This is a genomic window from Mariniflexile maritimum, from assembly GCF_009746565.1.
GTDB lineage: Bacteria > Bacteroidota > Bacteroidia > Flavobacteriales > Flavobacteriaceae > Mariniflexile > Mariniflexile maritimum.
Map to the genome: position 1 here is coordinate 57,672 of NZ_WRPN01000005.1, position 198,078 is coordinate 255,749.

Annotated in this window: 162 protein-coding genes (1 of these 162 cut by a window edge); 52 read left to right on the top strand and 110 right to left on the bottom strand. The window is 38.4% G+C overall.

Features of this window, described 5'->3' with window-relative positions; all coding sequences use genetic code 11:
• Both nagB and GQO80_RS08625 read left to right on the top strand, forming a co-directional pair.
• Window positions 1-348: the 3' end of a glucosamine-6-phosphate deaminase gene (gene nagB, locus GQO80_RS08620; RefSeq protein ID WP_157207950.1), read on the top strand. It extends 1,581 nt beyond the left edge of the window; the window shows 348 of its 1,929 coding nt (coding positions 1,582-1,929); its start codon lies off the left edge, out of view; it ends in the stop codon at window positions 346-348.
• Window positions 349-443: 95 nt separating this feature from the next.
• Window positions 444-770: a hypothetical protein gene (locus GQO80_RS08625; protein WP_157207951.1), complete on the top strand. Its 327-nt coding sequence runs from the start codon at window positions 444-446 to the stop codon at window positions 768-770.
• Between the two features lie 114 nt (window positions 771-884).
• Here GQO80_RS08625 and GQO80_RS08630 read toward each other — a convergent pair whose 3' ends face one another.
• From GQO80_RS08630 to GQO80_RS08650, 5 genes are all read right to left on the bottom strand, one after another.
• Entirely contained in the window at window positions 885-3,764 is a 2,880-nt protein-coding gene (locus GQO80_RS08630) for an alpha-amylase family glycosyl hydrolase (protein ID WP_157207952.1), read from the bottom strand.
• Window positions 3,765-3,858: 94 nt separating this feature from the next.
• Window positions 3,859-5,535: a SusE domain-containing protein gene (locus tag GQO80_RS08635; RefSeq protein WP_157207953.1), complete on the bottom strand. Its 1,677-nt coding sequence runs from the start codon at window positions 5,533-5,535 to the stop codon at window positions 3,859-3,861.
• Window positions 5,536-5,553: 18 nt separating this feature from the next.
• On the bottom strand, window positions 5,554-6,684 hold the full coding sequence (locus GQO80_RS08640; protein ID WP_157207954.1) for a SusE domain-containing protein: 1,131 nt from the start codon (window positions 6,682-6,684) through the stop codon (window positions 5,554-5,556).
• A 17-nt stretch (window positions 6,685-6,701) separates the two neighbouring features.
• Window positions 6,702-8,303 (bottom strand): RagB/SusD family nutrient uptake outer membrane protein, encoded by a 1,602-nt coding sequence (locus GQO80_RS08645; protein WP_157207955.1) that lies wholly within the window; start codon window positions 8,301-8,303, stop codon window positions 6,702-6,704.
• A gap of 11 nt (window positions 8,304-8,314) precedes the next feature.
• Window positions 8,315-11,227 carry a SusC/RagA family TonB-linked outer membrane protein gene (locus GQO80_RS08650; protein WP_157207956.1) on the bottom strand — a complete coding sequence of 971 codons (2,913 nt, stop codon included), beginning with the start codon at window positions 11,225-11,227 and terminating at the stop codon, window positions 8,315-8,317.
• 249 nt (window positions 11,228-11,476) lie between these two features.
• Here GQO80_RS08650 and GQO80_RS08655 point away from each other — a divergent pair, with 249 nt between their 5' ends.
• The 10 genes from GQO80_RS08655 (at window position 11,477) to GQO80_RS08700 (ending at window position 28,567) form a co-directional block, all read left to right on the top strand.
• Window positions 11,477-12,550, top strand: a complete 1,074-nt coding sequence (locus GQO80_RS08655) for a LacI family DNA-binding transcriptional regulator (protein WP_157207957.1) — start codon at window positions 11,477-11,479, stop codon at window positions 12,548-12,550.
• Window positions 12,551-12,680: 130 nt separating this feature from the next.
• Window positions 12,681-14,039: an MFS transporter gene (locus GQO80_RS08660; protein ID WP_157207958.1), complete on the top strand. Its 1,359-nt coding sequence runs from the start codon at window positions 12,681-12,683 to the stop codon at window positions 14,037-14,039.
• Window positions 14,040-14,087: 48 nt separating this feature from the next.
• Window positions 14,088-14,747, top strand: coding sequence for a beta-phosphoglucomutase (pgmB, locus tag GQO80_RS08665; protein ID WP_157207959.1), 660 nt, complete (start codon window positions 14,088-14,090; stop codon window positions 14,745-14,747).
• Between the two features lie 137 nt (window positions 14,748-14,884).
• Complete coding sequence (locus GQO80_RS08670) at window positions 14,885-17,194, top strand: glycoside hydrolase family 65 protein (protein WP_157207960.1); 2,310 nt, start codon at window positions 14,885-14,887, stop codon at window positions 17,192-17,194.
• Window positions 17,195-17,231: 37 nt separating this feature from the next.
• Window positions 17,232-19,346: a glycoside hydrolase family 97 protein gene (locus tag GQO80_RS08675; protein WP_157207961.1), complete on the top strand. Its 2,115-nt coding sequence runs from the start codon at window positions 17,232-17,234 to the stop codon at window positions 19,344-19,346.
• Between the two features lie 60 nt (window positions 19,347-19,406).
• Window positions 19,407-21,326, top strand: a complete 1,920-nt coding sequence (locus GQO80_RS08680; protein ID WP_157207962.1) for a glycoside hydrolase family 13 protein — start codon at window positions 19,407-19,409, stop codon at window positions 21,324-21,326.
• Window positions 21,327-21,349: 23 nt separating this feature from the next.
• Complete coding sequence (locus GQO80_RS08685) at window positions 21,350-23,227, top strand: alpha-amylase family glycosyl hydrolase (protein ID WP_157207963.1); 1,878 nt, start codon at window positions 21,350-21,352, stop codon at window positions 23,225-23,227.
• Entirely contained in the window at window positions 23,228-24,886 is a 1,659-nt protein-coding gene (locus GQO80_RS08690; RefSeq protein WP_157207964.1) for an alpha-amylase family glycosyl hydrolase, read from the top strand.
• A gap of 83 nt (window positions 24,887-24,969) precedes the next feature.
• Window positions 24,970-26,100, top strand: a complete 1,131-nt coding sequence (locus tag GQO80_RS08695; RefSeq protein ID WP_157207965.1) for a glycoside hydrolase family 53 protein — start codon at window positions 24,970-24,972, stop codon at window positions 26,098-26,100.
• 43 nt (window positions 26,101-26,143) lie between these two features.
• On the top strand, window positions 26,144-28,567 hold the full coding sequence (locus GQO80_RS08700; RefSeq protein ID WP_157207966.1) for a DUF4982 domain-containing protein: 2,424 nt from the start codon (window positions 26,144-26,146) through the stop codon (window positions 28,565-28,567).
• On the opposite strand, the gene GQO80_RS08705 is transcribed toward GQO80_RS08700, so the two are convergent.
• The 13 genes from GQO80_RS08705 to GQO80_RS08765 form a co-directional block, all read right to left on the bottom strand.
• Complete coding sequence (locus GQO80_RS08705) at window positions 28,568-29,518, bottom strand: alpha/beta hydrolase (RefSeq protein ID WP_232333139.1); 951 nt, start codon at window positions 29,516-29,518, stop codon at window positions 28,568-28,570.
• Window positions 29,519-29,525: 7 nt separating this feature from the next.
• Window positions 29,526-30,341: a rhamnogalacturonan acetylesterase gene (locus GQO80_RS08710; protein WP_157207968.1), complete on the bottom strand. Its 816-nt coding sequence runs from the start codon at window positions 30,339-30,341 to the stop codon at window positions 29,526-29,528.
• Between the two features lies 1 nt (window position 30,342).
• Window positions 30,343-32,040, bottom strand: coding sequence for a glycoside hydrolase family 28 protein (locus tag GQO80_RS08715; RefSeq protein ID WP_157207969.1), 1,698 nt, complete (start codon window positions 32,038-32,040; stop codon window positions 30,343-30,345).
• A gap of 59 nt (window positions 32,041-32,099) precedes the next feature.
• Window positions 32,100-34,730 (bottom strand): glycoside hydrolase family 3 C-terminal domain-containing protein, encoded by a 2,631-nt coding sequence (locus GQO80_RS08720; protein WP_157207970.1) that lies wholly within the window; start codon window positions 34,728-34,730, stop codon window positions 32,100-32,102.
• Between the two features lie 38 nt (window positions 34,731-34,768).
• Complete coding sequence (locus tag GQO80_RS08725; RefSeq protein ID WP_157207971.1) at window positions 34,769-36,391, bottom strand: glycoside hydrolase family 43 protein; 1,623 nt, start codon at window positions 36,389-36,391, stop codon at window positions 34,769-34,771.
• A gap of 147 nt (window positions 36,392-36,538) precedes the next feature.
• The gene (locus GQO80_RS08730) at window positions 36,539-37,777 is read right to left on the bottom strand and encodes a glycoside hydrolase family 88/105 protein (RefSeq protein WP_157207972.1); all 1,239 of its coding nucleotides are present in this window, start codon (window positions 37,775-37,777) and stop codon (window positions 36,539-36,541) included.
• 2 nt (window positions 37,778-37,779) lie between these two features.
• Window positions 37,780-38,772 carry a DUF4861 family protein gene (locus GQO80_RS08735; RefSeq protein ID WP_157207973.1) on the bottom strand — a complete coding sequence of 331 codons (993 nt, stop codon included), beginning with the start codon at window positions 38,770-38,772 and terminating at the stop codon, window positions 37,780-37,782.
• An 18-nt stretch (window positions 38,773-38,790) separates the two neighbouring features.
• Window positions 38,791-40,218 (bottom strand): glycoside hydrolase family 28 protein, encoded by a 1,428-nt coding sequence (locus GQO80_RS08740; RefSeq protein WP_157207974.1) that lies wholly within the window; start codon window positions 40,216-40,218, stop codon window positions 38,791-38,793.
• Between the two features lie 121 nt (window positions 40,219-40,339).
• Entirely contained in the window at window positions 40,340-42,574 is a 2,235-nt protein-coding gene (locus tag GQO80_RS08745) for a pectinesterase family protein (RefSeq protein ID WP_157207975.1), read from the bottom strand.
• A gap of 3 nt (window positions 42,575-42,577) precedes the next feature.
• On the bottom strand, window positions 42,578-44,056 hold the full coding sequence (locus GQO80_RS08750; RefSeq protein WP_157207976.1) for a pectate lyase family protein: 1,479 nt from the start codon (window positions 44,054-44,056) through the stop codon (window positions 42,578-42,580).
• A gap of 131 nt (window positions 44,057-44,187) precedes the next feature.
• Entirely contained in the window at window positions 44,188-45,849 is a 1,662-nt protein-coding gene (locus GQO80_RS08755; protein WP_157207977.1) for a DUF4957 domain-containing protein, read from the bottom strand.
• Window positions 45,850-45,873: 24 nt separating this feature from the next.
• Window positions 45,874-47,697, bottom strand: coding sequence for a RagB/SusD family nutrient uptake outer membrane protein (locus GQO80_RS08760; RefSeq protein ID WP_232333140.1), 1,824 nt, complete (start codon window positions 47,695-47,697; stop codon window positions 45,874-45,876).
• Between the two features lies 1 nt (window position 47,698).
• Window positions 47,699-51,016: a SusC/RagA family TonB-linked outer membrane protein gene (locus tag GQO80_RS08765; RefSeq protein ID WP_157207978.1), complete on the bottom strand. Its 3,318-nt coding sequence runs from the start codon at window positions 51,014-51,016 to the stop codon at window positions 47,699-47,701.
• Between the two features lie 203 nt (window positions 51,017-51,219).
• Here GQO80_RS08765 and GQO80_RS08770 point away from each other — a divergent pair, with 203 nt between their 5' ends.
• From GQO80_RS08770 to GQO80_RS08785, 4 genes are all read left to right on the top strand, one after another.
• Window positions 51,220-51,378 (top strand): hypothetical protein, encoded by a 159-nt coding sequence (locus GQO80_RS08770; protein ID WP_157207979.1) that lies wholly within the window; start codon window positions 51,220-51,222, stop codon window positions 51,376-51,378.
• Between the two features lie 181 nt (window positions 51,379-51,559).
• Window positions 51,560-52,144, top strand: a complete 585-nt coding sequence (locus GQO80_RS08775) for a YceI family protein (RefSeq protein ID WP_157207980.1) — start codon at window positions 51,560-51,562, stop codon at window positions 52,142-52,144.
• 32 nt (window positions 52,145-52,176) lie between these two features.
• Window positions 52,177-53,553 (top strand): hypothetical protein, encoded by a 1,377-nt coding sequence (locus GQO80_RS08780; protein ID WP_232333141.1) that lies wholly within the window; start codon window positions 52,177-52,179, stop codon window positions 53,551-53,553.
• 126 nt (window positions 53,554-53,679) lie between these two features.
• A complete protein-coding gene (locus tag GQO80_RS08785; protein ID WP_157207981.1) occupies window positions 53,680-54,267 on the top strand; it encodes a YceI family protein in 588 nt (195 codons plus the stop codon).
• 48 nt (window positions 54,268-54,315) lie between these two features.
• Here GQO80_RS08785 and GQO80_RS08790 read toward each other — a convergent pair whose 3' ends face one another.
• The gene (locus GQO80_RS08790) at window positions 54,316-55,056 is read right to left on the bottom strand and encodes a hypothetical protein (RefSeq protein WP_157207982.1); all 741 of its coding nucleotides are present in this window, start codon (window positions 55,054-55,056) and stop codon (window positions 54,316-54,318) included.
• Between the two features lie 130 nt (window positions 55,057-55,186).
• Here GQO80_RS08790 and GQO80_RS08795 point away from each other — a divergent pair, with 130 nt between their 5' ends.
• The 3 genes from GQO80_RS08795 to GQO80_RS08805 all read left to right on the top strand — a co-directional run bounded on the left by GQO80_RS08795 (window position 55,187) and on the right by GQO80_RS08805 (window position 58,186).
• Window positions 55,187-56,053: a PPK2 family polyphosphate kinase gene (locus GQO80_RS08795; protein WP_157207983.1), complete on the top strand. Its 867-nt coding sequence runs from the start codon at window positions 55,187-55,189 to the stop codon at window positions 56,051-56,053.
• 166 nt (window positions 56,054-56,219) lie between these two features.
• The gene (locus GQO80_RS08800; protein ID WP_157207984.1) at window positions 56,220-57,596 is read left to right on the top strand and encodes a M20/M25/M40 family metallo-hydrolase; all 1,377 of its coding nucleotides are present in this window, start codon (window positions 56,220-56,222) and stop codon (window positions 57,594-57,596) included.
• Between the two features lie 83 nt (window positions 57,597-57,679).
• On the top strand, window positions 57,680-58,186 hold the full coding sequence (locus GQO80_RS08805; protein ID WP_157208108.1) for a hypothetical protein: 507 nt from the start codon (window positions 57,680-57,682) through the stop codon (window positions 58,184-58,186).
• A 218-nt stretch (window positions 58,187-58,404) separates the two neighbouring features.
• On the opposite strand, the gene GQO80_RS08810 is transcribed toward GQO80_RS08805, so the two are convergent.
• The 9 genes from GQO80_RS08810 to lysA form a co-directional block, all read right to left on the bottom strand.
• Window positions 58,405-59,280, bottom strand: a complete 876-nt coding sequence (locus tag GQO80_RS08810; RefSeq protein ID WP_157207985.1) for an ester cyclase — start codon at window positions 59,278-59,280, stop codon at window positions 58,405-58,407.
• A 242-nt stretch (window positions 59,281-59,522) separates the two neighbouring features.
• Window positions 59,523-60,032 (bottom strand): YybH family protein, encoded by a 510-nt coding sequence (locus GQO80_RS08815; RefSeq protein ID WP_157207986.1) that lies wholly within the window; start codon window positions 60,030-60,032, stop codon window positions 59,523-59,525.
• Between the two features lie 126 nt (window positions 60,033-60,158).
• Window positions 60,159-61,109, bottom strand: coding sequence for a nuclear transport factor 2 family protein (locus GQO80_RS08820; RefSeq protein ID WP_157207987.1), 951 nt, complete (start codon window positions 61,107-61,109; stop codon window positions 60,159-60,161).
• A 128-nt stretch (window positions 61,110-61,237) separates the two neighbouring features.
• Window positions 61,238-62,176, bottom strand: coding sequence for an NAD-dependent epimerase/dehydratase family protein (locus GQO80_RS08825; RefSeq protein ID WP_157207988.1), 939 nt, complete (start codon window positions 62,174-62,176; stop codon window positions 61,238-61,240).
• A 162-nt stretch (window positions 62,177-62,338) separates the two neighbouring features.
• Complete coding sequence (locus GQO80_RS08830) at window positions 62,339-62,839, bottom strand: nuclear transport factor 2 family protein (protein ID WP_157207989.1); 501 nt, start codon at window positions 62,837-62,839, stop codon at window positions 62,339-62,341.
• Window positions 62,840-62,907: 68 nt separating this feature from the next.
• Window positions 62,908-63,717, bottom strand: coding sequence for a hypothetical protein (locus tag GQO80_RS08835; RefSeq protein WP_157207990.1), 810 nt, complete (start codon window positions 63,715-63,717; stop codon window positions 62,908-62,910).
• Window positions 63,718-63,881: 164 nt separating this feature from the next.
• A complete protein-coding gene (locus tag GQO80_RS08840; RefSeq protein WP_157207991.1) occupies window positions 63,882-65,765 on the bottom strand; it encodes a tetratricopeptide repeat protein in 1,884 nt (627 codons plus the stop codon).
• A gap of 19 nt (window positions 65,766-65,784) precedes the next feature.
• The gene (locus tag GQO80_RS08845; protein WP_157207992.1) at window positions 65,785-66,528 is read right to left on the bottom strand and encodes a LytR/AlgR family response regulator transcription factor; all 744 of its coding nucleotides are present in this window, start codon (window positions 66,526-66,528) and stop codon (window positions 65,785-65,787) included.
• Between the two features lie 277 nt (window positions 66,529-66,805).
• Window positions 66,806-68,041, bottom strand: coding sequence for a diaminopimelate decarboxylase (lysA, locus tag GQO80_RS08850; protein ID WP_157207993.1), 1,236 nt, complete (start codon window positions 68,039-68,041; stop codon window positions 66,806-66,808).
• Between the two features lie 199 nt (window positions 68,042-68,240).
• Between lysA and sucC the strand changes: the two genes are divergently transcribed.
• The gene (gene sucC / locus GQO80_RS08855; protein ID WP_157207994.1) at window positions 68,241-69,431 is read left to right on the top strand and encodes an ADP-forming succinate--CoA ligase subunit beta; all 1,191 of its coding nucleotides are present in this window, start codon (window positions 68,241-68,243) and stop codon (window positions 69,429-69,431) included.
• Window positions 69,432-69,487: 56 nt separating this feature from the next.
• Here the strand turns inward: sucC and GQO80_RS08860 are convergent, their stop codons facing one another.
• On the bottom strand, window positions 69,488-69,880 hold the full coding sequence (locus GQO80_RS08860; protein WP_157207995.1) for a DUF1456 family protein: 393 nt from the start codon (window positions 69,878-69,880) through the stop codon (window positions 69,488-69,490).
• Window positions 69,881-70,251: 371 nt separating this feature from the next.
• Here GQO80_RS08860 and GQO80_RS08865 point away from each other — a divergent pair, with 371 nt between their 5' ends.
• Complete coding sequence (locus GQO80_RS08865; RefSeq protein WP_157207996.1) at window positions 70,252-70,659, top strand: TerB family tellurite resistance protein; 408 nt, start codon at window positions 70,252-70,254, stop codon at window positions 70,657-70,659.
• A 67-nt stretch (window positions 70,660-70,726) separates the two neighbouring features.
• Here the strand turns inward: GQO80_RS08865 and uvrB are convergent, their stop codons facing one another.
• The 7 genes from uvrB to GQO80_RS08900 all read right to left on the bottom strand — a co-directional run bounded on the left by uvrB (window position 70,727) and on the right by GQO80_RS08900 (window position 89,968).
• Entirely contained in the window at window positions 70,727-72,730 is a 2,004-nt protein-coding gene (uvrB, locus tag GQO80_RS08870) for an excinuclease ABC subunit UvrB (RefSeq protein WP_157207997.1), read from the bottom strand.
• 27 nt (window positions 72,731-72,757) lie between these two features.
• A complete protein-coding gene (locus GQO80_RS08875) occupies window positions 72,758-75,079 on the bottom strand; it encodes a T9SS type B sorting domain-containing protein (protein WP_157207998.1) in 2,322 nt (773 codons plus the stop codon).
• Between the two features lie 57 nt (window positions 75,080-75,136).
• Complete coding sequence (locus tag GQO80_RS15760; protein ID WP_198037749.1) at window positions 75,137-80,251, bottom strand: T9SS type B sorting domain-containing protein; 5,115 nt, start codon at window positions 80,249-80,251, stop codon at window positions 75,137-75,139.
• A 186-nt stretch (window positions 80,252-80,437) separates the two neighbouring features.
• Window positions 80,438-85,345 carry a T9SS type B sorting domain-containing protein gene (locus tag GQO80_RS08885; RefSeq protein WP_232333142.1) on the bottom strand — a complete coding sequence of 1,636 codons (4,908 nt, stop codon included), beginning with the start codon at window positions 85,343-85,345 and terminating at the stop codon, window positions 80,438-80,440.
• A gap of 128 nt (window positions 85,346-85,473) precedes the next feature.
• On the bottom strand, window positions 85,474-88,203 hold the full coding sequence (locus GQO80_RS08890; RefSeq protein ID WP_157207999.1) for a T9SS type B sorting domain-containing protein: 2,730 nt from the start codon (window positions 88,201-88,203) through the stop codon (window positions 85,474-85,476).
• A gap of 27 nt (window positions 88,204-88,230) precedes the next feature.
• On the bottom strand, window positions 88,231-89,055 hold the full coding sequence (locus GQO80_RS08895; protein WP_157208000.1) for an ABC transporter permease: 825 nt from the start codon (window positions 89,053-89,055) through the stop codon (window positions 88,231-88,233).
• Between the two features lie 16 nt (window positions 89,056-89,071).
• Window positions 89,072-89,968: an ABC transporter ATP-binding protein gene (locus GQO80_RS08900; RefSeq protein ID WP_157208001.1), complete on the bottom strand. Its 897-nt coding sequence runs from the start codon at window positions 89,966-89,968 to the stop codon at window positions 89,072-89,074.
• 175 nt (window positions 89,969-90,143) lie between these two features.
• Between GQO80_RS08900 and GQO80_RS08905 the strand changes: the two genes are divergently transcribed.
• Window positions 90,144-91,205: a hypothetical protein gene (locus GQO80_RS08905; protein WP_157208002.1), complete on the top strand. Its 1,062-nt coding sequence runs from the start codon at window positions 90,144-90,146 to the stop codon at window positions 91,203-91,205.
• A gap of 5 nt (window positions 91,206-91,210) precedes the next feature.
• Here the strand turns inward: GQO80_RS08905 and GQO80_RS08910 are convergent, their stop codons facing one another.
• The 4 genes from GQO80_RS08910 to GQO80_RS08925 all read right to left on the bottom strand — a co-directional run bounded on the left by GQO80_RS08910 (window position 91,211) and on the right by GQO80_RS08925 (window position 95,059).
• The gene (locus GQO80_RS08910) at window positions 91,211-91,729 is read right to left on the bottom strand and encodes an IS1096 element passenger TnpR family protein (protein ID WP_157208003.1); all 519 of its coding nucleotides are present in this window, start codon (window positions 91,727-91,729) and stop codon (window positions 91,211-91,213) included.
• A gap of 36 nt (window positions 91,730-91,765) precedes the next feature.
• Window positions 91,766-92,779: a COX15/CtaA family protein gene (locus GQO80_RS08915; protein WP_157208004.1), complete on the bottom strand. Its 1,014-nt coding sequence runs from the start codon at window positions 92,777-92,779 to the stop codon at window positions 91,766-91,768.
• 31 nt (window positions 92,780-92,810) lie between these two features.
• Window positions 92,811-94,229 carry a CCA tRNA nucleotidyltransferase gene (locus GQO80_RS08920; protein ID WP_157208005.1) on the bottom strand — a complete coding sequence of 473 codons (1,419 nt, stop codon included), beginning with the start codon at window positions 94,227-94,229 and terminating at the stop codon, window positions 92,811-92,813.
• A gap of 269 nt (window positions 94,230-94,498) precedes the next feature.
• Window positions 94,499-95,059, bottom strand: coding sequence for an L-threonylcarbamoyladenylate synthase (locus tag GQO80_RS08925; protein ID WP_157208006.1), 561 nt, complete (start codon window positions 95,057-95,059; stop codon window positions 94,499-94,501).
• A gap of 111 nt (window positions 95,060-95,170) precedes the next feature.
• Between GQO80_RS08925 and GQO80_RS08930 the strand changes: the two genes are divergently transcribed.
• Complete coding sequence (locus GQO80_RS08930) at window positions 95,171-95,926, top strand: lipopolysaccharide kinase InaA family protein (protein ID WP_157208007.1); 756 nt, start codon at window positions 95,171-95,173, stop codon at window positions 95,924-95,926.
• Window positions 95,927-95,930: 4 nt separating this feature from the next.
• Here GQO80_RS08930 and GQO80_RS08935 read toward each other — a convergent pair whose 3' ends face one another.
• The 4 genes from GQO80_RS08935 to GQO80_RS08950 form a co-directional block, all read right to left on the bottom strand.
• Window positions 95,931-96,686, bottom strand: coding sequence for a glycosyltransferase family 2 protein (locus GQO80_RS08935; protein WP_157208008.1), 756 nt, complete (start codon window positions 96,684-96,686; stop codon window positions 95,931-95,933).
• A 33-nt stretch (window positions 96,687-96,719) separates the two neighbouring features.
• Window positions 96,720-97,805, bottom strand: a complete 1,086-nt coding sequence (locus GQO80_RS08940; protein WP_157208009.1) for a CDP-glycerol glycerophosphotransferase family protein — start codon at window positions 97,803-97,805, stop codon at window positions 96,720-96,722.
• Between the two features lie 4 nt (window positions 97,806-97,809).
• Window positions 97,810-98,805 (bottom strand): Stealth CR1 domain-containing protein, encoded by a 996-nt coding sequence (locus tag GQO80_RS08945; protein ID WP_157208010.1) that lies wholly within the window; start codon window positions 98,803-98,805, stop codon window positions 97,810-97,812.
• Between the two features lie 114 nt (window positions 98,806-98,919).
• Entirely contained in the window at window positions 98,920-99,735 is an 816-nt protein-coding gene (locus GQO80_RS08950) for a 2,3,4,5-tetrahydropyridine-2,6-dicarboxylate N-succinyltransferase (RefSeq protein WP_157208011.1), read from the bottom strand.
• A gap of 328 nt (window positions 99,736-100,063) precedes the next feature.
• On the opposite strand from GQO80_RS08950, the gene GQO80_RS08955 reads away from it, so the two are divergent.
• Both GQO80_RS08955 and ruvX read left to right on the top strand, forming a co-directional pair.
• Window positions 100,064-100,360: a hypothetical protein gene (locus tag GQO80_RS08955; protein ID WP_157208012.1), complete on the top strand. Its 297-nt coding sequence runs from the start codon at window positions 100,064-100,066 to the stop codon at window positions 100,358-100,360.
• A 113-nt stretch (window positions 100,361-100,473) separates the two neighbouring features.
• Window positions 100,474-100,884, top strand: coding sequence for a Holliday junction resolvase RuvX (gene ruvX / locus GQO80_RS08960; protein ID WP_157208013.1), 411 nt, complete (start codon window positions 100,474-100,476; stop codon window positions 100,882-100,884).
• A gap of 43 nt (window positions 100,885-100,927) precedes the next feature.
• Here the strand turns inward: ruvX and GQO80_RS08965 are convergent, their stop codons facing one another.
• The 18 genes from GQO80_RS08965 to GQO80_RS09050 form a co-directional block, all read right to left on the bottom strand.
• The gene (locus GQO80_RS08965; protein WP_157208014.1) at window positions 100,928-102,232 is read right to left on the bottom strand and encodes a cryptochrome/photolyase family protein; all 1,305 of its coding nucleotides are present in this window, start codon (window positions 102,230-102,232) and stop codon (window positions 100,928-100,930) included.
• Complete coding sequence (locus GQO80_RS08970) at window positions 102,233-102,694, bottom strand: SRPBCC family protein (protein WP_157208015.1); 462 nt, start codon at window positions 102,692-102,694, stop codon at window positions 102,233-102,235. It lies immediately after the preceding gene.
• Window positions 102,695-103,156, bottom strand: coding sequence for a TspO/MBR family protein (locus GQO80_RS08975; protein WP_157208016.1), 462 nt, complete (start codon window positions 103,154-103,156; stop codon window positions 102,695-102,697).
• Window positions 103,153-103,320 carry a Lacal_2735 family protein gene (locus GQO80_RS08980; RefSeq protein ID WP_157208017.1) on the bottom strand — a complete coding sequence of 56 codons (168 nt, stop codon included), beginning with the start codon at window positions 103,318-103,320 and terminating at the stop codon, window positions 103,153-103,155. Before GQO80_RS08980 ends, GQO80_RS08975 begins: the two co-directional genes overlap by 4 nt.
• 6 nt (window positions 103,321-103,326) lie before the next feature.
• Window positions 103,327-103,869, bottom strand: a complete 543-nt coding sequence (locus tag GQO80_RS08985; RefSeq protein ID WP_157208018.1) for a glutathione peroxidase — start codon at window positions 103,867-103,869, stop codon at window positions 103,327-103,329.
• 103 nt (window positions 103,870-103,972) lie between these two features.
• Complete coding sequence (locus tag GQO80_RS08990) at window positions 103,973-104,656, bottom strand: SDR family NAD(P)-dependent oxidoreductase (protein ID WP_157208019.1); 684 nt, start codon at window positions 104,654-104,656, stop codon at window positions 103,973-103,975.
• A 4-nt stretch (window positions 104,657-104,660) separates the two neighbouring features.
• Window positions 104,661-104,891: a hypothetical protein gene (locus GQO80_RS08995; RefSeq protein WP_157208020.1), complete on the bottom strand. Its 231-nt coding sequence runs from the start codon at window positions 104,889-104,891 to the stop codon at window positions 104,661-104,663.
• A gap of 4 nt (window positions 104,892-104,895) precedes the next feature.
• A complete protein-coding gene (gene folE / locus GQO80_RS09000; protein WP_157208021.1) occupies window positions 104,896-105,597 on the bottom strand; it encodes a GTP cyclohydrolase I FolE in 702 nt (233 codons plus the stop codon).
• 54 nt (window positions 105,598-105,651) lie between these two features.
• Window positions 105,652-105,927, bottom strand: a complete 276-nt coding sequence (locus GQO80_RS09005) for a TIGR03643 family protein (RefSeq protein WP_157208022.1) — start codon at window positions 105,925-105,927, stop codon at window positions 105,652-105,654.
• Window positions 105,921-106,352: a hypothetical protein gene (locus tag GQO80_RS09010; protein WP_157208023.1), complete on the bottom strand. Its 432-nt coding sequence runs from the start codon at window positions 106,350-106,352 to the stop codon at window positions 105,921-105,923. Before GQO80_RS09010 ends, GQO80_RS09005 begins: the two co-directional genes overlap by 7 nt.
• Before the next feature lie 78 nt (window positions 106,353-106,430).
• Complete coding sequence (locus GQO80_RS09015; protein ID WP_157208024.1) at window positions 106,431-107,858, bottom strand: SDR family oxidoreductase; 1,428 nt, start codon at window positions 107,856-107,858, stop codon at window positions 106,431-106,433.
• Window positions 107,855-108,496, bottom strand: a complete 642-nt coding sequence (locus GQO80_RS09020) for a flavin reductase family protein (RefSeq protein ID WP_157208025.1) — start codon at window positions 108,494-108,496, stop codon at window positions 107,855-107,857. Before GQO80_RS09020 ends, GQO80_RS09015 begins: the two co-directional genes overlap by 4 nt.
• Entirely contained in the window at window positions 108,496-109,806 is a 1,311-nt protein-coding gene (locus GQO80_RS09025) for an ABC1 kinase family protein (protein WP_157208026.1), read from the bottom strand. The genes GQO80_RS09020 and GQO80_RS09025 overlap by 1 nt, the downstream gene beginning before the upstream one ends.
• A gap of 9 nt (window positions 109,807-109,815) precedes the next feature.
• Entirely contained in the window at window positions 109,816-110,472 is a 657-nt protein-coding gene (locus tag GQO80_RS09030; RefSeq protein ID WP_157208027.1) for a TetR family transcriptional regulator C-terminal domain-containing protein, read from the bottom strand.
• 114 nt (window positions 110,473-110,586) lie between these two features.
• Window positions 110,587-110,964 (bottom strand): DoxX family protein, encoded by a 378-nt coding sequence (locus GQO80_RS09035; protein WP_157208028.1) that lies wholly within the window; start codon window positions 110,962-110,964, stop codon window positions 110,587-110,589.
• Between the two features lie 4 nt (window positions 110,965-110,968).
• The gene (locus tag GQO80_RS09040) at window positions 110,969-111,472 is read right to left on the bottom strand and encodes an SRPBCC family protein (RefSeq protein WP_157208029.1); all 504 of its coding nucleotides are present in this window, start codon (window positions 111,470-111,472) and stop codon (window positions 110,969-110,971) included.
• Window positions 111,469-111,789, bottom strand: coding sequence for an ArsR/SmtB family transcription factor (locus tag GQO80_RS09045; RefSeq protein ID WP_198037752.1), 321 nt, complete (start codon window positions 111,787-111,789; stop codon window positions 111,469-111,471). Before GQO80_RS09045 ends, GQO80_RS09040 begins: the two co-directional genes overlap by 4 nt.
• Before the next feature lie 138 nt (window positions 111,790-111,927).
• Window positions 111,928-112,827, bottom strand: a complete 900-nt coding sequence (locus GQO80_RS09050; protein WP_157208030.1) for an alpha/beta hydrolase — start codon at window positions 112,825-112,827, stop codon at window positions 111,928-111,930.
• Window positions 112,828-112,903: 76 nt separating this feature from the next.
• Between GQO80_RS09050 and GQO80_RS09055 the strand changes: the two genes are divergently transcribed.
• Both GQO80_RS09055 and GQO80_RS09060 read left to right on the top strand, forming a co-directional pair.
• Window positions 112,904-113,605, top strand: a complete 702-nt coding sequence (locus GQO80_RS09055) for a DUF1003 domain-containing protein (RefSeq protein WP_157208031.1) — start codon at window positions 112,904-112,906, stop codon at window positions 113,603-113,605.
• 101 nt (window positions 113,606-113,706) lie between these two features.
• On the top strand, window positions 113,707-114,558 hold the full coding sequence (locus GQO80_RS09060; RefSeq protein ID WP_157208032.1) for a DUF2911 domain-containing protein: 852 nt from the start codon (window positions 113,707-113,709) through the stop codon (window positions 114,556-114,558).
• A gap of 166 nt (window positions 114,559-114,724) precedes the next feature.
• On the opposite strand, the gene GQO80_RS09065 is transcribed toward GQO80_RS09060, so the two are convergent.
• The 7 genes from GQO80_RS09065 to GQO80_RS09095 form a co-directional block, all read right to left on the bottom strand.
• Window positions 114,725-115,708, bottom strand: a complete 984-nt coding sequence (locus tag GQO80_RS09065) for a Gfo/Idh/MocA family protein (RefSeq protein WP_157208033.1) — start codon at window positions 115,706-115,708, stop codon at window positions 114,725-114,727.
• Window positions 115,689-117,395: a sodium:solute symporter gene (locus tag GQO80_RS09070; RefSeq protein ID WP_157208034.1), complete on the bottom strand. Its 1,707-nt coding sequence runs from the start codon at window positions 117,393-117,395 to the stop codon at window positions 115,689-115,691. Before GQO80_RS09070 ends, GQO80_RS09065 begins: the two co-directional genes overlap by 20 nt.
• A 114-nt stretch (window positions 117,396-117,509) precedes the next feature.
• Window positions 117,510-120,035 (bottom strand): PIG-L family deacetylase, encoded by a 2,526-nt coding sequence (locus GQO80_RS09075; protein ID WP_157208035.1) that lies wholly within the window; start codon window positions 120,033-120,035, stop codon window positions 117,510-117,512.
• Window positions 120,036-120,200: 165 nt separating this feature from the next.
• Entirely contained in the window at window positions 120,201-121,268 is a 1,068-nt protein-coding gene (gene corA, locus GQO80_RS09080; RefSeq protein ID WP_157208036.1) for a magnesium/cobalt transporter CorA, read from the bottom strand.
• Between the two features lie 14 nt (window positions 121,269-121,282).
• On the bottom strand, window positions 121,283-121,816 hold the full coding sequence (locus GQO80_RS09085; protein ID WP_157208037.1) for a mechanosensitive ion channel domain-containing protein: 534 nt from the start codon (window positions 121,814-121,816) through the stop codon (window positions 121,283-121,285).
• 75 nt (window positions 121,817-121,891) lie between these two features.
• Complete coding sequence (locus tag GQO80_RS09090; protein WP_157208038.1) at window positions 121,892-122,485, bottom strand: Maf-like protein; 594 nt, start codon at window positions 122,483-122,485, stop codon at window positions 121,892-121,894.
• A 145-nt stretch (window positions 122,486-122,630) separates the two neighbouring features.
• A complete protein-coding gene (locus GQO80_RS09095; RefSeq protein WP_157208039.1) occupies window positions 122,631-123,395 on the bottom strand; it encodes a TIGR02757 family protein in 765 nt (254 codons plus the stop codon).
• A gap of 266 nt (window positions 123,396-123,661) precedes the next feature.
• Here GQO80_RS09095 and GQO80_RS09100 point away from each other — a divergent pair, with 266 nt between their 5' ends.
• Window positions 123,662-124,471: a hypothetical protein gene (locus tag GQO80_RS09100; protein WP_157208040.1), complete on the top strand. Its 810-nt coding sequence runs from the start codon at window positions 123,662-123,664 to the stop codon at window positions 124,469-124,471.
• Between the two features lie 86 nt (window positions 124,472-124,557).
• Here the strand turns inward: GQO80_RS09100 and GQO80_RS09105 are convergent, their stop codons facing one another.
• A complete protein-coding gene (locus GQO80_RS09105) occupies window positions 124,558-125,223 on the bottom strand; it encodes an ABC transporter ATP-binding protein (protein WP_157208041.1) in 666 nt (221 codons plus the stop codon).
• Between the two features lie 299 nt (window positions 125,224-125,522).
• On the opposite strand from GQO80_RS09105, the gene GQO80_RS09110 reads away from it, so the two are divergent.
• Window positions 125,523-125,807, top strand: coding sequence for a hypothetical protein (locus GQO80_RS09110; RefSeq protein ID WP_157208042.1), 285 nt, complete (start codon window positions 125,523-125,525; stop codon window positions 125,805-125,807).
• Between the two features lie 88 nt (window positions 125,808-125,895).
• On the opposite strand, the gene GQO80_RS09115 is transcribed toward GQO80_RS09110, so the two are convergent.
• From GQO80_RS09115 to GQO80_RS09150, 8 genes are all read right to left on the bottom strand, one after another.
• Window positions 125,896-128,100, bottom strand: a complete 2,205-nt coding sequence (locus GQO80_RS09115) for a TonB-dependent receptor (RefSeq protein ID WP_157208043.1) — start codon at window positions 128,098-128,100, stop codon at window positions 125,896-125,898.
• A gap of 60 nt (window positions 128,101-128,160) precedes the next feature.
• Complete coding sequence (locus GQO80_RS09120) at window positions 128,161-128,493, bottom strand: hypothetical protein (protein WP_157208044.1); 333 nt, start codon at window positions 128,491-128,493, stop codon at window positions 128,161-128,163.
• Window positions 128,490-128,987 (bottom strand): DUF6787 family protein, encoded by a 498-nt coding sequence (locus GQO80_RS09125; RefSeq protein ID WP_157208045.1) that lies wholly within the window; start codon window positions 128,985-128,987, stop codon window positions 128,490-128,492. The genes GQO80_RS09120 and GQO80_RS09125 overlap by 4 nt, the downstream gene beginning before the upstream one ends.
• 36 nt (window positions 128,988-129,023) lie before the next feature.
• The gene (locus tag GQO80_RS09130; RefSeq protein WP_157208046.1) at window positions 129,024-129,461 is read right to left on the bottom strand and encodes a DUF6146 family protein; all 438 of its coding nucleotides are present in this window, start codon (window positions 129,459-129,461) and stop codon (window positions 129,024-129,026) included.
• Between the two features lie 219 nt (window positions 129,462-129,680).
• Window positions 129,681-130,319 carry a DUF937 domain-containing protein gene (locus GQO80_RS09135; protein ID WP_157208047.1) on the bottom strand — a complete coding sequence of 213 codons (639 nt, stop codon included), beginning with the start codon at window positions 130,317-130,319 and terminating at the stop codon, window positions 129,681-129,683.
• A gap of 159 nt (window positions 130,320-130,478) precedes the next feature.
• Complete coding sequence (locus GQO80_RS09140) at window positions 130,479-131,429, bottom strand: D-2-hydroxyacid dehydrogenase (RefSeq protein ID WP_157208048.1); 951 nt, start codon at window positions 131,427-131,429, stop codon at window positions 130,479-130,481.
• Window positions 131,430-131,581: 152 nt separating this feature from the next.
• The gene (gene serC, locus GQO80_RS09145) at window positions 131,582-132,646 is read right to left on the bottom strand and encodes a 3-phosphoserine/phosphohydroxythreonine transaminase (protein ID WP_157208049.1); all 1,065 of its coding nucleotides are present in this window, start codon (window positions 132,644-132,646) and stop codon (window positions 131,582-131,584) included.
• 76 nt (window positions 132,647-132,722) lie between these two features.
• Window positions 132,723-133,781, bottom strand: a complete 1,059-nt coding sequence (locus tag GQO80_RS09150) for an acyl-CoA reductase (RefSeq protein WP_157208050.1) — start codon at window positions 133,779-133,781, stop codon at window positions 132,723-132,725.
• Window positions 133,782-133,848: 67 nt separating this feature from the next.
• On the opposite strand from GQO80_RS09150, the gene GQO80_RS09155 reads away from it, so the two are divergent.
• Window positions 133,849-134,202 (top strand): 4Fe-4S dicluster domain-containing protein, encoded by a 354-nt coding sequence (locus GQO80_RS09155; protein WP_157208051.1) that lies wholly within the window; start codon window positions 133,849-133,851, stop codon window positions 134,200-134,202.
• Between the two features lie 251 nt (window positions 134,203-134,453).
• Here the strand turns inward: GQO80_RS09155 and GQO80_RS09160 are convergent, their stop codons facing one another.
• Genes GQO80_RS09160 through GQO80_RS09170 form a run of 3 tightly spaced genes read right to left on the bottom strand, consistent with a single transcriptional unit; the run spans window position 134,454 to window position 137,650 of the window.
• Window positions 134,454-135,473: a UDP-glucose--hexose-1-phosphate uridylyltransferase gene (locus tag GQO80_RS09160; protein ID WP_157208052.1), complete on the bottom strand. Its 1,020-nt coding sequence runs from the start codon at window positions 135,471-135,473 to the stop codon at window positions 134,454-134,456.
• Window positions 135,474-135,489: 16 nt separating this feature from the next.
• Window positions 135,490-136,638, bottom strand: coding sequence for a galactokinase (gene galK, locus GQO80_RS09165; RefSeq protein ID WP_157208053.1), 1,149 nt, complete (start codon window positions 136,636-136,638; stop codon window positions 135,490-135,492).
• A 19-nt stretch (window positions 136,639-136,657) separates the two neighbouring features.
• The gene (locus GQO80_RS09170; protein WP_157208054.1) at window positions 136,658-137,650 is read right to left on the bottom strand and encodes a GntR family transcriptional regulator; all 993 of its coding nucleotides are present in this window, start codon (window positions 137,648-137,650) and stop codon (window positions 136,658-136,660) included.
• Window positions 137,651-137,812: 162 nt separating this feature from the next.
• Here GQO80_RS09170 and GQO80_RS09175 point away from each other — a divergent pair, with 162 nt between their 5' ends.
• Complete coding sequence (locus GQO80_RS09175; protein WP_157208055.1) at window positions 137,813-138,502, top strand: VIT1/CCC1 transporter family protein; 690 nt, start codon at window positions 137,813-137,815, stop codon at window positions 138,500-138,502.
• 115 nt (window positions 138,503-138,617) lie between these two features.
• On the opposite strand, the gene GQO80_RS09180 is transcribed toward GQO80_RS09175, so the two are convergent.
• The 5 genes from GQO80_RS09180 to GQO80_RS09200 all read right to left on the bottom strand — a co-directional run bounded on the left by GQO80_RS09180 (window position 138,618) and on the right by GQO80_RS09200 (window position 145,001).
• A complete protein-coding gene (locus tag GQO80_RS09180; RefSeq protein ID WP_157208056.1) occupies window positions 138,618-138,803 on the bottom strand; it encodes a YgaP family membrane protein in 186 nt (61 codons plus the stop codon).
• Window positions 138,804-138,814: 11 nt separating this feature from the next.
• Window positions 138,815-139,120 (bottom strand): hypothetical protein, encoded by a 306-nt coding sequence (locus GQO80_RS09185; RefSeq protein ID WP_157208057.1) that lies wholly within the window; start codon window positions 139,118-139,120, stop codon window positions 138,815-138,817.
• Between the two features lie 9 nt (window positions 139,121-139,129).
• A complete protein-coding gene (locus tag GQO80_RS09190) occupies window positions 139,130-142,366 on the bottom strand; it encodes an efflux RND transporter permease subunit (RefSeq protein ID WP_157208058.1) in 3,237 nt (1,078 codons plus the stop codon).
• A 170-nt stretch (window positions 142,367-142,536) separates the two neighbouring features.
• Entirely contained in the window at window positions 142,537-143,616 is a 1,080-nt protein-coding gene (locus GQO80_RS09195; RefSeq protein WP_157208059.1) for an efflux RND transporter periplasmic adaptor subunit, read from the bottom strand.
• Between the two features lie 71 nt (window positions 143,617-143,687).
• On the bottom strand, window positions 143,688-145,001 hold the full coding sequence (locus tag GQO80_RS09200; protein WP_157208060.1) for a TolC family protein: 1,314 nt from the start codon (window positions 144,999-145,001) through the stop codon (window positions 143,688-143,690).
• 141 nt (window positions 145,002-145,142) lie between these two features.
• On the opposite strand from GQO80_RS09200, the gene GQO80_RS09205 reads away from it, so the two are divergent.
• Window positions 145,143-146,141: a metal-dependent hydrolase gene (locus GQO80_RS09205; RefSeq protein ID WP_157208061.1), complete on the top strand. Its 999-nt coding sequence runs from the start codon at window positions 145,143-145,145 to the stop codon at window positions 146,139-146,141.
• A 39-nt stretch (window positions 146,142-146,180) separates the two neighbouring features.
• Here the strand turns inward: GQO80_RS09205 and GQO80_RS09210 are convergent, their stop codons facing one another.
• Window positions 146,181-147,218: an agmatine deiminase family protein gene (locus GQO80_RS09210; RefSeq protein WP_157208062.1), complete on the bottom strand. Its 1,038-nt coding sequence runs from the start codon at window positions 147,216-147,218 to the stop codon at window positions 146,181-146,183.
• 141 nt (window positions 147,219-147,359) lie between these two features.
• Window positions 147,360-148,247 carry a carbon-nitrogen hydrolase gene (locus GQO80_RS09215; protein WP_157208063.1) on the bottom strand — a complete coding sequence of 296 codons (888 nt, stop codon included), beginning with the start codon at window positions 148,245-148,247 and terminating at the stop codon, window positions 147,360-147,362.
• Between the two features lie 120 nt (window positions 148,248-148,367).
• On the opposite strand from GQO80_RS09215, the gene GQO80_RS09220 reads away from it, so the two are divergent.
• Window positions 148,368-149,888, top strand: coding sequence for an energy transducer TonB (locus GQO80_RS09220; RefSeq protein WP_157208064.1), 1,521 nt, complete (start codon window positions 148,368-148,370; stop codon window positions 149,886-149,888).
• A 2-nt stretch (window positions 149,889-149,890) separates the two neighbouring features.
• Here the strand turns inward: GQO80_RS09220 and GQO80_RS09225 are convergent, their stop codons facing one another.
• The 3 genes from GQO80_RS09225 to rlmD form a co-directional block, all read right to left on the bottom strand.
• Window positions 149,891-150,619, bottom strand: a complete 729-nt coding sequence (locus GQO80_RS09225) for a DUF6048 family protein (RefSeq protein WP_157208065.1) — start codon at window positions 150,617-150,619, stop codon at window positions 149,891-149,893.
• A complete protein-coding gene (locus GQO80_RS09230; protein ID WP_157208066.1) occupies window positions 150,585-151,130 on the bottom strand; it encodes a DUF6452 family protein in 546 nt (181 codons plus the stop codon). The genes GQO80_RS09225 and GQO80_RS09230 overlap by 35 nt, the downstream gene beginning before the upstream one ends.
• 81 nt (window positions 151,131-151,211) lie before the next feature.
• Window positions 151,212-152,621, bottom strand: coding sequence for a 23S rRNA (uracil(1939)-C(5))-methyltransferase RlmD (rlmD, locus tag GQO80_RS09235; RefSeq protein WP_157208067.1), 1,410 nt, complete (start codon window positions 152,619-152,621; stop codon window positions 151,212-151,214).
• 274 nt (window positions 152,622-152,895) lie between these two features.
• Between rlmD and rocD the strand changes: the two genes are divergently transcribed.
• A complete protein-coding gene (gene rocD / locus GQO80_RS09240) occupies window positions 152,896-154,140 on the top strand; it encodes an ornithine--oxo-acid transaminase (protein WP_157208068.1) in 1,245 nt (414 codons plus the stop codon).
• 67 nt (window positions 154,141-154,207) lie between these two features.
• On the opposite strand, the gene GQO80_RS09245 is transcribed toward rocD, so the two are convergent.
• Both GQO80_RS09245 and GQO80_RS09250 read right to left on the bottom strand, forming a co-directional pair.
• Window positions 154,208-154,534: a CCC motif membrane protein gene (locus tag GQO80_RS09245; protein ID WP_157208069.1), complete on the bottom strand. Its 327-nt coding sequence runs from the start codon at window positions 154,532-154,534 to the stop codon at window positions 154,208-154,210.
• 7 nt (window positions 154,535-154,541) lie between these two features.
• Window positions 154,542-154,826, bottom strand: coding sequence for a DUF2752 domain-containing protein (locus GQO80_RS09250; protein WP_157208070.1), 285 nt, complete (start codon window positions 154,824-154,826; stop codon window positions 154,542-154,544).
• 264 nt (window positions 154,827-155,090) lie between these two features.
• Between GQO80_RS09250 and GQO80_RS09255 the strand changes: the two genes are divergently transcribed.
• Together GQO80_RS09255 and GQO80_RS09260 are read left to right on the top strand one after the other, a co-directional pair.
• Complete coding sequence (locus GQO80_RS09255) at window positions 155,091-155,279, top strand: hypothetical protein (protein ID WP_157208071.1); 189 nt, start codon at window positions 155,091-155,093, stop codon at window positions 155,277-155,279.
• On the top strand, window positions 155,260-155,847 hold the full coding sequence (locus tag GQO80_RS09260) for a Smr/MutS family protein (RefSeq protein WP_157208072.1): 588 nt from the start codon (window positions 155,260-155,262) through the stop codon (window positions 155,845-155,847). Before GQO80_RS09255 ends, GQO80_RS09260 begins: the two co-directional genes overlap by 20 nt.
• A 115-nt stretch (window positions 155,848-155,962) precedes the next feature.
• Here the strand turns inward: GQO80_RS09260 and GQO80_RS09265 are convergent, their stop codons facing one another.
• Entirely contained in the window at window positions 155,963-156,880 is a 918-nt protein-coding gene (locus GQO80_RS09265) for a hypothetical protein (RefSeq protein ID WP_157208073.1), read from the bottom strand.
• Window positions 156,881-156,983: 103 nt separating this feature from the next.
• Between GQO80_RS09265 and GQO80_RS09270 the strand changes: the two genes are divergently transcribed.
• Window positions 156,984-158,126 carry a cysteine desulfurase family protein gene (locus GQO80_RS09270; protein WP_157208074.1) on the top strand — a complete coding sequence of 381 codons (1,143 nt, stop codon included), beginning with the start codon at window positions 156,984-156,986 and terminating at the stop codon, window positions 158,124-158,126.
• Between the two features lie 186 nt (window positions 158,127-158,312).
• Here GQO80_RS09270 and pepT read toward each other — a convergent pair whose 3' ends face one another.
• Window positions 158,313-159,551 (bottom strand): peptidase T, encoded by a 1,239-nt coding sequence (pepT, locus tag GQO80_RS09275; protein ID WP_157208075.1) that lies wholly within the window; start codon window positions 159,549-159,551, stop codon window positions 158,313-158,315.
• Between the two features lie 154 nt (window positions 159,552-159,705).
• Between pepT and GQO80_RS09280 the strand changes: the two genes are divergently transcribed.
• Window positions 159,706-160,740, top strand: coding sequence for a quinone-dependent dihydroorotate dehydrogenase (locus tag GQO80_RS09280; protein WP_157208076.1), 1,035 nt, complete (start codon window positions 159,706-159,708; stop codon window positions 160,738-160,740).
• A 1-nt stretch (window position 160,741) separates the two neighbouring features.
• Here the strand turns inward: GQO80_RS09280 and GQO80_RS09285 are convergent, their stop codons facing one another.
• Window positions 160,742-162,652: a T9SS type A sorting domain-containing protein gene (locus GQO80_RS09285; RefSeq protein WP_157208077.1), complete on the bottom strand. Its 1,911-nt coding sequence runs from the start codon at window positions 162,650-162,652 to the stop codon at window positions 160,742-160,744.
• A 182-nt stretch (window positions 162,653-162,834) separates the two neighbouring features.
• Here GQO80_RS09285 and GQO80_RS09290 point away from each other — a divergent pair, with 182 nt between their 5' ends.
• The 6 genes from GQO80_RS09290 (at window position 162,835) to guaB (ending at window position 170,633) form a co-directional block, all read left to right on the top strand.
• Window positions 162,835-163,698: a hydroxymethylglutaryl-CoA lyase gene (locus GQO80_RS09290; RefSeq protein ID WP_157208078.1), complete on the top strand. Its 864-nt coding sequence runs from the start codon at window positions 162,835-162,837 to the stop codon at window positions 163,696-163,698.
• A gap of 160 nt (window positions 163,699-163,858) precedes the next feature.
• A complete protein-coding gene (locus GQO80_RS09295) occupies window positions 163,859-165,016 on the top strand; it encodes a porin (RefSeq protein WP_157208079.1) in 1,158 nt (385 codons plus the stop codon).
• A 113-nt stretch (window positions 165,017-165,129) separates the two neighbouring features.
• Complete coding sequence (locus GQO80_RS09300) at window positions 165,130-165,651, top strand: FMN-binding protein (protein ID WP_232333143.1); 522 nt, start codon at window positions 165,130-165,132, stop codon at window positions 165,649-165,651.
• Entirely contained in the window at window positions 165,652-166,140 is a 489-nt protein-coding gene (locus GQO80_RS09305) for a hypothetical protein (protein WP_157208081.1), read from the top strand.
• Window positions 166,141-166,239: 99 nt separating this feature from the next.
• Entirely contained in the window at window positions 166,240-169,002 is a 2,763-nt protein-coding gene (locus GQO80_RS09310) for an outer membrane beta-barrel protein (protein ID WP_157208082.1), read from the top strand.
• A gap of 158 nt (window positions 169,003-169,160) precedes the next feature.
• A complete protein-coding gene (gene guaB / locus GQO80_RS09315; protein ID WP_157208083.1) occupies window positions 169,161-170,633 on the top strand; it encodes an IMP dehydrogenase in 1,473 nt (490 codons plus the stop codon).
• 116 nt (window positions 170,634-170,749) lie between these two features.
• On the opposite strand, the gene GQO80_RS09320 is transcribed toward guaB, so the two are convergent.
• From GQO80_RS09320 to GQO80_RS09335, 4 genes are all read right to left on the bottom strand, one after another.
• On the bottom strand, window positions 170,750-171,712 hold the full coding sequence (locus GQO80_RS09320; RefSeq protein WP_157208084.1) for a bile acid:sodium symporter family protein: 963 nt from the start codon (window positions 171,710-171,712) through the stop codon (window positions 170,750-170,752).
• Window positions 171,713-171,720: 8 nt separating this feature from the next.
• Window positions 171,721-173,001, bottom strand: a complete 1,281-nt coding sequence (locus tag GQO80_RS09325; RefSeq protein WP_157208085.1) for a chloride channel protein — start codon at window positions 172,999-173,001, stop codon at window positions 171,721-171,723.
• 83 nt (window positions 173,002-173,084) lie between these two features.
• Window positions 173,085-173,753: a 3-keto-disaccharide hydrolase gene (locus GQO80_RS09330; RefSeq protein ID WP_157208086.1), complete on the bottom strand. Its 669-nt coding sequence runs from the start codon at window positions 173,751-173,753 to the stop codon at window positions 173,085-173,087.
• Window positions 173,754-173,777: 24 nt separating this feature from the next.
• Window positions 173,778-174,014 (bottom strand): hypothetical protein, encoded by a 237-nt coding sequence (locus tag GQO80_RS09335; protein ID WP_157208087.1) that lies wholly within the window; start codon window positions 174,012-174,014, stop codon window positions 173,778-173,780.
• A 138-nt stretch (window positions 174,015-174,152) separates the two neighbouring features.
• On the opposite strand from GQO80_RS09335, the gene GQO80_RS09340 reads away from it, so the two are divergent.
• From GQO80_RS09340 to GQO80_RS09375, 8 genes are all read left to right on the top strand, one after another.
• A complete protein-coding gene (locus tag GQO80_RS09340; RefSeq protein WP_157208088.1) occupies window positions 174,153-176,105 on the top strand; it encodes a peptidylprolyl isomerase in 1,953 nt (650 codons plus the stop codon).
• 4 nt (window positions 176,106-176,109) lie between these two features.
• The gene (locus GQO80_RS09345; protein ID WP_232333144.1) at window positions 176,110-176,964 is read left to right on the top strand and encodes a peptidyl-prolyl cis-trans isomerase; all 855 of its coding nucleotides are present in this window, start codon (window positions 176,110-176,112) and stop codon (window positions 176,962-176,964) included.
• Complete coding sequence (locus GQO80_RS09350; RefSeq protein WP_157208089.1) at window positions 176,927-178,381, top strand: peptidylprolyl isomerase; 1,455 nt, start codon at window positions 176,927-176,929, stop codon at window positions 178,379-178,381. Before GQO80_RS09345 ends, GQO80_RS09350 begins: the two co-directional genes overlap by 38 nt.
• Window positions 178,382-178,385: 4 nt before the next feature.
• Window positions 178,386-179,339: an AAA family ATPase gene (locus GQO80_RS09355; protein ID WP_157208090.1), complete on the top strand. Its 954-nt coding sequence runs from the start codon at window positions 178,386-178,388 to the stop codon at window positions 179,337-179,339.
• A 192-nt stretch (window positions 179,340-179,531) separates the two neighbouring features.
• The gene (locus GQO80_RS09360) at window positions 179,532-181,799 is read left to right on the top strand and encodes an aconitate hydratase (protein ID WP_157208091.1); all 2,268 of its coding nucleotides are present in this window, start codon (window positions 179,532-179,534) and stop codon (window positions 181,797-181,799) included.
• 115 nt (window positions 181,800-181,914) lie between these two features.
• The gene (gene mazG / locus GQO80_RS09365; RefSeq protein WP_157208092.1) at window positions 181,915-182,691 is read left to right on the top strand and encodes a nucleoside triphosphate pyrophosphohydrolase; all 777 of its coding nucleotides are present in this window, start codon (window positions 181,915-181,917) and stop codon (window positions 182,689-182,691) included.
• Window positions 182,692-183,019: 328 nt separating this feature from the next.
• Window positions 183,020-184,369, top strand: a complete 1,350-nt coding sequence (locus GQO80_RS09370; RefSeq protein WP_198037750.1) for an ArnT family glycosyltransferase — start codon at window positions 183,020-183,022, stop codon at window positions 184,367-184,369.
• 249 nt (window positions 184,370-184,618) lie between these two features.
• On the top strand, window positions 184,619-186,700 hold the full coding sequence (locus GQO80_RS09375) for an Ig-like domain-containing protein (RefSeq protein WP_157208094.1): 2,082 nt from the start codon (window positions 184,619-184,621) through the stop codon (window positions 186,698-186,700).
• 82 nt (window positions 186,701-186,782) lie between these two features.
• On the opposite strand, the gene GQO80_RS09380 is transcribed toward GQO80_RS09375, so the two are convergent.
• The 10 genes from GQO80_RS09380 to GQO80_RS15990 all read right to left on the bottom strand — a co-directional run.
• Window positions 186,783-188,777, bottom strand: coding sequence for a DUF349 domain-containing protein (locus GQO80_RS09380; RefSeq protein WP_157208095.1), 1,995 nt, complete (start codon window positions 188,775-188,777; stop codon window positions 186,783-186,785).
• A gap of 105 nt (window positions 188,778-188,882) precedes the next feature.
• Window positions 188,883-189,623, bottom strand: a complete 741-nt coding sequence (locus GQO80_RS09385; protein ID WP_157208096.1) for a shikimate dehydrogenase family protein — start codon at window positions 189,621-189,623, stop codon at window positions 188,883-188,885.
• Window positions 189,616-190,635, bottom strand: coding sequence for a DUF368 domain-containing protein (locus tag GQO80_RS09390; RefSeq protein WP_157208097.1), 1,020 nt, complete (start codon window positions 190,633-190,635; stop codon window positions 189,616-189,618). Before GQO80_RS09390 ends, GQO80_RS09385 begins: the two co-directional genes overlap by 8 nt.
• Entirely contained in the window at window positions 190,635-191,555 is a 921-nt protein-coding gene (locus GQO80_RS09395; RefSeq protein ID WP_157208098.1) for a DUF368 domain-containing protein, read from the bottom strand. Before GQO80_RS09395 ends, GQO80_RS09390 begins: the two co-directional genes overlap by 1 nt.
• A 55-nt stretch (window positions 191,556-191,610) precedes the next feature.
• Complete coding sequence (locus tag GQO80_RS09400) at window positions 191,611-192,999, bottom strand: tetratricopeptide repeat protein (RefSeq protein ID WP_157208099.1); 1,389 nt, start codon at window positions 192,997-192,999, stop codon at window positions 191,611-191,613.
• A 153-nt stretch (window positions 193,000-193,152) separates the two neighbouring features.
• Window positions 193,153-194,340: an aspartate aminotransferase family protein gene (locus tag GQO80_RS09405; protein WP_157208100.1), complete on the bottom strand. Its 1,188-nt coding sequence runs from the start codon at window positions 194,338-194,340 to the stop codon at window positions 193,153-193,155.
• A 12-nt stretch (window positions 194,341-194,352) separates the two neighbouring features.
• Complete coding sequence (locus tag GQO80_RS09410; protein ID WP_157208101.1) at window positions 194,353-196,455, bottom strand: OstA-like protein; 2,103 nt, start codon at window positions 196,453-196,455, stop codon at window positions 194,353-194,355.
• Window positions 196,456-196,612: 157 nt separating this feature from the next.
• A complete protein-coding gene (locus tag GQO80_RS09415; protein ID WP_157208102.1) occupies window positions 196,613-197,164 on the bottom strand; it encodes a hypothetical protein in 552 nt (183 codons plus the stop codon).
• Window positions 197,155-197,982, bottom strand: coding sequence for a hypothetical protein (locus GQO80_RS09420; RefSeq protein ID WP_157208103.1), 828 nt, complete (start codon window positions 197,980-197,982; stop codon window positions 197,155-197,157). The genes GQO80_RS09415 and GQO80_RS09420 overlap by 10 nt, the downstream gene beginning before the upstream one ends.
• A gap of 14 nt (window positions 197,983-197,996) precedes the next feature.
• Window positions 197,997-198,078 (bottom strand): integrase core domain-containing protein (locus tag GQO80_RS15990; protein ID WP_157208113.1); only part of this gene is annotated, 82 nt, incomplete at its 5' end.

Below are 198,078 nucleotides of genomic sequence, written 5' to 3' on the forward strand. Positions count from 1 at the left end.
GGAACCCATAAAGTATGTTTAGATGCTGTTTTTGCTGCGGTTAAAGAACTGAAACCTAAAAAATTCATGAAAGATTGCTGGTTGTGGCTATATAGAGGCGCATGGCAAGAGTGGGGTATTGACGAAATTGAAATGGCAGTACCCATGGGCCCAGACCAAGTTTTGGAAAAACGAAAAGGCATCTTTAAGCACCAATCACAAAAAGATGGGGTGGTATTCCAAGGAGCCGATAGTAGGGAGTTTTGGCAACGTGCCGAAGATAGAAATAGCGAAACCGCGGCACTTTACAACCAATTAGGGCTCGCACATTATGCCGCTATGGAAGCTTTTGTAAGATGGCACTACTAGGTATAAGCAATTAAAAGTAATTCAAACCCAAAAAAAGAATGTAGGGTCCAACCCGTAATTGAACTCTACATTCCTATAAAATTTATAAAAACTCCATGGTGCCGGAATTTAAAAATTCAAGTTATAGCTATATATGGCGCGAACATTTAGGTTCCCTCGATGATTATAAAAAATTGCTCAATTGGATGAGCGATGAATTTACGCTGTACCAACAAGATTATGACGATGGTTTAAAGGTTAATTTTCCCAATGGGTACTTCTTCATATATCTAATCCAGACCACTACTGCCGAATTTGAAATTAATATTCATAGCAAGTGTAACAAATCGTTGGTTAAAACTTACAATAACATCTGTACTGTTGTAAACCATTTTAAAAACTACAAAGAATGTAAATTCAAGGAAGGTGTCGTCTGTAAATAACCACGGCTATATATACAAGATTAAAGGGTTTCCATCTAAAAAATAGTATTTAAAAACAGAAAAGCTCCCCGATATTTGAACGGGAAGCTCTTCAAACAATTAGCCACAAAAAAATCAATTCAATTTTATAATTTTTAAAGTGTTTTCTTCTTTTGCATCGTTGGTAATTTTAACAATGTATAAGCTTGCCGGTAAATTCGAGATGCTAAATTCATGGTTCTCGCCAAAGTTTCCTTTAAATGATTTTACCACTTTTCCGGTTATGTCGTGAATGGTTAACGCTTCTATTTTTTTATTAACAGAGAAGGTGTCTTTAACAGGATTTGGGTATAAAATCAATTCCGTAGTTGTTTTTATGGTATTGGTGCTTAAGGTTGCTGGTTTATTGCCAAATATCCTAAACTGGCCTGCGCCTAAAGGAATGACATCTGAAGTGTTTGCAACATTAAACGTGGAGTTATCCATTAAATTGTACCAAGTGCCAGTATATGGAAAATTAGGATTTACGTTTTGGCTCGATACTGAAAAATTAGCAATGATGATGACATTTTTTAAGTCGGACCCAGGCGTGGTTTCAGACCCTGTATAAATGCTGATGCGCGGTGTTTGAGAACCTGAGTTAATCACATAGTTGCCTTCAAACACAGCTTCGTTTATTTTTAGATGGTTAAGTCGCGACCAATCGTTATATATTTTATTTCTATTGGCATTTCCCAACCAATTGTTTGCCCACTGCAGTTGTGGTTTGGTTGATAATTTACAATCGCCATCGTTATTGCCATCATAATCTGAATTAACCACGCCATTGGTACAGGTCCAGATGGAGTTGTTCATACCTAAATCGGCAAAGTGCCAAATCATTTTAGGCCCGGGAATAGGAATGGTTACAGCACCAAGTGCAGACATTCTTAATAAGGCGGTGTTCAAGTCCCGAACGTTGTGCGATGGGTTGCTGGTAACACCAAACTGGGTCATTTCATACATGATGCGGTCTTTGTCATGGCTTTCAGGATAGCCTAACGCGCGTTTGCCGGTAAACCCATGGGCCGTATGTCCCATTCTATCAAAATTAATATCGCCTGCTTGTCCTTGGGCTAGGTTTTTATAGGAATTCCATATTTCGCTCCACATCATAATACCTTTTGGTATGGCATCGCCCAACCTGTAATTGGCCCATTCTTGTTCTTCGGAATCGCCACCCAAATGCTCAAAGATTACATAATGGGTTTGGTCCAAGCTCCACGAGTAATCGGCATACGCTTTTAACACATTTACGCGGTCTAGTTGGTAAGAATTGGTGCAGTTTTGATCGCCACTGGTGCAATTTTGGGTAAAACCTTTGGTTAAGTCCCAACGGAAACCATCAATTTTAAAGTCTTCAATCCAATGTTTTACAACCCGTTTCACATAGTTTTGGGTGTAAATACTTTGATGGTTAAAATCTTCGCCCACGCTGTAACTGTGTTTTGCAGTGGTATTGAAATAGGGGTTTTCAAACGAAGGGCCACCCCAACCATCGCCATCGGGGTCGTTCATCCACATTCTTATCATGGGGTTTCTTCCAAAGGCATGGTTTAAGGCCACATCCAAAATTACCGCTATACCGTTTTGGTGGCACACATCAACAAGTTCCCTCAATTTATCCTCGGTACCATAAAATTTGTCCAGAGCCATGTGAAAGGTGGTATTGTAGCCCCAGCTTTCATTGCCTTCAAATTCCATGATGGGCATCAATTCAATGGCGTTGATGTTTAGGTTTTTGAAGTAATCTATTTTGTCAATCACATCCTGAAAGTTCCTATCGGCATCAAAATCCCTGATAAGCACTTCATAAATAATTAAATCTTCTTTTTTAGGTTTTGAAAAATTAGTGACCTGCCACGGGTAGTTTGCCTTTCCTGTTTGAAGTACCGTAACCTCACGTTCATGTCCCGTTGGGTAAGCAGGCAAGTTTGGATAGGTAGCATTGGGAATTCCGGGGTCGTCAAAAGGCGATAAAACAAGCGTCGAGAAAGGGTCGGCTGTTTTAACCAATATAGGTGAATTTGGAACAGGACTTTGTTTTACCACCCAATATTGGTAAGTTTCAATGTTGCCGGGAGTTAACCCAGTAAGTTCCAACCAAAACTTGCTGCTAGAAGGGTCTTTTTTCATGGCATACGTTGCGTTGGGTTGCCAATTGTTGAAACTGCCCGCTACATATACAAAATCTTTATATGGAGCATCTAATACCAAGGTTGCTTTGGTGGCATCGTTGGGGTTGTAATTAATGCCTTCAACCAAACCTGCGGGAAGTGCTTGATTTGGCACATTTGGGTTTACAATTACTGAAAACTTTTTTATGATGGTTGTGGCTGCCTGCGTAATTTCCAGTTGATAGTTTTGGTTAGAAGTGATATTTGTATGGTTGAAGGCATAACTAGATGTTGCGGGGTTTGTATTGATGCTCACACCATTAGCCTTTAAGTTGTAACTGGCGTTGCCATTGGTATTGGTTGCGGTAATGTTTAAACTGCTTCCTGAGGTTAATAAGTTAACGCTGTTTTCGAGTGGATTTGTTAAGCTTGCTTGAAAGGAGCCTACTTCTGATAAAATATCCTGACTTTGGCCATTGCCAGTTTTAGTTTTTATTAAAAAACCTATTCGACCAATATTTGTTCTAGCATAAAATGTTGTAGGTGTAAAGGAGATGGTATAGGTATCGGAACCAGCATTGTAAGTAAGTTTATTGGCTTCATTGGAATTGTTCCAAGTGCCATTAGTTGGGCAATCTTGCGAGTTGCTATCATTCAAATCATAAGACCATGCCCATAGATAGAGCGCATTGTTTGATACGCCCCAAGTGGCTTCGTTAATGCTAGAGCCATTAAAAGTGATGGTAATGGCATCGCCTTCATTGAAAGGGGAAGGAGAGATGCTGTAAGTAACCGTTTGTTGTTGTGAAAATGCAGATAACGAGAAAATTAGTAATAAAAGAATTGTAATTTTTTTCATAATCTAGTTGTTTTAGAAAAAAAGAGGCAGTATAAAAAGTATAGTCTGATGAAAGCACTTTTTATACCACCGCTTTTTAATGATTAATTTAAGCCTAATTTACACTATAGGTGCCTTTATTGAAATCGACGGTTATGGTGTATGTTCCAGTGCCTGGAGACTTCACATTGTCTTCATCATCCCTTACAAGCATACCAGCATATTTTTTACTGGCGCCCCAATCGTTGTTCCAAGAACCTTGAACGGGTAGGAATTTGAATTCATCGGACGCTGTTAACGCTTGATTGATAGTGAACAGCCCTTCAGAAACCTTTGTAAAAGCAGGTGCGGTGGCATTGTTCCAACCATTGGGTGAACCAACTAAATATAGGTTCTGTGGCACTTCGGTTAATGAATAGGACAAGGTATTAAAATCGATGGTGACCATAAAAGTTCCAGCTGCAGTAACTTTAATGTTTTGTTCATCGTCTTGCTCGAGCATGTTGGGTGTTGTTTTACTTTCCGCCCAATCGCCATCCCATGAACCTGAAGTGGGTACCATTTTAAATTCGTCGCCGGCAGCAAAGGTTTGTATTCTTGTAAATACGCCATTTCCGGTAGTGTTAAACTTTTGTGTAGCATCGCCATTGTTCCAACCATTATGGGCACCAACCATGTAGAGGTTGTCAATTTTCGACATTTTAAAGCTTAGGGTATTAAAGTTAACAATCACCACATAGTTACCGGCACTGGCTACCTTAATGTTGCTTTCACCATCTTGAAGAATTTTTCCGGCATTTGCAGGGTCTTCGCCATAATCACCATCCCAAGATCCAGAGTTTGGAATCATTTTAAACTCATCATTGGCACTAAATGCCTGTACTTTTACAAACACGCCTTTACCGTTATTATAAAATTTTTGGGTTGCATCATTATTGTTCCAACCGTTATGTGCACCAACCATAAATAAATTATCGGGAATGGGCACTTTATATGCTTTAAGCGAAACCGTTGTTTTATTGGAAATCCTACTTAATTCCCCTGAAGCTGATTTTACTTTCGCCTTGATCCTGAAGTCAAAATTGGAAGCAATATCAGGTATGCCACCACTAGCAATTACCAAATCGTTAAGCGCTTTGTGTTTAATGGAAAACGTGGTGCTGTTGGTGGTGCCAATTACGGTGGCTGCCGCAAAATTTGTTCCGGCAAGTGCCATTTCTACGTCGTAATCAATGGTAATGTTACTGTTTTGCCCAATTTCGGGATCATTCCAAGTAACGGTTAACGCTGTTTCATCGGCTTTTTCATTCAAAAGAACCACACTAAAACCGTTGTTAGGGCTTGTAATACTTGGTGCGGTTACTGGGAATTTTGAAACTTGAAACAAAACAACATTCGAGCTCGTGTTGCCTGCCAATACCCGCATATAGATGCCGGTGCTGGCATAAGATTGTATGTTAATCGAACTTAACGACTGGTTGAAACTTGTAACCGACATCGTGAAGTTTTTGGTCTCCGTAGTGCCCAATAATACGGGTGCTGTAAAATCGGCATCGGTAGCCATTTCCACTTTATAGGAGGCGCTTCCGGTTACTTCATCGTTCCAAGTAATGGTAAAAGCTGGGTTATTTGGCAATGCAAAATTTAAAAATACATTGCTAATGCCAGGTTCTTGCAAAACAAATGCAGGGTCTGGTTTGGTTATGGAGATGCTTTCCTCGGTTTCACAAGCTGTAAAAACAAGTGCCAGTGAAAGGAAAAGGAAACTTAATTTTTTTATATATAAATTCATATCGATTTTTTTTAATGATTATAAATTCAAGGGAATCATGATATAACTGCCATCAAGGTCGTTAAACCAAATTTCGTAATCGTCTTCAACAACAACGGGAATATTTCCGCCGTTAACTTTAGCTATACCCGAAAATTGGGTAATTCCAGCCCAAACAGCGCCCGTATTGGTTTTAAACTGTAAGTTTCCGGGCACCAAGCGCACACTTTTTAAATTCCAGATATGACCGTCAAAAGCAGATTTCGTCATTGCTTTGGTAGTAGTGGCCGAACCTTGTATTTCCATGCCCGTAAAATTGGGGGCAGCAGAAGCATCATAAGCAGCCATGGTATATTTTTTTGTGGAAAAGTTAAAAGTGAACTTATAATAGCCGCTAGCGGTAACACCAAAACGTCCGGGGTCGCCAGATTGTGTTCCAGGATTTCCCGCCATTTCGCCGGCAGGTTTTACGGTGTCGCTTCCTTCGTTTTCAGTAACGCCCCATTGTGGTTGCCATAAGCCTCTGGATTCTAAAATTTTGAATCTGCCTTCGTTAAAATCGGCACTTGCCTTTTTAAAATAGCCTATGTAGTAATATTGATTGCTGTTGCCGCTTTCCCTGAATAGCGCAGGGTTGTTATCGTTGTTGTTCCATCCGGGTGCGGTACCATTTCCTACTAAATAATAGTCTTTAAATTTATAGTTAAAATAGGGGTACACCTTAAAATTAACACTATTGGATGCCACTGGCAAACCGTTTTGTGTTCCTATGGACGACACTACCCTGGCGTAAATGGTACTCCAAACGAATGGGGATAAGCCCACGCTGCCTGCTGCGGCATTTAATTCGCTTACAGAAAGTGTAACGGTATTGTTTCCATTTACGGTAGCTACCGTAGCAGCATTGGTAAACGCTTGGTCACTTGCCATTTGTACACTATAATTAATGGATGCCTGCTGACCGTAATCGGCAGTTGTCCAGCTTAATGTTAAGGCAGGATTGTTGATGTTTACGGCATCTAGCTCAATTTTATTGATGGCTAAATCGGATAAAACAACGGGCTCGGTACTCGAAACTTCAAAAGTATCGGTGGTATCCGTACATGAACTAAACAGCGATATTGCTAGAGCTGATAGTATAAAAGTTGATATTTTTTTCAAATTCTTCATTTCAAATTCTTTTAGTGTTAGTACCCTGGATTTTGAGTAAGATTAGGATTTGCAGCCATACTAGCTGTTGGTATGGGGTAAAGTTTGAAATAAGCAGGAAGCGCGATACCGTTGCTACCGTTGCCTTTCCAGGCCCAATTGTAATTTCCGCCCGTAAATTTGCCAAATCTAATTAAATCTTGTCTTCGGTGGGCTTCCCAATGGAGTTCCCTGGCGCGTTCATCCAATATGAGATCCAAGGTTAATTCTCCCGAACCAATAGTATTGGTGTTTTTGGCCCTGGTTCTTAACGCATTTATGTAGCCTACCGCGGTTGTTAAGCTACCACCGCCACCTCTTAAATGGGCTTCAGCATACATTAAATATACGTCGGCCAATCTGAATAAAGGGAAATCGGTATCTACAAATGTTTGGTCGCTACCAAAGCCGCCGGCAGATTTCGCATTGGAATATTTTTGTAAAATATAACCAGAATCCTTATCGGAAATATCCGTAATATCAATAGAACGCCCATTTGAAATGATGGTATTTCTATCGTCGTTTGCAAAAGCGGGCCCGAACACGTTGGCTAATTGTTTTCTAACTCTTAGTGCACCGCCCCATCCGCCGGCAGAAACGCCAACTTCAGAGCCATTCACTTCCAAGCTACCAACAGAGCCATTAATCATAACCGTTGTTGGCCCATAGTTTTGTGTGGTTAAACCATCGGAAATGATAGGGAAAATAATTTCGGTCGTTGCAGAATTGGTATTGTTATCTGCCTTAAAATTGTCCAGATATTTAGTAGCCAAACTATAGCCGCCGCCAATTATTTTCTCGCAATAGGTAATGCAATCGGTATATTTGTTCTCGTTAATATATACTTGGGCGTTTAGATACATTTTGGCCAAAATCATATAGGCTACCGCTTTATCGGCCCTACCGTATTGGTTTTGTCTTGGTGCTACCAAATCGGCATCAATATCTTTTAATTCGGTTTCTATAAAAGTGAATAATTGTGCTCTATCGTAAACGGGGGGTTGCGAGTTTAGCGCATCGTCTTCCGTTGTAAAATTAGCCTTTCCAAAAATATCCATCATGTAATAATAAGCCATGGCACGCATTAAACGAGCTTCGGCACGGTAGGTAACAATTTCAGTTCGTGTTGCTGCCGATACGTTTCTACTGTCTAATTTAGCATCGGTAGTTTCTCTTAAAAAGTTATTTGCCAAGGCTATCGATAGATGCGCTCTACTGAACATTCCCAACAATAATGGGTTTTGTGCAGTCCAGATATTGCGTTGTATTTCACGTGCTCCAGGGTCGTTTTCATAGGACCAGATCATTTCATCGGCCGAAAGCGATTGTACATATAGCAGCACGCGCCCAAATTGGCTGGTACCGGGATCGATATTTTTTAGGTTTGAACTGCCTGCACCATCGGTTCCGGTTAGTGCTAAATTGGCGTAGATACCTGCCAACACTTGTTTGTAAGCGGTTTCGTTTTTAAACAGCTCTTCGCTCAATGTGGTTTGGTCGTCTTTAGGCGTAATGTCCAGATCGCCGGTACATGAGTAAAGTACCGCGGCAAAAATGCCAATAATACCTAATGTTTTGTGTATTTTAAATCTTGTTTTCATAATCATTTTTTTTAAAATTTAAAATTAGCGCCAGTTAAAATGGTTCTTGGCCTTGGGTAAATAGAATTATCGATACCACCAAAAACCTCTGGGTCTAATCCGCTATAATTGGTTATAGTGAACACGTTTTGAACACCGGCCCATAAACGGATGCTTTTAAGGGTTTTTGATATGTTTCCAAAGGTGTAACCTAAACTGATGTTGTCCATTTTTAGGAAGGAAGCATCTTCCACATAAATATCTGATATGATAACATCGGATGTTCTTTGGAAGCTGGTATTCAGTACCGATTTTGGTAAATTGGCCAATACCGAGTTATCCAATAAGCGTTCGTATTGAGCTTTCGAGGAATTTACGTTGTTGTAGGCATAATTTCCAAGGTTGGCCCGTAAGTTGAACGATAAATCGAAGTTTTTGTAATTGATGTTCGATTGGAAACCTAAAATAACATCGGCATTTGGGTTTTCCTTTAAGTAACGGTCGTTGTCGTTAATAACGTTATCGCCATTCAAATCAACATAGGCACCTTCAACAGGGTTGCCAGCAGTATCATATAATTGTTTGAAAACGCTAAATGAGTTGGGTGCTTCACCCTCTCTTAATAATTGGATGTTGTTTCCGGTTCCACCAGAAATGCCTCCGGTTCTAACGTCTTGCCCTAGTGCCAATTTTGTGATTTCCCTGTTCAATAGGGTTGCATTAAAGTTGAAGTTCACGTTTACATCGTCGGTTTTAACAACATCGGCATTCATTGAAAATTCTATACCTTGAATTTGAAGCTCGCCAATATTTTGGATGATGCTGTTGGAGAAGTTGGCCCCATCGGCAACTGAAGCTGTGAACAATAAATCGGTTGAGTTTTTTTGGAAGAAGTTTAACGAGCCCGAAACCTTATTGCTAAACAAGCCGTAATCTAAACCAAACTCAAGGGTTGTTGTTTCTTCCCATTTTAAATCTGGGTTTATTTCTGAAGCAATAAGCGATTCAATAACGCTATTTCCAAATTGGTATTGCGAGTTTTGGTCGCCACCCCTGTAACGGTTCAAGAAAATATCGTTATTACCACTTATGTCTTGTTGGCCGGTAATACCATAGCCAACTCTCAATTTTAAGTTGGAAAGGGTCTTTGAGTTTTTTAGAAAGTCTTCATCACTTATGTTCCAAGCTAAAGCCGCAGCAGGGAAATTGCCCCAACGGTTGTTTTCGCTAAAACGTGAGGTACCATCTCTTCTATAGGTTACGGTAAGTAAATATTTGTCCAATAAGGTAACATTGGCTCTACCAAAAAAGCCTATTAAAACAACGTCTGGGTCGGCAAAAGTACTAGGGAAACTAGCAGAATCTCGTTTGTTTCCGGTATTGCCGCCAGAGTTTGTGAATTTTTGGTAGGAGTAGCCCGTCATAAATTCGGTGCGTACATTTCCAAATTCTTTGCTATAATTCAAATACCCATCAAGCGATTTGTTGGTTCGTTTTTGATAACCACGTGAATCGTTTCCTTTAACAGGGTCGTTGGTGGCAAGAAGAAACGAATTGGAATCTAAAGTTACCGATTCGGTTTCATCATAACCAATATTCAATACGGCACGCAATTCGGGCAGAAAGTGAAACTTATAATCAAAATTCAAATTGCCATAGGTTCTGTTGGCATCACCATAATTGTAGCGTTGCAATAAAGAGGCCACAGGGTTGGTGGTACCATTTGAAATTAATGTGCCAACGCGGTGTTGATAAAAACCGCCAAAAGGTGAAGTTTCATCGTAAACGGGTTGCGAAGGGTCGTATTGTAAAGCAGCGCCTATTTGGCCGGTATCTGCAAAACGGTTGTCTTCAAACGATAGGTTGGCGTTTAGGTTTATTTTAAGGTGGTCATCCAACATTGATGGGTTTAAGGCCAAACCTAAGCTTCTGCGTTCAAAATCGGAGGTTATTAACGCACCTTCTTGGTTGGTAACGCCAAATGAGAATCGGGTAGGTATGGCTTTAAAAAGCGACCCCTGCATGGAGATATTATGTTGTGATGATACGGTGTTTTTAAAAATTTCGTCTTGCCAATTGGTGCTAGCGGTACCCAATAAGTTTTCGTTTAAAGTGGTGCCGTTTACGGGTTGCGAGGTTATTAATTGCCTGAACTCATCACCCGAAAACACGCCTATTCTTTTGGTTAATTCACCAAAACTGTATTGGGCATCATAGGTCGCGCTAAAAGTGGACTTCCCTTTTTTGGTTACAATGATGATAACCCCGTTTGATGCGCGCGAACCGTAGATGGCTGTTGCCGAAGCGTCCTTTAAAACCGAGAACGAATCAATATCATTAGGGTTTATGGTCGCCAAAATACCGTTGGAGCCGTTTACACCATTATTATCGATAGGCAATCCATCAATAATGATAAGTGGGTTGTTGGAAGCATTGATTGACGAACCGCCACGAATCCTGATTTCAGAACCCGAACCCGGCGAACCGCTGGTATTGATGCTTACACCGGCAACACGACCGCTTAATAAGTTTTCGGGCGTTACAATGTTACCTCTGGTAAAATCTTCCGAAGTTACCGACTCAACCGAACCGGTAGCATCCTTTTTGGTGGTAGAACCATACCCAATTACCACAATTTCATCCAATTGCGCAGCATCCTCTTTTAATTGAACGTTTAAAGTGGGTTGCCCTGTATAGGTTACTTCCATGGGCAAATAGCCAACATAAGAAAACTGGATAACGTCTCCTTTTTTAACGTCGATTTGGTATTTCCCGTCAAAATCCGTTGCCGTTCCTGTTGTGGTGTTTTTAATTACAACATTCACTCCCGGAAGCGGGCTCGAAGTTGCTTGTTCTGTTACTGTTCCCGTTAGTTTTGTTTGCCCAAACATAAGTATGGGGGCCAAAAGCATGTAAAACAGAAAACTAATAGTAGTTGTTTTCATATAATTTTGTTAAATTAATGTGTTAAATAGTTTAGTTATATTTTCACTTCTCGGGTTAAAACTATGTAAATTTAGTGTAAAGAAATAACATACAATTATCAAATTCTCAGCGAAAACGTTTTCGTGTTGACAACTTTTCATAATATGAAGCGTTTTCAGGGAATATGCATAAATTGTTTCGTTTAAAATAAAGTAATATCTTTAGAACATTGAATTTTGATACTTTAGAAAATTCAACCAACCCTTTGTATGAAACGAAAAGTAACCCTAAAACAAATAGCCCGCGAATTGGATGTATCCATCTCTACGGTTTCCAAAGCCCTAAGCAACAGTAAAGAAATAAGTGAAGACACCACCCAAAAAATTCAGGCGTTCGCAAAACTGTACAACTACCGCCCCAATAATATTGCTTTAAGTTTAAAAAACAGAAAAACAAAAACCATTGGCATCCTAATCCCTGAAATTGTGCACCATTTCTTTTCAACCGTTATCCGCGGTATCGAACTGGTTGCCAACCAACGCGGATATAACGTTATTGTTGGGCTTTCAAACGAATCGTTTACCAAGGAAATCATCAATATGGAAATGCTCGCCAACGGTAGTATTGATGGGTTTATTTTGTCCATTTCAAAAGAAACACTTTTAAAACAGGATTACCACCATTTTAACGCCACCATCAGCCAGGGCATGCCCATTGTAATGTTTGATCGGGTGGTAAGTGAGGTTGATTGTGATAAGGTGATTGTTGATGATTTCTCGGGTTCAATTAAAGCCGTAAAGAAGTTAATTTCAACAGGTTGCAAACACATTGCCTTAATAACCACCATGGACTATGTAAGCGTGGGCAAACTGCGCACACAGGGCTATTTGGAAGCGTTACAGGACAGTAAAATAACCCCCGATGCCAATTTAATCTTAAAGGTAGAAGACGCATTAAATGTGGAAGGGCATTTGGATATTTTAGAAAATGAAATCGAACAATTTTTTAAAAGCAATGCCAAAATTGATGGGGTTTTTGCCGTTAACGAACTGTATGCGGTAACGGCTATGAAGGTAGCTCGAAAATTGGGCTTAAGTATTCCGGAACACATACAGGTTATAGGTTTTACCGATGGTGTGCTATCAAAACACGCTACCCCAAGTTTAACGACCGTAAGTCAACACGGGCAAAAAATGGGCGAGCAAGCGGCACATTTATTAATTGATAGGCTCGAGCTTCAGGATGATAAAAACGACGATTTTATGCTCGACGAAGAACCAAATGAACAATTTAAGACCATTGTAATTGAAACCGATTTAATTGAAAGAGATTCTACTAGATAAACTTTTTATTAGGAATCAAGAAAATCTTTTATATCTTTGCTGCAAATCAAAACTTATATTTTCACTTCTCAAAATAAGTTTTGATAGGTACATGCTTATCAAAATAGTATTCATTTAATATACTATTTTAATGGAAAAGCGTAAATTAAGTTTCTGGGAAATTTGGAACATGAGTTTCGGTTTCTTAGGAATACAAATGGGTTTTGCCCTACAAAATGCCAACGCCAGTAGAATTCTTCAAATTTTCGGGGCCGATGTACACGAACTTTCGTGGTTTTGGATCATAGCACCTTTAATGGGGCTGATCGTGCAACCCATTATTGGACATTACAGCGATAAAACCTGGAACCGATTTGGCAGAAGAAAGCCTTATTTTTTAGTGGGCGCTATTTTAGCTTCCGTTGGGTTGATCTTAATGCCTCAAGCCGACATTTTTATTGCTTTTCTACCGGCCCTTTGGGTGGGTGCGGGCATGCTCATGATTATGGATGCGTCGTTTAACATTGCCATGGAACCTTTTCGGGCTTTGGTAGGCGATAACCTAAGAACAGACCAGCGTACCCTTGGCTTTAGCGTTCAAACCGCACTTATAGGTTTTGGGGCGGTAGTGGGGTCGTGGTTGCCTTATGTTTTAACCAATTGGTTTGGAGTTTCTAATACTGCTTCAGGTGCTGTAGTGCCCTTAAACTTAATCTTCTCGTTTATAATTGGGGCCATTATTTTAATTGCTTCCATTTTGGTAACGGTTTTAACAACCAAGGAATATACTCCCGAAGCATTGCAAAATTTCCAGAACGAGCATCCAGAACCTGAAAACGTAAATAGCGATGAAGACCTTAAGGAATCTAGCCTTATGGACATTTTTGACGATTTCAAAAAAATGCCTACCACCATGCGCCAATTAAGCTGGGTACAATTTTTTTCTTGGTTTGGTCTTTTTGGAATGTGGGTATTTGCAACCCCTGCCATAGCGCAACATATTTACGGTTTGCCCTACACAGATAGTCATAGCCCATTATACCAAAATGCAGGCGATTGGATTGGAATCCTTTTTGGGGTTTACAATCTGGTTTCGGCATTTTATGCTTTTGCATTGCCATACATCGCTAAAAAACTGGGTCGAAAAAAAACCCACGCCACCTCTTTGATTATTGGCGGGTTGGGGCTGCTTTCCATTTACATTATGCCAGATAAAAACTGGTTGCTAGTGTCTATGGTTGGGGTAGGTATTGCATGGGCCAGTATCTTGGCAATGCCTTATGCTATTTTGGCCGGTTCCATCTCTCCAAAAAAAATGGGGGTTTATATGGGCATTTTCAATTTCTTTATTGTTATTCCGCAAATAATCAATGCATTAATTGGTGGGCCACTGGTTAAATATGCCTATAACAATCAAGCAATTTTTGCTTTAATGCTAAGCGGCGTAAGCTTCCTTGTTGCAGCGGCCTTGGTGTATAAAGTGAAGGATGTAGATGACCTTGTTCAATAAAACACAACTAATAATAAATCCTTTACTTAAAAAGGTTTGGTAATACAAATGGATAAAATAGGAGTCATTTTCGATTTGGACGGTGTAATTGTAGATACCGCAAAATATCATTTCCTGGCATGGAAAAAATGCGCCGATGCATTGGGTTTCGAGTTTACGGAAGCCCACAACGAATTATTAAAAGGGGTGAGTCGCGTTCGGTCTTTGGAAATTTTGTTGGATATCGGGCAGATAACACTACCGGAAGCTGAAAAACAAAAAATACTTACCAGTAAAAATGAAGATTATTTAGCCTACATAACCAAAATGGGGGCCGATGAAATTCTTCCGGGTGTTGAAAAATTATTGGACCAATTAGATGCCCTCGGCATTAAGTACGTGTTGGGTTCGGCAAGTAAAAATGCCACATTGATTTTGAACCAAATTGGATTGTACCATCGTTTCTTCGGCATAGTTGACGGCAACGCGGTTTCAAAAGCAAAACCCGACCCAGAGGTTTTTTTAATAGGTGCCAAAAAATTAAAGCTTCCGCCAGAAAACTGTATTGTGTTTGAAGATGCCATCGCAGGTATTGAAGCAGCCAAAAACGCCCGAATGTTGTCCGTAGGGATTGGTAACAAAAAAACATTAAGTGCCGCCGATTATAATTTTAACGATTTAACAGAGCTACCCGCCAATTTTTTTAAGGAATTGGTTGTTGAACGTTGAAAATAAGCGCATTGAGTAGAGAAATAGAAAACAAAATATAGAGTAAGAACATAGAACATAGAAAAAGAGCATAGCCTTTGTCTTTTGGCGAAGCGGTCTATTATCTTTTGCTAATCTCTTTCATCTAATAAAAAGATATGAATCAAGATTATATAAAACCAGACAATTGGTCCATTATAGAAGAAGGCTTTGATGCCAGTCGCGTCGAGTCGTCCGAAAGTTTATTTAGTATCGGCAATGGTGCCATGGGGCAGCGCGCCAATTTTGAGGAACAGTATTCGGGCAAAAGCTTTCAAGGCAGTTATATAGCAGGTGTTTACTACCCCGATAAAACCCGTGTGGGTTGGTGGAAAAACGGTTATCCAGAATATTTCGCCAAAGTTTTAAACGCCCCAAACTGGATTGGGATCAACGTAACCGTAAATAACGAGGCACTCGATTTATTTACCTGTAAGGAAGTTGCCAATTTTAAGCGCGAACTCAACATGAAAGCAGGTTGGCTGTCCAGAAGCTTTACGGCAACCCTTCAAAATAACATCCAAATTGAAGTAAAAACAAAGCGTTTCTTAAGTTTGGATTTTGATGAGGTTGGCGCAATTCAATATGAAGTAAAGCCCTTAAATAATGATGCGACCATTAAGTTCAATCCGTATTTGGACAGCAGCATAACCAATAAGGACACCAATTGGGACGACAAATTTTGGGATACCCTAAGCATTGTCCATAAAAACCAGCAAGCCTTTATTGAGGCAAAAACCATGAAAACAGATTTTTATACCTGTACTTTTATGCAATCGCTGGTGTTTGTAAATGGAAACCATATCGCATTACAACCAAATGTTGAAACCGAAAATCAATACATTTCATTTGGTTATGAACAAACGATTAAAAAAAACGACATCTTTGCTATACATAAGTTTGGAGGTTATACCGTAGATAGAAACCATCCAAAAAACCAACTGGTAACCGCAGCTGCTGCTATTCTTCAAACAGTAACAAAACTAGGTTTTGAAGCTTTGTTGGAAAAACAGAGACAAGCTTGGGAAACCATTTGGAACATGGCAGATATTAACATTCAAGGCGATGTAAAGGCACAACAAGGCATCCGCTTTAATATTTTCCAGCTCAACCAAACCTATTTGGGGAAAGACTCCCGTTTAAATATTGGTCCGAAAGGATTTACGGGCGAAAAATATGGCGGTAGCACCTATTGGGATACCGAAGCGTATTGCATTCCGTTTTATATGGCTACCAAAAACCAAAACGTTGCCAGAAACCTCTTAGAATACCGTTATAATCATCTACAGAAAGCCATCGAAAACGCTGAAAAATTAGGTTTTAAAAATGGAGCAGCCTTATATCCTATGGTAACCATGAATGGTGAAGAATGTCATAACGAATGGGAAATAACCTTTGAAGAGATCCACAGAAATGGCGCCATTGCCTTCGCTATCTATAACTACCACCGCTACACGGGCGATTATAGTTACATTCCCGAAAAAGGGCTGGAGGTTTTAATAGCCATTGCCCGTTTTTGGCAACAACGCGCTACGTTTTCAACGGTTAAAAACAAGTATGTTATTTTAGGCGTAACGGGCCCTAATGAATATGAAAACAACGTAAACAATAACTTTTACACCAATTATTTGGCGCAGTGGTGTTTGCGCTATGCGTTGGAAAATATTAAGAAGGTTGAGAAGGAATTCAATTCGGATTATAACCGCATACTGAATAAAACAACGCTCTCGAAAACGGAGTTGTCCGATTGGGAAACCGTGGCAGATGGGATGTATTTGCCTTATTCTGAAGCACTTCAGGTCTATTTGCAACAAGATGGATTTCTGGATAAAGAACTCATCACGGTGAGCGATTTGCCAAAATCTCAACGGCCTATTAACCAAAAATGGAGTTGGGACCGTATTTTACGGTCGCCCTACATCAAACAGGCCGATACCTTACAGGGGTTCTACTTTTTTGAGGACCATTTTACCCAGGAAGAACTGGAACGCCATTTCGATTTTTACGAACCCTTTACGGTGCACGAAAGTTCGTTATCACCTTGCGTACATAGCATTCAAGCGGCAAAATTAAATAGAATGGAGCAGGCATACACCTTTTATTTAAGAACCTCGCGCTTGGATTTGGACGATTACAACCACGAAGTACACGAAGGCCTGCACATTACCTCCATGGCAGGTACCTGGATGAGTATTGTGGAAGGTTTTGGCGGTTTGCGCGCTAAAAACAACCAATTATCGTTCACGCCAAAAATACCCAAACAGTGGGAGAGCTATTCGTTCAAGATTAATTACAGGAACCATATTTTAAAAGTGAACGTAAGCCAAAAACAAACCACTTTCGAGATGCAAAATGGTACTGAAATGGAAATTTTTGTTAATAATAAATCTGTTTTGCTTCAAAATAAAGTATTGCAAACCTTAAATTAACTGTTTGTTTGGAGTCTATAATTTAAAATCAAAAATAATGAAATCATTTATCTTAACCTTAGCGGTTTTTTGTTCCGTATTAAATCTAGCCATGGCGCAGGAGTTACAATCGCCCAATGGCGAATTAACCATGCGGTTTGCATTAAAAACCGATGGCACGCCCACGTATCAACTTTCCTATAAAAACCAAGAGGTAATTAAAACCAGCAATTTGGGTTTGGAACTGAAGAACGATAAAAAATCCTTATTGAACGATTTTAAAATTTCAGATACAAAAACAGCAACCTTCGACGACACTTGGCAACCAGTTTGGGGTGAAGTGAATAACATTCGCAATCATTATAATGAATTGGCGGTTAGCTTAACCCAGCAGGAAACCGATAGAACCATCATTATTCGCTTTAGGTTGTTTGACGAAGGTTTGGGGTTTCGGTATGAGTTTCCCACCCAAAAAAACCTTGTTTATTTCGTCATTAAAGAAGAAAGAACCCAATTTGCCATGACGGGCGACCATACAGCGTTTTGGATTCCGGGCGATTACGACACGCAGGAATATGATTATACCGAATCCAAATTATCGGAAATACGCTCAAAATTCGATGCGGCCGTAACAAGTAATGCCTCACAGCAACAATTCTCTAAAACAGGTGTGCAAACGGCATTGATGATGAAAACCGCCAATGGATTATATATCAATCTACACGAAGCAGCTTTAATCGATTACGCGTGCATGCATCTTAATTTAGACGATACGAATATGGTTTTTGAATCGTGGTTAACACCCGATGCCATGGGCGATAAGGGCAATATGCAGGCACCCTGTACTTCGCCTTGGCGAACCATTATGGTAAGCGATGATGCAAGGGAAATTCTGACTTCAAAAATAACCCTAAACTTAAACGATCCTTGTAAAATTGAAGACACTTCATGGATAAAACCGGTAAAATATATGGGTGTTTGGTGGGAAATGATTACAGGAAAAAGCTCTTGGGCCTATACCGATGAGTTGCCTTCGGTGCAATTGGGCATTACCGATTATTCAAAAGTGAAGCCCAATGCCACCCATGCAGCAAACAACGATAAAGTAAAGCGGTATATCGATTTTGCCTCTACTCACGGATTTGATGCGCTTTTGGTTGAAGGCTGGAACGAAGGTTGGGAAGACTGGTTTGGCAAGTCAAAGGACTATGTGTTCGATTTTGTAACGCCCTATCCTGATTTTGATGTGGAAGCCATTCATGCTTATGCCAAATCTAAAGGCATTAAAATGATAATGCACCATGAAACCTCTGGTTCCGTTCGCAATTATGAACGCCATATCGACACGGCCTATCAGTTCATGAAAAAATATGGTTATGACGCCGTGAAAAGTGGGTATGTGGGCAATATTTTGCCAAATGGCGAGCATCATTACAACCAATGGGTCAATAATCATTACCAATATGCCATTGAAAAAGCGGCCGATTACAAAATTATGGTCAACGCCCATGAAGCGGTGCGGCCTACGGGCATTTGTAGAACCTACCCAAATTTAATAGGAAACGAGTCGGCAAGGGGCACCGAATTCCAAGCATTTGGAGGTTCCAAACCCAACCATGTTACCATTTTGCCATTCACCCGTTTAATTGGCGGCCCTATGGATTATACGCCCGGGATTTTTGAAATGGATATTAGTAAGTTCAGCCCTAACAACAAATCGCATGTAAACAGCACTTTAGCAAACCAATTGGCACTCTATGTTACCATGTACAGCCCATTGCAAATGGCGGCCGATTTACCAGAACATTACGAACAATTTATGGATGCCTTCCAGTTTATAAAGGATGTGGCTATTGATTGGGATGAAAGCAGGTATTTAGAAGCAGAACCGGGGCATTATATAACCGTGGCACGGAAAGAGAAAGGCAAAAACAATTGGTTTGTTGGCAATGTAAACGGAAATGAGGCGCGAACCTCGAACATAAGTTTCCATTTCTTGGAAAAAGGGAAAAAATACATGGCTACCCTATATGCCGATGCCAAAGATGCCCATTATAAAACCAAGCCGCAGGCCTATACCATTACCCAAATGAAGGTAACCAACAAATCAAAACTCACCCAACGTTCTGCTCCGGGGGGAGGGTATGCAATCAGTATCATAGAAATCAAATAGAAAACGATTTTTGGATGTTTTCTTCCAATCGGTTATGTAATAATTAAAAAAATAAGCTTTATGGAGTTTCAATTAAAAACATCAAAAAACACTAAATCACTATATTTGATTGGCTGTTTATTTATCTTAATTTCTATGACTTTAAATGCCCAAATAGCGCGCATTGAGCCACCAAATTGGTGGGTCGGTTTTAAAAATGCCCAGTTGCAACTTTTGGTAAACCATCCAAATATTTCTTCAGCAACGCCTTATCTCTCTTACGCCGGGGTTTCCATCAAAAAAGTCCATAAAGCAGATAGTCCCAATTATTTGTTTATTGATTTGGAAATAGAAAAATCTGCAAAAGCTGGAAAATTTGATTTGGTATTTAAGTTTGATAATGGTGAGGAAATAACCCAAACGTACGAACTTAAATCCAGAAATAAGCCAGCAAGCGATTATGTGGGCTTTAACAGTTCGGATGTTATTTATTTAATAACGCCCGATAGGTTTTCAAATGGCGATCCAACCAACGACACAAATCCTAATCTTCTTGAAAAAACAATCGATAGAACCAATGATTATGCACGGCACGGAGGCGATATCAAAGGCATCACCAACCATTTGGATTATATTGAAAATATGGGTTTTACGGCCCTTTGGCCCTGTCCGTTATTAACCAACGATATGCCCGGTGGGTCGTACCATGGTTATGCCATGACCAATTTTTATGAAATCGATCCGCGTTTTGGAACATTGAACGATTATTTGGAATTATCGCAAAAAGCACATAGAAAAAACATAAAACTTATTATGGACCAGGTGGCAAACCATTGCGGTTTGGAACATTGGTGGATGAAGGATTTGCCCTTTAACGATTGGGTAAACTATCAAAAAAATTATGAAGACCATAAGGCAACATGGAGTGGAAAAACAACCATAACCTCCAACCACAGGCGCACGAGCAACCAAGATATTTATGCTTCAAAAAAAGACCACGATGAAATGAGCAATGGTTGGTTCGTTTCGGCCATGCCCGATTTAAACCAGCGCAATCCATATATGGCAACATACATCATCCAAAACAGTATTTGGTGGATTGAAACGGCGGCTCTGGGCGGCATCCGTCAAGATACATACCCTTATTCCGATAAGGATTTTATGAGCCATTGGGCAGGAAGTATAATGGACGAATATCCAAATTTCAGTATTGTTGGTGAAGAGTGGAGCACCAATCCGTTGCTTGTTGGCTATTGGCAAAAAGGGGCAAACAACAGAGACGGCTATGAATCAAATTTGAAATCGCCCATGGATTTTCCCATGCAGCACAACATCGTTACTGCTTTAAATGAAGAAGAAAATTGGGACCAAGGTTTGGTTAAGATGTATGAAGGTTTGGCCAACGATTTTTATTATGCATCGCCAAACGATTTGATGGTTTTCCCCGATAACCACGATATGAGCCGCATCTTTACGCAATTGCATGAAGATGTTACTAAAACAAAAATGGCTCTTGGTTATATTTTAACCTTGCCCAGAATTCCGCAACTATATTATGGTACCGAAATTTTAATGAACGATACGGCAAAACCGGGCGACCATGGGTTGATACGCACCGATTTTCCGGGTGGTTGGGATGGCGATCCTGTGAATGCTTTTTCGGGGGAAGGTTTAACCAACGCCCAAAAAGACATGCAAACCTTCGTTAAAAAATTATTGAATTACCGCAAAAGCAGCAACGCCGTTCACCGTGGCAAAACCATTCATTTTGCTCCGCAGCAAGGGGTTTATGTATTGTTTAGAACCATGAGTGATGAAACGGTTGTGGTTATCATCAACAAAAATGAGCAACCTATTAACATCGATTTAAAACGGTTTGATGAAATAGGACTGAAAGGAAAACCCTTGAAAAATATCATTACCGAGCAAGGAATTGTTTGGGATGATGCCTTTACTTTAAATTCAAAAGGAATCACCCTACTAACCACAAAAATAAACTGAAAATTAATTTAAAGAATAGATGGATGCAAAATCAAACAACACTTTTTTCGTGCATTATCATATTGTTGCTTAGTAGTTGTAATAATAAAAAAAATAGTGCGCCATTGGAAGTAACGGTTATAGAAACACCTAAAAAACAAGTTGTTTATCAAGTGTTTACAAGGCTTTTTGGTAACACCAACACAACCAATAAACCTTGGGGAACCCTCGAGGAAAATGGTGTTGGCAAGTTCAACGATTTTACCGATAAAGCATTAAGGGAAATTAAGGATTTGGGCGTAACCCACATTTGGTACACCGGCGTGCCGCATCACGATGTGATTACAGATTATACCAAATTTGGAATTCAAAACGACGACCCCGATGTGGTAAAAGGGCGTGCAGGTTCACCCTACGCCGTTAAGGATTATTACAATGTTAACCCCGATTTGGCCGTTAACCCCGCAAACAGGTTGCAGGAATTTAAGGCCCTTATAGAAAGAACCCATAAAGCTGGTCTTCAAGTAATTATAGATATTGTGCCCAATCATGTAGCCAGAAATTATAAGAGCTTAAGCAAGCCAAAATATATTCAGGATTTTGGCGAAACAGATAACACCACGGTTGTTTACGATGTTAACAATAATTTTTATTATAACCCCGGTGAGGCATTTCAAGTGCCAGAAGGGTTGAGCGTTCACAAACCCTTAGGCGGAGACGCTCATTTGTTAAGCGACGGTCTTTTTGATGAAAATCCGGCAAAATGGACAGGAAATGGCTCGCGGGCTTCCAGACCCGATCTAAACGATTGGTACGAAACCGTAAAGATTAATTACGGGATTTCACCCGATGGAAAAAAGGATTTTAACGAGTTGCCCGATGGTTTTGAAAATGAAGGATATAAGGTGCATTTTGAGTTTTGGAAAGACAAAACAGTTCCTAATTCATGGGAAAAGTTTAGGGATATTGCCCTGTATTGGATTGATTTTGGGGTGGATGGTTTTCGTTACGACATGGCTGAAATGGTGCCCGTTGAGTTTTGGAGTTATATGAATTCCAGTATCAAAATGAAAAAACCAGAAGCTTTTTTAATGGCAGAAGTTTACAACCCGAGTTTATATAGAGATTATATTAAAAAAGGAAAAATGGACTATCTGTACGATAAAGTACAATTGTACGATACCATAAAGCACATCATGCAAGGTCATGGAAAAACCGATTATATCCCACCAATTCAAGATAATTTAAAAGATATCGAGCATCACATGTTGCATTTTTTGGAAAATCATGATGAGCAACGCATCGCTAGTCCGGAATTTGCAGGAAACGCCGAAAAAGGCAAACCGGCCATGGTGGTTTCGGCAACCATAAGCAGCTCGCCAACCATGATTTATTTTGGTCAGGAAGTGGGCGAACCGGGAGCTGAAGATGCGGGCTTTGGAAAACCCTCCAGAACCTCCATTTTCGATTATATTGGCGTGCCACATCTGCAACGGTGGGTTAATAATAAACAGTTTGATGGCGGACAATCTTCTGAATCTGAAAAATCACTTCGCGATTTTTATAAACGCTTATTAAATTTCACCATTAACAGTACTGCCTTAGCCCAGAACTATCAGGACATTCATTTATATAACAGGCAAAACACCGAAAATTATTCCGATAAAGTCCTGTCGTTTGTACGCTGGAGCGATGATGAAAAACTGATTATCGTTTCCAATTTTGATGCTTTAAATACCATGGAATTCAACTTGAAAATTCCCCAAGACCTAATTAAAACATGGAGTTTAACCGATGGAAATTATATAGCAAATGATGTTTTGTACCATCAATTTTCATCAAATCTCAACGTTGCAAATGCTTCGGGTGAATTGGCCATAACAATCAAACCCTTGGAATCGTTCATCTTAAAAATTCAATAAATGAGAAATGTTTTAATCCTTTTAGGGCTCGTATTATTTCTGTTCAATTGTAATGTTTCGCGGGTTTCAACTGCCAACAGCAATAAAAAAAAGCCATTCGTTTGGGAAGGTGCCAATCTTTATTTTTTATTGACCGACCGCTTTCATAATGGCGACCCTACCAACGATGTTAATTTTGGTAGAACTGCCGAAACAGGAAAACTCCGTGGGTTTGAAGGTGGCGACCTAAAAGGCATCACCCAAAAAATTGAGGCAGGCTATTTTACCAAACTAGGCATCAACGCCATTTGGATGACGCCCATTGTAGAGCAAATTCATGGAAGCATAGATGAAGGCACCGGTATAAGCTACGGTTTTCATGGCTATTGGACTAAAGACTGGACCGCTATCGACCCCAATTTTGGCACTAAGGACGATTTACACCAATTGGTTGAAGCAGCCCATAAAAAGGGCATTCGCATTCTTTTAGATGCAGTGGTAAACCACACTGGCCCCGTAACCGATAAAGACCCCGTTTGGCCAGAACGTTGGGTGCGCACAGGACCGCCATGCGACTATACCTCGTTTGCAAATACCACCGCATGTACCTTAATAAAAAACCTTCCGGATATTAAAACTGAAAGCAACGAAAACGTGGAATTACCGCCACAATTAATCGAAAAATGGAAAGCAGAAGGTCGCTATGAACAGGAAATTACCGAATTGGATGCCTTTTTTGCCAGAACAGGCTACCCACGTGCACCACGGTTTTACATTATAAAATGGTTAACCGATTATATAACCGAGTTTGGTATTGATGGCTATCGGGTAGATACGGTTAAACATACCGAGGCCTATGTGTGGCAGGAATTTAGAAAGGAATGTGATGTCGCTTTCGCGGAATATAAAAAAAACCATCCAGAAAAGGTTTTAGATGCCAACGGTTTTTATTTGGTGGGCGAGGTCTATAATTATGGCATTAGCACAGGACAGTATTTCGATTTTGGCGATATAAAAGTGAATTATTTTGACAAGGCGTTCAACAGTCTTATCAATTTTCAATTCAAATGGAATATGGCCCAGCAAGATGAAGAAACCGTGTTCAGGAATTATTCAAATTATCTGGCAACCGATTTAAAAGGTTTTGGAACACTCAATTACCTCTCATCGCATGATGATGGCGCTCCTTTTGACGCTGCCCGAAAGAAGCCTTATGAAACGGCCACCAAACTATTGCTCGCCCCCGGAACCTCGCAAATGTATTATGGCGATGAGTCGGCACGGTCATTAATTGTTGAAGGTACCGTAGGCGATGCAACCCTGCGCTCCAATATGAACTGGGAAGCCATTAAAAACAATCCAAAAACCAAAGCCATTTTAGCACATTGGCAAAAGCTGGGGCGGTTTCGGGCCAACCATCCTGCCGTGGGTGCGGGCATCCATAAAATGCTAACCCAAAACCCGTATGTGTTTTCAAGAAGTTTATCAACAGGAACTGAAACCGATTTGGTGCTTGTTGGTTTAAACCTTCCGAAAGGCGAGAAAACGCTTGAAGTTTCAAAAGTATTTAACGATGGCGACCTATTGCACGATGCCTATTCTAAAACTTCTGTGAAAGTAAAAAACGGCAAAATCACCTTGAATTCAGCTTTTGATATTGTACTTTTAGAGAGGAAATAAAAAAAGTACGCTCGATTAGTTTGTTTGCATGAATTTTGCGGCACAACAAAGTAGCAAATAGTTAAAAATTAACATCCTATCCTATGAAATTTTATAGCAATATCCTCTTTTTTGTCGCCCTAATTAATCTCTCGTCTTGCCAAAATGCCCCAGAGGCTCCAGACGAGCCCGAAAAGGAAATAGAAAAAGAAATTACATTCTATTATGGTGCAGACCTTTCGTATGTAAATGAAATGGAAGATTGTGGCGCAGTATATAAAAACAGTCAGGGCATTTCTGAAAATCCGTATAAAATAGTTGCCGATGCGGGTGCCAATTTGGTGCGCGTTCGGTTATGGAACAATCCTACGTGGACCAATTATTCAAACCTTTCAGATGTGAAAGAAACCATTTCCAAGGCAAAACAGCAAAAAATGAAAGTGCTTCTGGATTTTCACTATTCCGATACGTGGGCAGATCCATCAAACCAATTAATTCCGGCGGCATGGGAAAACCAAATAAACAACACGGAAGCATTAGGTGAATTACTGTACAACTACACTTTTAATACCCTTTCAGAATTAAAAAAAGAAGGTTTAACGCCTGATATTGTTCAAATTGGTAATGAAATAAACCCTATGATCTTACAGTCCAAAACCTTGGTTTGGCCTATAAATTGGACGCGGAACGCCTATTTAATTAACAAAGGTATTAGTGCGGTTAGAAATTTTTCAAATAAAGTAGCGGTGATGCTTCACATAGCCCAACCAGAAAACGGGTTGTGGTGGTTTGAACAGGCAACGGCAGCAGGTGTTACAGATTACGATTGGATTGGTTTATCATACTATCCCATTTGGTCGGAGTACAAGCTTAATAATGTGGCAACCCCTTTAAAAACCCTCATTACCACGTATAAAAAGCGCTTGATGATTGTTGAAACGGCGTACCCATTTACCCTTGAAAATGCCGATGCAGCCAATAATATTTTAGATGAAAAAGCCTTAATTTCTGGCTATCCGGCAACGCAACAGGGCCAATTGGATTATTTGAATGCATTAAAAACAAAGATTAAGGAAGCTGGTGGCGAAGGCTTGATTTATTGGGAGCCCGCTTGGGTTTCAACCCAATGCAGTACCTTGTGGGCACAGGGTTCGCACTGGGACAATGCCACTTTGTTCGACCATAATTACAAGCCTACCTTAGGCATGCAATTTTATAATGCCTCAAAAAACTAATTTTTTTTTTTTTTTTTTTTTTTTTGCTATTAATATGTTTAAAATGAAGTTATTGAATAAAATATTCTGCGTGTTTTTGGTGTTTTTCCAAACAACATTTTCACAAACCCGAACGGTTATGGAATTGGATAACCATTGGAAATTCCAAAAAGGAAATCCGGAACATGCTTTTGAGATGGATTTTAACGATTCTGCCTGGGAAACCGTTTCGGTACCCCATGATTGGGCCATATACGGCCCTTTTGATAAGGATATCGACAAACAAAGTGTTGCCATTGTACAAAATGGTGAAAAAGTAGCATCAGAAAAAACAGGACGTACCGGGGCGTTGCCCCATATAGGCACTGCTTGGTATCGAAATACGTTCTCGGTGCCTCAATTCTCAAGAGATAAAAAAATTATATTGCTTTTTGAAGGGGCCATGAGCGAACCTCAAGTGTATTTGAATGGCAATAAAGTAGGCGAGTGGGCTTATGGTTATAGCTATTTTTATTTTGATGTTACCGAATTTATTAAAAAGGGCGACAACATTTTGGCAGTGCAACTTACCAACAAACCCTTTGCGTCGCGTTGGTATCCTGGAGCTGGTTTGTATCGAAAAGTAAGCGTTATTGTTAAAAATCAGGAAAGTATCAACCAATGGGGTACCTTCATAACCACACCATTTATTAACCAGGAAGAAGCCAAAGTTAACATTAAAACCAGCGTTTCTGCTGAAAACGGTCGCTTGATAACCACTATTTTTGATGCTAGAGGTGTGCAAGTAAATTCAAACGAAACCACCATACAATTTGGCAATCAATTCGACCAAAACATAAAAGTTGCACATCCTAAACCCTGGAGTCCTGAAACGCCTTACCTATACAAAGCCGTTACTCAGTTATTCGTGGGCAATCAGTTAAAGGATGAGGTTACAACACGCTTTGGCATTCGGGATATAAAATACGAGCCCAATACAGGTTTTAGTTTAAATGGTACCATCACCAAGTTTAAGGGCGTTTGCCTACATCACGATTTAGGCCCTTTGGGAGCCGCCGTAAACAAGGCCGCCTTGCGCAGACAATTAACCATTTTAAAGGATATGGGCTGTAATGCCATTAGGAGCTCGCATAACATGCCTTCTTTAGAACAATTGGAGCTGTGTGACGAAATGGGATTTTTGTTTTTAGCTGAAAGTTTTGATGAATGGGCCAAACCAAAAGTTGAAAATGGCTATCATCGTTTTTTTGATGAATATGCCGAAAAAGACCTAGTGAATTTGGTTCATGCCACCAGAAACCATCCTTCAATTGTCATGTGGAGCTCTGGTAACGAAGTACCCGACCAATGGGGGGAAGCAGGCGTAAAGCGCGCCAAATGGTTGCAGGATATTTTTCATAGGGAAGACCCAACACGCCCTGTAACCGTTGGTATGGATCAAGTAAAGGCCACTATGGAATCTGGTTTTGGTGCCTTGTTGGATGTGCCCGGGTTAAATTACCGCGTGCATTTGTATGAAGAAGCTTTCAATAAATTTCCGCAAGGATTTATTTTAGGGTCTGAAACCGCTTCGACCGTAAGTTCGCGTGGTGTTTATAAATTTCCTGTGGTGCAGGAAAAAATGAAACAGTATGACGATTTGCAATGTTCATCCTACGATTTGGAAGCTTGCAGTTGGTCCAATGTTCCCGATGAGGATTTTGTGTTGCAAGATGACAAGCCTTGGGTAATGGGCGAATTTGTTTGGACGGGTTTCGATTATTTAGGCGAACCAACCCCGTATGACGAGCGTTGGCCCTCGCGAAGTTCGTATTTTGGTATTTCCGATTTGGCAGGACTTCCCAAAGACCGATTTTATTTGTACCGAAGCCGATGGAACACTACCTATGAAACCTTACACATCCTGCCCCATTGGAACTGGGAAGGGCGTGAAGGCAAAACAACACCCATTTTTGTTTACACCAACTATGAAAGTGCAGAACTTTTTGTAAATGGAAAAAGCATGGGCGTTCAAAAGAAAAATAATACCACACCACAAAACCGCTATCGATTGATGTGGATGGACGTAAAATACGAGCCTGGTACCGTAAAAGTTGTGGCGTTTAACAAAAACGGACAACCCGTTGCCGAAAAAGAACTGAAAACAGCGGGCAAGCCGTATAAAATTGTGTTAGCACCAGATAGGGAAGTAGTACAGGCCAATGGTGATGATTTAAGTTTTGTAACGGTTTCTGTGGTTGATAAAAACGGAATCCCGTGCCCAACGGCTACCAACCAATTAAAATTTAAAGTTACCGGAAATGGGAGTTTTAGGGCTGCTTGCAACGGTGATGCAACCTCGTTGGAACTTTTTCATAAACCAACCATGAAATTGTTTAGCGGAAAACTGGTGGTTTTAGTGCAATCATCAAATAATGCAGGTACGATTAATCTAGCCGTTTCAGGGGATGGATTAAAAACAGGAAAAGTTTCTTTAAAATCGGAATAGTTAGTTGTTGGTTTTAAGTACTTTATCTAAAAAATTTACGGTATCGTTTAACGTGGTTTCAAACCAAGGATGCACCAGCCAAAAGGAATGTGGGCTATTGGGTATGGTATGCACTTCATTATAAATATGGTGCTTATTTAAAATAGTCACCATGTCATCGCGTCCCGCATGAAAACGGGGTTGTGCACTATTTATAAATAGCGTAGGAGGGTTGTGCTCATCCACATATTCCAAAGGCGAGGCTTCTTTCCAGTTGTTCCAGTTTGTTTCTTTTGAACCATTTAGCCATATACTTGACATTTTGCCTTCTGAAGAAGCTTCCGGATGAATGAAGGATACGATGCCATCAATATTAACGATAGCTTGTACTGCATCAGATATTTTCGTATTGGGTTCGTATAATGGTGAATTGGGCGTAACACCAAGCAAGGTAGCTAATTGCGCACCCGCTGAGGCTCCCAAAACGGCTATTTTATCAGGATTTATGTGGTATTTTTTGGCATGTTTGCGCACCCATCTAACAGCATCCTTTAAATCGATAATCCCCGCAGGATAAGGTGCTTCAAGTCCTAATCGGTAAGCCACTGAAATACCTACATACCCATTTAACGCTAAATGTTGTGCCATAACACGTTGGTTTTCCTTGCTACCCACTAACCAACCACCTCCATGGATCAATAAAACGGCAGGATGGGTTGATTTAACTTCACTTTTTGGATAATACACATCCAATTTTAGTTTTGATGTTGTTGTTTTTTTGTAGATAATGTTTTCGATACCTTTAATTTTATCTGAAATTAAAGGTTGAATAGGTGAGATAAACGGATACTCTTTTTTTAGTTTTTGGTAAGTTAGTTCTATGGTATAGGGCGGAAATGTTGGTTTTTCTTGTGAAAAGAGGAGATTTCCAGAAAAGAACAATAGGGCGTAAAAACTTAGAAAAAACTTCATTTTCATCTTAATTTTTAATTTCGTTATTTAGTTCTTGCAATCCTTCAAATACCAGTTTTGCCACTTCAATAGCTCCTTTTGGTTGAAAATGGGTATTGTCTTTTTGCCCATTTGGGTAGGCTTCATATACATTTTCTGGGAGATTCATAAAATAATTTTCGGTAACAAATGGTTCGCCTTTTTTGGTAAAAAAGTCTCTCGATTTTTTGTTTAAGTCTATTAATAATACCTTTAATTCTTTTGCTACATCTTTGGGAGCCTGGTCATATTCGCCATGTACATCGTTTAAAACGCCTTCTTTCCATGGAAAATTTCTGGCAACGGGCGTTAAAATAATGGGAATAGCGCCTTTTTCCCGGGTTTGGCTCACAAAGAGCCTTAAAAATTCTTTGTAGCCTTCCACATCTACATACCGTTCTGTTTTTTCTTTTGCGGCATCGTTATGGCCAAATTGCATGATAACGATGTCGTTCTTTTTAAGGTTTTCATAAACCGAACGCCAACGTCCTTCCTGAAAAAACGTGCGGGTGCTGCGGCCGCCTCTTGCCCTATCATCTACCAAAGCGACATTGGTTTTTATAAGGTTTTTCACTTTGAACAAACTATCGGAAACCAAAAATTGCTGGAAAACTTGCCCCCAACCTGTAACTGGGTGTCTGGTTTTCATATAATCTTTTCCCTCTTCATAATTATTTGCATAATCGGCCATGGTAGAATCGCCAATTAAATAAACTGTGGTTGTTTTTTGCTGATTACTGAAAGCCATTATTACGATACAAACGAGTAGGCCAAATAACGGCATTGATTTTTTTAATAGTTTCATGTTATTTTAAATTTATGGTTTTATTTGAGACCTCTTTTCCGGTTTGGATTTGTTCCTTTTCATTTGCAACGTCCTTTTTATCAAATTGGATGTTGCTGCTTTTGGAGCCTAAAACCTTGATGGCAGATTGGCTTTCGTTAAATTTAAAGTTGCTTATTTTAATGTTTTTACTGTTATAAATGGTCAATGCAAAATCATTTGAAGCTTTTATGGTTACGTTCAATAGTGTCAACCCATCGGCATCAATGGCCGTTATGCCTTTTTTGGTTTCGAAAACCGAATTTTCCAACGATACATTGTGTAAATTCATTTCGGGCAAACCCATAAAGAATGCTGCCGTTTCAGAATCTGCCACGTTAATATTTTTCATAAATATGTTTTTAAACGAAGGCGTTTCTTCTGTAACTTCAACCATTTTTTCATCACGTTTTTCATCATTTGCATTTTGGTCTTCTTCTAAAACTGGCGCATTTCCTTCGTAAAACATATTGAAACGTATGGCTTCTGTTGGAATGTGTACCATATCGATATTGGAAATATAAATATTTTCCACAATGCCACCACGCCCTCTCGTGCTTTTAAACCTTAACCCAACATCGGTGCCTATAAAGGTGCAATTTGAAATATGCACGTTTTTAACACCGCCCGACATTTCGCTACCAATTACAAAACCGCCATGGGCATGATACACGGTGTTGTTTTTTACAATAACGTTTTCGGTAGGCATGCCGCGAACCCTACCATCTTTATCTTTGCCAGATTTGAAGCAAATGGCATCATCGCCCACATCGAAGGTATTGTTATATATTAAAGCATTTTTGCACGATTCCAAATCCAATCCATCGCCGTTTTGCGAATACCAAGGGTTTCTAACATGAATGTTTCTAATAATGATGTCTTCACTCATTAAAGGGTGGATGTTCCATGCGGGCGAATTTTGAAAGGTAGGGCCGTCTAAAAGGATGCGTTTGCTGTTTACGATGCTAACCATAACGGGGCGTAAAAAATCCTTGACCGATTGTAGTTCGTCTTCGGTTATTAAATCGGGTACGTTAAAATTGGTACTGCTCTCATAGCCTTTTTTTGAACCTTCGGAAGGAAACCATATTTTGCCGTCTTTTGAAAGCACACCGCCCGATTGAACAAGGGTTTTCCATTGGCCGTCGGTCATTTTGCTTTTCTTTACAGGTCGCCACGCATCACCACTGCCATCAATAATGCCGGTGCCCGTTATGGCAATGTTTTCTACGTTGTTGGCGTTGATGGGCGAGAGGCATCGTACGGTATTCAACCCTTCAAAGCTGGTTTTTATAAGCGGATAATCATTAAAATCATCACTAAAAATCAGTAAGGCGCCCGCTTCCAAATGAAGGTTTATATGGCTTTTGAAGGTTATTGGTCCCGTTAGCCAGATTCCACGAGGTACGGTAATTTGGCCGCCACCTTTTGCATTTACAGCAGTTATGGCTTTTGAAAAGGCATCGGTATTTTTTACCAAACCACCCTTTACTGCTCCAAAATCGACAATACTCACTTGGTAATCTGGGAAACTGGTTGTTTTAACTTTAGGCATTGCAAATTCGATGCTTTCGTAAATGCTTTCCTCTGTATATAATGCCACTTTTTGCGCACTTAAAATATTGAAAAACGAAAATACGAGTAGCGCTAATGTGACTTGAATTGTTGAATATTTTTCCATTTTATGTTGAAATTTTAAGTGATTTGATTTTGATATAACCCATAAACGCCCGTTCATTGTTAAAACGCTATAAGTTTTGTATTGCCTATAACCTTGATACGTTTGGAAATAAATTTGGTTGAATTTTTATGGTCTTTATTTGTTACATTAGGTTGTTCCCCTCCAACATACATGGTAAACCAACCAGGTTCTATTGCCAACTCATTTTTATTGTTAATGAGGGAAAGTTGTCTGGGTTGAATGGTAAACTGGATTTCCTTTTGTTCTCCTTTTTTAAAATGAACTCTTTTAAAACCAATTAATTGATGATTAGGTCTTGGAGTTGAAGCTTTTTCATCTTTAAGATAAAGTTCAATTACTTCATCGCCATCCCAATCGCCTATGTTAGAAACGGTTACAGAAACTGTAATGGGTTTGTTAATCGCTATTTTGGAAGGGATTTTGAAATTAGTATAACTAAATTTGGTGTAACTTAAACCGAAACCAAATGGGAATAAGGGCTCTTGATTAAAATAGCGATAGGTTCTGCCTTTCATGTTATAGTCTTCAAAAGGAGGTAACTGATCGATGGATTTGTAATATGTTATTGGTAATCTTCCGGCAGGATTATAATCACCAAACAAAACGTCGGCAACGGCATTTCCACCCTGTTGTCCGGGATACCCAGCAGATACTATTGCAGGCAAGTGACCTGCTGCCCAATTAATAGCCAAAGCGCCGCCATTAACCAACACCAACACCACGGGTTTGCCTGTGGCCGCTATGGCTTTCATGAGGTTTTCCTGTGTTTTTGGCAAATCTAATTTTGTACGATCCCCTCTTTCAAACCCTTCAACTTTAATACGCATTTCTTCACCTTCAAGACGCTCATTTAAGCCTAATGCCAAAATTACAATATCTGCTTTTTTGGCTAGTTCAAGAGCATGTTCTTCTTGGTTTTCTTTAGGGGTGCTCCACAACATTTTGGCGGTTGCATCACCATAGTTGTTGTTGTACTTTATTTCAATTTTATAGGGCTTACCAGCTTCTAATTCAATTTCTTTTGGGTTTATGGAGGCATGATGCGTGTGTTTTCCCCCTCCTTTTGTTTCTTCAATTGCAAATTCCATAAATGGTTTTCCCCAGTCGCTAAAGGCATAGGTACCCGTTTTAGGTGGAATTAAATACCCCGTCCATTTTATTGAATAATTGCCCATGGTTAAACGAGGATCGGGGGTGTTCATGTCCCATTGAAAATTAATATCATCGTCAATTCTTTCAAATAGCGGTGTTCCTTCCCAATTTGTATTATTATAGTATTGGCCAGTTAAACCTTGAAGATTGTTCATACTTCGCAGATATATGGAAGGAATAGTTTCCATGGTAGGAATCCCTTCAGCTATTAAACAACCTTCTGAATACAATACCTCAACTTTTGGACTTAATTTGTTTTTTATTCCTTGTAAAATAGTAACTGGATTACTAGGAATACCGCTATAATTGCCCCATAATGATTGTATATTATCAGCGTTTGGGCCAATAACCGCTATTGTTTTGATATCTTTTGAAAGTGGTAAAAGGTTATTTTCATTTTTTAACAACACCATGCTTTCTTGGGCAGCTTTTCTGGCCAAGTGGGAATGGGATGAATTATCATTAACCGAAAAAGGTATTTTTGCATAAGGTACTTTCTCTGGATTATCAAACATTCCTAATTTTATGCGGGCCAGAAAGAGTCGTTTTATTGCTATATTCAAATCATTTTCAGTTATTAAACCTTCTTTAATTGCTTCATTTAAAAACTGATATGAACTTCCGCAATTAAGGTCGCACCCTGTTTTTAAGGCTAGGGCCGAAGCAGACGGCGCGTTGCTGGTTAATTTGTGGGTTTTCCAGATATCCGCTATGGCTCCGCAATCGGAAACAACGTAACCGTCAAACCCCCATTTGTTCCTTAAAATATCATATAATTCATTGCTTGCACTGGCCGCTTTGCCATTAACACGATTGTAGGCAGTCATTACCGAATGTACTTTCCCTTCTTTAACCAACGTACGAAATGCGGGCAAGTAGGTTTCCCAAAGGTCTTGCTTGCTTATTGATGCGTTAAACTCGTGGCGTAAATATTCTGGTCCAGAATGTACCGCAAAATGTTTTGCTGTGGCCACGGTTTTTAAGTAAGTAGGGTCGTTTCCTTGTAAGCCCTTTACAAATTGCAGGCCTAATTGGCTGGTTAAAAAGGGATCTTCACCATAGGTTTCGTGTCCGCGACCCCATCGAGGATCCCGGGCAATATTAATGTTGGGCGACCATAATGTAAGCCCTTGATAGATATCATGTTGGCCCCGTTTTAGATACTCATGATGTTTGGCCCTTGCTTCATCTGAAATTACGGATGCGACTTGGTATAACAAATCGGTGTTCCAAGAAGCTGCAATAGTAATAGATTGGGGAAAAACGGTAGCATAACCAGATCTTGCTACACCATGTAATGCTTCATTCCACCAATTATATTTGGGAATATCCAAACGATCGATTGCTGGAGCATCAGACATGAGTTGCTCTATTTTTTCTTGTATTGTTAAACGTGAAATCAAATCGTTAACCCGCACTTCTGGAGATAACTCTGAATTTTTAAAAAGAAATACGTTTTGAGCGTTGATAATTGCAAAAGCAAATAAAAAAAATAAGAGAAAACGGCCTTTTTTCATTGGATTATTGTTGAGATTATTTGTTTTGAATATCAATTTTACTTTGAAATTTTAAAATATTCAACATCGGCATAACCGCCACGTTTGGCTTCTTGGGTGCTTACGCTGAAGAGGCCTACCTTGGCTCCAATCCATTTTCCGGGTTGCGCTTTAAAGGGTTTGCCTATTTTTTTGAAATTTTTACCGTTTTCAGAAAAACTAAATTGGCAAATGGCATCTGGTGCCGATACTTCAACCTTAAAATAAGCACTATTATTTTTTAAGCGGGTTTCTTCATTTACTTTTTCTTCAGCACCATCAATAGCTTTAATAGCTTCGGTTTGTTTGATGGAAAAGCCATTTTCATCATGCGATATGCATAACGTGGCATAGTCCATGCCCATAATAATTAAACCTGCCGTTTTGCCACTTTTGGCTTCTTCTGGAACTAATGTTATTTTGGTAGTTGCCGAAAAATGGGGTGCCGGAAATTTTTGAAGCAATAGGTTTGGAACCATCCAAAGGTTTTCGGTATCTGCAACCGATTTGATGGAGAACAATCGTAAATAATCATTTCCGGGCAATTTGGCGTGCCATACCACATTGTTGTTAGCGTTCCATTGCCATTGAAGCCCTATATTAAAACCATCGAAATTATCGGTTTCTGCAGGTGTTTCTATGGGGAATGTTTTGCCAACGTTTGGTTTTTTGTGTGCGTTTACAGGTTCGCCAATACCGTTTTTATCGAAATCTTGCCCCATAACCGGCCAGTCGTTTTTCCAATACATAGGTTGTAGGTGCACTATACGACCATAGGCTTCTACATCCTGAAAATGGTAAAACCACGATTCGCCACTTGGTGTTTCTACCCAAGCCCCTTGGTGTGGGCCGTTAATTTTTGTGCTACCTTGTTCTAAAACCACTTTTCTTTCATAAGGGCCATAAACATTTTTAGACCTTAAAACCACTTGCCAACCTGTTGCAACGCCACCAGCAGGCGCAAAAATATAGTAATAGCCATTGCGTTTGTAAAATTTTGAGCCTTCAATTGTGTCGTCTATGTTATGGCCATCATATACATGAATTCCTGGGTCTAAAACCTTGGTACCTTCAGTATTCATTTTATTAACGGACAATAAACTTTTTACGCCTGCGCGACTTCCTGCGTAGGCATGAACCAAATACACATCGCCATTATCATCAAAAAGCGGACAAGCATCAATGAGTCCTTTGCCTTCCATAACTAGTATGGGGTCTTCCCATGTTCCGAAAGGGTCTTTTGTTTTCACCATGTAAACGCCAAAATCGGGGTCGCCCCAATAAATATAGATTTCATTATTGTGATAGCGGATACTGGGTGCCCAAACACCATTGCCATGTTGCGGCACATTAAAGGTTTCAATGGGTATTTGAAGCGGTAAAGCATGGTTTATCAACTTCCAGTTTACCATATCTTTTGAATGGAGGATTGGTAAGCCGGGAGCTGCGTTAAAGCTAGAGGCCGTCATAAAATAATCGTCGCCTACGCGCACCACATCGGGATCTGAATAATCGGCGTAAATAATGGGGTTTTTGTAGGTGCCATCTCCGTTATCGGCAACCCAAACCTCTGAAAGATATGGTTTTTGTGCGCATAAAATAGACGCGTAAAACAATAAAACCGTAGCTGAAAATGTTCTCATATTTTTTGTTTTTTTTTGCGTTAGGGATAGTAGTGGAAAGCCCACAGCTACCCAGTTTTTTCAGGGTAGCAAGGACTTGCAACGTATAGCCCGACCCAGTTACTGAAACAAGTTCAGGATAAAGGTAACGCCCAAATTGATATTGTTTTATTTATTTAACTCCAGACTTGCCATAATGAACGGGCCGGTGCCTTTGGGGTCGTTGGAGCGAATGGTTTCGTTGATGTAATATTCATAGGATCCATCACGATAAGGATTTCCGCCCAAACCTGCCACGGCACAACATTTGTTGAGGTTTACAATGCCGTTTTCGTCAACAGTGATTAGGTTTTTTATTATACCATCATATCCTTTTTTAGCACTATCTAAATATTTTTTTGGCAAATAGCCTTTACGAACCCCTTTGGCAAAGGTATAAACAAACATAGCACTGCCAGTGGCTTCTAAATAGTTACCCTCTCTGTTGCCTTGGTCTAGCACTTGCCACCATAAACCAGAAGCGTCCTGTACTTTGGTAATGGCCTCGGCATATTGGTTTAGGTAGGTTATGATACGTTCGCGACCTGGGTGGTTTTCTGGTAAAAAATCCAATACATCTACCATGGCCATACCGTACCAACCCATGCCCCGCGACCAGAAATGCTGCGAATTGCCGGTTTTTTTATTGGCCCATTGTTGTTCTTTGCTTTCGTCCCATCCGTGGTACAGAAGTCCGGATTTTTCGTCGCGACTGTGTTTTTGGATTAGGTCGAATTGCAACACAACATCGTTGAATATTTTTTGTTTTGTGGCTTCATCTTTAATATATTCCTTTGCATAACGCGTGTGAAAAGGTTCTGCCATGTACAGGCCATCCAACCACATTTGCCATGGATATATTTTTTTATGCCAGTAGCCGCCATCGGATGTTTTGGGTTGTGTTTCCATTTGGTTATCCAAGGTTTCCATGGCCTTTAAAAAGCGTTCTTCTTTGGTTTTTGGATATAAGTACAGTAATACATCGCCCGATTTTATCATGTCGAGGTTATGGTTATCAAATTTGTAGGTTTTTATGCTGCCGCTACTATCTATTAATTCGTTGGCATAAGCATAGATATAGTCGTATATTTTTTGGTTGTTGGTTGCTTCAAAAACCCTTATAGCGGCCGATAATACCAACCCATTGGTGTAGCTCCAACGGGGTTTGTCAACAAAATCGAGTTTAGAGGCTTCAGGAAAACGTTCAATTTCAGAAAGCATCATGCGTTCCGACCATTTTAGGTTTTCAGGCACAATTTTTTGTGCGGTAGTGTTTTCTAAATTATTAATTTTTGAATTTTTACAGGCAGTAGCAAAAAGTACGATAGCAATGGCAAAAAGCGCCATAAGTGTGGTTGTTCTTTTCATTCTTATTTATTTAAAGTATCGGTTTGTTCCAGTATATCTAATTTTTTGTTCAAATCTTGTAAAAAAGCTTCCTTCGTTTTTATACCGTTCGGTTCCTGTTCCCAAGCGCCTAAAAAGTAATAGGTTAGGGATTTTGTTGTTGGTTTAAAAACCACCAAAAGGTCGTCAATGCCTGTTTTTTGTTCGGCTACTTCATCTAAATTATAAAAAAGGGCCATTCCCAGATTATCTGGAGGGCTTGCTAATGTTTGCGTACCATGAGTAGCGATATATGCCCATTTTTTACCTTCTTTTTTAATTAACGGTATTTCCTTGAACTTAACAATACCAGTACAAATTCCTTTAATTTCTTTGGAAGGCGTCAATACTGCTTTCGTAAAACGATCGTGTTGAAAGATGGTGAGTTTAGAGGTTAAATTGATGGTTTCGTTTCCTGTTTTCCAACCTTCATAAGAAATATTAACCGAAGCATTGGTTTTGGTGTTTTCAATTTTAACAAAGGTATTTTTTACACTTTGGAAATGCGCAACCGTATCATTTACAAGCCTTCCGTAACCACCAATACCCATTGATTTTCCTGCTTTTAGAATGTCCTGTCCCCAAGCGGCCGGTTCGTGGTACGAATCAAAACCATCTTGCCCAACGTAAGGCAATATCAACGAATCTACTTTTTTGCCGTAAATGTCGATGGCATTTCTCCAATCTAAATAAATGCGATAGCCAATTTGGTTGTTTTCCCAACCGGGGCCTTCATAGCGAATGTACCAAGAATGGTCGGTATGTTCCTTTGGAACCTGAAGCGCGCTTATGTTTTTAAAAGAAGTCCCAGCATTATATTCTTTATGCCCTCTGGGGCCATCCACCCATGTGCCACCTTGCGCAATGGAAAGTTCGGCATACGTTTTTAAATTGGTATCCAATTTTCCGCTAGCTTGATTTGATTTGCATGAAAACAAGCCTAAAAAGACCAGTGATAGAATTGCTATTTTTTTCATATTGAAAACTTTATAATTTTAATATTTTTTACCGTTAATGGTTGTGTTGTTGAAAATGATTGGTTCTGAATTTTCTACCGATAAATCCGTTTCAGCGTTTTTAATATGAACGTTTGTAAGCGTTACATTTTTTACAAAACTTTCTGGCCTTCCTTTTATGAGCACTCCGTACTTACCGCCGTTTTCAACCTTAATATTTTCCAAATGAATGTTTTTTACTACGGGCATAAAGTTGCCTTCCTGTGGGCCATAGATGGCGTAATACATGTTAATTCTTAAAACGGCTTCTTTAACTTGGCCTACTTCAATATTTCTTACATACACGTTTTCTACAAAACCGCCGCGTAAGGTATTGGTTTTTATGCGAATGGCGCGATCCAATTCTGGACTGTTCATTTTGCAATTTCTAACAAACACATTCCTTACGCCCGCCGAAATTTCACTGCCCATAACCACGCCACCATGGCCATCTTTCATGTTGCAATTTTCAACAACAATATTTTCACTGGGGATGTTAACGCGCCTTCCATCGTTATTTCTGCCCGATTTTATGGCAATACAATCATCACCGGTATCAAAAGTACAATTATTTATATGCACGTTTTTAGAATATTCGGGGTCGCAACCATCGTTATTGGGGCCATGGCTACTCACGGTAACGCCTTCAACTCTCACATAATTACATTTAATGGGGTGAATGACCCAAAACGGTGCGTTGTTAAACGTAACGCCTTCTATCAATACATTTTCACATTCAAAAGGTTGGATAAATAAGGGGCGCAATTGGTGCCCTTCACCAAAAATACGTTCAGAAACGGGCGTGTTGTTTTCTGCCATTTCCCATAATCGTGGTAAGTTATGCGCATCTTTTTGTTGGGGCATCTCTTTTAAATGTCCGTATCGTTCGGCACCGCACCATGGCCACCAATTGGTATTACTGGCTTGACCGTTAAAGGTGCCTTTGCCAGTTACAGCGATGTTGTTTTGCTTGTAGGCATAAATAAGCGGCGAGTAGTTCATTAATTCTTGTCCTTCATACGAGGTATGGACAACAGGTAAATAATCTTTACTGTTTTTTGAGAACAATACTTCAGCACCTTCCTCTAAATGAAGATTAATGTTGCTTTTTAAATGAATGGGGCCTGTTAAGAAGCGGCCAGAAGGAATTAGCACTTTTCCGCCACCCGCTTCACTACAAGTTGCAATGGCCTTTTTAATGGCTTCGCTATTGTTTGTTTCACCGTCTGCTATGGCGCCAAAATCTAAGATATTGAAGGTATTATCAGGAAATTCCAAAACCTTGATGCTATTGATGATTTTATCGGCTTCATTAAACACATCGGTTTTTGTTTTATCTTTTTCATTGATTTTACAAGAACTCAATATTATTGAAACAAGCCATACGCATACCAAGGCATACCAAGATGAAATTTTAGGGATATTCATGATTTTATAATTAAATGTAATCGATTGTATAAAAATAGTGAAGTAGAAATTGATGGCATAATTTATTGGGTGAATTGTGGGTAATTTAATAGAATTTAACACAAATAACGAATAGAAAAGTTTAGAAAGTTGGCACCCAATTATCAGAACCTTTTAAAACATTTTCAAGACTAAAGTTTTCGGTGTCTTTTTTTGATAATTTTTTAGCCCATTCCACTCTGTTTTTTGAAGCTCCTGGCCCCGATGAGTTATATTCTGCGTAAAATGTGGTTTGTTGTGCATGGGGCTTGTTCCAATTGTGCCACCCTTCCGGTTTTATATGTTGGTCCATGTAGCAATCTATCCATACTGTTTTTGCATAATCGCGCCAGGGCCTGCCAAGGTAAAAGGTGTTTTTTTCTGCGTTTCCTGTGAGTTTGCAGTTTTTAAAAACAAAACCGTAAGCGGCATCTTTATTTGTTGAAGCCGCAGTAATGTAACCTGCGTTTTTACAATATATCTCACAGTTTTCAAAAAAGGCGGTGGACCATCCAAAAATAAAATCGACCGTACCTTCAATGTAGCAATCTAAAAAATATTGCCTGCTTTTTTCACCGTGAAGGTAGAGCGTGTCTTGATTTCCCAAAAACCTACAATTTTGAAAAATAACCTTATCACCGTCAATCCTAACCGCTACGGCTTGCCCAATGGGACCTGCACTATTTTCGAACGTGATATTCTTTGCCTTAAAACCATCACCAAAAACAAAGAAGGATGTGGAGCCCGTTGTACCCATTTCTTCTCCAAAACGGTTGTGTTTTTGGGCAAAATCGTCATAGGTTAAAATGGTTTCTTTGGTGCTTTCGCCAATAAAGGTAACATTGGTTTTGGATGCAGGAAGCACCAATTTTTCTTTGTAAACACCTTTTTTTATATAGATTTTAGTTTCATTTTTTCTGAAATCGGGAATGGCATCAATGGCTTCTTGAACCGTAAGGAAATCGCCAGAACCTTTGCAATCGACAATAAAGTTGAAATCTTCACCATGAATCATTTTTTTATGGTTCACATTTGTAAGTGCGTTGGAATATACTTCAATGTTGGTGAAATTTTGGTCTAAGGAATTTTGGTTGGCATCATGTAGTTTAGGGTTTAATTTATTTTGAAGTTCCCAATCATCGGGCATGCCATCTTCGTCAGCATCGTCCTTAACTTTTTCCGATTTCAAACTAGGCCATCCACCTACGTTTTCTTGGGAGTCTATTATGCCATTTTTATAATTGGCGCTCCCTTCCCGTGTGTTGTGTACAATTCTGGCATCGACCGCATCCCTAAATATACTTGCGCCCGCTTGTTTTAAAACGGTTTCGTATGCTTCAATGGCACTTTCGGTTTTTACGGTTTCTGTTATGCTTATTTCATCGTTCAATTTTGTAATTTCTGGGTTTTCACATTGAACGCCTCCATCCCAGTTGTTATTGGTAATCTTTTCAAAACCATGTACATAATTTCCATTCACATAAAATTTCCCATAAGGTTCTGAAGGGCTTACAATACGGTTTAACTTCGATGAGGTTGTTGCAGGGCCTGCCTTAAAATAGTTGTTTACCATATTATAGCTGCCTTTTTCTCCACCATAGATACTGTTTTCGCCCCAGTTATAAACCACGTTGTTTCTAAAATCCACAAACTCGTTTTCTGAATTTTCGGTGGTTGAAGAACCGCTAAACCTGGGATTTCGGCTATTGTTGCTGGCTATTAAATTATGATGGAACGATGCATTAACGCCGCCCCAAATGCCCCCATAACCATGGGCACCTTTACTGTGCACCGAATTGTTCAGGGCTTCGGCGATGATGCACCATTGCAAGGTGAAATTCTTGTTGTTGTAAAACGAAGCGTTTTCATCGGTGGCCCAACTTATGGAGCAGTGGTCTATAATCACGTTATTGGTGTTCCGGCAACCCAACGCATCACCTTCAACCTTATGAACATCGCCCATTCTAAACCGTAGATAGCGCACAATAACATTATCGGCTTTTATGGTAAAAGGGTAGCCTTTTATGGTTATGCCCCCGCCAGGTGCCGTTTGGCCTAAAATGGTTAAATCGCCTTTATTTACATCGAGGTTTTTTTGAAGTTCGATGGTTCCAGAAACGGCAAATACAATGGTACGGGCGCCATTTTTTACAATGCCTTTTCTTAAACTGCCTTCGCCATCATCGTTCAAATTGGTTACCGTATAAACCGTTCCTCCTCGGCCACCACTTGCATATCTGCCAAAACCTTCGGCTTCGGGAAATGCCAATTGTTGCGTGTGGGCGGTGAGGGACAGAAATAATAAAAAGGCTTTTAAAAATGTGATTTTTTTTACCATAGTTTATTTTTGATTCTCGGTAATAGTATTAACCAAACTATTGATGTAAACTTCAATATTCTCGTAACCGGTACTTAAATCGTGGCCATTTGGATTTTTATCTGTTACTTTTAATTTTTTTTCTAGCTTCCAAGCATCGGGCATCCCATCACCAGAAGTGTCTGTTGGTGGGGTAACCGATTTTAGTTCAGGCCAACCACCCACATCGCTTTGTGTATCGATAATGCCGTTGGTGCTTCCGTTGGAACCCGTATGGGTGAAATTTTTGTTTTTGACTTCATTGACAATCCGTGTATCTATGGCATCTCTTACAAGTGAAGCTCCGCCATAAATCAGTACTTTATCATAAGCGATTATTGCGGTATGTGTGTTTACGTTATTGTTTATGTTAAGTGGCGATGGCAGTTGCATGGCTGCTTTATCAGTCTCGGATACCGTACCATAGCTGCTATGGAATTGGTTATAGACCCCATAGGTCCAGTTATTGGTTGTAGCTTGTGTGCTACCTTCAACATAGTTGCCGTTAATATAAAATTTTCCCCATATATCATATACTTCAGTCCCAGCGATTTTATTCTTGTCTAAAGAAGCAATACGGTCGGTTTTTGAAGTAGCTGGCCCAGGTTTGTAATAGCAGTTAACAATATTGACGTTCATGGCCTCACCGCCATATAAACTGTTACCGCCCCAATTATAGATAACGTTATTTCTTAGATCAACCAAGTCTGTAAGCGCAAAAGCAGATCCAGCATATTCGCCTAAGCGCGGATTTCTGCTATCGTGGTGGGCCAATAAATTGTGGTGAAAAGATGCGTTTTTACCTCCCCAAATACCCCCGTAGCCATGAGCTCCTTTTCCATGAACCGAATTTCGTAAGCTTTCTGTTATGAAGCACCATTGAAGCGTTGTGTTTTCGTTGTTGTAAATTGATACGGTTTCATCGGTTGACCAACTCATGGAACAATGGTCGATGATGATGTTTTTATGAAACCGGCTTCCTAATGCATCGCCTTCTTGTTTGGCAGCATCGCCCATTCGGAACCTTAAAAATCTAATAATAACATTATCTGCATTTATGGTAACCGGATAATCCCTTAAACAAATACCATCACCCGGAGCCGTTTGTCCTGCAATGGTAACATCGCCAAAATTAATTTTCAGTTCAGATTTTAATTGAATGGTGCCAGAAACTTTAAATAAAATATAACGAGCACCGGCGGTATTGATGGCGGTTCTTAAACTACCAGGGCCACTGTCATCCAAATTGGTAACAAAAATGACCTTACCCCCGCGGCCACCAGTTGTGTTTTTGCCAAAACCTTCGGCACCGGGAAAAGCAAAAGCATTCTCAACTACGGCAATGGGCTTCGTGTCTTTTACTTCTTCTGAATCGTCTTTATCAGAATTATCATTTGGAGATGAACTGCTACATGAATAAAGTAGCAATAGCAATATGAAAATGGTTTGGGCTAGAGGTTTCATAATAATAGTTGATTGAAATGTGGATATTTTTAAATTTGAGGCTAACAAAAACAGGGCAGAATAATCTTTTAAATTAAACTACCCTGTTTCGCCATTTGTTATGTATTGAATAAGTTAAACCATATAAAGGTTTATAGTTTTAATCGCCATCTTGGGTCGCCACTATCATATCTTCCTGCAAAACCAGTATCTTTAAAATTAAAGTTATTAGTAGCGGTACTCACCCATAATTCTTCTTGCTTTTTAGAGTAATTACCTAACGGTAAGGCACTAATACCTTTGTTTAAAACCCAAGTAAGATCGGAAGTGGTGTAATTGTTCGCTACATCAAAGTTTGTATTGGCCAAACCACTGTCTATTCCGGTAACATCAAAGGTTGTTGCTGTACCTGTGGTATCCCATTTACGCCCAAATATGGAGTTTTTAATGGTAATGCCACCCGTAACCTCTGCACCTCTATAACGGAAAATAACATTGATGTTTGCAAACGTACAGCTTTCAAAAAGTATGGTTTCCGACGGGTTATAGGAGTTAAAGAGATATAGGGCTTTATTAAAAGTACTATTAACAAGTTTGATGTTCTTTACGGTCGCAGAAGTTGCCGGTGGTGTTGGAATTGCGGTATCTAAAGTAAGTAATCCGTAACCTCCAATGCTATCTACAACCGAGTTTCTAATTTCAAAATTGTTTATTGTGGCATTATTTCCCCTTAACCTCATAATACCACGGAAAGTGCCAATTTTACAATTATCAAAAAGAATTTCGTTTACGTTTGTGTTGCCGCTTGATGGGTTAAATACATAATTAGCATCATATTTTTGACCTCTTAACTCTAAATCGATAAACCGAATATGGTCTATGTTTGAACCTGAAGCAATGTTCCAGTTTCCGGTAGTATATAATTTTGCTTTTTGCTCGCCAAAACCATAGGCACCTCTAATGGTAATCGATTTGTTATTAAGTGCTGTTGAAGGTAAATCATAAGTTACGCCTCTCTTCACCAAAATAATGGCACCATCTGGGGCTGTTAAAACAGCGTTTTCAACTGCTGAAGGCGATTCATCGGCTCTAATATCGATAACTCCGGGCGCTGTAGGACTAATGTCGGCCACTTTTGTGTTGTAGTTAACCCATCCACGAAGTACGCCATCGCTATAAATGGCAATTTGATATTTGCTTTCTGGACTTAAGCCATAAATAAATGATTCACCATTTGAATTTTCTTGAGATGTTACAGGAGTTTCTGGGAATAACGGTGTTTTCAGCTTTAAATCGGTAGCGGCAAAAACCTTCATTGCAGTAACGGGCGCACCTAGTGGCGTCCATGTTACTCTTGCTGCAACATCGGTTACATCATATACAGCGGGAATATTTAGTATTGTAGGGAAACGTTGCGTTCTTACACTTCCTAAGTCGGAAGGTTTACTGTCATATTGTGGGTCTGCTGCATGAGCGGTTGCCCTAACTTGATACAGGGTGTTCCAAAACAGTTCTTCACCTAAGTTGTTTTCATTAAGTTCAATATAGCTCACATCCGATTCAACCGTATATTCAATGGTTGCAAATGTATCTCTACTTACCTCAACGGTGTAGCCGATAGCGTTTTTTAAGCTACCCATATTTACTATAATGGTGTTTCCTTCCGAATATAGATCGACGTTAAGAACAGGGCGGAACAAACGCGTTTTCTCATAGGTTTGTTCGTCATCTTTTGTACAAGCGTTAAACATGATAGCGCTCAAACATAAAAACAATACTGTTTTAATGTTAAATATGTTATTATTATTTTTCATATAGTATATTTTAATGTTTGTATTTTAGAATCCGTAACCCTCATTTTTAAGGGTTCCTTGACTATTTTCAATGGCAACCGTTGGTATTGGGAAAATATAGCGTACAACGCCCGGTGCTGGACCGTTTACATAATTTGCATAATCGCGGGTAATCCATTCTTTATATGTTAGGGCATCGTCATGTAGGGCTTTAAGGAACGAGGTCTGCGTCCATGTTTCATCTGGTGCTGCAGCAACATAGGAATCTGGATTTAAAATAACAAAGTCGCCGCTCTCATTCACTTTCCAGTACATGTACTCGGGTCCTGTTTGCGTGTTGTTGAAGGCGTCATCGGCCAGTTTTTTTAGGCCATCAATGGTTTCCTGCATTTTTTGTGAGTAGATGCCCCAACGGATCAGTTCGTATTTGCGTATCATTTCGCCGCCAAATTCCCAAGCACGTTCGTTAACAATTGCATTAAAGAAACTGCTTTTTGATGCAGATGCTTGTGCTACATAGGCATCTACTTTACTGCCCCAATCGGCAGCATTAAAGGCTCTTTGGCGTACCCGTTTTAGCATATTTTGCGCTTCGGCAGTAGGGCCGTTTATTTCGTTTTCAGCTTCAGCATACATTAATAGTACATCTGCGTAGCGCATCATGGGCCAATTGATACCAGTACCTTTGGCAGACTCCCTTCCCGGAGGTGTGGGTAAAAAATGTCGGCTCCACTTGCCTTGGGAAATATCGAGCCCGACATGCTCTTTTACGAAATTTGTAGTTATTTTATACAGGCCGCAAGTTACATCCCTGCGAATATCTTTAGTGTCGAAAGAAAGATAATAAGTAGGGGGTATTGCCATATAATTGTTTCCAGAACCATAATCGTGTTTTGCAGTAGAGCCGCCTTCAACTCTCATTCCTATATTCCAACCTACATCGCCGCCACCTTTAGCAAAGGGCACTTCAAAAAGAATCTCTTCATTTACGGGTGTGATAAATTTACACTGGTTCATGAATATTTGCCTAAAATCGGTAGGTAAGGGTCTGTCCTTTAAATCAATTAATTTTTTAGAGTATTGTTTGGCTATGGCATAATAATCTAAATAATCACTGTCCCGCGTCATTGTTAAATCTGGTTTTAAATAATAGCCCCCGCGTTGTAAAGCTAAGCGGGCAATCATTCCTAGAGTATATTCACGGTTAACCTGCTCTATGCCATAAGGTAAAGCATCGGCCCATTGCATATTTTCTTCAACAGCCTTTAAAGCGTCTATTTCTTTGGTAAGGATTTCATTTCTATTGCTTTTTGGGATGAAAAAGTTAGCTCCTGCAACGGGTGCATCGGTTACATAAGGGACATCTCCAAAATAATAAATAAGCATGCTGTACCAATAGGCCCTTAGGGTGTATGCTTCGCCTAACAACTGGTTAAAGGTGTTTTTTACGGAAGCATCGCTTGCATTTAGGTTACCGCTGTTTGTGATGCCCTCAATGGCAATATTGGCATCTCTAATGGCGGTGTAGGCATAGGTCCACACAATATCTAAATCCCTGTTGGATGTTGTGGCGTTCAAATCCCATATTTGGTATCTATCGCTGGTGCTGGTCCAACCCGATTGTCTTTCAATATCGGTATTTCCGGTCATGTTGTTTGATAACCTAGACCTGAAAGCATCTTGGTTAAAATAGGAATACACGGCATTTACACCATTTCTGGCATCGTCAACATTTGAATAAATATATTTAAGGTCAAATGATGATAGCGACTCTGGATCTAAAAAGTCCTTTTGGCATGAAGCTATTAGCATAAATGGGATAATAGCTAGTATATATTTTATTTTCATATCAATTAATGGTTTTTTCATATTAAAATGTTGCGTTAAGACCAACTGTGAATGAACGGCTCCTAGGGAAAGACGAGTTATCTACACCAGGTGTAAAGGCATTGCTGCTAGAGTTTACCTCAGGATCGTACCCTGAATATTTAGTCCATATAGCTAGGTTTCTACCAGTAGCAAATACTCTAAATTTGCTCAATCCCACTTTCGAGATTAATTTATCTGGTAAATTATAACCTAAAGTTACGTTATTTAGTCGAATAAATGAGCCATCTTCAATAGCCCAATCGCTTACTACCGCGCCGGCAACGCCAAAACTGGCATGCGACCACATGGTTTTACCGGTGTTCAACTGCTCTAATTGTGCAAGATCGGTTACGATACCTCCGGGAGTTCCGGTGTAGGAGCCATCAATATCAAGGTAGGTAAACCTGTTGTCCAATTTCATGGTGGTTAACAAGTTACCATTACTAACCCTTCTGTATTGGTTGAACTGGATTTTTCCAGTGTTGTAAACCTCGTTACCAACTTGGAAATTTGCAAATGCCGATAAATCAAATCCTTTATAGCGCATATTTATACCAATACCACCTTGAAAATCTGGTAAGGCATTGCCAATAACTTTACGGTCATCGTCATTTATAATACCATCGCCGGTTAGGTCTTTCAATTTCATAAAACCTGGTCGGATGTTTGTATTTCCAACAGTAGCCGAAGCATTGGGAACATCTGCTTTTAAGGTGTATTTGTCAGTTACTGCATTATAGCTTTCAAAATCGGACGGTAAATAATAGCCATCAGCTACGAAACCATAAAAATTACCAATTTTTTCACCAACTTTAAGTTGGAAGTCATTAATGTTTCTTAAATCGGTACTGGCCCAGTTCGAGCGGTCAAAACGTTCTAAAGTGCCATCTAGTTTTGTAATGGTTAACGAGTTTTTCCCAATATTGAAGTTTGCTGATAAGTTAAAGTCTTTAGTATCTATTAAATAACTGGTTAAGCCAAGTTCAATACCTTTGTTTGCAGTACTGCCCACATTTGCCCATTGCTCTTTAAAACCGGTATTGTTTGGTATCGCTTTGGTATAAAGTAAATCGCGGGTTTCGTTTTCGTAATAATCAAAACTACCGTTTAGGCGTTTTTTGAACATGGTAAAGTCAACACCGTAATTACTTGTTACTGTGGTTTCCCATTTTAAATCTGGGTTGTATAATTGACTGCTGCTAGGTTGGTAGTAGATATTATCTATGTTTCCAAAACCAGGGCCCCTGTTTGTAGTAGCATCAAAAAGGAATTGTGTTAAACCAGAACCTATGTTGTCGTTTCCAGTTTCACCGTAAGTAATCCTTAGCTTAAATTCGTTTATGAAATTGATATTTTTCATGAAGCTTTCTTCGTGCATTTTCCATCCAAACGCCAATGCGGGAAATATACCTAAGGTGTTTGCACCTCTAAATCTGCTCGATTCATCGGCTCTTGCGGTAAGTGTGAAAATGTATTTATCCTGCAAATTAAAATCGAACCTGCCAAATAAAGATTTTCTGTTAACTTTAATGCTTTCAGAACTTGAAATTCTATCGGCATCACCAAATTGGATGTTTGCAAACAACTCTTCAGGCGTAATGGATAACCTGAAATTTTCTGCTCTAACAAAATTTGATTTTCCGCCACTCGATGAAATTTCTTGCCCAATTAAAACATCTAGTTTTGATTCGCCCCAATCTTTTTTAAGGTTAAGGGTGTTTACCCATCTGTAACCAGAATCGTCGCTCTTTGTCATCTGGCCTAATGGTAGGCTACCACCATTGTTAAAGGACTCACTCGTTAATGGGCCATAAAAGCGTAATTCCTCATCAAATCCTTTTGATTGTGATAATGAGGATTTTAAGGTAATATCATCTGTTATGGTCCAGCCTAAGGCTGCGTTCAAAACATAATCGTTGCTTGTTCTTTTTCTCCAATCCTGTTTTACCAATTCTTTTGGGTTAACAAGGCTTAAAAGAAACTGTTGGAAATCGTCATCAGAACTAATTTGATTCAAATCAATATCCAGTTCATCTGCAATACCATTAACAGGTCTTGTTTGTACGGCATCTTGAATTTTTACTTGACCACTAGAAGTTCCTGCACCGTCTTTAATGGTGTTTGTTATTCTTGTGGCAATATCTAAAGTGAGTTTTTCAGATATTTTTTGATTTAGTTTGAAGTTTATGGCCGTTCTTTCGTAACCAGAACCCTGAAGCAAACCTTCGTCTTTATTATTCGATAAACTTAAATTCATTTTGGTTTGCTCGGTACCTCCGCCTATTCTTAGGTTATGGTATTGAGAAAGCCTTGAGCCTCCAAAAAGCTCGTCTTGCCAATCGGTAGGCCTTTTTTGTTTGTAAAGTTCCAAGTCATCATACTTGCCATAAAACCGTTCAAATTTGTTTAAAGCGGCAGTGCCTTGAATGGCTGCATATTCATAATTTGCCAAAACAAATTCATAAGGATTTAAAACATCGTATTTTCTATCTTGTGGTAATTCGTTGTATTGGAAATAGTTATCGTAAGAAATAGAGGTTTTTCCCGCTACTGGGTTTTTGGTAGTTACTACAATTACACCATTTGAAGCTTTAGCACCATAAATTGCCGTTGCCGCTGCATCTTTAAGAACATCAAGGGTAGCGATATCGTTTACAGGTATATCATCAAGACTTCCCACAATAAAACCATCAACTACAATAAGCGGGTTATTGCTTTGTGAAAGCGATGTGCCACCTCGCACCCTAATTCTGATGGAAGCCCCTGGTTCGCCATCGGCAGTTTGTATATTTACACCGGGCAATCTTCCAGAAAGCGCCTCGGCGACACTTGAAACAGGTATGGTAGCCAATTCCTTGCTACTTATGCTTGCAGTGGCACCTGTCATATCTGCTTTTTTAACCTTGCCATAGCCATAATCAACAATTACAATTTCATCCAGTTGGTTAACATCCTCATTCAATGTTACATTTATAACTGTTCGGTTGTTCACTGGCACTTCCAGTGTTTTATAGCCAATATATGAGAATACTAAAGTGGCATTTCCACTTACTCCATTCAAATTGAATTTACCGTCAAAATCAGTTGTAGCGCCATTAGTTGTTCCTTTAACAAGAATGGTTGCTCCAGGCAAGGACCCGCCAATTTCCCCATCGGATACTACACCACTAATGTTTAATTTACTTTGGGCGAATGAGCCAACAGAACAAAGTAAAAATACACCAATTAACAGGCCTAAATAGGCTTTGTTATTGTTTGTTATTTTTTTTCTTACAATTTGCAAGAAAAAATAATAACCAAAAAAGGATTTGTTTGTCATAAAAAAAGAGTTTAGTTGTTAATTTGCTTAGGTTTCATCGTTAAAGCGATAGAGTTAAGCTGAATTCTTTGTAATCGATTGCACAAATATATGTAATTTTTTATGCAATACAAATTTATTTGATGTGATTTTGATAAAAATAGGGTGTTAAATTTTGGAATTTGCTCCCTAAAATGCAAAAATTATAGTTTTTTCCATAAAAGATGGAAATTTATAGACTTTATATTTGTTTTACTAAAGGAACTGTATTTTTTAGGTATGGCGCTATTCACCCCTTGGTAAATAACATGCAAGAGGCAGGAAATGCCATTTCATCTTCAAAAAACCAATTAAAGCATTACAACCTGTTTGCTTTTGTTTAAAGATTCGTTTTTGCAATCAAGACCTTTATTAGAGATGCGTGCGCGATTAATGATTTTGTGTAATCGTTTTTATGACGCAGGTCATATTTTAAAAATTATTTTAAAAGGGCCAGTATGAGCAAAATTATAAGTGGGCATTTCACTATAATAGAACTTTGTGCCATAATTAAAACTTAGTATCATGAGCAATCTAAAAAAAACAAATAGCAGCGTTATAGCATTAATAACTTTCATTGCCTTAACATTTAATTTTAGTCAAGCACAAACTTTCAATCTGTCAAGCCAAGAATCTACCTTAAAGGTATTAGGGACATCTAGTTTGCACGATTGGCATATTACCGCTGAAAACCAAGGTGGAAAAATTTCCTTCAAAAACCTTGATGAGGGCTTATTGGAAACTTGTTCTTTGGTGGTAACCTCTGAAAGCTTAAAAAGTGGAAAATCGGCGATGGACAAAAATACCTATAAATCTTTAAAAACGAATGAGCACAAAAACATCACCTTTCAATTGGCCGAAGTTAAAGAGGTAACAAGCAAAGGAAATGGCAAGTTTTATGTGAAAACTTTAGGCGACCTAACCATTGTGGGTGTTAAAAAACGCATTTCTCTAGATTTTAATATGGATACTGCTGGCGGAAGAGTGAGTTTGACAGGTGAAAAGAATATTAAAATGACCGATTTTAAAATAGACCCTCCAAAAGCACTGTTAGGAACCATAACCACAGGAGATGCCATAACCATTAAATTTTCAACCATTTACAAATAATTCAAACAATTAAAAACCAAAAACCAAAAATCATGAAATCAATTTTTAAAAAACCTATAGTACTGTTTGCAGCGGCCTTTAGCTTAGCTATCGTTGCAAATGCCCAAAAAACATTCGGACAGATACAAAACCAAATACCAAGTAACAAATCGGGTATTAATCAGTTCGATGTAAAAAAGGACAGTGTTGAATTTAAAGGCATAAGCATTGATTTAGGTGCCGCCTTCGCACTTCAATTCCAAGCAATCGACCAATTTAACGATCAACCTGCAACCCAACCTGCTCCTATTGCTAATTACAGATTGAACAATTTATCAAACAATCTTAACTTACCTACTGCAAACATGACTGTAGGCGCACAATTGGCCGATGGTGTACGTGTTAATTTAGATCTTTACCTAGCATCAAGACATCATCACGAAACATGGGTAAAAGGGGGCTATTTGCAAATAGATAAGTTAGATTTCATTAAAGAAGGCCTTTTAGCCAATTTTATGAAATATGCTACTTTCAAAATCGGTCAAATGGAAAACAACTATGGCGATGCGCATTTTAGAAGATCGGACAATGGCAATGCTTTAATGAACCCTTTTGTTGGTAACAATATTATGGACGCCTTTATTACCGAACCAGGTATTGAGGTTTATTACAACCGAAGCGGCTTTGTTAGCATGTTAGGTGTTACCAACTCTAAATTGAATCAAAATGTTGCTGATGTTATTGCAACTGCACCAGGACAAAACACAACCATTAGTCCGACTATTTTGGCTAAATTAGGATTTGACAAACAAATGAACAACGATTTACGATTAAGGCTTACAGGTTCTTATTATCACGTAGCCAATATGAGCAGTAACCTATACTCATCCGATAGAGCAGGAGGGCGTTTTTATAGTGTAATGACGCACCAAGCTTATACAGGTGCAGCAGGTGCCGTAGCTAGTAATTTTGATGCGGAAGCCAATAAAGACACCGGTCGTTTTAATCCAGGGTTTGGTAACTGGGCAACTTCTATCATGATCAACCCATTTGTAAAATACCAAGGGTTGGAAGTGTTTGGTACCTTTGAGTTTGCTTCTGGTGGCGATAAAAAAGGTAGTGATGATAAACGTACAGTAAACCAATTTGCAGGCGATGTGTTGTACAGATTTGGAAACAATGAAAACTTTTACATAGGTGCTAAATACAATACTGTAAGCGGAAAACTTTCAAATGCTGCGGCCAATTCGGTAAGCGTTGATCGCGTTGAGGCAAGTTTAGGCTGGTTCATGACTAAAAATATCTTAGCGAAATTAGGATATGTAAACCAAAATTATAACGATTATAGCCAATATGCCGGTGGAAATCCTGTTGATTTTTACGGTGGAAACTTTAAAGGGTTAATGTTTGAGGCCGTAATTAGCTTCTAATAAAAAAGTAAAGTTTAATTTTTGCAGGTCCCAAGGTATCGCTACATTGTTTAAAAACAATTGTTTAAATTGCATGCTTTGGGATTTGTTTATATAATAAAACATAAAAATATCTGTTTTAATACCATGATTGTTAAAAAGCTCATACTGTTCGTTATTGTTGCCATGGCATTGGCATTTGCAAGCAGGGATTCTGCTATTAAAAACACGTCGGTTATCATAACACCAGAAAGTTCTTTGTTGGTTAAAGGCACTACCAATGTAAACAACTTCACCTGTATATTTAATGTTGAAAAACTGAAAAACCCAATTCCTGTTACCTATCATAAGGTAAATGATAAACTACAGTTTAACAAAACAGCGTTGGTTTTGGATAGTAATTGTTTTGATTGTGGCGGAAAGTCGATAAACAACGATTTCAAAACAATTTTAAAAGCTGATAAATACCCTCAAATAATTTTGTTGTTGAAAGAAATCAGCAATTTTGAAAACAATGCAGATATGTTTGCCGCCATTGATATTCAAATAGCAGGCGTTACAAAGGCATACAAAATACCTGTTAAAATTAAGAATGGCTATAAATTACTCATTACCGGCGATTTAGCCATAAATTTATCCGATTACAGCATCGTTCCACCAAAAAAGTTCTTAGGCCTTGTTACTGTAAATGACACCATTGAAATCTTTTTCCAATTGGCAGTTCGCGAAAATTGAGTTTTATCAAACAGCTTCGTTTTTTAACGGCCAACAGTTCTAAATAGTTCATTTACCGCACAAACGAAGCACTTGTGTATATTTTGTGGCCAACATTTCAAGGTTAAGCAAATAATATTTTTTTATATCCTCTATGGTTTTACTGGTAACCGTAGCTGGGTTTTCGGTATATTCCAAGGGCGTGTTCGCACAGTTGCACATATTTAATGTTTCGTTGTACGTTTTTAAATTGGTTGCAATGGCATTTTTATAGGAAAGCATAAGCTGTTCTTTTTCCAGTTCCAACGTTTTATCTTTTTCTTCAGCCATTCTAGCTTTTAGTTGGGCTTCCTTAAGTTTTAAAGCCTCTTGTTGCTGCTGCAATTTTAATTGTTCTTTTTCTAAATCACTAAGTGTTTGGGTGTTTGAAGCGTTAACAGTTTTATTAGGTGCTGCACATTTATCAATTTCTATAACGCTTTGTTTGCTCAATTCACGGCCTTGTTTTACAAAAAACCGACCATCTTCGTATGTTTCAGCGGCATCTACTTTCAGTAAAAGGTCTATGGCTTTGTTTGCCAATTCCAAAGCCATTTCACAACCGCAACTGCTCAGGTTTTTTTTTGAAAGCTTTAGCGATTCTACCGAGCGGTTGGCAAAATATTTTAAATGGCTTATATTATTGGCATCATAAGACGATTTTACATGCGAATAGGCACTAACAAGATAGTAGTTGGCATTGTCGCAAGGGGTTTGTGCTTTGCTAATAAGGGAGGTAATTAAAAATAAAAAAAGGTAAAAATGTTTCATGTTATTTGGGGTTAAGGCATAAATAGGTAAGGCGAATGTACCAAAAAACATTAAAACTGCCGTGTAGTTAATCGAAAAGTAACATATTTGCTATATTTATAAAATTATTAATACCCAAAACCTTAAATTAATGAAGGATATAACCTCAGATTCGTATAAAGTAACCTCAAAAATCAATTTAAAGGATTTAAACACCAAAGTTGTTATCAAAAAAGCGGATAAAAAACTAGAAGATGTTCGTGAAAAATTGGGCAAGCTTCAAGATACCATGTATGCCCACAATAAATACGCGGTTTTGGTGTGCCTACAAGGGATGGATACTTCTGGAAAAGACAGTTTAATACGCGAGGTCTTTAAGGAATTTAACGCTAGGGGCGTGGTTGTGCATAGCTTTAAAGTGCCCACCGAATTGGAACTGGGTCACGATTACCTATGGCGCCATTACATAGCGCTTCCCGAGCGGGGAAAATTTGGTGTTTTTAATAGAACGCATTACGAAAATGTGCTGGTTACCCGTGTGCATCCCGGTTATATTCTGGGTGAAAATATCCCTACGGTAAATACCCTTGAAGCAATTGATGAGGCGTTTTGGGACACACGTTTTGAGCAGATAAACAATTTTGAAAAGCATATAGCCGAAAATGGCACCATCATCTTCAAATTCTTTTTAAATCTTTCAAAAAAGGAGCAAAAGGACCGCTTGCTGCGTCGTTTGGAAAAACAGGAAAAAAACTGGAAATTTTCCCCGGGCGATTTAAAGGAACGTAAACTTTGGGACGCTTACCAAACCTGTTATGAAGATGCCATAAACCGAACCTCGAAACCTCATGCGCCTTGGTACGCCATTCCTGCCGATGATAAAGATTCGGCACGCTACATTGTTGCGAAAATTATGTACGATACGCTAAAAAAATACACCGATATTCAAGAACCTGAATTGGACGATGCCATTAAGGAAAACCTCGCGCTCTATAAAAAGGAATTGGAAAGCGAATAATTTTTTGTGATTTTCTTTAGATTTCCTTCAAATTATTTCCTTTACTTTTAAACTTTCAATCTGGTTACATGCCAAAAATTGATAGGGTGTTTATGTTGGTCTGGTCGATCACTTTGCAGTTGGTTTCATAATTCTTGTCATGTACTAAAATGTCAAATTTAAAGCTATGTTAAGAACTGTTTCCATAATTTGTCTTATTGCGATTTCCGTGGGTGCATATTCACAAACCGATGCGGAAATCTTTAAAAAAATATATCAAACATCCTTGGCAAATGGCAAAAGTTACGATTGGTTAAACCATTTGTCCAATCAAATAGGCAGTAGGTTATCGGGGTCTTTGGGTGCTGAAAGGGCCGTAACTTACACCAAGGAAGAACTCGATAAATTGGGTTTGGACAAGGTTTGGCTACAGCCTGTTATGGTGCCCAAATGGGTGCGTGGTGCTAAAGAGTATGCCTATATAGAAACCGTTCCGGGGAAAACAAATACCATAAACATCTGTGCATTGGGCGGTTCGGTGCCAACACCATCTTTGGGCCTAAAAGCAAAAGTGGTTGAGGTAAGTTCTTTTGAAGCGTTAAAAGCTCTTGGTAAAGAAAAAATTGCCGGTAATATTGTGTTTTTCAATAGGCCGATGCAACCCGATTTAATCAACACGTTTGAAGCTTACAGTGGTGCAGTCAACCAACGTTCCCAAGGCGCTTTTGAAGCCTCAAAATATGGCGCGATTGGGGTGATAGTTCGGTCGTTAACCCTGCGAATGGACGATTTTCCGCATACAGGAAATATAACCTACAATGATTTGCCCATCGATAAGCGTATTCCCGCTGCCGCCATTAGCACCAATGATGCCGAAGTACTGAGCACCATGTTGCGGCTTGATAGTAACATAAAGCTATATTTTAAATTAAATTGCAAACAATTAAGCGATGTGCAATCGTATAATGTTATTGGCGAAATCACCGGCAGTCAGTTTCCCAACGAATATATGGTAGTAGGCGGTCATTTGGATTCGTGGGATCTGGGCGATGGCTCGCATGATGATGGTGCCGGCGTGGTTCAGTCCATGGAAGTATTGCGATTGCTAAAAACCCTTGGCATCAAGCCCAAACGCAGTATTCGGGTCGTACTTTTTATGAACGAGGAAAACGGGGTTCGGGGCGGTATCAAATATGCCGATGAAGCCAAACAAAACAATGAAAACCACGTTTTTGCCCTTGAAAGCGATTCGGGAGGGTTTACACCCCGTGGTTTTAATTTTGAATGTAACGAGGCCAATTTTAATCAGGTATTAAGTTGGCAATCGCTATTTAAACCCTATTTAATTCATTTTTTTGAAAAAGGTCATACAGGTACAGATATTGGTCCTTTAAAAAGCAGCACCCCTGTTTTGGCAGGTTTGGTGCCCGACTCCCAGCGTTATTTCGATTACCACCATGCCAGCAACGATACCTTCGATGCCATAAACAAACGCGAGTTGGAAATAGGTGCCGCTACCATGACCGCATTGGTATATATGTTTGATAAATATGGGGTTAAATAATGAATAATTAAAAATGAATAGTTAAGAATTTTTTAATGAAGAACGTAATCCTTGGACTTATTTTTTTAAACGCAATACTAACGATGGCTCAAACAGATGAAAAATTACCGTATCACGAAATTCCCGAATATTCCGAAGCATATACGGCTAATTTGGTAGTTGCCAGAATGGTTGATGGTTTGGGCTTTCGATATTATTGGGCAAGGGAAGGGTTGCGTGATGAAGATTTGAATTACAAACCCAGTGAAACGGGACGGGCAACTTCAGAAACCATTGAGCATATCTACGGCTTGACTAAGGTTATTAGAAACAGTATTTTAAGTGATGATAAGGACACTATTAAACAGGAACTTTCTTTTGAGGATAAACGCAAACAAACATTGGTAAATTTAAAAGCAGTATCCGATGTTTTAAGAAACAACGAAACGCCTTTTCAATTAGAAACCTCTGAAATCCCTTTTTGGAACCTAATTAGCGGGCCTATTTCCGATGCGCTTTGGCATTGCGGCCAAGTGGTATTACTGCGTCGTGCATCTGGAAATCCATTCAGTTCAAAAGTGAATTTATTTACAGGTAAAGTGAGGCAGTAACATTTAAAATCTGCCTTTGCTTTTCTTGAACCTACATTTACTATATGGTAACCCCGATACCATAAACCAAAAGCTACACCTAAATTATTCAAGGTTATATACAGTAAATTGTGTGGCTAATGGTTTTTTCCATGAAATTTTTATGGCTTACACTGGTCGGTTTTCGGCTTGCCCGTAATCATTGATGGTTTTATTGATACAACCGACTTTAGATTGCGTTATTTTTTTTCGGTGTCGGCCAATTTTTTGGTGTCCACGTATTGTTGAAACGCTACAATTTTTCCATCTTTCAACGTCCATAAGTGTGCTGCTTGAGCATTGTAGGCGTTACCACTTTCTTTGTTTTTTGCATCATATCTTAAGGTTGCCAACACTTGGTTGTTGCTCATTTCGTGAAGTTCGATGTTGGTCAATTTAAAATACTCGTGTTCCGCTCCAAGGCGTGCAAACACCCCGTTTACTACGGCATCGGGCCCTATGTAAGAGTTGCCATCTGCGAGTTTGTTGCCTTCGGCTTCGTTCCATTCAATTTTGGTGTCCATATAAGTTAAAACTGTAGGAATATCGCCTTTGGAAAACGCTTTGTAGAGTTCATCGATTGTGGTTAGGTTATTTGGGTCGGATACCAGTCCTAACTGCTGCATAAATTGGGTGTTATCCATAAAATCCTGTTCTTGTGAAATCCGCCCATTTTTCATCAGTACCAATGTAACGCCTTCTATGTCAACCAGTTTTCCGGTGGGTGGAATCCCAAAAAAATTGCCGGTATGCGTTCCTTTAAAATTCCAATGTTTTACAATTTTGTTGCCTTGACCGAACACATCTTTTACAGTAAATTTAACATCAGAAAAGCCCGTTAGGAAATTTTGGTAGTAGGCTTTAAAATCTGCAATGCCCACAATATTTCCGGTATTGTTGATTTGTACCACATTGGGGTCGAAGTTTTTATCGCTAATGAGGTCGATTTGCCGTTTGTTAACAATGTTGTCCCAAACTTGCTCATACATTTTAAGGTCTTTTTCGATGTTGCTTTTTTGGGCAAACGCTGTGGTGAGGCTTAAAAAAGCGATGGTTAATATTATGGGTGTTTTCATTTTGATTATTTTTTAATGGTGAAGCTAAATAGTTATAAACAATAGCGCACGAGATGTAGTCCTAAGTTTCTATCGCTGATTACTCTGAATCCAAGAAGTGCAGCTATGATGGGCGATTTTGAGTTATTAGAAAACAAAAGACCGTTTTACCTAAAAACCTCAGACATTTGTTTTTTTAACTTTACAAATGAAACAGCCTTTCAGTAAGTTTAAAATTGTGGTTTTCCAGTTTATACGGTAGTCTATTCATGAACAGGCACCGGCGCATTGGCACTCCACATGCCATAAATTGAAATCCATTTTCCGTTGGCATCTCTTTCCAGTATTTCGGTATATTTCCCAATATCGGTTACAATGCTACCGTCTTCAGCTTTGAATTTTAGTTCGAAAGTACCAATTTCATACCCTAAATTACCATCGTTTTTGGCATCGATGGTTTTTACGGATGCCGCTATTAAACCGGCATCAATAGCACCTTGCCAATAATTTTTAATGTTTTCTCTACCTGTTATTATGGCTTCGTTAGGAGGTAGGAGCGATGCGGTTTCGGTGTAAAGGTTGGCTGCCGCTGTGGCATCTTTAGCCATTAACGCTTTTGCAAAATTCCTGTTCATTTCACCGAGTTCTTCCACCGTTGCCACTTTTGGTGTTTCGGCATTAATGATTTCTTTGTTGTTTTGTTTGCAGTTGGTAATGCTTATAAAAGCCATTAAAACAACAAAACTTGTAATGGTTATCCTTAAATTTTTCATTCTTAAACTGGTTTACAGTTATTAATGTAGGGTTGCAATTAAAAAGCAGCCAAATACCCATAAGTGGAATTCGTTTTTGGCGATTGGTTTTTTGCAAGAATTTGGCTGCTTTAAAATGCAAATAGCTTATTTAGCGCTTAATAAAGCTGGACTGTAATAGGCCATTTCAGCTACTATTTTTCCATCGGCATCAAAGCTATTGCTGAAATGCATGGGTAGCGAAATTGCTTTTTTATCCGATTTTCTGATTAAATGATAGTTCCACCACGACAGTACTTCACGGCCATTGTTCATTTCATATTCCAAATAATCGGGATAGCCAATCATTTCGATGCTTACAATTTCATAATCTTTTAAAAATTTAGCCCAATCTTCCTTAATTTCGGTTTTGGTAAGCGATTTGCCAAATTCTATATTGATATCCATAAATTTAGCATCGTCGCTATAATAGCTCATGGTTTTGTCAAGATCGCCATTTTCATAAGCATAGGTTAATTTTCTAACGGTATTGATGTTGTCGTGGTGGTTGTAAATAGTGCCATTGGTTCTAACGCTGGTGCTTGAGCCTATTTCATCAAAAATACTTTCGTTGCTATAACTAATTGCGGTTTGTATTTTATTGTCCTTGTTTACAACATACAATCGGTGTACTGGCATATTTATTTTTACACCTGTTGTTTTGTGCATGCCTTTTAAATCTTCCCAGGTTTGTACCCAAACCACGTCTTTGTCATTGTCTTTTTTATATTCAATAGCATCGGGATATGCGCCATTTGTGCGTGTTATAGAAAAATAATCGAGTGCATCCTGCCACCCTTTAACACTTTTTATAAAAGATTCTTTATCTTGACCTTTATCAGTTCTGTTGGTTTTTACGCCATTATAAGCTTTAAAATCATCGGCTAGATAACTGGCTACTTTATCGGCATCTCCAGCTACAAACGCTTTGGTCATGGCTTCAACGGTAGTAATGGCAGGATGATCGATGTAAACGGTGCCATTTGTTTTTTTCTGTGAAAAAACGGCTGTCATGCTTAAAAAAGCGATTACGAAACATAATTTTGTTGCTCTTTTCATAATTTTAGTGTCGGAGTTTATCGTGCTGACGCTGCACTTTTTGTTGTTGGTTTATAATAGGGTTATTAAGTTGTTGAAATTTTTTCTTTTGAATTTTTGGAAGCTTCTGCATGTTGCCACCAATTTCTTTATTTCGAGTATTCGTTTAAAGTTGATTCTATGGGCTGAAAATGCATTCCCAACTCCCGTTCTGCCAATTGGTTTTCATAAATTAGCTTTCCTTGATTTTTTGGTGGTTGGTTATTCAGCATCAACGAAATATCCGAAACGGCATAGCTTTCACTACTCAACAAATAGTTTTTTCCGTGCAATCCAAAAAGTGTTGCGGCTTTATAAACGGCCTCTGCAACATCCTTCACATCTACAAGTGCCATTTCCGCATTGGTGTCGTATAGCATTTGCACAAACGGGTTGGGTGCCATTTTGTTTTTAAATAGATATTGCAACCCTGTTGAAGTGGAATCTTCCCTTTTTGATAACGATTTTCCCATAACGCCCACTGGCGAAACGGAGGTGATTTCAAAGGAAAGGTCTGGATTGTTTTCAATAAATTTTTCAACCGTTTGGTTGGCCATAAACTTTGCCTGCGCATACGGATGGCTTCCCTCGCTTATAAAGGGCGTATCGGTTTCGCTGAAGGTATCGGTGCTGGTTTTACCTCCTGCGGGCAAAGGGAAATTGGTGTTATAGGCGGCAACCGAAGCTACCAATACCACTTTTTCGATGCTCGGGGTGCTGTTAACTACTTCCAAAAAATTAATGGTACCTTTAATGGTTGGGTCGAACAATTGGGTTTGTGGGTCTTGAACATCCAATATAAACGGTGTGCCACAGTGGATAACAACATCGCAATCGCCCACAAATTCTTTTAGGGTTGCTTTATCGGTTACATCCAATTCGCTGATGTATAAATTATCGGCATGGGCCAGCACCATCAAATGCTCGTATTTGTCTTCACGGGAAATATTGGTTGCCGATACTTTTACCTGATACCCATGGTTTAAAAATGTTTTGGTGATGTAGCTACCTATGAAGCCCGAACCACCTATTATGCCAGCTTTTTTCATTTGAAACTAATTTTTTTTCTGAAACAGAAACGTGTTAATAGTTATTTAGAGAAAACAGACAGCGGAACAATTAAAGAGTGACTAATTCCTTGTAATTACAAAATGAAATAAGTGTTTTACAACATGATGCTTGTGTTAAACTGCCTGTTTAGGGTTTGGTTTTTAATTTTCTATAGCTGCTTTTTCGGCTTCAATGGCTTGAAGCTCCAGAACAATTGCAGAGGCGTCCCACATACCTATTTCCCTAACAATTTTACCATCAACAAAACGATAGGTTAAATGGATGGGAATGTCAAATTCCTTGTTGTTGGCGGCCAAAGTGCCTTTCCAGTTTAACCAGCAGTTTACCCAGGTTTCGCCATCATCGGTCAATACCATTTCGTATTCTGGGTCTTCATTTGTAAAACCTCTATTAGAATAAATAACATCGTTAGCTTTGTGATATGCAATGGTTTCTGATGGCGACATAAATGCTTTTGAAGAGTTAAATAATGTTTTTGATGTATCTGCATATATGCTAACATCATAATTTTGATTATTGTAATTCTCAATTGCTTTTTTTACGATTTCAATCTCTGCTGATTGTTGTGTATAGCGTTGTTGTTGCTTGTTGCAAGCTGTGAACAGCACTATTGCAAGTCCTACTAAAATTAGTTTTTTCATTGTTTTTGTGTTTGGTTAAAACCTCAAAAACTATCGTGGTAGGTGAGGTATATTGACTGGTTGGTGGTTTATTTGTTAGCGATGTATCCCAAATCTGGACGCATTTCGCCGGCATGCACCTCGTACCTGGCAATAGAACTAAAAAGTTCGTCAAACAGTTTTTTGCCTTCATCGCCATATTGTGCTTCTGCTTCATCGCTTGTTTTTAAGTAATCTTGCGCATCTTTGGCGGCAATTACGGCCACAAAGTATTCCTCTGGCGAACCAAAACCGCTATGAAATATCCTGAATTGTTCTTTCAGTCCTTTTTTTGCGTAAAAGTCTTTAATGGCCTTTATTTTTTCTGAAACCACTTTGGAAGTTGAAGGCGTTACATAAAAGAAGTGGTACTTTCTATAATCGTGTTCGGGAGTTGTAGCGGTTAAGCCATTGGGCATGTATGAAAGCGCACCGTTTAAATAAATTACGTTGTCGGTATGTTTGTCATAACAGGCGTTAAAGCGATCAAACAGTGCGTAAAAGCTGTCCTTTCCCATTTTTTCCATAAGTGGCGCCAATGGGTTTTCATCAAAATCGGCCATGTTTTTTATTGGGGCGATAGTTAAATACCTCCCATCATCCATTCTTGCAGAGGTCCAATCGGCATTTTTTAGGTCGTGTTTTTTGCAGGCTTCCACAAAATCTTTGGCGACTTTTTCATACGATGCTTGCAATGCAGGTTTTACATAATCGGTATGAATCCAATAGGCCTGGTTTTGAGCGTTTACAAACAGTGTTGCCATTACCATAATGAATATGGTCAATAACTTGTTTTTCTGAATTTTAATGGGTTTACGTTTGTTTTTTAAAACGGTGAGAAGCGTTGTTTTTGTTTTCATGATTAATAGCGTTTTATGGATTAATTGTTTCTAAGTAACGCTTAATAATCAGTAATGAAAAGTGGGTTAGGACGAAAGAGGTATAATAATGTCCGAAGCCTATGTTTTAATTATCGGATTTGTAAATTATTGAAAATGAATATGAAAGACGAAAAAGCATTGGGTTATACAGATGGTTTTAGCTGAAAATCGAAAATAAAGGTGGTGCCATTTTGGTTTGCTTCCTGCATTGTGCCATTAAGTTGGCGTGTAAGTAGGGCAATAAGTTGCGAACCAAAACCGGTACCTTGGGTTATTTGTGATTTTCCAATACCGTTATCGGCGACTTCCAGGTGGAGCATGTTATTATCTTGTTTTTCAAGTTTGATGGTAATGGTGCCCGTATCGGTTTCAGGAAAGGCGTATTTAATGGTGTTTGTAAGTAATTCGTTGATAATCAACCCTAAAGGAACAGCAGTGTCGATATCCAAATCGAGGGTTTTCATGGCTAGATTTAAACGCACTCTGTTCTCGGCACCAAAACTGTCCAATATATTTTCGCTTAAATTTAAAACATAATCTTTCATTTCAATTGCGCCCAAATTTGTGCCCTGATATAGTTTTTGGTGCACAATGCCTATGGAATTTACGCGATTCTGGCCTTCAAGCATCGCTTCCTTCGTGTTTGGGTCGTTAATTTGTGCCGATTGTAATGCCAATAAACTAGAAACCACTTCCAAGTTATTTTTCACCCTGTGGTGCACTTCTTTCAGTAACAGTTCAATTTCGGCATTTTTGGTTGCCAGTAGTTTATTGGTTCTGGTTCGGTTACGGTAACTTATCAAACCAAAAATCAATAATCCTATTAACAATGCTACCAAACCAAAACTTAGTATTTGTATATTTCGTTGATGTGAAATTCTATCTTCTTGATTTGCAATGGTTTCTTCTTTCTTTTTGGTTTCGTATTGTGTTAATAGCTCCGACATTTTTGCATCACTTTCAACCGAAGCAATGCTATCTTTTAGCGAATATGCTTTTTGTTTAAAGTTTAAAGCCGCTTTATAATCGCCCAATTTGTTGTAAATGGTACTTACATGGTTGTAGTTTTCAACCAAATTGGAAACATCGTTATTGGCCTCTTGTAATTTTACGGTTTCTAATTGGTAGGTTAAGGCGTCGTTATAGTTGCCCAAAAGCAGGTTGACCTCGCCCAAATTTGCTGTTACGGTGCTAATGGCATTTTGGTAGTTGGCCGCTTTAGCCAAAGCCAAACATTTCTCATAATTTTCTAGGGCTTTTGGGTAGTTTCCTATTCGTTTAAATGCATTGCCTAAGCCGTTTGTTACATCGGCTTCTGTGGCTAAACCCATTTTTTGTTCTTGACATATTGTTAAGGCCTTTTGGTAGTAATCGCGTGATTTTTCAAATTGGTTCATGGCCATTGCTACATTTGCAGCATTAAAATTAACATAGAATTTCTCTGAAGTCAACTTGTACTTTTCGGCTATGGCAATGGCTTTTTCGGCATATTCCAATGCTTCTGTTAATCGGTTTTGTCGGGTTAAATCTTCTGAAACCCGGGTTAAGGCATCACAAATACCCGGTTTGTCATTTAAGGCTTCCATAATTTTTAATCCCGAAAGGTCTTTTTGAAGGGCTTGTTCTAAATCGCCATTTTTTTTATCGACCCATGCCAGTTTAAAAAGGGTGGTTGCTTTACCCCGTTCATTTTTAATGGCTTCGTAGCCTTTTATGGCTTTGTTGAAATATATGCTTGCCGAATCCAGTTGCAATAAGTTGGCATGCATCCTGCCTTGCATTTCGTAAAATTTTGGCTGCCAGTTTTTATCGCCTGTTTTTTCAGATAATTGCACCCCCTGTTTCGCGAATTTTAAAGCTTCTGAAATATCTTGAATGAATGAAGCTGCAACCAAATCGTTTAAAATAGCCAATTGTTTGTTCGTGTCTTTTTCTGAAAGTAATTTGTTTTGAAGTGCTTCTTTTGCTGTTTCCTGACAGAAACCTATTTGGCAACAAACAACGAATAAAAACAAAATTTTTTTCATAAAGACCCTCGAATACTGTTTAAACTTTTTGGATGTACTGAAGCAACTGCTTTTTGGATTCGGTACTTATTGGAATGGCCTTTTTTGAAATAACAATGTGGCTGGTTGCAATTTCGTCTATTTGGCACAGGTTTACGATAAACGAACGATGTACGCGTATAAAATGGTGGTTGGGTAGTTTGTCGTCCATGTCCTTTAGCGTGGTTGCCAATAAATATTCGCGGGTATGGCAATGGATGCGGCAGTAGTTGCGTTCTGCCTCAATGTAAAGAATGTCCTTAATGTTCACTTTTACCATTTTTTCGTGGTGGCGAACAAAAATACAATCGCTTAAGATATAAGGAAAGGTTTTATCTTTTTCGGTTGAAGCTTCAAGCTCTTTTTCCAATTGAAATCTGTTAACTGTCAGTTCGATAGCCCGTTGTAAATCCAGTTTTTTGAAGGGTTTAGAAATAAACGCATAAGGGTTGGTGGTTTTTGCTTCGTTAAAATGGGCTTCGTCTGCATTTGCCGTTACATATATTATAGGAATGTTGGCATCCTGTTGTATAATGTGTGCCGTTTCAATGCCCGTAAGTTCGCCTTTTAAATGAATATCCAACAAAATAATATCGGGTTCGTTCTGTTTAATGTGTTCCAGTGCATCTTCACCCTTTAGCATGATGCCGGTAACTTCGTATCCCAGCGCAGTAAGTTGTAATGACATGTTGGCGGCAATAATCATTTCATCCTCTACAATCAGTATTTTAATAGGTTGGTCCATTATTTTTGATGTATTTTAAAATGAATACATAGAAAGCCAGCACACAAAACCTGTGCGCTACGTGATGTAAAACCAACACTTGAAAATGCATTGAACATGTGAGTCTTTTTTCTTTTAACTGCTATTGACAAAAAGACTTAGGGGAAAAATATATGTAATATTAAAGAAAATAATGAGTATTAACAAATTTATCGTTAAAAATTCATAAAAAAATTCGTTTTATAAAAAAATGCTCACCAAATGAGGAGCATTTCAAAAAATAATATAATTCATGTTTTTATTTCACCAAATCCTTTTCTTTTTTGGTTGAAAAATCGATGGCTATTTGGTTGTTCAAAATATCGTCAAAGGTTTCCCTTTTTCTAATTAAATGGGCTTGGTTGTTGTGCCATAAAACTTCGGCAGGACGAAACCGGGAGTTGTAATTGCTCGCCATTGAGAAGCAATACGCGCCCGCATTTTTAAAGCATAACACGTCGCCTTCGTTTATTTCGTTGATCCTGCGGTTGTTACCAAAGGTATCGGTTTCGCAAATATAGCCTACCACGGTATAAAAACGCTCGCGCCCTTTTGGATTTGAAATGTTACTTATTTCGTGGTGCGACCCATAAAACATGGGGCGTATTAAATGGTTAAATCCAGAATCGACCTGTGCAAAAACCGTTGAGGTGGTTTGCTTTACGGCATTCACCTTGGTTAAAAAATAGCCCGATTCGCTTACCAAAAACTTTCCGGGTTCAAAGGCCAAGGTTAGGTCCTTGCCGTATTCCTTACAAAAATCGTTGAATTTGGTGGACAATTTTTTGCCCAATTCCTCGATATTGGTTTCAATATCACCTGGTTTATAGGGTACTTTAAAACCGGAACCAAAATCGATAAAATCTAAATCTTTGAATTGTTTTGCGGTTTCAAACAAAATTTCACTGGCATACAAAAACACTTCAATATCCAAAATATCGCTGCCCGTGTGCATGTGAATACCGTTTATGGTCATTTTGGTATTCTCAACAATGCGTAAAATATGGGGAATTTGGTGAATGGAAATGCCAAATTTCGAATCGATATGTCCCACGGAAATATTCGCATTTCCACCGGCCATCACGTGCGGATTGATACGGATACATACCGGAATTTTTGGGTGTTTCGTGCCAAATTGCTCTAAAATGGAAAGGTTGTCGATGTTTATTTCAACCCCTAATTTAGCGGCTTCCTCAATTTCTGACAGCGACACACCGTTGGGGGTAAATATTATTTGACTGGGTAAAAAGCCCGCTGCCAACCCCAACTGCACTTCTTGGATGGAAACCGTATCGATGCCGGCTCCTAGGTTGTTAAAAAGTTTTAATATGGAGATGTTCGATAGGGCCTTAACCGCATAATTTATCTTTAGTTTTTTTACGCTCTTAAAGGCGTTGGTAAGCCTTTTGTACTGACTTTCAATTTTTTCGGCATCGTAAACATAAACCGGACTCCCAAAATCCTGTGCTATTTTCAGCAATTGATTTTCCAACATAATTTTCAAATTTTTGCCAAAGATATTTCTTTACAATAAATAAAAAAGAAATAACTTAAAAATTATACACATTAAACAAAATGTTAATTATATAACATTTTAATTAGTCGTTTTTCAAATATATCGTTTTCGTAATGAAATATTAGGGTAAGTTACCACGATTATTTACATTTGTCCATCTTAAACTATTTAGCAAATTATGAATTTACACGAATATCAAGGTAAAGAAATATTAAGCAGCTTTGGCGTGCGTATCCAACGCGGTATTGTTGCTCAAAGTGCACAAGAAGCAGTAACAGCTGCAAAACAATTAACTGCCGAAACTGGTACTAGTTGGTATGTTATTAAGGCTCAAGTTCATGCAGGTGGCCGAGGAAAAGGTGGCGGAGTAAAACTTGCTAAAAACCTTAAGGAAGTAGAAGATATTGCAGGAAAAATTATTGGTATGAACCTCATTACTCCGCAAACTTCCGCAGATGGAAAAAAAGTGCACCAAGTGTTGGTAGCCGAAGATGTGTATTATCCAGGTGAAAGCGAAACCAGCGAATTTTATGTTTCTGTATTACTGAATAGGGGTACAGGTCGTAATATGATTATGTATTCAACCGAAGGCGGCATGGATATTGAAACCGTTGCCGAGGAAACACCCCACTTAATTTTTACCGAGGAAATTGACCCAACTGTGGGTATTTTGCCATTTCAGGCAAGACGTGTAGCTTTCAATTTAGGGTTATCAGGAACAGCTTTTAAAGAAATGACGAAGTTCGTTACGAATCTTTATACAGCTTATGTAAAATCGGATGCCTCGTTGTTTGAAATCAACCCGGTTTTAAAAACAAGCGATAACAAAATATTAGCCGTTGATGCCAAAGTAACTATTGATGACAATGCACTTTACAGACATAAAGATTACGTTAATTTACGCGATATACGTGAAGAAAGCGCTATTGAAGTAGAAGCTGGCGCCCTAGGCTTAAATTATGTAGATTTAGATGGAAACGTGGGCTGTATGGTAAACGGCGCCGGTTTAGCCATGGCCACCATGGATTTAATAAAACAAGCAGGTGGCGAGCCAGCAAACTTTTTGGATGTTGGCGGTACTGCCGATGCAGCGCGCGTAGAAGCCGCATTTAAAATCATATTAAAAGATCCCGCTGTAAAAGCCATTTTAATCAATATTTTTGGAGGTATTGTACGCTGCGACCGTGTGGCGCAAGGGGTTATTGATGCTTATAAAAACATGGGAACCATCAACGTACCCATTATTGTGCGTTTACAAGGCACCAATGCCGATATAGCAAAAGAGCTTATCGATAATTCCGGTTTGGCCGTTTTAAGTGCCACCGAATTTCAGGAAGCTGCCGATAAAGTACAACAGGTATTGGCTTAATTCCTGTGGATACCGATAGCTATCGGGAAGGCATCTGATAAACAAAAAGAGCAACCTTAACCGTTGCTCTTTTTGTTTGTTTTAGAGTGTAGTAAGCTTTTCTTTTTTATAAACTTCTTTTGTGGCGCTTTCGCGGAAGCTTCGCCTTGTTTGCCTACCGTTTTGGAGTTTGAAATTGCTTCTTTATTGAAATTTGTTTTTTCTTCCCTTTTGGAATTGGAACCTTTTGGTGGCATGGGCCCACGCAAATGAATAACCAGGCCATTTAAGAAATTCCGCAAAATCTGGTCGCCACATTCCATATATTTTGGGTGGTCCTCGCTCCTAAAAAAGGCACCAAGTTCACTTTTTGAAATCCTGAAATCAACCAGTTCTAAAATCTTAACAATATCATCGTCCCTAAGCTTTAGGGCAACCCGTAATTTTTTTAATATATCGTTGTTTGTCATACCTAATGTTATGTCCTTATTTTAACCTTACCGTTTATCGATACCGTACTCCAGACAATGCTTTTCTAGCGTTTTTCAAATTTTTTGTAAAGATACTTTAAAAAAAGGTAAATATTTTGATAAGGTTGTATATTTTTAGGTATTTTAAAACACTATTAATCAATTAGTTATGCAATTATTTTTATGTTTTTGTATTTTTCAAATTCATTAAAAACCAACCAATTATAAGCACGATTTATTTTTTTTTGAGATGAAATAAATAAAATTCACGACCAACTGCGTGCGTGTTTTCGATAAGTTACCAAATATGCACGATTATCAAATTAAGGTTGTGCGTATCTTTATGTTATAATAAATTAATCCCTTGAGCCATGATTAATAGAGTTGAAAAATTAAGTCTTTTGTCGGAAATGATAGCTTTCGCGAAGTACGACAAAGATATAAAGCATATAGAATATAACTTTTTGTTGGGTGTTGCAAAACAGCTTGAAATTTCGCGTGAAGATTTTGATTATCTTATTGAGCATCCCATAAATTATATCCATTTAAAATCGCATAGTGAGCGCATTGTGCAGTTTCACCGTTTGGTGCTGTTGATGAATATTGAAAATCAAGCAGATAACAACTCAAAAGGTGTTATAAAACTGTATAATTTTGGTTTGCGCATGGGGTTGAGCCATGAGTCCATTACGAAGGTTTTATATTTAATGGAAAGCTTCCCAAATAAAATAGTGCCACCCGATGTGTTGATCGATATTTTTAAAACACAATATAATTAGGGTTTATTGCTAAGATTCCTAATGGTGTTCTAATAGTTAACCTATTGGTTTTAGAAAAGCTAAATGTTTATGCGTTTAGCTTTTCTAGTTTTTCTTGAAACTCTTTTATCTCATCACGCAATTTGGCCGCTACAATAAAGTCCAATGCTTTGGCGGCTTCTTCCATAAGTTTGCGTTTTTCACGGATTTTCTTCTCAATGTCAGGCTTGCTTAAATAGGCACTTTCAGGTTCGGCCGCTTTTCTGGCTTCCAATTCATAGCTATACGTGCTTATGGAGTTTTTTGTTAAGGCGTTGTCCAAACTTTTGTTCAATGCTTTTGGTGTTATGTTGTGCTTGGTATTGTATGCAATTTGTTTTTCGCGCCGGTAGTTGGTCTCGTCAATGGTTTTTTGCATGCTGTTGGTTATTTTATCGGCATACATAATGGCTTTACCGTTTAGGTTTCTGGCTGCCCTACCAACGGTTTGGGTCAATGAACGTGCCGAACGTAAAAAACCTTCTTTATCGGCATCTAAAATGGCAACTAGCGATACTTCTGGTAAATCTAAACCTTCACGCAGTAAATTCACGCCAACCAATACATCAAATAAGCCTTTGCGCAAATCTTGCATAATTTCCACGCGTTCTAAAGTGTCAACATCACTGTGGATGTACCGACAGCGAATTTGGATGCGTTCCAAATATTTGGTTAATTCTTCGGCCATTCGTTTGGTAAGCGTGGTTACCAATGTGCGTTCATCCTTTTCAACCCGTTGCTGGATTTCCTCAATTAAATCGTCAATTTGGTTTAAGCTGGGGCGAATTTCAATTTCAGGATCCAACAACCCCGTAGGTCGAATTACCTGCTCTACATATACGCCATCGGTTTTTTTCAATTCGTAATCGGCTGGGGTGGCACTAACAAAAATAACCTGGTTCTGTATGGCTTCAAATTCATCAAATTTTAAAGGGCGGTTGTCCATGGCAGCGGGCAATCGAAACCCATATTCTACCAAATTTTCCTTTCGGCTTCTGTCGCCACCGTACATGGCGTGCACCTGCGAAATGGTAACGTGGCTTTCGTCGATTACCATCAAATAATCCTCTGGGAAATAATCCAATAGGCAGAACGGTCGTGTTCCGGGTAAGCGCCCGTCCAAATAGCGCGAATAGTTTTCAATGCCCGAACAGTAGCCCAATTCCCGTATCATTTCCAAATCAAATTCCGTGCGTTCCTTTAAGCGCTTTGCTTCCAAATGTTTGCCAATTTCCTTAAAATAATCGTATTGTTTTACCAAATCGTCTTGAATGTCGCGTATGGCTCCTTGCAGTGTTTCGGGCGACGTAACAAACATATTGGCGGGGTAAATGGTCAATAAATCGTATTTTTCAATAACGGCATTGGTTTCAATATTAAACGATTCCATGTCTTCAATTTCATCGCCAAAAAAGTGTATTCTAAAAGCATCATCGGCATAACTTGGGAAAATATCAACAGTATCCCCTTTTATTCTGAAGGTACCATGGTTGAAGTCGCCTTCGGTACGCGAATACAGACTTTGTACCAATTGGTGCAATAGCTTGGTTCTGGATATTATTTGGTCTTTTTTTAGGGTGATGACGTTTTTTTGAAATTCTACAGGATTTCCAATGCCATAAATGCAAGAAACCGAAGCCACTACCAACACATCGCGACGGCCAGAAAGTAGGGAAGATGTGGCACTTAACCGCATTTTCTCAATTTCTTCGTTAATGGATAAATCTTTTTCTATAAAAACACCCGATACTGGAATATACGCTTCGGGTTGGTAATAATCATAATACGAAACAAAATATTCTACGGCATTGTTAGGGAAAAATTGCTTAAACTCAGAGTACAATTGTGCCGCCAAGGTTTTGTTGTGCGCTAAAACCAAGGTTGGCTTTTGCACTTCCTGTATAACATTGGCTACGGTAAATGTTTTTCCCGAACCCGTTACGCCCAACAAGGTTTGGTACTTTTCATGGGCTTTTAAGCCGTCAACAAGTTGTTTGATGGCTTGCGGCTGGTCGCCCGTGGGCTTAAATTCCGATTCGATTTTAAACTGCATAATGCAAAATTACGGAAAAAATACGTGCTAGCGTTTTAAGGAAAAATGGCCTTTAAAAATACGGCCATCTGTTAGGGTAACCACATACCAATAATCGTCGTTTGGAAGCAATTTACCCCTAAAAGTACCATTCCAACCCGCATCGGAAGGTGTAATTTGCTTAATGAATTTTCCGTAGCGATTAAAAATCTTAATATCAATATCATTATTAAATTGGGCGCTAACACCTAAAGGCTTCCAAGTATCATTAAAACCATCGTTGTTTGGCGTGAAATATTTCGGAAACCCTAAAACAGCAACACCTTCTTGGATGGTTCCGCAGCCATTTAGGTCGTAAACATAAACCGTATGAAAACCTGCGGGCATATTGGTAAACGTATTTTCGTTTTGAAAAATGGGCGTATCCAAAGCAAATTGGTAATCGCCTTCACCAGAAACTGTTATGGTAACCGTATTGTTTGATGAAACTTGACTAACTAAAATGGCATCAATGGTCGCTGTGTTTGAGGGAACTACGGTAATAGTTCTACTTGCAGAACAGGTATTGGCAAACGTAACCAAAACGGTGTATGTGCCAGCTTCGTTAATTTGTATAGAAGGTGAAACACCGGAAAGCAAAACCGAATTTAAAAACCATTGATAGGTTGGGTTATTGCCCGAACCATTTAGCAAACCGGCACTTAAGGTTATGGTGCTGGGATAGGAGTTTAAGCAATAGGTTGCTGTTTCGTCTGGAAGAAGTTGTGGTGCTGTTTTGGCTGTTAATGTTACTGTGCTTAACGCATAACAGGAAGTGCCATTTTTTATTTTCACATAAAGCGTTTCAGAAAAGGGCCTGGTATTTTGGTAATTTCCAGTAAGTGCATTGGTTTCATCAAAAAAATCATTTAAGGTTTTATAGAATGAAATGGATGCATTGGCGGGTATGTTGGGCTGAATGATGGTTGTTAAATCGTTTAAATTGAAAGTGGCGAAACCATCATTATTGGCATCACAAGCTTCAAAAGGCAAAATGCTTACATTATTGGCAGCAACATCCAAGGTTATTTCCGTAATAGCGAAACAGCCATTTTGGTTTTCAACACGTGCATAAATTATCTGTTGGATACTGGTATTGTTAAAAGAGGCCGGATTTGTAATGGTATTGCTAGCCTGTTGCGCATCTGCTAAAGTTATAAAAAATCCTGTAAGCGAAAGTGCCGGATCATTATTGGTAAGGGTTTGTGTGGCATCGTTTAGATTGTAGGTGGTCAATCCATCTTGGTTGGCATCGCATGCCATAAGCGTGGTAGGATGCACTATGGGGTTTTGTGCATATTCAATTTTAATTTCACCATAAGACGTACAGGTGTTTAGCAATGTAATTTCAACCGTGTAAATTCCGGCATCCATAACGTTGAAGGTTGCCATGGTTTCACCCAAAATTTCGCTCCCATTTTTAAACCATTTGTAGGAAGTGGCGTTGGGGTGGCTCGCATCAAGCAGCAAATTTTCATTTTCGCAAAGCGGATTGTTGGTGGAAATCAATCGGTCGTTGCCCAAATCGGTACTCAATTGAAAACTGCCAGCTTCCAGAAATACCGCCGAATCATAGCGGTAGTTTTTTTCATCGGCAATAACCAGTTTTACATGGTACCTTTCATTGGGAATTGTATTTGCAGTAGCTGTAAGAACAGTGGTTTGACCGTTAAAGTTAATAGGGGCCGTAGCATCGTTCCAACTGCCAAAATAGCTTTCGTTTTGTGCGGCACAACCATTGGGAATGTTGGGGTGTACCGCGGTAACCTTTACAGGCGTTTGGGTGTTGGGGATTAAGGCGATGTTGGTATAGAAAGGATCATTGACGTTTTTTATCAAGAACCCGAACAAATCGGAATATTGGCACGTAATGGCGTTGTTTATTTGGTACTCTTCGGAAGCAAACAAATACCGAAAACTAATTTGTGATGCTTCGGAAGTGAATTCAAACTCGATACTGGTAGCGTTTATGGTGCTGTTTTCGTTTAAAGCATTTTCCAAATCCCTATCACCTAGCCAGTTTGGGGCGTCGTCATCGCTCAAAAAAGTATTGGGGCCTTCAACATTAGCCAACCTTCCAGTGCTTAAAACCACGCCACTTTGAAATGGAAAAGTGCTTCCGTTGGCATTAAAATAACCATAGCTCTGTTCAGAACCGTTAAAATTGCCACCGCTTACGTTGGTAACCCTTACGTTACTGATGCAGCTGCTGTTGATTAAAATGTTCTCTATAAGCTGTTGTGGCGTATAGGTTTGACTGTCCACTCGAACGTTCTGGGAAAACAGGTTCAAACAAAACAGAAACCCTAGTATTTGCAAAAAGTATTTCACTTATGGCCTATTAAATTGCAAATATAAGCGACTTGGGGTTAAAACGGGGTAAACGGTCTATCGTTTTAAGGTGAAATGTCCTGAATATTGCCTGCCATCTTCTAAAAAGAGCTTGAACCAATAATCATCGGTGGGCATTTTGGCGCCATTAAATGTGCCGTCCCATCCTTCCGATTTAACCGATAATTGTTTTAATAGCTTACCATAGCGGTCAAAAATATAAATGGTACTATTGGGTTGGAAGGAGGCATTTATGCCTTTTATTTGCCAAAAATCGTTATAACCATCTCCATTGGGCGTAAAAAATTTTGCGTGCCCAATTACCGATATATCCAATGTGGCTACCCCGCAAATGGCATCTTGAACGTAAATGGTATAAAACCCGGGCTTCACGTTTGTAAATAGGGGCTCGGTTTGGTAATTAATAAATGCAGATCCTGCTTCCCTTAGTGCAAATTCGTAATTTCCCTTTCCTAAATTGGTGGTATTTATGGTTACGCTGTTGTTTTCGGAGAGGTCAACTATGGTAACATCATTTTGTGTAATGGTTGCTTTTTCCGAAGCTTTTACATCCATTTCTCGGGTTCTTGAACAGCCTGTTCCATCGGTTTTTGTTAAACTAACGGCATATTTTCCAGGCGTTGATACAGAAAGTGTTTTGTTGTGCGATGGAAGCGGTGAGCCCTCAAAATACCAATTATAAATAAACGATTCTGATGCATTTGCCTCAAAAGGGTCTAGTTCTACGGTAAATGTTGGGTCGGAGGTGCATACTATTTGAGGCGATGCCACCGTAAAGTTGGGTAACGGATTTACGGTAAGGTTTATGGTTGTTGATGCCGTACAGGTTGTGTTTAACGGATTTACAACGGTGGCATCAATGGTTTGTGTTGCAGTATGTAGCGGATTGGGCAACGTGGTGCTGTTGGTTATGAAATTTCCTTGTTCATCTATATAATTAAAATAAACGGCCATACCGGTTTGCGAACCCAATATGGTGCTTTTAAAGGTGGAAGTATCAAACGGAAAGCGTCCGTCATCATCCACATCTCCCAAATCGCCATCGCATACGGTTTGGGGCATTACAGGATTTGCGATGGGCTGTTGGTCAATTTTAAAGGTTACCGTGGTTTCGTCATAACAAGCCCCATCAGGATCGAATGTGCTGTTATTGGTAACCCGCACGGTCATAATTTGGTTTGTTGTAAGCAGCGGGTTTGGTAAACTGGCGGTATTGATAACAGTGGTGCCATCGGTATCTAAATAGGTGTAAAGCATGTTAACATTGGCGAGCGACTGACCGTTAAGAATGGTCGTTTCAATGGCTGAAGTATCGAACGCATAAAAACCATCGTTGATAACCGAATCGTTATCGCAGGCTATTTGAACAGGAACAGGATTTGCTATGGGCAACGCTTCAACAATTAACAGGTTTTGGAATTCTTGTAAACCCAAACAGGTGTTGCCCAAATCGCTTTTAACGCGTACCCAAACACTTTGGGCATGGGGTGAATTCGTGTTTTGGTGATGAGCAATATCTGCGATTGCGTTGGTTTCCAATTGGGCATCCAACGCGCTTTCATAAAAACTTGCAGTAACTGTAAAGGTTGAGAATATGGTTGTTTCAATATAATTTTTGAGATTGGTAAGATTGAAGGTAGAAACGCCATCACGAACGTTGGCACCATCATCACATTGATGAAGCGCTGTTGGGTTATAGGTGCTAAGTGCCGCACTTGAGGGGGAAACTACAAGTGTTAACGGTACCACCCTAAAACAGCCATAGGGGTTTTCAGCACGAATCCAAACGGTTTCCGGCACAAAGCCCAAACCATCTTGATAATTTGAAGGATTTGGTATGGGCGTTCCTAAATTTTCAGCATCAAATTGTGTTAAGAAGTATGAGAATGTTAGATTTTCAACGATGTAATTTGGGTTGATTTCTGCTTTAATGCTATCCAATTCTAAGTTGAAAAACGCTTGTCCGTCGTTTGAAGCATCGTCGCATTGCGAATAGTTTCCGGGAACATTGGCAGAAGGCAACGCATGAACCGTGAGCGTGATTGCATTGGTATAGTGCCCACAACTGTTGCCCATAGCATTTAAAAACGCTCTGTATTTATTGGTATTATACGCTAAAGGTGTGTTTGTAATAGTTAAAAGGGCCGTTTGCGAACCACTGTAAATAGCATTGTCTAATATGGTATTCCAGTTAATGCCATCGGTACTTACTTCCCATTGCACGGTATCAAAACTGGGCGACACCATTGTAATTGTGGTGGTTGATAGTTCACAGATTTCGGTATCAATAGGTTGGTTGGTTATTGAAATAGGTGCAGAAATCAGGTAATTGGCATTGGGGATGCTGTACCCATCAAGAGCATTTGTTACCTTCCCAGCTATGTTGGTGGCTACCGCGTTATCGCCCAATAGGCCGTCGGCATTGGCATCAGAGAAACCGGCCTCAACCACATCGCTACATCCATCGCCATCACTGTCTAAATCGATATAACTAAATTGGGTATCGGTATCTAAATCGTTAAGCGTGTAACCCATTACATTGCTATCGGGTGCAGTTTCGGCGTTGTCATCCCATCCGTTTGTGCCTATTTTGGTGTTTATATTATCGATAATGCCATCAAAATTGGTGTCGGGTAAACCGCTTCCCGATTCTTCCAAATCGTAAATGCCATCATTATCGCTATCTAAATCATAAAAATCGTACACACCATCGTTGTCCGAATCTCGTGGAACCGTTATGTTGTAAATATCATCCCATCCGTTTAAATCGGCATCTGTTCCCGATAAGGGTACTAATTTCCCTTGATTTTCAACAAAATCGGGAATGCCATCGTTATCGCTATCCAAATCGAGCGCATCTTCAATACCATCGTTATCGGTATCCAAATTAAAACAGTTTAGTGAAATGTTGCCCGTAAATGTGGAAGAATTTGTAATGCTGGACGATCTATGAATAAAGGAAAAACCTTCTACCTGGTTTGCCAAAAACTGAAAAGGCCTAGGGCCGTTTGGGGTTGGGTTTAATTTGAAATGAATCTCGGAGCCGGAAATTTGTGTGATACCTGTTTCAAAAACGCCATCAAAATTGGAATCTACCAACAGACGATTGTCCGGGTCTATCAATGTGATGTTTTTGTTGGCAGGTGCAATTTTAGCAATGAAATAAGCATCAGCATTGATGCTGTTGGTAACGCCCGAAGCTTCGGTAAACGTTACATGTACGGGTTGTGTAAACACTAGGCTGTAATTGCTCTCTGCACTGGCATCTGGTTGTACGGTACTGGTAAAATTGCCTTGGGAAGTTCCTGTGAAGGTGTTGGTGGCATTGCCCGAACTATTATTCTGGACAAAAGTTGCCGATGGTATGGTGGTGTTTATGGAAGCATCTTGAAAAACCAATTGTGGTGAAGCAACGTTGTCCATAGCAATAGTAACATCGCCTTTTGATTCGGTGCAATTTAAAATGCCATCGTTATCATTGTCCACATCCAAATTATCAATAATGCCGTCGTTGTCAATATCATCCGGACAAATACTGATGGGTACTTCAACCGATTCTAATTTTTCGCCCGTACAGGCAATAACACCGATAAGTTTGTATTTACCCGGAAGTGTTGGCGATATGTTATCGGCTGAAATCATTAAATCAACATAACCGCTTCCATCATCAAACAACCATTGAAAACTATCAAAATTTTGGGCGTTGGCAGCTTCCAGTTTAAGGTTGTTGCCTATGCAGTTTCCTTTGGCGGTAAATTGTGCATTAAAATTAATTTCTGGTGCCGTAGGGAATCCGGAATAGAAACTTCCGGAGGTGGCAGCACCGTTAAAATTGAAATAGGCACAATACAGCTCGTCGGTACTTTGTACGGAAACGTTTCCTGTTAAATTCAATACTTTATAGGTTACATAATCGGGTTTGCCGCTCACGGTATTGGGACCACTTGTTGAAAAATTTGAGAGCGGTAAATTATTGATGGTAATGGTGGCAGTAGCTTTTGTAACAATGGAAATGCCTCCTGTATAAACCAAATTGCCAATGTTGGTAATGTTGGCAATATTGTCCAGATTTCCACGGGTTTCGCAGCTTAAGGGCGGTACAAAAAACATGCCTTGGTTGGCTTCGCTGTTTGTTGCGCCAACCCCTTGATACGCAAATACAGGTTGCGAGGTTTGTACATACATATTGCCGGCACTGGTATATTGGTTTCCTTCTATTAAATAATACTTGCCCGCATTGATGGTGCTAATTACAGGGCCTCCATTAATGCGAATGGTGGTGTTGTCGGTATGGGCCACAAGCAACACGTTTTCCCAGCCATCATTACCGCCACCCCTTACAAAAATATATTCTGTTCCAACTTTTGATGCATCTACAATTTGGTCGATACCGTAATCACGTGCTGTACCATTATGGAAACTTCCATTGGCAGAGCCACAGTTTACCACGATGGGCTTATCGGATGTTACCAAACAACCAATAAGTCCGTCGCGGTTGGCAATGCTTTTTAAACTGTTGGTGGCCAATACATAGGTTTCTCCTTTGTTCAAAGTGGTAACCACAGGAATGGGACCCCCATAGTTTTCAATGATAAGACCGGTTGGCAAATTGGAAAAGGTAACTCGGGTATTGTCTTCACTGGCCATTACCGAAACAAAATTCAAATAATTATCCTGCGGATTTTCATTGGTGTAACTACCCACCCTAAAGGTTGTGCCCAAAGCGGCCACTCCTTTACTAACCAACGCGCCTGCCTGCGAACCGGCATTGATGCGCACCGAAACATATACCACATCTTGCGCCTCAATGATGAATCCTTTGTTGTTGAAAATGGCACTGCTTACGTTGGCATTAACGAACAACTGCGAGTTTCTGTCGTCACCAATTTTATAAACAAAGGGCGTGTTTTTTGAAACAGTGCCCAAAATATAACCGGCTGCAGAGACACCAATAGGTTTTATGGTGAAATTGACGTTTGCATTATTGGGTGTTGAAATATAAATATAATGATCTTGTGGTGCCGATGACCCCGTTCCCGATTCGGTTAATGGTGGAATGTAATGGGTTTTACTCAGTTGGCAAAAACCTAAACAGGTTGAAAAAAGGATTGCTATTAATAAAACCCTTTTGTAAAGATTTGGAGTGCCCATGTATTGTTTAAGGTTGATTCGTTAGTTGGCCTGTTTTAGCGTGAATGATACACTAAATTAAAGCATTTAATTAATCTTAGACAGAAAAAATATAAGAAGGTTTATTCTTTTAGATAAAAAGAACAAAAAAACCAATGAAGAGTATCACAGCCAAACGAATAAGGGAAATACACTCGTTAACCATCATTATCTTTTTAAGGCAAAGTGTCCTTTTACATCAAAAGATTGGTTGTTTTGTTTTACTTTGGCAACAAACCAGTAATCATCAGCGGGCATGTTTTCACCATTAAAAGTGCCGTCCCAACCTAAAATGGTATCGGGTAAAGCTTTTAGTAATTTTCCATAACGATTATAAATATAGACTACCGTTCCGGGAAGTTTTTCTATGCCTACAATGTGCCAGGTATCGTTAAAACTATCATTGTTTGGAGTGAAAAATTTGGGAATATCAATAACCACAACTTCGGTGGCAACATCCGTACAACCATTTAAGTCCCTTACGGTTACGGTATGCACGCCGTAGGTCACATTTTCAAACACATTGGAGGTTTGTGGCGCGCCATCATCTAAAATAAAAACGTAATTACCTATACCGCTAATGTTCACCGTAATGCTATTGGGGTCGGCAAAATCTACGGTGCTCGTTAGGTTTATGGTGGCTTCTTCCGACTCAATTACTGAAAATGTTTTGGTGAATTGGCAATTGTTGGGGGTTGTTACGGTAACCGAATACATGCCCAAATCGGTGGGGCCTAATTGAATTTCAGAAGCGGTTGAATTATTTACCGCGGCATTTACCGTAGTTGACCATACATAGGTGTCGCCAGCATTTCCAGTAGAAGCATCGATAATTAAGGGCAAATCGTTTAAACAAAGTGGCACAACATCGTTTATAGGAATAATAGGAAGCGGGTTAACGATGGTTTTAAATTGCGTAATATCATAACATTGGGTACTATTGTTTGTTAACCGCGCATAAATAATTTCATTGTTAATGGCGGCATGCAAATTGCCTAACGGGTTCGTGCCTGTTTCGGCATTTGTGGCATCGTTATAATAGCTAACCGTAAATAAATTAGGGTTTTGTGTGCCTAAAATGGCACTTGTAGATCCAGACAGGTTAAATTCAAAAAAGCCATCAAAATCATCATCACAGGATACCAAATCGGGTGGGGTATTGGCAATAGGGGTTGGGTTTATCTGCAAATTGAAAGCACCAACCATATAACATCCAGTTGTTGGGTTGCTTACCCTAGCATAAATTGTATGGTTGCTAGCGGTGTAATTATATGTTGTGTTTAATGGTGCCGTATTGGTGCTGGCATCGCTCAAGCTGTTGTGGTACGAGATGTTTACCGCTGTTGGATTGGTAACAAGCATCGGGTTTACTAACAATAAATTGTAAGTATTGGTACTGTTGTCGCATATTGCTACGGTACCAACGGTATTGATAGCTGGTGGTAAATTTACAATAAGCTCTAACGGAATAACGCTATAACAGCCCGTAAGCGTGTTGGCCACTTTTATATAAACGGTTTTTGAACGTGACGCATAAGTTGTGGGCGTTGTTATGGCTTTTGAATTGTCCAACCCATCGTTTGGGTTAATATCGCTTTGGTTTTCAAAATAATGGGTTGTAAAAATTCGTGGATTTCTTTCTTGAATGTCAAAATCGGCCAATTCTAAATTAAATGGTGCAATGCCATCATAATCAACATCACAAACCGTTAAAGGTGCTTTTACTGGTGTTATTATAGGAGCTGCAAAAATATTAATATTTATTTCTTCAATCACCGAACAGAACGAATCGCCGCTTTCAATCCTAATATAAAGCGTTTGCGGATTTCGTATATTGGTATATTGATTTGGTATAGCGCCCGTATTGTTTTCGGCCTGTGTACGGGTTTCATGAAAGGATATGTTTAAATTATCGGTGGAACCTTGCTTGATTTCGTTTCTTTTGTCGTCTAAATTGAATGTGCTCTTTCCATCATTACTGGCATCATCACACGCTGAAAAATCGGTATAATTTCTGTTATAAACAGGATCGGGCGACACTTGTAGGATGAACGACGAGGTGCCAAAGCAACTAGGGTCGGTGCTGTTTTCAACCTTAACATAAATGGTTTCCCGCGGCAAGGTGTTGTTGTAAATAGCATTTTTGTTGATGGGTTGGGTAAGTGCAGCATCCTTAAAATAATACACAACCTTTCCTGTTTGGCCATTCAATATTTCGGCATCTTTATCCGACAATAAAAAATCGGCCCTGGTACCGCCATTATTTACGCATATTTGAAAATTGCTAATTGCAGTAAAAACCGGTAGGGTGTTAACCACCACTTCCAAAGGTTCGATGGCAAAACAACCCGTGGGCGATAGCGCGTCCTGCACCCGTATGTAAAGGGTTTGGGTATTTGAATTGTAGTTTGCCAAATCGGTTGTGGGAATCGGGTTGGCTCCTGAATTGGCATCGTTTAAATTGGTATGGACACTTAGGTTCAAATTGGCCCTATTGGCTACGGTTTCATCCATTTTGTTGTTAAGGTTGATTATGGAAAAACCATCGGGATTGCCATCAAAATCATCGCAAATAGTTATGGGCGTGGGCGTTGTTGTGGTTGGCGCTACCAACACTTCAATTTGAAATGAATTGATGGTGTAACAGCCAGAAGCGGTATTTTGGATGCGCGCAAAAAATGTTTGTGTACCCGACGATGGGTAAAATGGCGGATATTCGTTGGTGCCATCTTCCGCGTCTTGTGCGGATGGAAAGTATGAGACTATAAAATCGGTGTTGCCATTGGTAAGATCATCATCCAGTGAATGTAAATCGATAGCCATAGTGCCATCATCGTCTGTATCGCAATAGGGTAGCGGGCTTGTGGCTTTAAATACAATAATAGGGTTTACCAAAAGCGTAATCTCTTCAAATTCTGAACAGCCTGTTGCGGTATTTTCTATGTTTATATACAATGTTTTCGGACTTACCGCAACGTATGGCACATTTTTGGGAATGGGGGCTGTATTGGTGTTCCGGTCGTTTTCGGTTTCATAAAAAGTAACGTTAATAGGAAAAGGCAAATTATTAACAATATGGCCTTCAACCGTATTCAAATTAAAATTTTCGGTATCGGTATCATCATCATTGGTATCACATAACGCAAAATCGCCTGTATCTGTACCTGTTAATAAAATGTTGGTATGAATTTCTAACGGTACAATAGAAGCGCACAGGGTGGTGTTATCCTGAACCCTTACATACAGTGTTTGTTCTTCAATGGTTGTGTTTTGATAGTTTGCCGGATTAGTGATGGGGTTTGTTCCTGTTTGGGCATCGGCATAACTTTCATGGAACGTAGTGGTAACGTTTGTTAAGCCGTTTTCAATATCTGTGATAACTTGCCGTAAATCAAAATTGGCAAACCCATCGTGGTCTGGATCGCAGGCATCCAAGTAGCGGGTGTCCCTAACTACAATGGGGCTTATTGTAATGTTAACGGCCAAAGTGGTTGTATTCACGCAACCTGTTTGCGAATTTACCACCCGCGCATAAACGGTACTGGTTGGTGTTGCCGCATTGATATAGGGCGATGTTATGGGATTGATGCCCGCATCGGCATCGATTGCCGTATAATGATATGAAACCACTAAATTAGACTGTCCGTTTGTTATTTCAGTATCTTTTTCTGTTAAATCCACAACAGCAAAACCATCTGGCGAGTCGTCGGTATCGCAAATCTCCAACGGACTTGGATTCGCGATATTTGGAAGTGGGTTTACAATAAGGTTAAAGATTGTATAGGCAAAACAATTGCTATCGGCGTCATCTATCCGCACGTATATGGGTTGCGGACTACCGGTATTTGGGATTGGAGCGGTTATCTCGTTGGAATTGTTACGGGCTTCAGCTTCAGAATAATGGTAGCTAAAGGTAAAATTGGAAAACGGAATATTGGCAACAAGTTCTGCATTTTTTGTTGAAAGGTCAAACACTTGAATTCCAGTACCATTAACATCGCATAATTCATAATTTGTAATAGGTGCAATGGGTTCTTCGGTGTTAAGGGTAACAACAATTTCGTCCTCTTCCACACAACTGGCACTGTTTAGTGGCACAGTAACCTCTACGCGATAGGTGCCGTTTTGAATGACATTGAGGGTTGCATTGTTTTGACCGGGAATGGGGGTGGTACTGTTGTTAAAAAACCACTGATAAATGGCCAAAGGGTTTTGTATATCGGCGTTTAAAAGAGCACTACTGGCACAGGTTGTTATGTCGTCGCCCAAATCTAAAATCTTAAAACTGTTGCCTTCAATAAACACAGCAGAATCCGATTGAAAATCACTTTGGTCGGCAATAATCAATTTAATATGGTAGGTGGTATAGGGCACAATGGTTGCCGAGGCGGTTAAAACGGTGGTTCTACCATTATAATTGGTGTCGCCCATATTGTAGCCATCAAAGTATTGGGCATTTTGTGCGAGACACGCTGGGTAAATGGCATCATGTATGGTATTGGTGTTTACGGGTGTTGAGGTTCCGGGCACTAATGCAATATTTTGATAGGGGTTTGAAGAACCGGCTTCTTTAATAAGCAAAGCAAAACCGTCGGAATATTGGCAAGGATTGGTGCCAAAATACTCTTCGGAAGCCAATAAGTAATTAAACTGAAGCCTATTGGAAATAGACACGATATCAAATTCTATGGAAGTTGCGTTTAAGGTATTGCTGATGCCCAAAGCGGTTTCCAAATCAGGGTCGGTGCCCCAAACCGATGCACCTTCACTTAACGTGGTGGCAATTGGGTTGTTGCCACCCGAAGCGGCATTTCCGGTACTAAGCATGATGCCATTTTGAAACGGAAAGTTGGAACTGCCTTTTTCAAAATAGGCATAACTGGGCAAGCCTTGGGAATTTCCATTTACCGATGAGGTAATATTGCTAATTTCCACACAACTATTTTGCACCAAGTTATCTTCAATCAATTGTTGTAAACCCACCGAACTGTTAACCGTTATCTGTTGCGAAAACATGTAGTTGCCACCCCAAACAAGTAGTGCTGAAACAAGGGCGTTATGCAGGTATCTTTTCACTTGGAGGTTTTTGGGTATAAAATGGGTCTGTCGTTAAACTTGATTTGAGCCGAAAAGTAGATAATTTTTAGATGAAATGCAAAATTAATAGGATGAAACGCACTTTTAAGTCGTTTTTAAGCAACGGGTTAACGTATCAAACTAAAATGGTTCTTAAAAATGCGTCCGTCCTGAAGCTTTACCGTAAACCAATAATCATCTGCAGGTACTACTTCACCGTTAATTTGCCCGTTCCAACCTTCGCTCAACGGACTAATTTCTTTCATTAGTTTTCCAAACCTATTAAAAATCAAGATTTTTGTATTGGGTTGAAACATGCTGGAAACCCCAAAAATTTGCCAAGTATCATTAAAACCATCACCATTGGGCGTAAAAAATTTAGGATAACCAATAACGGATACTTTTTCGGATATTTCTCCACAGTTGTTTTTTATATCTTTTACAAATACATTGTAAATTCCCGGTTTTACGTTCTCAAAAGTGTTGCTTTCTTGATACGGGTGTATTAAAACGCCCGTATCATTATATAACGCGAAGGTGTAATTGCCTTCACCCGATACGATGGCTGTAATGGTGTTGTTTGTGGTTGTAACATCTTCAACCTTAATGGTTTCTATGGTTGCGGTGTTTGAGGGCTTTATTGTAATGCTTCTCAATTTTGAGCACCCATTTGCATTGGTTACGGTTACGGTAAAAAGCCCCGGTTGGTTTATTTGAATGGTATTGGTAGTTTCGCCGGTGGACCATAAATAGGTATAATCATTGGGTAATCCGTTTTTTATACCTGCGTTAAGTGTTATGGTTTCAGGAAATGTATTTAAGCAATAATAGCCATTGGCCTCGGTTTCTATATTTGGTAATTTATGCACTATTAGTGTTACTTTGCTAATGCCGTAACAACTATTATTGTTTTCTACGCGCGCAAAAAGTGTTTGTAAATACGGATGATTGGTATTTGTATATAGGCGTCCCAACCCATTTTTTTCCAACAAGGCCTCCTCGTATGTTTCAAAATAGGTAATGGGGTAATTGAATCCATTTGTGGTTTGAATTTGGCCTGTAATGGCATCTAAATTAAAGGTGTTTATCCCGTCTTCAGAATCAAGCTCGTCGCATAAAGGGGTGGCGGTAAAATCTGGGATTTGGGTAATGCTCACATCTAAGGTCAATTCTGAAAAGTCGAAACAGCCCGTGTTGGTATTTGTAACTTTTACATAAATGGGTTGCGGGTTGTTGGCATCAAACGCATATATGGCAGGGTTTGATATGGCAGATGCCCGAGCAACATCGGTAAAGAACGTAGCGCGTAGCTCGGACCGGTTGCCGGTTAAATAATTTGCAGCTTCGCTTAGGTTCACTCTTGTAATACCACCAGCAATCCCATCTTCATCGCATTGGGTCAATGTATAATCGTAGGCAATGGGGTTGGGGTTGTAGGTTATATTGGCTACACCTTCAAGCGTTTTGTCGCAATCGCCCGTATTGGGGTCTATAAAAACTTCGTAAAGCCCATTTTGGGCAACTTCCAATTCAAAAGTGTTATGGATAAGGGGGATGCCATTACGTTTCCACGCATAAGTTGCGCCCGCAATATTAGGGGTTTTTAAGGTATAGGTGGCACCATCGCATAAAAAAAGTTCCGTAGATGTTGCGTTATTACCAATGATGTCAATTTTTTCAGAAAAGAACGATGTAATAAATGGCGGTAATCCTTGACGGGAATTGGTGCTCAAGGGCATGCTATTGTGCACGTAATTACAAGCCAAACCACTTGCGTTCGGCGCGTTTATAACCGATAGATAGGGCGAACCTTGGTTATAGGTGGAATTCATGGCTCTATAAATTTTGCCATTAGGCCCTAATTGCAGACCACCTCGGTAGGTTTGGCGGTGGTCTATAACAACTTCACTGGAACTGATGTTTGCTGAACCTAGGTTGTACTGCAGTAAGGCGCCATATTGCGAAGCCGGATTATTACCTTCATTTTGGGGCGTTTCAAAATAGCTTGAAACGTACAAAAACTGGTTGTTTTGTGAAAATTCTACACCATAGGGGACTTGCGGTTTACGGCCATCAAGAGAAAAGTTAATGATAATGGCTCTTTCGTTGGTTACTTTACCGGTGGTTTTTTCAAAATCGTACATAAAAAGGCCGGACGATGTGTTGGCACTTACCAATTTGGTGCCATCGGGCGATAGTTTTAAGTAACCTCTGCCATCATCAATATTCGTTACAAATTGAGAAACCACGGGTGTGGGGTTGAGCCCCAAATTGCTCACTTCATAAGCAAAAAACGTATCGAAATAATTTGATAAGGGATTATTTGGGGCAAAGGTAATGACCCAAATGGACTGACTCACACAATCTTTTACCACAGCGGTTACTTTTTCTGAGCTAACGGGAAGCAGGTTACTGTTTTTTGTGGTTACATTGCCCAAACCGCCATTTAAAGTCATGTCAACAACCGAATAGTTAAAACCGTAGTTTGGGTCGTTTTGGTTAACAGAAGTGTCAACAGTAAAAATATAATATAAATTGGGATTGTTTGGTTGTGGCACCACAATAGCCGATTGGGTACTTGAAGGATCGCCAAAAAGTCCAAACCCGTTGGGCATAGCGTTATGGTTTCTGTTCCAAACGGTAACGCCATCGGTATAAAACAATAAATTGCCGTTAGCGTCGGAAATGGTTGTGCAGCCTTCAATGGTGCTTAATTTTCCGTTGGTAAGTTCTGTAACGGTACCATCGTTATTAAACCGAATACCTGCACGATCGCCAAAATACCAGTTAGAGGCTTCTTTTTGGCCAAAGCATGCAATTTCGTATAAAAAAATAAGTATTAAAGATAGTTTTTTCATCCATGGACAGCAATACTTCCAAAGATATTATAAATCCCGTCTTTTCAACAATCTGTACGATAAAAAGATAAATAAAGCAGTCCAACCCAAAACGATGGCTATTTCGTAACCATGTACGCTGTAATCGTACGTTAAATTTGCCTTATCGGGAAATTTGGTCATGGCAATGCGCTGAAATGGCTGGTCGATTAATTTGTACATCGATTTTAATGGAAAGAAATTCTGTATTTTTTCGGCTGTTGCCATGTCCAGTTTCCAAACCATTAAACCAAAAGCAATCCATTCCAAGATATATAAAACGAATAAAAACGCTAAAGCAAAGGCCGATCGTTTTATGAGCATGCCCAAAAACAGGCACAAACTAAAAAAGCCCACAAGTTTTACAAAATAGGCGATTATAAAATTGGTTTCCCTAATGATGATGCTAAGTTCTGTATAACTAGAATAATACAGACCAATACAAAGTGATATAAGCGTAATCAAAACGGTTGAAACCAACGAAAAGAACACAATGGCATAAAATTTTGAGAGTATAAATTCCTGCTTGCTCAAGCCGTCAATTAGGTTTTGCTTAATGGTTTTGTTGCTGTATTCGTTGCCTATCATGCTTACCACCACAATAGCAAAGAAAAATTTGAACTGCGATGCAAAAAAAGTGGTTAAATGCCAGATTATGGGGAAGTTAAAGATGCCCAATTCGCCCAGTTCCAAAGTAAAAAAACCAAATACATTGATTTTTAATGACGATAAGATGATGACAAAAAATGGCAGAATAAAGGAGATAAAAATAAGTACTTTGCTGGTTCTGTTAAGCAATAGTTTTTGTAGCTCTAAATTTAAAAGTCGTAACATCTGGTTGGTTTTGTAATTAATTTTTGTCGGTAAGCTGTAAAAATTGTTCTTCCAAACTTTCTTTGCGCTGCACCAAATGGGTAAGGATGATGCCTTTTTCAAACAAGAGTTTATTAAAATCGTCCGATTTCATAGGTTCGTTTAAAAAGGCGGTTACCAACGTATCGGTTACTTTTATTTTTCCGAAGGCGGGATGGTTTTCAACAAAATTTAAAAGGGCTTCTTGGTTATGGCTTTTAAGTTCGAAGAAACCATGACTTGAAATCATTTCGTCCACACGGCCAGCGTATAGTTTCACGCCTTTACGAAGAACCACCACGTGCGAACACACTTTTTCAACTTCATCCAGTAAATGTGAAGCCAATAAAATGGTGGTGCCTTTTGCTGCAATTTGCTTGATGATTTCCCGAATTTGGTGAATGCCTTGGGGGTCCAGGCCGTTGGTGGGCTCATCTAAAATTAAAATTTCGGGGTCGTTCAAAAGGGCCGAAGCTATGGCCAACCGTTGTTTCATGCCCAACGAATAGGTGCTGAACTTGCTGTCTTTTCGTTCTAAAAGACCAACAATTTCAAGCTTTTCTTCAATTTTGGCCATAGAAACACCTTTTATCTTGCATACCAGTTTTAAGTTTTGTGTTGCCGACATGTATGGATAGAAATTTGGGCGCTCGATAATGGCGCCTACTTTTTTTAAGGCATTGTGGGTGGTGGTGTTGCCATCAAACCATTTAAAATGGCCACTGGTTTTGTTCACTACGTTTAAAACAATGCCCAAGGTGGTCGATTTTCCGCTGCCGTTAGGCCCTAAAATACCATACACATTGCCTTTGTTGATGGTAAATGATAGGTCTTTTACAGCGGTAAGATATCCAAATTTTTTGGTCAGGTTTTCAATGGTTAGTATTGGTTCCAAATTGAATGGTTTTAATGTAGAAATAGATTCCGGTTTTGGTTGGTTGCTAAAGTATGACGATTGCTCGTTTATTTTGTTACAAATCCATTTTTATTTTTGTTTAAAATAGGTTCCTAATAGCAACAATCAATTGTAAATTAACAATAAAACCTTAAATTTGGGCAACTTTATACCTATGCAAGATTTAAAAATTTCTAAACGAAAACCTTCGTACCCTATTTCTGCCAATTTGAATGTCTATTTATCCAAATATAACAGAAATATAAAATTGCCCATTTTTTATGATGATTTGCTGCGGTTTCAAGGTTCGATCGTGGTGTACGATAAAGATGATAACGATACCCTCTGGATTCGGGTTTATTACAATGAGTACGAACGCGAAGAAATTGAATTGTCCTTAAAAAAAGTCTATACCATTTTACATTCCGATGGTAATGAGAACACCTTACCGTTTTTAAGCGTTGATGCGATTGACTATTGTACCTTTGGAAACTCAAAACCCTTCCGCATAAAAATAAGGAATATTTTAAACGACAATTTTACCTATTTCTACATAAAAACGGCCGATGCATCGCGTATTTACGGATTGGAACTTGAGCATATTTTATCGCCCTATAACCTGAATTTCTTGGTTTATAAGGACACCTTGATTGAAGAGCATATTGCCGGAATACCCGGCGATGAGTTTATAAAAAACTTTTTGCACAAGTGCGATAGGTTTGAAAAATCGCAAATAGCCAAAGAGTTTGTAAAGTTTAACGAGCGTTGCATGATCAGGCTTTTGGGCGACATGCGCTCCTATAATTACGTGATTGTGCCAACGCACGATTTTGACCATGTGGTGTATAAAATAAGGGCCATCGATTTCGACCAGCAATCCTACGAAGGTAAGTTTAACATTTACAGGCCCCAGTTTTTTAAGGAAAACTTAAAAATGGTAGAACTGGTATCGGAAACGTTTCAAAAACTGTCCATCGACCAATATAAAATTGAAGAACGCTCCATTTTGGTAAAACGGTTGAAAAGTTACCATAATAGAATTGAGGAATTGTTGGTTTGCATGAGCAACGATACCATTTCAAAAGACGATTATGTTGTGATGTTGAAAACAACTATTTTCGATTACACGCGCGATGAAAGATTTAAAGCTTGCGATAATATGGGCGACATACTAAGAAGATCCTTTGATTTTTTAACTAGAAATTACGAAAACGTGAACCCGTTAAATTTGGAATAAGCTTGTTAGTTCCAGTTTTCGTCAAAATCTAAGTTGTCGTAATCCTCAATGTCCAGATCGTCTTCAAACTCATCAAAAGCATCATCAAAATCGTCATCCACATCAAAGTCTTTTTCGGGTGCCGTATCTGGAATTTGACCGTGCACGAACATTAAATTGGGGTAAACAACATCTGGCGATGCTTCAACAATTTCGGCCAATTCCACAAAAAAGGTCCACATGCTTAAAAAATCGTAAACGTAAATAAGTTTGGTTTGCATCTCGTGCACCACTTCATTAATAGCAGTTTCACTCATTAAGCGCGCCGATGCATCTTCACTTAAATCGAACAATGAAATTTCCTCACCTTGGTTCCATTGCTTATCGCTAATATAAAACGAGGCCATTTCGTTGCCGTCAAACCCAAACGATTGGGTAATGATGTTGTGCAAATCTTCTAGGGTGTCGGTTTCTTGAATTTCTAAATCGCGAAACACATCGTTGTCAATATCGTTATCGAGTATCACTCTAAATCTGTAAATCATGCTATGAAAATTTTTGCAAATGTATATTATTTTAAACTATTTTGTAAAGCGGTGCAAGGTAAAAGTCATGGCGCTCAACAATAAAAATGCCCCAACTTGGTGCGCAATGCCCAACCACAGTGGTACTTTTAAAATAATGGTAAAAACACCCAATATAAATTGTACAATTACCAGTATAACCAACCAGTTTATGGCCATTTTTTGATGCATTGTTAGCGTTAGCGTTCTGGATTTTTTCCAAATTAAAAATATACAGAACACCACCAAATAAGCGGTAGTACGGTGTATAAACTGGATGCCACTGGGGTTTTCAATAAGATTTTTATAAAAGGGCTGCTGGATGAATGCGGAAAAATGAATAAACTGCCCATCGTTCATCATGGGCCAGTGGTTGTGCAATAATCCGGCCTTTAAACCGGCAACAAAAGCGCCATATACAATTTGAAAAATTAAAACGCCATAACTTATAATTATTAAGTTTCTAATAGGTTTGATGGCAGGTTTTCGGGTTGGGAATATTAAATCGAGTGCCACCCAAAGCGTAGCCGCAAAAGTTAAAAAGGCAGTTGTTAAGTGTGCGGCCAACCGGAAATGGCTCACATCGGGCATATCAACCAACCCGCTTTTTACCATATACCAACCTAAAAACCCTTGAAATCCGCCCAAACCAAGTAAAACCAAGCACTTTAAAATGGTTTTTTTGGTGAGTTGCCTTGTTACTAAAAAATAAATAAACGGAAAGATAAAAACCAAGCCTATTACGCGCCCAATAACACGGTGGAACCATTCCCAGAAATAGATGCTTTTAAAATCCTCTAAATTATAATGGCTGTTGAGTTTTTGGTATTCGGGGTATTGCTTATACAAATCAAACGCTTCCTGCCATTCTTTTTCGCTTATGGGCGGAATGGTGCCGGAAATTAATTTATAATTTGTAATTGATAGCCCAGAGTCTGTTAATCGCGTAATGCCACCAACGATGACCATAATAAAAATTAATAGGCATCCTGTTAATAACCAGTAAATTACCTTTTTGTTGTCTTTTTTCATGTTAGCCACAAATTCACGAATTTGTTAATTGTTAATTGTTAATTGTTAATCCAAGTTGTTCGCCTTCTTTCAGCATCAATTGGTAAGCAGCTTGATATTCATTTGGAATTACGCCTTCTAAAATAGCTTCCTTAATGGCATCTTTTATCAGACCAATTTCGCGTGAAGGTTGTATGTTGAAGGTTTTCATTATTTCTTCACCAGAAATAGGTGGTTGAAAGTTGCGCACATGGTCGCGTGCTTCTACTTCAATTATTTTTTCACGAACAATTCTAAAATTGTCATGGTACTTACTGAATTTTTTAGGGTTTTTGGTGGTAATGTCGGCCTCACAAAGCGTCATTAAATCATCAACATAATCACCGGCATCAAATACGAGGCGGCGCACCGCCGAATCGGTTGCTTCCTCATTGGCCAACACTATGGGGCGCGAGCTCATAAATACCATTTTTTGAACAAACTTCATTTTATCGTTCAAGGGCATTTTTAGGCGCTTAAACAAGCGATACGCCATTTTGGAGCCTTCAAGTTCATGCCCGTGAAAGGTCCAGCCAACTTTTTTATTGAATTTTTTGGTGCGTGCCTTTCCAATATCGTGCAACAACGCCGCCCAACGCAGCCAGAGGTTTTCGGTGTTTTTGGCAATGTTGTCAACCACTTCTAGGGTATGGTAAAAATTGTCTTTATGGCGCTGGCCTTCCACTTCATCAATACCTTTTAAAGCGATAAGTTCTGGTAAAATATGGTTTAAAAGTCCTGTTTTTTCAAGTAGCAAAAAGCCAATGGAAGGTTGCTTGCTTTCCAGAATTTTATTCAGCTCAACCACAATGCGTTCGTTGGTAATTATTTTGATACGTTCATTATTACGCGTAATGGCATCTAAAGATTCTTTTTCGATGGTAAAATGAAGTTGCGATGCAAACCGTATGGCCCGCATCATGCGCAATGGGTCGTCGCTATAAGTAATATCTGGGTTTAACGGCGTGCGGATGATTTTGTTTTTTAAGTCTTGGATGCCATCAAATGGATCCAATAAATTACCAAAATTAGTTTCGCTTAAATCTAAGGCCAAAGCGTTTATGGTAAAATCGCGTCGGTTTTGGTCGTCTTCTAAAGTGCCGTTTTCAACCTCAGGATTTCGGCTGTTTTCGTTATACGATTCTTTTCTGGCGCCCACAAATTCAATTTCAATAGCATCAAACCGAAGCATTGCGGTACCGTATGTTTTAAAAATTTGTACCTTGGGTTGGGTTGGTAGGTTTTTAGCGACTTGTTTGGCAAGTTTAATACCATCGCCAACGGCCACCACATCAATATCTTTTGCGGTACCGCGTTTTAAAATATAATCGCGCACAAAGCCGCCAATAACGTAGCTGTCTATACCTAATTCCTGGGCAGATTTTGTTATTGTTTTAAAAATGGGATATTGTAATGCTTGTTTGTAATTCATGGTTATCGCAAATTCGCAAATTTTTTTATTAGTTTTCTTTAAATGTTTAATCTTAATCTGTTTTAGTAAATGCCAATTTGTGCATTTGCGGTTATTTTTATTTTACGGCTTACCGCAAATTCGCAAATTATTTTCTCTTTGAATCTATAATGCGTTTGTGTTCTAAAAAAATTGAGTTAAAATTGGCTAAAAGTGCCAGTTTATAAGCTGATATATTCATACAATAGTCATCCATTTAATAAATGCCAATTTGCGAATTTGCGGTTATTTTATTCCCGAATAACCTTTACAACACCATTGTTGCTCAATTTGATAATGGACGATGGTTTAGCGCAAATTTTTTCGTGATGCAAATTTACAACATAGTCCACACCTTTTAAAATGGCAGGCACTATTTCTTTAAATGATTTTGGTGTTGCTTCACCACTAATGTTTGCTGAGGTAGAAACAATTGCACCAGGAAAGCGTCTAGAAAGTTGGTAACAAAATTCATCATCAGGAATTCTAATGGCAATTGTGCCATCATCAGCCACTAAATTTGAAGCTAGATTTTGGGCGTCATCATAAATAATAGTTGTTGGTTTATTGGTTACTTCAATAATGTTCAAAGCGACTTCGGGTACACTTTTAACATATTTTTTTAGCATGCGATCATCAGCTACTAAGCATATAAGTGCTTTGTTATCAATACGTTGTTTTAATTTGTAAATCTTGCTAACAGCTTCGGCGTTGGTGGCATCACAGCCTATTCCCCAAACGGTATCAGTTGGGTAGAGGATGAGTCCGCCATTTTTTAAAGTTTGTAATGCGTTATTTATTTCTTCATTCATTTTATGAGCCTTATATTTGCGATGCTGCAAATTTACAACAGAAAATTAACATGAATTGTTTTAAATTGAAGTAGATTGCAGTTGCGTATTTTTTGTAAGTTTATATAGAAGATGAAAGAAATTAAGGTTTTTAATAAGGACTTAAAAGATGATTTTAAAAAGGAGTTAACTAACCTAATCCATAATTTTGATACGTTTGAAGGTGGCGTTGGTAAACGAAATATTATAAAGATAATTCCTATTGAGGGTTTAAGCTTAAACATAAAAGCCTTCAAGATTCCAAATGTTGTAAATAAAATAGTCTATAATTTTTTTAGAAAAAGTAAAGCTCAGCGTTCGTTTGAATATGCTAATAAACTAATGGATTTAGGTGTTGGAACTCCCAAACCTATTGCTTATATCGAGTTTAAATCATCATTTTTTTTCAATAAAAGTTTTTATGTTAGTGAACAATTGGATTGTGATATGACTTACAGAGAATTAACCAAAGATTTTAATATACCCGATTACGATGCTATTTTAAGAGCTTTTACCCGTTTTACTTATGGTTTGCACGAAAAAGGCATTCATTTTTTAGATCATTCACCCGGAAATACGTTAATAAAAAAAATAGGTAATAGTTATCAATTTTATTTGGTCGATTTAAACAGAATGGAATTTGGACCTTTAGATTTTGAAACCCGAATTAAAAATTTTGCACGCTTAACCACCCATAAATCGATGGTTGAAACCATGAGCGATGAATACGCAAAATGTTCGGGTAAGGCATACAACACTATTTTTAATTTAATGTGGCAGGAAACCCAAGCATTTCAGGAGAAATTCCACCGGAAAAAACGACTCAAGCAAAAGCTTTTAAAAAAATAGTGTATTATTTTTCTTGCCAAAGTTTATAAAGTTTCGCATACTTTAAAAACGTAACATTGTAGGTTTGAACACAAATAACCAATCCGTTTAAACCATCTAAAAACCCCAATCTTAAAAAATACGCTTTAAAGAACGCCCAAGTAGGTCTATAAATAATTTTCCAGATAGACGATTTTTTGCCCAATTTAAAATATGCTTCCGAAGCAATTGTCGAGAAACGTTCTACTTTTTTATTGTGATCGGAATAATCGCGATATATCCAATGCAGTAAATCACCTTGTAGTTTACCTGATTTAACACCTTTATTTAAGGTATAACAATCGTGGGGGTTGATCCCTTTCCATTCACCACTTCCTTTTTTGAAAAGTCGTAATTTTTTATCAGGATACCAATCGGAATGTCTAATCCATTGCCCACAATAGTTATTCAAACGGTTGCAATAATACCCATCAAATTGCCAGTTTTGTTTAACCTTTAAAATGCTGGTTTTTAGCGCTTCAGAAAGGGCTTCATCGCCATCAAGCGACAAAATGTAATCGTTATTTGCAAGTGAAATCGCGTAGTTTTTTTGTTCAATATAACCTTCAAACGCATGTTGAATAAACGTAACATGGAACGCTTTACAGATTTCGGGGGTTCTATCGGTTGAAAACGAATCGACCACAATAATTTCATCTGCAATACCAATCAATGAACTTAAACATTTTTCTAAATGCTCTTCTTCATTATAAGTTACAATAACGGCTGAAATTTTAATCATTATAAGTAGGTTTTTTTGCGAATAGTCTAAAATTTATTGGCTTTTTATGGTGTAATGATTATTGTAGCTTTTAAGTGTAAAATACCCCAATCGTTTTCTTATTTTATATTTACGGAGTAAGTTAAGTGGTTTGTTTTTAAGATAGCTTTTGTCTTTGTGTAAAAATGAAATACACGCATCTACAACGCGTTTACTTGATTTTCCATCAAAATAAGGGTGTAAGTTATTGATATAGGCCTCTATTTTTTCCATCAATTCTTTTGAAGGATTTAAGGCAGTTTTGAAAGCAGGTTCAATGTTGTTAGCATCATCAATATTTATTAAAAAATCTTCATGTACTTTATGTTTGAAGGTTACTACGGGCTTTTTTTGAAGTACAAATTCTTGAATGGCGGAAGTGGTATCGGCAAAAAGAATATCGGCTTTAAAAAACAAAGGCGTTAAATCGGTCGTGTCATAAAAGGTGAAATTTTCATTTGTTAACGACTGCCATTTTTTAATAATATCGATAGGTAATTTAGGATGCAAAACCATGATGAATTTATAAGTATTTGCTTTTGAAAGTCTTTTAATTTCATCAAAAACAGCATTGTTGTATGCCAAACTTAAGCGCTCGGTAAAAGTAGACGCAATCATTATGGTAGGATGTTGTAATATATCCGTGTTATTTTCTAAAGGAAACATAGGATCTACTTTACTCCATCCAGTTTCAATTACCTCAAAATAATTTAATTCTTTTGAAAGTCGGGTAAATTCACTTGTCGTACTTGGTCCTTGTGTACAGTACAAATCAAAAAATCCACGAATTCTAAAATGATAAAACCCACCATGTTTTAAAGGTCTTTTTTTAGCAAAAAAACCATGGAATATTTGCACTTTTAAACCCGTTATAAAATCGGGAACATCATCAGTAGCTACCAAAACTATATCAGGTTTATAAATAACCACCTCTTGAATGGTATTGAGTAAGTTGGTTTTGTTTTTTAAAGCTTTTTTACCGTTATCCAAGTCGCTAAACCATTTTACACTATCGCCACGACTTATAATTTCCTGCTCCAATGGGTTTCCAATGGGCACTGCATAACTGTATGAAATGTATATTAAAAACTTGTACGGCATTGGCTTATTCTATTTTTTTGTTTAACCAATTTAAAATATAGGCTTGGGTTTTCGTATTCGCCATTTCTAAACTTTGAAACGTTAAAAACAATTTATTTTCATTTATATCGTACAAAAATAATTTCAGTTTAACGATAAAATGATTTTTATAAGATCTAAAATACGTTAATTTGGCTTTTTGTTGGTAATGATATGTGTTGTTTTTTATTTCTAGATGGTTAGCAAGTGTTTCTGTAATAAATTGATGGTTGTTATCTCTAAATTTATAGGAGATGTTGTTTTTTAGAAGCTCATCTTTATCATTAAAAAAATCAATTAAGATAGATTTTCTCATTGAAACGGGTGTGTGAAATCTTTTTAAAAATCTTTCTTTGCCATCATTTGCCAATTTAGCACCAATTTGCATAGATTTTCTTAAGGTACCTTTTTTCCATCTTTTTTTATCTTTTTCCGAACTAAAAAAACGATAATATAGCGCTTTTAGTTTTAAATCTTCATAATATTTTTCCCATCTGCCTCTTAAAACTGGAAGTCCGTTTATAAAGAAATCTTCAATCTTGGCATCTTTCATAATGAAAAAATCGTCATTAAAAAGCACATAATGCTCTGAAAGATTTGGAATGCGATGCAAAAGCGATATGATGGATGTGGAATTGAAGCACGGAAGAAATTCCTCATACTCACGAAATAATACGGTGTGGTCAATAATCTCCAAATTTACACCAGATGATTTACCCAATGCTTTTAAGCTCTCAAAAGCATCGGGTATTTGATTATCGGTTACTAAGTAAATATTTTTAAAAAATGGCGCGTATTTTATAATGGATTTAATGGCAAAATCTATTTCGCCAATGGAATTAAACCTAACGCTTTCTTTCTTTTTGCTGAAATCTATTTTAACTTCTAAATGTTGATTTAGTTTTTCCTGCCATTTTGCATCGTTGCCATTAACCCACGGAATAACGGCATCAAGTTGAATATTATGATTATTTTCTCTCATCGATTCCTGCATTTTGACGGGTCATTCATCTTTTAAAACCTTATGGGCAGCACTAAAATACTAAAATTTGAAAACTTTGATTTGTCGTGATATCTATCGCGACAGAAAACTTTTTTAAACCGCCACATCGTTTTCACGAAGCGCATTGTTTAATGAGGTTTTTTTATCGGTGCTTTCTTTGCGTTTTCCAATAATTAAGGCACAGGGCACTTGGTACTCACCAGCAGCGAATTTTTTTGTATAGCTTCCCGGAATCACTACCGAACGTGCCGGTACAATTCCCTTCATTTCAATGGGTGTATCGCCCGTAACATCAATAATTTTGGTACTCATGGTCAACACCACGTTGGCACCCAAAACAGCTTCGGTTTCAACGCGAACGCCTTCAACCACAATACAGCGCGAACCAACAAATACGTTGTCTTCTATAATAACCGGAGCCGCTTGCAAGGGTTCCAAAACGCCACCAATGCCAACGCCACCCGATAAGTGTACGTTTTTACCAATTTGTGCACAACTGCCCACGGTTGCCCACGTATCAACCATGGTGCCTTCATCAACATACGCTCCAATATTTACATAACTGGGCATTAAAATTGTGCCGGCTGAAATATAAGCGCCATGTCTTGCAACGGCGTGGGGCACTACCCGAATTCCTTTTTCGGCATACCCTCGTTTTAACGGAATTTTATCGTGGTACTCAAAAATGCCCACTTCAAAAGTTTCCATTTTTTGGATAGGAAAATATAAAACAACGGCTTTTTTTACCCATTCGTTTACTTGCCAGCCACCTTCAATGGGTTCGGCAACGCGCAGTTTGCCTTTATCCAATAAATCGATAACGTTTCGAATGGCTAAAGTTGATTTTTCCTCTTTTAAAAGGTCTCTATTATCCCAAGCTTGTTCTATGGTTTGTCTTAATTCGGTCATTTGTATTATAATTTTTGGCAAATATAACAGGTATCGGTTAAAAAAATGGAATGAAACGGGTTTAATGTGCGCTTTTAAAAACTTTAAAGGAAGGTCGTTTAACGGTCTATTTTTAAAAAAGGCGGGATGGTTTTATCTTTCAACTAAAAAAAATATCAGACAAACGGTAATTTTAATGTATTTAATCGGTCAAAAAAAGCTTTTTATCTGTTTATCGATAAAAATTAGTCGCTCCACTACTAATCGAAAATACAAGTGGTATAACTAATTTTTTGTGTACAAACTTTTAGGTGCCTATATATTTGCTTTATCAAACACTGATAAACAGATGAAACCTACTTTCTACATCGTATTAACTTTCATGTTAGCTTTCTCCTTCGGAAACGCCCAAAGCAGCACCGAACCGGTAAACGCCCATGCAAATACTACTGTTACAGTTTCTGAAAGCAACAAACAACAAACTGTTGAAACTACTACTAATGCGGTTATTTTAATCGATGCTTCCGAAGTTAAAGAAACCATTGCCCGCAGTACGAGCGATATTAAATTGTATTTCAACCGTTTACGAAATGTCGATAATTTAGATTTGTTATTCCCTAAAATTAATAAAGCTGTAAAGGCATAATTAAATAACAAGTTCACATTCAAATATTAAATTAAGGTTAATCAATTTAAAAAGGCTGTCTGAAAAGAGGGTCTTTTTTAGTTTATTGCCCTATTTTTGCATAAAAGAAACGTATGGCCCGCATTTTAGCAATCGATTATGGAATGAAACGTACAGGTTTGGCGGTAACCGATACCCTCCAAATTATCGCATCTGGACTAACCACGGTTACTACCCAAGCGTTATTGCCCTTTTTAAAAGCGTATGTTGCGAAGGAAACGGTGGAATTATTTATCGTTGGCGAACCCAAGCAATTGAACAATACCCCATCGGAAAGTGAAGCGTTCATTGTACCGTTTTTAAAGAAGTTGGAAGCTGAATTTCCTCATATTCCCATAAAACGTGTTGATGAACGGTTTACATCAAAAATGGCTTTTCAAACAATGATTGACAGTGGTTTAAAAAAGAACCAACGAAAAAACAAAGCATTAGTTGATGAAATTAGTGCCACCCTTATTTTGCAAAGTTATTTGTATTCAAAATGATTCACGAATTGAATACCAATTCATAATTCCGAATTTTTAAACTTTATTGAAGTGCCTCTTTATAAACCCGTAAACAGCGTTCTCTGGCAAGCGAGTGATCAACCATGGGCGCTGGGTAGGTAAGTTCTTGAAAATCGGGTACCCATTGGTTGATGTACCGTAAGTTTTTATCAAACTTTTCTATTTGTGTGGTGGGATTAAAAATCCTGAAATAGGGTGCTGCATCAACACCGCAACCTGCAACCCATTGCCAATTGCCCACATTACTTGCCATATCGTAATCGTGCAGTTTTTCGGCAAAATAGGCTTCGCCCCAACGCCAGTCGATAAGCAAATGTTTACATAAAAAACTGCCAACCAACATGCGCACCCGATTGTGCATAAAACCTGTTTGGTTTAGTTGGCGCATGCCCGCATCGACTAGCGGATAGCCCGTTTTGCCTTCACACCACCGTTTGAATTCCGTTTCATTGTTTCGCCAATCAATCCGGTCGTATTTTGGTTTGAAACTTTGGGTTGCCGTTTGCGGAAAGTGCCATAAGATGTGCATAAAAAATTCACGCCAAATAAGCTCTTGCCAAAAGGTTTCATTTTTTTCGGCCACAGCTTTTTGTATCATTTTCCGAATACTTACCGTGCCAAAGCGTAAATGGGGGCCAAGTTTTGAGGTGCTATCCTGTGCTGGAAAATTACGCGTGGTTTCGTAGTTTTGGATGAGCGATGCATCTACTTTATAGTCTTTAATAGGTTGATTGGAACGTGAAAAACCAATGTCCGATAGTGTTAAATTTGGTAAATGTGTGTTTTTAACCAGCGTGCTTAAACAAGCCGAAACGTTATAATGTTGTAAAGAAATTGTTTTAAAACGGGCTTTCCAAGCTTTCATGTAGGGTGTATAAACCACATAGGGCGTGGCATCGGACTTTAAAATGTCGTCTTTTTCAAAAATTACTTGGTCTTTAAAGGTGTTAAAGTTGATTTGATGTGTTTGTAATAAAGATGCAATTTGTGCATCGCGGTTTTTCGCGTACGGTTCATAATCGTGGTTTGTGTAAACCGTGTTTATGGTGTGGCTTTCTACAAGTTTTTTGAATATATCTAACGGTTTACCTTGATAGAGTGCGATACTACTGCCATGTTCCTCTTCTAGTATATGGCGCATGTTTTGCAAGGTTTCAAAAATAAACGTTACGCGCGCATCGTTTTTTGGAAGTTTATCCAGAATGTCTGTATCAAAAATAAAAATGGGCATTACGGGATACTTGCCTATTAGTGCTTCATAAAAACCATGGTTGTCGTCCAATCTTAAATCGCGCCGAAACCAAAATATGTTAATAGTTTCCTTCATTTAGTATTTGCCAAAGAGTTGCTCCAGTTTTTGGGTTCGGTAATTGAAAATTTCCTCCAGTTTTGGCTTTACTAACATAGGGTGAACCAACTGGCCCAAAATGCCGAAAGGTAATTTGTAATCGATAATGTCTTCCATTTCAATGCCGCCATCAATTTCTTTTATAAAATGTTTGTGATGCCAAAGTGCATAAGGGCCAAAACGTTGTTCGTCAACAAAATACTGTTTATCGACCACGTGAGTAATTTCGGTAACCCATTTGGTTTTTATACCCAAAACCGGCGTTACGATATATTGAATAATTTGTCCTGCAAACATGGGTCTTTCAGCACCCGAAAGGATGTGGAACCCCATATATTCTGGCGTGATGGTTTTTAGGTTTTTCGGGTCTGATAGAAAATCCCAGGCCTGTTGTTGCGTTATTGGTAAATTCTGCTTTTTGTGTAAGGTATAGAGTCTCATTTAATTATAAAGTAAAACGTAAAGATTGAGCGATGTAGCAATGCACAACCATAAAAAATAAGGAATAATTAAAAGTGACTTTAATCCTTGTTGCCTTCTGTAATCGTATAAAAAGATGGTTACGACGCTAGTTAACGCAAGAATTACAATAAGTCCTAAACCCACTAAGTGTTGGTTGAAAAAAATAAAGTTCCAAATAACATTTAAGATAAATTGTATGGTAAATAGAATTTTTACCCTTGTGTTTGGCAATGCTAAATACAAATAGGCCATGTAGAATGAAAAACACAGCATGATGGTGTTCCAAGCAGCTCCAAAGACCCAACCCGGTGGCGTCCATGGGGCTTTATTGAGGTTTAAGTACCAATTTGATTGTGGCCCGTTATTCATTAACAAATAGCCCAAGCCCAAAGCACCAAAATTGATGATTAAAAAGAGTAGGAGTGTTTTTGTAAACTTCATTTTTTAAGATTTTCAATTCTCACTAAAACGGCTTCAGCTTCAGCATAAATTTTATCACTTTCACTTCTGTTAATGCTTGAAAGTTTATGCCATTTTTCCATTAACGACTTGTATTTTGCGTGCAATTTATCAGTTTCCGAGGTTTTTTTAAATAATTTGAACATATCGTTTTATTTTATGTGGTTTGTAATTTGATCGCTTAGCGGATTGGTTATGGAATAGTAATAATCCACCAAATGCCCTTGACCATCTACCAAATATTTTTGAAAGTTCCATTTTACGGTCGAACTGGAACTGCCGTTTTTTTCTTTTTGGGTTAACCATTGATACAGAGGGTGTTGGTTGTTGCCCTTTACATCAATTTTCTCGGTCATTAAAAACGTAACGCCATAGTTTTGCTGACAAAAAGTTTGTATTTCCTTAACCGTTCCGGGTTCTTGGCCACCAAATTGGTTACAGGGCAATCCTATCACCATAAGTTTGTCCTTGTGGGTATCGTACAGGTTTTGTAAATCTTCGTATTGTTTTGTAAAACCGCATTTTGATGCCGTGTTTACAAATAGAATATGTTTTCCTTTTAAGGTGGACAAATCGATGGGTTTTCCTTCTAAACTATTAATTTTTATGGCGTAAATAGATTCGGAAGGGTTTGTTTGCGCCACCGATTTTGAGAATATTGAGAACATAATACTTAATATTAGTAGTTTTTTCATGGGTTAATGTGAATTGTTTCTTAATAGGTTATATGTTGTTTGCATAGCTTCATGTTTATTGAACGCAATTTGAGGTTCTGCTCATTTCCCAATCGGTCATCGTTTATATTTTAAATGAAGTGATGCCACAATCCATTTGAAAAATTTGACCCGACATGGATGCTGCGTTGCCAGATATTAAAAATACGGCCATTTCTGCAACTTCCTCCGGATTTAAGAATTTTTTAAGAGGATGCCTTTCGGAAATGGCCTCAACCATTTTATCATTTCTTAACAATTTTGAAGCAAGTTCGGTATGGGTTACCGTTGGTGCAATGGCATTGACCCGAACGGTTGGCGCCAATTCTGCACCTAACGATTTAACCAAACCTTCAACACCTGATTTTGCACTTGCTATGCTTGCGTGAAAGGGCATCCCTAATTTTGTGGCCACGGTACTAAAAAGTAAAATAGATGGATTTTCACCTTTTTTAAGGGCATCCACATATTTTTTGATGGCTTTTACCGCACCTAGTACGTTAATTTCAAAATCTTCCCTAAAATCGTCTAAGCTCAATCGGGATATAGGTTTAAGGTTGATGCTTCCCGGGCAATAAATCAAACTGTCCATACTTTCAATTTCGGGTAGTTCATCCGTTAAAATATCACAATTATAATGCGTTAAATTAGCATGTGCCCTAGTGGGTGCAGACCTGCTAATGTTTATAACCTTGTGCGTGTTCAATACGCTGTTAACAATAGCATTGCCAATACCTTTGCTGCCACCAATAATTACTATTGTTCTCATTGTTTTAAAGATTTGCAATTAGGTGTTTGCCGTTTAGTCGTTTTTCAACCTTGCGTTTAATGGCTGTTAAACGTTTCATTATATCCATGAGTTGTTCGTCTTTTTTTCGTTTGTATAGTTCATTTAAACCTAAAATCAACGATTTTGCTTTTCTTGAAATTTCAATGCGATCGCTTGTAGAGAGCGATTTCAGTTTTTGTTGTTCAAAAGCGAGGGCTTCGTCTATAATATCCATGGAATTAGTCTTTTAGATAATTTTGTAATTCTGCAATTTTTTCGGGAGTGTTGAATTTCCCGCCGTAATAACACGTAACGGTTGCCGATGTTTCATCTTTAATGCCTCTTGATGACACGCATAAATGTTTGGCATCAATAATAACCGCTACATCTTCCGTACCTAAAATATGTTTTAAGTCTTCAGCTATTTGATTGGTTAAACGTTCCTGTACTTGCGGACGCTTGGCATAGTATTGAACGATTCGGTTTAATTTTGATAAGCCAATAACTTTTCCAGAAGAAATATACGCCACATGCGCCTTACCGATAATGGGCACAAAATGATGCTCGCAATTGGAGTAGAAAGCAATGTTTTTTTCAACCAACATTTGATTGTATTGATATTTATTGTCGAACAATGCGATTTTTGGTTTGTTGGCTGGGTTTAGGCCAGAAAAAATTTCGTCAATGTACATTTTGGCAACGCGTTCGGGCGTGCCTTTTAAGGAATCATCGGTTAGGTCCAAACCCATAACGTCCATAATTTCCTCAAATAAAAGTGCGATGCGTTGTTTTTTCTCGGTATCCGAAAGTTTAAAGGCATCTTTCTTCATGGGTGTTTCCAGCCCGGTATAGAGGTGGTCGTCGCCAATATCTTCATGTGAAAATCCGTTTAGGATGTGTCCGTTTTTTTTCTTCGTTGCAATGAAAGTTTCTGTGTTCATAGTGTCTTTTTTAAGTGCTGTTTTCGTGTATTCATCCCACGAATCAAAGCAAGGTTAACGTTTTGATATTGTGTTGTGCGTAATGTGTTTTTGTCGCGAACATTTAAAACGGCCATTTTCAAATGTTCGTAATTTTTGGTGTTTTGTAGTGCGCCCTTTTACCCGCTTGCGCCACATTTTAAAGCTGTTAGGCCTCATTTCGCGGCGCATGAATTGAATGATTTGCGGTTCATTCAAACCAAATTGAAACGTTAGGGCTTCAAACGGGGTTCTGTCTTCCCAAGCCATTTCAATAATTCGGTCCTTATCTTGGTCTGTAAAATTTACCATGTGGGATGAAATTGAAATTGTGCGTCGTATTTAATTTTTTCGTCTAGCATTTTATTGAAGAACGCTTTGTTTTCCTTAAAGTTTCTGTCGTTTTTAAATTGAATAAAGCGTCCTTGTGCATGGATGCTGCTACCGTTTGATTTATAAATAACCAACTGGTAGTAAGGAATGATCCATGTAAAATTCCTGAGTCCTTTATTTATTCGTATTAGGATGCCAATAGGTCGCAATTCTATGTTGGCAAACGTTGTGTCTGCTAGGGTATTTACAAAGTTTTTCATGTTCATGCTTACGTTTTCAATGTCCAATCGTTTTGAGCCGATACCTTTCATTTTGATGGCCTGAAACAATCCAAATCGTTTCCCTACCAAATCGTCTATGAGCTCGTCGTATTTTTTTTCTTTGTATGTTGTTTCTAAAACCATAGGCTAAAGATAATAAAAATTTCAAATTGTTTAACTATTTTTGCAAAAGATTAAACAAAAATTAACAAAGCAAATTTTTTAACCTGATGTTGCTAACCTATTAATCATGCCCCTAAAAATAAAGCCATGAAACGGTAGCACGCTGTACCAATAGAACCTTCCTGCGAGTCCGCGGGGTCTAAAGGTGGCCGTTTGTTTTAATATGCCATCTTCAATTTTAAATTCCAACCATGCTTCACCGGGTAATTTCATTTCGGCATACAACAAAAGTTTTTTTTCACTTTTATCACTAAAAATAACCCGCCAAAAATCCAGGGCATCACCGGTATTAAGTTCTGAAACGTGCGTTCGGCCACGTCTTAACCCTATACCGCCTACCATTTTATCTAAAAGGCCTCGAATGTTCCATAAAAAGGTGCCGTAATACCAGCCGGTTTTGCCACCAATGGACCAGATTTTGTTAAGGGTTTTTGCCTCGTCATCAATTTTTTGCTCTTTGTAATCTTTAAAACAACCATATTTTGGAACGTTCACATATTTATGAAGGCTATTTTGCAGCACACCACTACTTACCATAGAATCTTTCCAACTGGAAACAATGCTGTTTTGCTCAATTTTTTCAAAAGCCAAATGCACCGCTTCGGCATAGGTAATAGGGTTTATATTTAATGTTTTATTGATGTTGCTTGGTTTTCCTATAATTTCAACACCCATGCTATCTACTAATGAAGACGCTAGTTTATAAGAGGTTGAAGTAACAAAGTACAGCCAATAGGACGATAATTTGGGGGTCATAACCGGCACTGTAAGGATATAGCGTTTTAATTTTCTAATGTTGGCAAACTTTAATAGCATCTGTTTGTAGGTCAGTATTTCGGGTCCGAAAACATCATACGATTTATTGAACAGCGCCGTATGGCCTTTTGCCCGTGATAGAAACAGTAAAACATCGCGAACCGCAATGGGCTGTGTTTTGGTGTTTAGCCATTTTGGGGCTATCATTACCGGTAGCTTTTCAACCAAATCGCGAATAATCTCAAACGATGAACTGCCCGAGCCCACAATAATACCTGCCTTAAAAACGGTAAGCGCGTATATTTTCGACTCTAAAAGCTGCTCAACGTTTTTTCTTGATTGTAAATGTTTTGAAAGTTCGGTCTCATTAGTGATGCCACTTAAATAGATGACCTGTTTTACAGCAGTAGTTTCTAGGTAGTTTTTGAAGTTTTTTGCGCACGAAGCTTCCAAAATCTCGAAATCCTTAGAGGTATTCGACATGGAATGTATTAAATAGTACGCCACATCAATATCTTTGGGAATGTTATTTAAGGTTTCGGGTTTTAAAAAATCGGCCTCGACAATGGTAACATGCGCGTCTTCAAAATAATTTTTATCTGCTCTCAGGGCATCACGTACGGCACAAACCACATGGTGGCCTTCGTTAATTAAAACCGGGATTAAACGTTTGCCAATATAACCTGTGGCACCAGTAATAAGGATTTTCATTTTTTCTGGAGCGTTTCTTCCATTTTTTTTGGACGTTGGTAACCTAACCGGGTTTTTAGTTGTGGTAGTGCATAGCCATCCAACCCATTAATGGCTGCAATGTTGGCTTTTGAAAGGTTTACAAAACCATCGGTTTCCAACAACGTGTCCTCAAGGTATAAATCTTTAATTTCTCCAACAAGCAGTATGGTGCCGTTGGCTTTAATGGGGTATTCCTCTACATATTCCATGGCCATTTGAATGGGCGAGCCGTTTACAAAAGGTGCCCAAAAATTATTTTTGTAGGTTTCCTGTAAATTTGTCACGTCAAATTCTGAAACGTTGTACTTATATTTAGCCGACGTATGGTGTGCGTCTTCAATAATGGCTTCATGAATATGGTTGATGGTAAATAACTTGGTAGCCTTTATGTTATTGTAAGTATTTCTAATAGCGGTGGTTGGTCTTAAAAAAAAGCCAAGTAGGGCAGGGTCGGAGCCCAAGTGCGTTACCGAACTAAATACAGCCACATTTGTAATGCCCTGTGCCGATTTAGTACCAATTAAATTGGCCGATTTATACCCCGAGCAACTATTTATTAAGTTGATTTTGTACAAATGCTCTAGCGCGTTAATCTGTTTTTGGGTAAAATGTAGCATTACAAATCTTTGAAGTTATTGATTTTTATATCCTTAGCCTTTAAATCGAACATTAAATTGTAGAGCCCAAAAAAAGTACGGTTAATGTAAATGAAATGTTTTGAACCACGGTTGCCATTCATTTTTCGCAATTCGGTGTTTTTAGAATAGCGTTGTCCCAATTCGGCAATCTTTCCGAAGAATTCACTATTGGAAAAATCAAATGTTTCAACATGGAAAGGTTGTGTAAACAAGCTCAACAGCTCGTGAAACATCTCGGTAAAAAAGACGATTTCTTCCTCAGTATCATCTTCACGCAAAATTTCCAGTTCGTATAATTTCGCAACAAAGTAGCGGTGGTTTGAGATGTTTTCAGGTTTTGCCAATTCAAAATACGGCACATAAAATTCGTTTGGAATGGTTTTCATACAGCCAAAATCGAGCGCTATTAATTGGCCGTTTCCAGATACTAAAAAATTTCCGGGATGCGGATCGGCATGCACTTTTTTTAGTTTATGAATTTGAAACATGTAAAAATCCCATAATGCCTGCCCCAAGATATTGGCCGTTTCTTGGTTGTTGTTTAATGCGGTAAATTCTGAAAGGTGCTTGCCTTCCATAAAATCCATGGTGATTATTTTTTCAGAAGATAAATCTTCATAATATTGAGGAAACAAGAGGTTAGGAATGTGTTTGCAGGCGTTGGCAATTTCCTTACTTTGTTGAACTTCCAAGATATAATTGGTTTCCTCAATCAATTTTCCTTCAACTTCCTTAAAATATTTATCTGAGTTTTCACCTTTTATATTGAACATTTTCATGGCAATTGGCTTAACCAGAGCCAAATCGGATGCAATGCTTTGGGCAACACCGGGATATTGGATTTTTACGGCCAATTTTTTGCCATTTTTTGTGGCAAGGTGCACTTGACCAATGCTTGCGGCATTCACAGAGGTTGTGTTGAAGGTATCGTACAGCTCATTTGGCAGTTTTCCAAAATAGTTTTTGAAGGTTTTTAAAACCAAAGCGGGCGATAGTGGTGGCACCGAAAATTGCGCCAACGAAAACTTTTCAACATAAGCTTGTGGCATGATGCTTTTTTCCATGCTTAGCATTTGCGCCACTTTTAGGGCACTACCTTTAAGTTGTTTTAAACCATCGTAAATGTCTTCCGCATTGTTTTCGTTTAGTGTCGCTCTGGCCTCATGCTCTGTTTTTGTAAGTTTATCGCCATAATATTTTAAATAGTTTACGCCTACTTTTGCACCTGTTGATACGAGTTTAGAAGCACGGTGTATTTTGGAAACAGGAATGGAATCAATGGTTTTCATAAGTATGGTTTAGTTCATGTGCATTTTTTCCTTGAAAATGAATTTCCCAAGATCGATCACACTTTTTAGCGGGGCAATGTGCAACACATCAAAACTGGTATTAACCGATTTTTCGATAAAAATATCCGTTTTTTCAAAGGACGCCGATGTATCGTCCATCCAAAATTTTAGGGTTAAAAGCAATTGTACCCAAGCCGATTCTTGAATTGCTTTATTTTGAAATTTGTTGAGCTGTTCCTGTTTTAAATCTAGGGTTTCAATGTTTAAACTACTGATATACTGCGTGAAACTTTTTTTGAGTCCGGAAAGCAAGGTAAATCCTTTAAGGCTGTTTTTATAAGGGGCAAGTGCAAATAAAACATAGCTTCTGTTGGCCGTTACGTTTTCGAAAAAGGTAAAGTAAAAGCTTAACAATTTGTTTCTGGCATCAAAAGTATGGTAGTCTTCGCTGGCCTCTAAGGCTGTTAACGTGTTGTTGAAAAATGCTTTGAAAATGTGGGTTTCAACCGCTTCAAACGAACCAAAGTGCGCATAGAAGGTGGCTTCATCAAAATGGTTCGATTTTGCAAATAGATATACCGATTTAGGCTGTTCGTTGTTTTCTAGAACATAATCCATGTAATAGGTAATGATGTCGTTTTCTGAAATAGTTTTCTTTTTTGCCATGATATTGCGTTATATGGCAAAGATACAAAATGTTTAATGTTTTTTAAAATATATTAAACAAACATTAACGTTATCTATGAAAATAATTCCAAAACAATGTTAGGGATGCCTTGGCTAAATAGTTTTGTTTTGAATTTTTTGGTAATAAATATATGATACCGAAAGAATTCCTAAAAAAACCAATGGCATAATCATATAGCCAATGTTCTTATCTACGCAACTATGGCTTATAAAAGCAAAAATTAGATTAAAAGTTAAACCAGCATACGCCCATTCTTTAAGTTTCGGTGGCATTTTAGGCAACGCAATGGCAATAACACCGAGAACTTTAGCTATTACCAACGAGTATGCGAAATAATCGGGATAGCCCAATGCTTTTGTTCCAACGGTCATAAACTCTGGTGCAAAAATCCAAGTGGTAATGGGCATAACCGCCTCCATCAATGCTATGATGGTTGTTGCGGTCCAAAATATGATTTTATTTTTTTTCATTGTTTTATTTTTTTATAGAATTCAACAATTCTGCTAAATAGTTCAATGTCATTGTAAAGCCTTCTTTGAAGCCCATTTGTATATGCATTTCAAGGTCTTCAAGTTTTTCGTGCTTTATGGAAATTTTTACCGATGTAATTCCATGGTTCTCGCTAAAATCTAAGTTCCATTTGGCCGATGGCATTTGTTCATTTATGTTTTCGTCCTTGTCTGCAAAAGCGTCAATAAATTGGAAATTGTCTTTGGGTGAAATTGAAGTAAAGTCTTGGATAGACCAATGTTCCTCGCCTTCGGGACCGACCATGGCGTAAAACCGTCGTCCGCCTTGTTCAAAATTCATATATTTTGTTCTTGATTTCCAAGGTTGTGGTGCCCACCATTGGTCAAGTATTTCCTTTTTTGTAAAGGCATCCCAAACTGTTGGTTGATCTGCGTTAAATTCTCTGTTAACGAAAACGGTACTTGTTTTCTTATCGACCGTAAAGTCAAATTGCAAATTACGTTTCATTTTTTTTCATTTTTAAGGGTTGATAATATAGTGTCCAATTGACTGAAACGGCTCTCCCAAATCTTTCTGAATTGTTCCAACCATCTATCAATTTCCTTCATTTTATCGATTTTTATTTGATAGTAAATCTCACGTCCTTGTTGATTTGATTCTATAAGTTCGCACTCGTTTAAAATTTGAATATGTTTGGAAATAGTTGGTCTTGCCGTATCAAAATTTTCGGCAATTGCTCCTGCAGTCATAGCTTGTGATGTTAGCAATACTAAAATCGCTCGTCTTGTTGGGTCGGAAATCGCTTGAAATATGTCTCGTCTCAATTTCATCATGAAGTTATTTAACTACAAATTTATATGAAGTCATTTAACTACGCAAGTTTTTTTAATTTTTTTTTTGAAGAAGTTTAAAATTCAGTCGGAATTTCTGTTTTTTCAGGTTGTTTTTTTAATAGATGTTGACTATTGTGTAATTTTTGCTTGGTAAAGCTTTTTATTGAAAACAACCTTATTTAGGAATACAAAGGCTTGGTACAAATCGTCATTTGGTAAATTAAATATGTTGTGGCCTTTGTTTTGATAGCTGTAAAGCAAAAAGCTGGTTGCATATTTTTCAATTTTATTCGCTATGGTTTCCGATCCGCTAAGCATCAAAAACCCTTTTGCGGTAGGCAAGCACGATTGGTGGGCGCTAGTATCATAAGGCACTACTTTATCGTTTACGCCATGGTACAAAACCGTAGGAACGGCATTTTCCTTGGTAATCAGGTCTGCTTTAAGTATCGCTCCAGAAATGGAAATAACCGCAGCAGGTTTAATATGTTTATAACTTTCGGGGTTTTTTATTACAAGTTCCCTGTTGTAAACAATGTTAAGTGCGGTTTCGCCACCGGCACTGGCACCAAATAAAATTATTTTTGTCTCGTCTATCCCAAAAGAGGTTTTATAATTTAGCAAATATTGTAGTGCGCTCAATAGGTCTTCGGCAGCATTGGCATAAACTTTTAACTTGCTTTTCGCGGGCAAACTGCAATTAAAATCGCGATTTTTCAACAAACGGTAATCGATGGAAGCGACCACATAGCCTTTTTTTGCAACATTTTCAGCTAAATAAATTAAAGAATTATTGTTGCGTTCGCCCGAGGTAAACCCCCCAGCATGTATAATAACAAAAAGTGGTCGTGCCGTTAAACTATCATTTTCAGGCTCATACACATCAAGTTTTAAAGTATCTTTATCGCGCAAGGCATAATTATAGGTTTTTGCTGAAACGCTATCAAAAACAGCATCCAAATATCTGGTTTGGGATATTCCAACAAAAGATGAAATTAATAAAATAAAGGATACTATCTTGGTATTCATAGAAAGCACTAGTTAAGTTGCTTAAATTTTTAGCAAAAGTAAGCGTTAAATAACAACAAACAATACATTATAAACAATGAAAACATTTGTAAGCAGTATTTCCCAAAACGAATTTCAGGAAAGCGAAAAGGTACATGCGAAAGCGATACGAAAATCCATTTTTGATTTAATAAAGAAAGATCACCCCCAATTCAATTCCAAAAGCCTGATTGCAGTTGTGGAGCTGAACCAATATCGGGAAAAATACATTGCCGATTATTTAATTAAGGAAGTGGGCGAACTGAACGATTTGGAAACCGATGTTTTAAAAACATTGCAAAACCATGAAACCATTACGAGTAAAGTCAACTTACAATGGGATCGTACGAGCCTTACTTACGGTCAAAGGCTCGCCGATAAAATTGCTGCGTTTGGAGGAAGCTGGAGGTTCATCATCATTTTTGGCATTTTTATTTTTGTTTGGATGGTTATCAATTTGGTGTTTTTATTGAACAAGGGTTTTGATCCCTATCCATTTATCCTCTTGAACTTAATTCTTTCGTGTTTAGCAGCTTTGCAAGCACCCGTAATTATGATGAGCCAAAACAGACAAGAAGAAAAAGACAGGGAACGTGCCAAACAGGATTATATGGTGAACTTGAAATCGGAATTAGAAATTAGGATGTTACACGAAAAAATAGACCACCTAATTGTGCACCAACAACAAGAATTGTTAACCATTCAGCAAGTACAAATTGACATGATGGACGACATTATGAAACAACTTAAAAAAAAGTAGGTTATATGCAGAACTTTTAATTTAGGTTTTCATTAACACAGAAGAAGTGAAGATTGTTTAACTTAGTAAGTTCATTAACTAAAAAATAAAAACACGCTAAAATGAAAAAACTACTAGTATTAATGTTGTCAATATCGGCAACCTATTTTGTACATGCTCAAATAGCAACACCACAACCCAGTCCTTTTAGTAAAATAGAACAAAAAGTGGGATTGACCGATGTTACGTTGGAATATTCAAGACCTTCTATGAGAGACCGTGTGGTTTTTGGAAACTTGGTGCCTTACGGAAAAATTTGGAGAACAGGCGCCAATGCCAGAACAAAAATAACCTTTAGCACCGATGTTACCGTTGAAGGCCAACCGCTAAAAGCAGGTAGTTACGCCATTTTTACAAAGCCGGAGTCAACCAGTTGGGAAGTTTATTTTTATACAGAATCAAACGGAGGTGGAACGCCACAAACCTGGGACGATGCTAAAGTGGCCGCCAAAGTAAGCGCAAAGGTTTACCCAATGCCCATGAAAGTTGAAACCTTTACCATGACTTTTGACGATTTAACCAATAACGGCGCCACATTGGGAATACTTTGGGAAAATGTTTACGTGGGCATTCCCTTTGAAGTGCCTACCGATGATATGGTACTTACTAATATAAATAATGCCATGAACGGTACGCCCACTGCCAACGATTATTATGCCGCCGCCGTTTACTATTTACAGGCCAATAAAGACATTAAACAAGCAAAAACTTGGATAGACAAGGCCATTGCCATGGCTGGCGATAAGGTCGCTTTTTGGCAATTAAGGCAGCAATCCTTAATTTATGCCAAAGCTGGCGATAAAATGGGCGCCATCGCAACCGCAAAAAAATCGTTGGCAGCCGCAGAAAAAGCTGGTAACGACGATTATGTAAAAATGAATACCGATTCGATTGCCGAATGGGAGAAAATGTAAAACTGGGAATTATTTAGAAGTTGAATATTAGATATTAGAAGTGATATATTTGAAATAAATTAAAAAAACGCGACTTAAAAAATCGCGTTTTTTTAATTCATACAGAATTAGTGAAAATCCGTGAAATTCGTGTCTTATTTTTAATCGGAATGGTTAACGTTTTCTTTTAATAATCTAGTTTGATAAGTGCCCTAACTGCATCAAGCGTTTTGATAAGGTTTCTACTAAACTCAAACGTCATAATATCGCTTTCGGTTTTACCGTCGCGAAGTAGTTGGTTAAAATGGATGGCCTCATAATGATAGCCAATGGTTTGGTAGCCAAAATCCTTAATGTCTTCTTTACCATCCACAATTATGGAAACGGTAGTGGGCATGTGAAACATGGTATTGATCTTTATAATGGCTTTTTCACAGTAAAAAATGGCTTGGGTTGGTAAAACTTCTACAAGCGAACTTTTTAAATATGCCTTTACATTATTTTCATAAGTAAAAGTCATGTTACATGTTGCGTCCGTGCCATTTTCAAAAAAAGTAGCGGCAGCATCAATATTTTTTGGCAAACCCAGCGTTGAGAGTGCCGCAAAAATGGGGTAAATGCCAATATCCAGCAAGCTGCCGCCACCCATGGCCTTGTTGAATAGGCGTGTGTTGGTATCGTAATCCCGCTGAAACCCAAAATCGCCTTCCATTTTTAAAATGTTGCCGTATGTTTTATGGTTCAGTTCCTTCAACACAAATTGATAATGGGGTAAAAAGTAGGTCCATAACGCTTCCATTAAAAGCATGTTGTGCTGTTTGGCGCAGGCAATCATTGCCTCAACCTCTTCAGCATTCATGGCAAAGGGCTTTTCGCACAAAACGGCTATCCCCTTTTTAAGGCACATAATGGCATTTTCCTTATGCAGGGCATGGGGCGTTGCAATGTAAACCGCCTCAAGGGTGGGGTCGTTCGCCAAGGCTTCATAACTTCCGTAAGCCTTTTTTGCCCCAAATTTTTCAGCAAAAACATGGGCCTTTTCTTGGTTTCTGGAGGCGACTGCGTACAATTCGGCATCGTGGATTGTTAATAAATCGGTAGCGAATTTATGGGCGATGGCACCCAAGCCAATAATGCCCCATTTGATTTTTTTAAGCGGTTGTTGTGTCATTTTTAATAATCAGTTGAAGGAGGCAAGCAAGCATGATAACAATCGCACAGCCAACAAAATTCAGCCATAAAAACGGCAGGTTGATATGGTCGTATAAATTTAAAAAATAAAGTCCGATAACTATAACCTGCGTTATAATTGCGGCACTAAAAACAGCATGCCCCTTCACAAATTTAAAGAAAAATGCCAGTAAAAAGATGCCCAAAACATTGCCGTAAAAAATGGACCCGATTATGTTTACCAGCTGTATCAAGTTTTCGGCAAGGTTCGCAATACAGGCCACCCCAATAGCGATAAGGCCCCAAAGCAAGGTGAACCACTTGGAAACCTTCACCATCTGTTCCTCAGTTTTTTCGCCCGTATTCCGTTTGTACAGATCCATAGTGGTGGTGGAGCCCAAGGCGTTCAATTCACTGGATGTGCTGGACATGGCAGCGCTTAAAATAACCGCCAAGAGCAAGCCAATCAATCCGCGGGGTAAGTTGTTCAAAATGAAATGGATAAACACATAATCCTTGTCATTGCTTTCTACTTTAATATTTCGGTTTTCAGCAACTTTATCAATCAATATTTTTGCTTTATGCCTAAGAATATCACTGTTCTTGTTGGCTGTTGCAATGGCATCTGAAGATTGAGAGGTTCCAGAATTTAAAAATGATTTTATTAGCGCTTGTTTTTCATAAAAAATAGTTTCCTGTTCTTTTTGAATATTTTTATAGGCTTCGGAAAATTCAGAATTCATCACCAGTTCCGTCGCTGTTGGATTGAAATTGATGGGTGCTTCGTTGAATTGGTAAAACACAAAAACCATGACGCCCACCAACAGTATAAAAAACTGCATGGGTACTTTTAGCAGGCCGTTGAAGAGCAGGCCCAACTGCATTTCCTTAACCGATTTCCCGGAAAGGTAGCGCTGCACCTGACTTTGGTCGGTGCCAAAATACGAGAGCATTAAAAACGTGCCGCCAATGATACCGCTCCAAAACGTATAGCGATTGTTCAAGTTGAAGGAAAAATCCAGAATTTCCATTTTTCCGTTGGCACCCGCAATATCCAAGGCTTTTTTAAAGGTAATGTCCTGCGGAAGTTTATCAACAATTAAAAAGAAGGCCACCAGCATCCCAATAAAAATCACCACCATTTGATGCTTTTGCGTTACGTTTACGGCACGCGTTCCGCCGGAAACCGTGTAAATAATGACCAATAGCCCAATGATGATGTTTAGCGTTAACAAATCCCAACCCAAAACCACCGATAGAATGATGGCAGGCGCAAAAATGGTAATGCCCGCCGCCAAGCCCCGTTGGATTAAAAATAAGATGGCCGTTAGGATCCTTGTTTTTAAATCGAAGCGGTTTTCCAAAAACTCGTAAGCGGTATAGACTTTTAAGCGGTGGTACAAGGGGATAAACACCATGCAAATAATAATCATGGCTATGGGCAGGCCAAAGTAAAATTGTACAAAGCCCATACCGTCGTTAAACGCTTGCCCCGGCGTTGATAAAAAGGTGATGGCACTGGCTTGGGTGGCCATAACCGAAAGACCGATGGTCCACCATTTTGAGGTATTACCGCCCTTTAGATAGTCCTGCACATTTTTGCTGCCACGCGTTTGCCAAGTGCCATAGACCACAATAGCGAGCAGCGTGCTGCATAAAACCACCCAGTCTATCCAGTTTAATTGCATATTAAAAAGCTTGCATGATGAGGTAAAACACAATGATATAAACCGCATTGGCAATCAAAACGACGGAATAAAGCTTTAGCCAGGGCTGTTTGGTTTGTTTTTCTTCGGTCATTATTAATCTTTTAGTTTTGTGGTTTGGGTTATATCCGTTTTTCCAATCGATAACATATTGGCAAACAGCCTGTAAGCACCCGAAACACCTTCGGGGAATTGCCTAAAAAAACTTAGGCCCGTATAAATATAGTACCCTTTTCCGTATTTTGCCACCAATAAACTGCCGTCTTTTTCATTTTCGTTTTTATCGTTCATGGATAAAATTGGGGTGAAATCGTTGCTCCATTCGTTGGGGAAATACAAACCGCGCTCCTGGGTCCAACCCTCAAAATCGTTTTGGGTAATTTTATTGGGAATATTTAAAAGGGGATGATGGGGGTTTAAAAACCGAACCTCTGCATTTTCGTCCGTTACACGGTCGCTCGATAATTTTAAGTCGTAGGGCGCTAATTTATTGGTAATTAAGCCTCTGCTGGTGTTGTATTGCACAATCATATTGCCACCGTTGGCAACAAAATCGAACAAGAGTTGTTGTTTGTATTCTAAATTCTCGACCGTGTTGTAGGCCCGTATTCCAACCACTACGGCATCACATTTACTTAAAGTTTCGGCGGTAATATCATCTGGTTTTATAGTTAAAACTTTATATCCAATTTGTTGCAAACTTTCTGGCACTACATCGCCGGCACCCGCAATATAGCCAATGTTTTCGCCTCTCTTTTTTATGTCCAAACGCACTATTTTGCTCTCGCTGGGCAGTAAAACCGTTTGGAAGGGAATGTGCTCATAGTTAATTTCTATAAGTTCCTTGGCATAATCGGTCCCGTTAATATGAACAATTGGTTTTATAAATCCTTCGCTTTGGTTTTTTGGAGGGATTACCGTAAAGGTTAGCGTTTGTTCTTCGCCTTGGTGCGCAATGCTTACTTTTTGTTTTTCGGGAAAGATGTTCCATTCCTTTGGGTGCTGAATTTCAACAAAACCATCCAAGTTATCGCGTCCTGCGGAAACCATCACGCTGATATCGCGCTGTTGGTCGTTTTCAAAAATGATGACTTTTTCATGAATTTTTACCGAAGCTTCCGGAATTACCTCAAAAGGGCGGTACAGTTCGCCTTTATCGGGCTTTGAATAGCGATACACAACGGCTTTACTGATGGTGAAAGGAACTTCATTTATCTTTAAATGGAAGTTAATAACCACACTTTTAGGGGTTTCGGGCAATCCTATATAAGCTTTATTTTCAACTTCATACATGCCCAAGCTGCCTTTTTTGTTGAGCCAATAGGGTGAAGTAAACTTTTCTTCGGTTGAAATATAATAGTTGGTATCAAATTTTTCGGAAACGTTATTTTTTAATTCCAAATGTTTTGGAATATTTTTGCCGTCGCCTTGCGAAATGCTTTCCAAAACGATGTGTTGGGGGCTTCTATTCACAGCTTCCACCGTAACTTTAACCGATTGGTTTAAGGTGGCAGAAGGCGCTTCCGCGTATGCTTCCAAAAATAAACCGGCACACATTTCGATAATGGCCGTTAGTTCCTTGGTTTTTTGGATTTTCCAATGTAAATCGTCAATATTTTGAAGCAATTTATACGCTTCCAACAATTTTGGGATATGTACCGAAGGATCCTTAAAATTGAAATTGGTTTCCACCGCATTTAAAATCACACCGATGGCATTGCCGCCTTTTACGCGGTTCCACGAGGTGTCTATGCCTTCAAAAATATTGTTGTTATTCGTTAGCGGCTCGCCCTTTAAAAACTCTAAATAGTCGTTTTGTGCGCCCCGTTGCGATAAACGGCCAAAACCCTGACTTAAATGTTGGCTGCTCGCCATGGAGGCCATTTCGTTGTTTGATATGCCTTTTAAAGGGTAATAAGTGCCAATATCAAAACTCAGTCGGTTGTTCTTATTGGCTTCGTCAAATGCTTTTTGGCTGCTGTAAAACCACGAATTGGTATTGAAAAACAAGCGTTTAGATTTCCAGAGGCCAGTGTTTTTTAGCATTTCTGGATAAGCCGATGGATCATTTGCCAAATCAAACGCCTCAAAACTTAACAGGGCAGAAGCGGTATGGTGGCCGTGGGTAGAACCCGAAGTTCTATGGTCGAAACGGTTGATGATGACATCGGGTTTAAGTTTTCTAATTGCTAAAACCATATCGCTTAAAACTTGGTCTTTATCCCAAATTTCAAGAGTTTCCTCAGCATCTTTGGAGTAACCGAAATCATTGGCTCTTGTAAACAACTGCTCGCCACCATCAATGCGTCGTGCTGCCAAAAGCTCCTCGGTTCGTATCACGCCCAAAAGTTCGCGCAATTCTGGTCCAATCAGGTTTTGGCCGCCATCGCCACGGGTAAGCGATAAGTAGGCGGTGCGTGCCTTTAGCTGATTGGAAAGATAGGCTATCAAACGCGTGTTCTCATCATCGGGGTGTGCTGCAATATAAAGCACTGAGCCCAAAAAGTTGAGTTTTTGAACGGATTCATAAATTTGGGAAGCCGAAGGCGTAACAGGTTTTTGGGCCGGTAAAAATGTAAACGTAAATAGGGATAGTATAAAAAAAAGTAAATTTCTGTGCATGGGTGTTTCGTTAGCTAAAAACCAAATATAGGAAAGTAATGTAGCGCAATGATTGCTTTTAGTGTTTATTTAACTATGCAGTGGGTTATGGGTTTTGGGTTAGTTTTTAAAATTTGTTTAATTTTTTCAACACAAGTAATTTGAAATTAAAACCCAACAATCGCATTACAGCCATTTCTTCCGCTTAAAATAATAGAGCATGCCTAAAAATATAAATACCATTACGCCCCACAAAATGGGGTAGGCGTATTTGTAATGAAGTTCGGGGATGTAATCGAAATTCATGCCATAAATACCTGCAATAAAGGTTAGTGGGATGAAAATGGATGCCATAATGGTAAGCACTTTCATTACTTCGTTCATTTTATTGCTAATGGTGGTCATGTACATATCCATTAAGCTCCAAATCATTTCACGGTAAATATCGATGTTTTCGGATACTTGAATTAAATGGTCGTAAATATCGCGGTAAAAGGTTTTTGTTTTTTTGAGGATGAGCGTGCTTTCGTGTTTTTCGATACGGCTAACCACTTCGCGAAGCGGGTAAATAGCACGACGCACTTTAAGGATTTCCCTTTTTAAATCCTGGATGTCCTTATTGATGGATTGGTTAACGTTTCCTGAGAAAATAGCGGTTTCAAAATCCTCGATCTTATCACCTAAAGTTTCAATAATCACAAAATAATGGTCCACAATGGCATCCATCAATATATAGAGCAAATAATCGGCCTGCATGGTGCGTACTCTGCCTTTTCCTTGCCTGATGCGCTCGCGTACTGTATCGAAAACATCGCCTTCCGATTCTTGAAACGACAAAACATACCCTTTACCCAATACAAAACTCACCTGTTCGGAAACGATGCTATCATCTGCATCGGTATGAAGCATTTTGAGCACCACAAATAAATAATCTTCGTGCTCATCGATTTTGGGGCGTTGGGAAATGCTAACTATATCCTCTAAAACCAGCGGGTGCAGATCGTAATGGTTTCCTAATTTTTCAATTTCTTCAACATGGTTCAACCCGTTAACGTTTATCCAGGTAACCGAATCTGAACCAATAAAACTAAAAGCTTCTTCAACATTGCTCAATTCTTTGTCTATACATTGTTCGCTCGTATAATCAAAGGCCTCAATAAATAGTTTTTTAGTAGGTTTATTGCCCGTATAAATAACGCTACCGGGCGATTTTCCCAGTTTTTTGTGAAACTTTTTTGGTCTTGTTTTGCTCATGTTATAAATATAGTTCAAATACTGGCAATGTCATCATCTGAAATAGCATCTTTTTCAATGAGTGTAACCGCTTTTTGAAGCATTAAATTGTTTGGGTAGGTTACTAAATCGCCATTTTCTAGGCGCAAATGCAGTTGAAAGGCCCTAATATCTTCAATAATGCCTTCAAGAGGAAAATCTTTATCGTGAATTTGTATTTTGTCGCCAACTTTATATGGAAAGGAAAAAAACATGATAATGCCAGAAGTAATGTTGCTTAAAATGGACCAAATGGCGAATAAACCAATGCCTATAACAGCGAAAACGGAAGAAAAAAGAACGATTAAATCACTTGCTTTTGTGCCATAAATAAAAGGGATGATAATAAGGGCAATTAAAAACAAAGTAACCGATACATACCTGTTAATTAAGTGAATACGGGCTAGATTGATGCCCTGTTTTCGCGATATTTTTGTAATAAGGGTGGTTAAAATAAACCGGATAATAAGTAAAACAAGAAGCAAAATGCCGGTTGCGATTAATTCGCTTTTATAGTTTTCAAAAAACATGTTAAATTTTATTTGTGTTGCGTAATAGACAAAGATACATTAGAAAATAGCATTATTTTACCTCATTCGGCGTTTTCACAATTCATTAACAATAACATTTAAGGTTTTGTAAAGCAGGTGCGTTGGCAAGCCCATAACATTAAAATAAGAACCTTCAATTTTGGTAACGCCAATAAGCCCAATCCATTCCTGTATGCCGTAAGCACCTGCTTTATCGAAGGGTTTACAGGTTTTTATGTAGAAGTTTATTTCTTCGTCCGTTAAATTTTTAAAAGTAACCTTGGTAACGGCATTTAGGGTTTTTTCAAAAGTTTTGGTAGTAAAACAAACCGAAGTAATAACCTCATGGGTGGTATTGCTTAACGATTTTATCATTTGAAATGCATCGGCTTCATTTTTTGGTTTTCCTAAAGCTTGGTTGTTATGCCACACAATGGTATCGCTGGTAATAAGGATGTCGTTGGCGTTTAGCTCCTTTTTATAGGGCAACGCTTTTAGTTGCGCCAAATAATCGCTTATTTCAAAATGTTTGAGTCGAATGGGATAATCTTCTATTACGGGTTTCAACCTAATTTCAAAGTCTAGTCCCAAGGTTTTAAAAAATTCCTGTCTTCTAGGGGAACCCGAAGCTAAAATGATATGGTAGTTTTTTAGTTTTTCATTGTGCATTTTTAGGAAGGTTTTAAGTTCAAATATCAAATATCAAATATCAAAAATTGTTTTATTACCCACAAATTTTCAGATTTCGGCGAAAACTTCCAAGATATTTAAAATTTCTTGATTCAAAATGTAGGTTGTATGTTTCAGTTCAAACTTAAAACCCTTCAAAAACACCCAGTCCGAATAGCGCAAAATCATACTTAACGGGGTCGTTTGCATCCAATTTTCTTAATGCTGTATCCAATTCCAATAGTGCTTTCCCGTCATTTTGTTTTCGGTTCAACAATCCTAACTTTCTGGCCACATTTCCTGAATGTACGTCTAACGGACACGATAATTGTGCAGGTGATACTTGGTTCCAGATACCAAAATCAACGCCTGCAAGGTCGTTCCTTACCATCCAACGCAAAAACATGTTGATGCGTTTCGCCGCCGAATTCTTTAACGGATCGCTTACGTGTTTTTGGGTTCTGGTAGGGTGCTCAATTTCAAAAAAAGTAGTTTTGAATTGCGAAATGGTGCTTTGGAGCCTTTTGCCTTTAGCATATTTGGCAAAAACCGCTTCCAATCCATTATGGGTTTTATAGATATGTTGTAACGACTTTACAAATTGTAACGCATCATCGCCATTAAAGGTGCGGTGCACAAAGGAGTGTAGTTTTTCTAAGTCTGTTTCTTGATGGTTCATTATAAAATCAAAAGGCGAATCATCCAATAAGTTCATTAAATGTTTTGCATTTTTAATGATGCTTTTGCGGTTTCCCCAAGCAATGGTAGCAGTTAGAAAGCCTGCGATTTCGATATCTTCCTTTACAGTAAATTGATGCGGAATTTGAATGGGGTCGCTTTCAATAAAGGCAGGGTTGTTGTATTGAAGGACTTTACTATCAAGAAAATCTTTGAGTTCGGTTTTTGTCAATTTAACAGTTGTTAATTTATGAAACAAAAGTACCATTTAAAACGGCATTTTGCTATGAATTTTTATGAGATTATTGGATGGTTAATGGTTGAAAAAAAATATTTTTATCGACAAAATACTCAAAAACACTTTAAACCGTAAGTTTTATGGGTGAAAATAAAATAAAATCTAAATTTTTGCCGTTATTTAGTCCATAAAACAATGTGTTAATACCTTCAAAAAAGAAAGATAATTTTATTTTTAACTATTAATAAAAACGAATACCTATGAGAAAATTTATTGCCCCCCTGTTAGCCATTTTGGTTATGGCCTGTGAAGAAAGCGATCCAAAAACCGAGGTTAATTCTGCCGAAGCCATAGAAGCCTTAACCGAATATGTAACCATAAATAAAGTGTTTCAAGATGTAGGCAACAACAGTGGCGATGCCGTATTAAGTGCCGAAACCTCTGCCGCATCTTCCAAAGCATCCAACACCAAAGTGGTTGGCCCTGTAATTACGGTTACCCCGCTAGATCTTACTACTTTCCCTAAAACCATCACTATCAATTATCAATCGGGTGTATTGTGTAAAGACGGCATTACACGTAAAGGCATTGTAACCATTGTTTCAACAGATTGGTACGGAAAAAAAGACAGCAAGCATACCACTACCTTTGATAATTATTATGAAGGCGACTTTAAAATTGAAGGTACGCACCTGGCAAAGAATTTGGGAAAAAATGAAGACGGCAAATTAGTGTACAGCGTTACGATTGAAAACGGAAAAATAACCACCAAAACGGGTGCGACCATAAACTATACTGAAAACTCTACCAGAACCTGGGTTGCAGGTGCCAACACGCCCTTGAACATTTGGGACGATGCATATTTGTTAAATGGTACGCAATCGGGTACCAGCTCAAAAAATATTGATTATACGCTAACAATTGATGAACCCTTGCATTTTGTGCTTTTGCCTAGAAGCATAACTTCGGGAATTCTCAATATAGATGTGGCTAATATAAAAGACATAAAATTAAATTACACCAATGCTACCATCACTATATTTGGGGTTACCTATCCGTTATATAAGTAGTATGGCATTTTTTATGTAGAAAAAGGGTTTATTGAATTTGATTTTTACAATTCAATAAACCCTTTGGTTTTTTTGGCACGAAGTGATTAATTGTTGGTTATTTTCCCATCAACCATCACCAGTTTTCTGTCGGCTAAATTGGCAAGCTCTTCGTTATGGGTTACAATCACAAAGGTTTGTCCAAATTCATTACGCAACTTAAAAAACAGGCTGTGTAAATTTTCAGCCGATTCGCTATCCAGGTTTCCCGAAGGTTCATCGGCAAAGATTAAATCGGGGTTGTTAATTAAAGCCCTGGCTACCGCAACGCGCTGTTGTTCGCCGCCAGATAGCTCATTTGGTTTGTGGTTGTAGCGTTGGGTTAAACCTAAAAAATCCAGAAGTTCTTTCGCCCGTTTTTCGGCATCGGCCTTTTTGGTGCCTTTTATAAATGCTGGCAAGCACACGTTTTCTAGGGCCGTAAATTCGGGCAATAATTGATGGAATTGGAAAATAAAACCAATATGTTCATTTCTAAACTTGGCCAACGCTTTGTCGTTAAGGGATTGGATGTTTATATTGTTTATTGTAAGATCGTATTTTTCTTTGTCGGAAGCCTTATCTAAAGTGCCCAAAATTTGCAGCAAAGTAGTTTTTCCTGCACCCGACGCTCCTACAATCGATACCACTTCGCCTTTTTTAATATGAATATCAACGCCTTTTAAAACTTGCAGATTGCCGTAATATTTATGAATGTTTGTTGCTTGGATCATAGCTATAAAATATTGCCGTGAAAATACTACTTTAAGCCGTTCTGTACAATTAAGAAGGGTTTTTATTGTAAAATAGGTTTTAAACTTTATATTTAGGCATTTGAAAGTTTAATTAACAATCGTGGTTCGATTTAAAAAAAATCAAGCCAATTCCATCAAGGTTTTCATTTCTGATTGCTTCCGGAATTTTCAATATTGCCTTCATGGTTACATTTTCAATTATCCATAAGTCGGATTATGGTTAACCGAAAATTAATTTTGGTATGTTTCTTGTTATTATGGGTTTTAAAAATTAATTAATGAACAAATACACAAAACTTTTTTTAGGAATTTTATTTGATGCCCTAGGCTACGTGTCATTTATAATTCCCGGTATCGGTGAGTTTTCCGATATCGTTTGGGCACCACTATCAGGCTGGTTAATGACCAGGCTTTATAAAGGGAAAATGGGCAAAATAGCTGGTGTTTTTACTTTTATTGAAGAAGCCCTTCCCGGATTTGACTTCATTCCTTCTTTTACGCTTATGTGGATTTACACCTATGTTTTTAGTAAAGAAGAGCGCGTTGTGAACATCAAAAAATAACGTTATAAAAGTGCTTTTTCTTAAAAGCGCAGTCGGGAACTCAAATTGCGCCCAACTGCGTTTGTGTTTTTATAATGCTTGCAAATAATTACAAGGAATAGGTAAGCCCTAACATCACATTGGTACCCATGTTAAAAATACCGTCGGGTTTTAAGCGCGATAAATGGCTGATGTAGGTTTTATTGGTTAGGTTCGTGCCCGATAGCGTAAAAGTTGCCTCATTTTTAAACAATGAAAAGCTGCCACCCAACCCAGCGCTCCACAAACTATAACCGGCAGTATGGGTTTCAAAAGCGCTTACCTTGGTTTGATTAAACGTACTGGTTAACTTTATAAACGAATAGCCTTTTTTAAGCCAAGGTTTTTCAAATTCAATTCTTAAAATATTGGTTAAAGAATTGGCAGGAATTAAAGGCAAATAACCGGCATTGGCTTGTTTTCCGGTAACGGTTTCAAAACTACTTTCAATATGCAACAAATCCAGCGGGTGGGGGTGTAAGTGAAAACCAACTTCGCCACCATATAAATTGGCATCATCTTGTAGATAAACAAATACAGGATTATCATCTATGGTGTTGCCGTTTGGCGATAAAAAAATATAATTGTTGATGGCGTTGTAAAACCCGTTTGCAAAAAATTCGATATGTTTGTTTTTATACTCCAAGGCGATGTCGGTTTGAAAATTCTGCTCGCTTTTTAAATCAATATTTCCAATTTCGTAACGATTGGTGCCTTCATGCGACCCATCAGAGGTTAATTCAGATAAATTTGGTGCCCTAAAACCGCTTGCTAAATTGATGCGTGCGGTTACATTTTTGGCAATATCGGTTTTTAGTCCTAAAGCACCATTAAAACTGTTGAAGCTTTTGCGCAGGCCAGACGCAATATCGATGGTTCGGTTGTCAAAACGGGCCCCTAGTTGTATATCGGCATTATCAAAATGGATGTGCGAGGTTGCCAGCATGCCCCAATCGTTGGTGGTTGCATTTGGTATTAATGCTTCTTCGCCGTAATTGCTGTTTACTTGGTTCATGCCTTGAACGCCCACAATGGTTTCAAATTTCCCAAAGGTTGGTAAATTATATTTCACATCGTAATTGGCCGTTTTCAGTTTCATGTGCAATGCTGCTTCTAAAACTTCATCATCTTCATGTTCGATTTCATCGTCATGGTGGTGCTCTTCAAATTCTTTTCTATCATTATAGATGTAGCCTAAATTGATATCTAAACGCGACTTTTCAAAAAACAGGCTCGATTTTGAGCTAAATATATGATTTGTAATGTTTTGGTAGGGTAGTAATGGCGCTTTGTTGGTTGATTGTTCGCCAATTTCTTCTGGAATACCTAATTTGGAACTGTTCACATTATACCGAAACTCTGTTTTGAAACCTTCTTTTTGGTAACCGATGCCTGCCTTAAAATCCTGTTCGCTAAAACGTGTATTGGTAACGCGGTAGCTGTTCGTTTTATAGTCGGCGTGTTCAGCTAAACTTACTCTGAAGAGAAATTTAAAATGGTCGCCAGAGGTTTTATAGCCCACATTGGTATTGAACCCTTGGGTGTTGCTGAAATAATTTCCGCCAAAATCGGTATGGGAGCTGTTGTTTAGGGCGAACTTTTCTGGATTCAAATATAAAACACCACCCAGCGCATCACTACCGTAAAGAAGGGAAGCCGGCCCTTTGATAACCTCTATGCTTTCAATGCCAGAGTCGCTAATGCCTAAGCCATGTTCGTCGCCAAATTGTTGGTTTTCTAAACGGATGCCTTGTGTGTAAACCAAAACACGGTTGGAGCTTAAACCGCGAATTACGGGTTTTCCTATACTTAAACCTGTGGTAACACTTTCAACACCAGCAATATTGGTTATGCCATCGGCCAAATTTACCGCACCACTGACTTTCATGTTGGCAACGGTTTCTTGCTCCACTTTCATCACATTTTCACTTTGAAGTTTATGGAACGGCGTCGATACTATAACGGCTTCCATTTCAATGGCCGATGCGGTTAAATAAATAGTAAGTTTTGTTGAAGTAGGAAGCGTAATATTTACAGATTTTGTTTCATAACCTAACAAGGAAACGAGTATTTTATGGTTTCCTGATGGTAAATTTTCAATTGAAAAATGACCGCTTTCATTGGTAAACGTTCCTTTTTCAATTTCAGAAAAATAGATGTTTGCGTAAGGTAGGTGTTGATTGGTGTTGGCATCGATAACGGTGCCCGCTACCTTGTTTTGTGAAAATAGATTTGTAAATGCTAGTAATAGCAACGTATTTAATACTATGCGCATGTTATTTTTTTTTAGTTTAAAACTGTTTTGATACTGAATTTTTCAGTGTATGTAAAGTATTTAAACTAAATGCGGAGGTCCACGAAGAAGCGTTTGTAACTGTTGGAACTCGCTTAAAAATTGGTATTTGGAAACCGTAGCAGTATGGTTTTCCTTAACCGAAAACAACTCAAAATTAAAAAGCGTAAAGGTGTAAACCTGAGCTAGTTTGAACTTGTAAAAATCACAATCGGGATTAATTTCGTGCAAGTGCGTCGTCTTTTCACCTTTACAAATATCGTGTTTGTGGTGTGCAAAAATATGTGAAAACTTTACGGCCGTAGGCACCAATAGCACCATGGCCAGAACCAACGCCAGTATTTTGTAAAAAATATGTTCTTTTAGTTTTTTCACGAATCCATTAACTTATTAAAGCCCATGCGGCGCAACATTTTTTTTTCAAAATTCCAAAAAAAACGAAACTGTCCTAAAAGCCATCCTATGCATACCAAAAGTATTTGATAGAAAATGAAGCCAATAATAATATATAAAATCCAATATAGCGCAGGGTTTAGGTTTTCTTTAGTAATTCCCAAAAGTTTTATAATAGGTTTTCCTACAAATACGGAAGCGGTACCCGTAATTGCAAATACTAAAAAAACGCGTATCATTTCCCATTTATAGGTTAGTTTCCATTTATTTTCAAGTCTTTTAAAAAGAAATAGTACAAATTTTAAAAGTATGGTAAAAAAAAGAAAAGTTAAAAGCACCACAAAAAGGGTTGGTTGGTCTTTTAGAAGTAAAAAAGCTAATTTAAAAGAAGAATACAGCAAAACAACTACACCAAAAAAGGGAAATATAAGTTGCCAGTTATGTTGAATGTCCCAATGGGTCTTGAATTTTTCCACTTAAATAATTTGAAGTGCAAAAATAGTAATTTAGGTTTAAATTCTGGGAACAAATCCGGCTAAACGTTGTTTGTAGGTTAGCTGAAAATAAATAAAATAATTGTATAGTTTATAGTTTACCTCGTAGCCATAATCGATATTGGGTTGGTAATCTATTTGCATTTCGTATAAATTGGGGTTGTAACGTTGTGGTTGCATAACACGACTGTTCCATTCATTTACATAAATCAAGTTTCTGCTTTCCAAGAATTGCTGTGAATAATAGCCTTCGGGTTTTGCTGTACTTGCTAGCCAGAAATTAAAACCCGGTTCAATGATAATGATTTCGTATTCTAAAGCATCATTTGAAATGCTTACGGTATCGTTTAGTTTTAGGCTTTCTAGTGCTTCATCGTTATTGGAGGTGCTGTTTTTAACGGTGTTGCAGCTTATTGCAAATATGCTAAGTAGTAAAATGGATAGAATTGTTTTCATTAGTTCTAATTTTTTGTAAATGTAGGTTGCAACGGTGTGTCAATAAAAGCGACTTCGATGAAACCAAGCGTTTAATTGCGTAACGTAGCTTTTTCACAGAGTTTTAAGTGAACTTAAATTTACAAAAAATCATCCATATTTACGTGGTTTTGAACTTGTTTAAAAAAAAACGCCAAACTAATGCGTTTGACGTTTGCTATTTTTAATAAGATAATTCGATTATCTTTTTCCGAAGAGTCCGCCCAACAAACCTCCAAGACCTCCTTGTTTTTTGTTGCCACCCAAAACCATACCTGCCACATCGTCGATAACGCTGCCATCGCCGTCGGCATCCAGAATGGATTCTAAAAAGCTCTGTTCGTTTTTAGCGGAACTGCCTCCAAGCAACCCTCCTAAAAGACCTTCTAAGCCACTAGGGTTGCTTACATTTTGCTGTTTTGCCTGATTGCCCAATACACCCATTAAAATAGGCGCCGCCACTTTAAGGATCTGGGCTACCGAATTGGCATCTAAACCTGCTTTTGCACCCAAAGTGCTTTCAACGGCCTGTTGTTTGTTTCCTAAAACGTGACCCAAAATTTTGCTACCATCTTCAAGAACGCTGGCATCTACACCACCACTGAATAACCCGCCCAAGTTTTCCAATAGGCTGCCGTCGTGTTTGTTGTTTAATGCATTTAATAAGCCTTCGGCGCCTTGCGGTGTTGCGGCGTTACGTTTCATGGCTTGCATTAAAACGGGCAACGCCATTGTTAAAACATCTTGGGTTTTACTTTGAGGTTGTTTGGTTTGTCCGGCAACACCATTAATGATGGTTTTTCCAAGATCACTGTTTAATAAGTCTAAAATTCCTGACATGATTGGTTATGTTTAAGATTTAATAATTACAATGTTATAAGGCCTTTGTTTGAACACAGAACCTTGATAGTTACAGTTTTGCGGTTCAATGTACAAAAAAAGTCCTAACCATTTAAGTTAGGACTCCATTTTGTCGTTTAGGTCACAAGTTTTAGTGCCTTATTTTAAGAGGCTTATAATTTGAGCTGCCAATTCGGTGCCAATTCTATCCTGGGCCTCTTCGGTGGCGGCACCAATATGGGGAGTTAACGATAAACCGGCGTTCATTAATAATTGGATTTCTGGTTTTGGTTCGTTTTCAAAAACATCCAATGCTGCGCCTGCAACTTTTCCGCTTTGTATGGCAGCCACTAAAGCCGCCTCGTCAACCACACCACCTCGCGCCGCATTAGCTATAAACACGCCATTTTTCATGATTTCAAATTCTGGGGCACCAATTACATAGTCTTTTTGTGCAGGTACGTGCAAGGTGATAAAATCGGCTTGTTTTAAAACGTCTTCCTTGGAAATGGTTTTAATATCAAAGCTTACTTTCTGGCCGTCAAAAAAGTCTAATTCCAAGTTGGCTTTTTCAATAAATGGGTCAAATGCAATTACTTTCATACCAGCACCTAGGGCTACTTTTGCAGTTGCTTGTCCAATTCTACCAAATCCTAAAACACCTAAGGTTTTGCCTTTAAGTTCTACACCTTTGGCATAAGCTTTTTTTAGTTTTCCAAAGTTAGCGTCACCTTCTAAAGGCATGTCTCTGTTTGAATTGTGTAAAAATCGAGCCAATCCGTAAAAATGGCCAAACACTAATTCTGCAACAGAATGTGATGAAGATGCGGGTGTATTGATAACGTGAATGCCTTTTGCTTTTGCATAATCGACATCAATATTATCCATGCCAACGCCGCCACGACCCACAATCTTGATGCTTGGGCATGCATCAATAAGGTCTTTACGAACGGTGGTTGCGCTTCGAACCAATAAAACGTCAATTTGTTTTTCGTTGATATAATTTGCCAACTGCTCTTGGGCAACAGTGGTTGTGATTACCTCAAATCCTCCATTTTCGAGTGCCTCTTTTCCGCTTTTTGAAATACCGTCGTTTGCTAATATTTTCATTTTTTAAGTTAAAGGTTAAAGGTTAAAAGTTGAAAGTTTCAAGAAACGTCATCTTTTTTACTTTAGATTAATTTTATTTTTTTATTTCCGCGAAAGCGAAAAAATGATAATGCTTTGTAAGCACTGAAAACTGTTTTGGCTTACTGCTATTTTTATGCTTTGCTTTCCAGTTCACTCATTACTTCTACCAGTGCCTTTACACTTTCAATGGGTAAGGCATTGTACATGGATGCCCTATAACCCCCAACACTTCTATGGCCACCTAAACCGCTAATGCCCGCTTCTTTAAGCATTGTTTCGAAGGTTTCTTTTAAATTTTCATTTTCTAGGGTGAAGGTTGCATTCATGATAGAGCGATCTTCTTTACTGGCAAAACCGTTGAATAATGGGTTTAAATCTATTTCAGAATACATCACACTTGCTTTTTTGTTGTTTAGTTCCTCAAGTGCTTTGATGCCGCCTAATTTTTTAATCCATTCTAGGGTTAGCATGGAGGTATAAACGGCAAATACGGGCGGTGTGTTGTACATGCTGCCATTCTCGATATGCAATTTATAATCCATGATGGATGGGATTTTTCGGGATACTTTTCCTAAAATAGCTTCCTTAACCACCACAAGCGTTGTGCCTGCTGGCCCCATGTTTTTTTGTGCGCCGGCGTAAATTAAATCGAATTTCGAGAAATCCAATACTCGTGAGAATATATCGCTACTCATATCGCAAACCATGGGAATGGGCGAGTCTGGGAATGTTTTTATTTGGGTTCCAAAAATGGTATTGTTTGATGTGCAATGGAAATAATCATAATCCTCTGGAATTTCATAACCCTTTGGAATGTAGTTGAAGTTGGCAGCTTCAGAAGAAGCTACTTCATAAATATCGTCAAGCATTTTGGCCTCCTTGATGGCTTTTTTGCTCCAGGTGCCCGTGTTTAAATAGCCAGCTCTTTTTTCTAAAAGATTTAATGCCACCATTAAAAACTGTGTACTGGCACCACCTTGTAAAAACAAGGCTTTGTAGCCTTTGCCCTCTAAACCTAGAAGCTCTAAAACCAGTGCCCTGGCTTTTTCCATAACATCAATAAACGATTTGCTTCTATGTGAAATCTCTAATATGGATAGGCCTTCATTATTAAAATCTATTACGGCATGAGATGATTTAAGTAGTACTTCTTGTGGTAAAATACTGGGTCCTGCACTAAAGTTGTGTTTCTTCATTTTTGTTGTAGAATTTTAAGGTGCAAAGTTGCTAATTAATTAGAAATTTTATAGTAAAAATTCAATAATAATTTTGTCAAATTGCTAATAAAAATTCAATAGAATCGACACTATCCGCATAATCCCAAAGATATGGTTTTTGAGTGGCACCGAATGGGATTTCATTTTTTGTAAAACCTTTGGAGACGATGCATTGGATGAAGTTTCTATCGGCTTCTAATTTTTGCTGAAGTTGTGTTGGGTCATCATAATATTCATAAAACACGGTGGCAATGGGCGATGCGTAACTGGGGTCTTCTTTAATCATCAAAAACCCGTTTTCGAGCATATCGAACTCACTCATTAAATAAACGGCCTTGTTGTAATCGTAATTATTTGCATATTTGGCCTTTTCAATAATAGGATGCCAGTGGTACATGGCCTTAAAAAACGCATCAAAATTGTAGTTTTTTGGTACGAACAGTTTGGAAACATTTCTACACCCTAGGCCGTAATATCTAAAAATATCTTCTGATAGGTTTACGAGTTCCGCATCGGTTTCATGGCCCGTTAAAACGGCTACCGAGTTTCGGTTTTTTCTAATAATGGAGGGTTTGTCTTTAAAATAATATTCAAAATAACGCGCTGTATTGTTGCTTCCTGTGGCGATAACGGCATCAAACGTGCTTACTTTTTCTTCGGTAAACGCTATTTTTCCTTTAAATTCGGGTTCAACATACTCTAAATATTTGGCTAAATAGGGCAGTAGTTGCTTGTCGTTGGACGACTGTTTTACCAATACCTTATGGCCGCAAATGAGCACTGCCAAAAAATCGTGGAAACCCACAAGCGGAATGTTTCCAGCCATAATAATCACAACTTGTTTTGGTATTGGAATAGCAATGTTATAGGGCTTTAACCATGTTCTTAAATTAGGTTCTGTTAACGATTCGGCCCAACCTGAAATAGCAAACTGCATGTTTTCTGGGGTAAACCATCCGTTGTGTTCTTCGGCCAACTTTAATTGGTGCTTGAAGCCTTCAAAAAAAATGGCGTTGTGTTCAACTTGGTCATTTTTTTGGATTTCCTCATTGGTAAATTGACTTAAAAAGGCCCCTAATTTTACAAAAGCGTTAATTCTTTGCTCTAATTGCATGCGCGATTTGGATATGAATAGTTTTGGCGTTATTTTTGCGATTACAAATTTAGAAAGAAAAAACGCTATGGCAATAATTATAACAGATGAATGTATAAATTGTGGTGCTTGCGAACCTGAGTGCCCCAACACAGCAATATACGAAGGGGCCGATGATTGGCGCTACAAGGATGGCACTAGTTTAAAAGGCAAAGTGGTGCTAACCAATGGAAACGAAGTGGATGCCGACGAAGCCCAAGAGCCTATAAGTGACGAATATTATTATATTGTTCCCGATAAATGTACCGAATGTAAAGGGTTTCACGACGAGCCCCAATGTGCTGCGGTTTGCCCAGTAGATTGTTGTGTGCCAGATGATAACCATGTGGAAACAGAGGAAGAACTGTTGGCCAAACAACGTTTTATGCACCCAGAGGGGTAATTAATAATGAATAGTTAACAATGAATAATTAATAATGAAAAATTAAAAATTATAGATTGTTTTGAACGAACCGTAATCCCGGGCTTTGTCCTGGGATTTTTTTTGTCGTTATTATTGTGGGTTTCAGTTTTAAGTAAAAAAGCACTTAAAATAAAAAACCTTAGGTTGTAACGCAAACCGTTTTATGGTATTGACATTATAACTTAAGGTTTTGCTCCTTCTTGATTTGAATCCGTATAATTTCAGAAAACTCAAATAAGCTCTTGCAATCGTTTTGCGGCAATTTCGGCAGTTATATCACGCTGTGGCGAACCGAACATTTCATAGCCAACCATAAACTTTTTAACGGTTGCACTTCGCAATAACGGTGGATAGAAACTCATGTGCCAATGCCAGTGTTTATTTTCATTACCATCAGTTGGTGCTTGGTGGATACCGCTCGAATACGGAAACGACGTGTTGAATAATTTATCGTAAGCCTTTGTTATGGCTGCAATGGCCTCGGCGAATTGCAGGGTTTCGTTTGGAAGCATGTCCAAAATACTTGCTTGCGTCCTTTTGGGAACGATCATGGTTTCAAAAGGCCATACCGCCCAAAAAGGTACCAAAACCACAAACGATCCGTTTTCAAAAACAATACGTTCTTGCTTTTCAAGTTCCTGTGAAAGATAGTCGCCTAATAGACTTTTTTTGTTTTTGGAATAATAGGCAAGTTGTTGCTTGTCTTTTTTGTCCACTTCATTGGGAAGGGTCGATTGGCTCCAAATTTGTCCGTGCGGATGCGGATTGCTACAACCCATTACGGCGCCTTTGTTTTCAAAAATTTGAACATAATTGATGGTGTCGATATCGCCAAGTTCTTTGTATTCCTTTTGCCATGCGAAAACCACTTTTTCAATCTCTGCCGGAGTCATGTCCGCTAGACTTTTAGAGTGGTCGGGGCTAAAGCAAATCACCTTACAAATGCCGGTTTCACTTTGCGCTTTCAATAAACCATCCTCCACCTTAAAGGCTTTGGAATCGTTTTGAAGGGCGGCAAAATCGTTTGTAAACACAAACACATCTTTATAATCGGGGTTTGTTTCACCGTTAATGCGTTTATTTCCAGCACATAAATAACAGCTTGGGTCATGCGACGGTCTTTTTTCCGTGGAAATATCCTCATTTTGACCCTGCCATGGGCGTTTTGCACGATGGGGTGAAACTAAAATCCATTCGCCTGTTAGGATATTGTAACGTTTATGTGAAAAATCTTGTAAATCGGTATTCATTTTCTTCGATGATTAATTAATTGATAACATGCGTTCCGTTGGAAAGTTCTACCGCATAAATAGAACAATCTTTGTTGAATTTCTCTTTATAGGCTTTGGAAGCGCTTGCTTTGAATGATTCGGCTTCATTTTTGGCCACTAAGTTAATGGTACAACCGCCAAAACCGCCACCCATCATGCGGGCGCCCAAAACATGACCGTTCAATCTGGCTTGTTCTACTAGAAAATCCAGTTCCTCGCAACTTACTTTGTATTGGTTTTGCAAACCATCATGCGATGCATAAATCAATTTCCCGAGCGTTTCCAAATCATCTGCTTTCATTGCCTGTGAAGCGCGAACCGCACGGTTGTTTTCCTGAATTACGAATAGGGCTTTTTGGTAATTCTCGGGTGTAATTTTATCCTTTATGCCTTGTAAATCAAATTCGGTGGCGTCGCGCAATGCCTTCACTTTCAGCATTTCAGAAATGGATTCGCAAACCGAACGTCTATCGTTATACGCGCTATCCGATAAACTGTGCTTTACGTTGGTATTGATTAAAATAAGTTCGTGGTCTTTAAAATTTATTTCAAAAGGAGTCGATGTTACAGTACGGCAATCCAGCAATAACGCATGGTTTTCGATACCGAACATGCTAGCATATTGGTCCATGATGCCACATTTCACGCCCACGTAATTATGTTCGGCCTTTTGTGAAATTAAAATCATGTCGTGTTTCGATAAATCCAACTTGAAGAGTTCATTTAACCCATACACCACGCTGTTTTCCAGAGCTGCGGAAGATGACATGCCCGCACCCCCCGGAATATCGCCCCCAAAAGCGATGTTGAAATTTCCAATGGTTTTGCTCCGGTTCTGGATTTCAGCAATAACGCCCAAAATATAATTTTGCCAACTGCCTTGTGCCATGGGTTTTAGGTTGTTTAGGTTAAACTCAACCACCTCTTGTTTGTCCACCGCAAAGGCCTTTGAGGTGTTGGAATCGCTTTTTTGTATAGCGGCAATGATGCCTTTATTTACGGCGGCTGGGAACACGAAACCATCGTTATAATCGGTATGTTCGCCTATAATATTGATTCTTCCCGGAGAAAAAATCAGCATCGGTTCAGTTTGGAATTTGTTAATGAAACTTTCTTTTACAGTGTTGATTAATGCTACATTCATGGTTGTTTTTTTAATTGTTTTATAGCGAATTCCGCAAAATGAGCGCGTTGCTATTTTCTATTTTTACTTGTTCTTTAGTGTTTATCATGTTTGCTAATTGTTCGCCCATTTTATTGAAATCGGTTGAAATGGTAGTGATTCCGCCTTCAACGAGTTCCTTGAGCAAGGTGTCGTTGTATGAAATGATGCCTATATCTTGTGAAAGTACTAAATTTTTCTCTTTAATTTTTTTGATAATCCTTAACAGGTTTTTATCATCTGGAATTATAAATACGTCGCCTTTTGCAAGCGGTAGGTTTTCTAAGGAAGCTATTACAGCATGTTCCAAAACGTTCGATATACAAAATTTTTCAAAACCAATGCGCATGCCTTCAGGCTGTCTGCTCTCATCAAAAAGCAATATGATCCTATTGTATTTTTTTATTAGCGGGAGCGCTTTGTTAAGGTTGGAAATAATATCCTTCTCGAAATTTTGATAAACGGCGGGATATTTTAATAATTCGCTGTGCATTTGGTCTAGTATGTAAACCCTTTCCTTGGGCAAACTGTCTATTGCAACGTGCGTGTTCTTTAAGTTGGCAGGCATGATGATGTACTGGTTGTAAGCCCCTCTGTTTTCATGGATTAGCTTACTAAACATATCATAATTAAAATGATGGAAAAAAGTATCGACCCGTATGTTTTTATCTAAATGTTTTAAAAATGAACTGTATAAATCTTCCTTAAATGAATTGAGTTCATCAAACAACAAGAAAATTTTTTGCGTTACATCAACCTGGTCATTCAAAACATAATAACCCTTACCAACTATCGATTGAACGATACCCCTGGTTTTTAACTCGTTGAAGGCCATTAATACAGTATCCCTTGAAAGTTTGTGGGCCATACTTACACTATTTATAGAAGGTAGCGCATCGCCTTTTTTTAAAGTTCCCGAAACAATAGCATTTTCAATAGAAGCAATAATTTGCTTGTATTTAGGGGTGCCTGTCTTTTGCTGAATACTAATCATAATGCATGCAAATATAATAAAAAAAACAACTAGTAGGTACTGGTAGGTAATTATATTATTAAGACTAGGTAAAAATAGGCAGTTTTGGATAGGCTTGAATAAACATTATCTACTGAAAATGTTTACATTTACTAAGGAAAATAGTATAAAAAAGTGATTATTTTGGAATTAGAAGGACATTACATACATAGAAGCGGTTGGTTAAGAGCGGCCATATTAGGTGCCAACGATGGTATTTTGTCAACAGCAAGTGTTATAATTGGTGTTGCGGCTGCTAGCCATACACGCGAGCCCATTGTGCTCGCGGGCGTTGCAGGTTTGGTGGCCGGTGCATTATCCATGGCGGCTGGGGAATATGTTTCGGTTAGTTCGCAATCGGATGTCGAGCATGCCGATCTTCAAAGGGAAATAAAGGAACTAAAAGATTCACCTGAACATGAGTTAACCGAATTGGCAGAAATTTATGAACAACGCGGTTTGGATAGAGTATTGTCTCTTAAAGTTGCCGAACAACTAACAGCCCATGATGCTTTAGGTGCTCATGCCCGCGACGAACTTGGCATAAATGAAATTACGCAAGCAAAACCATTACAAGCTGCTTTAGCTTCTGGCGGAGCATTTTTGTTTGGTGGCATTTTGCCTGTTATCGTTGCGTTGGTTGCGCCCGTTAAGCAAATGGTTTATATACAGTACATTTTTGCAACACTTTTTTTAGTTGTTTTAGGCGTTACGGCTGCAAAAGCAGGTGGTTCCAATATTAAAAAAGCCATATTGCGCATTACGTTTTGGGGTACCATTGCAATGGGCATTACGGCTTTAATAGGCTACTTGTTTGGAGTGAATATGGCGTAGCTTGGTAGTAAATTAAAGATTTAACACGGATTTTTATTGCTATGCCATGATTTTTTATGAAAAACCACTCAAAGTATTATGTGCAACATTCCCAAAAAAATCCGTGTGCGTTCGTTTAATCCTTAACCCCCAATTTTGCTAAAATAGTATCCATTAAGCACCATTTGGTGATGGACGATTGTAATAAATTGGCACCCACAAAAGCGGTAAACCAAAGCCAATTAATGTTTACATAAATAGCAAGTAGCAAGCTTATAAGTATAAATGTGCCTGCAACTGCGCGTACAATTCTGTTTTTCATGGTTATTTATTTTAGTTTGATTTTTCAATGTTCATTACCGCAATATGGATGTGCGATAGGGTTTTTTGTTTTTTGTTGAAATCGTTTATTTCATTAAACAAGGCATCAACAGTTTCATTTTTCACAAAGGCATAAAATAGAATGGATTCCGTTTGGTTCATTTCACTTGAAAACCAGTTCGATTCTACGGCATCTTCGGTACTATCCCTATATCCGGTAACTTCTCGAAATGAAAATGTTTTTACTTCGGCTTTTTTTAGATGTAATTTGATGTCCTTTTCAAATTCTTTTATGGCAGTAATAATGACTAATTTCATAGTATTGTATTATAGTTTAGTGGTTTCATCTTCCTCTTCTTTGGAAGGGGTCGTGGTGGTTTCCCATTTTTTGCGTTCGGTGATGTAATAAATCAATGGCACCACAATAAGCGTTAATAAGGTTGAAACGATGGCACCTGCCACCAGCGAAATGGCCAATCCTTGGAAAATGGGATCGAACAAAATGATGGATGCTCCAATAACAACGGCACCCGTAGTTAATAAAATGGGGGTTGTTCGAACCGCTCCCGCATCAATAATGGCTTGTTTTAATGGAATGCCGTCATTTAAACGTATTTCAATAAAGTCTATTAAAAGCACCGAATTTCTTACCATCACGCCCGCTAGGGCAATCATGCCAATAAAGGAGGTGGCGGTAAAAAATGCGCCCAACATCCAGTGTCCCAGTACAATACCAACGAGTGATAGTGGTATGGCAACCATCATAACCAACGGGGTTTTGAAGTTTTGGAACCAGCCAACAATAAGCATATAGATAATAACGATAACCACTAAAAAGGCCGTTCCCAAATCGCGGAACACTTCCAAGGTTATTTGCCATTCGCCATCCCATTTTACGGTAAAATCGGTTTCTTCACTTGGTGAACCAATGTATAGTTCATTTATTTTGTAGCCTTTTGGAAGTTCTATTTTTTGGAGTTTTTCGTTCATTCCTAAAATGGCATACACCGGACTTTCAAGTTCGCCAGCCATATCTGCCAACACATATACCACCCGTTTTTGGTCTTTTCTGTATATATTATGATCGAGTGTTTCTTTTTTAACCGAAACTAAATCGTTTACAGGAATCACGTTGCCCCGGCTTCCCTTAATTTTTAAATTTTGAATGTCTTGAAGCGATGTTTTATCCTTATCGTCTAGCGACAGCACGATGCTTACATTATCGTTTGAAGTTTCATCGTATAAATTGGCAATGGGATATTCTTGCAACAAATAGGTTAAATTCCCCACTATTTGTTGTGGGGCAATGCCGTTAAGCATCGCTTTTTCTTTATCAACTTCCAAACGGTATTCCACCTGGTCTGCTTCAACCATCCAATCGGCATCAACCACATCCACCGTGTTTTCCAAAATGTGCTTCACTTGGTTGGCAACCTTAATTTGCTCGTCGTAGTTTGGGCCATAAACTTCGGCCACAAGGGTAGAAAGTACAGGTGGCCCTGGTGGTACTTCAACAATTTTTACATTAGCGTTGAATTTTTTGGCTATTTTTTGAATGTTAGGACGCACTATTTTGGCAATATCATGGCTCTGTAAGTCCCTGTTTTCTTTGTGAAGCAAGTTTACTTGAATATCGGCCATATTGCTGCCACCGCGCATATCATAATGCCTTACCAAACCATTAAACGTAATGGGGGCAGAGGCACCAATGTAGTTTTGGTAATCGACCACTTCGGGAACCGTTTTTAAATATTGGGCAATCTCTTGGGTTACCATGGCAGTTCTTTCCAGCGTGGTGCCTTCGGGCATATCTATTACCACTTGAAATTCATTTTTATTATCAAATGGCAACATTTTTACGGCCACCGATTTGGTAAAAAACATCACGACCGACCCTAAAAGCAATAGGATGGTAACAACAAACATGAGGTTTCGTTTTTTAGGGTTATCCAAAAACGGTTGCTCCACTTTTTTGTATATTTTGTAAATACGGCTCGTTTCTAAACCGGCTTCTTCTTTATGTGCCTGTTCATCTTTTTCCTGTAATAAATGATAGCCTAAATAGGGCGTAACCGTTAATGCCACAAATAGCGATAAAATCATGGCAATGGAAGCGCCAATGGGCATTGGGCTCATATAAGGCCCCATCATGCCCGATACAAACGCCATGGGCAAAATGGCGGCAATTACCGTAAATGTTGCTAATATGGTGGGGTTGCCTACTTCGTTTATGGCATAAATGGCGGCTTGTTTAAATGGTAAACGCTTCATTTTAAAATGGCGGTGCATGTTTTCGGCAATGATAATACTGTCGTCAACCACTATACCTACCACAAATACCAATGCAAAAAGGGTAATCCTGTTCAATGTATAACCTAGCATGTAATAGGCAAATAAGGTTAATGCAAAGGTTAATGGCACCGAGAAGAATACCACCAAACCACCGCGCCAACCCATGGCCAACATAACCAATATGGTAACGGCTAAAATGGCCACTCCTAAATGCAATAAAAGTTCGCCCACCTTATCGGAAGCGGTTTCACCATAATTCCTGGTTACTTCCACATGCACATCGTTGGGTATTAAGGTCGATTTTAGTTTGTCGATATGGGTAATTATCTTTTCGGAAATTTTCATCGCGTCGGCCCCTTTTACCTTTGAAACAGAAATGGTAACCGCTGGGTATTCCGATTTAAAATCTTTATACGCCTCATGGGTTTGTCCGAATCCAAACGCTACATAACTTTTTGCCGATGCGGGCCCGTCCTCGATGTTTGCCACTTGTTTTAAATAAACGGGCATATTTTTATTAACGCCTACCACCAAATTTTCAACATCCTCTTTGGTTTCTAAAAAGCGTCCGGTGGTAATTAAATATTCGGTATCGTTATTCACAAAACTTCCCGATTGCGAACTGCTGTTGTTGGCCTGTACCATTTGCATAATGCCAAGGGCATCTACATTGTTCCCAGCCATTTTGTCTTTGTCCAAAACCACTTTAAGCTCGCGGTTTCTGCCACCAATTACTTTGGTAATCGACACATCCTTAACCTTTTCAATTTCAGAGGTAAGTTCTTCGGCCATTTGGCGTAATTGGAAATCGTCATAATGCTCGCTCCAAAGGGTAAGCCCCAACATGGGTACATCATCAATAGAGCGTGTTTTTACAATAGGTTTATAAACCCCCTGCGGAAACATGTTTTCATGTTTCATTAGCTCATCGTACAGTTTTACATACGAACGCTCAGTATCTTCGCCCACATAAAACTGAACGATAATGACCGCTTGACCGTTCATGGCCATACTATGTACGTGCTCAACGCCTTTAATGTTGCTTATAATTTTTTCCAAAGGCTTCACCACACGGTTTTCAACCTCGCTTGGGTTAGCCCCAGGGTAGCCCACCATCACATCGGCCATGGGCACGTTAATTTGCGGTTCTTCCTCACGCGGAATGAGAAACGAACTGTATGTTCCAATAATCATCAAACCAATCATCAATAAAATGGTCAGTTTTGAATTGATGAAAAAATGAGCGATTTTACCCGAAATTCCTTCTTGCATGTTTTTATGTTTTTGGGCGTTTTAACAGGCTATCCGTTACAATCTTTTTTTTTATTTTCGTCATTCCAAAGTAATTTACATTGTGCCGTGGCCGTTTGTCCAACTATTTGGATATGGCAATTTAATTTCAAAAAAAAGGATTTTCACTGCTATCCTTAACGCGTTATTTATTATTGAATAGTTACTTTAACCCCGTTGTACAACTTGCCATCGGCCCAGGTAATATATGGCTCGTTTGCTGCCAATCCAGATAAAACCTCTACTTGATCGCCAAAGGTTCTGCCCAAGCGCAACCAACGCAATAGGGCTGTTTTGCTCTCGCTTACGGTATATACACCCGAAAGCTGCCCTTTCGTTACAAGCGCACTTTTGGGTATTAAAACCATTTCAACTTTTTCCTGGGTTTTTATAGGAAATTGAACCGTTACAAACATGCCCGATAAAATGGAAGCATCTGTTTTGTCTAAAGCAACTTTCACTATATATTGTCCGCCCGTATTGGCTGCCGAGGTGCTTACTTCGGTAACTTTACCAGTTAGTGTAGTGTTCATGGATTTAACAAGTACGTTAACACTTGTTCCCGAGGTGATTTTTGAGATTTCACTTTCAGGTACCAAAGCGGTTACTTCAAAAGTTCCGGGAGTTTCAACCGAAATAAGGGGCATGCCGGGGTTGGCCATATCGCCTTCATCAATACTTTTACTGGTAACAACCCCGCTAAACGGTGCCGTAATATTGGAATAGGCAAATTGTGCACTAACTTCGTTTTTCATTTGGTTGGCACCTTCCAAACGGGCTTTTGCCATATTGTAATGTGCTGCCATATCGTCAAATTCCTTTTGCGATACGCTGTTGTCGGCCAATAGGTTTTTAAAGCGGTTGTAATCTTTACTGGCATTGTTAAACGCTGCGGTGGCTTCGGTGATGCTCGCATTTACTTGTGCTTTTTTGGCCTGTAAATCGGTATTGTTTATAGAAACCAATAATTGTCCTTTGCTCACTTTATCGCCCACCTTCACATGTACTTTGGTAACATAGCCCATCATGCGGGTACTTAAATTGGCGCTGTTTACGGCTTCAATGGTGCCACTTGCCGTTAAAAAAGGGCTACTGCCACTTTCTGATACGGCGTTTACTTTAACGGAAACAGGTTGGCCACTATCTGTCGCTTCGTTTTTCTTGTCGCTACCACAACTTGTTATAAAAAGTGAGGCTGTTATTAAAGCTAGTAGAAATGTATATCTTTTCATTTTTTTAATTGTTTATTGATTTTTTGTCGATTAAAGCCGCGGAATGTTGTAAACTGCGACTGTTCACTTTTTTATTCTTTAGTTAAAAATGCTAAATAAGCTTGTGTATAATTGTACTCAAAAACCGTTTGGTAGTATTCCAGTTGTTTTTGGGCGTATTGGGTTTCGGCCATTAACAAATCGGAGGTTTTTTCCAAACCTTCCTTAAATCTATTTGTCCTAATTCGTAAGGATTCTTTGGATTGGTTTAATGCCAGATTGGTTAGGTTCAATCGGTTTTCCGCATCGGTTAGGGCGCGTTTTGTTTTGTTCAATTCCAAATTGCTTTGCGAAACATAGTGTTCGTATTGTAGTTTCGATTTTTCAAATTCCGATTTGCTTTTTTGGGTTTTCCCCAATCGCTTCGAACCTTGAAATAAATCCCAGCTTAATTGTGCACCAAATAAATAACCGTTCGCATCACCTTGAAAAATTTGGTCGTCGTACAGTTCATAACTTCCAAAGGCATTTAATCGAGGTAAAAACGCCATTTTATCGGCCTTGTTCATGGCATCATAAGCGTTTGAAACGGATGCCATGGCTTTAATGTCGGCACGGTTTTCTGAAACTATCGAGGCTTCTTTTAAGTCGATTTTGCTAACCGTTAAACTATCACTTGGTTGATACACTACATACGATGCGTCGTTCATTAAAAAAGACAGATAATTAGAAGCATTTTGCACATTGCTTTGTGCCGTTTGCAATTGGTTTTGTACTTCGGTAACATGCACTTCCACATTTAAAACATCGGCACGTTGTAAATAGCCTTGTTTGAAGCTGTTTTCTGCCAATTTTTTGTTTGATAGGGCTGCTTCCAATGCTTTCTCTAAAACGGCAACGCCTTTGTATGCCAATTGTAATTGCATATAGGCTTTTTCAACTTCTAAGGCCAAATACTCTTTGGTACGTTGCGATTGCAACGACATGGCATCCATTTTAGATTTTGCCGCTTTGCGTTGGTAAATACCATCTAAATTTAGCAAGGGTTGTTGTACCTCAAATTTTGTGGCGAAATTTTGGGTATGGCTTGGGTTGTTTAACAGCGCAGGATTAAAATCGTTTTGGGTTAAAATTTCCTGATTCAATTTCGAGCCAAAAGCCATTAAGGGATTGGTGGTTGATATACCGGTATGCGATGCCGTAATGTTTGGTAAAAATATAGCATTGGTTTGTCGGTAATCGGCACGGGCTTGTTTGAAGTCTTCATCTGAAATTTTCAAGGTTTGGTTGCCCTCTGAAACTTTCAACAAGACATCAAGCTTACTAATGGGCACCAGCTCTTGGGCCTCCATTGTGGCAAAAAATCCGAAAAAACAAAGTGAAATAATTAAAAGGTTGTTTTTCATTTTTAGTATTATTTATGCCACAAAAGTAAGTGAGACAAACGTTTTGCTCGGTAACCTATGTTACCAACTAAAAGAAGGGAATGTTAACTTATTGTAATTGTTAACAAACCATGGCTTATTTTTGCAAAAAAAAAATAAACTATGGATTCTCTTACCCAAATTGTATTAGGTGCCGCGGTTGGTGAGGCTGTTTTAGGTAAAAAAGTAGGGAACAAGGCCATGCTTTATGGCGCTATTGCTGGAACCATACCCGATCTTGATGTATTTGCTTCCTATTTTACCGATACGGTTACCGCTATTTCCATACATCGGGGTTTTACCCATTCCATTGTTTTTTCTGTGCTTTTTGCGCCTGTTTTTGGTTGGCTGGTTTCTAGTTATGAAGCTTATAAAAACGTTAAGGATTGGTCGTGGTTATTCTTTTGGGCATTTTTAACACACCCTATTTTGGATGCCCATACTACCTGGGGCACCCAATTGTTTTGGCCGTTCGACCTAAGACTGGCTTTTCATACCATTTTTGTTATCGACCCCCTATATACATTGCCCTTTTTGGTGTTTTTAATTCTTGCCATGATGCAAAAGCGCAGTTCAAGAAAGCGTTCGTTTTATAACAAAATGGGGTTGTTGCTAAGCTCTTCCTATTTACTACTTACCTTTTTATTAAAATGGCTGGCCCTAAACCAATTTAAAGCCGCTTTAAAAAGTGAAAATATTGAATACCGAGCCATTGATACCCGACCAGCCCCATTGAACACCATACTTTGGAACGCGAATGTAGAAACGGACACGGCCTATTTGTTGGGCAATTATTCGTTTTTTGACACACAACCCATTAGTTTTGAGATCTATCCAAAAAACCATCAGTTATTGGGAAGTTTGGCAGAAGACGCAAATGTAAAACGTATGATGGCCATTTCAGAAGGTTGGTTTACCATCACCAAAAAAGATGAAACCCTTTATTTTAACGATTTGCGATTTGGACTGCTAAGTCTTGAACCTAAATCGCAAAACTTTGTTTTTCAATATAAAATGGATGTTGATGCTTTTGGTAATGTACAGTTTACCGAAATGCCCAAAAATAATCGTGATGGCAAAAAATTGCTATCAGATTTATGGCTGCGTATTAAAGGGAATTAATGGCTTGGTTTTAAAAAAGTTTTAGTTGCTGAAAACGCTTTACTGCGGAATTTGCTGACTCAAGCAATGCAGGGTGCCAAAGCCCCAAATAAAATCGGTGGCGGCGATACCTATTATTTCTCTATCAGGAAAACAATTGGCAATAATGTTCAATGCTTCACGGTCGTTGGCATCATTAAATGTGGGCACTAAAACCGTTTTGTTCAAAATTAAAAAATTGGCATAACTTGCAGGAATCCTAATCCCATCAAAATCCAAACGTTTTGGCATTGGCAAGGTTACAATAGTTGGTTGTTTGCTGTTTTCTAAAGTTGACGCTTGCAAGCGTTTTAAATTATCTTGTAGTGGTTTGTAATTAGCATCTTTTGTGTCCGTTTCAACTACGGTAATAATGGTGTTTTCGTTTACAAAGCGCGCCAAATCGTCGATATGGCCGTGGGTATCATCGCCTTCAATGCCATTTCCTAGCCAAATCACATTGGTAACGCCCAAATATGTTTTAAAAACCGTTTCATAATCGGCTTTTTTAAAACCTACATTCCGAACTTGGATGCTGGGGTGCAGTAAACATTCTTCCGACGTTAACAATGTGCCTTTTCCGTTTACATCAATAGCGCCGCCTTCCAAAACAACAGGTTTGCCTTTGTAAACAGCTTGTTCTAATGGGATGTTTAAAAACTCGGCAACTTTAGCCGGCACGTGTTTGTCTAATTTGTAATTGGTATATTTTGCCCAACCGTTAAAATTGAAGTTGATGGCTTTTCTGTTTTTTCCATTTTTGACGATGATAGGGCCCGAATCGCGCATCCAACTGCGATTGGTTTTTTGAATGATGAACGACACATGTTTTAAGTTTACATGTGCCTTTTCCAACATGCCTGAGACCTTGGTTTTTAGCTTATTATCAGCAACCAAAAGCATGACCTCTTCCACCGAAGCTACTTTTTTAATAAACTCTACAAAGGCCCATTGTACCGCTTCATATTTCCCCGGCCAATCGTTGCCGTTATGCGGAAAACATAATAAAATACCTTGTTGTTTTTCCCATTCCGCTGGAAATATCCAATTGTTCTTCATTTTAATATATTTTGACACGAATTGCACGAATTTTCATAAATATATTTTTATTCCAAATATACTGTCAAACGAGTGTGCTTATAAATTTCACTAATTTACAGACTTTCAGCCTGATTTAGCATTTTATTGAAATTTGGATTTTTAATCAATAGCCCTTTTAGTGATCTCACCATAGGTATCAATGCGTCTATCGCGCAAAAAAGGCCAATTTTGACGCACATTTTCCTGTAAGTCTAGATCGACTTCGGCTATTAAAATTTCTTCTTTATCGGTTGAAGCTTGGGCCAAAATCTCGCCCTGTGGGCCAGCAATAAACGACGAGCCCCAAAACTCGATACCATGGGTATCTGGCACATATTTTTCCAGACCTATTCTATTGGCGGCCGCTACATAAACGCCGTTTGCTACGGCATGTCCGCGCATCACGTTCATCCACGCGCCTTGTTGGTTGTCGCCATATTGCGCTTTTTCTTGCGGGTGCCAACCAATGGCGGTAGGGTAAAACAATACTTCGGCACCTTGCAAGGCGGTTAATCTGGCCGCTTCGGGATACCATTGGTCCCAACAAATAAGGGTGCCAATATTTCCTTTTTTGGTTGGGAATGATTTAAAGCCTATATCGCCGGGTGTGAAATAGAATTTTTCGTAAAAATGCGGGTCGTCTGGAATGTGCATTTTTCGGTACAAACCAGCTTCGGTGCCATCGGTATCGATAATATAGGCACTGTTGTGGTAAATTCCTGCCATGCGTTTTTCAAAAAAAGGCACGATAATAACCACGCCCAGTGCTTTGGCCAAGTCGCTAAACGCAGTAAACGAAGTGCTATAAAGTGGTTCGGCATATTTAAAATTAGCAACATCTTCACTTTGGCAGAAATAATGACTGCTATAAAGTTCGGGCAATAAAATAATTTCGGCGCCTTTTTTGGCAGCATCCTTTACCCATTGCATGCATTTTTTGAGATTATTTTCAGGTATATCATTCAAATTTAATTGAAGGACAGCTATATTATACGTGTTTTTTGGCATTACAAATTGTTGAAAAATTTATTGCAAATATAGCTAAAATTTATATTTCGATTTTAAAGTGAATTGTGTAGGTTTTTTTTTATTTTTATAAAAAAATTGACATTAATATTGGGTTCAAAAATGAAAAGATTGATTATTATTTTAACAGTACTTTTAAATGTTACAGCACATTCGCAAACAGAGTTTCAAAAATTTGAATCTAAATATGATGAGTTTGATTTTTATGCGAAACCTTCACCCAAAAACGAACTTTCCCGCTTTTTCAGAAACCACATAAATACCAGTTTATTGGATGCGGTTAAATTTCGGGATACAATTGAAGCCAATAAACGTATCTTTTTGGTTTTTCATTTAAACAGTAAAAACGAATTGACCGGTCTGTCTGCTAATTCTGCTTATGCAGAGTTGAACAAAAGTATCACGGATGCTTTTAGAAAATATGATATTGAAAAATTGAACATTCCCAATAAAAATCGTTTAGACACCTATGTGCTGCAAATAATTTCCAGTGAAAACGGAAAGGCTATTTTGAATTGCAGTACTGAAATTGTTTATGATAAATTGCCAATTCTTGAGGGTTGCGAATCAATTAAAACCCATAATGAACTGAAGAAATGTAATAACAAATCTATTGAAAAACATATAGTTAATACAATTTCATTTGCAAAAATACAAAGCGAAAAGATTTTAGGCGAATTGAAGTTAAGTGTGAAATTTTTGGTGGATTACGACGGAGGTATAAAAAATATTGAGTGTAAAGCACCTACCGAAGCGTTAACAGAAGAATTGAATAGGGTGATGGAAACTTTTCCAAAAGCGAAAGTAGCTCCCACAAGAAATGGTAACCCAACTTTTTGGGAAATAAAGGAGCATATTTTTTTGATTATTGAGCCAAAAACAGAAAGCTACAAAGATGAGGTGCAAAAAAGTAAAGATACGTTGCTTGACGAAAACAGTGATTTAGCACTACACTTTAAAAAATATATTACCGATACTGAATTACAAAATATTAAACTGCAAGCTAGACAACATAGTGTTATTATATCTTTTAGCATCGATAAGAATGGGCGCTATATTGATGTTTCAAATAACATAAAAGACGTGTTGTTTAACGAAAAATTGAATTCGATATTAAGAACATACCCTATTGAAAAGCATGGTATTGGTCAAGTTGATTTATTAGCTAAATATTCATATTCTGTAATTACAAAAGGTTACGATAATTATACAATTCAAACACAACAAGAACCCATGGTTATGTTATCGCCCATTTTTAAAGGTTGTGAAAAGGAAAAAAGTTTTAATGATATAAAAAAATGCAATAGTGTAAAGGTTGGCTATCAAATAAATAAGGAGTTTGATAAAAACCTGCGTAGCAAAACTGATTTAAAAGGCGATATTAGGATATTTTGCGTTTTTAAAGTGGATACCGATGGGAAAATTGTGGATGTAAAAGTGCAGGCTCCCAATCCGTTTCTGGCAAACGAAGTTGAATCGATTATAAAAAGTTTGCCACCAGTAATTAAACCAGGTATTCAAAATGGAAAACCGGTAAAAGTGCCTTTTTCGCTTCCTGTTGTTTTTAGGGTAGGCGAAAACAGACCCGAAGACCTTTTTAAAAGTTCAATAAGAAAACAGTAAGGTTATTTATCCTTCTTATAAATCGGAATACGGTACGAAAGCGTGTAGCTATACCCAACACCAATGCCGCTACTGTCGAAGGTTTTGTTAAAACCCGGTATATAAACGTTCTCGAAATTGTTAGGTTCGGTTTCGCTTGCCGAAATTTTAAACTGCACATTAAGCGACAGATACAGGTTGTTAAGCAATTGGGCTTTAATGCCCAACATCAGTTCTGGCCAAATGGCCGTTAAACCTTTGAACTCCTGCACTTCGGATGATGTGAGCTGTGGCGACCAATAGGGGTCTGTGGTGTAAATGGTATAGCTGTTCAATTTTTGGCTAAAAGTACTCGCACATACCCTAAAACCCGCATAGATCATGTTGTCCATATCCAACCAATTTTGGTACATGTTGTAATCAATCCCGGCCTTAATATAGCTGCCGTTGGTGGTAATGTTCAAATAATCGTTCACCGTATTTTTTTTGTCGATACCTATTTCGCCCGCAATGTAGAGTCGTTTTTTTAGGCGGTAATCTGCCGAAATCTCAAAACCCGAATAATCGTCATCCACAAAAGAGCGTATCAGTTTCCCAATATCGCCACCCACCCGAAGTCCATATTTCTCTTTTATTTTTATGGAATCGTTAGCAGTAGGTGCAATGCTATCGTTTTGGGCGTTTGCCCCAAAAGAAAGCAAAAGCATGAACAGGCAACTAATGATATATGTTAAAATGTGTTTCAGTTTCATCTTCTACGGTTTGGTTTTCGTTTACAGGTATTACCGATTTAATCCAGTTGTCGGCATCGGGTTCGATGGTAACGGTAACGTTTTTATAAATGGTTTTGTAGCCACAAGCGCGCGACACATATACTTCTTCGCGGGTGTAATTGATGGTTACAATATCTTCATTGCCCGTAATGAAATCATCGCTGGTATCATCGGGCGTGCCATTATTATTTATTTTAGCATCTTTTACAAAAACATATTGGGTTGAGTTGGCATCGGTTTTTAAGGGAAGCACAATTTCGGAAGTTGATACAATACCATATTTTGGCAATACAAAATCGTTATCAACACCTGCAACCAGCAAATTGGGTATGTTTTTTTTGTTTTCGGTGTTGGTCGTATCGTAAGCTTCTATAATTAAACTTGGGGTTGTGGGGGTGCTTTCCGGACAAATATCATCGGCTTCACAACTTAAATTTATAACAACACCTATGAAGGTCATTAAAATTAAAAGTAAACTTATTTTTTTCATCAATCTTTTTTATTGCGTTTAGTTGTTTGGCTGTTTGTTGTTTGGTCGTTTCAACTTAAAGACTCTGTAACAAACAACGCGCTATTTTCTTTCCAAAAGCACCACATTTTCAACGTGAAAAGTTTGTGGAAACATGTCAACCGCTTGTGTTTTTGTTACTTTGTAAGTAGCATTTAAAAGTTCTAAATCCCGTGCCTGTGTGGCACTGTTGCAACTTACATACACAATTTTTTTTGGGGCAATGTTTATTAGTTGCTGTACCACATCCTTGTGCATGCCGTCGCGTGGCGGGTCGGTAATAACCACATCGGGTTGCCCGTGTTCCTTAATAAAGGCATCGTTAAACACCACTTTCATGTCGCCTACAAAGAAATGAACGTTTTTAATGCCATTTAATTGTGCGTTTTCCTTGGCAGCGGCAATCGCATCGGGAACCGACTCAACGCCCACCACTTTTTTGGCTTGTTTTGCCACAAATTGCGCAATGGTGCCGGTGCCCGTATATAAATCGAACACCAGTTCGTTGCCCTTCAACCCAGCAAAATCGCGGGTTATTTTATAAAGTTCAAACGCTTGTTGCGAGTTGGTTTGGTAAAACGATTTGGCATTTATTTTAAACTTCAAACCTTCCATTTCTTCAAAAATATGGTCTTCACCTTTATAGCAAATCACATCTTGGTCGTAAATGGTGTCGTTTGCTTTGCCGTTGATGATGTATTGCAACGAACTTATCTGCGGAAAGTTTTCAGCAAGAAAATCCAATAACATCGTACGTTTGGCTTTGTCTTCCTTAAAAAACTGAATTACCACCATCACATCGCCCGTACTGGAGGTTCGAATCATCATGGTGCGTAACAATCCTGTTTGGTTGCGGGTGTTGAAGAATTCAAGATTGTTATCAAGTGCAAATTGCTTCACGGCATTGCGGATAGCGTTTGAAGGATCTTCCTGTAAATGGCATTTTTTAATATCCAAAATTTTGTCCCACATCCCGGGAATATGAAATCCCAACGCGTTTCTATCGCCCAAATCGGCACCCGATTGCACTTCTTCCTGTGTTAACCAACGGCTATCGCTAAATGAAAATTCCATTTTATTCCGGTAGAAATACTGATGGGCCGAACCCAAAATAGGCGTAACCTCGGGCAATTGAATATGGCCAATACGGGTTAAATTATTGGTAACTTCCTTTTGTTTATAGTACAGTTGGTGCTCATAGGCCATATCTTGCCATTTGCAACCGCCGCAAACCCCAAAATGCTCACAAACAGGCGTGGTACGCTTACTAGAAAGCGTATGGAATGTGGTTGCTTTTCCTTCGTAATAGGCTTTTCTGGCCTTAAAGGTTTGCACATCTACCACATCGCCCGGTACGGTATTGGATAGGAAAATAACTTTGCCATCGGGGGCTTTGGCTATGGTTTTGCCTTTAGCACCGGCATCTAATACTTCTATATGGGTAAAGACTTGTTTTTTCGTTCGTTTCGACATGCCGCAAAAGTAATGAAACCAATTCTGAATTCTGAATTCTGAATTACGAATTTTTAACCCATTGGCATTTCTTTGGAAATCTTCGGAAGAAAAGGATTAACGAATAACGAATAACGATTTTTGAAACTTTGAAACTTCCAACAATATTCACTAAATTGCAAGTTCTAGGGATGATTTCTCTCCCACGCTGAATTTTCGTCCCGATGCTTATCGGGATCTCGGAAGGAAAAAGGTACAGAAGGAATGGTTATTTTATCAATTTAAAAACATTAAAATGGCTATTTTAGAACACATCACGTCGCAACAAGCCATCGATTTAGAAAACAATTATGGGGCACACAATTACCATCCTTTACCCGTAGTATTGTGTAAGGGCGAAGGTGTTTTTGTTTGGGATGTGGAAGGCAAACGGTATTACGATTTTTTATCGGCGTATTCGGCTGTAAACCAAGGGCATTGCCATCCTAAAATAATAAATGCCCTGGTGCAACAGGCACAAACATTAACCTTAACATCGCGTGCCTTTTACAACAATGTTTTGGGTAGCTATGAGAAATTTGCCTGCGCGTTTTTTGGTTTCGACAAATTATTGCCCATGAACACTGGCGCAGAAGCGGTTGAAACAGCTTTAAAACTTTGCAGAAAATGGGCTTATGAAGTGAAGGGCATTGACGAAAATGAAGCTGAAATTTTGGTTTGCGATAATAATTTCCATGGAAGGACCACAACCATTATCTCGTTTTCCAACGACCCAGTTGCCAGAAAAAATTTCGGCCCGTTTACCAAAGGTTTTATAAAAATTGAATACGACAATTTAGAAGATTTGGAAACCGCATTACAAAACAACCCCAATATAGCCGGTTTTTTAGTGGAACCTATACAAGGGGAAGCTGGGGTTTACGTGCCAACAGAAGGGTATTTGGCTAAGGCTAAAGTGTTATGCGAACAGTACAATGTGCTGTTCATTGCCGATGAAGTTCAAACAGGTATTGCACGAACGGGTAAATTATTGGCAGTGGACCATGAAAACGTAAAACCCGATATCTTGGTTTTGGGCAAAGCTTTAAGTGGCGGCGTTTATCCTGTTTCGGCGGTTTTGGCAAACAACGCAATTATGAACGTGATGAAGCCCGGGAACCATGGCAGTACGTTTGGTGGTAATCCTGTGGCTGCAGCAGTTGGTATTGCTGCCTTGGAAGTTGTTAGAGACGAACAACTTGCTGAAAACGCCGAAGCGCTTGGTAATTTATTTAGAATTGAGTTAAACAATTATATTTCAACTAGCAATATTGTAAAATTGACAAGAGGTAAAGGTTTGCTGAATGCCATTGTAATTAATGATACCGAAACGAGTAAAACCGCATGGAACATTTGTTTAGCTTTACGCGATAACGGTTTGTTGGCCAAACCAACACACGGTAATATCATCCGTTTTGCACCGCCTTTGGTGATGACAAAAGCACAATTATTGGACTGTGTGCAGATTATTATTAAAACACTCAAGCAATTTGAAAGGTAGAAAGCGATATTTTTCTCAACAAAAAAAGCGACCAAACGGTCGCTTTTTATTTTAGGAATTTAAAAGATTATCTATTTTGGTATTGCTCCATAATTTGTCTGGATTGTTCCCAAAGCTCATCCCAACCAATCGTAGAAATTCTATAAATGGTCAAAACTAAGTAAGCAATGTTTATTAATAAGATTACTAATGCTACAATTTTAGCGGTATTCATTGCTTTTACACTCGCTTGGTCATAATTTTCAGGGTTTGATTTTACAGCACCTAGTTTACTGTTGGCCATTAAAAAAGCGATGCCTGCTAGAATAAATCCGAGACCGCCAAAACAGCAGCATAATAAGCCTAAAATAGCTAAAACATAAACAAGCGTTGGGTTGAGTTTTTGGTTTTCCATAGTGATTTTAATTAGTTAGTTTTATAACATAGCTTGTAATAATTATAGCTATTGTTGCCACAGAAAGTATCGTAATGATCTTATCTGAGTTTTTAAATTTAAAGAAAAAATTCATTCCGATAAATAAAATTAAAGGAATAAGCGTATAAATAGCCGGATACATTTTAAAGGCGGCCATAAATTCACCGTGAAAAAGAAGGCTAACCGACCGTTGCATGCCACAGCCCATACATTCAAAACCAAAAAGTTTTTTGTTTAGGCAAGGTAACATGTAATCGTCCAACGTCTGCATTTTTAATATTGGTTTTTCAAATTTAAAAATTTTTGCGAACTTCGGTTATTTTATGTTCTTTTTCTTATATTAATAAAACCAGATTTTCATCATGCTGCACATTGCAGGTTGTATGGAGTACAGTTTAAATGCCTAAAAAATAAGGATTCAAACAATCTAACCAATCAAAAAAACAATCTGCCCACAATCAGTTTCTAAAATTATCGGCATAACTCTAATTTTTAATGTAATTTTATCGTCTTAAAAATTTACTTTTTTCAGCAAATGAAGTATATCAATTATCTATGTATCATTATCGGTGCTTTTGTGGCGATGTACGCAAAAACCGGAACCGCGCAAAACCAATATGTTTTAATTGCGGGCATTGCACTGTTAATGGTTGGTGTTTATAATGTTGCAAAAACAATACCGAGTAAAAATGGGGATGAAACCGATGAAGAACACAGAAACTAACAAAACAACGTTTAAAGTGGGCGATACCGTTTTGGTTTTAGATGAAGCCATGTCGGGTAAAATTAAAAAAATGGTTGGAAATACCATCACCATTGAAACCTCCGATGGGTTTTTGCTTGATTTTGAAAGCAATGAATTGGTAAAAAAAACAACCGATGTTAGTATAAAAAAAGAATTGTTCTCGCATGAAAGTTTAGATGAGGCCCTACATACAAAAGAAGCTTCAATCAAAAAAAAGCAGCCCCAAACACGCCCGAAAGAACGTTTTGAGCCTACCATGGAAATTGATCTGCACATCCACCAGCTTACAAATTCTTTTAAGGGGATGAGCAACCATGATATGTTAACGCTTCAGTTGGAAACCGCTAAACGCCAACTGGAGTTCGCCATTTCCAAACGCATCCAAAAAGTGGTATTTATTCATGGCGTGGGCGAAGGCGTGCTAAAAGTTGAATTGGAATACTTGTTTGGAAGGTACAACAACGTTAAATTTTACGATGCCAATTACCAAAAATATGGCGTGGGTGCTACCGAGGTTTACATTTTTCAAAATGCGCCAAACAACTAATTCGAAAAGGAAGAATATTAAGCCACGAATTACAAGAATTATAAACGACGTTCATTCATTTATTCGTGCAATGAGTAAAAGTCGTGACTAAAAAAAAAGCATTTACGCTAATCGCCTATTTGAAATCGGGCGTTTTTTTACGGGTTTTTGATAGGGCACCATCTTCCAAAACCCCAAAATTGAACACGTCCAGAGTTATTATCTGTAAATCAAAATTTGATACGGTAAGCGTAACCACATAGGTTTGGTAAATGCTGTGTTCCCTAAATTTTGTTGCTGGATGGTTGTTTTCAACTACTTGCGGGTTTAGGTAATCGGCTATCTTTCCATCGGACAGATCGTTTGTTGGGTTTTGGTCTTGGGTAATGTTTTCTTCGTTGCGGGTTAAAATGTTATCGCCATCATCATCCGTATCCAAATAATTGGGTATGCCATCGCCATCGGTATCCAAGGCATCGCTTAAGTTGCCGTCGTTATTGGGGTCTGGTTTTTCTAATTTTGTGGGCACATTATCGCCATCATCGTCATCATCCAAATAATTGGGAATGCCATCTTTGTCGGTATCATCATCGTCATAATTACCATTTCCGTTTATATCTTCTAATTTAGCGGGAATCCCATCGTTATCATCCTCGGTTAAAACCGTTTTAATGTGTACTTTGCCACTGGTACTTTCAATATCTTTTTTTATTTTAACTTCCGATAGGGGCAAGTCGTTACAGAACAAATCCGTAGGCAAGGTTTTATTGAAATAGGTGATATAATTGAAGGTGTTGGTGCTACTTAACTCAAAATCTTTTTCATAAGAATTCGTAACAGGATCGATCACTAAAATATCTTCAAGTTTTAATGAACTGATTTTTATCGATAAAGATTCCGACGGGTCGTTTTTTGTTTTGTAAAAAACCAATCCGTTGCTGCCACAGGCTTTAAATGTTTCGTCAAAATCAAATTCAACCGTTATAATATCACCATCATCACAGGTGTAAAAACTGAAGGCACAAAGACTGAAAACAAAAAATAACTTACGCATTAGGTTTGGGTTTTAACGACAAAAATAAACCAATTGTTAATTATAACGTAGCATATTAATAATAATTTTATTCTAAGTATTTTTGTGCCATAAGAAAACTTGTATGCAACACGTCTATTTTGATAATGCCGCCACCACACAAATTAGGGATGAAGTGATAACGGCCATGGCCGAAGTGATGCGCACCAATTATGGCAATGCATCATCATCCCACAGTTTTGGTAGGTCGGCTAAAGTGTTGATTGAAAGCGCGCGGAAAACCATTGCGGGGTATTTAAATGTAACGGCAGGTGAACTTATTTTCACTTCGGGAGGTACCGAAGCCGATAATTTAATTTTAAGAAGTGCCGTTAAGGATTTGAAGGTAATGCACATTATTACCTCAAAAATTGAACACCATGCGGTGCTGCACACCATCGAACAGTTGGTAAAGGACTATAAGATAACGGTGAGTTATGTAGATTTAAAACCTAACGGAAACCCCGATTTGCTTCATTTGGAAACCCTATTGAAACATGAAAGCAAAACCCTGGTAAGTTTGATGCACATTAACAATGAAATTGGCAACATCATAAATATTAAAAAAGTAGCCGATTTGTGCAAAGCGCATGAAGCCTTGTTCCATAGCGATACGGTGCAATCGGTGGGGCATTACAAACTGGACTTACAAACTATTTCAGCCGATTTTATAACGGCTGCTGCGCATAAATTTCATGGGCCCAAAGGGGTTGGTTTTGCGTTTATTAGAAAGAACTCACTTTTAAAACCCTTGATTTTGGGGGGCGAACAGGAACGCGGACTCCGTGCGGGCACCGAAAGTGTGCACAATATTGTTGGCATGGAAACCGCTTTAAAAATGGCCTATGATAATTTGGAAAAAGAAACAGCTTACCTTAAAGGTTTAAAAAGTTATTTTATTGATACGCTTAAAAGCCAGATTCCTAACGCAACGTTTAACGGCCATTCCGGAAACTTAGAAAAAAGCACCTATACTTTAGTGAATGTGTGTTTGCCCATTGCGCCAAAAAAAGCCGCTATGTTGTTGTTCCAGCTCGATTTAAAAGGTATTGCCTGTTCCAAAGGAAGCGCCTGCCAAAGCGGAAGCAACCAAACATCGCATGTATTGGCCGAAATATTGAGCGATAGCGATTTGCAAAAACCATCCATCCGCTTTTCGTTCAGTAGTTACAACACAAAGGAAGAAATTGATTATGTGATTGCCGTTTTAAAGGAATTTGTAGCTTAGTTTTTTTAGTATATGGCTAAAATTTAGAACGCAAAATGCACGTATTTAGTATTTTAACGTATGTTCTTTGTCAAGACCTTACAGGTTTTTAAAACCTGTGAGGTCTTCTTTATTTATAGAATTTGGAATTTATCTTTTTTTGGAATTTCAACGGCTCACAAACGCTATTTTGAGATAACTTATTCGTTATTTTTCCAAAGCCGTAAGTTCTGCAATTTTGCAAATAACCTCGGTGGCTTTCAGCATGCTTTCAACGGGCACATATTCATAGCGGCCATGAAAGTTATGGCCACCGGCAAAAATATTGGGGCAGGGTAAGCCCATATAACTTAGTTGCGACCCATCGGTACCCCCACGAATGGCTTTAATCAAGGGTTCAATGCCTACTTGTTTCATGGCTTCTTCGGCAATATCAACAATATGCATTACGGGTTCTACCTTTTCTTTCATATTAAAATACTGATCGGTAATTTCAGTATGAATCACTTCCCAACCATATTGTTGGTTAAGCTCGTTGGTTAATTTAACCATCACTTCTTTACGGGCTTCAAAATGGTTTTTGTCGTGGTCGCGAATAATGTAGTGCAAAACGGTTTCCTCAACAACGCCCTTTATGGACGTTAAATGAAAAAAACCTTGATACCCTTCGGTATGTTCTGGGGTTTCCAAGCGCGGTAACGAGTTTATAAACTCTTGCGCGATGTACATGGAATTTATCATTTTGCCTTTTGCCGTGCCCGGGTGTACACTTTTGCCTTTTACCTTTACTACGGCAGCGGCGGCGTTAAAATTTTCGTATTCCAGTTCGCCTATTTGGCTACCGTCCATGGTATAGGCCCAATCGGCTGCAAATTTTTTAACGTCAAATTTGTGCGCGCCCCGGCCAATTTCTTCATCGGGGGTGAAACCAACGCGAATGGTACCGTGTTTAATTTCTGGATGGTTGATTAAATATTCCATGGCCGAAACTATTTCGGTAATACCTGCTTTATCATCGGCTCCTAAAAGTGTTGTGCCATCGGTAGTAATCAAGGTTTGATGTTTGTAAAGGTGCAAATCCTCAAAATAATCGGGCGATAATATAATGTTTTCGGCTTCGTTCAACACAATATCCTTGCCGTTGTAATTTTCAATAATTTGTGGTTTCACATGGGCACCCGTAAAATCGGGCGAGGTATCAAAATGCGAAATAAACCCAATAGTGGGCACCTGGTAAGGTACGTTACTGGGCAAGGTTGCCATAATATAGGCGTTTTCATCAATCGTAACATCGTGCATGCCAATGGCTTTTAGTTCTTCAACCAGTTTGTTTGCCAATACCCATTGTTTTTCCGTACTGGGCGTTGTGTTTGAGGTAGGGTCCGATTCGGTGTCAATGGTAGCGTAACTTATAAAACGGTTTATGATGTGTTCTTTTGAAATCATTTTTCAGTGAATTTAAAATCCCAAAATAACTTGGGAATGTGATAAAATGGAATGAAGTTATGAGTTCAAAAATACGATTATTAATTTTGATGCTTTTAAATTTCCTTATTTTTTATTTTGAATATTTAAGATTACTTTTGCACAAATACTGCAGATGTACAAACTCATACTTCGTCCGTTATTTTTCTTGTTCGATCCTGAAAAGATTCATCATTTTACGTTTTCATTAATAAAAACAACCTCCAAAATCCCTGGTTTTCAAGCTGTTTTTCGACATTTATTTGTTGTAGAAGATGAACGACTCCATCGCAAGGTATTCGGACTTACCTTTAAAAACCCCGTAGGATTGGCGGCAGGTTTTGATAAAAATGCGGTTTTATATAATGAGTTGGCCAATTTCGGATTCGGTTTTATTGAAATTGGTACCGTAACGCCCAAGGCACAGGCGGGAAACCCTAAAAAACGACTGTTTCGGTTACAGGCAGACCACGGCATTATTAACCGAATGGGGTTCAATAACGAAGGACTAGAAGCTGCCATTTCACAATTAAAGAAGAATCAAGGCAAACTGATTATTGGTGGAAATATTGGAAAAAATACCAATACAGCACCTGAAGATTATACCAAAGATTATTTGGAATGTTTTAACGCCTTGCATCCGTATGTTGATTATTTTGTACTGAATGTGAGTTGCCCCAACGTAGGAAGCCACGCGAAACTAAACGATAAGGATTATTTGGAAGAATTGATTGGTGCGGTGCAAAATGCCAATAAAACGTTTGCCAAACAAAAACCGATACTTTTAAAAATTGCGCCCGATTTGAATACCAATCAGTTGGATGAAATTATCGAACTGGTTGCAACCACCCAATTGGATGGCGTGATAGCCAGCAACACATCAACCGATAGAACGGGTTTGAAAGCCACTAAAGCACAGTTGTATGCTATTGGTAACGGTGGTTTAAGCGGACAACCCATTAAGGATAAAAGCACGCAGGTTATTAAATATTTAGCCAAAAAAAGCAACAAAGCGTTTCCTATTATTGGGGTTGGAGGTATTCATTCTGCCGAAGATGCCTTGGAAAAAATGCATGCGGGCGCCGATTTGGTTCAGGTTTACACAGGTTTTATTTATGAAGGGCCCAGTTTGGTGAAATCCATCAACAAAGCGTTACTTAAAACGTTTTAAATTATCTGATAATTTTTTTGGTTACTTTGGAATTCGGACTGTTTATGGTCAATAAGTACATGCCCGAAGTTAATGGTGCGACATTAATTTGCCGACTGGTTAACATGCCATATTTTAAAACTTTACCCGCCAAATTTGAGATCTCATAAGTTCTGTTTTCGGTTGAAGCCATTCCGCTTAAATACAGAATATCACCAGAAATAGGGTTGGGAAACACCTTAACCGCGGCATCGGAAATGGGAACATCAATTGTTTTGAGAAGCACGTTATCAATCGCAATATCGCCATCCCAGTCTAAGCCCCTAACAGCCCTAAAACGTAGATTGATGGTTTGAAACGCATAATCTGAAACATCGATGGATGTTTCTAAAAAAGCATCTTCTTGATTTTTTTGTTGGCCACCAATAAGTGCTGGAATGATATCGTTAATATAGCCAGCATCGGTTTTGAGGTCTATGTGCAATGCGCCCACATGGTTTCCAAACATGTGGTATGAAAATGTTATTTCAGAGTTTGGGTTTTCAATAGTTATGCACGGAGACAGAAGTTCGGCCACATTACCGGGTTTTGCGCCTGTTGCCTCAGCATACATATAATTTTTTGCATTGTTTTTTAAGGTAGGCCCTGTACCATCGGATGGTGTTTTGCCGGCATTTAAAAGCCAGTTATAGCCGTTTTCTGTAACATCTTTAGTCGTCCAGTTCAAATCGTTTTGGGTTTCAACGGTGTCAAAATCCTCATCGAAAAGCGACATGGCGTTGCCCACTTTAATAAGCTTTGAATAGGTTTTTTTTAAGCTTTTGGTTTTGTTTGATACCGTTAAGGAAACATCGTACATACCGCTTTTAAAGATGTGCGTTGGGTTTTGTGTGGTATAATCGATGATGCCATCACTATCAATATCCCATTCCCATTTGGTGATGTTTTTGCAGGAACTTTGAAAATGTACGGTTAGTTCACTTTCACAGGTTTGGTTAACATCAACGGTAAAATTGGCATTGAACGTCGGGCAAGCCAAATAGCTTTTTGCGGTTTGGTAAAAAGCATACATGCGTGCCAATTGCTGTTGCGAAAAATGCGAGCGGCACCCTTTCATGGCATACGACATAATGTTGCCAGTATCTGGTTTGTAGGTGTCACCATGGGCATCGGTCGCGGTTCCTGTATATTCACAAAAATTATTTACGTTTTTGGCGGTCAATTTGGGGTCTGCGGGCGTATCGCAAATACCATCGCCATCGGTATCGCAGTTGCTGCCGTCCACCCATTCGGTTGTCATGGCATCATCAGGCCCGTGCGTGTGAAGTAACGAGAAAAAATGCCCCATTTCGTGCGCTAAAGAGGTGCCGTTTGAAACACAACTGTTCTTCATTACAATCAGGTCGTTTCTGCCCTCGTTATTGGCATATCCGCAAATACTTTCATCAGGGTTCGTTTCAATATAATCGGTAAAATAAATATTGATAACCCCAGAAACATTGTTGTTTTCCATCAGGTTTTTTTCATTTCCTTTTTTAAGATGGAACAACGCACTTTCGTCGATATAGTTGATGCCATCACATAAAAAGAATTCCATAAAAGCATCGGCATACAGGTTGTTTAATGTTGAAATAGCACTGTTTAGGTCTGAAATGCACAACCCTCCAACACCGTTTGATTGTCGGATAATGTGGGCTTTAATGGGTATGGCATTGATGGTTTTTACCTGCGATTTTTTACCAAGCGATGTCATTTTGTTAAATGATTGCTCGTACTTTTTCAGTTGGGGTCCAATTTTTTTATAAGAGTTTAAAGTTTCCGAAGTAATAACAGTGCCGCAGGTTTCTGTGCCGTTTTGACTGGGTACGGGATATGAAAACGATAGAAATACCGCAGTAAACAATAAGTAAATTGTAGGTTTAAAAATATGCATTTGGGAACAACATTTTTTCAAATGTATCGGTATTTTCACCTTGGCAATAATAAAAACGTTAAACCGATTGTTTTTATCGGTTAGCCTTCGTTTTCTTATACTTTATTGTATATTTCTTTATTAAATTTGTAATCGGTGCTTTAAAAAATTATAGTATTTTTAGCCTCGAAATTTAAAATCACATGTCCAGTCCTATAAAGATTATTGAATGCCCTCGCGATGCCATGCAAGGTATTAAGGACTTTATCCCTACCGAAAAAAAGGTACAGTATATCCAGTCGTTGCTGCGCGTTGGGTTTGATACCATTGATTTTGGCAGTTTCGTTTCTGCAAAGGCCATACCCCAAATGATTGATACGGCCGAGGTTTTATCCAGATTGGATTTAAGCCATACAACAAGCAAACTCCTTGCCATCATTGCGAATACCCGCGGCGCGGAAGATGCCAGTATGCATGCTGAAATTGACTATTTAGGGTATCCGTTTTCTATTTCCGAGAATTTTCAAATGCGAAACACCCATAAAACCATAGCGCAATCAATAATTACACTTTCTGAAATTTTAGAGATTGCCGATAAGTTTAACAAAGAAGTGGTTGTTTATATTTCCATGGGCTTTGGAAACCCTTACGGCGATCCGTGGAATGTGGATATTGTAGCCGATTGGACCGAACGATTAAGTGCCATGGGCGTGAAGATATTGTCGTTAAGCGATACTATTGGAAGTTCAAATGCTGAAAATATTCGTTATTTGTTTTCAAATTTAATTCCGCAATACACACAAATTGAGTTCGGTGCCCATTTACATACCACACCTTCAACATGGTTCGAAAAAATTGATGCCGCTTTTAAGGCCGGATGCCACCGTTTTGATGGTGCTATCCAAGGCTATGGCGGTTGCCCCATGGCGAAGGATGAGTTGACCGGAAATATGCCAACCGAAAAGTTATTATCCTACTTTACTTCCCAAAAAAACAATCCGTTAAACGCGTTAAGTTTTGAAAGCGCACACAACGAAGCTACCAAAATTTTTAAAAACTACCATTAATTATTATTTCAAATAACTGTAATTGAGCTAATTAATTATTTGGTTAAAATATTATTTAAAATTAATCTAAATAAACTTAGTGTTTTTCATTTTGTATTTTTTTTGCCGACGTCTTATTATTTGTAATGAGTCTAAATAAAAACAAAAAACAATCAACAAAATGAAAAGAATACCTTTATTATTAGCAATTTTCACTACTGCTTTTACATTTTCACAAACAGTTCCAGAGGAAACAAGTTCAAATCCAAACAGCCAATTAAATGGTGCACAGCGTATTATGTCTGGAAACATCACAAATGGCGTAACCATTGGCGGTTACGGTGAAATTAATTATAACCAACCCGAAGGCGGTAATGGAACGTTGGACGTGCAGCGTTTGGTTATGCTGTTTGGTTATAAATTTAACGACCGTGTACAGTTTGTAACGGAAATTGAATTTGAGCACGTAAAAGAAGTATTTGTAGAGCAAGCATTTTTGCAATACAGTTTAAACAATAATGTGAACCTACGCGGTGGTTTAATGCTTGTACCTATGGGCATTGTAAACGAATACCACGAACCGACCACGTTTAACGGGGTTGACAGGCCCAGTGTCGATAAGAGCATTGTACCAACCACATGGCGGGAAATTGGCGTAGGTGTTCAAGGGAGGTTTAATGAAATTTCGTTAGGCTACCAAGCCTATCTTTTCAATGGCTTTAAGTCCGTAAATGCTGGAAAAGTATTGGGAGGTTCCAACGGTTTGCGAAATGGTCGCCAAAAAGGGGCCGAATCTACTATTAACACACCAAATGTGTCTGGTAAATTGGATTATTATGGAATCCCTGGATTGCGAATGGGCTTATCTGGCTATTTTGGTCGAACTCAGGCCGAAGATGCTGTGGACATGCTCGAGGGTGCCGATGTGGGCATTTCCATGGTAGGCATGGATGCGCGCTATGCATACCAACGTTTTACGGCTCGTGGGCAATTTATACATGCAAGCATTTCGGATACAGAAGCCTACAATACCTTAAATACGACCGATTTGGGCAGTGCATTACAAGGTTGGTATTTGGAAGGTGCTTACAATTTGTTGCCACTTACCAAACAGCAACAGTTATTTGCCTTTGCTAGGTATGAAGATTATGATACCCATGCCTCAGTAGAAGGTGGATTAATAAGAAACGATAGTTACAACAGAAACGAATGGACTTTTGGATTGAGCTATAAAGTAGCACCAGGAGCGGTTGTGAAAGCAGATTATCAAGTAAAGGAAAATGCCGCTGCCACAAGTGCAAAAAACCAATTGAATGTGGGCATTGGGGTTTGGTTTTAAGCGAATGGCATTGTTAAGAAACTATTAAATTATAAAAGTTGCCACAAATACACGAATAAATTTTTGTGTGTTTGTGGCAAATACCAATAAATCAATACTTTTGCTAGATGGATATGAAACGGTTTTCACTTTTATTCATTACTTTAATTTTGATGTCTTTTGCCATTCAAAAAGACCTGAACAAAAAAGTTGACAAGGAAATTAAGGAAGTGTTTAAGGTAAGCAATTACACGTATAGTGCTATTTTGTTGTCTTCAGAGATTAAAAAACAATTGCCTTCAAAATTTGAAACGGATAATTTTATAGCCCTAAAAGCCAATAATGCGTTAATTGGATATGCATACATGGGGAAAGCCCCAAGTAAAACCGATGCGTTTGACTATTTGGTGCTGCTTGATAAAAACCAAGTGATATTAAAAACCAAGGTAATTGCCTATCGCGAAGATTATGGCGGTGAAATAGGCAGTAAGCGGTGGTTGCAGCAATTTATTGGTAAAAAACCATCGGATCAATTAAGATATGGCGATACTGTTGTGGCCATTTCTGGCGCCACTATTTCGGTGCGTTCCATGACCGATGCCATGAATAATTTATTGGAATCCTTAAAAATCCTTCAATCAAAAAAAATATTGTAAATGCAACTAAACGGATTGATAACAACGCTTCCCAAAGAATTAAAATTATTAATCGGGATTTTTTTAGTGGTTCTAAGCATGGGTTTTTTTACCGGATTATTGTTTGTGGGCGAAACATCATCTGCAAATCCGAATGGTATTGAAGCGCATTATTTGGGTAATGAAAATGATGAAAACGCCACAGTGATGCACTTTAAAAAAAGTGAACGCGAAATGCTTACCTTGGTGCATAACCATATTTTGTCCATGTCCATTATTTTTTTCTTATTGGGTAGTTTAGTGTCCATAACCAAGCTCAACAAAAAACTGAAACTTTTTTTAATGTTAGAGCCCTTTCTATCGGTAGTCCTCACCTTTGGAGGCTTATATCTGCTTTGGTGCGGATGGCTTTGGATGACCTATATCGTGATGTTTTCTGGGGTGTTAATGACCGCCACGTTTACCGCTTCCGTAGTAATTGTGCTTAAACAACTGCTTCAAAAAAAATAGTAGCCAACTTCGTAAAGACATTAAGTTTTTTTTAACATTTAAGACATTAAACCTTTCGTGGTGTGGGAAGTCAAACTCCAAACTTATTAAGCCATTAAATTGAAAAGGTTATTTTTACTTCTAGTCCTGTTTTCCTCATCCATATTGTTCGCTCAAAAATTTACTTTAGAAGGCGTTGTTAAAGACCACAGTGCCACCCTTTTGGAAGGCGCCACCGTATATGTGCAAAGCATAAAGGATAGTGTTCCCATAGCGTATGGCATTACCAACAAAAACGGTGCATTCTCATTGCAGGTGAATACCGAAACCGATTCTAATGCTATCTTTAAGATTGCGTATTTGGGCTACAAGCCTTATAAACAAGATATTAATGTGCCCGAAGGCAAACAGTTGCATTTGGGAACGATTGTGCTAGAAGACCAAATAGAACAATTAAATGTGGTATCCATAATTGGGAAGGCGCCTCCAATTTTGATAAAACGCGATACTATCGAGTATCATGCCGATAGCTTTAAGACCCTACCCAACGATAAGGCCGAAGACTTATTGAAAAAACTGCCCGGGGTTGAAATAGATCTAGATGGCAACATTACCGTAAATGGGGTGGAGGTAGAAGCCATAAATGTAGATGGTATGCGGTTTTTTGGTGAAAAAAAGGGCGATATCGCATTAAAAAACTTGCCCAGTAACGTTATTAGCAAGGTACAGGTTACCGATTATAAAAGCAACATGCAAAAGTTTACGGGCGAAGAATCCGATTCGGGCACCAAGGAAATAAACCTCACCATAAAAAAAGGAAAAAACAGGGCTACTTTTGGCGATGTTAAAGTGGGCTATGGTACCGATGAAAAATACCAAGCCAATGCCAATGTGTTCCAATTGATTGATGGTAAGCAATTAGGTTTGATTACGGGCACCAACAATATTAACATGTCGAAAGGCTTTAATGCACTGCCCGATACCGATACCAGTAATGGCTATATAGAATCGGATTTTGTGGGTGCCAATTTTTCAAAGGGAAAATGGAACGAAACGCGTACCAATGGAAATTACAGGTTTAGTTCCCAAAATACCGATAACGCCCAAATTAGCCACACCGAGAATTTTCTGCCCAATTTGAATTACGTTACAGATTCTGAAAGCAGTAGTTTTAACGATTCCGAAAGCCATCAAGGAGGAGCCGATTTAAAGTTCATCATAGAACCCAAAAATAAAGCGTCAAGAAACAAGGTGCAATTATCCAATGAAACCGATTTTAATGTTGAAAATTCAGATTCTGGGTCCTTATCCAATCGGTTTTCACAAGAAACCAATGGCGACTTGGTAAGTGCCTATAAAGCATCAAACCAAACAACTTCTTCAAATTATCAAATTACAAACAACTTCAGCATTACTCCCATTACGGGCAAAGGAAGGGATTATTTGAATGTGGAACTGGGGACCGATTTTAAAAAGGGCCATTCCGATACCCAAAAGTATTCTGAAAACATTCGCTTCAAAAAGAACGATACTATTGTACAAAATCAAATAAACGACGCAAAAAACGCAAACAACAACATCAGTTTGAATGCAATGTGGAGCAAAGAGCTGTTTACTAATTTCAGGCTCATTCCCAGATACCATGTTAGTATCAATACTCAAGATAATGAAAAATACATTTATGATTATAACAAAACCACCAACGACTATGATGATTTTAATGAAGTTCTAAGTTCAGACAGTCGATATTCTACCACAACCATTAGGCCTGCTTTAAGGTTGCGGTATGACTATAAGGATTTTCGTTTTGAAGTGGAAGGCGCCTTAACGAATACTTATAGAAATTACGAAGATGAACTTGTGGAAGCTCGGAACTTTAAAAAAGATTTTGAATATGTAACCTATTCGGCAAGGGTGCGCTATCGCGATAAAAATGGCTATAAAAACATCAACTTAAACTATAACCAAAGGGTCGATTTGCCCTCGGTAAGCCAATTGCAACCGGTTGAGGATGTTAGCAATATTACCCATATACGGGTGGGAAACCCCTTTTTAAAACCAGAAATAGACCATAATATTAATTTCGAGTACCAAAACAATGTGGCATTTCACAACATCAATATTACGGGAAATGCCAAGGCGCAATTTGTTCAGGATAAAATCATTAACGCGACCATTACCGACGACGATTTGAATAAATATACCACATACGCCAACATAAATGGCGATTATTCGTTTTCCGGCAATGCAGCCATTTCAAAATCATTTTACAACAAAAAAACAAACATCAATATAAACGCGCGAATAAATGGGTCGTACGGCAACACGTTGTCCATCCAAAATGCCATAAAGTTTACCGCAAAAACCACAAATATAAAACCGTCTGTCTCGTTTAAGTATTCCTATGATAATAAATTGGATTTTAGCGGTACTTATAGTTATTCAACAAACACCAGTGTTTACGATACCGATACTTTTAACGATAACAACTATTTTGTTCAAAATGTAGATTTTGATGCCTCGGTCTTTTTCTTAAAAAATGTGTTCTTGTCCAATAAAATTTCCTATCGTTATAACAGTCGTGTAGGCGATGCTTATGATGGGGATGCCATTTTCTGGAATGTGGGACTTGGTGCTGAGTTATGGGACAATAAAGCAACCCTAACATTGATTGGCTACGATATGCTTGGTAAAAACAATGGTTACAGACGGCTGGTAACAGAAACATCCATCCAAGATGTAGAGAATAAAATTCTAGAGCAGTATTTTATGCTCAACTTTACCTATAAATTTGGGCGTTTTGCTGGACAGAAAATGAACATGGGCGGTGACCGCGATTCAAGACGTGGCAGGGGAGAAGGTGGTGGTATGCGACGATGGTAAATTTTGAATACCCATCATATTACAGATTATGAGAAGGTTGATGCAGCCTACTGTCCAATAAACAACCCACGTTAGATGGATTATTTTATTACTAGGAATTTCCACGAGCAAACAGAAAAATGTGTATATTTGCACGCAATTATAACAGTAATTGCAACATGATTTCACATACCAATAAAATAGTAGGAGAAGGTTTAGCCTACGACGATGTTCTACTAGTTCCCGCATATTCTGAAATTCTTCCGCGCGAAGTCAACATTCAATCAAAATTTACCCGAAACATTACCATCAACGTACCTATCGTTTCGGCAGCCATGGATACCGTAACCGAAAGTAAAATGGCCATTGCCATGGCACAAGAAGGCGGTATTGGCGTACTCCATAAAAACATGACCATTGAAGCGCAGGCCATTAAGGTAAGAAAGGTGAAACGTGCCGAAAGCGGCATGATTATAGACCCCGTTACATTACCGCTTACCGCGAGGGTTAAAGATGCCAAACAGTGTATGGCCGAATATGGTATAGGCGGAATTCCCATTGTTGATGAGGAAGGCACTTTAAAAGGCATTGTTACCAACAGGGACTTGCGTTTTGAACACGATAAAAAACGTCCTATCGTTGAAGTGATGACGAGCAAAAACCTAGTAACCGCTTCGGTAGGGACCTCGTTAAAGGATGCTGAAATCATACTTCAAAAGCACAAAATAGAAAAACTCCTTATTGTTGATGAGCACTATAAACTTTCAGGGTTGATTACCTTTAGGGACATCACCAAATTAAGCCAAAAACCCATGGCAAACAAAGATGCTTTTGGACGTTTGCGCGTTGCCGCGGCCATAGGCGTTACTGCCGATGCCGTTGATAGGGCCGAAGCCTTGGTGAACGCCGGGGTAGATGCCGTAGTAATTGACACAGCCCATGGGCACACCAAGGGCGTTGTAAGTGTTCTAAAGGAAATTAAAGCCAAATTTCCAACCTTAGAAGTTATTGTTGGCAATATAGCAACAGGTGCCGCAGCAAAATATTTAGTTGAAGCAGGTGCCGATGCCGTAAAAGTGGGCATTGGTCCCGGTTCTATATGCACAACCCGTGTGGTTGCAGGCGTTGGTTTTCCACAGTTTTCGGCTGTTTTGGAAGTGGCGGCAGCCATTAAGGGCAGTGGTGTTCCCGTTATTGCCGATGGTGGGATTCGTTACACCGGCGATATTCCCAAGGCCATTGCAGCAGGTGCAGATACGGTCATGTTGGGTTCTCTTTTGGCTGGAACAAAAGAATCTCCTGGGGAAACCATTATTTACGAAGGGCGAAAATTCAAATCGTACCGTGGTATGGGCTCTGTTGAAGCGATGAAAGAAGGCAGTAAAGACCGTTATTTTCAAGATGTTGAAGATGATATTAAAAAGTTGGTGCCAGAAGGTATCGTAGGGCGCGTGCCCTATAAAGGCGATTTATACGAAAGTATCCATCAGTTTGTTGGTGGGTTGCGCGCAGGTATGGGATATTGCGGTGCTAAAGATATTGCGTCCTTGCAAAATACTGGCCAGTTTGTAAAAATTACAGCCAGTGGTATCAATGAAAGCCATCCGCACGATGTAACCATTACCAACGAATCGCCAAATTATTCAAGATAAATTTCGTGAAATTACAATACGAAAGGCTTTGGTAGAAACTATCGAAGCCTTTTTTTTTACCCTATTTATAACTTTCTGAAATCAAGGATAGGAAGGCATCATTCAATTTCTAAAAATTAATGTTGTTTAGCAAGTTTGGACGCCAAAATGCTGATGATGAATATTTGAACAAAATGAAACAGCATAAGTGGCAACAAGATAACGCCCACCGATGCCGTGTTGTGAAAAAGTATTTTGGAGAATACCGTGCCGTGGACCAACGATTTTTTTGTACCACAAAATTGGGCTGTAATACGGTCTTCTATAGTGAAGTTTAAAAAAACAGCACTTTGTTTAATGGCAAAAAAAACAACCGTGAACAAGCCCAAAACCGCCAATAAAATTAGCGCCAAATCGACTAGGTTTACAGCACTAAAAACCTTTTCATCAAACGATTGTGCAAAACTTTTATAAATAATCAAAAGAATGACGGATTTGTCGAATAGCGTTAGTTGTAAGCTGTATTTTCTAACAAAATCTCCTAAATAACGTTGCAATGCCATACCAATAATTACGGGCAATAAAATTTCGGTAATCAATTTTATATAAATAGTCCCTAAATTAAAATCGGTTGCGGTTTTCTGCAAAAACAAACCCATCCAAAGCGGTGTAACCACAATACCGATAAGTCCAGAAATGCTTGCATTAAAAATAGCTGCGGGAATATTGCCCTTCGCCATGGCAACCATGACTACCGATGACGAAACGGTTGATGGCAATGCCGCCAAAAACATAAAACCCAGCCAAATAGTTTGGTTGCTCTCGGTTTTTATAAATGGGTAAACGGCCAATAGGATGATAGGAAATAAAACAAAACTGGATGCCTGTACCAATAGGTGCAATTGCCAGTTTTTTAAGCCTGTTTTTAGCTTTGCAGGACTTAGTTTCAACCCATAAAAAAAGAAAATTAGCGATACACCCATACTTCCAATAAGGTTTAAGGGTACGGGACTATTTTTGCTGCCCAAATAAGGAAAAAAGTATGCCAAAAAAACAACGGTTATAATGGCAAGTACAAACCCATCAATTTTAGGTTTCATAATTGATTTTAGGGTTTAAGTGTTTTTTTGTCCATTTGAGAACTTATAAAAGGGATTCTTGGTGCTAAAAAATATCCTGTTAAACTGGCAAACAAAATAGGAATGAAATATGAAAAACCTGTAAGTGTTGCCAGTAAAATGGTGGTACTCATGGGGGTTCGTGTTACACAAGCATTAATGGCCGCCATGCAACTTATTATGGCCAACGTAAGATTTGTTGATGGAAAAAAGTAATGTATGATAAGCCCTAGGGTTGCACCAACAAAAAAAAGAGGAATAATGAACCCGCCCCTCCAACCTGAGGTAACTGTTATGGAAATTGCGATTATTTTAAATATTAAAATTAAAAACAAGAATTTTATTGAGTAGGTGTGGTTTAGTAACGTGTTGATTTCGTTATGTCCAAAATATCGGGTTATTGGTAAATAATAGGAAATAATACCTAATAGCAGCCCACCTACTAATGTTTTTATGTAAATAGGAATAGGGCGCTTTTCAAATAAAGATTTAAAAAATTTAGTGCAATAAATAAATAGCCAACCTATGGTGGTTGCCGTAATGCCAAAAATAACGGCCAGGGCAAAATCGAAAATACCCGAGTACTCATAAATTGGTACTTTCCAAACCGCACCAAGTCCAAGTTGTACGATACATGCGAAAACTATGTAACTAAAACTGCTTGCCACTAATGCGGGAATAATTGCTTTATAATATTCCACGGCATGTTTGTGATGTAATATTTCCAGTGAAAATAAACTGCCACCCAAGGGTGCTCCAAACAATGCGGTAAAACCAGATGCCATACCTGCAATGCTCATAGATCTTAATTCCTCACCTTTAAGCCTAAAAATTTTGCCAAACCAAGTGCCGGTGGAACCAGTTACCTGTACCAAAGGTGCTTCTGGACCCAAACTTCCTCCGGATGCCACACAAAGTAATGATGATAAAATCATGGAGGGGTTATTTTTAGGATCTAATTTTCCGTTATTGAATCGAATATTGTTTACGATTAAATGTATTTCTCCGGGATCACCAATTAAATGGATTACCAATCCTGCCAAAAATCCGCAAATAGCCATAATGGGAATAACAAGCAAGCCTTCAAAAAGTGCAATTTTATGGGTTAAAAATTCTAAAACTATCCAATAAATACCTGCTATGAGGCCGCCCAATAAACCGAGTATTGCCCATAATAAAAACGTACGGCTAAATACGAATGGGTTAAATCGCATGGGACGATCTAATATGTTTAGATAGGTTACTAATTTTCTTCTTCGTTTTAGTTTCACAATTGTAAAATTTTAAAGTGAAATAGAACTTTTTGTTTGAAATTGGATTTTACCAATAATATTTAAGGTCAATAATTATAAACCTATAAATTTTCTATTGCTACTTTTCGAAAATCGATGGGATAACCTTCATATTGCAATAAAATTCGGCCTTTTAAAATGGTCGCATCGTTACCTTCATTCACCAATTTTCCGTTAAGCTTTTGGGTTATGGTACCATTTGCATGAGTAATTTCCAAAGTGTTCCAAGTTCCATAAGGCTTTTCGGCATCAGCAAAACGGGTGGCCACCACACTTTTTCCGGCCTCGGTTTTGCTGCCTTTAATAACCAAAGTTACCTCTTGAAGCATTATAAAATCGCCGGTAGCATCTTCTTTTAGTTGAAATTGATACCCTTTTGGCCATAGCATGTCGGGCGTATCTTGGGGCACTAAATACATAACGCCACTATTCTTTTTATCGTTTTTTCTGGCAAAGGCTTCATGGGTATTCCATCTAAACTTCACCGTTAATTTAAAATTCCCAAAACTTTGGTCGCTCATCAAATACCCCGCTTTGTTGCCATAAAATCGAATGAGATGTTTTTCAACCTTAAATAATTTTGAAGCGTCCTCTTGTTTACCGTCCTCGGCACTAAAAGCATACCAACCCTCCAGATTTTTTCCGTTAAAAAGATTGGTTTTTTTTTGGGCGGAATTAAACTGTGATAATGTTAAAAATATGATTATCAGTATTTTGTGTTTTAAATTCATGTTTTTTTATAAGTTAAATAAGCTTTAAGGCGTGTAAACTTGCCCCCTGTGTGGTTTTAGGGCATCCCTTATTGGTATCATGTCTGTTTCAGCAACTACTATAAAGGCTATGGCATGAACCTCGTTTATATTTTCAAACCCCGTAATGGTAACGTTCAGTTTTTTTAATTGGATGTATTCTTTTAAATGGATTTCGTGGTGTTGCGCCGTTAGGTGTGCGTCAAGGCCCCGAAAATCCCATATCAATTTTAATGTTCGCATGGTAAAAAAATAATAGGGTCGAAAGGTAAAAATTCTATTTTAATAATCGCAATTATTTATCTTTTTAAACGTTTGTTAAAGCAACTTGCATAAAAGGTTTATATTAGTATTTTTGTGGCAACCTATAATTTTTTTCTAATGAAGTTAAAGTATTTGTTTGTATTGGTGTTCTCGGTATTCATTGTAAATGCCCAGGCACAATCTTCTAAAAAAGACGTTCTTTTTACTGTCGATAACGACCCCTTTTATGTTTCAGAATTTTTAAGGGTCTATAATAAAAATCTGGATTTGGTCCAGGACGAATCGCAAAAAGATGTGGATGAATATTTAACGCTTTTTACTAACTATAAATTAAAATTAAAGGAAGCCAAAGCGTTGCAGCTTCAGGAAAAACCGTCATATATTCGAGAATTGGCAACCTACAAGCAACAACTTGCAAAAAGTTTTGTAACCGACGCCAAAGTAAGCGATGCCTTGGTGCAGGAAGCTTATGAAAGGGTTTCAAATGATGTAAAGGCTTCCCATATTTTAATCAAAATCCCCGAAAATGCGAGTCCGGAAGATACCTTGGTAGCCTATAACAACATCCTAAAACTACGGGAAAGGGCATTAACCGAAGGTTTTGAAACGGTTAGGAAAGAAGTGCACAACGGAAAAACGGTTTTTGGTGAAGATTTAGGATGGTTTTCTGGTTTTAGGATGGTTTATCCTTTTGAAAATGCCGCCTATCAAACCAAAGTTGGCGAAATCTCGCAACCGTTCAGGACGCAATTTGGGTACCACCTTGTTAATGTGGTTGATAAGCGAAAATCAAGGGGCGAGCGTACCGTGGCACACATCATGGTGGTAGAAAAAGCGGGCGATTCCTTAGCTGAAAAACCTCAGGACAGAATTCAGGATATTTATAAAAAACTGCAACAGGGTGAAGATTTTGAAGCCTTGGCAAAACAATTTTCCGATGATGGGAATTCGGCACCAAATGGGGGCAAATTGGCACCTTTTTCTATGGGCCAACTAAACGCTAAAGAGTTTGAGGATGTGGCATTTGGTTTGCAACAAATTGGCGATGTATCGCAACCTTTTAAAACCGCCTATGGATGGCACATTGTAAAGTTATATGCCATAAAGCCCATTGTTTCGTTTGAAGACATGAAGCCCGAGTTGGAAGAAAAAGTAAAACGCGACGAGCGTTCAAAATTAATTGATGCAGCATTGTACAAAAAACTGAAGGAAAAATATAAAGTTCCATCAAAACAGCCTGATTTAGAGTATTTCACTTCTATTTTAAATGACGATTATTTTAAAAGAACTTGGCAATTGCCCGAAAATTTTCAAGCAGATAGACCGCTGTTGAAAATTGGTAACAAGGCATTTACCTATAAAGATTTTGGCGATTATTTGCTGTCATCACAGTCCAATGGCGACGGTGCAACAGATTTAAAAACCTTGGTCTCAAAAAAATATGATACTTTTTTAAACACCAGTTTGGTAAAGTACCAAGAAGATAATTTGGAAAGTGAAAATGAGGACTTTGCAAATGTTGTAGCCGAATATAGAGACGGTTTGTTGTTGTTCGATTTAATGGAAACTACCATTTGGAACACCGCCACATCCGATTCATTGGCCATTAACGATTTTTACAATACGCACAAACAACAGTACATGTTTCCAAAACGCGTTGATGCTGTGGTGGCCGCTTCAAAAGACCAAAAAACACTAAAAAAAGTAGCAAAGCTTTTAGAGGAAGGCATGGCCATCGATCAAATAAAATCATTAATAAACAGCAATGATAAAATTGATGTTATTTTTACAACAGATGTTATGGACAGCACCCACCAAGCCCTGCCACCCAATTTTGATTTTAAAAAAGGAATCTCACCTGTTTATAACCATAACGATGGCTTTGTGGTCGTGCAGGTGAAGGAACTATTGCCCGAAACGCAAAAAACACTTGAGGAAGCCAAAGGGTTGGTTATAAGCGATTACCAAGCTTTTAAGGAAGAAAAATGGCTCAAGGAACTTGCCGAAAAATATAAAATTGTTGTAAACCAAAAAGCTTTGAAACACGTTAAGTCCCAACTAAAAAAATAAACAAGTGCGCAATAAAACCATCATATATGTTATACTTTTAATAGGCATGTCATCTTGCGATTTTTTTAAAAAAACCGACGATAGAGTTCCAGTAGCGCGCGTAAACGACACTTATTTGTATTATGATGATATAAAAGATTTGGTTTCTGAAGGCACCCCTGAAGAAGACAGTATTTCGGTGGTTCAAAACTTTATCAACCGTTGGGCAACCCAACAGCTATTTGTTGATGGCGCCAAACGTAATTTGAACGAAGCCAAACAAGACGAATTTGATAAATTGGTCGATCAGTACAAAAATGATTTATATACAAAAGCCTATCTTGAAGCGTTGGTAAACAGAGACATGAATACCACGGTAACAAGCGATGAAGCGCAAACCTATTACAAGGCCAATAAGGATGTTTTTAAATTAAATGAAGAGCTGTTAAAGTTTAGGTACATTCATCTGGACGGTAACATGAACAATTATAGCACCATCGAACAAAAATTTAAACGCTTTAATGCCAAGGACAAAAAAGATTTGGAGGCCATGTCCATTCAGTTTAAATCCTATTCATTAAACGATACCATTTGGATAAAAGCGAGTCAGGTTGTCAATAAAATTTCCGCCATTACCCCCGAAAACAAAAGCCAATTGTTAAAAAAATCTAATTTTGTACAGCTCAAAGATTCATTAGGAGTATATTTGATGCAAATTAATGATGTTTTACTTCGAAATGACACAGCGCCTTTAGAATATGTAAAACCTGTAATAGACCAGATCGTTATTAATAAAAGAAAACTTGAACGGATTAGAGAATTAGAAAAAGACATAACTAAAGATGCTATTAAAAATAAACAATTTGAAATTTATAAATAACCTAAAATCGGTCCTTGTAATTGGCACATTTTTGTTCTTAGGAAACCTTATCCCAGCACAAGAAATACTAAACGACCAGGCAACAAAAACAGCACCCGCCAAAAAAGATTCCATCCCTAACCAAAACGCCAAAAAGGTTGATGGCGTTGCTGCCGTAGTGGGCGATTATATTATTTTAGATTCTGATATTCCTAAAAACAGGTTGCAACTGGAAGCAGGTGGTTACGACTCAAAAGACATTACCGATTGCGAATTGTTTGGGAAATTGCTAGAGGACAAGCTATATGCCCATTGGGCCATACAAGACAGTATTCAAGTTTCCGATGCCGAAATTAGAAGAAATGTCGATTATCAAATTGAGCAATTTTTAGCGCAATCCGGTAAATCCATGCCGGAACTATTGGCATTTTACAAAAAAGATGATGAAAAATCATTTAGGGACGAAATGTTCGAAATCAACAAAAGCAATGAACTGGCAAAAAAAATGCAAGCTAAAATCATTGAAAACGTTGAGGTAACGCCCGAAGAGGTTCGTGCTTTTTTTGACAAAATACCCAAAGAAGAACGTCCCACATTTGGTACCGAACTTAAAGTAGCACAAATAGTAGCCGAACCAAAAGTTACCGAAGAAGAGAAACAACGTGTTATCAACAGGTTAAAGGAATTTAAGGCCGACATACTTGAGAATGGTGCCAGCTTCCGCTCTAAGGCAATCCTGTATTCGGAAGATCCGGGGTCGGCCAGCAAAGGTGGAAAATATACCCTAAACAGAAAGCAGCCCCGAATGGTTAAGGAATTTAGGCAAGTGGCTTTTTCACTTCAAGAAGGTGAAATATCCGAACCTTTTGAAACCGAATTTGGCTATCACATCATTCAATGTGATAAAATTAGGGGTCAAGAATACGATATTGCGCACATATTATTATCGCCAAAAGTTTCGGTTGAAGCCATAAAGGAAGCCAAAGAACGCCTTGAAAAAGTTCGCCAGCGTATCATAAATGGTGAAATATCTTTTGCCGATGCCGCAAGGGAAGCCAGTGATGAAAAGGAAACCCGAAATGATGGGGGCCAATTGATAAACCCAACCACGCAAGATTATAATTTTGAATTAACCAGAATGGACCCCGAATTATATGCCCAAATACAAAATTTAAAAGATAAGGAAGTCAGTCTTGTTTTAAAAGAGGAGGACAGAACGGGAAAAACCAAGTTTAAAATTTTAATGGTTACAGATAGAATCGACCAGCACGAAGCCGATTATGCACGCGATTATTTGAAAATCAAACAGTTGGCTTTAGATGAAAAAAAGATAAATACCATCGCAAAATGGCAGGAAGATAAAATTTTTGATACCTATATAAAAGTAAGTGGCTCTTTTAGGGATTGCAAATTTTCTAGCAACTGGTTAAAAAAATAAGAATATGTCGGATGTAGCTGCCATTGAACAATTTGTAAAACGATATAAAGATTTAAGAACCGAAATTGCCAAAGTCATCGTTGGTCAGGACGAGGTTGTCAATCAAGTGCTAATCTCAATATTTTCTGGTGGCCATTCCTTGCTTATTGGAGTGCCCGGTTTAGCAAAAACCCTAATGGTTAACACCATAGCGCAGGCCTTAGGTCTCGATTTTAAGCGCATTCAATTCACGCCCGATTTAATGCCAAGCGATATTTTGGGCAGTGAGATTTTAGACGAAGACCGCCACTTTAAATTTATAAAAGGGCCCATTTTTGCCAATATCATTTTAGCCGACGAAATTAACCGAACCCCACCTAAAACACAGGCAGCCTTATTGGAAGCCATGCAAGAACGCGCCGTAACCGTTGCGGGCCAGCATTATAAACTGGAATTGCCCTATTTTGTTCTCGCTACCCAAAACCCCATTGAGCAGGAAGGTACCTATCCGTTGCCTGAAGCCCAATTGGACCGTTTTATGTTTGCCATCAATTTAGAGTATCCCTCCTTTAACGAGGAAGTTCAGGTGGTTAAGGCTACAACATCCGATACAAAAACCACAATAAACGCCCTTTTTTCCGCTAAGGAAATTTTAGGGTTCCAGCATCTTATCCGTCGTATCCCGGTAGCCGACAATGTTATAGAATATGCCGTAACCATGGTTGGAAAAACCCGACCTAATGGCGATTCTGCAAATACCTTGGTTAAAAATTATATCGATTGGGGCGCAGGCCCAAGAGCCTCGCAAAACCTAATCTTAGCAGCAAAAACCCATGCGGCCATCCACGGTAAGTTTTCACCGGATATTGAAAACGTGAAGGCCGTAGCACATAGTATTCTGCGCCATCGCATCATTAAAAACTACAAAGCAGATGCCGAGGGTGTTTCCGAAGAACAAATTATCAATAGCCTGCTCTAATACTTCATATATTTCATTGTTAAATCATCATTTTTCATATATAATTCATAAAAAAAAATAGAATTATATGAATTAAAAATGTGACTATAATAAATTACTATCCTTAATTATTGCATTGCAGGGTTTATTTTTAGACCTTTGGATTAATTTCGTAATTTGCGAAACTTTTAAACAAAAATTAAAATAGAAGCTATGGCATTTGACATTGACATGATTAAAGGTGTGTACACCAAAATGGCTGAACGCGTTGATAAAGCACGTGAAATTGTAGGGCGACCATTAACCCTTTCTGAAAAAATATTATACAATCATCTGTGGGACGGCATGCCTACCAAGGCTTTTGAAAGGGGTAAGGATTATGTTGATTTTGCGCCCGATAGGATAGCCTGTCAAGATGCAACGGCACAAATGGCCTTATTGCAATTTATGCAAGCTGGAAAAAGCAAAGTGGCAGTACCTACAACCGTACATTGCGACCACTTAATTCAAGCTAAAGACGGCGCTGTTGCCGATTTAAGACATGCCAATAGCGTAAGCAGCGAAGTGTTCAATTTCTTGGAATCTGTTTCAAACAAATATGGTATTGGTTTTTGGAAACCCGGTGCCGGTATTATTCACCAAGTGGTTCTGGAAAATTACGCATTCCCCGGTGGTATGATGATAGGTACCGATTCGCATACCGTAAACGCAGGCGGTTTAGGCATGGTAGCTATTGGTGTGGGTGGTGCCGATGCTGTTGATGTAATGGCTGGTATGGCTTGGGAGCTGAAATTCCCTAAATTGATAGGGGTACGGTTAACCGGTAAATTATCGGGTTGGACCGCTCCAAAAGACGTGATTTTAAAGGTTGCCGAAATTTTAACCGTAAAAGGAGGAACTGGCGCTATTGTTGAATATTTTGGATCAGGGGCACTATCCATGTCTTGTACCGGAAAAGGCACTATTTGTAACATGGGTGCTGAAATTGGCGCTACTACATCAACCTTTGGGTATGATGATTCCATGGAGCGTTATTTGCGTTCTACCGATAGGGCCGATGTTGCCGATGCAGCAAATAAAGTAAAATCATATTTAACCGCCGATGCTGAAGTGTATGCCAACCCAGAACTATATTTCGACCAGGTAATTGATATCAACTTATCAGAATTAGGCCCCTTATTAAATGGCCCTTTTACGCCCGATCTATCTTCAACTGTTGGAACGGATATTAAAGAAAAAGCTTTGGCAAATGATTGGCCCATGACGGTTGAATGGGGCTTGATTGGATCGTGTACCAATTCATCGTATGAAGATTTATCGCGCGCTTCATCCATTGCCCAACAAGCATTGGACAAAGGCCTTAAAATGAAAGCCGAATTGGGCATCAACCCAGGGTCTGAGCAAGTTCGCTATACTGCCGAACGTGACGGTATCCTGCAAGTTTTTGAAAAATTGGATGCCAAAATTTTCACCAATGCTTGTGGCCCCTGTATTGGGCAATGGGCGCGTTATAGCGACCCAAAAAACGCCCCGAAAAACAGCATTGTTCATTCATTTAACAGAAACTTTGCAAAACGCGCCGATGGAAACCCCAATACGCATGCATTTGTAGCATCTCCCGAAATTACTGCGGCAATCGCTATTGCAGGGCGTTTGGATTTTAATCCAATGACCGATAAACTTATAAATGAAAAAGGGGAAGAAGTGATGTTTGACGAACCAACAGGATGGGAATTGCCACCGAAAGGTTTTGAGGTAAAAGATAACGGCTATCTAGCTCCTGAAGAAGATGGGTACCATGTACAGGTTAAAGTGGATAAAGATTCTGAAAGATTGCAATTGCTCGAACCTTTTGAACCCATTGGAAACACAATAAACGGAGCCAAATTATTAATTAAAGCCTTTGGAAAATGTACTACCGACCATATTAGTATGGCAGGGCCTTGGTTGCGTTTTAGAGGCCATCTGGATAACATTGCTAACAATACCTTAATTGGTGCCGTAAACGCTTTTAACAAGAAAACAAATTTTGTAAAAAACCAGCTTACAGGCGAATATGGTGGTGTGCCAGATGTGCAACGCGAATACAAGAAAAACCATATTTTATCCGTTGTGGTGGGCGATCATAATTACGGAGAAGGCTCTTCACGCGAGCATGCAGCTATGCAACCTCGCTTTTTGGGCGTTGCTGCGGTAATCGTAAAATCATTTGCCCGTATCCACGAAACAAACCTTAAAAAGCAAGGTCTTTTAGGATTAACGTTTGCAAACGAAGCCGATTACGATTTAATACAGGAAGATGATACTTTCAACTTCATCGATTTAAAGGACTTTGCTCCCGATAAGCCCTTAACTTTGGAAGCTGTTCATGCCGATGGCAGTAAAGATCTAATCAAATTGAACCATACCTATAACGCAGCACAAATTGCTTGGTATAACGAGGGTTCTGCCCTAAACCTTATAAAAAAGCAAAACGCTTAACAACTTTAAAAATCTTTTCAAGGTTTGCTAAAAATCCAGCTTTTTTGCTGGATTTTTTGTTTTGTGCCCATCAGTAAAAACCATTAATAATCGTATTTTTACAAAAACAATTTGTATGAATTCCAGAGCCGACCAACTAAAAGCATTTGATAGATTACTAACCATTATGGATGAGTTACGGGCAGGTTGCCCATGGGATAAAAAACAGACCATGGAAAGTTTACGCCATTTAACCATTGAGGAAACCTACGAACTTGGTGATGCCATTTTAGAAAATGATTTGCAGGAAATTAAAAAGGAATTGGGCGACGTGCTGTTGCATATTGTATTTTATTCGAAGATAGGAAGCGAGACCAACGCTTTTGATATTGCCGATGTTTGCAATGGCATTTCTGAGAAACTAATAAGCCGACACCCCCACATTTATAGCGATGTTAAGGTTGATAACGAAGAAGATGTTAAGCGAAATTGGGAAAATTTAAAACTTAAGGAAGGCAATAAAAGTGTTTTGGAAGGTGTGCCAAAAAGTTTGCCAGCCTTGGTAAAAGCCAATAGGATACAGGAAAAAGTAGCGGGTGTGGGTTTTGATTGGGAAAACCCAAACCAAGTTTGGGAAAAAGTAACCGAAGAGCTTCAAGAGTTTAGGGATGAAGTGGAAAAAGGACAGTATGATGCCATGGAAAGCGAGTTTGGCGATGTATTGTTTTCCATGGTGAACTATGCCCGATTTTTAAATATAAATCCAGAAAACGCCTTGGAACGTACCAATAAAAAGTTCGTAAAACGGTTTCAATATCTTGAGGAAAAAGCCAAAAGCCTTAATAAACCATTGAAAGATATGACCTTGTCTGAAATGGATGTGTTTTGGGAAGAAGCCAAATTTTTGCAGTAACATTTCTCCATTTATTAAAGTATAACTAACTAATTGCTTGTTGATATTCATATTTAACGTTTCAATCGGAATTTTTGGGAATATTAAATTGAAACTAACAATTTAGAATTATCAATGCTAGTCTTTTGTAATCTTTAGATAGTACGGTTTTATTTATAGCTACGTTAAAAAACATATTTGGAAAGTACACTGTATGCGCACCATGAAGAAAAATAATCTAATTGAAATAGTAACAAACCCTTACCTTATTTTAGTTATTTTATCTATAATTTTTGTTTTTAACTCACTTAATCCTGTAGTTAGTTATGACGAAAACCTTTGGTCTTACATGGGAAACTTATGGGCCAAACATGGCATTCCGCCTTATACTGGAGCAGTAGAAAATAAAACACCAGCTATATTTTTTCTATATGCCACGGCCAATTTTTTAACGGCCGAAAGCATCTTTGTTATTAGAATTTTAGGAGTTTTTGCCACCTTATTGTCCGCTTTTATACTTTATTGTATTTGCGAAAAGCTGCATAGTAAACGAGCAGGCATATTTTGCATGCTTATTTTTGGTTTAAGTATGAGTTGGCGACTGGTCGATGGCTCCTATTTTGCGCATACCGAGGTGTTTATGGTTTTGTTTTCTGTTTTGGCTTTTTACTTTATAATAAAGGCCAAGGGTAGTTCTAAAATGAAGTACGATCTTTTTTTGGCAGGTATATTTATTGGTATCGCTATTAGTTTTAAACAGATAGCGGTTACCACATTGGTGGCTGTTGTTTTGTTTTTTTTGGTGTTTTCAGCAAACCACCTATCCATAAAAAAGAAAATCTTAGGAATTTCTTTATTTTTCCTAGGGGTTATCCTTTCCATTTCGTTATCTATCTTAATTCTATTTATTTATGGCGTTTCTTTTCTCGATTATATAGAGGGCGCTTGGTTGATCTTGTTTAATTCGGGATCGAAAGTGTCTAGCTTTGGCATTCAAATCGCCCATTTTTTTGATAAGTTAATAGGTTCTCGATTTGTATTTTTTTATTTTTTTGTGTTTTTGTTTTTCTATCAAAAAAAATTGGTCAACAAGCCATTGTTTTACGGTATTTTACTGTGGTTCGTTTTTGATTTTATAGGCGTAAACGCATCAGGATACTATTACGGACACCAAATTAAACAGGTTATTCCTTCTTTATCCCTAATGGGTGGTATGGTAATGGGTAATTTAATGGCTCCTCATTTTTATTTAAAAAGAAAGAATTTAAACCTGTTATGGTATTTTATTATACTTGCTTTTTTGTTTTTTCCTTATAAACAATGTTATAGAACCCTCAACTTGTTGTTAAATCCACCAGACTCCTTTTCTAAAAACATGGGATATTGGGTAAAAGAGCATACTTTCAAAAACGATTATATTTATATTTTAGGTGATGATGATAAACTTATTTCTGCTTTGGCCGCCTCAAGTAGGGTGTCATCCAGCAATTATTTTAATTTAATTTTTATTAAAGAAGATATACATAGACATAAAGTGTATTCAGATTTAATGAACAACACCCCTAAAATCATTTTAAAGATTGAAAACGACTCACTTCAAATAAAAGAAGCGTATGGGGAAAAGGTTGATGAGTTTTTTAAAAGTAACTATACGCTTTTTACGGTAAAAGAAGGTTTTGAGGTTTATAAATACCATTAAAATCAATGGTAATAAAACCAAATCTGTTTAAGTTTTTTATAAAACGAAAAGCATAAGCTATGTCCATACTGGTTTTAAGATGTAGCAATCGGCATTTAGTCGTATTAATGCCGTTTTTTATCTTAATTGGCAAAATGTTTTCAAATAATTAGAAAAAAATCATTTTATTTATATACAAAACTAAACGTAGTGCTCAAAAATATAAGCCTCTTTAAATGTAGTGTTGTTTTTTTATTGTTATCAGTATCAATGGGGTGGTCGCAAAATTTAACGGCAACTGGAAATCAGCTCTATTGCCCAAAAAGTGACATTCATATAGTAACCGATTTTACAATTACCAACCCCGATAATACGGCCATTGATGCTGTTTATATTCAAGTGTCTTTGGGATATGTTCAAGGGGAAGATGTTTTAACTTTAGATGGCATCCATCCCAATGTTACAGCACAATGGGTTCCTTCAGAAGGTAAGTTAACTTTAAATCGAAACACATCAACGGTTCCATATACCGATTTGGTGACCGCCGTAAAAAACGTACTTTTTAACAGTACCAGCAATAATCCCATAAACAAAGAATTTTCAATAACCATAGGCGATGCAAATTATTTGCCTTCAACGGGGCACTATTATCAATACATCCCAGATTTAGCAATTACTTGGTCAAATGCAAGAATAGCCGCAGCTGCCAAAACGTACTTTGGTTTACAGGGGTATTTGGCAACCTTAACGTCTGCGGAAGAAGCACAACTGTGCGGAAAACAGGCCGCAGGCGCAGGCTGGATAGGAGGTTCGGATGAAGAGGTCGAGGGCACATGGAAATGGGTTACCGGACCCGAAAGTGGCACTGTTTTTTGGTATGGCAATGGCAATGGTTATTCTCCAAATTTTGCATTTTGGAACACTTCAGAACCCAACCAATCAGGAAATGAAGATTATGCGCATATTACAGCGCCCGGAGTGGGCATTCCAGGTTCTTGGAACGATTTAAGCAATACCGGAAGCTTAATTAATGGCAATAATTATCAGCCAAAAGGCTATATTGTTGAATATGGTGGCTTGCCGGGAGATCCAATTTTGAATATCGCAACAAGCTCAAAAATCTATACAGCTTCTATTATAAACACTACTGCCGATGCTATTTGTGATGGCGGTATGGTTACTCTGGAAGCGACCGTTTCTCAGGGCGTTACAGCGGCATGGTTTCATGTTTCAACAGGAGGCTCGATATTGTATGAAGGTGCTGTTTTTCAGCCAAATGTTATGGGAACCACGACTTATTATGTTGGAATTAAAGAATGTGCGAATATAGAACGAAAGGCAGTGGTAGCCACAGTTACGACAACTCCCACCATAGTGGATGTAACCGATGGTGTGGCTTGCGGTTCAGGCCCGGGAACTTTGTTCGCTTCGGCATCACAGGGCACTATTAATTGGTATGATGCTCCCACGGGTGGCGTTTCTTTGCATACAGGAGCCTCTTTTACGGTCTCTGGTTTAAGCGCAACCAAAACCTATTATGTGGATGCTACACTTAACAATTGTACATCACCCAATAGAACCCCTGTGGCGCTTACGGTAAATAGCGCCCCAGAATTTGAAGTAACTGGAACAACCGTTTATTGCACGGGAACGGCTCCCATTGTTTTACAGGTTATTAACCCAAAAGATCATTATTCTTATGAGTGGAAAAACAGCAAGGGAGAAATTATAGGTAGTGCCATGAGTGTTGAAGTTAGTGGTGGGGATACTTATTCGGTGGTAGCCACTTCAAACCAACTTTGTAGTTCGGCCCCTAAAACTGTTTTGGTACAAGAATCTGATAAAGCCAGAATTAGTTTAGAAGATGTTACAATTATTGAAAACAGCGATAACAACACCATTATAATCAACAACCAAAACAATAATCTGGGTCCGGGCAATTATGAGTTTGCTTTGGATGCTTTTGATGGCCCTTATAAGGACGAACCTATATTTAACAACGTTGTTGCAGGGTTGCATGTTGTTTATGTAAAGGATAAAAATGGCTGTGGGGTGTCTCAATTGAACGTATTTGTTCTTGGGTTTCCTAGGTTTTTCACGCCAAATAACGATGGCGTAAACGATACGTGGCAGGTTAAAGGTGTTGATGTTAATTTTTCCAACGCTTCCAACGTAACGATTTATGATCGCTATGGAAAATTAATCAAGCAAATAAATGCCAAAAACGGGGTTTGGGATGGTACTTTTAACGGACAGCCACTTGGGGGAGCCGATTATTGGTTTGTAGCGCAGTTGAAGGATGCTGCTGGAGCCATTAAAACATATAGAGGCCACTTTAGTTTGGTTCGATAATGGCTTTCTACCCAAAATATTAGTTACAAAAAAACGGCTTAAATTTTATTTAAACCGTTTTTTTATATCCTGTTAAAGCGTTTTAATATAGTTCCTTGATTTTGCTTAGTTTGCTCTTCCAAAGTTTTAATTCGTCTTTATGTGCTTTAATGTTTTTGTGCACGTCTTTTACAAGCGGATTATCGGCATTGACATTGGTAAAAAACTGCAGATTATTTTCCAATTGGTTTATTTGGGCTTTTAGTTCGTCAATCTTTTTTCTGATAAAATTGCGTTCATTATCCAAATCCCTATTGTCATCGGAAGCGTTCATGGTATCCAATTTGTTCTCAAACTTGATCATTTCAACCTCGTTCTTGTCCATTTTCAAACTAGAAAGAAATTCTTCAATGGCTTTGTTGAATTTGCCTTCTATGTAGCGTTTATCGTTTGGTACCCTGCCAAGTTCTTTCCATTTGTTTATAAAATCCTTTACGGTTTCAACATCTTTGTCTTTGTCGTTTGAAGGTTTTAATTCTTTAACGGCATCTAAAAGTTGTAGTTTGTTGTTAAATGCGTCCGAGCTTTCCTTGTTTGCGGCATTTTTTGTGGCATGCAATCGGTCAAAATAGGCATTGCAAGCGTTTTTGAAGCGTTTCCAAATTTTATCGCTGTCTTTACGTGGTACGTGTCCTATTTTTTTCCAATCGTTCTGGATTTTTTTCATCAACGCACTGGTAACCTCAAAATCGTCGCTGTCCTTGTTGTCTTCAGCTATTTTAATTAAGTCCAATTTTTTTTGTAGGTTGTCGTATTGGTCTTTTTTTAGGCCTTTGTAAAACGAATTCTTTTTTCGGTTAAAATTTCTAACGGCTTCTTTAAATTTTGCCCAAGTTTTTTCATTCACATTGCTGGGCACTTTACCAATACTGAAAAAGGTTTCGCGCAAGGCCTCAATGTCCTTTATTTTTTTCTGCCAACCATTGTGTGAATTGATGTCTTCTGCATTTAACGCTTGTATGGCGTTAATAACCTCTAGTTTTTTTTCCAGGTTATTTTCGTAAACCTTATCAATTTCTTGATAATATAGTTGCCGTTTGTCGTTAATTATTTTGGTTGCAGCTTTAAACTTTTCCCATATAGCTTCGCGATGTTCTTTATCAACAGGGCCAAGTTCTTCTTTCCACATTTTATGGAGTTCTTGCAATTCCCTAAAGGCGCGCATAATGTTGTCGTCTTTGGCCAATTCTTCAGCGCGTTCAATAATAAGAAGTTTACGTTCTAAATTATGTTTAAAATCTAAATCGCGTAAATCTCTGTTTAGGTGTAAAAAATCGTAGAACATTTCCACATGGTGGTGGTAGCTGTTCCATGCATTGTTGTATTTGTCGCGCGGAATGGGGCCGGTTTGTCGCCAGCGTTCTTGCAACTCCTTGAAGTGTTTGTAAGTGGTGTTTATGTTTTCTTCAACATTAATTAGGCCTTTTAATTCTTCAATAATTTCAAGTTTATCGGCTAAATTCTGTTTTAGGTTTTGTTCTAGGTTTTGGTAATGTTCGTTTAACTTTTTTCTATAATTGTGATAAACCTCTTTATAGCGTTTCTGTATGGGCGAGGCATAGTAAAAGTCTATTTCGTTGCCGCCATCGTTTAAAAATTCTTCTTTTTTCTCATCCAATAAGGCTTGGAATTTTTCTTTGAACTCGCTGTTTATGGCGTCAACATGCGATTTTATTGCCTGAATTTTCTCGTTCTTAACCAGTTTTTCAAGTTCTTGAACAAGGGCCTCTAACGACATTTTATCATACTCCTTTACCTCAATGGTGTGCCGTTCCTTATTGCCCTCATCTTCGGCATCTTCAGCGTTGGAGTCTTCAATTTCATTTAAAACCGTGTCGTCATCTTCGTGCGTATTCTTGGTTGAAGTGCCTTCTTCCGTAGTTTCGGGCTTGTCAGTTTCATCAGAAACGGATTGGTTTACTGGGGTTTCAGCATCCATGGTTTCTAATTGCGTGGGTTCTTCAACAAGGGGTGCAGCATCACTTACGGGCTTGTTTTCTTCTTCTTCTCCTTTGGGCAAATGGTTTATTTCAGACATTTTAAAAAATGTTAAGGTTCATTTATAACTTTAAGGTTTAAAGATACTAACAAGTCTATTATTAACAAAGGACTTCATGTGGTTTTAATGATTTAGTGGGTTTTTTTAGTGCAGTTTCCAGATGGCCCAGGCTTTTTCTGCCTGAAGTGTAAGCATTTTTAGTCCGTTTACGGTTGTTGCATGCTGCTGTTTGCCTAATTTTAGGAATTTTGTTTCTTCCGGATTGTAAATTAAATCGAACAGAATATGGTTTTCGGTGATGGCTTGATAGGGGATATTTGGACAATCTTCAGTGTTTGGAAACGTGCCCAACGGAGAGCAGTTTACAATAATTAGATGCTGTTTAATGATGGCCTCGGATAGCGTGTTGTAGGTGAATTTTATGTTTTCTGATTGGTTTCTTGAAACATATTCGAAAGCGATGCCCAGTTCTTTAAATGTAAATGCCACTGCTTTGCTTGCGCCACCCGTTCCTAAAATAAGGGCCGTTGTATGCTGTGGTTTTAAATGGGGTTTTAACGATTTTTTAAAGCCATAACAATCGGTGTTAAAACCAATTAACTTGCCTTTTTTTGTAATTTTAATGGTGTTTACCGCGCCAATTGTTTTTGCTTTTTTGTTAATCTTGTCCAAATAGGGCATTACGGCTTCTTTATAGGGAATGGTTACGTTTAAGCCCTTTAAATTTGCGGTGTTTTTTATTATGGAAGGAAACAAATCGATGGTTTCTATATCGAAATTTTCGTAAGTTGTATCGGTAATATGTTCGCTTTCAAACTTTTTCTTAAAATATGCTTTTGAAAATGAGTAGGAAATGTTTCTGCCCAGTAATCCTAATTTATTCATTGATTTTTCTTGTTTTTTGTCCGTAATACTCTAATGCCAAAACAATCGCAATTCCTAGGAAAATAAAAGCGATGGCGTAATAGGTTTCGGTGTTAAGCTGCGGAATGTAGCGTTCGTAATTCATTACCACTTTTGTGCCGGTAGAATCAAAAAGGTGGGTACCGTCATCTGCCAACTTATAAATGGTTTTTTTCCAGGGCCAAACAACCCCAAGTGAGCCAACTATAAATCCAATGATAACAGACAGTGTCATGCTTTTGTAATGTTTTAAAATATAACTTAGAATGTGCGAAAACGTTACCAATCCCGTCACCGAACCTAAAGTAAATACCACTAAAACCTTGAGCATTCTTAGTCTTTGCGCATTATGGATAAAACTAAAGTCGCCACTAAAAATATCAATAAACGTATCCGATAGTGCATTTACCGAATCGACCAGAAGGAGCACGTAATTTCCTAAAAGGATGAGTATAAACGACCCCGAAAACCCGGGAAGCGTCATGCCCGAAACACTAATAATGCCACAAAAAAACACAAACCATAAATTGTCGTTTTCTTTGGCAGGATTTAAAAAACTGATGCTCAGGCCCCCAATAATGCCTAAAGCCAAGGCCGTATAGGTTTTATAGTTCCAATCCTTAAAATCTTTGTTGATGTAGTAGATGGAACCTATGATCATTCCAAAAAACACGCTCCAAACGTACAGTTCGTAGTGCTTAATTAAGTAGTCCAATACTTTTGAAACGCTAAAGTAGCTCACAATCATCCCAAAAAACAACAATCCTAAAAAGCGTCCGTTTATGTAATTGTAAAAACTTTTATAGCGCCCATTAATAAGTAGTTTAAAGGCTTTTTGGTTAACTTTTTTTAATGAATAAATAAATTCCTCATAAAAACCAGCAACAAATGCAACCACACCACCAGAAACTCCGGGTACTTTATTGGCAGCACCCATGCCCAATCCTTTTAAGACTAGAAAAACTTTATCCTTAAATGTTCTGGTGCTTTCCATTACTGTTTCTTTGAACCTGCTTTTTCAAGAATAAAAATAGTGAAAAAACCTAAAACCATTAAAGCAATGGCGAACGGAAGTTGATTATCGCCTGCAAATGAAAATGGCGAAATGCTTTTTTGCAACAATGGTATTTTTATCCCTTTTGAATCGACAAGCCATGTTAGGGTTTCTTTCCAGGGCCACACTTTATCCAACGATCCAAAAATAAAACCGGTAAGCAATGCCAAGGTAATATTATGATAGTGCTTAAATAGCCATTTTAATACATGACTGAAACTAAGCAGGCCAATAACCGCGCCCGCTACAAAAAGCGCAATTTTTTTAATATCCAAATCGTGAATGGCATCACTTAACGTTTTATAGGCACCCAAAATTATTAATATAAACGAACCCGATATACCAGGAAGTATCATGGCACAAATGGCGAGGGCACCCGCAAAAAACAAGAAAATAGCACTGTTGTTTGTTGCCATGGTAGGAAGTGAACTTATATAATAGGCTATGCCCGTACCAACCAATAAGGCCAAAACAACAGGGAGGTTCCACGTGTTTATTTGTTTGCCTACAAAGTAAATACTGGCTATGATGAGTCCGAAAAAAAACGACCAGATTAAAACAGGTTCGTTTTCCAGTAAATACTTGGCAAGCCGCATAAATGACACATAGCTGATTAGGATGCCACTTAAAAGCGCCACAACAAAATAGCCGTTTGCCTGTTTCCAGAAGGCCTTAAAGCCTGAGTTGAAAAGCGTTTTGAATAAATTTGCGTTAACGTTGCTTATGGTTGAGACCAGTTCTTCATAAATCCCGGAAATAAAGGCGATGGTGCCTCCAGAAACCCCCGGAACTGCATCGGCAGCACCCATGGCCAGACCTTTTAATGTGATGGTGGCATAATCTTTTAAACGTCGCTGCATTGATTTGTTGTTAAGCTTAAACCAAAGGTATGGATTTTTTTACCCAGACGGTTGCCTATTGATTTGTTTTTAGTAGATTTTTAACGAGCATTTTTTTTGAAACTTCCGGAAAAAGCTCATCAATAATAAAGGCATATTCCTCGTTATTGCGAAGGGCGTTTTTTAAATGGAATGTGCCTTTTTCAATATCCTGTAAAGTAAAGAACAAACCTGCCAAACGGTATTGCACCTCGGCGTTTTCTGGATAGGATTCTAGGGCCTGTTCAAAATTGTATATGGCCGCCTCGGGTTCGCCCAATTTAATTAATAAGTCGCCACGGCTCAACCAGGTATTTAATTCGTTGTTTCCTAGTTCGAGGGTTTTCTTAAAACCGCGTTCGGCTTCTTCAAATTGGTTTAAGCGTTGGTTTATTTGTGAATAGAGCTTCCAATAAATAACATTTTCAGAATCGATATTAATGGCTTTGTTAATGTAATATAATGCCTTTTGATAGTTGCGCTTGCGGTTGTAATAGCGTGTTATGGCAATCCAGCCTTTATCCAACATTGGGTCTTCATGGACTGTTTTGTAAAAATACTGTACTGCTAGGTCGTCATTTTTAAGTTTTTCATAACAAAAACCTATGCGCAACAAAGCAAAGGATGAAGGTTCGTCGAGCTCTAGGGTGATGCTGTAGTTTTCAATGGCTTCCTCAAAACGTTTTAGTTTCTCCAGAACTTTTCCGCGTTCAAGATAGGCGCCTACAAATGTATCGTCGGAAATAATGGCAAAATCGAAAGCGGCCAAGGCTTTTTTGTAATTTCTAAGCGTGTAATATTGTTTTCCCAATTGGTGCCATGCCACTTCGCAATAGGGGTTTTTGTCTAAAAAGGCATTGAGGTAGTCTATGGCGCCTTCAACTTCATTTAAAAACTCGAAGCAATAGATAACGTTGTAAAGTGCCGAATAATCTTCAACATCTTCTTCCAAACATTTTATAAAGAAGGTTTTGGCTTCTTCAAATTGGTCTAAAAACAAATATTCCATACCAATTAAGGAATATAGATCTACAACATCATCGGTAAGCTCCAATGCTTTTTTTAAAACTTCAATAGCTTGTTCGTGTTCGTCTTTTTTTGAGAAGATATTGGCTTTCTGGATATATATTTCCTCATTTGTGGGGTCCAGCCTGTAAAGCTCGTTCAATAGCGTATCGGCTTCAACCAGTTTGTCTTCAAACACATAAATCTCTACTTTAAAAAGTCTTAGATTGATGGATGAAGGGTGTTGGTCCAAACCTAACTTTATGGCTTTTTTTGCTAGGGCTATTTTTCCTTGGTTTAGGTAGTGGTGGATGATATTTTCAAATTCCTCTGAATCGAAAAATAAAACATGGTTTGTTTTAAGCATCGATTCGAACTTTGTTAATGGTAAATCATCGTTGTCGTCATGACTAAGTTCCATAAGCAAATTGGTGAGGTTCTTTTTGATTAAATGTAAGCTACTATTCTTTTTTTTTAGTCGAAATTATCAAATGTTTTTAACAAAATAATGAACATTTGTAGTTTTAGTGGAAATTACCATTTATAATTATCTGGTTATTAAATGGTTGTATGTTTATGTTTTTTGTTGAATTTTATTTAAAACATCAATAATGATGCCACAACCTTTAATAATTTCGTCGTTTGAGATGGTTAATGGCGGGGTAATGCGCACCGCTTTGGGCTCGAAAAGTAACCAAAAAAGCACCAAGCCTTCATTATGGCATCCCAAAATAACCGAATTTGTGATGTCTGCCGAAGGTGTCATGAGTGCCAACATCAGTCCTTTTCCACGAACTTCTTCTATTAATGGATGCACCAAAAGTTTACGGAAAAGTTGCTCTTTTTCTAGGGCTTGCGCCATTAATTGGCTTTCGGTCACTTCCTTTAAAGTAGCCAAGGCCGCCGCTGCAATAACGGGATGCCCGCCAAAAGTTGTAATATGGCCCAATTTTGGGTTGGTTTGCAGTAAATCCATAAGCTTTGTTGAAGCGGTAAACGCCCCAATGGGCATGCCGCCACCCAAGCCTTTGCCCATTACCACAATATCGGGGGTGCAATTGTAGTTTTCAAATCCAAAAAGTTTACCGGTCCTGCCAATGCCCGGTTGTATTTCGTCTAAAATTAAAAGAGCCCCAACTTCCTCACAACGTTTTTTTACTTTTTCCAGATAGCCGTTTTCAGGCTGAATAAAACCGGCACCACCTTGTATGGTTTCTAAAATTACCCCTGCCGTTTTGGTGGTGATATGTTGTATGTCATTTTCATTATTAAAATGGATAAACCGTACATCTGGTAATAAAGGACGAAAGGCTTGTTTGCGGTCTTCATAGCCCATAACACTCATAGAGCCCATGGTATTGCCGTGGTAGGCATTAATTGCAGAAATAATCTCGCTTCTGCCCGTGGCACGTTTTGCTAATTTTAGCGCACCTTCAATGGCTTCGGTACCCGAGTTGGTTAAATAAGTTTTGCTTAGCGATGGAGGTAAATGTTTTGCCAATAATTTTGTAAGCTCTACGGGAGCTTTTTGGGCATATTCACCATATACCATAACGTGCATATACTGGTCAACTTGCTCTTTTATGGCATGGACCACTTTAGGGTGGCCATGGCCTAATGGCGTAGCAGAAACCCCTGCCACAAAATCGAGATAGGCTTTATTTTGAGTATCGTAAATGTAGCTACCGCTGGCATGCGAAACTTCCATGCCCAAGGGGTAGGGCGAGGTTTGTGCTTGGTATGTTAGGAAATCGGATTTCATGGTTGTATAATTCTAATTATCAGGGATTTCAATTAGTTCGGCTCCCCAAACATAGATTTCATCTGAAGGGCTTGTTTGGCTTAGATACACCCTGAAATTATTACCATCATTGTCTTTTAAAACCGATATGCTGTGTCTTTCCCAAGAATCTGTTAGGTTAATTGTCTCAATTTTATAGTTGGTATAGTCTTTTCCAACTTCTTGTAGATGCATGTAAACCTTACCTTTTCCTTTAAGAGATGCCGAAAACTTAAATTTCCCCGTTAAATTGGGTACTGCTTGGTATATATAACCACCATTTTTGGTTTTATTTGATAGTTTATCGGCTGTTTTTTGATCGTCAGGGCCTTTGGTTACATTGGGTGTAACGGTTAAGTTGCCCACCACCCAATCACTGGCATCCAATTCATTTGCAGATTTTAATATATTATTAAATGAACCCATCGAGTTGATTACATGATTTGCGGCCCTATTCACAATAAAACCTTGACCCGCTTGTTTCACACGTTCCAGTAATTCTTCATCAAAGAAACTGTCTTGTGGGATATAATCCTCTAGTCCTTTTATAACGGGCAATATCACCGGTTCATCGTCCTTGAACAAATCTTCAACACTTAAAGGGCGTTCATTTTCGCGCCAGTCGAAACCTTTTAAGCGTTTTTCTTTTTCGGGATATTTTGATTCTGGGTAAAGGCTGCCATCAATTTGGTTGAAACGGGTGTATTCTTCTATGTCGCCATCGGCAAAAAGAATGGAAATGCTTCCGGAGCGGGCTTTATCGATTCCCACAAGTTCCTGTTTATCGTTTCTGGCATAAAAAATGGATTCAGCATTTTTAACGATATCAACTTTACGCAGTTTGTTGTCGTCGTTAAATAAGCCTGTAAGCTTTATGCCAAAAATTTGATTGTATCCTTCTTTGCTGATGGTGTCCTTGCTAATGATGAATGCGTTATTGAAAACGAGCAGAGAGTCCAGTTTTTCTGTTTTTGTATTGGCTATGATGTGGATGGTATCACCCGTCATCTGGTTTTCTATGTTCCACAAAATGGGCCGTCGTTTGGTTGAAAACACATCTTGAGATGAAAATCGGGCCAGATTAATTAATTGTGTGATGCCCGTTTTTTGATTGGAATGAATGGAATCGGCTTTTCCGCTCATATCCGATTTATAAAATTTTGCGTTATAAAATGCCCTCACGATCCTGTTTTCGGGTTTGCCCGTTACCATTATTTTATCGGCGTGCATGTAAATGGAGTCGTTTTCTTGCTTGGTAACCACCAAGGCCCTTTTTGTAATAAACAGCGAGTCTTGTGCTTTAAATACTTCGGCATAATGGCCCTTGGCTACACTATGGTTTATGGTATCGGTTACTTTTATGTTGTTGGTTGCCGAGGCAAATTTTTTAGTATCGTCAAAATACAAGCTATCACCTTCTATGATACGGTTATCGTAGTGTATTTTAGATTTTTTTACCGCATAGCCATTTTTGTTCTTGGTATCGTAAAATCCCTTTTCGGTGTAGGTTTTGCTTTCGGTGGTTGTTATGGTTGAAGGGCCGTAAAGATAGGCGTAACCTGTATCGGAATAAAAATCGAAGTAATTGGAATTGATGGTGGCATCTTTGTTTACCAATTTCACATCATCAACAAACTGGTATTTTTTTTGTTCCATGTAATACCTTCCCACTTTGCTGGTTATGGTGCCCGAGGTGTCCTTAACAACGGTGCCGCCATCTTTATAAAATGCCTGCTGTTTAACACGGTCAAAATATAGGGTGTCTGATGAAATGGTTGAATTGGGGTCTGTTAAAACCACCTCGCCACTGGCAAAGGCTAGTTGGGTAAAGCCACTGTATTCAACGTACTTTGATGTCATGTTAATCGTATCGCCCTGTACTAAATGAACGTTTCCGTAGGCTTGGATGAAATTTTCATCGCCGTAATAAATGGCCTTGTCGCTCCACATGTGGATGCTCCCTTGAATGATATGTACCTGTTGCGACTCGTCTCGGGTTAAAATTTTAGCTCCTGGATAGTTTTCTTCATCAACGTTTAACCTTCCAGCATATTCAATCTCTATTTTCTTTTTTTCTTGGGAATGAATAAACCCCATTGAAAAAAAGGAAAGAAGCCATAGTATATATAACGCGTTTTTGTTCAAATTATAAAAAGTTTGTCGCAAAAATAACGATTATTATTGTGTATAATTGCTTTGGTACAAAAAACGCCCCAAAAATATTTTTGGGGCGTTAAAAAGCAATTAAGTTATTTTAATAAACAAAAAACCACGCTTGGTCTGATTTGATAAATAAGCTAAAGGATACTATTTTGTTATTAGTTTCGTTTAGAAGAAAATATTGTAGTATTTTTTTCTTTTCTGAATCCAATAAAACGTAAATGTTATCAATGTACTTAGTATAGAACTTTATTCCTAGTGTATCCAAATCTCCGTATTTTTTTAAAGAAAAAATTTGAGGTTTTTGTATGTTTTTTATTTCGTAGTTTGGTACAAGCCAACCGAGTTCCTTGCTTTCTCCATTTCTTGCTTTATCAATAATTCCTAATGCCCCTTTTTTTCTTTCGGAAATAGATAGGCTATTTTCATTATCAGGTTTAATTTCCAAGTAGCTATCAACTATTTTTTGAGGCTGTATCTCATCGTCAAACAAATCGATAACAAATTGTTCAATCATTTTTTCTGGTTGGGTTTTTTGGCATGAGGCTAGATTTGTGCCGAAAATTAAAATTATTATAGCATATTTTTTCATTTTATAAATTTTAAAAATTAATATATTTTTTGAAATATAGCTTACTAATTGCATGTGCCTTCTTTATTAGGTGAATTGTTTTTGATTTTATTGATAGTTTTTATACCATCTGAGTTCATTGCTCTTATTTCCTGACCTAATTGCCCAGGACTTCTGCCTTTGAAGGTTAATGAAGAAACAGAGGTCGATGGCAATCCCATTCCACCCATATTTCCTATTTTGATAGCGAAGTCAGTACAAGCAAAATTATTAACGTTGTATGTTTTTGGAAAATTTTTAATGTAATTTGATATTGAAGTTAATTGTGAACTTGTTATGTCTTTTGAAATGCTAACGTGGTATAAGTAGTTATTATTATCTCTTAATTCAGAATTATAGTCAATACCAACACCTACAAAAATTTCATTAGCAGATGATATGGGATAAAACCCTATTTGCCTTACAATACCATTTTGTTCCAGTCCAATAAATGCATGACCTGGACCATTTTGGCTACTATAAATTTCAGAAGTGTTTTCCTTTGGTTGTTGAACATAAACTGTTAGTTTAGCATTTTTTGTTAAATCAAAGCATTTTAATTCCTCTGTGGGATTTATTTTTGAAGTATTACTTAAGTCTAAGTATATATTTTCTTCTAAAACAACCTCATTTTCATGATTATTATAGCTGCCGCCGTGACTAGGACTAATATGATCGTGAAAATAAGTTTCTTGAAGACCACTATTATTTTCTTCGCCAACATATACATATTCATGTGATACATAATTTAATGTTGAGTGTGTATATATCCAAGATCCACCTGGACCAGACTTAAACCAATCTGTATAATGCTCGATAGTTACTAATGTAAGCTTCCCCAAAATTCGATCCATTCAAAAATAGAATTTTATTCATTTAATCGGTATTGAATTGGTGTTTTATTTTTAAGTGATTTGTGTGGTCTATTATAATTGTAATCGTGTATCCAT

Bases quoted from the DNA above. Each gene is read 5' to 3' on its own strand.
- GQO80_RS08625 (WP_157207951.1), top strand. From the start codon at position 444: ATGGTGCCGGAATTTAAAAATTCAAGTTATAGCTATATATGGCGCGAA.
- GQO80_RS08630 (WP_157207952.1), bottom strand. From the start codon at position 3,764: ATGAAAAAAATTACAATTCTTTTATTACTAATTTTCTCGTTATCTGCA.
- GQO80_RS08635 (WP_157207953.1), bottom strand. From the start codon at position 5,535: ATGAATTTATATATAAAAAAATTAAGTTTCCTTTTCCTTTCACTGGCA.
- GQO80_RS08640 (WP_157207954.1), bottom strand. From the start codon at position 6,684: ATGAAGAATTTGAAAAAAATATCAACTTTTATACTATCAGCTCTAGCA.
- GQO80_RS08645 (WP_157207955.1), bottom strand. From the start codon at position 8,303: ATGAAAACAAGATTTAAAATACACAAAACATTAGGTATTATTGGCATT.
- GQO80_RS08650 (WP_157207956.1), bottom strand. From the start codon at position 11,227: ATGAAAACAACTACTATTAGTTTTCTGTTTTACATGCTTTTGGCCCCC.
- GQO80_RS08655 (WP_157207957.1), top strand. From the start codon at position 11,477: ATGAAACGAAAAGTAACCCTAAAACAAATAGCCCGCGAATTGGATGTA.
- GQO80_RS08660 (WP_157207958.1), top strand. From the start codon at position 12,681: ATGGAAAAGCGTAAATTAAGTTTCTGGGAAATTTGGAACATGAGTTTC.
- pgmB (WP_157207959.1), top strand. From the start codon at position 14,088: ATGGATAAAATAGGAGTCATTTTCGATTTGGACGGTGTAATTGTAGAT.
- GQO80_RS08670 (WP_157207960.1), top strand. From the start codon at position 14,885: ATGAATCAAGATTATATAAAACCAGACAATTGGTCCATTATAGAAGAA.
- GQO80_RS08675 (WP_157207961.1), top strand. From the start codon at position 17,232: ATGAAATCATTTATCTTAACCTTAGCGGTTTTTTGTTCCGTATTAAAT.
- GQO80_RS08680 (WP_157207962.1), top strand. From the start codon at position 19,407: ATGGAGTTTCAATTAAAAACATCAAAAAACACTAAATCACTATATTTG.
- GQO80_RS08685 (WP_157207963.1), top strand. From the start codon at position 21,350: ATGCAAAATCAAACAACACTTTTTTCGTGCATTATCATATTGTTGCTT.
- GQO80_RS08690 (WP_157207964.1), top strand. From the start codon at position 23,228: ATGAGAAATGTTTTAATCCTTTTAGGGCTCGTATTATTTCTGTTCAAT.
- GQO80_RS08695 (WP_157207965.1), top strand. From the start codon at position 24,970: ATGAAATTTTATAGCAATATCCTCTTTTTTGTCGCCCTAATTAATCTC.
- GQO80_RS08700 (WP_157207966.1), top strand. From the start codon at position 26,144: ATGAAGTTATTGAATAAAATATTCTGCGTGTTTTTGGTGTTTTTCCAA.
- GQO80_RS08705 (WP_232333139.1), bottom strand. From the start codon at position 29,518: ATGAAGTTTTTTCTAAGTTTTTACGCCCTATTGTTCTTTTCTGGAAAT.
- GQO80_RS08710 (WP_157207968.1), bottom strand. From the start codon at position 30,341: ATGAAACTATTAAAAAAATCAATGCCGTTATTTGGCCTACTCGTTTGT.
- GQO80_RS08715 (WP_157207969.1), bottom strand. From the start codon at position 32,040: ATGGAAAAATATTCAACAATTCAAGTCACATTAGCGCTACTCGTATTT.
- GQO80_RS08720 (WP_157207970.1), bottom strand. From the start codon at position 34,730: ATGAAAAAAGGCCGTTTTCTCTTATTTTTTTTATTTGCTTTTGCAATT.
- GQO80_RS08725 (WP_157207971.1), bottom strand. From the start codon at position 36,391: ATGAGAACATTTTCAGCTACGGTTTTATTGTTTTACGCGTCTATTTTA.
- GQO80_RS08730 (WP_157207972.1), bottom strand. From the start codon at position 37,777: ATGAAAAGAACAACCACACTTATGGCGCTTTTTGCCATTGCTATCGTA.
- GQO80_RS08735 (WP_157207973.1), bottom strand. From the start codon at position 38,772: ATGAAAAAAATAGCAATTCTATCACTGGTCTTTTTAGGCTTGTTTTCA.
- GQO80_RS08740 (WP_157207974.1), bottom strand. From the start codon at position 40,218: ATGAATATCCCTAAAATTTCATCTTGGTATGCCTTGGTATGCGTATGG.
- GQO80_RS08745 (WP_157207975.1), bottom strand. From the start codon at position 42,574: ATGGTAAAAAAAATCACATTTTTAAAAGCCTTTTTATTATTTCTGTCC.
- GQO80_RS08750 (WP_157207976.1), bottom strand. From the start codon at position 44,056: ATGAAACCTCTAGCCCAAACCATTTTCATATTGCTATTGCTACTTTAT.
- GQO80_RS08755 (WP_157207977.1), bottom strand. From the start codon at position 45,849: ATGAAAAATAATAATAACATATTTAACATTAAAACAGTATTGTTTTTA.
- GQO80_RS08760 (WP_232333140.1), bottom strand. From the start codon at position 47,697: ATGAAAAAACCATTAATTGATATGAAAATAAAATATATACTAGCTATT.
- GQO80_RS08765 (WP_157207978.1), bottom strand. From the start codon at position 51,016: ATGACAAACAAATCCTTTTTTGGTTATTATTTTTTCTTGCAAATTGTA.
- GQO80_RS08770 (WP_157207979.1), top strand. From the start codon at position 51,220: ATGGAAATTTATAGACTTTATATTTGTTTTACTAAAGGAACTGTATTT.
- GQO80_RS08775 (WP_157207980.1), top strand. From the start codon at position 51,560: ATGAGCAATCTAAAAAAAACAAATAGCAGCGTTATAGCATTAATAACT.
- GQO80_RS08780 (WP_232333141.1), top strand. From the start codon at position 52,177: ATGAAATCAATTTTTAAAAAACCTATAGTACTGTTTGCAGCGGCCTTT.
- GQO80_RS08785 (WP_157207981.1), top strand. From the start codon at position 53,680: ATGATTGTTAAAAAGCTCATACTGTTCGTTATTGTTGCCATGGCATTG.
- GQO80_RS08790 (WP_157207982.1), bottom strand. From the start codon at position 55,056: ATGAAACATTTTTACCTTTTTTTATTTTTAATTACCTCCCTTATTAGC.
- GQO80_RS08795 (WP_157207983.1), top strand. From the start codon at position 55,187: ATGAAGGATATAACCTCAGATTCGTATAAAGTAACCTCAAAAATCAAT.
- GQO80_RS08800 (WP_157207984.1), top strand. From the start codon at position 56,220: ATGTTAAGAACTGTTTCCATAATTTGTCTTATTGCGATTTCCGTGGGT.
- GQO80_RS08805 (WP_157208108.1), top strand. From the start codon at position 57,680: ATGGCTCAAACAGATGAAAAATTACCGTATCACGAAATTCCCGAATAT.
- GQO80_RS08810 (WP_157207985.1), bottom strand. From the start codon at position 59,280: ATGAAAACACCCATAATATTAACCATCGCTTTTTTAAGCCTCACCACA.
- GQO80_RS08815 (WP_157207986.1), bottom strand. From the start codon at position 60,032: ATGAAAAATTTAAGGATAACCATTACAAGTTTTGTTGTTTTAATGGCT.
- GQO80_RS08820 (WP_157207987.1), bottom strand. From the start codon at position 61,109: ATGAAAAGAGCAACAAAATTATGTTTCGTAATCGCTTTTTTAAGCATG.
- GQO80_RS08825 (WP_157207988.1), bottom strand. From the start codon at position 62,176: ATGAAAAAAGCTGGCATAATAGGTGGTTCGGGCTTCATAGGTAGCTAC.
- GQO80_RS08830 (WP_157207989.1), bottom strand. From the start codon at position 62,839: ATGAAAAAACTAATTTTAGTAGGACTTGCAATAGTGCTGTTCACAGCT.
- GQO80_RS08835 (WP_157207990.1), bottom strand. From the start codon at position 63,717: ATGAAAACAAAAACAACGCTTCTCACCGTTTTAAAAAACAAACGTAAA.
- GQO80_RS08840 (WP_157207991.1), bottom strand. From the start codon at position 65,765: ATGAAAAAAATTTTGTTTTTATTCGTTGTTTGTTGCCAAATAGGTTTC.
- GQO80_RS08845 (WP_157207992.1), bottom strand. From the start codon at position 66,528: ATGGACCAACCTATTAAAATACTGATTGTAGAGGATGAAATGATTATT.
- lysA (WP_157207993.1), bottom strand. From the start codon at position 68,041: ATGTTGGAAAATCAATTGCTGAAAATAGCACAGGATTTTGGGAGTCCG.
- sucC (WP_157207994.1), top strand. From the start codon at position 68,241: ATGAATTTACACGAATATCAAGGTAAAGAAATATTAAGCAGCTTTGGC.
- GQO80_RS08860 (WP_157207995.1), bottom strand. From the start codon at position 69,880: ATGACAAACAACGATATATTAAAAAAATTACGGGTTGCCCTAAAGCTT.
- GQO80_RS08865 (WP_157207996.1), top strand. From the start codon at position 70,252: ATGATTAATAGAGTTGAAAAATTAAGTCTTTTGTCGGAAATGATAGCT.
- uvrB (WP_157207997.1), bottom strand. From the start codon at position 72,730: ATGCAGTTTAAAATCGAATCGGAATTTAAGCCCACGGGCGACCAGCCG.
- GQO80_RS15760 (WP_198037749.1), bottom strand. From the start codon at position 80,251: ATGGGCACTCCAAATCTTTACAAAAGGGTTTTATTAATAGCAATCCTT.
- GQO80_RS08890 (WP_157207999.1), bottom strand. From the start codon at position 88,203: ATGAAAAAACTATCTTTAATACTTATTTTTTTATACGAAATTGCATGC.
- GQO80_RS08895 (WP_157208000.1), bottom strand. From the start codon at position 89,055: ATGTTACGACTTTTAAATTTAGAGCTACAAAAACTATTGCTTAACAGA.
- GQO80_RS08905 (WP_157208002.1), top strand. From the start codon at position 90,144: ATGCAAGATTTAAAAATTTCTAAACGAAAACCTTCGTACCCTATTTCT.
- GQO80_RS08910 (WP_157208003.1), bottom strand. From the start codon at position 91,729: ATGATTTACAGATTTAGAGTGATACTCGATAACGATATTGACAACGAT.
- GQO80_RS08915 (WP_157208004.1), bottom strand. From the start codon at position 92,779: ATGAAAAAAGACAACAAAAAGGTAATTTACTGGTTATTAACAGGATGC.
- GQO80_RS08920 (WP_157208005.1), bottom strand. From the start codon at position 94,229: ATGAATTACAAACAAGCATTACAATATCCCATTTTTAAAACAATAACA.
- GQO80_RS08925 (WP_157208006.1), bottom strand. From the start codon at position 95,059: ATGAATGAAGAAATAAATAACGCATTACAAACTTTAAAAAATGGCGGA.
- GQO80_RS08930 (WP_157208007.1), top strand. From the start codon at position 95,171: ATGAAAGAAATTAAGGTTTTTAATAAGGACTTAAAAGATGATTTTAAA.
- GQO80_RS08935 (WP_157208008.1), bottom strand. From the start codon at position 96,686: ATGATTAAAATTTCAGCCGTTATTGTAACTTATAATGAAGAAGAGCAT.
- GQO80_RS08940 (WP_157208009.1), bottom strand. From the start codon at position 97,805: ATGCCGTACAAGTTTTTAATATACATTTCATACAGTTATGCAGTGCCC.
- GQO80_RS08945 (WP_157208010.1), bottom strand. From the start codon at position 98,805: ATGAGAGAAAATAATCATAATATTCAACTTGATGCCGTTATTCCGTGG.
- GQO80_RS08950 (WP_157208011.1), bottom strand. From the start codon at position 99,735: ATGACCGAATTAAGACAAACCATAGAACAAGCTTGGGATAATAGAGAC.
- GQO80_RS08955 (WP_157208012.1), top strand. From the start codon at position 100,064: ATGAAACCTACTTTCTACATCGTATTAACTTTCATGTTAGCTTTCTCC.
- ruvX (WP_157208013.1), top strand. From the start codon at position 100,474: ATGGCCCGCATTTTAGCAATCGATTATGGAATGAAACGTACAGGTTTG.
- GQO80_RS08965 (WP_157208014.1), bottom strand. From the start codon at position 102,232: ATGAAGGAAACTATTAACATATTTTGGTTTCGGCGCGATTTAAGATTG.
- GQO80_RS08970 (WP_157208015.1), bottom strand. From the start codon at position 102,694: ATGAGACTCTATACCTTACACAAAAAGCAGAATTTACCAATAACGCAA.
- GQO80_RS08975 (WP_157208016.1), bottom strand. From the start codon at position 103,156: ATGAAGTTTACAAAAACACTCCTACTCTTTTTAATCATCAATTTTGGT.
- GQO80_RS08980 (WP_157208017.1), bottom strand. From the start codon at position 103,320: ATGTTCAAATTATTTAAAAAAACCTCGGAAACTGATAAATTGCACGCA.
- GQO80_RS08985 (WP_157208018.1), bottom strand. From the start codon at position 103,869: ATGAAAAAACTACTAATATTAAGTATTATGTTCTCAATATTCTCAAAA.
- GQO80_RS08990 (WP_157208019.1), bottom strand. From the start codon at position 104,656: ATGAGAACAATAGTAATTATTGGTGGCAGCAAAGGTATTGGCAATGCT.
- GQO80_RS08995 (WP_157208020.1), bottom strand. From the start codon at position 104,891: ATGGATATTATAGACGAAGCCCTCGCTTTTGAACAACAAAAACTGAAA.
- folE (WP_157208021.1), bottom strand. From the start codon at position 105,597: ATGAACACAGAAACTTTCATTGCAACGAAGAAAAAAAACGGACACATC.
- GQO80_RS09005 (WP_157208022.1), bottom strand. From the start codon at position 105,927: ATGGTAAATTTTACAGACCAAGATAAGGACCGAATTATTGAAATGGCT.
- GQO80_RS09010 (WP_157208023.1), bottom strand. From the start codon at position 106,352: ATGGTTTTAGAAACAACATACAAAGAAAAAAAATACGACGAGCTCATA.
- GQO80_RS09015 (WP_157208024.1), bottom strand. From the start codon at position 107,858: ATGAAAATCCTTATTACTGGTGCCACAGGTTATATTGGCAAACGTTTA.
- GQO80_RS09020 (WP_157208025.1), bottom strand. From the start codon at position 108,496: ATGCTACATTTTACCCAAAAACAGATTAACGCGCTAGAGCATTTGTAC.
- GQO80_RS09025 (WP_157208026.1), bottom strand. From the start codon at position 109,806: ATGAAAACCATTGATTCCATTCCTGTTTCCAAAATACACCGTGCTTCT.
- GQO80_RS09030 (WP_157208027.1), bottom strand. From the start codon at position 110,472: ATGGCAAAAAAGAAAACTATTTCAGAAAACGACATCATTACCTATTAC.
- GQO80_RS09035 (WP_157208028.1), bottom strand. From the start codon at position 110,964: ATGAAAAAAAATAAAATCATATTTTGGACCGCAACAACCATCATAGCA.
- GQO80_RS09040 (WP_157208029.1), bottom strand. From the start codon at position 111,472: ATGAAACGTAATTTGCAATTTGACTTTACGGTCGATAAGAAAACAAGT.
- GQO80_RS09050 (WP_157208030.1), bottom strand. From the start codon at position 112,827: ATGAATACCAAGATAGTATCCTTTATTTTATTAATTTCATCTTTTGTT.
- GQO80_RS09055 (WP_157208031.1), top strand. From the start codon at position 112,904: ATGAAAACATTTGTAAGCAGTATTTCCCAAAACGAATTTCAGGAAAGC.
- GQO80_RS09060 (WP_157208032.1), top strand. From the start codon at position 113,707: ATGAAAAAACTACTAGTATTAATGTTGTCAATATCGGCAACCTATTTT.
- GQO80_RS09065 (WP_157208033.1), bottom strand. From the start codon at position 115,708: ATGACACAACAACCGCTTAAAAAAATCAAATGGGGCATTATTGGCTTG.
- GQO80_RS09070 (WP_157208034.1), bottom strand. From the start codon at position 117,395: ATGCAATTAAACTGGATAGACTGGGTGGTTTTATGCAGCACGCTGCTC.
- GQO80_RS09075 (WP_157208035.1), bottom strand. From the start codon at position 120,035: ATGCACAGAAATTTACTTTTTTTTATACTATCCCTATTTACGTTTACA.
- corA (WP_157208036.1), bottom strand. From the start codon at position 121,268: ATGAGCAAAACAAGACCAAAAAAGTTTCACAAAAAACTGGGAAAATCG.
- GQO80_RS09085 (WP_157208037.1), bottom strand. From the start codon at position 121,816: ATGTTTTTTGAAAACTATAAAAGCGAATTAATCGCAACCGGCATTTTG.
- GQO80_RS09090 (WP_157208038.1), bottom strand. From the start codon at position 122,485: ATGCACAATGAAAAACTAAAAAACTACCATATCATTTTAGCTTCGGGT.
- GQO80_RS09100 (WP_157208040.1), top strand. From the start codon at position 123,662: ATGAGAAAATTTATTGCCCCCCTGTTAGCCATTTTGGTTATGGCCTGT.
- GQO80_RS09105 (WP_157208041.1), bottom strand. From the start codon at position 125,223: ATGATCCAAGCAACAAACATTCATAAATATTACGGCAATCTGCAAGTT.
- GQO80_RS09110 (WP_157208042.1), top strand. From the start codon at position 125,523: ATGAACAAATACACAAAACTTTTTTTAGGAATTTTATTTGATGCCCTA.
- GQO80_RS09115 (WP_157208043.1), bottom strand. From the start codon at position 128,100: ATGCGCATAGTATTAAATACGTTGCTATTACTAGCATTTACAAATCTA.
- GQO80_RS09130 (WP_157208046.1), bottom strand. From the start codon at position 129,461: ATGAAAACAATTCTATCCATTTTACTACTTAGCATATTTGCAATAAGC.
- GQO80_RS09135 (WP_157208047.1), bottom strand. From the start codon at position 130,319: ATGTCAGGAATTTTAGACTTATTAAACAGTGATCTTGGAAAAACCATC.
- GQO80_RS09140 (WP_157208048.1), bottom strand. From the start codon at position 131,429: ATGAAAATATTAGCAAACGACGGTATTTCAAAAAGCGGAAAAGAGGCA.
- serC (WP_157208049.1), bottom strand. From the start codon at position 132,646: ATGAAGAAACACAACTTTAGTGCAGGACCCAGTATTTTACCACAAGAA.
- GQO80_RS09150 (WP_157208050.1), bottom strand. From the start codon at position 133,781: ATGCAATTAGAGCAAAGAATTAACGCTTTTGTAAAATTAGGGGCCTTT.
- GQO80_RS09155 (WP_157208051.1), top strand. From the start codon at position 133,849: ATGGCAATAATTATAACAGATGAATGTATAAATTGTGGTGCTTGCGAA.
- GQO80_RS09160 (WP_157208052.1), bottom strand. From the start codon at position 135,473: ATGAATACCGATTTACAAGATTTTTCACATAAACGTTACAATATCCTA.
- galK (WP_157208053.1), bottom strand. From the start codon at position 136,638: ATGAATGTAGCATTAATCAACACTGTAAAAGAAAGTTTCATTAACAAA.
- GQO80_RS09170 (WP_157208054.1), bottom strand. From the start codon at position 137,650: ATGATTAGTATTCAGCAAAAGACAGGCACCCCTAAATACAAGCAAATT.
- GQO80_RS09180 (WP_157208056.1), bottom strand. From the start codon at position 138,803: ATGAAAAACAGAATTGTACGCGCAGTTGCAGGCACATTTATACTTATA.
- GQO80_RS09185 (WP_157208057.1), bottom strand. From the start codon at position 139,120: ATGAAATTAGTCATTATTACTGCCATAAAAGAATTTGAAAAGGACATC.
- GQO80_RS09190 (WP_157208058.1), bottom strand. From the start codon at position 142,366: ATGCAAGAAGGAATTTCGGGTAAAATCGCTCATTTTTTCATCAATTCA.
- GQO80_RS09195 (WP_157208059.1), bottom strand. From the start codon at position 143,616: ATGAAAAGATATACATTTCTACTAGCTTTAATAACAGCCTCACTTTTT.
- GQO80_RS09200 (WP_157208060.1), bottom strand. From the start codon at position 145,001: ATGAAAAACAACCTTTTAATTATTTCACTTTGTTTTTTCGGATTTTTT.
- GQO80_RS09205 (WP_157208061.1), top strand. From the start codon at position 145,143: ATGGATTCTCTTACCCAAATTGTATTAGGTGCCGCGGTTGGTGAGGCT.
- GQO80_RS09210 (WP_157208062.1), bottom strand. From the start codon at position 147,218: ATGAAGAACAATTGGATATTTCCAGCGGAATGGGAAAAACAACAAGGT.
- GQO80_RS09215 (WP_157208063.1), bottom strand. From the start codon at position 148,247: ATGCCAAAAAACACGTATAATATAGCTGTCCTTCAATTAAATTTGAAT.
- GQO80_RS09220 (WP_157208064.1), top strand. From the start codon at position 148,368: ATGAAAAGATTGATTATTATTTTAACAGTACTTTTAAATGTTACAGCA.
- GQO80_RS09225 (WP_157208065.1), bottom strand. From the start codon at position 150,619: ATGAAACTGAAACACATTTTAACATATATCATTAGTTGCCTGTTCATG.
- GQO80_RS09230 (WP_157208066.1), bottom strand. From the start codon at position 151,130: ATGAAAAAAATAAGTTTACTTTTAATTTTAATGACCTTCATAGGTGTT.
- rlmD (WP_157208067.1), bottom strand. From the start codon at position 152,621: ATGTCGAAACGAACGAAAAAACAAGTCTTTACCCATATAGAAGTATTA.
- rocD (WP_157208068.1), top strand. From the start codon at position 152,896: ATGGCTATTTTAGAACACATCACGTCGCAACAAGCCATCGATTTAGAA.
- GQO80_RS09245 (WP_157208069.1), bottom strand. From the start codon at position 154,534: ATGGAAAACCAAAAACTCAACCCAACGCTTGTTTATGTTTTAGCTATT.
- GQO80_RS09250 (WP_157208070.1), bottom strand. From the start codon at position 154,826: ATGCAGACGTTGGACGATTACATGTTACCTTGCCTAAACAAAAAACTT.
- GQO80_RS09255 (WP_157208071.1), top strand. From the start codon at position 155,091: ATGAAGTATATCAATTATCTATGTATCATTATCGGTGCTTTTGTGGCG.
- GQO80_RS09260 (WP_157208072.1), top strand. From the start codon at position 155,260: ATGAAGAACACAGAAACTAACAAAACAACGTTTAAAGTGGGCGATACC.
- GQO80_RS09265 (WP_157208073.1), bottom strand. From the start codon at position 156,880: ATGCGTAAGTTATTTTTTGTTTTCAGTCTTTGTGCCTTCAGTTTTTAC.
- GQO80_RS09270 (WP_157208074.1), top strand. From the start codon at position 156,984: ATGCAACACGTCTATTTTGATAATGCCGCCACCACACAAATTAGGGAT.
- pepT (WP_157208075.1), bottom strand. From the start codon at position 159,551: ATGATTTCAAAAGAACACATCATAAACCGTTTTATAAGTTACGCTACC.
- GQO80_RS09280 (WP_157208076.1), top strand. From the start codon at position 159,706: ATGTACAAACTCATACTTCGTCCGTTATTTTTCTTGTTCGATCCTGAA.
- GQO80_RS09285 (WP_157208077.1), bottom strand. From the start codon at position 162,652: ATGCATATTTTTAAACCTACAATTTACTTATTGTTTACTGCGGTATTT.
- GQO80_RS09290 (WP_157208078.1), top strand. From the start codon at position 162,835: ATGTCCAGTCCTATAAAGATTATTGAATGCCCTCGCGATGCCATGCAA.
- GQO80_RS09295 (WP_157208079.1), top strand. From the start codon at position 163,859: ATGAAAAGAATACCTTTATTATTAGCAATTTTCACTACTGCTTTTACA.
- GQO80_RS09300 (WP_232333143.1), top strand. From the start codon at position 165,130: ATGAAACGGTTTTCACTTTTATTCATTACTTTAATTTTGATGTCTTTT.
- GQO80_RS09305 (WP_157208081.1), top strand. From the start codon at position 165,652: ATGCAACTAAACGGATTGATAACAACGCTTCCCAAAGAATTAAAATTA.
- guaB (WP_157208083.1), top strand. From the start codon at position 169,161: ATGATTTCACATACCAATAAAATAGTAGGAGAAGGTTTAGCCTACGAC.
- GQO80_RS09320 (WP_157208084.1), bottom strand. From the start codon at position 171,712: ATGAAACCTAAAATTGATGGGTTTGTACTTGCCATTATAACCGTTGTT.
- GQO80_RS09330 (WP_157208086.1), bottom strand. From the start codon at position 173,753: ATGAATTTAAAACACAAAATACTGATAATCATATTTTTAACATTATCA.
- GQO80_RS09335 (WP_157208087.1), bottom strand. From the start codon at position 174,014: ATGCGAACATTAAAATTGATATGGGATTTTCGGGGCCTTGACGCACAC.
- GQO80_RS09340 (WP_157208088.1), top strand. From the start codon at position 174,153: ATGAAGTTAAAGTATTTGTTTGTATTGGTGTTCTCGGTATTCATTGTA.
- GQO80_RS09350 (WP_157208089.1), top strand. From the start codon at position 176,927: ATGCTATTAAAAATAAACAATTTGAAATTTATAAATAACCTAAAATCG.
- GQO80_RS09355 (WP_157208090.1), top strand. From the start codon at position 178,386: ATGTCGGATGTAGCTGCCATTGAACAATTTGTAAAACGATATAAAGAT.
- GQO80_RS09360 (WP_157208091.1), top strand. From the start codon at position 179,532: ATGGCATTTGACATTGACATGATTAAAGGTGTGTACACCAAAATGGCT.
- mazG (WP_157208092.1), top strand. From the start codon at position 181,915: ATGAATTCCAGAGCCGACCAACTAAAAGCATTTGATAGATTACTAACC.
- GQO80_RS09370 (WP_198037750.1), top strand. From the start codon at position 183,020: ATGGGAAACTTATGGGCCAAACATGGCATTCCGCCTTATACTGGAGCA.
- GQO80_RS09375 (WP_157208094.1), top strand. From the start codon at position 184,619: ATGGGGTGGTCGCAAAATTTAACGGCAACTGGAAATCAGCTCTATTGC.
- GQO80_RS09380 (WP_157208095.1), bottom strand. From the start codon at position 188,777: ATGTCTGAAATAAACCATTTGCCCAAAGGAGAAGAAGAAGAAAACAAG.
- GQO80_RS09385 (WP_157208096.1), bottom strand. From the start codon at position 189,623: ATGAATAAATTAGGATTACTGGGCAGAAACATTTCCTACTCATTTTCA.
- GQO80_RS09390 (WP_157208097.1), bottom strand. From the start codon at position 190,635: ATGGAAAGCACCAGAACATTTAAGGATAAAGTTTTTCTAGTCTTAAAA.
- GQO80_RS09395 (WP_157208098.1), bottom strand. From the start codon at position 191,555: ATGCAGCGACGTTTAAAAGATTATGCCACCATCACATTAAAAGGTCTG.
- GQO80_RS09400 (WP_157208099.1), bottom strand. From the start codon at position 192,999: ATGGAACTTAGTCATGACGACAACGATGATTTACCATTAACAAAGTTC.
- GQO80_RS09405 (WP_157208100.1), bottom strand. From the start codon at position 194,340: ATGAAATCCGATTTCCTAACATACCAAGCACAAACCTCGCCCTACCCC.
- GQO80_RS09410 (WP_157208101.1), bottom strand. From the start codon at position 196,455: ATGGGGTTTATTCATTCCCAAGAAAAAAAGAAAATAGAGATTGAATAT.
- GQO80_RS09415 (WP_157208102.1), bottom strand. From the start codon at position 197,164: ATGCAATTAGTAAGCTATATTTCAAAAAATATATTAATTTTTAAAATT.
- GQO80_RS09420 (WP_157208103.1), bottom strand. From the start codon at position 197,982: ATGGATCGAATTTTGGGGAAGCTTACATTAGTAACTATCGAGCATTAT.